The organism is Winogradskyella costae, assembly GCF_013403865.1.
GTDB lineage: Bacteria > Bacteroidota > Bacteroidia > Flavobacteriales > Flavobacteriaceae > Winogradskyella > Winogradskyella costae.
The window spans coordinates 1153428-1384113 of record NZ_JABFDK010000001.1 but is presented as its reverse complement, the minus strand read 5'-3'; the positions used below and the strand labels follow the sequence as shown (position 1 = coordinate 1384113).

At 32.8% G+C, this 230686-nt stretch carries 198 protein-coding genes, 2 tRNA genes and 1 pseudogene (2 of these 201 only partly in view); 82 read left to right on the top strand and 119 right to left on the bottom strand.

What is annotated here, in order from left to right:
- The 5 genes from HM986_RS05925 to HM986_RS05905 form a co-directional block, all read left to right on the top strand.
- Positions 1–143, top strand: partial view of a hypothetical protein gene (locus HM986_RS05925; RefSeq protein WP_179334121.1) — the end only. Its footprint begins 349 nt before the window's first position; only the last 143 of its 492 coding nucleotides appear in the window; its start codon lies beyond the left edge, outside the window; its stop codon occupies positions 141–143.
- 252 nt (positions 144–395) lie between these two features.
- Positions 396–1106 (top strand): DUF4488 domain-containing protein, encoded by a 711-nt coding sequence (locus HM986_RS05920; RefSeq protein ID WP_179334120.1) that lies wholly within the window; start codon positions 396–398, stop codon positions 1104–1106.
- A gap of 117 nt (positions 1107–1223) precedes the next feature.
- Positions 1224–1508: a hypothetical protein gene (locus HM986_RS05915; protein WP_179334119.1), complete on the top strand. Its 285-nt coding sequence runs from the start codon at positions 1224–1226 to the stop codon at positions 1506–1508.
- A gap of 17 nt (positions 1509–1525) precedes the next feature.
- Positions 1526–2170 (top strand): spermidine synthase, encoded by a 645-nt coding sequence (locus HM986_RS05910; RefSeq protein ID WP_179334118.1) that lies wholly within the window; start codon positions 1526–1528, stop codon positions 2168–2170.
- Positions 2171–2210: 40 nt separating this feature from the next.
- Complete coding sequence (locus HM986_RS05905; protein ID WP_179334117.1) at positions 2211–2561, top strand: hypothetical protein; 351 nt, start codon at positions 2211–2213, stop codon at positions 2559–2561.
- A gap of 12 nt (positions 2562–2573) precedes the next feature.
- Here the strand turns inward: HM986_RS05905 and HM986_RS05900 are convergent, their stop codons facing one another.
- The gene (locus HM986_RS05900) at positions 2574–3059 is read right to left on the bottom strand and encodes a CBS domain-containing protein (protein ID WP_179334116.1); all 486 of its coding nucleotides are present in this window, start codon (positions 3057–3059) and stop codon (positions 2574–2576) included.
- A 119-nt stretch (positions 3060–3178) separates the two neighbouring features.
- Between HM986_RS05900 and HM986_RS05895 the strand changes: the two genes are divergently transcribed.
- Both HM986_RS05895 and HM986_RS05890 read left to right on the top strand, forming a co-directional pair.
- Positions 3179–3988 (top strand): NAD(P)H-binding protein, encoded by an 810-nt coding sequence (locus tag HM986_RS05895; RefSeq protein ID WP_179334115.1) that lies wholly within the window; start codon positions 3179–3181, stop codon positions 3986–3988.
- Positions 3989–4082: 94 nt separating this feature from the next.
- Positions 4083–4799: a hypothetical protein gene (locus HM986_RS05890; protein ID WP_179334114.1), complete on the top strand. Its 717-nt coding sequence runs from the start codon at positions 4083–4085 to the stop codon at positions 4797–4799.
- 67 nt (positions 4800–4866) lie between these two features.
- Here HM986_RS05890 and HM986_RS05885 read toward each other — a convergent pair whose 3' ends face one another.
- On the bottom strand, positions 4867–5394 hold the full coding sequence (locus tag HM986_RS05885) for a hypothetical protein (protein ID WP_179334113.1): 528 nt from the start codon (positions 5392–5394) through the stop codon (positions 4867–4869).
- 171 nt (positions 5395–5565) lie between these two features.
- Here HM986_RS05885 and HM986_RS05880 point away from each other — a divergent pair, with 171 nt between their 5' ends.
- The gene (locus HM986_RS05880; RefSeq protein ID WP_179334112.1) at positions 5566–6519 is read left to right on the top strand and encodes an NAD-dependent epimerase/dehydratase family protein; all 954 of its coding nucleotides are present in this window, start codon (positions 5566–5568) and stop codon (positions 6517–6519) included.
- Positions 6520–6607: 88 nt separating this feature from the next.
- Here HM986_RS05880 and HM986_RS05875 read toward each other — a convergent pair whose 3' ends face one another.
- From HM986_RS05875 to HM986_RS05840, 8 genes are all read right to left on the bottom strand, one after another.
- Positions 6608–7951, bottom strand: a complete 1344-nt coding sequence (locus tag HM986_RS05875; protein ID WP_179334111.1) for an alkaline phosphatase family protein — start codon at positions 7949–7951, stop codon at positions 6608–6610.
- A gap of 8 nt (positions 7952–7959) precedes the next feature.
- Positions 7960–9369 (bottom strand): tetratricopeptide repeat protein, encoded by a 1410-nt coding sequence (locus HM986_RS05870; RefSeq protein ID WP_179334110.1) that lies wholly within the window; start codon positions 9367–9369, stop codon positions 7960–7962.
- Between the two features lie 12 nt (positions 9370–9381).
- Positions 9382–12540 carry a SusC/RagA family TonB-linked outer membrane protein gene (locus HM986_RS05865; RefSeq protein WP_179334109.1) on the bottom strand — a complete coding sequence of 1053 codons (3159 nt, stop codon included), beginning with the start codon at positions 12538–12540 and terminating at the stop codon, positions 9382–9384.
- A gap of 90 nt (positions 12541–12630) precedes the next feature.
- The gene (locus HM986_RS05860) at positions 12631–13212 is read right to left on the bottom strand and encodes an RNA polymerase sigma factor (RefSeq protein ID WP_179334108.1); all 582 of its coding nucleotides are present in this window, start codon (positions 13210–13212) and stop codon (positions 12631–12633) included.
- A complete protein-coding gene (locus tag HM986_RS05855) occupies positions 13202–14176 on the bottom strand; it encodes a FecR family protein (RefSeq protein WP_179334107.1) in 975 nt (324 codons plus the stop codon). Before HM986_RS05855 ends, HM986_RS05860 begins: the two co-directional genes overlap by 11 nt.
- Positions 14177–14669: 493 nt before the next feature.
- Positions 14670–14743: transfer RNA gene (locus tag HM986_RS05850), tRNA-Asn, on the bottom strand.
- A gap of 232 nt (positions 14744–14975) precedes the next feature.
- The gene (gene rseP, locus HM986_RS05845; RefSeq protein ID WP_179334106.1) at positions 14976–16319 is read right to left on the bottom strand and encodes an RIP metalloprotease RseP; all 1344 of its coding nucleotides are present in this window, start codon (positions 16317–16319) and stop codon (positions 14976–14978) included.
- A gap of 95 nt (positions 16320–16414) precedes the next feature.
- The gene (locus HM986_RS05840) at positions 16415–18355 is read right to left on the bottom strand and encodes a M1 family aminopeptidase (RefSeq protein WP_179334105.1); all 1941 of its coding nucleotides are present in this window, start codon (positions 18353–18355) and stop codon (positions 16415–16417) included.
- 84 nt (positions 18356–18439) lie between these two features.
- Here HM986_RS05840 and HM986_RS05835 point away from each other — a divergent pair, with 84 nt between their 5' ends.
- The 4 genes from HM986_RS05835 to HM986_RS05820 all read left to right on the top strand — a co-directional run bounded on the left by HM986_RS05835 (position 18440) and on the right by HM986_RS05820 (position 21735).
- The gene (locus HM986_RS05835; RefSeq protein WP_179334104.1) at positions 18440–19120 is read left to right on the top strand and encodes an SCO family protein; all 681 of its coding nucleotides are present in this window, start codon (positions 18440–18442) and stop codon (positions 19118–19120) included.
- Between the two features lie 92 nt (positions 19121–19212).
- A complete protein-coding gene (locus HM986_RS05830) occupies positions 19213–19446 on the top strand; it encodes a FeoA family protein (protein ID WP_179334408.1) in 234 nt (77 codons plus the stop codon).
- Positions 19439–21541 (top strand): ferrous iron transport protein B, encoded by a 2103-nt coding sequence (gene feoB, locus HM986_RS05825; RefSeq protein WP_179334103.1) that lies wholly within the window; start codon positions 19439–19441, stop codon positions 21539–21541. Before HM986_RS05830 ends, feoB begins: the two co-directional genes overlap by 8 nt.
- Positions 21542–21594: 53 nt before the next feature.
- Positions 21595–21735 carry a FeoB-associated Cys-rich membrane protein gene (locus tag HM986_RS05820; RefSeq protein WP_178986280.1) on the top strand — a complete coding sequence of 47 codons (141 nt, stop codon included), beginning with the start codon at positions 21595–21597 and terminating at the stop codon, positions 21733–21735.
- A 234-nt stretch (positions 21736–21969) separates the two neighbouring features.
- On the opposite strand, the gene HM986_RS05815 is transcribed toward HM986_RS05820, so the two are convergent.
- Both HM986_RS05815 and HM986_RS05810 read right to left on the bottom strand, forming a co-directional pair.
- Positions 21970–22779: a DUF6503 family protein gene (locus HM986_RS05815; RefSeq protein WP_179334102.1), complete on the bottom strand. Its 810-nt coding sequence runs from the start codon at positions 22777–22779 to the stop codon at positions 21970–21972.
- Positions 22780–22899: 120 nt separating this feature from the next.
- Complete coding sequence (locus HM986_RS05810) at positions 22900–23556, bottom strand: metal-dependent transcriptional regulator (protein WP_179334101.1); 657 nt, start codon at positions 23554–23556, stop codon at positions 22900–22902.
- Between the two features lie 99 nt (positions 23557–23655).
- Between HM986_RS05810 and HM986_RS05805 the strand changes: the two genes are divergently transcribed.
- From HM986_RS05805 to HM986_RS05775, 7 genes are all read left to right on the top strand, one after another.
- Positions 23656–25908: a TonB-dependent receptor gene (locus HM986_RS05805; protein WP_179334100.1), complete on the top strand. Its 2253-nt coding sequence runs from the start codon at positions 23656–23658 to the stop codon at positions 25906–25908.
- Between the two features lie 183 nt (positions 25909–26091).
- Entirely contained in the window at positions 26092–26535 is a 444-nt protein-coding gene (locus tag HM986_RS05800) for a tetratricopeptide repeat protein (protein ID WP_179334099.1), read from the top strand.
- Positions 26536–26763: 228 nt separating this feature from the next.
- Positions 26764–27675, top strand: coding sequence for a metal ABC transporter solute-binding protein, Zn/Mn family (locus HM986_RS05795; RefSeq protein ID WP_179334098.1), 912 nt, complete (start codon positions 26764–26766; stop codon positions 27673–27675).
- Positions 27676–27722: 47 nt separating this feature from the next.
- A complete protein-coding gene (locus tag HM986_RS05790; protein ID WP_246288454.1) occupies positions 27723–28520 on the top strand; it encodes a metal ABC transporter ATP-binding protein in 798 nt (265 codons plus the stop codon).
- A gap of 72 nt (positions 28521–28592) precedes the next feature.
- Positions 28593–28985 carry a VOC family protein gene (locus tag HM986_RS05785; RefSeq protein WP_179334097.1) on the top strand — a complete coding sequence of 131 codons (393 nt, stop codon included), beginning with the start codon at positions 28593–28595 and terminating at the stop codon, positions 28983–28985.
- Positions 28986–29086: 101 nt separating this feature from the next.
- Positions 29087–30214, top strand: a complete 1128-nt coding sequence (locus tag HM986_RS05780; protein ID WP_179334096.1) for a metal ABC transporter permease — start codon at positions 29087–29089, stop codon at positions 30212–30214.
- Positions 30207–31367 (top strand): metal ABC transporter permease, encoded by a 1161-nt coding sequence (locus tag HM986_RS05775; RefSeq protein ID WP_179334095.1) that lies wholly within the window; start codon positions 30207–30209, stop codon positions 31365–31367. Before HM986_RS05780 ends, HM986_RS05775 begins: the two co-directional genes overlap by 8 nt.
- 236 nt (positions 31368–31603) lie before the next feature.
- Here HM986_RS05775 and HM986_RS05770 read toward each other — a convergent pair whose 3' ends face one another.
- Entirely contained in the window at positions 31604–32392 is a 789-nt protein-coding gene (locus HM986_RS05770; protein ID WP_179334094.1) for a TerB family tellurite resistance protein, read from the bottom strand.
- A 274-nt stretch (positions 32393–32666) separates the two neighbouring features.
- Here HM986_RS05770 and HM986_RS05765 point away from each other — a divergent pair, with 274 nt between their 5' ends.
- The 4 genes from HM986_RS05765 (at position 32667) to HM986_RS05750 (ending at position 35865) form a co-directional block, all read left to right on the top strand.
- Positions 32667–33077: a BrxA/BrxB family bacilliredoxin gene (locus tag HM986_RS05765; protein WP_179334093.1), complete on the top strand. Its 411-nt coding sequence runs from the start codon at positions 32667–32669 to the stop codon at positions 33075–33077.
- Positions 33078–33454: 377 nt separating this feature from the next.
- Positions 33455–34192 (top strand): lysophospholipid acyltransferase family protein, encoded by a 738-nt coding sequence (locus HM986_RS05760; RefSeq protein ID WP_179334092.1) that lies wholly within the window; start codon positions 33455–33457, stop codon positions 34190–34192.
- 20 nt (positions 34193–34212) lie between these two features.
- Entirely contained in the window at positions 34213–35193 is a 981-nt protein-coding gene (locus HM986_RS05755) for an acyl-ACP desaturase (protein ID WP_179334091.1), read from the top strand.
- Positions 35194–35202: 9 nt separating this feature from the next.
- Positions 35203–35865 carry an HD domain-containing protein gene (locus HM986_RS05750; RefSeq protein WP_179334090.1) on the top strand — a complete coding sequence of 221 codons (663 nt, stop codon included), beginning with the start codon at positions 35203–35205 and terminating at the stop codon, positions 35863–35865.
- 5 nt (positions 35866–35870) lie between these two features.
- Here the strand turns inward: HM986_RS05750 and HM986_RS05745 are convergent, their stop codons facing one another.
- Positions 35871–36044, bottom strand: coding sequence for a hypothetical protein (locus HM986_RS05745; RefSeq protein ID WP_179334089.1), 174 nt, complete (start codon positions 36042–36044; stop codon positions 35871–35873).
- Positions 36045–36060: 16 nt separating this feature from the next.
- Positions 36061–36933, bottom strand: coding sequence for an AraC family transcriptional regulator (locus tag HM986_RS05740; RefSeq protein ID WP_179334088.1), 873 nt, complete (start codon positions 36931–36933; stop codon positions 36061–36063).
- Positions 36934–37272: 339 nt separating this feature from the next.
- Here HM986_RS05740 and HM986_RS05735 point away from each other — a divergent pair, with 339 nt between their 5' ends.
- Positions 37273–37830, top strand: coding sequence for a hypothetical protein (locus HM986_RS05735; protein WP_179334087.1), 558 nt, complete (start codon positions 37273–37275; stop codon positions 37828–37830).
- A gap of 397 nt (positions 37831–38227) precedes the next feature.
- The gene (locus HM986_RS05730) at positions 38228–38785 is read left to right on the top strand and encodes a hypothetical protein (RefSeq protein WP_179334086.1); all 558 of its coding nucleotides are present in this window, start codon (positions 38228–38230) and stop codon (positions 38783–38785) included.
- A gap of 65 nt (positions 38786–38850) precedes the next feature.
- Here the strand turns inward: HM986_RS05730 and HM986_RS05725 are convergent, their stop codons facing one another.
- From HM986_RS05725 to hemH, 10 genes are all read right to left on the bottom strand, one after another.
- Positions 38851–39927, bottom strand: a complete 1077-nt coding sequence (locus HM986_RS05725) for a PA0069 family radical SAM protein (RefSeq protein ID WP_179334085.1) — start codon at positions 39925–39927, stop codon at positions 38851–38853.
- A gap of 301 nt (positions 39928–40228) precedes the next feature.
- Entirely contained in the window at positions 40229–40393 is a 165-nt protein-coding gene (locus HM986_RS05720) for a hypothetical protein (RefSeq protein ID WP_179334084.1), read from the bottom strand.
- A 59-nt stretch (positions 40394–40452) separates the two neighbouring features.
- Positions 40453–40944, bottom strand: coding sequence for a hypothetical protein (locus HM986_RS05715; protein WP_179334083.1), 492 nt, complete (start codon positions 40942–40944; stop codon positions 40453–40455).
- Between the two features lie 350 nt (positions 40945–41294).
- On the bottom strand, positions 41295–41951 hold the full coding sequence (locus tag HM986_RS05710) for a response regulator (RefSeq protein ID WP_179334082.1): 657 nt from the start codon (positions 41949–41951) through the stop codon (positions 41295–41297).
- Between the two features lie 96 nt (positions 41952–42047).
- Entirely contained in the window at positions 42048–44096 is a 2049-nt protein-coding gene (locus tag HM986_RS05705; RefSeq protein WP_179334081.1) for a tetratricopeptide repeat-containing sensor histidine kinase, read from the bottom strand.
- A 160-nt stretch (positions 44097–44256) separates the two neighbouring features.
- The gene (locus HM986_RS05700; protein WP_179334080.1) at positions 44257–45039 is read right to left on the bottom strand and encodes an enoyl-CoA hydratase/isomerase family protein; all 783 of its coding nucleotides are present in this window, start codon (positions 45037–45039) and stop codon (positions 44257–44259) included.
- A gap of 65 nt (positions 45040–45104) precedes the next feature.
- Positions 45105–46526, bottom strand: coding sequence for a sensor histidine kinase (locus HM986_RS05695; protein ID WP_179334406.1), 1422 nt, complete (start codon positions 46524–46526; stop codon positions 45105–45107).
- Positions 46527–46680: 154 nt separating this feature from the next.
- Positions 46681–47229, bottom strand: a complete 549-nt coding sequence (locus HM986_RS05690) for a CopD family protein (protein WP_179334079.1) — start codon at positions 47227–47229, stop codon at positions 46681–46683.
- 4 nt (positions 47230–47233) lie between these two features.
- A complete protein-coding gene (locus tag HM986_RS05685; protein WP_179334078.1) occupies positions 47234–48583 on the bottom strand; it encodes an MATE family efflux transporter in 1350 nt (449 codons plus the stop codon).
- A complete protein-coding gene (gene hemH, locus HM986_RS05680; protein ID WP_179334077.1) occupies positions 48583–49620 on the bottom strand; it encodes a ferrochelatase in 1038 nt (345 codons plus the stop codon). Before hemH ends, HM986_RS05685 begins: the two co-directional genes overlap by 1 nt.
- A gap of 312 nt (positions 49621–49932) precedes the next feature.
- Between hemH and HM986_RS05675 the strand changes: the two genes are divergently transcribed.
- Complete coding sequence (locus HM986_RS05675) at positions 49933–53451, top strand: TraB/GumN family protein (RefSeq protein WP_179334076.1); 3519 nt, start codon at positions 49933–49935, stop codon at positions 53449–53451.
- Between the two features lie 272 nt (positions 53452–53723).
- Here HM986_RS05675 and HM986_RS05670 read toward each other — a convergent pair whose 3' ends face one another.
- On the bottom strand, positions 53724–54623 hold the full coding sequence (locus tag HM986_RS05670; protein WP_179334075.1) for an AraC family transcriptional regulator: 900 nt from the start codon (positions 54621–54623) through the stop codon (positions 53724–53726).
- 210 nt (positions 54624–54833) lie between these two features.
- Between HM986_RS05670 and hemA the strand changes: the two genes are divergently transcribed.
- From hemA to HM986_RS05630, 8 genes are all read left to right on the top strand, one after another.
- Positions 54834–56081 carry a glutamyl-tRNA reductase gene (gene hemA, locus HM986_RS05665; RefSeq protein ID WP_179334074.1) on the top strand — a complete coding sequence of 416 codons (1248 nt, stop codon included), beginning with the start codon at positions 54834–54836 and terminating at the stop codon, positions 56079–56081.
- Entirely contained in the window at positions 56074–57654 is a 1581-nt protein-coding gene (hemC, locus tag HM986_RS05660; protein WP_179334073.1) for a hydroxymethylbilane synthase, read from the top strand. Before hemA ends, hemC begins: the two co-directional genes overlap by 8 nt.
- A 75-nt stretch (positions 57655–57729) precedes the next feature.
- Positions 57730–58086: a four helix bundle protein gene (locus HM986_RS05655; protein WP_179334072.1), complete on the top strand. Its 357-nt coding sequence runs from the start codon at positions 57730–57732 to the stop codon at positions 58084–58086.
- A gap of 43 nt (positions 58087–58129) precedes the next feature.
- Positions 58130–59158: a uroporphyrinogen decarboxylase gene (gene hemE / locus HM986_RS05650; protein ID WP_179334071.1), complete on the top strand. Its 1029-nt coding sequence runs from the start codon at positions 58130–58132 to the stop codon at positions 59156–59158.
- A 73-nt stretch (positions 59159–59231) separates the two neighbouring features.
- On the top strand, positions 59232–60002 hold the full coding sequence (locus tag HM986_RS05645) for an EI24 domain-containing protein (protein WP_179334070.1): 771 nt from the start codon (positions 59232–59234) through the stop codon (positions 60000–60002).
- Positions 60002–60559, top strand: coding sequence for a GNAT family N-acetyltransferase (locus HM986_RS05640; protein WP_179334069.1), 558 nt, complete (start codon positions 60002–60004; stop codon positions 60557–60559). Before HM986_RS05645 ends, HM986_RS05640 begins: the two co-directional genes overlap by 1 nt.
- 568 nt (positions 60560–61127) lie before the next feature.
- Positions 61128–62066 carry an oxygen-dependent coproporphyrinogen oxidase gene (hemF, locus tag HM986_RS17715; protein WP_246288470.1) on the top strand — a complete coding sequence of 313 codons (939 nt, stop codon included), beginning with the start codon at positions 61128–61130 and terminating at the stop codon, positions 62064–62066.
- Between the two features lie 67 nt (positions 62067–62133).
- The gene (locus tag HM986_RS05630; protein WP_179334067.1) at positions 62134–62520 is read left to right on the top strand and encodes a YchJ family protein; all 387 of its coding nucleotides are present in this window, start codon (positions 62134–62136) and stop codon (positions 62518–62520) included.
- Between the two features lie 63 nt (positions 62521–62583).
- On the opposite strand, the gene HM986_RS05625 is transcribed toward HM986_RS05630, so the two are convergent.
- Positions 62584–65220, bottom strand: a complete 2637-nt coding sequence (locus HM986_RS05625; protein ID WP_179334066.1) for a DEAD/DEAH box helicase family protein — start codon at positions 65218–65220, stop codon at positions 62584–62586.
- A 106-nt stretch (positions 65221–65326) separates the two neighbouring features.
- Between HM986_RS05625 and hemB the strand changes: the two genes are divergently transcribed.
- The 6 genes from hemB to HM986_RS05595 all read left to right on the top strand — a co-directional run bounded on the left by hemB (position 65327) and on the right by HM986_RS05595 (position 69845).
- Positions 65327–66319, top strand: a complete 993-nt coding sequence (gene hemB, locus HM986_RS05620) for a porphobilinogen synthase (RefSeq protein WP_179334065.1) — start codon at positions 65327–65329, stop codon at positions 66317–66319.
- A gap of 86 nt (positions 66320–66405) precedes the next feature.
- Positions 66406–66813: an Lrp/AsnC family transcriptional regulator gene (locus HM986_RS05615; RefSeq protein ID WP_179334064.1), complete on the top strand. Its 408-nt coding sequence runs from the start codon at positions 66406–66408 to the stop codon at positions 66811–66813.
- Positions 66813–67706 (top strand): hypothetical protein, encoded by an 894-nt coding sequence (locus HM986_RS05610; protein WP_179334063.1) that lies wholly within the window; start codon positions 66813–66815, stop codon positions 67704–67706. Before HM986_RS05615 ends, HM986_RS05610 begins: the two co-directional genes overlap by 1 nt.
- A 169-nt stretch (positions 67707–67875) precedes the next feature.
- On the top strand, positions 67876–68571 hold the full coding sequence (locus HM986_RS05605; RefSeq protein WP_179334062.1) for an Ig-like domain-containing protein: 696 nt from the start codon (positions 67876–67878) through the stop codon (positions 68569–68571).
- Positions 68572–68591: 20 nt separating this feature from the next.
- Entirely contained in the window at positions 68592–69458 is an 867-nt protein-coding gene (locus HM986_RS05600; protein ID WP_179334061.1) for a hypothetical protein, read from the top strand.
- A gap of 156 nt (positions 69459–69614) precedes the next feature.
- Positions 69615–69845 carry an Lrp/AsnC family transcriptional regulator gene (locus HM986_RS05595; RefSeq protein ID WP_179334060.1) on the top strand — a complete coding sequence of 77 codons (231 nt, stop codon included), beginning with the start codon at positions 69615–69617 and terminating at the stop codon, positions 69843–69845.
- 211 nt (positions 69846–70056) lie between these two features.
- Here the strand turns inward: HM986_RS05595 and HM986_RS05590 are convergent, their stop codons facing one another.
- Entirely contained in the window at positions 70057–70785 is a 729-nt protein-coding gene (locus tag HM986_RS05590) for a GLPGLI family protein (protein WP_179334059.1), read from the bottom strand.
- Between the two features lie 134 nt (positions 70786–70919).
- On the opposite strand from HM986_RS05590, the gene HM986_RS05585 reads away from it, so the two are divergent.
- The 7 genes from HM986_RS05585 to HM986_RS05555 all read left to right on the top strand — a co-directional run bounded on the left by HM986_RS05585 (position 70920) and on the right by HM986_RS05555 (position 78522).
- Positions 70920–72038, top strand: a complete 1119-nt coding sequence (locus HM986_RS05585; protein ID WP_178986321.1) for a CNNM domain-containing protein — start codon at positions 70920–70922, stop codon at positions 72036–72038.
- Positions 72039–72046: 8 nt separating this feature from the next.
- Positions 72047–72535, top strand: coding sequence for a methylated-DNA--[protein]-cysteine S-methyltransferase (locus HM986_RS05580; protein WP_179334058.1), 489 nt, complete (start codon positions 72047–72049; stop codon positions 72533–72535).
- The gene (locus HM986_RS05575) at positions 72535–73056 is read left to right on the top strand and encodes a PaaI family thioesterase (protein ID WP_179334057.1); all 522 of its coding nucleotides are present in this window, start codon (positions 72535–72537) and stop codon (positions 73054–73056) included. Before HM986_RS05580 ends, HM986_RS05575 begins: the two co-directional genes overlap by 1 nt.
- 11 nt (positions 73057–73067) lie before the next feature.
- Positions 73068–74213, top strand: a complete 1146-nt coding sequence (locus HM986_RS05570; RefSeq protein ID WP_179334056.1) for a serine hydrolase domain-containing protein — start codon at positions 73068–73070, stop codon at positions 74211–74213.
- Between the two features lie 74 nt (positions 74214–74287).
- The gene (locus tag HM986_RS05565; RefSeq protein ID WP_179334055.1) at positions 74288–76057 is read left to right on the top strand and encodes a S41 family peptidase; all 1770 of its coding nucleotides are present in this window, start codon (positions 74288–74290) and stop codon (positions 76055–76057) included.
- A gap of 33 nt (positions 76058–76090) precedes the next feature.
- Positions 76091–76804: a 3'-5' exonuclease gene (locus HM986_RS05560; protein ID WP_179334054.1), complete on the top strand. Its 714-nt coding sequence runs from the start codon at positions 76091–76093 to the stop codon at positions 76802–76804.
- Positions 76805–76836: 32 nt separating this feature from the next.
- A complete protein-coding gene (locus HM986_RS05555; protein ID WP_179334053.1) occupies positions 76837–78522 on the top strand; it encodes an ABC transporter ATP-binding protein in 1686 nt (561 codons plus the stop codon).
- On the opposite strand, the gene HM986_RS17810 is transcribed toward HM986_RS05555, so the two are convergent.
- The 8 genes from HM986_RS17810 to trhO all read right to left on the bottom strand — a co-directional run bounded on the left by HM986_RS17810 (position 78517) and on the right by trhO (position 86760).
- Positions 78517–78642, bottom strand: a complete 126-nt coding sequence (locus HM986_RS17810; protein ID WP_262890551.1) for a hypothetical protein — start codon at positions 78640–78642, stop codon at positions 78517–78519. The genes HM986_RS05555 and HM986_RS17810 overlap by 6 nt on opposite strands.
- A gap of 237 nt (positions 78643–78879) precedes the next feature.
- The gene (locus HM986_RS05550; RefSeq protein ID WP_179334052.1) at positions 78880–79533 is read right to left on the bottom strand and encodes a CoA transferase subunit B; all 654 of its coding nucleotides are present in this window, start codon (positions 79531–79533) and stop codon (positions 78880–78882) included.
- 100 nt (positions 79534–79633) lie between these two features.
- Positions 79634–80335: a CoA transferase subunit A gene (locus HM986_RS05545; RefSeq protein WP_179334051.1), complete on the bottom strand. Its 702-nt coding sequence runs from the start codon at positions 80333–80335 to the stop codon at positions 79634–79636.
- A gap of 92 nt (positions 80336–80427) precedes the next feature.
- Positions 80428–82785 carry a penicillin-binding protein 1A gene (locus tag HM986_RS05540; protein ID WP_179334050.1) on the bottom strand — a complete coding sequence of 786 codons (2358 nt, stop codon included), beginning with the start codon at positions 82783–82785 and terminating at the stop codon, positions 80428–80430.
- A 5-nt stretch (positions 82786–82790) separates the two neighbouring features.
- On the bottom strand, positions 82791–83294 hold the full coding sequence (locus HM986_RS05535; protein ID WP_179334049.1) for a gliding motility lipoprotein GldH: 504 nt from the start codon (positions 83292–83294) through the stop codon (positions 82791–82793).
- Positions 83278–84495 (bottom strand): PSP1 domain-containing protein, encoded by a 1218-nt coding sequence (locus HM986_RS05530; protein WP_179334048.1) that lies wholly within the window; start codon positions 84493–84495, stop codon positions 83278–83280. The genes HM986_RS05535 and HM986_RS05530 overlap by 17 nt, the downstream gene beginning before the upstream one ends.
- 189 nt (positions 84496–84684) lie before the next feature.
- Entirely contained in the window at positions 84685–85689 is a 1005-nt protein-coding gene (locus HM986_RS05525) for a radical SAM protein (protein ID WP_179334047.1), read from the bottom strand.
- On the bottom strand, positions 85690–86760 hold the full coding sequence (trhO, locus tag HM986_RS05520; RefSeq protein WP_179334046.1) for an oxygen-dependent tRNA uridine(34) hydroxylase TrhO: 1071 nt from the start codon (positions 86758–86760) through the stop codon (positions 85690–85692). It lies immediately after the preceding gene.
- Between the two features lie 482 nt (positions 86761–87242).
- Here trhO and recA point away from each other — a divergent pair, with 482 nt between their 5' ends.
- From recA to HM986_RS05490, 6 genes are all read left to right on the top strand, one after another.
- Positions 87243–88247 carry a recombinase RecA gene (gene recA / locus HM986_RS05515; protein WP_179334045.1) on the top strand — a complete coding sequence of 335 codons (1005 nt, stop codon included), beginning with the start codon at positions 87243–87245 and terminating at the stop codon, positions 88245–88247.
- 423 nt (positions 88248–88670) lie between these two features.
- Positions 88671–91091 (top strand): TonB-dependent receptor, encoded by a 2421-nt coding sequence (locus HM986_RS05510; RefSeq protein WP_262890550.1) that lies wholly within the window; start codon positions 88671–88673, stop codon positions 91089–91091.
- Positions 91092–91103: 12 nt separating this feature from the next.
- Positions 91104–92435 carry a hypothetical protein gene (locus tag HM986_RS05505; protein WP_179334044.1) on the top strand — a complete coding sequence of 444 codons (1332 nt, stop codon included), beginning with the start codon at positions 91104–91106 and terminating at the stop codon, positions 92433–92435.
- 150 nt (positions 92436–92585) lie between these two features.
- Positions 92586–93029 (top strand): hypothetical protein, encoded by a 444-nt coding sequence (locus HM986_RS05500; RefSeq protein WP_179334043.1) that lies wholly within the window; start codon positions 92586–92588, stop codon positions 93027–93029.
- 24 nt (positions 93030–93053) lie between these two features.
- The gene (locus HM986_RS05495; RefSeq protein WP_179334042.1) at positions 93054–93599 is read left to right on the top strand and encodes an RNA polymerase sigma factor; all 546 of its coding nucleotides are present in this window, start codon (positions 93054–93056) and stop codon (positions 93597–93599) included.
- The gene (locus HM986_RS05490; protein ID WP_218841396.1) at positions 93559–95175 is read left to right on the top strand and encodes a hypothetical protein; all 1617 of its coding nucleotides are present in this window, start codon (positions 93559–93561) and stop codon (positions 95173–95175) included. The genes HM986_RS05495 and HM986_RS05490 overlap by 41 nt, the downstream gene beginning before the upstream one ends.
- A 70-nt stretch (positions 95176–95245) precedes the next feature.
- On the opposite strand, the gene HM986_RS05485 is transcribed toward HM986_RS05490, so the two are convergent.
- The gene (locus HM986_RS05485; protein WP_179334040.1) at positions 95246–96001 is read right to left on the bottom strand and encodes a lysophospholipid acyltransferase family protein; all 756 of its coding nucleotides are present in this window, start codon (positions 95999–96001) and stop codon (positions 95246–95248) included.
- Positions 96002–96281: 280 nt separating this feature from the next.
- Here HM986_RS05485 and trpS point away from each other — a divergent pair, with 280 nt between their 5' ends.
- Positions 96282–97250: a tryptophan--tRNA ligase gene (trpS, locus tag HM986_RS05480; RefSeq protein WP_179334039.1), complete on the top strand. Its 969-nt coding sequence runs from the start codon at positions 96282–96284 to the stop codon at positions 97248–97250.
- Between the two features lie 90 nt (positions 97251–97340).
- Here trpS and HM986_RS05475 read toward each other — a convergent pair whose 3' ends face one another.
- The 5 genes and pseudogenes from HM986_RS05475 to dprA form a co-directional block, all read right to left on the bottom strand.
- Positions 97341–100535 carry a T9SS type A sorting domain-containing protein gene (locus HM986_RS05475; RefSeq protein WP_179334038.1) on the bottom strand — a complete coding sequence of 1065 codons (3195 nt, stop codon included), beginning with the start codon at positions 100533–100535 and terminating at the stop codon, positions 97341–97343.
- Positions 100536–100630: 95 nt separating this feature from the next.
- A complete protein-coding gene (locus HM986_RS05470; protein ID WP_179334037.1) occupies positions 100631–103927 on the bottom strand; it encodes a T9SS type A sorting domain-containing protein in 3297 nt (1098 codons plus the stop codon).
- An 895-nt stretch (positions 103928–104822) separates the two neighbouring features.
- Positions 104823–105397: pseudogene (locus tag HM986_RS05465) on the bottom strand (DNA-processing protein DprA); the annotation flags it as partial.
- A gap of 82 nt (positions 105398–105479) precedes the next feature.
- A complete protein-coding gene (locus tag HM986_RS05460) occupies positions 105480–108878 on the bottom strand; it encodes a T9SS sorting signal type C domain-containing protein (protein WP_179334036.1) in 3399 nt (1132 codons plus the stop codon).
- A gap of 686 nt (positions 108879–109564) precedes the next feature.
- Entirely contained in the window at positions 109565–110668 is a 1104-nt protein-coding gene (gene dprA, locus HM986_RS05455) for a DNA-processing protein DprA (protein WP_179334035.1), read from the bottom strand.
- Positions 110669–110962: 294 nt separating this feature from the next.
- Between dprA and HM986_RS05450 the strand changes: the two genes are divergently transcribed.
- Positions 110963–111901 (top strand): HU domain-containing protein, encoded by a 939-nt coding sequence (locus tag HM986_RS05450; protein WP_179334034.1) that lies wholly within the window; start codon positions 110963–110965, stop codon positions 111899–111901.
- 246 nt (positions 111902–112147) lie between these two features.
- Positions 112148–112657: an acyl-CoA thioesterase gene (locus HM986_RS05445; RefSeq protein WP_179334033.1), complete on the top strand. Its 510-nt coding sequence runs from the start codon at positions 112148–112150 to the stop codon at positions 112655–112657.
- Positions 112658–112659: 2 nt separating this feature from the next.
- Here HM986_RS05445 and HM986_RS05440 read toward each other — a convergent pair whose 3' ends face one another.
- The 27 genes from HM986_RS05440 to HM986_RS05310 all read right to left on the bottom strand — a co-directional run bounded on the left by HM986_RS05440 (position 112660) and on the right by HM986_RS05310 (position 135709).
- Positions 112660–113838 (bottom strand): murein hydrolase activator EnvC family protein, encoded by a 1179-nt coding sequence (locus HM986_RS05440; RefSeq protein ID WP_246288453.1) that lies wholly within the window; start codon positions 113836–113838, stop codon positions 112660–112662.
- Positions 113839–113882: 44 nt separating this feature from the next.
- Positions 113883–114677: a DUF4292 domain-containing protein gene (locus tag HM986_RS05435; RefSeq protein ID WP_179334031.1), complete on the bottom strand. Its 795-nt coding sequence runs from the start codon at positions 114675–114677 to the stop codon at positions 113883–113885.
- A 3-nt stretch (positions 114678–114680) separates the two neighbouring features.
- On the bottom strand, positions 114681–116024 hold the full coding sequence (locus HM986_RS05430; RefSeq protein ID WP_246288452.1) for a tetratricopeptide repeat protein: 1344 nt from the start codon (positions 116022–116024) through the stop codon (positions 114681–114683).
- A gap of 10 nt (positions 116025–116034) precedes the next feature.
- Positions 116035–116349: an antibiotic biosynthesis monooxygenase family protein gene (locus HM986_RS05425; protein ID WP_179334030.1), complete on the bottom strand. Its 315-nt coding sequence runs from the start codon at positions 116347–116349 to the stop codon at positions 116035–116037.
- Between the two features lie 41 nt (positions 116350–116390).
- Positions 116391–117410, bottom strand: a complete 1020-nt coding sequence (locus tag HM986_RS05420; protein WP_179334029.1) for a sugar phosphate nucleotidyltransferase — start codon at positions 117408–117410, stop codon at positions 116391–116393.
- A 68-nt stretch (positions 117411–117478) separates the two neighbouring features.
- Complete coding sequence (locus HM986_RS05415) at positions 117479–117796, bottom strand: GIY-YIG nuclease family protein (protein WP_178986355.1); 318 nt, start codon at positions 117794–117796, stop codon at positions 117479–117481.
- Between the two features lie 39 nt (positions 117797–117835).
- Positions 117836–118270, bottom strand: a complete 435-nt coding sequence (dut, locus tag HM986_RS05410) for a dUTP diphosphatase (RefSeq protein WP_179334028.1) — start codon at positions 118268–118270, stop codon at positions 117836–117838.
- Positions 118271–118302: 32 nt separating this feature from the next.
- Positions 118303–119763 (bottom strand): oligosaccharide flippase family protein, encoded by a 1461-nt coding sequence (locus HM986_RS05405; protein ID WP_179334027.1) that lies wholly within the window; start codon positions 119761–119763, stop codon positions 118303–118305.
- Positions 119764–119989: 226 nt separating this feature from the next.
- Complete coding sequence (locus tag HM986_RS05400; protein WP_179334026.1) at positions 119990–120250, bottom strand: hypothetical protein; 261 nt, start codon at positions 120248–120250, stop codon at positions 119990–119992.
- 786 nt (positions 120251–121036) lie between these two features.
- Positions 121037–121249, bottom strand: coding sequence for a hypothetical protein (locus HM986_RS05395; RefSeq protein ID WP_179334025.1), 213 nt, complete (start codon positions 121247–121249; stop codon positions 121037–121039).
- 89 nt (positions 121250–121338) lie between these two features.
- Complete coding sequence (locus HM986_RS05390; protein ID WP_179334024.1) at positions 121339–121530, bottom strand: hypothetical protein; 192 nt, start codon at positions 121528–121530, stop codon at positions 121339–121341.
- Between the two features lie 213 nt (positions 121531–121743).
- A complete protein-coding gene (atpG, locus tag HM986_RS05385; RefSeq protein ID WP_179334023.1) occupies positions 121744–122604 on the bottom strand; it encodes an ATP synthase F1 subunit gamma in 861 nt (286 codons plus the stop codon).
- A gap of 105 nt (positions 122605–122709) precedes the next feature.
- Entirely contained in the window at positions 122710–124290 is a 1581-nt protein-coding gene (gene atpA / locus HM986_RS05380; protein WP_179334022.1) for a F0F1 ATP synthase subunit alpha, read from the bottom strand.
- Positions 124291–124345: 55 nt separating this feature from the next.
- Complete coding sequence (gene atpH, locus HM986_RS05375; protein WP_179334021.1) at positions 124346–124882, bottom strand: ATP synthase F1 subunit delta; 537 nt, start codon at positions 124880–124882, stop codon at positions 124346–124348.
- Positions 124883–124888: 6 nt separating this feature from the next.
- The gene (locus HM986_RS05370) at positions 124889–125389 is read right to left on the bottom strand and encodes a F0F1 ATP synthase subunit B (protein WP_179334020.1); all 501 of its coding nucleotides are present in this window, start codon (positions 125387–125389) and stop codon (positions 124889–124891) included.
- 98 nt (positions 125390–125487) lie between these two features.
- On the bottom strand, positions 125488–125688 hold the full coding sequence (gene atpE, locus HM986_RS05365; RefSeq protein ID WP_020896353.1) for an ATP synthase F0 subunit C: 201 nt from the start codon (positions 125686–125688) through the stop codon (positions 125488–125490).
- Positions 125689–125726: 38 nt separating this feature from the next.
- Entirely contained in the window at positions 125727–126899 is a 1173-nt protein-coding gene (gene atpB, locus HM986_RS05360) for a F0F1 ATP synthase subunit A (protein ID WP_179334019.1), read from the bottom strand.
- 81 nt (positions 126900–126980) lie between these two features.
- Complete coding sequence (locus HM986_RS05355; RefSeq protein WP_179334018.1) at positions 126981–127379, bottom strand: DUF6168 family protein; 399 nt, start codon at positions 127377–127379, stop codon at positions 126981–126983.
- Entirely contained in the window at positions 127372–127590 is a 219-nt protein-coding gene (locus HM986_RS17805) for an AtpZ/AtpI family protein (protein WP_317167324.1), read from the bottom strand. Before HM986_RS17805 ends, HM986_RS05355 begins: the two co-directional genes overlap by 8 nt.
- Positions 127574–128011, bottom strand: coding sequence for a bactofilin family protein (locus HM986_RS05345; protein ID WP_179334016.1), 438 nt, complete (start codon positions 128009–128011; stop codon positions 127574–127576). The genes HM986_RS17805 and HM986_RS05345 overlap by 17 nt, the downstream gene beginning before the upstream one ends.
- Positions 128012–128028: 17 nt before the next feature.
- Positions 128029–130596, bottom strand: a complete 2568-nt coding sequence (gene porW, locus HM986_RS05340) for a type IX secretion system periplasmic lipoprotein PorW/SprE (protein WP_179334403.1) — start codon at positions 130594–130596, stop codon at positions 128029–128031.
- Between the two features lie 409 nt (positions 130597–131005).
- Entirely contained in the window at positions 131006–131728 is a 723-nt protein-coding gene (locus tag HM986_RS05335; protein WP_179334015.1) for an ABC transporter ATP-binding protein, read from the bottom strand.
- Positions 131729–131742: 14 nt separating this feature from the next.
- Positions 131743–133221 carry a DUF5687 family protein gene (locus tag HM986_RS05330; protein ID WP_179334014.1) on the bottom strand — a complete coding sequence of 493 codons (1479 nt, stop codon included), beginning with the start codon at positions 133219–133221 and terminating at the stop codon, positions 131743–131745.
- 51 nt (positions 133222–133272) lie between these two features.
- Entirely contained in the window at positions 133273–133962 is a 690-nt protein-coding gene (locus HM986_RS05325) for a hypothetical protein (RefSeq protein WP_179334013.1), read from the bottom strand.
- Positions 133959–134678 carry a hypothetical protein gene (locus tag HM986_RS05320; protein WP_179334012.1) on the bottom strand — a complete coding sequence of 240 codons (720 nt, stop codon included), beginning with the start codon at positions 134676–134678 and terminating at the stop codon, positions 133959–133961. Before HM986_RS05320 ends, HM986_RS05325 begins: the two co-directional genes overlap by 4 nt.
- A 3-nt stretch (positions 134679–134681) precedes the next feature.
- On the bottom strand, positions 134682–135329 hold the full coding sequence (locus HM986_RS05315) for a hypothetical protein (RefSeq protein WP_179334011.1): 648 nt from the start codon (positions 135327–135329) through the stop codon (positions 134682–134684).
- Between the two features lie 47 nt (positions 135330–135376).
- Complete coding sequence (locus tag HM986_RS05310; protein WP_020896365.1) at positions 135377–135709, bottom strand: PadR family transcriptional regulator; 333 nt, start codon at positions 135707–135709, stop codon at positions 135377–135379.
- Between the two features lie 139 nt (positions 135710–135848).
- Between HM986_RS05310 and HM986_RS05305 the strand changes: the two genes are divergently transcribed.
- Positions 135849–136907: a ferredoxin--NADP reductase gene (locus tag HM986_RS05305; RefSeq protein ID WP_179334010.1), complete on the top strand. Its 1059-nt coding sequence runs from the start codon at positions 135849–135851 to the stop codon at positions 136905–136907.
- A gap of 260 nt (positions 136908–137167) precedes the next feature.
- On the opposite strand, the gene HM986_RS05300 is transcribed toward HM986_RS05305, so the two are convergent.
- Positions 137168–138184 carry a glycosyltransferase family 9 protein gene (locus HM986_RS05300; RefSeq protein WP_246288450.1) on the bottom strand — a complete coding sequence of 339 codons (1017 nt, stop codon included), beginning with the start codon at positions 138182–138184 and terminating at the stop codon, positions 137168–137170.
- Positions 138185–138234: 50 nt separating this feature from the next.
- Positions 138235–138843 (bottom strand): DUF4254 domain-containing protein, encoded by a 609-nt coding sequence (locus tag HM986_RS05295; protein ID WP_179334009.1) that lies wholly within the window; start codon positions 138841–138843, stop codon positions 138235–138237.
- A 72-nt stretch (positions 138844–138915) separates the two neighbouring features.
- Between HM986_RS05295 and upp the strand changes: the two genes are divergently transcribed.
- Complete coding sequence (upp, locus tag HM986_RS05290) at positions 138916–139575, top strand: uracil phosphoribosyltransferase (RefSeq protein WP_179334008.1); 660 nt, start codon at positions 138916–138918, stop codon at positions 139573–139575.
- Here upp and HM986_RS05285 read toward each other — a convergent pair.
- Complete coding sequence (locus HM986_RS05285; RefSeq protein WP_179334007.1) at positions 139564–140481, bottom strand: DUF6427 family protein; 918 nt, start codon at positions 140479–140481, stop codon at positions 139564–139566. The two genes, upp and HM986_RS05285, sit on opposite strands and share 12 nt — an antisense overlap.
- Positions 140482–140549: 68 nt before the next feature.
- Here HM986_RS05285 and HM986_RS05280 point away from each other — a divergent pair, with 68 nt between their 5' ends.
- Entirely contained in the window at positions 140550–140777 is a 228-nt protein-coding gene (locus tag HM986_RS05280; RefSeq protein ID WP_179334006.1) for a DUF6341 family protein, read from the top strand.
- Here the strand turns inward: HM986_RS05280 and purD are convergent.
- Positions 140772–142043, bottom strand: a complete 1272-nt coding sequence (gene purD / locus HM986_RS05275) for a phosphoribosylamine--glycine ligase (protein WP_179334401.1) — start codon at positions 142041–142043, stop codon at positions 140772–140774. The two genes, HM986_RS05280 and purD, sit on opposite strands and share 6 nt — an antisense overlap.
- A gap of 247 nt (positions 142044–142290) precedes the next feature.
- On the opposite strand from purD, the gene HM986_RS05270 reads away from it, so the two are divergent.
- Positions 142291–143601 (top strand): phenylacetate--CoA ligase family protein, encoded by a 1311-nt coding sequence (locus HM986_RS05270; protein WP_179334005.1) that lies wholly within the window; start codon positions 142291–142293, stop codon positions 143599–143601.
- A gap of 7 nt (positions 143602–143608) precedes the next feature.
- Entirely contained in the window at positions 143609–144769 is a 1161-nt protein-coding gene (locus HM986_RS05265; RefSeq protein WP_179334004.1) for a glycosyltransferase family 4 protein, read from the top strand.
- Here HM986_RS05265 and HM986_RS05260 read toward each other — a convergent pair.
- From HM986_RS05260 to HM986_RS05170, 19 genes are all read right to left on the bottom strand, one after another.
- Positions 144766–146178: an exopolysaccharide biosynthesis polyprenyl glycosylphosphotransferase gene (locus tag HM986_RS05260; protein ID WP_179334003.1), complete on the bottom strand. Its 1413-nt coding sequence runs from the start codon at positions 146176–146178 to the stop codon at positions 144766–144768. The genes HM986_RS05265 and HM986_RS05260 overlap by 4 nt on opposite strands.
- Before the next feature lie 91 nt (positions 146179–146269).
- The gene (locus tag HM986_RS05255) at positions 146270–147616 is read right to left on the bottom strand and encodes an exopolysaccharide biosynthesis polyprenyl glycosylphosphotransferase (RefSeq protein ID WP_179334002.1); all 1347 of its coding nucleotides are present in this window, start codon (positions 147614–147616) and stop codon (positions 146270–146272) included.
- 205 nt (positions 147617–147821) lie between these two features.
- Positions 147822–148958: a glycosyltransferase gene (locus HM986_RS05250; protein WP_179334001.1), complete on the bottom strand. Its 1137-nt coding sequence runs from the start codon at positions 148956–148958 to the stop codon at positions 147822–147824.
- Positions 148951–150153: an O-antigen ligase family protein gene (locus tag HM986_RS05245; protein ID WP_179334000.1), complete on the bottom strand. Its 1203-nt coding sequence runs from the start codon at positions 150151–150153 to the stop codon at positions 148951–148953. Before HM986_RS05245 ends, HM986_RS05250 begins: the two co-directional genes overlap by 8 nt.
- Positions 150150–150953, bottom strand: coding sequence for a glycosyltransferase (locus HM986_RS05240; protein ID WP_179333999.1), 804 nt, complete (start codon positions 150951–150953; stop codon positions 150150–150152). The genes HM986_RS05245 and HM986_RS05240 overlap by 4 nt, the downstream gene beginning before the upstream one ends.
- A complete protein-coding gene (locus HM986_RS05235) occupies positions 150940–152331 on the bottom strand; it encodes an O-antigen ligase family protein (protein WP_179333998.1) in 1392 nt (463 codons plus the stop codon). The genes HM986_RS05240 and HM986_RS05235 overlap by 14 nt, the downstream gene beginning before the upstream one ends.
- 6 nt (positions 152332–152337) lie before the next feature.
- The gene (locus HM986_RS05230; RefSeq protein ID WP_179333997.1) at positions 152338–153246 is read right to left on the bottom strand and encodes a sulfotransferase family protein; all 909 of its coding nucleotides are present in this window, start codon (positions 153244–153246) and stop codon (positions 152338–152340) included.
- Between the two features lie 14 nt (positions 153247–153260).
- Entirely contained in the window at positions 153261–154565 is a 1305-nt protein-coding gene (locus HM986_RS05225) for an MATE family efflux transporter (RefSeq protein ID WP_179333996.1), read from the bottom strand.
- A gap of 212 nt (positions 154566–154777) precedes the next feature.
- The gene (locus HM986_RS05220; protein ID WP_179333995.1) at positions 154778–156238 is read right to left on the bottom strand and encodes a hypothetical protein; all 1461 of its coding nucleotides are present in this window, start codon (positions 156236–156238) and stop codon (positions 154778–154780) included.
- A 145-nt stretch (positions 156239–156383) separates the two neighbouring features.
- Complete coding sequence (locus HM986_RS05215) at positions 156384–157841, bottom strand: hypothetical protein (RefSeq protein ID WP_179333994.1); 1458 nt, start codon at positions 157839–157841, stop codon at positions 156384–156386.
- A gap of 2 nt (positions 157842–157843) precedes the next feature.
- Positions 157844–159316: an MBOAT family O-acyltransferase gene (locus HM986_RS05210; protein ID WP_179333993.1), complete on the bottom strand. Its 1473-nt coding sequence runs from the start codon at positions 159314–159316 to the stop codon at positions 157844–157846.
- A gap of 189 nt (positions 159317–159505) precedes the next feature.
- Positions 159506–160357, bottom strand: a complete 852-nt coding sequence (gene rfbD / locus HM986_RS05205) for a dTDP-4-dehydrorhamnose reductase (protein WP_179333992.1) — start codon at positions 160355–160357, stop codon at positions 159506–159508.
- Entirely contained in the window at positions 160354–160899 is a 546-nt protein-coding gene (rfbC, locus tag HM986_RS05200) for a dTDP-4-dehydrorhamnose 3,5-epimerase (RefSeq protein ID WP_179333991.1), read from the bottom strand. Before rfbC ends, rfbD begins: the two co-directional genes overlap by 4 nt.
- 1 nt (position 160900) lies before the next feature.
- On the bottom strand, positions 160901–161764 hold the full coding sequence (rfbA, locus tag HM986_RS05195) for a glucose-1-phosphate thymidylyltransferase RfbA (RefSeq protein ID WP_179333990.1): 864 nt from the start codon (positions 161762–161764) through the stop codon (positions 160901–160903).
- A gap of 53 nt (positions 161765–161817) precedes the next feature.
- Positions 161818–162837 carry a dTDP-glucose 4,6-dehydratase gene (gene rfbB, locus HM986_RS05190; protein WP_179333989.1) on the bottom strand — a complete coding sequence of 340 codons (1020 nt, stop codon included), beginning with the start codon at positions 162835–162837 and terminating at the stop codon, positions 161818–161820.
- The gene (locus HM986_RS05185) at positions 162830–163882 is read right to left on the bottom strand and encodes a hypothetical protein (RefSeq protein WP_179333988.1); all 1053 of its coding nucleotides are present in this window, start codon (positions 163880–163882) and stop codon (positions 162830–162832) included. The genes rfbB and HM986_RS05185 overlap by 8 nt, the downstream gene beginning before the upstream one ends.
- 3 nt (positions 163883–163885) lie before the next feature.
- Positions 163886–165577, bottom strand: a complete 1692-nt coding sequence (locus HM986_RS05180) for a DUF6909 family protein (protein ID WP_179333987.1) — start codon at positions 165575–165577, stop codon at positions 163886–163888.
- Between the two features lie 27 nt (positions 165578–165604).
- Positions 165605–167107: a GH3 auxin-responsive promoter family protein gene (locus tag HM986_RS05175; protein WP_179333986.1), complete on the bottom strand. Its 1503-nt coding sequence runs from the start codon at positions 167105–167107 to the stop codon at positions 165605–165607.
- On the bottom strand, positions 167107–167976 hold the full coding sequence (locus tag HM986_RS05170; RefSeq protein WP_179333985.1) for a M23 family metallopeptidase: 870 nt from the start codon (positions 167974–167976) through the stop codon (positions 167107–167109). The genes HM986_RS05175 and HM986_RS05170 overlap by 1 nt, the downstream gene beginning before the upstream one ends.
- A gap of 115 nt (positions 167977–168091) precedes the next feature.
- Between HM986_RS05170 and HM986_RS05165 the strand changes: the two genes are divergently transcribed.
- Positions 168092–168274 carry a twin-arginine translocase TatA/TatE family subunit gene (locus HM986_RS05165; RefSeq protein WP_179333984.1) on the top strand — a complete coding sequence of 61 codons (183 nt, stop codon included), beginning with the start codon at positions 168092–168094 and terminating at the stop codon, positions 168272–168274.
- Positions 168275–168388: 114 nt separating this feature from the next.
- Here HM986_RS05165 and HM986_RS05160 read toward each other — a convergent pair whose 3' ends face one another.
- The 3 genes from HM986_RS05160 to HM986_RS05150 all read right to left on the bottom strand — a co-directional run bounded on the left by HM986_RS05160 (position 168389) and on the right by HM986_RS05150 (position 172296).
- The gene (locus HM986_RS05160; RefSeq protein ID WP_179333983.1) at positions 168389–169369 is read right to left on the bottom strand and encodes a DUF4837 family protein; all 981 of its coding nucleotides are present in this window, start codon (positions 169367–169369) and stop codon (positions 168389–168391) included.
- A gap of 23 nt (positions 169370–169392) precedes the next feature.
- The gene (locus HM986_RS05155) at positions 169393–170958 is read right to left on the bottom strand and encodes a LysM peptidoglycan-binding domain-containing protein (protein ID WP_179333982.1); all 1566 of its coding nucleotides are present in this window, start codon (positions 170956–170958) and stop codon (positions 169393–169395) included.
- 150 nt (positions 170959–171108) lie between these two features.
- Positions 171109–172296, bottom strand: a complete 1188-nt coding sequence (locus HM986_RS05150) for a phosphoglycerate kinase (protein WP_179333981.1) — start codon at positions 172294–172296, stop codon at positions 171109–171111.
- 64 nt (positions 172297–172360) lie between these two features.
- On the opposite strand from HM986_RS05150, the gene HM986_RS05145 reads away from it, so the two are divergent.
- The gene (locus tag HM986_RS05145; RefSeq protein ID WP_179333980.1) at positions 172361–173521 is read left to right on the top strand and encodes a DNA polymerase III subunit; all 1161 of its coding nucleotides are present in this window, start codon (positions 172361–172363) and stop codon (positions 173519–173521) included.
- Positions 173522–173554: 33 nt separating this feature from the next.
- On the opposite strand, the gene HM986_RS05140 is transcribed toward HM986_RS05145, so the two are convergent.
- The 5 genes from HM986_RS05140 to HM986_RS05120 all read right to left on the bottom strand — a co-directional run bounded on the left by HM986_RS05140 (position 173555) and on the right by HM986_RS05120 (position 181907).
- A complete protein-coding gene (locus HM986_RS05140; protein ID WP_179333979.1) occupies positions 173555–174115 on the bottom strand; it encodes an OmpH family outer membrane protein in 561 nt (186 codons plus the stop codon).
- Between the two features lie 259 nt (positions 174116–174374).
- Complete coding sequence (locus HM986_RS05135; RefSeq protein ID WP_317167322.1) at positions 174375–175235, bottom strand: class I SAM-dependent methyltransferase; 861 nt, start codon at positions 175233–175235, stop codon at positions 174375–174377.
- A gap of 691 nt (positions 175236–175926) precedes the next feature.
- The gene (gene mnmG / locus HM986_RS05130; RefSeq protein WP_179333978.1) at positions 175927–177798 is read right to left on the bottom strand and encodes a tRNA uridine-5-carboxymethylaminomethyl(34) synthesis enzyme MnmG; all 1872 of its coding nucleotides are present in this window, start codon (positions 177796–177798) and stop codon (positions 175927–175929) included.
- A gap of 82 nt (positions 177799–177880) precedes the next feature.
- The gene (gene ybeY / locus HM986_RS05125; protein WP_179333977.1) at positions 177881–178291 is read right to left on the bottom strand and encodes an rRNA maturation RNase YbeY; all 411 of its coding nucleotides are present in this window, start codon (positions 178289–178291) and stop codon (positions 177881–177883) included.
- Positions 178284–181907 carry a DUF4175 family protein gene (locus tag HM986_RS05120; RefSeq protein ID WP_179333976.1) on the bottom strand — a complete coding sequence of 1208 codons (3624 nt, stop codon included), beginning with the start codon at positions 181905–181907 and terminating at the stop codon, positions 178284–178286. The genes ybeY and HM986_RS05120 overlap by 8 nt, the downstream gene beginning before the upstream one ends.
- Before the next feature lie 222 nt (positions 181908–182129).
- Here HM986_RS05120 and gltX point away from each other — a divergent pair, with 222 nt between their 5' ends.
- The 4 genes from gltX (at position 182130) to HM986_RS05100 (ending at position 186238) form a co-directional block, all read left to right on the top strand.
- Positions 182130–183644, top strand: a complete 1515-nt coding sequence (gene gltX / locus HM986_RS05115) for a glutamate--tRNA ligase (protein ID WP_179333975.1) — start codon at positions 182130–182132, stop codon at positions 183642–183644.
- A 55-nt stretch (positions 183645–183699) separates the two neighbouring features.
- Positions 183700–184683, top strand: coding sequence for an SGNH/GDSL hydrolase family protein (locus HM986_RS05110; RefSeq protein ID WP_179333974.1), 984 nt, complete (start codon positions 183700–183702; stop codon positions 184681–184683).
- A 114-nt stretch (positions 184684–184797) separates the two neighbouring features.
- Positions 184798–185724 (top strand): SPFH domain-containing protein, encoded by a 927-nt coding sequence (locus HM986_RS05105; RefSeq protein ID WP_179333973.1) that lies wholly within the window; start codon positions 184798–184800, stop codon positions 185722–185724.
- Positions 185714–186238: a hypothetical protein gene (locus HM986_RS05100; protein ID WP_179333972.1), complete on the top strand. Its 525-nt coding sequence runs from the start codon at positions 185714–185716 to the stop codon at positions 186236–186238. Before HM986_RS05105 ends, HM986_RS05100 begins: the two co-directional genes overlap by 11 nt.
- Before the next feature lie 60 nt (positions 186239–186298).
- Here the strand turns inward: HM986_RS05100 and HM986_RS05095 are convergent, their stop codons facing one another.
- The 3 genes from HM986_RS05095 to HM986_RS05085 all read right to left on the bottom strand — a co-directional run bounded on the left by HM986_RS05095 (position 186299) and on the right by HM986_RS05085 (position 190185).
- On the bottom strand, positions 186299–186511 hold the full coding sequence (locus HM986_RS05095) for a hypothetical protein (RefSeq protein WP_218841395.1): 213 nt from the start codon (positions 186509–186511) through the stop codon (positions 186299–186301).
- Positions 186512–186587: 76 nt separating this feature from the next.
- Entirely contained in the window at positions 186588–188054 is a 1467-nt protein-coding gene (locus HM986_RS05090) for a carboxypeptidase-like regulatory domain-containing protein (RefSeq protein ID WP_179333971.1), read from the bottom strand.
- Positions 188055–188175: 121 nt separating this feature from the next.
- Positions 188176–190185: a glutamine--tRNA ligase/YqeY domain fusion protein gene (locus tag HM986_RS05085; protein ID WP_179333970.1), complete on the bottom strand. Its 2010-nt coding sequence runs from the start codon at positions 190183–190185 to the stop codon at positions 188176–188178.
- Between the two features lie 155 nt (positions 190186–190340).
- On the opposite strand from HM986_RS05085, the gene HM986_RS05080 reads away from it, so the two are divergent.
- From HM986_RS05080 to HM986_RS05070, 3 genes are all read left to right on the top strand, one after another.
- The gene (locus HM986_RS05080; protein ID WP_179333969.1) at positions 190341–190541 is read left to right on the top strand and encodes a zinc ribbon domain-containing protein; all 201 of its coding nucleotides are present in this window, start codon (positions 190341–190343) and stop codon (positions 190539–190541) included.
- Positions 190542–190749: 208 nt separating this feature from the next.
- Complete coding sequence (folB, locus tag HM986_RS05075) at positions 190750–191112, top strand: dihydroneopterin aldolase (protein WP_179333968.1); 363 nt, start codon at positions 190750–190752, stop codon at positions 191110–191112.
- A 94-nt stretch (positions 191113–191206) separates the two neighbouring features.
- Positions 191207–191277 (top strand) — tRNA-Cys (locus HM986_RS05070).
- Between the two features lie 169 nt (positions 191278–191446).
- On the opposite strand, the gene HM986_RS05065 is transcribed toward HM986_RS05070, so the two are convergent.
- From HM986_RS05065 to rnr, 6 genes are all read right to left on the bottom strand, one after another.
- The gene (locus tag HM986_RS05065; protein ID WP_179333967.1) at positions 191447–193222 is read right to left on the bottom strand and encodes a potassium channel family protein; all 1776 of its coding nucleotides are present in this window, start codon (positions 193220–193222) and stop codon (positions 191447–191449) included.
- A gap of 105 nt (positions 193223–193327) precedes the next feature.
- A complete protein-coding gene (locus HM986_RS05060) occupies positions 193328–194011 on the bottom strand; it encodes a LysE family translocator (protein WP_179333966.1) in 684 nt (227 codons plus the stop codon).
- Between the two features lie 43 nt (positions 194012–194054).
- Positions 194055–194726, bottom strand: a complete 672-nt coding sequence (locus HM986_RS05055; protein ID WP_179333965.1) for a head GIN domain-containing protein — start codon at positions 194724–194726, stop codon at positions 194055–194057.
- Between the two features lie 9 nt (positions 194727–194735).
- On the bottom strand, positions 194736–194972 hold the full coding sequence (locus HM986_RS05050; protein ID WP_179333964.1) for a hypothetical protein: 237 nt from the start codon (positions 194970–194972) through the stop codon (positions 194736–194738).
- Positions 194972–195271 carry a YbjQ family protein gene (locus HM986_RS05045; protein ID WP_179333963.1) on the bottom strand — a complete coding sequence of 100 codons (300 nt, stop codon included), beginning with the start codon at positions 195269–195271 and terminating at the stop codon, positions 194972–194974. Before HM986_RS05045 ends, HM986_RS05050 begins: the two co-directional genes overlap by 1 nt.
- Before the next feature lie 55 nt (positions 195272–195326).
- Entirely contained in the window at positions 195327–197570 is a 2244-nt protein-coding gene (rnr, locus tag HM986_RS05040) for a ribonuclease R (RefSeq protein WP_179333962.1), read from the bottom strand.
- 932 nt (positions 197571–198502) lie between these two features.
- Here rnr and rpiB point away from each other — a divergent pair.
- The 3 genes from rpiB to HM986_RS05025 are packed head-to-tail and all read left to right on the top strand — an operon-like array spanning position 198503 to position 200315.
- Positions 198503–198937: a ribose 5-phosphate isomerase B gene (gene rpiB / locus HM986_RS05035; RefSeq protein ID WP_179333961.1), complete on the top strand. Its 435-nt coding sequence runs from the start codon at positions 198503–198505 to the stop codon at positions 198935–198937.
- A 23-nt stretch (positions 198938–198960) separates the two neighbouring features.
- Positions 198961–199872, top strand: coding sequence for a cation diffusion facilitator family transporter (locus tag HM986_RS05030; RefSeq protein WP_179333960.1), 912 nt, complete (start codon positions 198961–198963; stop codon positions 199870–199872).
- A complete protein-coding gene (locus HM986_RS05025) occupies positions 199872–200315 on the top strand; it encodes a GNAT family N-acetyltransferase (RefSeq protein ID WP_179333959.1) in 444 nt (147 codons plus the stop codon). The genes HM986_RS05030 and HM986_RS05025 overlap by 1 nt, the downstream gene beginning before the upstream one ends.
- Here HM986_RS05025 and HM986_RS05020 read toward each other — a convergent pair whose 3' ends face one another.
- From HM986_RS05020 to rnpA, 3 genes are all read right to left on the bottom strand, one after another.
- Positions 200316–201152 carry an OmpA family protein gene (locus tag HM986_RS05020; RefSeq protein WP_179333958.1) on the bottom strand — a complete coding sequence of 279 codons (837 nt, stop codon included), beginning with the start codon at positions 201150–201152 and terminating at the stop codon, positions 200316–200318.
- 65 nt (positions 201153–201217) lie between these two features.
- Positions 201218–202852, bottom strand: coding sequence for a S41 family peptidase (locus tag HM986_RS05015; protein ID WP_179333957.1), 1635 nt, complete (start codon positions 202850–202852; stop codon positions 201218–201220).
- 37 nt (positions 202853–202889) lie between these two features.
- The gene (gene rnpA, locus HM986_RS05010) at positions 202890–203300 is read right to left on the bottom strand and encodes a ribonuclease P protein component (protein ID WP_179333956.1); all 411 of its coding nucleotides are present in this window, start codon (positions 203298–203300) and stop codon (positions 202890–202892) included.
- A gap of 309 nt (positions 203301–203609) precedes the next feature.
- Here rnpA and HM986_RS05005 point away from each other — a divergent pair, with 309 nt between their 5' ends.
- Entirely contained in the window at positions 203610–209384 is a 5775-nt protein-coding gene (locus HM986_RS05005) for a fibronectin type III domain-containing protein (protein ID WP_179333955.1), read from the top strand.
- A 279-nt stretch (positions 209385–209663) separates the two neighbouring features.
- On the opposite strand, the gene HM986_RS05000 is transcribed toward HM986_RS05005, so the two are convergent.
- From HM986_RS05000 to HM986_RS04990, 3 genes are all read right to left on the bottom strand, one after another.
- Positions 209664–211466: a M1 family metallopeptidase gene (locus tag HM986_RS05000; RefSeq protein WP_179333954.1), complete on the bottom strand. Its 1803-nt coding sequence runs from the start codon at positions 211464–211466 to the stop codon at positions 209664–209666.
- Between the two features lie 102 nt (positions 211467–211568).
- Positions 211569–213170, bottom strand: a complete 1602-nt coding sequence (locus tag HM986_RS04995; protein ID WP_179333953.1) for a S8 family peptidase — start codon at positions 213168–213170, stop codon at positions 211569–211571.
- Positions 213171–213262: 92 nt separating this feature from the next.
- A complete protein-coding gene (locus tag HM986_RS04990) occupies positions 213263–214123 on the bottom strand; it encodes an MBL fold metallo-hydrolase (protein WP_179333952.1) in 861 nt (286 codons plus the stop codon).
- Positions 214124–214319: 196 nt separating this feature from the next.
- Between HM986_RS04990 and HM986_RS04985 the strand changes: the two genes are divergently transcribed.
- From HM986_RS04985 to HM986_RS04965, 5 genes are all read left to right on the top strand, one after another.
- Positions 214320–214640 carry a DUF202 domain-containing protein gene (locus tag HM986_RS04985; RefSeq protein WP_179334398.1) on the top strand — a complete coding sequence of 107 codons (321 nt, stop codon included), beginning with the start codon at positions 214320–214322 and terminating at the stop codon, positions 214638–214640.
- Positions 214641–214723: 83 nt separating this feature from the next.
- On the top strand, positions 214724–216571 hold the full coding sequence (locus HM986_RS04980; RefSeq protein ID WP_179333951.1) for a cation:proton antiporter: 1848 nt from the start codon (positions 214724–214726) through the stop codon (positions 216569–216571).
- A gap of 174 nt (positions 216572–216745) precedes the next feature.
- The gene (locus tag HM986_RS04975) at positions 216746–219112 is read left to right on the top strand and encodes an outer membrane beta-barrel protein (RefSeq protein WP_218841393.1); all 2367 of its coding nucleotides are present in this window, start codon (positions 216746–216748) and stop codon (positions 219110–219112) included.
- Between the two features lie 9 nt (positions 219113–219121).
- Positions 219122–220132 carry a sensor histidine kinase gene (locus HM986_RS04970; protein ID WP_179333950.1) on the top strand — a complete coding sequence of 337 codons (1011 nt, stop codon included), beginning with the start codon at positions 219122–219124 and terminating at the stop codon, positions 220130–220132.
- A complete protein-coding gene (locus tag HM986_RS04965) occupies positions 220122–220901 on the top strand; it encodes a LytR/AlgR family response regulator transcription factor (RefSeq protein ID WP_179333949.1) in 780 nt (259 codons plus the stop codon). Before HM986_RS04970 ends, HM986_RS04965 begins: the two co-directional genes overlap by 11 nt.
- Positions 220902–220966: 65 nt before the next feature.
- On the opposite strand, the gene lepA is transcribed toward HM986_RS04965, so the two are convergent.
- Positions 220967–222763, bottom strand: coding sequence for a translation elongation factor 4 (gene lepA, locus HM986_RS04960; protein ID WP_179333948.1), 1797 nt, complete (start codon positions 222761–222763; stop codon positions 220967–220969).
- Between the two features lie 149 nt (positions 222764–222912).
- Between lepA and HM986_RS04955 the strand changes: the two genes are divergently transcribed.
- Positions 222913–225330, top strand: a complete 2418-nt coding sequence (locus tag HM986_RS04955; RefSeq protein WP_179333947.1) for a TonB-dependent receptor domain-containing protein — start codon at positions 222913–222915, stop codon at positions 225328–225330.
- Here HM986_RS04955 and HM986_RS04950 read toward each other — a convergent pair.
- Positions 225327–226430, bottom strand: a complete 1104-nt coding sequence (locus tag HM986_RS04950; RefSeq protein WP_179333946.1) for a TolB family protein — start codon at positions 226428–226430, stop codon at positions 225327–225329. The two genes, HM986_RS04955 and HM986_RS04950, sit on opposite strands and share 4 nt — an antisense overlap.
- 152 nt (positions 226431–226582) lie before the next feature.
- On the opposite strand from HM986_RS04950, the gene HM986_RS04945 reads away from it, so the two are divergent.
- Positions 226583–227827: a M28 family peptidase gene (locus HM986_RS04945; RefSeq protein ID WP_179333945.1), complete on the top strand. Its 1245-nt coding sequence runs from the start codon at positions 226583–226585 to the stop codon at positions 227825–227827.
- A 116-nt stretch (positions 227828–227943) separates the two neighbouring features.
- Here the strand turns inward: HM986_RS04945 and HM986_RS04940 are convergent, their stop codons facing one another.
- Positions 227944–228477 carry a hypothetical protein gene (locus HM986_RS04940; protein ID WP_179333944.1) on the bottom strand — a complete coding sequence of 178 codons (534 nt, stop codon included), beginning with the start codon at positions 228475–228477 and terminating at the stop codon, positions 227944–227946.
- Positions 228478–228592: 115 nt separating this feature from the next.
- On the opposite strand from HM986_RS04940, the gene dusB reads away from it, so the two are divergent.
- The gene (dusB, locus tag HM986_RS04935) at positions 228593–229585 is read left to right on the top strand and encodes a tRNA dihydrouridine synthase DusB (protein ID WP_179333943.1); all 993 of its coding nucleotides are present in this window, start codon (positions 228593–228595) and stop codon (positions 229583–229585) included.
- Positions 229586–229876: 291 nt separating this feature from the next.
- Here dusB and HM986_RS04930 read toward each other — a convergent pair whose 3' ends face one another.
- Positions 229877–230686: the 3' portion of an ABC transporter permease gene (locus HM986_RS04930; protein WP_179333942.1), read on the bottom strand. Its footprint extends 393 nt past the window's final position; 810 of the gene's 1203 nt are visible here — the last part of the coding sequence; the start codon falls outside the window, past its right edge — the gene reads right to left on this strand; its stop codon occupies positions 229877–229879.

Here is a 230686-nt window from a genome sequence, read left to right as displayed (position 1 = left end):
ATATAATTGATGACAAAATAGTTACAGAAGAAGACTTTAGAAAAATAGATCCTGAAAATATTCTCTCGTATCAACTCCTGAAGGAAATTAATTTAAATGAAAATATTTTTGACATTTATAAATTAAAAACCGTAAAAACATAAAAGAGTACTATTCAGAACTTGCTCAGTATATAACACTGTAAAATTATATCTAAGCTTAAACGAAATTTGCAGCAAAGGATTCTGATTTCAACGTTGAATGTACTAAAAACACGTGTATCTTAGTATGTGATTTTTTATTCAATTTTTATTTGCTAAATTTAAGGTGTAACTGCTACCCCACTTAACACGTAGCTAAGAGACTCTTAAAAAGGCTAGACAGAATGCTCTTAACACGTCATAAAATTTAGAATCATGAAAAACATAATAGTATTACTCATTTGCACATTAATCTCTTTTGGAGTTGAAGCTCAAAGTATCATTGGCGCTTGGGAAAACTTCGCAACTGCAGAAAATGGAGACCAGTTAAAAACCGTGGTTATTTTTACTGAGGGCTATCAAGTACTAACCACGTATAATGCGACCACCGGAACGTTTATTGGTAGCAACGGTGGATCGTGGATTCTAAAAGGAGATATGTTAGCAAAAACAACAGAATTCGACACCGATAACTCTGAAGTCGTTGGCACTGAAGTAAGCTTTAAAATTAGTATTACAGATAATACATTAGAAATCCCTGATAGTAAGTTAAAATTTAATCGAATAGACAATGGTGCTCCGGGAAAATTACAAGGATCGTGGTTAATGTCTGGCAGAGTAAGAGATGGAAAAACAGAAACACGCGATACCAATAGACCAAGAAAAACAATGAAAATATTGTCTGGCACACGTTTTCAATGGATTGCTTATAACACCGAAACAAAACAATTTATGGGCACAGGAGGCGGAACCTACACTACCATAAATGGAGTGTATACAGAAAACATTGAGTTCTTCTCAAAAGATGATTCTAGAGTCGGCATGTCTTTAGAGTTTAACTTTAAGCTATTAGATGGGGAATGGATTCATACTGGATTTTCAAGCAAAGGAGATCCTATACACGAAATTTGGAGCTTACGGGTGTAATTAAACAAAGCAGATAGTTGTTCTATTCCCTTCTCTTCCTTATGAATTGGCAGAACTAGTATTTATTCTTTAATTTCGTAAACCTTAAATAAATTTTACATTCCTAAAATAGCCCTCATGAAAAATAATTTAACAAACATAAAAGCAGAAATAGAAAACTACGCTAGTGCATCTAATTTAACGGAGCTGCAAGTTGTTGAAAAACTTAAAGACTATTACTTTAATAAAAAAGTAAATGACAATTTAAAACTCTATAAAAAAGGAAAGAAAAAGGTAAGTGAAGTTACTAAAGATTTAAAAATATCTCCACGAAAATTTTATGCCATCCTAGAAAAGAAAAAGATTAACTACACCAAATACAACAAAAATAAAGAAGAGCAGCAGCCTAACATATCAAAATAAGCCTACCTTTAGTAACTATGAAGCAACTGCTCAGTTACATTTACCCTGTTACAAAAACCATTGATTCTAAATACAGCGGAACGCTAGAAATTACGTGGTACAACGGCAAAAAACATCTCAATTCAGAAAATGCTAATTACAGTTACGGCTCATTACAACGTATTTTAAAATATGGATTAGAAAGAACAGAACTTGCTAATGTGAATTCCATATTAGTTTTAGGTATGGGAGGCGGAAGTGTCATAAAGACACTTAGAAAAGATTTTAATTATAGTAACACTATTGAAGCTGTTGAATTAGACCCTGTTATTATAGATATCGCCAAGTCAGAATTTGGAATCATTGAAAACCAACATCTCAAAATTCACTGCGCAGATGCTTTCCAATTTGTTAAAGCAAACACTACACCATTTGATCTCATTATCGTAGATCTTTACATCGATCTTTCCGTACCAGACAAATTTCTAAGTACCGAATTCTGGGATTTTGTACTCCGTTCAAAATCATTAAAAGGATCATTACTTTTCAATGCTTCAGTAAAAGAATCTGACATGGTTAAAGTTGAAAACTTAGTAGACTACCTTAAAACAAAAGTTTATAAAGTAGACATTTACAAAAAAGTAAACGATACTAATACCATTATCATTACCAGTTCTTTATAACGTTATAATTTAGTATATTGTAGGTACTTAATATGAAGTTATGCGAAAAAAATGTCCAGAATGTGGTGACGTCATCGTTGGCAGAATAGATAAAAAATACTGTAGTGATGGCTGTAGGAATACGCAAAACAACAGGTTAAACAAAGATTCTAAAAACCTCATTAGAAACACCAATAACCGATTACGAAAAAATTACAGAATTTTAGAAGCGCTCAACCCTAATAAGAAAATGAAATGCTCTCGAGCAAAATTAGTAGAGAAAGGCTTCGATTTTAATTATTTTACGAGCACATACACCACCAAAGCAGGCACGGTTTATTACTTTATATATGACCAAGGCTACTTACCTCTCGAAGGAGAATATTATGCTTTGGTAAAGCGCGACGACTAATTACATCAACCCTTAAGACCCTCTCTTAGTTGTACTATTCCAATTCTCGCCTTTCAACTCTAAAGCTGCAATTAAAATATCCTTCTGACTGATCTGTCCAACTAATTTTCCGTTTTCAACAATAGGAAAACGACGTCTTTTGGATTGCAAAAACTTGTTAGCTGCATCAAACACATCCATATTACCATCAATAGTTTCAACATCTCTTGCCATACGTAACTCTACATTATCGTGCGCTAAAGGCATATTATAATACCGACTCTCACTCAGTTGCTTTAAACAATCTCCCTCAGAAATAATACCAATCAATTCCTGTTTATCATTAACCACAGGACCACCAGAAATCTTATTTCTAATTAATGCCTCTACAACCTCTTGTACGGTTTGTTCTGGTTTAAACGTTATGAGTTTTGTACTCATATAATCCCTCACTTTTAATTGTGTAGGCTCATTAGCATTTTGCTGCTTACGAGCTCCTTGAAAACTTTTTATAGCCATAACGTTTTGATTTTTTAAGATTAGAGTTAATCTTAAAAATACTGAAAATTAACCATTTAAAAAAATCGAAATATTAAAGACTATATATTCCGTACTTTTAACCTCTATAATTTTTTATCTTGAAAACACAAATAAGCATCATAGGTTGTGGCTGGCTAGGGCTGTCTTTAGCTAAAGAATTAGTTAAAGATAACTATACCGTTAATGGCACTACAACTACTAAAGAAAAATTAGACGTATTAGAAAATCATCAAATTCATCCGTTTTTAATAATTTTGAATGAAACGGCAATTTCAGGGTCTTACTCTAAATTTTTAACAGGAAGCGATACCATAATTATTAATATCCCACCTGGATTAAGAAAAAACCCCAATAAAAATCATGTGGCAGAGCTTCGGCTTTTAATACAGCAAATTGAAGCACATGCTATAAAAAATGTATTATATATAAGTTCTACTTCGGTATTTGAGAATGAAGATAATTTTCCAATTATCACAGCAGCAACGACGCCAAACGCTACCTCTGATAGTAGCAAACAGCTGATTGAAATTGAACATATGCTACAAGCCAATTCAAATTTCAATACTACAATTTTACGGTTTGGTGGTTTAATAGGAGAGACACGTCATCCTGCTAAATTTTTATCTGGAAAGGCCGATGTTTCAGATCCTGAGGCTCCTATTAATTTAATTCATAAAACAGATGCTATTGGTATTATAAAAACTATTCTAAAAAATGATCTTTGGAATGTGGTATTAAACGCAGCCTATCCCCTACATCCTAGCAAAAAAGACTATTATATAAACCAATGTCAACTTAAGAATTTAGCACTACCAAGTTTTAATACTGAAGATAAAAGCAAAGGAAAAATTATAGAATCTAAATTAACGATGCAGCTATTGAATTACACCTTTAAAATAGCTCCATAGAAATTAATAGATTTTTAAGACCATTTCTGTTTAATTTTTATAGATTTATCACTTTAAAGTTAAAATTTTTCAAGAACAATAAACTAAAGAACAAATGAAGACGATTACAATTGCAATTCTTATGTTATTCTCAGTAAGCATGTTTGCACAAACCAATGCAGAGTTAAAAGAACATTTTGAAGCGTATTATGTCCAAATGAAAAAACAAGGCGATAAGCAAGGTGTGATTAATGCTATGACGCATCTCGATATTTTAGAGCCTTCTGTTGCGCGCAAAGACACTTTAGCATACATCTATTTATCTGAAGGGCAATATATGCAAGCTTTAAATACTATTGGTGTAGAAAAAAACGCAACTGATTCTGATATGAATGTTGAAGTAAAGGCTTTAGCATTAAAAAATATTAATCAAGTCGCAATGTCATTAGAGCATTTTGAAGTGCTTTATGAACGCGATCCAAATGTGTATTTAGCTTATGAAATGGCTGACATGAAAATTCAGACGAATGATTTGGCTGGAGCAAGATTAAAAATAGATTACGCCTTGGCTAATGTAACGGACGATATGAAACGTGCTTTTTATGAAAAGCAACAACCTTATGAAACATCTATGAAAGCTGCTTTATTGTATTTAAAAGGCCTTCTAAGATTTACAGAAAATAAAACGGCTAATATGGATGAAGCCTTAAAGTTAATGAACGATGCATTGTCTATTGATCCTAATTTCAATTTAGCAAAGATTAGCAGAGAAGCTCTAGAGGCTCAAAAAGCGCAACGTGCACAACAAGCTGCAGCTGAGAAAAAAGGCTAAGGAGCCACAACATTAAATAAGAAAAAAAATGCAGCTCAATGAGCTGCATTTTTTGTGATTCTATATTTTATTCTGGTTGAATTTTATCGTAAAATTCGCTTTCAAATTTTTCATTAATCTGATAATTAAGATTAGAAAAAGATACAAACAGCGCCTTAATACTTAATAATTTTTCGTTTCGTTTAATATTATCTAACGTTAAGTTTTCATTCAGCTTTAAAAGCTCAGTTTCTACAATAGCCATTCGAGATAAGATAGGATTAACTCTCAATTGATCTGGCATTTGTACTTTAAACTCACTAATAAAAGTTTTTAAGAGTTCTATATCACCGTTAAAAAAAGAAAAATCAGCCTTTTTTAAATAACTAATTTGTGTGGCTAATTCATGATAGCGCTCCCAGGTTACAACCTCACTTTCACTCTCGCTACTAAGCGCATAATCCTCATATCCGATGTTTTCAATAGTTTTAGCTGTAATCTTTGTACTCTGTTCTGTGTTCTCAGTTGTGTCCACAACTTGGTTGGTATTGGTATCTTCACCACAATTGATAACCATAACACCACATAAGCATAAAAGGACAAATTTGGTTTTCATACGTATTTTCTAATTTGAATGTAAATATACTAAACTATCCTTTTTTAGGCTTTAGTATGTGCATTTGAAACAAAGTTGAGTAATTCATAATTAAAACCCTCTTTTTCTGAAAGTTTTAATATTACAGCGCCTTAATTCTTATTACTTTTGGCGATAATTTAAAAAGAGTACATGTCTTCAAAAATATTAATTATAGGTGCCTGTGGGCAAATAGGAACAGAATTAACCACTAAGTTAAGAGAAATCCATGGTGTAGATAACGTTATTGCTAGCGATATTAACACCCGTAAACTAGAATTGGTAAACGCCGGACCTTTTGTAATTTTAGATGCTAAAAACTTTAACGCCATTAAAGATTGTTGTATTAATCATAATGTAGATACCATTTACCTTATGGCTGCTCTACTTAGTGCTACTGGCGAAAAATACCCAATGGAAGCCTGGGATTTAAACATGAATTCATTGTTTCATGTACTTAATTTAGCCAAATCCGGACAAATTAAAAAAGTATTCTGGCCGAGTAGTATTGCTGTTTTTGGACCAACGACTCCTAGAGAAAACACACCTCAACATACCATTTGCGAACCAACAACTGTTTACGGTATTACCAAACAAGTTGGCGAACGTTGGTGCGAATATTACCATGATAAATATGGAGTAGATGTAAGAAGCATACGTTATCCTGGTATTATCAGTCATAAAGCGATGCCAGGTGGTGGTACTACAGATTATGCTGTAGAAATTTACCACGAAGCCATAAAAGAAGGCAAATACGAGAGTTTTTTATCTGAAGACACCAATTTACCTATGATGTTTATGGATGATGCAATTAAAGCAACCACTCAAATTATGGCAGCACCGCCTGAAGATGTCACTATAAGATCCTCGTACAACTTATCGGCTATTAGTTTTACACCAAAAGAGATTGCTGAAAGTATTAAAGCCGAAATGCCAGATTTCAAAATTTCTTATAATCCAGACTTTAGGCAAGCCATCGCAGATAGTTGGCCATCGTCTATAGACGATAATATCGCAAGAAAGGACTGGAACTGGTCGCACGATTTTGATCTTAAAAAAATGACTTCAGAAATGCTAACGCAGTTGAAGAAAAAGTATCAGTCATAACATTAAAATAAAATATAACCGCATAAAAAAAGCAAGAGAAACCGAACTCTTGCTTTTTTTAGTATAAAAGATTTAATAATTGGTATTATTAATCAGTACTATCACTATTTAGCATACTCTTATAGACAATTCCTTTAGATGATTCTAACTCAGCTCCAAGTAAATACGTTGATAATGTTGGAATATCTTCCATTTGGATTTCAGGAAAAAGGATACCTTTTTTAAAATCAGGTCCAAAAGCTACAAAACCCGTTTGGATATTCTTAGTGTCAGGAAATTGACCATGCTTACCACCATGCGCACTTTTAATTAAATCCCCTTCTCTATCATTATTAAAACTAAAACCATCGTTTGCAGATAAAGCCAAAACAGCATCTGGATTAGCTCCTCTAGAAGTCATCTCATCTCTTGAGATAATTCTGAACGCTTTTTTGACACTAAAAGGTAAATTTTCTAATTTATTTACAATTTTTTCTAATGTTTTTTTATCGTTTTTATCCTTCAAATGTAAGAATGCCGAACCACCTGTACTTATAAAGAAGGTGTCTTTATCTAACACCCCTAATTCCTTTAACCATAGGTTAGGAGCGATACTAGAATGTACCGTGTAAAAACCATGATCTCCAGTGATAATAATATTGGTTTGCTCTAAAATATTAGCTTTTTTTAAGGCATCCATTATAGTACTGACAGCTTGGTCTGCACCAGCAATTGCCTTTTCGACACCAACACCGTCACGTCCATTTCTATGCTGCGCACCATCGGTATTTGGTAAATGAATTGTTAATAAATTAGGGGTATAAGTTTTAATTATATAGCCTGCTATTCTAGCTAAATTTTGATCCATACTTAAAGAACTTAAGTTATAATCGTCTACATCTAAACTCCCTGTAGCATTCGCTATGGCATCCTCAAACAAACCTTTAGGTGTTGCATATTTTTGAGTAGCACCACGACGGTCTCTCGGGTTATCAAAGGACCATATTTCTGGTATATTATAATCTATAAACGGTGCATTTACAGTAATGGGCCAAGACACAGAGGCTGTTTTTAATCCAGCGTTTTTTGCAGCTTCCCATAAGGTTTTAGCTTTTACGGACTTAAAATCATAATACCAGTCCCCTGTAGTGCCTTCTTCCGAAACTTTAGTGTTGTAATATATCCCATGCTCGTCTGGACCTACACCAGTAATTAAAGTCGTATGTGAAGGGTAGGTCACTGTCGGGAAAATACCATTGACACCTTGAGAAGCAATTCCATTGTTAGCTAAATCCTTAATATTAGGAGTTGGCCAGTGGTCTTCCAAATAGAAGTCTGGCCTAAAACCATCGATACTAATTATAACCAAGTGCTTTGCCTCTTGTGCAGCGATTAGGTTCAATCCAAAACACGTTAATATGACGCAATAAATATATCTAAGTTGCTTTTTCATTTTTAGAATTAATTAAAAGGTAATACATGATTTGACGCTTTATTCGCTACTAATACGCGATTCATATCATATAAGATAGTCACATTCCCTGTGGTTTCATCTACCGTAAAATCATCTAGACCAAGATTCATAGGAATAAAATTAGGAATCACAGGTAAAATAAATTCATCTGAAATATTAGAATTGTTTAACTGCTCGGTTTGAGACACAGGAAACTTAATTCCTAAATCGTTAGAACGCCTACCTTCACTAATAAAAATTTCTTGACGCATTAAGTAAATAAGATATAATAAATCGTCTGCACTTGCTGTTGCATCAATATCTTGAATTGTAATACTTGTACCAGAAACGGTATATACAGGTATTAAACCTGCTTGTCTGTCTAAGATATACCCTGAATTAGATTCTTGACCACTTTCAAAACTTACGTCAACAGCTGTTGTTGGATAATCTTGTCTATTCGTACCATTTCTCAATTCTTCACTATCGTCTAAATACATAATTGGTCTAGATGCTAAAACATTATCTATTAAATTAGTTAATGTAGATTTAGCCATTTCCAAATTATTTTCAGCCGTATACACTTCCGCTAAAATTAAATAGGCTTCTTCTACTTTAGCTAAAGACAATGGTTTTTGATCCTCTGAAGCCGTTCCTATATCAAAGTATTTAGGGTCTAAAAAATCTAACCTTGGCAATGGCGCAAATCTATTTTCGCTAGCTGTAAAAGTGGCATTTTGAATTTCATTAGGAACACCATTGGTTCCATCAAATTCTACAGTAAATAATAAGCTATTATTACTAATCGCCGCTAAAGCAGAGGATTTCGCATTATCTACATCTCCTAAACCACGGTACACTCTAGACTTTAATAATTGGTAAACTAAAATGGTTTCAGAATCACTTTCATTGTCAATAGCAAGATCTAAATGGTCTAAGCTAGCTTCTAATAATTCGGTTGTCGTATAAGCTTCACCGTTACTGTTCATTGGAAGACCTGTGAAATTTTCACCAGATAAAATTAAGGCATAAGCTTTTGCAAAATGAGCGTAAGACCATTCTTGAGTTGTAGCGTCTGGATCGTTTGGAAGTACTGTTTCTAAAGCATACTCTGCCATCTCTCTTAAAGCTCCAATTTCTACTTGCATACTGTTTCCATCGATGTCGGTGTAATCAATTTGCGGAATATCGTATACTTTATTGTAAAGCGTATAATTGTTGAAATAATTATCAGAAACCATTTCAGAATTGATGACGATATCGTTCATAGTTAAGGCAAGTTGCCTTTTAATACCCATTATCCAACTCGTAGCTGAATTGTTGTTTTCTAGGAAATCGTCTTCAGTAACATTAGGATTATCGACACAAGACGTAAATGTCAGAAGCAAAACCGCTAAATATATATAAGTTTTTTTCATGATTTTTTGTTTTTAGAAATTTATCTTTAATGAGGTTAAAAATTCTCTAGGCGCAGAGTACGTAGCATAAGATATTCCACCAGTAGACGCACCACCTTGGCCAGTTGCCGAACCACTAATGGTTGCTTCCGGATCGAATGAAGATGCTGTAAAACTAAGCGGGTTATTAACATTAAATCCAATTAATACTGATTTAATAGTACTGTTATTTTTAGGTACTAAATTATAGCTGATACCTATAGTTCTTATTTTTATAAAATCTGTTTTTTCTGTAAATAAATTTGTGAAGTTTAACCAATTTGATGTCCCATTAGCTTCAACTTCGGCAGCAGGAACTATATCATCTGAAGCTCCATAGAGAAATCTAAACTGTTGGTCAAAACTATTCGCGTAGGCTCCTTTTTGATAATTACCATTTGCAAATAAACTGAAGTTTTTATATGAGAAGTTCATTCCTAAGTTTCCAAACAAATCTGGAATCGTAGTTCCTAAATACGATTGAGCTGTTGTGGACTCTAAAACTCCATTCTCATCAAAGGTTCCATAGTTTCCTCTAATATATCCAATTGGATACCCTTCCTCTACTACAGTTTGAATGGTTCTAGCACTAAATCCATTAATATTAAATGGAGCGACACCTCCTGAGTCTACCACTAAGTTATCTAAAGTGTTTATAGATACATTAAGTGACAAGGTTACATTTTCGGTTTTAATAGGAATAAAGCTAGCATTTATTTCCCAACCCTTATTCTCTATTTCACCAATATTGTATAATTGACTATTGGCATACCCACTAGATGGTGTTGGTGGTACGTAGAATAAAGCATCTTTCGTATTTGCATTATAGTAGCCTACAGAAAGATTCACTCTATTATTAAATAATGCAGCGTCTACACCAACTTCAAAAGTTTTTGTCTTTTCAGGCTTTAAATCCGGATTTCCTGACTGACCAAAAAAGGCAGCTTGTTCTCCTAAAAAACCATCAAAATCTATGGTTCTTTCATTTACAAAAGCAGGAGGTAAATTACCAGCCACACCGAAGTTACCTCGTAATCTTAAAGAATTTATAGCTGTTGAATTTTCCAACCAAGGTTCTGAGCTTAATAGATATGAAACACCTGCTTTAGGATAGTATTGCGTCCCAATATTATCCCCAAAAGATGGGTTACGATCTCCTCTAATACCTAAGTCAAAGAACAACTTATCTTTAAAGCCAATATTTTCTTGAAAATAGAAACCATAGTTGAGTACTTCTGCTAAATATTCTTCACTTGTCTTTATAGCGGCATCGCTAATAGTTTCGGCTCCATCTCTAATATTAGTACCTGTGTATTGAATTTGATGATCTGAGTTTCTAAACAACTGACCTCCGACGGTAGAGATAAATGAAAATTGACCTGTTTCAAATTTATGTTGTGCACTTAACTCTAGAGTAATACCAAAGTACTTACGATCTATATTATTTATACTTCCTTCGTCTGTAACATTAGTTTGAGTTGTATGTGTTAGATATTCATTAGTTTGAATCGCCTTGTCGTTCTGAACCCTATAATCGATACCTCCAACAAATTTAGCTTCAAAATTATTTACAGGTTTATAAGAAAAACTTTGAGACGTTGTAAATCTATTAATTGAGATTTCGTTGTCTTGTAATTCTTCTGCCGTTTTTACAAAATCATTAATTTCACTAAACTCGGCAGCACTAAGATCGTCTAATCTATTGTTAAACCCTTTTAATACCGAAGCACCACTTTCTGCAAACCATAAACCTGTATACCCTCCTTGGTTACCATTTCGGTTTCTGTTATACTTATTATTCACATAAATGAAAGAACTGTTATATGTTACTTTTTCGCCTAATTTAGCTTTAAAGCCTGTACTGAAATCTACTTTTCTATTGGCATTATTATCAGCTATCTGTGCTCCAGTATTCTCTAGGAAATTTCCGGAAAAACTATAGCCAAAACCTTCAGAGTTTCCTCCGCTAATACTTAAATTATATTTTTGGTAAGTTCCACTTCTAAATAGTAAATCTTTAGTGCGATCAAAATGCAGGAAATCTGTAGTCGGTGCTACAATTCCCATTTGAGTTGAAGCGCTAATTTGCGTACCTCTCGAGCTTCCTTTTTTAGTAAAAATCTGAATCACTCCGTTTGCTGCATCTGAGCCATACAATGTTGTTGCGGCTCCACCATTAATGTATTCTATACGTTCTATATTATCCATTGGAATATCGGCAATAGAACTCATAGCTGCACCTTGTGCACTACCTCCACCTAAGGCACTTGTGGTGTTTAAATTATCCATACGCACACCATCTATATAAAATACTGGTGTTGAACTTAGGAAAGCCGAGTTAATACCTCGAGATCTAATTAATGTTGTTGCTCCGGACTGGCCTCCGGTAAAATTAATCTGTGTATTTGGTAATTTGGTTGCAATCAACTGGTCTATACGTTGCGATGGCAAACCTGCTAAATCTTCGGACTTAAGAACTTCAACGTTACTAGATAACCGTTTTCGTTGTACACTTGCACCTTGTCCTGTAATAACAACTTCATTAAGTGCAGCAAAATGAGGTTTTAAATTCACCGTAATTTCTAATTGACCATCTAAAGGGAAATCGACGTCTTCGTATCCGATGTAAGTGATTTTTAACATCTTCGTATCTGCAGGAACGGTAATTGTAAACTGGCCGTCATAATCCGTTACAGCACCAATATTATAGGCTGTAGCGTAAATATTAGCTCCAAGTACAGGTGTATTTGTTTCATCATACACCACACCTTTAATAGTGATATTCTCTTGATTAACTTTAGAAACCGTTTGGGTTATCGGCTTAACTAAAATGCCATTATCAGTAATTTTAAAGTCGATTGGCGATTTTTGCTTTAACGTCTTTAATACCGTTTCTAAAGGTTGATTATTGACATTTAAATCAACTTTTGTGTTTTGGTAAAGTGCGTTAGAAATATAAATGAATTTTAAATCCGTTTGTTTTTCAATTAAATTAAACACCTGAATTAAAGATGCTTCTTTTAACTGTAAATTAATAGTGTTAGTATTAATATAATAACGGTCAGTGTTTCGTGTTGGATGTGTACTTCCGTAAACATTTAATAAACTTGCCAGGATGATGACAGTACTTAATATGAATTTTTGGTGTTTCATAAAGTTGTGATTTTTTTGTTGTTTAGTTGTGGTTGATATAATCTTAAGGGATTAAAAGCATAGGCTAACATTGCTCAATAGTGTATCGTTCTACTTTAGCTTACTTATATTAGAGCTGATATGCCTGAGGGCTAACCCAATATGATTCTCTACAGTTTTAGGGCTTATGCCTAATAGTTCTGATATTTCTTTGTATTTAAAGCCGTCAATTCTGCTCATTTCAAAAATTTGACGTGTACGTTTTGGTATGGATTCTAAAACATTTTTAATGACATTTTTATCAATTTCTTTTTGTTCGTTAGCAATGATTTCGTCCTCTATACTAGGATACAGGCTATTGCTATTTAACTGGTCGTCGTTTTGTAGTGGACTTGTCTGATAATTGTTCTTAATTCTTAGGAGATCGTTTTTTAGTATCGCATAGATATATGATTTTGGATTTTTAATTTTATTAAGTTGGTCTCGATTAGACCATAATTGAATAAAAACATCGTCTACTTTTTCCTCTATGATATGAATGTTAGACTCAAACAAAACACCAAATCTGCAAAGTTTGTCATAATATTTTTTAAAAAACACATCGAGTGCCTTGGTATTACCTTCTTGAATTTGTTCAAATAGAAAAAGGTCTTCGCTTGTGATGACTGAATGACGAATGCTTTTAATCTTCATGATTTTGAATTATTAGATATTCGTTATGATTTACCTTCTTTATTTCAACATCTGCAATGAATTCTATGGAGTGAATAAACTCCTCGAGGTCTTGTTCTTTAAAAGCACCTGTTATCATTTTTTGATTAATTTCTTCATCAGTAATCTTGAAGCTTACTCCGTAAAAATTATTTATTTTATATAAGGCGTCTTTGAATATTAAATTATCGAGAATTAACATGTTATCTTTCCACGCTAAAGTCTTAGTAACATTGAAGTTTCTTTTAGTAACATCCGAAGTTTTGGTGTTATAAATTAGCTCTTCCTCTGGTAATAAATTAAGACTGTTTTTAGAGGTCTTAATAAGGACATTGACCTTACCTCTTTCTAAGGATACCGACTTATTATCTAAGACGGTATTAACGTTAAAAGCGGTTCCTAAAACGGTAATGTTTAAATCCTCTGTATGTACAACAAACGGAATTTCTTTATTATGAGTGACATCAAAATACGCCTCACCTTTGATATAAACGCGACGCTTAGTATTAAAATCTGAGTTGTATTGGATTTCGCTAGACGCATTTAAAATCACCAAACTGCTATCGGGAAGATATACGGCTTGTCGTTGCCCCTTACTTGTAGTGACTTGGTTTTTATAGCTTAATTCATCGGAATGCGAAAAATAACCGTAGGTTATAAATAGTATAACACAAGCCGCCAAACTATATGCAACCCGATATATAACATTTCGTTTTGAACGCTGAGTTCTATAAATATCTTGGGATTCTAATTGTAAGTCTTTTTGCGCTTCATAAGCTTTTAAGCTTTCAGGATAGTTATCCCAAATAAGTTTGTAGTTATTAAAGGTTGCTTTTAATTCATGATCTAGAGTCAGCTCTATTTCGAATATCGCTTTAGCTGCTGTAGACAATTCCTGCGTTAAATATCGAACGCATTTTTTCTCATTTTTAGTCATTTCCATCATGGAGTATTCCCTTTTACTACTATGAGTAGAAAATTAGAAAATACCCTCAGTGATTGACATCAAGAGATTGACAAGGAATTATTAAGTAAATGTTAATTGTACTGTTAGAAGGCTTGTTGCGCTATATTAATAGGTTTAAAGTGTCGTATTAAGGGGGCCTTTAAAACGAAAGACAAAAGGAAAGTTTAAAAGATTGGATTAGACAGGGCTGATTAAATGAAAACGATCTCAAAAACACGTTGTCTTAAATCTTAATGGATTAAGATTAATTGTTGATTAAAAATTCTGGAAGACTAAGTTTAAGAAACTTCAGATAATGGTCCACAATCTTTTTTTTGCAAAAATCCGAAAAGTATAGATAATTCACACACAACTTTTAGTCTTGATCCTTGATCCACTTTTAGTCTTGATCCTACATTATGCTGTAAGACCAACAATAGCAAGGAAAGTATAAAACACAAAAAAGCCACTACTTTCGTAATGGCTTTGTTTGCTCCTCTTCTTAGGCTCGAACTAAGGACCCTCTGATTAACAGTCAGATGCTCTAACCAACTGAGCTAAAGAGGAATAAAATTCCTTTTTTAGTGTGTTTTAGAAGGCACTAAACTTCTCTTTTCTTAGACTTTAATTAATCTCGAAAAGCTTTCGAGGCTAAATTAACTGTCAATCGTTCTAACTATTTGGTTATTCTTAGTAGAACTAAAGTATGTATCTTTTCGCGTTAGCGGATGCAAATATAGACAGTATTTTCATTATTACAAAACGAAATAATATTTTTTTTTATTTTTTTTTTTTAAAATTAATTCGTGATGGCTTTGAAGATATCATTACCGTTGGCAAACAGCACTAAAGCAATTAAAATAAAGAATCCAATAACTTGTGCACGTTCTAAAAACTTTTCGCTTGGCTTACGTCCAGAAATCATTTCATACAGTAAAAACACCACATGTCCACCATCTAATGCTGGAATTGGTAATAAGTTAAGTATCGCTAACATTATGGATAAAAATGCGGTTAAACCCCAGAAATCTTGCCAAATCCATTGATCAGGGAAAACATCGAAAATCGCTTTAAAGCCACCAACACCTTTATAAGCACCTGTACTCGGTGTAAAAATCTTTCCTAATTGATCAAAATAACCAGAAACCTGTTCCTTAAACTTATCGACTCCTCCTCCAAAACTTTCTAAAAAGGTATAATCTTTATGTATGATATTAAAATAGCCTAATTCTGCAAACCTTGAATTATGTGATGCCGGGAAAATTCCAACTTTACCTTCAGCATTAACTTGTAAGCTTGTATTTATTTTTTCTTCCCCTCTTAAAAATGTTGCCTCTACAGATTGGTTTTTATAGGCTAACATTCTTGACTCTACCTCATCAAAGTAACGTAGATCTTTTCCATTAACCGATAATAATACGTCACCCTTTTCTATGTTAGCTCCTTTATTTAATGATGAATCTGGCACACTACCAACCATAAAAGGAATTCTTAATTTAAAGGTCCCATTCTTTCGCTCTGCAGAAGATAACTGACCCAAGAAATCTTTTGGAAGTACAATCTCTTTATTTTCACCATCTCTAACTATAGAATATTTTTCACCATTTACTAAGTTTTTTCTAACGTCATAATAGGTGTCAACTTTTTCGTCATTAATGGCTAATATTTTATCTCCGTTTTTAAAACCAACATCTAAAAGCAAATTGTTTTCTATCCAGAAACCATCTTTCATACTATCGGTAGTAACATCCGTATCACCATATGTAAACGAAATAACCACGTAAATAAAGTAAGCCAAAATAAAGTTTACGGTTACACCACCAAGCATAATAATTAAACGTTGCCATGCGGGCTTAGAACGAAACTCCCATGGTTGTGGTGGCAATGCCATCTGCTCCTTATCCATGCTCTCGTCTATCATGCCTGCGATTTTCACATAGCCTCCAAGTGGCAACCAACCAATACCATATTCGGTATCACCAATTTTCTTTTTAAAGAGTGAAAATTTCACATCAAAAAAGAGATAAAACTTTTCAACTTTAGTTTTAAAAAGTTTTGCTGGTATAAAATGACCAAGCTCATGTAACACAATAAGCAAAGATAAACTAAGTAAAAATTGAGATATTTTTATAATAAATTCCATGTAATATTTTTCAAATTTCGATGTGCAAAAGTAAGGTATTTAAATCAAACGTATATTTAAAAAAATCTTAGCAATACGTTAAAACAACACCTTAACTATATTTTTATAACTCTTTTATTAATCACCCCATCCGTTGTCTGAATTTGCACAAATAACAGGCCTGATGCCAACGTGTTTAGATCTACCTGAGGCGTCCAATTCTGCTGTAATACTAATTGGCCTAAACTGTTGTAAATTTTAATAGTCTCAATCGTTATATGTTCTGGTTTTACAATATGAATTACAGATGATGCCGGATTAGGGTAAAGGATTATTTGATTCTTTAAATCGAAATCAGACGTGCTTAAACTTGACATGTTATTTTTTGAAATTAAATGATAATCCGGATCAATTAATACCTCTAGTACTGTAAAATTAACCGTTTCCATAAATTGCTCATTATTAATGGTATTGTCTAGAACAAGATCCAATGATTCTCCTAAAGTTCCTAAAACCTTAATAGGCACTCCTGCTTCAAAAAAAGAAACCGAAGGATCACTCTGAGTTTGCGACATCATAAGTTGCAATTGATTTTCATCTTGGCTCCAGTTCACTGAATAGCTTGGATAGCCTTGATTATAAATCCAGTCATTAAAAAACTCACCTAGGTTTTGTCCTGTAGTCGATTCCATAATATCAATAAAATCTTGCGTTTTAGCATAATCGTAGGCCAAGCTTGGTGTATCTAAATAATTCTGTAATCCCTGATAGAAGTCAGTATCTCCTAATTTACGTCTTAACATGTGCAATACCATAGCCCCCTTATTATAAGTTAAGCGGCTACTAAAAATTCTATTGACGCTTGTGGTATCTTGATCCGTGAGATATACAGCCCCATTAGACTGGGATGTAATACTAGCCGTGGTTTGCTGCCTCCACGATTTAAAATTAGCCTCTCCGTCTAAATCTTCAATCACCAAGCCAGATAAATATGTTGCAAAGCCTTCGTTTAACCAAATATCTTTCCAGCTGCCACAGGTTATTTTATTACCAAACCATTGGTGTGCCAACTCGTGTGCAATAAGTCCTCTGTTAAAAGATCCCATAAAGGAAACTGTGGTATGCTCCATGCCTCCTCCCCATCCAAATTGTGCATGACCATATTTCTCATCTGCAAAAGGATATTCTTCAAATAAATCTGTAAAAAGATTCATAATATCAACGGTAATCCCTGTGTTAGCCTGAGCGTAAGCGACATCCTCAGGATAGACATAATTTATAATATCAAAAGGATTGCCATTGTTTGGTACAACATGCGAATACACTTCATAATTAGTAACAGCTACGGCAATTAAATAAGCAGGAATGGGATGACCATGTTTAAAATGAGTCGTCTTCTCAGAACCTACAACCACTTGGCTTTGCTCTAAACCATTAGAAACGGCCACATAAGTTTTGTTTAACGGATTTAATACTGGTGTCGTAATATAAACATCTATATTCTCAATTTTATCTATTAAATCTTGTTTGCACGGCCACCAACCTTTAGCTCCATAAGGTTCAGAAAGCGTCCAAATAACAGGATCATTGTCGGCACCATGAGTGGTCTGCTCAAAAGAACCAAAACCAGAACTCACAGGGTTACCAGCGTAACTTATCGTTAATGAATCTAAAACTCCTTGCGCTTGAGTGGCAGGTAAAGTAATGACCAATTCATCATCCGAATTCTGAATATAACTTAAACTATTACCGCGTTGCAACACTTGAGAAACCGTCATATTATCTGACAAATCAAAAGTGATTTCTGTCATTGCTTCTTTGGCTTCGAAATAGGTAGTGACATCACCATAAATTGCTGCTACAGAAGGATCTATATTTAATTCTAACCGATGGTATTTAACATCGTAATTTCCTGTATTAGCGTTTTGTGCATTCATCATTTGACGTAATGCTGTGTTGGTTTCAGCAGAGCGAATAGCATTCAATGTTTCATTATAATCTTGGGCATTTATTTGCATAGCCAATACCAAGATTAGGCATCCTAAAAATCGTTTCATAGCACTCGTTTTAATGTTAAAAATAAAGCTTTTCTTGAGATTCAGTCGTATTTTTGCATTTCAACTGTCTTTAATACACACTTAATGTCATTTCTTTCATTTTTTAAAGGATATAAAAACTTCGGAATCTTTTTCTCAGTACTTTGTATTATTATCATTGCAATAATATATAATATACTAAATGTTAAACATCCACTTCCTATTTATCAACCTGGAATGGTAAGCGAAGAGTTAGTAGACAGTACCATTCAACATCAACTAAAGTATCATAAAATCGCTGATTTTAGTTTAACGAATCAGAATGGAGAGACGATAACACAAGAAGCTTACAAGGATAAAATTTATATAGCAGACTTTTTTTTTACCACATGTCAGACCATTTGCCCGATAATGACAAAAAACATGGAACGCGTGCAGCAAGAAATTATTAATAATGATAATATTATGCTGCTATCACATTCTGTTACTCCGAAAATAGATAGCGTAGCACAACTTAAAAGATATGCTATAGAAAAAGGTGTTATCGATCGAAAATGGAATTTAGTTACCGGAGATAAAAAACAAATTTACGAGCTCGCTAGAAAAAGTTACTTAGCCGTAAAAACCGATGGTAATGGCGACCAATTTGATATGATACATACAGAAAATTTTATGTTGATTGATAAAAAGCGTCAAATTAGAGGGTTTTATGATGGTACAAATCCCGAGGATATTGATCAATTACTACAGGATATTGAGACCTTAAAATATTTTGGTGGCTCTTAAATAATCATAAAGCATTTAAATATTTATTGACGAGCTTTTTAAGCTAACAAATTTCTAGTACTTTTGCTTCTTTAAAATTAATCTAAATAAGAATAAGGTTGACATTAGCAGATCTAAAACGCGGACAACAAGGCATTATCATTGATGTGTCTTCTATTCATATTCCTTTAAAACTTCTCGAAATGGGTTGTTTGCCAGGTAATACCGTAGAGCTTGTACAAGTGGCGCCATTTGCAGATCCAATGTATCTTAACATTAATGGTTCTCATTTAGCCATTAGAAAAGAAACTGCTAGTCATATTATAATTGAAACTGCGCATGAGTAAGCAAATCAATGTTGCGTTAATTGGAAACCCCAATACTGGAAAAACATCCGTTTTTAATGCCTTAACTGGATTAAACCAAAAAGTCGGTAATTATCCTGGTATTACTGTTGAAAAAAAAGAAGGTATTTGCAAACTGCCGAGAGGTGTAAAAGCACATATCATTGACTTACCAGGAACGTACAGCTTAAATGCATCGTCTTTAGATGAAAATGTAGTTATTGAATTGCTACTTAATAAAACGGACAAAGATTATCCAGATTTAGCTATTGTAGTTAGTGATGTTGAAAATTTAAAACGAAATCTTTTACTATTTACACAAATTAAAGATTTACAAATCCCTACCATTTTAGTTATTAACATGTCTGATAGAATGGCCTATAAAGGCATTTCATTAGACATTGATTATTTAGAACAAGAATTAAACACCAAAATAGCTTTAATCAGTACCCGTAAAAATAAAGGTATTCAAGAGCTTAAGGAACTTATAACACATTATAAAGAACTTTCTACAGAATCTTGTTTAAACGCTTCTTCTATTGATGAAGCTTATTTTGACAATTTAAGAAAAGCATTTCCGAATCAGTTATTATACAAACTTTGGCTAGTAATTACCCAAGATGTCAACTTCGGAAAAACAGATAGAAAAACATTTGAAGCCGTTGAAGACTTTAAAACAAAATCTAAAACAGACTTAAAACGCCTGCAACAAAAGGAAACTATAAAGCGTTACCAATTTATAAACGAAACGCTAAAAAAAGGCCAAACTATTGACCTTAAAACGGCAAAAGATTTACGTATAAAATTAGATAGAATACTAACGCACAAGGTATGGGGTTACCTGATTTTTGGTGCCATTCTACTTTTAATTTTTCAAGCGATTTACGATTGGTCGAGTATTCCAATGGATTTTATAGACAGTTCGTTTGCGTCGCTAAGCGAGTGGGTAAAAAATACACTGCCAGAAGGAGCATTTACAAACCTTTTAGCTGAAGGTATTATTTCAGGACTTGGTGGCGTTGTCATTTTTATTCCACAAATTGCCTTCTTATTTCTTTTTATTTCAATACTGGAAGAAAGCGGCTATATGAGTCGTGTGGTGTTTTTAATGGACAGAATTATGCGTCGCTTTGGGCTTAGCGGAAAAAGTGTCGTACCATTAATTTCTGGTACAGCTTGTGCGATTCCGGCGATTATGGCAACGCGTAATATTGAAAGTTGGAAAGAACGCTTAATCACCATATTAGTTACACCTTTTACCACCTGTTCGGCAAGATTACCAGTCTATCTTATTATTATCGCATTGGTGATTCCTGAAGGTCGTTTTTTCGGGTTTATAAGCTACCAAGCATTAACTTTAATGCTCTTATACCTTATTGGTTTTGGAGCCGCCGTAGGGTCAGCGTGGATTCTAAATAAGATACTAAAATTTAATAACAAAAGTTTCTTTGTAGTAGAAATGCCTAATTATAAACTGCCTTTGTTTAAAAATGTTGTTTTAACCGTTTTAGAAAAGACTAAAGCTTTTGTCTTTGGAGCAGGTAAAATCATCCTTGCCATTTCTATTGTACTTTGGTTTTTGGCATCTTATGGTCCTGGTGATAATTTTAATAAGGCCGAAAGCATCGTTACAGAACAATTCGCTTCAGAAAATTTATCTGAAGACGAATTAAGCCAAAAAATAGAATCTCATAAATTAGAACATTCATTTATTGGTATTGCAGGTCATACTATTGAACCAGCCATTAGACCGTTAGGTTATGATTGGAAAATTGGTATTGCTATTGTAAGTTCTTTCGCTGCGCGTGAAGTATTCGTAGGAACATTAGCCACCATTTACAGTGTAGGAAGCGACGAAGAAGAAACCATCAAAAACAGAATGGCAGGAGAAGTAAATCCAATACTTGGAGGCCCTTTATTTAATTTTGCTTCAGGTATTTCATTGCTTCTATTTTATGCCTTTGCCATGCAATGTATGAGTACACTTGCTATTGTGAAAAAAGAGACCAACTCTTGGAAATGGCCAATGTATCAGTTAGTAATTATGAGTGCTTTTGCTTATATTGTAGCATTAGTTGCTTATCAAGTCTTAAAATAATAGACCTAGCAAGTAGGTTTTTTTAAACCACGTAGGTCTTTAATACTGTATTTATGAATACTATAATTCAAAACATATTGGCTTTTTCTGCGGTAGGTTTGGCCATACTTTATCTCGTACGAAAATATATTTGGCCACCTAAAATAAAATCAGCAAAATCTTGTGGAGGTGATGACGGCTGTGGATGTCATTAATCGTTATTTTAATCGCCTTTGTTTTCGATTATAAATCGAATAAAACAACATTTCTAAAAGACTTTTTTAGCGGTATAATTGTATGTCTATTTCTTTTTATATCTGCAATAGCTTTTGTCATCGCATTTAACCTCACTATAGTTCACGGTATTTTCTATGCCAGTGTAGAAATTATTCTTTTGTTTACACTAAAAGCCTTTATACAACGAAGAAATTAATAGAGCATTACGCCTATTATTTTTCTATAAAATCCACAGGAATAGAAAATGTATTTGCATCTGGAGTTACAAACTTCACGTTATTAAGCGTTGCATTACCAATCACCTTTCCTAGACCACCATCTTTAGACCATTCATAAAACTCCCAATTATGTGCAATTGGCACACCATCTATCATTTTATAATTAGAATATCCAATAGCATGCGGATCAGCTTCTGCTGCCTCTGTAGATTTATTAACTGTAACAATATAAGCGACATAATCCATCATATGTGTTTCAGGATCACTATAAACAACATACCAATCATCTGGTGCATCACCAGTATTTGCTTCGAAGGTTAGCGTTTGTGCATTATAAGTTTTCTCATTAAGCTCTAAAGCCTCTACATCAGACCAAATTGTGCCTTCATCACTTAATTTAGTTTGAAACAACAAGAAATACATCCAAGTATAAGCATCAAATCTAGCTGCTTTTTCATTTTTAAGATCTGTAGAATGAAACACTTTAACTCCATCAAAATACATTAACGAACCATCATTTAAAGCTAGTTTTCCTTTTGTAGAATTTGTTAAATAAGTCATTCTACCACTGAGGCGTTCTTTACCACCAAAACTAATAACCATGTCCAATTCAATAGCCTCATTAGATAAAAGCCCTTCTTTATTATAAGCCTTCTCAATGGTTTCAACAGGAGTTAGAATCTTATTTTCTTTTATAGGCGCTGAAGTTTTGACTTCAACTGGTTCTTTCTTTTCATTTTTACAGCTTGTAGTAAATGTTAAAAGCAAAAGACAAACGATACTGGACTTAAATATATGAGACATTGATATAGAGTTTTATAATAATTTTTTCAAACTTAAAGCGTAAGTGGTTTACCAACTACTCCACCTCGCTATTTTAAGATAATTTTAGCTTTTAAGCCGAATTACTAATAAAAAAGGCGCCTAAACCTTCTTTAAGTAGAGATTTTTAGCCACACTTTGAGACACTACAATTTCAGAATTTTCTAAAGCTATTTTTATAGAATTATCAAAAGGCTCTTTGTGCTTTATGGTAATTATGGTTCCAAGACCAATATTATTGCTGTCTAAATATTTCAAAAAATGAGAAGACGTATCATCAACTCCAACACATTTGTAAGTTGATCCGACCTCGGCTTTAGCTAAAACAATTTTTTCAATATGTTTAAAGTTCCCTTCCTTATCAGGAATTGGATCGCCATGAGGATCGTATGTAGGGAATTCTAAAAACGCATCGAGTTCGTCAATAAGCTTATCCGATTTAATATGCTCTAAATGTTCTGCAACTTCATGCACCTCATCCCAAGAAAAATTTAATTTTTCAACTAAAAACACTTCCCAAAGGCGATGTTTCCGAATAATATTAACCGCAACACGCCTACCATCATCCGTTAACGTAACACCTTGGTATTTTTTATAATCAGCATAATTCTTTTCAGATAATTTTTTAACCATATCCGTAACAGAAGAGGCTTTGGTGTTCATAGCCTCTGCAATAGCATTAGTATTAACCGAGTTGATACCGTTATTACCTAGATGGTAAATGGCTTTAATGTAGTTTTCTTCTGTTAATGTAATCATGATTAGTTTATGAATAACAAATATAGAAAAGATAAACTTCTTAAAATATTTTTAGACTAATCTAAAAATATATTTATATTTACTTAAAAAATAACAAAGATGAGACTAATAATACTTTTTACCCTCGCTTCCTTTTCAATTTTAAACGCACAAAACACTTATAAAATAAACGGTGTCGTAACTGCAGAAGGTGAAGTGTTGCCCTATGCAAACATCTATGTAGAAACAACGACCAAAGGATCAACAACAAACGAAAATGGCGTTTATACCATCAAAAACTTAGAGCCAGGAACCTATTCTATCGCTGCTTCTTTTGCTGGCTACACCACGCAAAAAAAGAAAGTTGAAATCACAAATGCCGATGTTAGCCTAAATTTTAATTTAAACTATAATGAAAGTCTAGATGAAGTTATAATTACGGGAACTTTAAAAGCCGTATCAAGGCTAGAAAGCCCTGTGCCTGTTGAAGTTTATACTCCAACATTTTTAAAGAAAAACCCAACTCCAAACATTTTTGAAGCACTACAGAATGTCAATGGAGTAAGACCACAATTAAATTGTAGTGTTTGTAATACTGGAGACATTCATATTAACGGACTAGAAGGACCTTATACTTTGGTTTTAATCGATGGTATGCCAATTGTTAGTGGCCTATCTACTGTTTATGGACTTTCTGGCATTCCTAATTCGCTTATCGAACAAATTGAAGTTGTAAAAGGACCTGCATCCTCATTATACGGAAGTGAAGCTGTTGGTGGACTTATAAATGTTATTACAAAATTACCAGAAAATTCACCTCGTTTTTTCGCTGATGCTTTTGTAACAGGTTGGGGAGAAACAAACTTAGACGTAGGTTTTAAGGCTAAAGTTGGAGAAAAAGCCAATGTATTGGTTGGTACTAATTATTTTAAATACGACAATCCTATTGATAACAACAATGATAATTTTACGGATGTTACGCTTCAAGACCGCATATCTATATTTCAAAAATGGGATTTTAAGCGGACTAACAATCGTAAGCTGTCTTTAGCTGGTCGTTATTTTTATGAAGACCGATGGGGCGGAGAAATGCAATGGAATTCGAGCTATAGAGGAGGTGATGAAATTTATGGAGAGAGCATTTACACCTCACGCTTCGAAATTTTAGGAGACTACCAATTACCAATGACTGAAAAAGTAAATCTACAGTTTTCATATTCTGACCACGATCAAAACTCAGTGTATGGAAATACACCGTATTTAGCACAACAACGCATTGGATTTGGACAATTAATTTGGGATAAGACCATTAATAAACACGATTTACTATTAGGTACAGCACTACGCTACAATTATTACAACGATAATACTACAGCAACCATAACTGCAGACGAAGTCACAATACCTTCACTTTTTATACAAGATGAAATTGACTTTACTAAAAAACAAAGTTTACTTTTAGGTTTACGTTACGATTATGATAGCAGGCACGGAAGCATTTTGACACCACGATTAGCCTACAGATACAAACCAACCGACACTGATATTATTAGATTGAATGCTGGTACAGGGTTTAGAGTCGTCAACTTATTTACTGAAGAACATGCTGCACTTACAGGAGCACGAGATGTTATAATTAAATCCGAGTTACAACCCGAAGAATCTTACAACGTTAATTTAAACTACCTCAAAAAACTCTACCTCAACGATGGCATGTATTTCACCTTTGATACCTCAGTTTGGTACACCTACTTTACCAATGCCATCATACCAGATTACGATACCAACCCTAATCAAATTATCTACGACAATCTTGATGGCTACTCAGAATCTAAAGGTTTAAGTTTTAATATAGATGCGGTTTTTGGAAGTGGTATTAGTGCTTCAGTTGGAGCTACTTTTCAAGATGTTGCTCAAACTGAAAATGGTGAACGCACCAAACAAATATTAACAGAGGAATACTCTGGTGTTTGGTCATTATCTTATAAAAATTATGCCACTAACCTTACTTTCGATTATACGGGTAATCTTTATGGTCCAATGCGCTTGCCTTTACTTGGCGACTTAGATCCAAGAGAAGAATATTCGCCAACCTGGAGTGTTCAAAATATACAAGCGACCTATGATGGTTTCAATAACTTAGAGATCTATGGTGGAGTAAAAAACTTACTCAACTGGACACCCAACAAAGGAAATCCCTTTATAATCGCGAGGGCAGATGACCCTTTTGATGAAAACGTACAATTTGATGGGAATGGAGATGTTATTGCTACAGCAGACAATCCTTATGCACTAACTTTTGACCCAGCTTATGTTTATGGGCCTAATCAAGGTATACGACTGTTCTTTGGTTTAAGATATAATTTAAAGTAATTATAGAGAAGGTTAAGAATACCTAATAAACCTATAGATAGTTCTTTTTAAAAGTAGGACTATTAATGGCTTAGTAACCATCATAAAAGTTACTATTTTTTTTCATATTTAACAGCTAGGCAATACCGATTTTTAGTGTTAAAAAGCGGTATAGTTGCCTATCTATTTATAATAAAATAAGTCATGAGCGATATTTGCTTAAACCATATTGAAAACTATTGGAAAACAAAAACCAGGACCTCCAATAAACTATTTGAAGAAAATCAATTCAAAAAAGCCATAATAGGCTATAAAAATGCCTTATACAGATCCGAAGTATTAAATAATTATCCATCAAACTGTAAAGACTTAAAGATCCCTTTTTCTCAAATATATCTTATTTCTTGTACCAATCTTATAAACACATATGAAGCGCTAGGGAATTTATTAGAAGCTGAAAATATGCTAAAACGAAAAATCCTTTTTATTTTACATTTTAAAAATTCAAAAAACACTGACAAAACCATATTACAATCCGAATTACGACGTGCTGCTTTGGCTTATTTAAATTTCACAGAACAACAAGGACATTCTGAAGATAAGCAAAAACATCTATACAAAACTCTTAAATCTCATATTACATCATAGAATACTACTCATAACCACGTAAATTGTGCAAATCACTATTGGGATAAGTCCTATCAATAAGGCTTCCTGCGTTAATTAAAATAATGAGACACCCCATGGTCATCCAATTATTAAATCACAATTAATAAACTCACGACATTTCTTAAAGTTTTACTTTTCACAAATTGACACTAAAGTTAATCTGAAGTATTTCACTTTTTAGTACCTTCGTAATAAATATTTAGATATATGAAAAAAATAATTTTCCTATTAGCTATCACACTCACTTTCATAGCTTGCAAAGATGAATCTCAAGATAACGGAAAACTAAATATCGCAACCACAACAACTATGATCACCGATTTAGTACAGAATATTGGTGGCGATATGGTAAATGTTCAAGGTTTAATGGGAAGTGGTGTAGATCCACACCTTTATAAAGCAAGCGAAGGAGATGTTAATAAACTCGTTAATGCAGATATTATTTTTTACAACGGCCTACATCTAGAAGGAAAATTGGTTGAAGTTTTTGAAAAAATGGGAAGCAACACAAAAACTCCAATAGCTTTAGCAGACGCTTTAGATAAAAAAACACTTATTGGTTCTGAATATTTTGCATCCAATTTTGACCCACACGTATGGTTCGATATTAATTATTTCAAACAATTTGCAGAAAAAGCAGCCACTATTCTATCAGAAAAGAATCCTGAAAATGCCGAAAAGTTTGAAGCCAATAAATCAGCGTACCTTGCTAAATTAGAAACGCTTCAAAATAAAGTAAAACAAACAATTGAAACGCTTCCAAAAGAAAAAAGAGTACTCGTTACAGCCCATGATGCCTTTAATTATTTCGGAAAAGCTTATGGTTTTGAAGTCGTTGGTTTACAAGGCATATCTACAGCCACTGAAGCAGGTGTACAAGATGTTCAAAAATTGGCTACATTTATTATCGAAAAACAGATCAAAGCCATATTTGTAGAAAGTTCTGTTCCAAAAAGAACTATTGAAGCGTTACAAGCCTCGGTAAAATCTAAAGGCCACGATGTAAAAATTGGTGGCACGTTGTACTCTGATGCTTTAGGAAGTGCAGGAACCGTAGAAGGTACTTATATTGGTATGTTTGAGTATAATGTGAATACTATAGTGAATGCTTTGAAATAAAATTCCTGCGAAAGCAGAAATCTCATGAAACTTAGTTCAATTCTAAAATGAAAAACGAGTCAAACGAAAATATAAATGATAGTAGTCCTAGCGACAAGACTCCTACTTCCGCAAGAGTCATAGCCGTAAAAGTTGACGACCTTACCGTTGCCTACAACTACAAGCCTGTACTTTGGGATATCGATTTAGAAATTCCGGAAGGCGTTTTAATGGCTATTGTTGGACCCAATGGAGCAGGAAAATCGACACTTATAAAATCTATTCTAGGCATCTTAAAACCTATTGCTGGTAGTGTTTCTATTTATGATAAACCTTACGAAAAACAAAGACAACTCGTCGCATACGTTCCACAAAAAGGTAGCGTAGATTGGGATTTCCCTACCACAGCCTTAGATGTTGTAATGATGGGAACCTATGGCAGTTTGGGTTGGATTAAACGTCCTGGACAAAAAGAGAAAAAAGCGTCACTAGAAGCTTTAGAAAAAGTAGGTATGCTAGCGTTTAAGGGTCGACAAATTAGTCAACTTTCAGGTGGCCAACAACAACGTATTTTCTTGGCCAGAGCCTTAGTTCAAAATGCATCTATCTATTTTATGGATGAACCGTTTCAAGGAGTCGATGCGACAACGGAAATAGCAATTATAAACATATTAAAAGAACTACGAAAAGCCGGTAAAACCGTAATTGTAGTCCATCACGATTTACAAACCGTACCCGAATATTTTGATTGGGTAACATTTTTAAACGTGAAAAAAATTGCCACAGGACCAGTGAAAGATATCTTCAATGATGATAATCTCACAAAGACTTATGGTATTAATTATAAAGTGAGTATACAGGAGTAGGAAATAGTTGGCAGTATTCAGTTAGCAGTTGGCAGTGCTTACTCTAATGAGAAATAAGAAAGCAAGAAAAATATGAAATACACATACACTATTTTATACGTCGAAGATGTTGAAAAGACAATTTCATTCTATGAAAGTGCTTTCGGGTTTCAAAAAAAATTCATCACACCAGAGCATGATTATGGCGAGCTAATTTCCGGAGAAACCACAATCGCTTTTGCATCTAATTCTTTAGGGAATTCAAACTTTAAAAAAGGTTTTAAACAACTTTCTATAAATGAAAAGCCTAATGGAGTTGAAATGGCTTTTACAACTGAAAACATTGAAAATGGTTTTAATGAAGCAATAAAAGCTGGAGCAATAGAATATGAACCTATAATTGAAAAACCTTGGGGGCAAAAAGTTGGATATTTAAGAGATATTAATGGATTTCTTATAGAAATTTGTACACCAATTAAAAATTAAAACATATACAGACCTCACTAGTTATAGAAACCTTTGAGGTCTACAAACTAAACGAAAAAAATATTACAAAGTAGGATGAGATTCCTGCTTTCGCAGGAATTGTGGACATAACAGAATACATAAAACTAGTCTTCACAGACTACACCTTAAGAACCATCACACTAGGAACAGCAATTTTAGGGGCTGTTACAGGTATGTTAGGAAGTTTTGCGGTACTCAGAAAACAGAGTTTATTGGGAGATGCCATTTCTCATGCCGCATTACCAGGTATTGCCATAGCTTTTTTAATTACAGGTTCAAAAGACAGCAACACGTTACTAATAGGAGCTTTAATTAGTGGCTTAATAGGTACCTTTTGGATTAGAGGAATCGTCACCAAAACCCATTTAAAATCTGATACGGCTTTAGGCTTAATTTTATCCTTATTTTTTGGTTTTGGGATGTTATTACTAACTTTTATTCAAAAACAACCCGATGCCAACCAAGCTGGATTAGACAAATACCTTTTTGGACAAGCCGCAACATTAGTGGAAAGTGATGTATGGTTAATGGCGATTGTTACAGGCTTATGTTTAATAGTCATGCTCACCTTTTGGAAAGAGTTTAAAATTCTATTATTTGATGCGGATTATACCAAAACACTCGGTTTTAATACCAGATTCATTGACATTCTAATTACGACATTCATTGTTTTAGCGATTGTCTTAGGACTTCAAACCGTTGGAGTTGTTTTAATGAGTGCTATGCTCTTAGCTCCTGCTGCTGCCGCGAGACAATGGACGAACAGCTTATCAACTATGGTGTTTTTGGCTGCTATTTTCGGAGCTTTTTCTGGAGTATTTGGTACAGCCATTAGTGCGAGTCAAGATAATTTATCTACAGGTCCGGTAATTGTTTTAGTGGCTGGTGTTTTTGTGATGTTTTCATTTATATTTTCTCCGAATCGTGGATTACTGTTTAAACAAATTCGTTTTATAAAAAATCGTCGCGATTTAGAATTACATAAAACCTTAGCCTTTATGCATCATATCGCCGAAACTCACGAGGATATTTCGCATCCGCACACTATAAAACTTTTAAATAATTTTCAAGGCTATACACGATCTACGCTTCAAAAATTAGTAGATAAAGATTATGTTCAACTCGATGGAAACATGTGGAGTTTAACCAAAACAGGTTTTGAGGCCGCTGCCAATTTATACACCAAACAATCTACTGAAGATGAGTAACGCACAACTTGAAATACAATTGATTGCGAGTCTAGTTGCTGTGGCCTGTGCCATTCCAGGAACGTTCTTAGTCCTCAGAAAAATGGCCATGATTAGCGATGCGATTAGCCATTCCATCTTACCAGGAATCGTAGTTGGATTTTTTATTACACAAGATTTAAATTCACCTTTATTAATTCTTCTTGCTGCATTAACAGGAATTATAACAGTAGTTTTAGTAGAATACATTCAAAAAACAGGTTTAGTAAAAGAAGATACCGCTATTGGATTAGTATTTCCGGCTTTGTTTAGTATTGGTGTGATTCTTATTGCTAAAAATGCCAATGATGTGCATTTGGATGTCGATGCCGTTTTGCTAGGCGAATTAGCTTTTGCTCCTTTCGATAGATTACTAATTGCAGGAATTGACGTAGGACCAAAATCACTTTGGGTAGTAGGCACCATTTTATTAATTACACTCACCTTATTAATCCTATTTTTTAAAGAATTAAAAGTAAGCACATTTGACAAAGGCCTAGCAGCTTCTCTTGGATTTTCACCAGCGATTATTCATTACGGATTAATGTCTGTGGCTTCCGTTACTACTGTTGGATCTTTTGATGCTGTTGGCGCCATTTTAGTAGTGGCTTTAATGATTGCTCCTGCTGCTGCTGCTTATTTACTAACCACAGATTTAAAGAAAATGCTGGCTTTAGCAATAAGTTTTGGGATTTTCAGTGCCATTTTTGGCTATTGGGTCGCACATTGGTTAGATGCGTCTATTGCAGGATCTATAACAACTGTTCTTGGTTTAGTGTTTTTATTAGTCTACTTGTTTGCACCATCAAAAGGCATCATTGCTGTAATGTACAGAGAAAAACAGCAACGCACCGAAGTGTCTTTATTAACCTTTTTATTGCACTTAAAAAATCATGATGAACTTGAAGAACGCCACGTCAATCACTTAAGAGAACATATCAATTGGCAAAAAGTACGTGCTAAAACCGTTCTCGATTTAGCACAAAAAAATAACATGATTTATATTGAAAAAAATATTGTGTCATTAACAAAAAAAGGTGATGAATTTACATCTAAAGCCATTGACTACATTATGACCAACGAAGATGCTCAGATTGAAGACATGAAGGATGATTTCTTTTTGTTTAGAGGGTAACACCAAAATATTTATCATTCCTTTGAAATAAAATTGAAAGCATCATCATCTTTTAGCGACTTAGCTTAATATTTTTAAACCATCATGAATATACTGAATTACTTTACTGGTAAAAACGGATTACTCATCATAGGATTTATTGTGTTGTGTGTTTTCATTTACAATAAGTATAAAACACAACGCTACTTTAAATACATTGAAAAACGACTAAAAGAAAAAGAGAATAAAAAATAGATTTACTTAAAGCCACGCTCCTTCTGAATATGCTCATAAGCTTCTTGCACTTGTCTAAATTTAGCTTCGGCACCTTCTTGATGTTCTTTCCCTAAATGACCAACACGATCTGGATGGTATTTCATCGCCATAGATCGATATGCTTTTTTAACAACATCATCGGAGACGGACTTATCAATTTCAAGAATTTTATATGCATTATCACTACTGTTATAAAACATAGCTTTAATACTCTCAAAGTCCTTGTTGCTTATGCCTAAATACCCTGTAATGGTGTAAATCTGTCGCAACTCATCCTCAGTAACTAAACCATCCGCTTTAGCAATTCCGAATAAAAAATGAAGTAATTGCAAACGCGACGCATGGTCCATCATTTGCCTGATTTGCACACAAACTTGGCGTGTAGAAATATTTTGTTTGGTTATACGTTTAAACAATTCAAAAGCCTTATTCGCTCTATCTTTACCATACATGTTGGTAAATTGTTGACGCACAAAGTCGAGTTCGCGTTGATCTTGTTTGCCATCGGCTTTAATAACAATAGAAGCCAAAATTAAGAGGCTCACTTCGAAATCACCAGATTGTGTTTGTGACTGGGATGTGCGCTGACCATAATTAGGAACTTTTCTATACGTATCCCGTTGATTTCCTGCTTGACGGTCACCAATTAAAGGCGTTCCACTATCAGTTAAATTATCGACAAAACTACCTAAAGCCAATCCTATAATAGCACCTATTGGACCTCCAAAAGACCAACCTAAAGCACCACCAATCCATTTTGCAAAACTCATAATTTATTTTTGATTTTCTAAAGTTGCAAATATACTATATGTTAGTTGGATGAAAATGTAAATTGTTACGTTTTGTAGTTAACCTTTTGCATATAAGCTTATCTTATATATATGACAAATTCCTAATAATTTAAAATTCACACTTTACAATTTAGACGCACTACTATAGAAAACCAAAATAGCACCATTTAAAGTACGAACGGAAGACTAGCAAAGGCCTACTATTTTTCATTATCTTTGCACTTCAAATTAAGATTAATTAAAATATAAAAATATGTATCCAGCAGAATTAGTAAAACCAATGCGTGAGGATTTAACCAATGTAGGTTTTGAAGAATTACATACATCAGAAGCTGTAGAAAATGCTATTGCAAAAGAAGGTACAACATTAGTTGTTGTAAATTCAGTTTGCGGTTGCGCTGCAGCAAATGCAAGACCAGGTGCCAGAACAAGCTTGGATAATGCAAAAAAACCAGACCATATCGTTACTGTTTTTGCAGGTGTAGACAAAGAAGCTGTTGACGCAGCAAGAGCACATATGATTCCTTTTCCTCCAAGCTCGCCATGTATGGCTTTATTTAAAGATGGAGAATTGGTACATATGTTAGAACGTCACCATATTGAAGGACGTCCTGCAGCATTAATTGCTGAGAATCTTAAAGATGCTTATAATGAGCATTGTTAATAGTTATCATTATTAGGAATGAAATAACGTGGTCACCTTTCTAAGAAATCAGATGATTACCATCGTTTAAAAAAATTCAACATTTCAGTGACCTAAAATTAGAAAAACCACGATTTTTATCGTGGTTTTTTTCTTTTAGTGATTTCCTAAAAGACCTTTGCCTATGCTCATAAATTTAAGTGTAGCAACCTTAACTTTAGTTAAAACTTATAATTCATAAGCGACTCATTGGAACATAATTTCTAGAATAATTTTAGACGATTCTATACTAACATTGCGAAATAGATTTAGTTGTGAAGACAATCAATGTATTCCTATTTTTTTAAAGTTACAAACCTTAAGATTTTGATTATTTTTGCTTTAATAAATATATTGTTGTGCAAAAACTATTAGCCTACCCCCTCTCCGTTTTATATTATATATGCTTTGGACTCACCTTAGTTATATTTCACCCTATACAATGGCTTAGCTTCAACCTATTTGGTTATAAAGCCTTAAAAAAAACAGTAGACCTATTACAGTTTTTCATCATGCGCTGTCTTAATCTATTAGGAACCAGAATCTCCTTCTATAACTCGTACGATTTGCCTACAGACAGACCTATAATTATCGTATCTAATCATCAGAGCATGTACGACATTTCTCCTATAATGTGGTATTTGCGCAAACACCATGTAAAGTTTGTATCTAAAAAGGAATTAGGAAATGGAATTCCGAGTGTATCTTATAACTTGCGTCATGGAGGTTCTGTTTTAATAGACCGAAAAAATCCTAGACAATCACTCTCTGCGATGATGACCTTTGGAGATTATATTGAAAAAACAAAAAGAGCAGCGGTAATTTTCCCAGAAGGCACGCGTAGCAAAGATGGTACACCAAAACCTTTTAAAACGAAAGGATTAGAAATGCTTATTAAAAAAGTTCCATCCGCACTTATTGTTCCTATTACGGTTAATAACTCATGGAAAATGTTACGCTATGGAAATTTCCCAATGGGAATAGGAAATCATATGAAATTTACCGTTCATAAGCCCATAGAAATTATTAACTTTACAAATAAGACTGAATTAATTGAGCACGTTGAACAAACCATTGTTGCTACTATTGAGAATTAATTACCAAAAACAACATTAAGATGTCTCTAAAAAATGTAAGATTAGAAGTGATGCAACATCTCGAAAAAGATGTACAATCGCTAATTGAAAAATATTTAATTCCTGTTGAAAAAATCTGGCAACCTACGGATTTCTTACCAGACTCAACTAAAGATTCATTTTTTGAAGAGGTAAAAGAAATTAGAGCACTTTCTAAAGAGCTACCTTACGATTTTTGGGTGGTTTTAGTAGGTGATATGATAACCGAGGAAGCCTTGCCGACTTACGAATCGTGGCTTATGGACGTGGAAGGTATAGACCAAGTAGAACCAAATGGCTGGTCTACATGGATAAGACACTGGACAGGTGAAGAAAACAGACATGGAGATGTTTTAAATAAATACTTGTATTTATCCGGACGTGTTAATATGCGCGAGATAGAAAAAACCACACAGTATTTAATTAACGACGGTTTTGATATTGGTACTAGTAGAGATCCTTATAAAAACTTCGTTTATACAAGTTTTCAAGAATTAGCGACTTATGTTTCTCATAACCGTGTGGCTAAAATAGCCAAACAAAAAGGGAATAAACAATTGGCTAAAATGTGTAAAATTATTTCTGGAGACGAAATGCGTCACCACCATGCTTATTCTGAGTTCGTAGAGCGCATTTTTGCTGTAGATCCTAATCAGATGATGATGGCTTTTCACGATATGATGAAACGCAAAATTGCAATGCCTGCACATTTCTTAAGAGAATCTGGTGAAAGTATTGGAACCGCTTTTGAAGAATTTTCTAATACAGCACAACGACTTGGTGTTTACACCTCTAACGATTATGTAGATATCTTACAGAAACTGATTGATCGTTGGGAAATAGGCAAAATGACAGGACTTAATGAGGAAGCTGAAAAAGCAAGAGACTATTTAATGAAACTACCTCCAAGAATGTATCGCTTGTCTGAACGTATGAAAATTCCTGAGAATTCATTTCAATTTAAATGGGTTGATCCTGCGTAATCATTTGGTATGACAATTTCTGATGCACAACTTATTGAAGCTACCATAGATTTCGTTAAAACCGAACTCAATAATGCTGAGGGAGGGCACGATTGGTTTCATATAGAACGTGTTTACAAAAACAGTTTGCTAATTGCTAAGCATGAAAACGTAAATATTACAGTCGTTTCACTAGCGGCTTTACTTCATGATATTGCAGACCCCAAATTTCATAATGGAGACGAAGCACTTGGCTCTAAAATAGCCAGCACCTTTCTTTTAAAACACAATGTAGATAGCGAAGTTATTGAGCATGTTACTCAGATTATAGATCATATGTCTTTTAAAAATTCATTTGATTTACATACATCATTCACTTCCAAAGAAATGGAAGTTGTACAAGATGCCGACCGTATAGATGCTATTGGAGCTATTGGTATTGCACGTTGTTTTAACTATGGAGGTTTTAAAAACAGAGCCCTTTATGACCCCAAGATAAAGCCTAATCTTAGCATGACTAAAGCTGACTATAAGAACTCAGAAGCGCCAACAATTAATCATTTCTACGAAAAATTGCTATTGCTAAAAGATCAGTTAAATACTAAAACAGGCCAACGCATTGCTTTAGAACGCCATAAGTATATGGAAGATTTTCTAAAACAGTTTTTTGCAGAATGGGACGGTGAGAAATAAATTTATTAGCTCTCTTTAGCCACCTCTAAGGCCGTTAACTTATATTCAATTTCAGCCATTTCTTGTCCGTAATGAATAATTTCATCTGCAGATAAATTACTATTAGAATTTACGGCATCCAAAATATCCTGACCTTTTTTAGAATAGTACATCATAGCAGTATCAATTTTCTTACCCATAAAAATTAAATTATAATTATTGAACCATTAATTTTAACTTACCTCTATATTTAGAAGCACTCTTACCTGTAAACTCTTTAAATAGTTTATTAAAGTGCGAAAAATTATTGAAGCCACATTCAAAACTAACATCTGCTATACTCATTTGACTTTCCGAAAGTAATTTGGTCGCATGTACAATACGGTATTCATTAACCAACTTAGTAAATGTTTTGCCTGTTACTTTTTTAAAATACCGACAAAATGCAGGGACCGTCATATTTACCTTATCGGCAATTTCGTCTAAACTAATATGCTCCTGGAAATTTTGATTTATATGCTTAATAACAACATCAATCTTAGCACTATCTTGCGGTTCGGTTTCAAAGGCAAAACCATCTACATTTAACAAGGTATAATCTTCACATTTGGCCAAGCCATGAAGTACTTCAAGAAATATTAATATTTTTTTGAAGCCTTCTTTTTCATTTAACTTTTCGATCTTTTTACCAAATTTTTGCTTTGTTTTAATCCCAAAAAGAATACCCTTTTTAGAACGTTCAAACATTTTATAAATATCCTCCATTTCTGGAATATCAAAAAAATGTTCACCTAAAAACTCTGGCTTAAATTGAACTATAGTTTCACTACCATTAATTGTAAGACGATCTGTAAACCCATTGTGAGGCAGATTGGATCCTAGTAATAACAATTGACTATTATTAAAATAAGATAAGTGATTTCCTATATGGCGTTTCCCTTGGCCTTTATTTACATATACCAATTCCATCTCTGGATGAAAGTGCCAAAAGGGCTTACTTTCTCCTGTATATACATCGTTCTTTTTTACTTTAAGAGAACTACCAAATTCGGGGCTAATTTTCTCTAACGTAGGTTTCCTTGTATTCATCATAGATTTATTGCTGCAAAGTTAAGTCTATTTAAGATGAAAACCTATATATAATTACCAATAATATATTCTATTTTATCCGTATATACTTTCTGAGACAATCATAAGGTTAATTTTACATACAAATGCACCAAAATCGATGTTTTCCTGAACCTAAAGACTTTATACATTTGTAGTGTTAAATCATTATAACTGATCATAAAAAAAATGCGCATTTTAAATGTCTGTTATAATCCAAAAAATGAAACAATAAGAACCAAGCCTACTGAGAGTTATATCACAAAAAACAGACAAATAGCAAACAGTATCTCACACTTTAAAATCAATAAATTGAAACATATGAAAACATTATTTAAAAACATTTTAGTATTAGCTGTGATGTTAGGAACATGTACAAGCTACGCCATTACAACATTAGAAGTAACACCCACTTTTAATAATGTAAAAAAAGGAAATTCAATTTCAGTAACTGATGCTTTAGGAAAAATAGTATTCAGTGGTCTTATTAATTATGATGGTAATATCAGCCACCTTTATGATTTCTCGCAATTACAAGATGGTATATACATTATTGAAGTTAATAAAGACTTTGAAATTGATATTGATACTGTAGAGGTAAAAAACAACGAGGTTAATTTTTTAAGCCACAAAAGCGAAAAGATTTTTAAGCCTGTGTTTAGAGTTGAAAAAGGCAAAGTCTTAATTTCAAAATTAGCTTTAGATGCTTCTGAAATGAAAATTGAACTTTATTATAGCAATGAGTTAATACACTCTGAAACCATTAATGGAAGTGGAGTATTAAATAGAACCTACAAATTAGATCAAAATATAAGCGGAGAATATACTGCAATTGTAAGATCTAACGACAGAGTATTTATTAAAAACTTCGAAATATAACATATATTTAAAAACAATTTATTTTAAAAGTGGACCTTTTGTGGTCCACTTTTTTTTTGATTAAAACTAGCGTACTTATCCCTATATTATAGTGTCTTTTCACAACCATAATCACCTTATTACTAGCAACTAATACCATTATTTATTAAGAATACCCAAGCGTAATGGCCTAAATAAACCTATAGAAGATTACCATCAATATATACTATTTTAACCCACAAAATTACCACCTAAAATCCTAAGGTTAATTTAGCATATAAATGTGCCAAAATCGTTGTTTTCTACATTCTATAGCTGTCCTAAATTTGCAGTGTTGAATCGTTTGAAGCTGGAGTCTCAAAAAATTGCTATGAACTAAATTATAAATCCAGCTTTTAAACGATTAAAATTAAAGATTATGAAAACAGCATTTAAAACAATTTTAGTATTAGCCGTAACCTTAGGATCATTGACGAGCTATGCCAACGCAAAAACAGATGTTATTCCTACTTCAGATTTAGTTAGTAAAGGAGATCATATTTCTGTATCAGATGCATCAGGAGTGGTACTTTACAGTGGTAGTATTAATTTCAACGGAAACATACAGAATCTTTATGATTTTTCACAATTACAAGATGGTGTTTACACTGTTGAAGTGAATAAAGATTTCGAAATAAATATTAACTCTATAAAAGTAAAAGCGCATAAAGTTACATTTTTGGAAACTACAAATAAGCAGATTTTTAAGCCTGTATTTAGACTTAATAACGCTCAACTTATTATTTCAAAATTAGCTGTAGATAGTAACGAAATGGATGTTGAATTGTATTTCAAAAATGAAATCATCTATTCTGAAACTATTAAAGGTAGTGACGTATTAAACCGTGTTTACAAATTAGACCAAAACCTTAAAGGCGAATACACTGCTATAATCAGAGCAAATGGTCGTGTGTTTGTTGAAAACTTCAAAATTTAGATTATTGTTTATTTATTAGTTTATTTAGTTAAAAGTGGGTTGTAGAGAGCCCACTTTTTTTTTGTTTAAAACAGTTTCATTTGCCCATTTTTAAAAGGCTCATGAAGCTTTGTATTTAATACAGGCATCACTTTATTATTAAAGTACTTTAACCTCGCCAATTTCACTAAATCATTAATCTGTTGTGCAATTTGCCCTTCACCACGCATTCTCACTCCATACCTGCTTTCATTAAGCGTGCCGCCATGGCAATTCTCAATTTGTCTCAAGACTTTATCAGCCTTGTCTGGCATTGTTTTTCTTATCCAATCGCTAAAAATTTCTCCAATAGCTCCATTTAATCTTACAATAGTGTGCCCAATACTTAAAGCTCCGGCTTCTGAAACGGCTTTTGCCATTGGTAAAATCTCATGACTATTTATTGATGGAATAATAGGTGCCAACATCACATTTATAGGAATACCACTATCACTTAATTCTTTTACTACTTGAAGTCGTTTTTTTATGGTTGCAGTTCTCGGTTCTAAAATTCGTCTAGTATCTTCTGATAGCGATGTTATAGAAACATTTACTGATATTAAATTATCCTCTGCCAAGGCCTTTAAAAGATCTAAATCTCTTAAAATTAAAGCATTTTTGGTAATGATACTTACAGGATGTTTATACTTTAAAAACACAGCTAAACATTGCCTAGTGATCTCAAATTGATGTTCTGCGGGTTGGTAACAATCGGTATTACCCGACATAACAATGGTCTGTGCATTCCAACTTTTCTTTTTGAGATGGGCTTCTAATAATTTAGGAGCGTCTTTTTTAACTAATATCTTACGTTCAAAATCTAAGCCAGCACTATAACCCCAAAATTCGTGCGAATTTCTTGCATAGCAATAAATACAACCATGTTCGCAACCTTGGTACATATTCATGGAATAGGCCATACCAACATCTGGACTTGCTACTTTATTGACAATTGTCTTTGGAAATACATTAAGATATTGAGTTTTGTTTTTATCTACAGTTTCACCTTCTTTATGGCAAAACTCCAGAAAATCGTCTCGTATTTCGTAAGACAACTCAAAAAAACGATTATGTGTATTTTGCTGTGCGCCTCTACCTTTAATTGTGGATTTGGGATGTATCATACCCTAAAATTAGTATGAAAAACAGCTGAACGTGGCTACAGGTTGTAGTTTTAACTTAATTAATTATGGTATCCAAAACCGTATTAATTTTTGTATCTAACACTATTACTTTGGTGTTTTACTCAAAACTAGAAAGAACAGTTTAAATACCAGAAGGTGCATTATTTAAAGCACTAAAAGAAGATACTAATGAAAGACGACATATTGATATCTATAACTTTTACTAATAATAAAACTCTGAATCTGTCGATGGACAAACTCAGAGTTCAGATTTAAAATAATAGAGACTATTATAACAGCTCTAAAAGTGTTTATCTTTTGAGGCTTTAATTGATAATAGAACAACAACCATTGCTCCCGTAATTGAGGCAACAATATTAACTTCCCCTGTTATTAACCAAAATATCAATGATACCACTGTAACGGCTAATAAAGCTGCTAATAAGATGTAGATTACACGTTTCATAAGGACTAATAATTAATTTTGAAGAAAAGCATTTACATTAAAGCGAACCAACTACAACTCTATAAGTTGTATTTAAAAATTGCTCCTGCATTTAATATGCCACCAGGAGCAATACTACTGTAAGTTGAAACAATCCTAAGGCCATATTGCAGTTTGCTCTTTAAACCAAATAAGACTTGAACACCTAAATCAATCCCTAATCCATTATCGTCTTCAAGATTTAGCTTCTTATCAAAATTAACGTAAGACAACCCAAATATAGATTCAAACTTAGAGGTTTCAGATTTTCCGAAATCATAATTTACTTGAAAAGCATACTTGTCTAATTTATACTTTAAGTCTAAATCCTTATTTTCCATTGTTGCATTAGACGCACTTAGTACAAGAGTTATATCAGAATTTAAGTTGTAGCCTAATAAACCTTCAATGTTTAGCCCCACATCCTTTTGCATAAACTGCTCACTTAAATCAAACCCTAATGTAAATTTTGATTGAGCGAATAGGATACAATTAAACAGAAAAAATGCAATAATAAATAATCTTGTTTTCATGGTTTTTAGTTTTAATTATTAAAATAGATTTATATAAATTAGATTGTTAGTTGATAATCTTGATTTAAGTATTTTTCATTCTATTATATAAAAATCAAATACTGTTTATTTTAGTATTAGCGAAGCCATCACAGCTTTTTCCTTATGGAGTCTTTTTTATTAAATTTTAACTGTTTAGTTTTATCTAATATTTAGTTCCTCTAAATTTTGGTTAGAAGCATATAGGTTAACGCCAAAAATGTTGTTATCACTAAAGTTGCAACATATTGACACTGTAAATGTAACATGAGAAAAAGAGGTAGGATTACGGTAAAACCGTACTATATGTTAACGTTAAAAAATGGTTGAAATTAAAGTAGGCCGAGTTTGCGTACTTCTCTTAAAATATCTTCATCGTTACCTTTGGTAATACCTAAGACATCTTTTATAATAGATTTACGTTTTTCTACAGCACTTTGGGAAAGCGACAGATGCGTAGGTAGGTTTTTTGTCTTAATACCTTGTGCTAAAAGTTCAATGATTTTCCTATTGGTAGTATCTAAAAGTTCTTCCTTCGATATGAGTAGTTTTTTTGCCTTCTTTACGCTTTCAGAAAAGTAATAGTTTCCTTTTGTGATTTCAGAGAACGCTTCTAGTAGTTCTTCTCCATCTATATCACTTTTAACCAAAAGTCCTTGAGGGTTTACTTTTTTTAGCACATTATATAACACTATAGCTTCTGTATGCGAGGTAATAATTGCAATTCTTGTTTCTGGAAAATGACTTTTTATTAAACGTGCAACATCCTCTCCGTTAAATAAGTTTTGATCCTCATAGGGCGGAATACTGTAGTCTATTATGGCTAGTGCAAACCGATTTTTACTCTGAGTTGTTGTTATAATCTTATATGCCTCTTTACAATTATAACATGCCGTAATATTAAGAAACTCATTGATATCGCTTAAAGACAAAATACTTTTATAGCCATCTATTTGGATAGGATGGTCGTCAATAATCAATACTTCCATATAGTAGTTCTAAAATAGATAGGTGCAAAACCAAATATAAAAAAATTAATCAATACCTATCTTTGGATTCAACTTAATCCTTTTTAACAAAAAGTATTAAAAGGTTTTGGGTATAGAAATTGAAAGTGTCGTGCCTAAATTAGGTTGCGAGACTATTTTTAGTTCCGCATTTATTTTACTAGCTCTTTCCTTCATATTTTTAAGACCAATACCTTTTGATTTGATAGTATTAGAAAAACCTACACCATTATCTATAAGCTCAATAACAAGATGTGTTTCGGTTTGCTCCATCTTTACTATAACCGTATTGGCTTTAGCATGTTTTTTAATATTATGTAATCCCTCTTGGAATATACGGTATACTTCAATTTTAGTAGAGTTAGATACAACCTTCCAGTCTATAAGTTCATCAAAATATAAATTGAGTTTTAATTTAGAATCACCAGTAATATTTTCAAACAAACTTGAAATCATTTTAGTAAAATTCACTTGATCTGAAAACAAGTCTTCACTTAGATTATGCGAAATAGCGCGTATTTCTTTTTCTACGTCCTGTAAACTTTTTATATAGGGCAAACACTTTTCAACAGTTTCTGCATCTTTTCTTTTGTTAAGCACAAATAGATTTAAACGAATACCTGAAAGCTTACCTAAAATACCATCATGCAATTCTTGAGACATGCGTTTTTTTTCAAAATGCTTACCTTGCTCTATTTTAAATTGCTCTTCTAACATTAGGTTATACAAGCTCTCATTGGCTTCTAATTCCTTTTGAGCTAGAAGTAATTCTTTGTTTTTTAATTTTCTGGCTCTATTGATATAGACCATAACGGATATTACCAAAATGAGTACACTCAATAGTGTTGCGACCCAAAATCCTTTATCCGCTTTGTCTCTTTCTTTTTCAGCAGATTGTTTTTCTTTTATTAAATTTTCGGTGTTAAACTCAATTAGGGCAAACTTTTCTTGTTGGTTGCGTTCGTTTAAAGTAATGCTATCTTGTAAGGTTAAATAGGTTTCGTACCATTGTCTTGTTTTTTTTAAACTATCGGTTTGTGCCATTAAATGTAAGGCTTTCAGCTCCTCTCCTAATTGTCCATTTTTCCTAGTGGTATAGTATGCCTTTTGTGCAAAATAAAAAGCCGAATCATTATTTTTTATATCCTTATAATACTTCGCCAAAAGCAACTCTCCCGTACTACGAGACGGCGAATTTACACTGTCGTGCACGCGCAACGCTTTATTAAAAAGCGACATCACCTTATTTTTTTTTAATCTATGTCTATTGTATGCCCAATTTTCTAAGAAATAGGCATAATTTATAGGGTTTTGTTTGGGAAGTATACCTAAGTTATCCGCTTTCTCAAAATAGGTTTCGGCTTCCCTATATAATCCTTGATCCATTTTTAAAATGGCGATATTAAGCAACGACTGAGACTTTAATCTTAATTGATACGTTTTTTGCTTTTCATTAAAATGGTCTGTTGCATTAAGCGCTCTATTATGGTAGTCAAAAGCTAAATCATATTTTTTGGTTTCAGCAAATAATTTACCCAAGGTATTATAAACCCCATATTTGGAAAAATAATTATTATCACTTTCCACTATTTCTAATGCTTTAATTACATATTTTTCACTCTCTGTATAATTTTTAACTGATTTTAAAATTAACGATAGTGTAGATAATGCACTTTTTTGGGTTTCATTATCCTTTGCACTAGAAAAATAAGTAGAAGCCTTATAACTATAATAAAAAGCACTATCCATCTTGTTTAAGTGTAAATAGTATTTCCCAAGATACATATTGCTTCGGGCAATTATGAAAGTATCCCTAGCTCTTACAGCTAATTCATTTGCCATTTTAGCACTCTTATAACGACCTTCATGATTATTAATACTATAATATCTATTAGCAACTTTCAAATAATTTCTTCTTCTTGTAGAATCATTCTTGCGTTGGTTAAGATAATTATCAATGTTATTAATAGCTGCTTCTCTAGTATCAAGAGTTAAAGAATTATTATACGCCACTTTAAACAAAGAATCCACCTCTTTAGGTAAAGGTGGCTCTTTGCTTATGTTTATTTCTTCTTTACAAGAGAATAAAACAAATATGGCTAATAAGAAAAATAAATACTTTTTCATTCTCTAAAAATAAAGAAATAGAAATAACAGGATACCCCATTACGGTAAAACCGTACATTTTGTTAAACTATTAGGTAGGAAAGAAAAAAACCTCTGTTAATTGACGTTATATGATTTTCAATTAACAGAGGTATAATAAATTTAGTTAGATATTAAGAAGTTACTTCCCTGGAAAATCCGCTTTACGCTTCTCCAAAAAGGCGGTAGTGCCTTCTACAAAATCTTCTGTTCCGAAGCATTTTCCAAATTGTTTAATTTCTACTTTGTAACCATCTTTTCCGTCTTTGTAATTCGCGTTAATCGCTTTAATGGCTTTACTGATGGCAACAGAAGAATTTCGCATTATTTTACTTGCAATCTTCTCTGCTAATGGTAGTAATTCTTCGAGCTCAACAACGTGGTTTACTAAACCGTAATTTAATGCTTGATTAGCATCAATCATACCTGCTGTCATTACCATTTCCATAGCTCTACCCTTACCTACTAATTGTGGTAAACGTTGCGTACCGCCATAACCCGGAATCACCCCTAGAGATACTTCTGGTAATCCCATTTTAGCATTGGTGCTCGCTACCCTAAAATGACAGGCCATAGCTAATTCTAGTCCCCCACCAAGTGCAAAACCATTGACTGCTGCTATTACCGGAGTACTTAAGCTTTCCACAAAATCGAATAATAACGCCTGCCCTTGTGCAGCTAGTTTTCCACCTTCATCGATGCTAAAATCCGCAAATTCACTAATATCTGCACCTGCTACAAAGGCTTTTTCACCGCTTCCGGTAAGGATGATAACTTTAGTGTTTTCATCTGTATCTGCAGCATCAAAAGCATCATGTAATTCTTGAATGGTCGCTTTATTTAATGCATTTAACTTCTTTGGTCTATTGATTGTGATCGTTGTAATTCCGTTATAATAATCTGAAAGTATGTTTTCGTAGTTCATTGAAATATGTTTTCATTCCTATGAAAAATAGGAATTTTGTTATTATTTTATCTTAGTTTTTTTTACTAAGAAATTCTTGCTTGCGCAGGAAATGTGACTTTAAAAATAGTCCCTTTTCCTAATTGCGTGCTAAAGGTAATACTTCCATTATAAGTTTCTACAATGTTTTTTACCATAGCCAAACCTAAACCCATGCCGCTTGATTTAGTAGTGAATTTTGGCTCGAATATCTTGTCTTTAGTTTGCTCATCTATTCCAGAGCCATTGTCCTCAATAGTAATATTTACATTGTCACCTTCGCTAAAAACACGCACTTCAATTTTAGGATTTTCAGCGTCATTAGGAATTGCTTGAATACCATTTTTCACCAAATTAGTAACGACTCGTATTAACTGCGTTCTATCAAATTTAGCAATAATTTCTTCGGTTTCAGAATAGAATTCAATATACTCTTCATTAAAAATATCGAGAGCCATTTTTACTATATGAACAACATTAAGCACTTCACTTTTCTGCGCTGGCATCTTCGCAAAATTCGAAAATGCCGAAGCAATAGAACTCATGGTATCGATTTGTTGAATTAACGTATTACTATATTCATCTAATTTTTTGTGAATGTTTTCATCTTCCGGATTAAATTTACGCTGGAAACTTTGCACGGTTAAGCGCATGGGCGTTAATGGATTTTTAATCTCGTGAGCCACTTGTTTTGCCATTTCGCGCCAGGCTTGCTCGCGCTCATTGGTTGCTAAAACTACAGCACTGGCTTCGAGCTCATCAATCATACTATTATACGAATTAATAAGCGTTGAGATTTCATCACTAGATGAGCCTATCTGAATTTTTGTATTTCGCTTCTCTAATCGTGTTTCATTCATCTTATCACTTATAGTTCGTAGTGATTTGGTTATAAACTTAGATATAAAATAGGCAATGACAATAGCAACTAAAATCAATACTAAATAGGCATAAGCCAAACGTTTTAAAAACTCTTTCAGCTCTTTATTAAAAAAATCGTCATTTTCTAAATAGGGTAAATTTAAAATGGCCAAAGTCTTAAATTTTTCATCCATAATATAAGTGTAGGATGACTGAAACGTTTGTCCGGCAACATTATTCTTCACCACAAAACGATGTTCTAAAGTGTTAGATAAGGTGTTTAATATTTCAACATCTAAACAGAGATCTGAAGAATCTCTTTGAATGGTTCGTTTTGAACTTTTAAGTAATTGCCCATCTAAATCATAAAGGTTAATTTGCAAATTATGAATGGCATCTATTTCAAAAATTTCATCTTTAAAAATTAATGGAATATTACTCGTAGTAACAGGATATGTAGTTTCTCCTATAACAAAATTAATACTCTGCTTAATTGCTTTTTCTTTACGTTCTAAGCGTTCACTATGATATTCCTTAGCCTCTTCGCTATACTGATAAATAGTTACTGCAGCTATTAAAACCGATGCTACAAGTACTAAAAGTATCATGGCTACATTTATTCGGGCTCTTAAAGAAAGGCGTTGCATCATTATTGAAGTGCCCAAGGAAATGGACGTATTTTAATTCTGAAATATAAGTTTTAAATATAGCAATAATCAATCCAAAGACGGCATGCGTACATTTCAAATCTCTAAAAATCGATTAGGCTTCCGGATTTTTGGAACGTATATTTTTATAGAGCTTAAAACCTAACATTAATAAAATTCCTAAAACCACAATACCTAATACTCCAAAAATCCAGTTGATAGAACTTTTTAGAATGACTAGAAAAACAACAGCAAACAGGATAAATGTAGCTCCTTCGTTCCAAATTCGCATAAAATTAGACGTGACTTTAACCTCGTCTTTTTGAAGTTGTTTAAAATACAAATGAGTTTTAAAATGATAGATAAATAATAGAAACACAAAAAGTAATTTTACATGCATCCAACTTTGTTGTAACCAACTTGGCGTTAAAATCAATAGCCAAACTGCAAAAAGTGTAGCTAAAACTGCAGATGGCCACGTAATAATAAACCAAAGGCGTTTTGCCATTAACTTTAACTGCTTTCCCAAAATTTCTTTTTCTGGTGATGGCTTATGAAACGCTTCAATTTGATATACAAATAATCTTGGAATGTAGAACAAGCCAGCAAACCACGTAATCACAAAAATGAGATGTAATGATTTTATGTAATTATAATATTCCATGCGATTAAATTATATCTGCTAATGTTTTATTAATCTCTCTTTTTAAAAAATAACCAGTGACAAGGGTCGATAACACATCAGAAACCGGGAACGCAATCCAAATTCCTAATTCACCAAAATATACTGGTAAGATATACATTAATGGAATAAAAAAAATAGCTTGTCTCGTTAGTGTTAATAACAATGCCGGCAATGCCTTACCAACTGCCTGAAAATAGGCCGCACCAATAAGTTGCAAAGCTAATATTGGCACCGCAGCAAAAGCCCATCTCATATTATTAGGGGTAATTCTAATAACATCAGGATCTGATGTAAACCATTTAGTAATAGTTTCGGGAAAGAACATTAAACCAATAAATACTACGGTTCCTAAAACAGTAGCATATTTTATGGCTGTATAAATAGATTCCTTAACACGTTGATATTTTTCTGCACCATAATTAAAACCTGCAATAGGGATAAAGCCTTGTGTAATTCCAAAAACAGGAAACAATACAAACATCATCATCCTCCCTACGATTGCATATGCCGTAACTGAGGTTTCTCCTCCAAAGTTAAAGAGCGCATTATTTACCAACAAGAACGTAACACTTACAACAGCTTGCCGCGCTAAGGTTACAAAACCTAATGATGCAATTTCAGATACGATTGATTTTTCTAATTTAAAATGTGAAAGGTTAATTTTTAATTCAGAATTATCGGATAAGAAATACCAAAAAATGAACAGAAAGGCCACAACATAAGATCCTGTTGTTGCCCATGCTGCCCCAGCCATTCCGTAATCTAAAATATTGATAAAAATATAGTCTAATACTAAATTGCCAACAGACGGAATAAGCATGGCATACATCGCAAATTTAGGTTTACCTTCTGCTCTAATAACATTATTACCCATCATTACAAAACCTAAAATAGGCACACCGTAAAGAATGATTTCATAATATACTTTTGCAGGCCCAAAAATATTGCCTTTTCCTCCAAAAGCAGGAATTAATGTATCTACAAAATAAAGTCCAAAAACAGCAAAGGTCACCGTAAATAATAATGTCAGCGTCAGCTGATTCCCAAAAGTTTTTAGAGCCTTAACTGCATTATTAGCCCCTAAAGCACGTGAAATTATTGAAGACCCTCCGATACCGATAGCCATCCCAAGTGCAGCAATAAAAAACGACACTGGCAATACCACGTTAATCGCAGCAATGGCTGTAGAGCCAATCCAATTACCCACAAAAATAGTATCGACCAAGATATTAAGCGACATCACCAAAATACCAATAGAAGCTGGTACGGCTTGCCTAATTAACAATTTGCCTATAGGTTCATTCCCTAGATCTTGTGACGATACATTTGCCATTATACGGCTTTAGTTTCAGCAGTCGCCCACTCGCTTACGATTTTAGCCACTACTTCAGCGAAATCATCACGATCATTAAGACAAGGAATTACTGTAAATTCCTTTCCTCCCATTTCGTGAAAAATTTCTTCGCCTTCCATTGCAATTTCTTCTAACGTTTCTAAACAATCGCTTACAAAGGCCGGAGTTACAATAGCCATTTTTTTAGTGCCTGCCTTACCCATTCTCTCAATTGTTCGGTCCGTATAAGGCTTTAACCATGGATCAAAACCAAGTCTCGATTGAAACGTTGTAGAATACGTTCCATTTTTTAAACCTAGTTTTTTAGCCACATTTACCGTAGTAATTTCACACTGATGACGGTAACAAAACTCATGTTGTTTACTACCCATTTTAAAACAGCATTTGCCGTTCATTTGGCAATTGCCGTTAGTAATATCACTTTTTCGAATATGTCTCTCAGGAACTCCATGATAACTAAATAGGATATGTTCATAATCCAAATCATTCAATGTTTCACCAATACTTTTTGAAAGTACATTGATATAATCTTCACGATTATAAAATGCTGGAGTTCGTGTAATTGTTATATCTGGAAAATGTTCGGCCACCAACTCATCTACTTTTACATCGATTGTTTCTGTTGTTGCCATGGCAAATTGTGGATACAATGGAATAGTCTTTATTTCCGTACAGCCTTTATCAACCAATTCTTGTAATCCTTTTTTAATTGTCATCCTACCATAACGCATAGCTAATGCCACAGGATAATCAACTTTTTGCTGAACTTTATCTTGAAGTCGCTCTGAAAGTACAATTAACGGAGAGCCTTCCTCCCACCAAATTTTTTGATACGCTGCTGCTGATGCTTTAGGTCTAGTATTTAAAATAATACCTTTCACTAAAATAGCACGCGCCACTAATGGCAAGTCAATAACGCGCTCGTCCATTAAAAATTCACCTAGATATTTCTTAACATCTTTAGGGCTTGGACTGTCTGGAGAGCCCAAATTAACTAATAAAATTCCTTTTGACATGCTTTACATTTTCAACTACAAAAATACGATACTAATCGCAATACTTAATAATGGTTTGTATTGGTTTTATTTATCCTATCATCTTAAAATATTTTATCTACTTTTAGGTTATAGATATCGAAACAATTAGTTTTATTACTTGTTTTTAATCGAGTTTAACTATTTCTACAAGTCTGTTTAAAGGATTTAAATATCTTTACAAGCCTTGATCACATTTTATTATGAACCGAGCATGTTCAAAATTTTATTATGTAAAGACATAATTTATAACGAACTGCATGTGGCTAATTAAAAGTCAATACGTACAAACACATGAAAAAAATCTTAACCATACTCCTTACATTATTTACATTAGTTGTGTTTTCTCAACAACAATATCAGAGTTTACTTTGGAAGATTACAGGCAACGGACTAGACAAGCCGTCTTACCTTTATGGCACCATGCACGTCAGCAAAAAAGTAGCTTTTCGCTTAGACGATGTTTTTTATAAAGCCTTAAATCAAAGTGATTGTATTGCTTTAGAATCGGACCCAACGACATGGCCAGGTTTTAATTATGAAATGATGCTTGGTCAAATGGCTGCGTACAACAATTATAACGAGGATTTCTATACCAATCTTTTTAAGTTAACGCACCCTGAAGAAATGGCCATTAGGGGTACCGTTCGTATGGATAACAATGCTGTAAACTCTTATTTATACCGCAAAAATAGTTCTTCAGATAATTTTGAAGAGGAGACCTATTTGGACATGTTTATTTTTCAAGCTGGAAAGAAAAATAATAAAAAAATATACGCGCTAGAGGATTTAGAAGAATCGCGATACTTAACTACAAAAGCAGCTTACAATGCAAATAAAAAAGAATTAGATCCATGGCTACAAAAATTATATGCTAGAGAGAATGCCTATTTAATTCAAGAAAATTTATATCGCGACAGAAACTTAGACTTATTGGACTCTATTGGTGCCGGTGTTAACACCGAATTCTTCCGTAAAAATATGCTTTACATTAGAAATGAGAATATGGTGATTTCTCTAGAAAAATTGATGCCAACCCAATCTGTTTTTGCCGGAGTCGGTGCAGCCCATTTACCAGGTGAACACGGCATGATTAATATGTTGCGCAACAGAGGTTACACCGTAAAATCATTAACGTCTGAACAAACCGATTACAGTAAAACAGAAAAAACAAAACTCGATAGTCTTTTTGTAACACCAGAACTTAAAAAACACAGTAGCCCTGATGGTTTTTTAAGTATCAATACCTATGATGAACTGCGTGAGTTTTCTTATGGCGGACAAAAATATTATTTGGATCCAGATATGACCAATGGCGCTTATTTAACTCTAAATAGAATCAGTCGTTTTACCTATTTGCCAAATGAAAAATCAAATATTACCTTAAAAGAGATTGATCATTTATTATACGAAGATATTCCTGGTGATATTATTAAGAAGGAAGAATTAACCACGCCTTATCCTGGAATTAGCATCGTTAATAAAACTAAGAAAGGAGAATTTCAGAAGTACCATATTTATGAAACTCCTTTAGAAATTATTATCATAAAATTTGCGGGCCGTAGTGATTTTGTGCTTAAACATGAATCTAAGATTTTTAATTCGATAGTTTTGAAAACCCCTTCTGATGGAACAAAAGTGTTTACATCACCAAGGCGTAAATTTCAAGTTGATTTTCCTGAATATTACATTTCTAGTAATATGGACAACTATGGAAAAAAGCTAGTAGAAGGCCATAAAAATGGTGCTTACTATTTTATTGAAGAAGCGGTTTTAAACGACTTAACTTATATTGAAGAAGATAGTTTTGAAGCTAAGTATTTTCACCACTCATTATATAAAAATTATAAATTAGTTGAAGCTGAAGGTGGCTTCAAAGCAGGCGATTATAAAACCTATGAATCTAATGCAATTTTAGATGCTGATACCAACAAAAAATTACATCTAAAAACCATTGTTAAAGACGGTAGCTATTATCTCCTAGGTTACGTTGGCACCAATGAAGCTGACAAAGCTGCATTTTTTAAATCGTTTAAGTTCAATAAGACGGATTATTCAGGTTTTGAAAAAGTGACAGATACCTCTTTACATTTTTCGGTTAATACAAACGGAAAAGCACCTTTGCCAAATCCTTATAACTACAATTATAATGGAGGTAAAAAGGCGAAAGATTATGAACAAACCATAAACGAAACGGTTTATTCTACCTATGCGAATGAACAAATTTCTGTCTCCAGAACTAAGTTTCACGATTTGCAAATGTTTTATAATGCAGATAGCCTGTGGAAGGATTTAGAAGAGAAAGTAAACTACAGAGCACGTTATTATAAAACTGAAAAAGCATTTCACATTTCTAATCGTACGTCTTCTAAAACAGATGACAATATTTATACCAATAGCTTTAGTTACTCAGATTCTGCAAGCTCAAAACAAGTATTAGTGAAGAATATTTTGAAGGAAGGAGTGCTTTTCGAATTAAAAACCTTGATAGATTCCATAAGTGGTCCTTCTACTTTTGTTACCGAATTTTATGACTCATTTACACCAAAAGACACCCTTTTAGGAAAAGATGTTTTAACAGATAAGACCACGCAATTTTTTGAAGCTTTAAGAGCAAAAGATAGTATTATCTTGGAATCTTATGGCCTTATTAAATTTAAGAAACACAATAGCAAAGACATTGCTTTAATTCTAAAGGATTTTGAATTCGATAAAGAGCGTCTAGACATTAAATCGTACCTAGTAGAACAACTCATTGAAATTGATTTAAAGAATAATTTACCATTTATAAAGCAATTGTATCACGATAGTTATTCTGATCCTCAAACACAGACGTCTATCTTAGAAGGTTTATTAGATTCTAACACAAAAGAGTCTTATACCATTGCTTTAGAATTAATGGAGCGCGATTTACCTTTAGGAAGTGTGGGCAGCATGTTTTATAACTATAACCACCAAGACTCTTTAGAGCTAAAAGCTTCATTGTTCCCTAAAATACTAGAATATAGCACCATACAAGAATATAAGCAACCACTTTACTCTTTGCTAGCCAAGGTTAGTGATAGCGGATTAGTAAAGCAAAAATCTTATAAAAAATATAAAAATCAGCTCATAAATGACGCAAAAATGGAAATTAAGCGAAATTTAGGAAGCTATAGTAATTACGGTTATAATTCGTATTCTCAAAATTTAGCGACTTATGTACGATTGATTTTTCCTTATAGAAATGAACGTACCGCTCAAGATTTCTTTTCAAAATTGCTTAATGTTGATGACACAAATGCCTTAGTAAAGTATTACGTATTATTAACTAAGGCCAAAGAAACAATTCCATATCAACTTACTGAAAAGCTTGTTAATGATGAAGAAAACGAATATTTGCTTTTAGAAGAATTAGATGCTTCTAAACTATTGGGCAAACTAAAATCTATCGGTATTAACCAACAACAATTTGCCAAATCCAAACTTTTATCGGACGCCAATTATGAAAAAGAAAAAGATTCAATTGCCTTTCTTTTTAAGCGCGATTTTGTGACCGATAAAGGCAAAAATGCCGTAATGTATTTCTTTAAAATAGATAAGGATGACGAGTATTCTGGCAAGGTTGAAGCCTTACATTACATTTCATTCATTAAGCCAAAAGACCCAAAGCAATTGGTTGTAGATTACTATTCTATTTCAGAAAGTTATGGTACTATGGTTGATAAAACGAAAGAACTCGAAGAGCAATATACTGAAATCCTTAATCTAGCGATTTATAAGGATAGACAACGTGTAACGCCTACTGGTGGTGATGGGTATTATGATTATTAAACTATTTTTCGTATTTTTGACTATAACCACCTAAATTTTAATCTAATGATTTCCCCTTTTAATCTAATGATTTCCCCATTTCAAGTTATTGTCTTTTTATTAATGTTTGTTTCATTAATTATTACAAGCTTGGTTTTAGCTTCAAAAAACGAGATTAGATTTAATTTTTTAGTTTGGTCACTTATAATTCTGTTTGTACCTTTCCTTGGCAGTATTAGTTATTTAATCAAACATTACACTTCATCTAAGACCAAAACGAATAATCTAGTAAGTTAACTAGAAGCCTGAATATACTTCTTAGGTGTGGTCCCAAATTTCTTTTTAAAAGCGGCTATAAAATGGCTTCCTGTGCTGTAACCTACTTTTAGGCCCACTTCATTAACGTTATAATCACCAGATTCTAAAAGTTTACGTGCCACTTCCATTTTATACTCGAATAGAAAACTAAAAACCGAATCGCCATAAATCTGCTTAAAGCCTTCTTTCAATTTTTTTAAGCTGAGATCTATTTCATCTGCTAATTCTTGCAAACTTGGCGGCTCTGACATATTAGCAATAATAATATCTTTTGCCTTTTTCAGTTTAGCGACATTAACCTCATCTACTAAAAACGGACATTGCTCAATATCGGCATCTTCACTTCGGTTAAAAAACAGACTCAATAATTCATAAGCTTTTCCTTTAAAATATAAGGGTTTAATTGAATTGTTCAGGTTAAAACTGATGAGCTGATTCAAAACCACAGCCATGGATGGCGAAATTTTTCCATCCTTATAATATTTTTTATCTCTATTATCGTCCGTTAAAAACGTAACATAATTAGCATCCTCTGAAAACAAACCATGAAATTTCTTAATAGAAATCACTAAAGACACCAACCAAGAATGTGGCTGAATTTCTAAATGAATCGGCAAATCACGCTCTGGATTATAAAGCAATAAGGACGTTTCCTCATCAATATTTAAAGTATAATTACCCTGATTAAACTTAAAAGCGGCTTTTCCTTTAGTGCAAAAATGAAACTGAATATAGCTACTATCAATCTCACGCTCAAGAATTTCAAGGCTATCATTTTCATTTTTATGGGTTAGTACAAAAAAGCCATCTTCAATACGTGTTTCCTCAAAAGTACTTATAGCGATACTTTCTGAATTCCTTTTTTCTAAATCCATTTCGTTATTATTTAGATTGATTCTAAACAAAAGCCCAAAAAGCCCTTGGTTTTACTACAAAAGTATGATAATTATCATGTTTTGGTAAAAAACAATCCTAAAAAACCACAATCGATACTTTAAGTTCTTCTAGCGTTGTTTTTATTTAAGAATCAAAATTACATTTGCGCTGTTACTTTCCAAAGTCAGGTAAACGAGCGAACGCAACACATGCATAATAAAAGCAAATATTTTTACGCTATAGGTCTCAGCTATAAAAAAGCTGATGCGGAAGTGCGTGGTCATTTTAGTCTAAGCGACACCGCTAAGCAAAACGTTTTGGCACAAGCCAAGCAGAATGGTATTGACAGTCTTTTGTTGGTTTCCACCTGTAACCGTACAGAAATCTACGGATTCGCAGAGCACCCTTTTCAACTGATTCAATTATTATGTGATAACACAAAGGGTACTGTTGAAGAGTTCAGAGAAGTAGCGTATGTTCACAAAAACAAAGACGCCATTAATCATATGTTTCGTGTTGGCTCTGGTTTAGATAGTCAGATTTTAGGTGATTTTGAAATTATCTTTCAACTTAAAGCTGGAGCGCGAGCCTCAAAAGAAGTCGGATTATTAAATTCATTTACCGAGCGTTTAGTGAATTCTGTAATTCAAGCGAGTAAGCGTATTAAAAACGAAACACAATTATCGTCGGGTGCTACATCGGTTTCTTTTGCTTCTGTTCAATACATAATGAATAACGTTGCCCAAATTTCTAAAAAGAATATTTTACTCTTCGGAACTGGAAAAATTGGAAGAAACACGTGCGAAAACTTAGTTAAACATACTAAAAATTCGCATATCACATTAATTAACAGAACTAAAGATAAAGCAGAAGAAGTTGCCGGTAAATTTAACCTTATCGTTAAAGATTACGAGAATCTTGAAGACGAAATTAATGCTTCTGATATTGTCATTGTCGCAACAGGAGCCCAAAATCCAACGGTTTATAAATCTTTAATTTCGACCGAAAAACCATTGCTAGTTTTAGACTTATCGATTCCAAAAAATGTTAATGAAGATATTAGAGAACATGCTAATATTACTTTAGTGCATTTAGATGATTTAGCAAAAATCACAGATGACACCTTAGAGAATCGAAAAGCATACATTCCGCATGCAGAATCAATTATCTCAGAGGTCTCAGCCGAATTTAATGCCTGGTTAAACACGTTGAAATTTGTTCCTACCATACAGGCTATAAAGCATAAATTAACAGATTTTAAAAATTCTGAATTCAATACACAACGCAAAAAAATGTCTGACTTTAACGAGGTTCAGGCAGAGTTGATTACTAGTAATTTAATTCAGAAAATAACAAATCAATTTGCGCATCACTTAAGAGAAGATGGCAATACTTCAGATGAAAGCATAGAGCTCATCAAAAAAATATTTCAGTTAGAAACTACCGATAATGTCTAAAATAATTCGCATTGGCACACGCGACAGCCAGCTCGCTATGTGGCAAGCAAAAACCGTTCAATCACAACTTGAACATTTAGGTCATAAAACCGTCCTTGTTCCAATAAAATCAACAGGAGATTTAGTTCTCGATAAACCCTTACATGAACTCGGTATTACTGGAGTTTTCACTAAAACTTTAGATATTGCCATGCTAAAAGGCATTATCGATATTGCGGTTCATTCCTTAAAAGACGTGCCAACTGTTTTACCCAATGGCATTATTCAAGCTGCGGTTCTAAAGCGTGGAAACATTAACGACACCCTAGTTTTTAAGGACAACGAAGAGTTTTTATCAGCTAAAGACGCCATTATAGCAACAGGGAGTTTAAGACGCCGTGCACAATGGTTAAACCGCTACCCAACACATACTATTGTTGGTTTGCGAGGTAACGTGAACTCTAGACTAGAAAAATTAGAAAACAACGATGAATGGGATGCTGCTATTTTTGCAGGGGCCGGTTTGGGCAGATTAAATTTAACCCCTGAAAATTCGATAAATTTAGGGTGGATGATTCCTGCACCAGCACAAGGAGCTATTATGATTACTGCTTTAGATGCCGATGAGGAAACTAAAGCAATCATTGCAGAAATTAATGATGAAGTAACAGAAATTTGCACCTCTATTGAACGCGAATTCTTAAATCGTCTAGAAGGTGGTTGTACCGCTCCAATTGGAGCTATTTGTTATATTAATAAAGAAGAAGAAATCAATTTTAAAGGTATTCTTTTAAGTAAGGATGGTTCTAAGAAGATAGAAGTTGTTAAAGTGGTTCCACTTGGAAATCATCATAACGTAGCAGAATTCTGCGCTGATTATATTATTGGAAAAGGTGGTAAAGTTTTAATTGACGAATTGACGCAAGGTGATAAAATCACTAATATATATTCTACCAAACAATTAACTAACGATCAGAAAGCCTTGTTTCATGATGATGTTGTCGCTGAAAGTAACGATGATATTAAGATTAACCCAAACCGACTGAGTAAAACTATCATTCGTAACGAAATTGAGAATGTTATTATTACAAGTCAGAATACTGTTGAATCGTTACTCACAAATTTTTCGGCTATAGAATTACAGTTCAAAAATATTTATTGTGTCGGTCGAAAGACTAAGCGAATGGTTGAAAAGCGTATCGGCAAAGTAAAACATTACGAGCAATACGCTAAAGATTTGGCTGAGTACATGGTGGAATATATGGATGGTGCTGAAGTTACCTATTTCAGTAGTAACCTAAGATTAGATACGATTCCTGATATTTTATCTGAAAACAACATTAAAGTCAACGAAGTTGAAGCTTACGAAACAAAACTTGACGCTAAAAAAGTAGAAGGTGAGTTAGATGGAGTTATGTTTTACAGTCCATCTACCGTTCAAAGTTTCTTAAAGTACAATGAAGCCAATGGCATTGCGTTTTGTATTGGAGAAACCACGGCTACTGAAGCTAAAAAACACTTTAAAGAAGTCCGTGTGGCTAAGGTTCCTTTGGTAGAGAGTGTTGTTGAGTTGGTGAATGAATTTTACTTATAGCCCTTAGCTTTTGGCTTTTAGCCTTTAGTCTCACTGTTATGAAAAGCTAAGAGCAAATGTCTAAAAGCTAAAAAAATGAGGAATTATAAAAACTTAAAGATTTGGGAGCAAGGGATTGAACTTGTAAAACAAATTTATGTTTTAGTAAAGCAACTACCTTCATCTGAAAAATTTGGTTTAAAATCTCAGATTACTAGAGCTGCAGTTTCAATTCCTTCAAATATTGCTGAAGGTTGCGCAAGAAATAGTGAAGTAGAATTCAAACGCTTTCTAGAAATTGCTATGGGTTCACTCTTTGAAGTTCATACCCAATTAATTATTATACAAGAATTAAAATTTATCAATCCTGAAGATTTAGCAGACATTTTTGAGCTAATTGAAACTGAAGGTAGAATGATAAATGGATTAATAAATACAATCAAAAATAGCTAGAGTAAGTGGCCAACAGCCAACAGCTAAAAGCTAAAAGCCAATTATGATAAAAAACGATTTATTCCTTAGAGCATTAAAAGGTGAAACCGTAGAACGTCCACCAGTTTGGATGATGCGTCAAGCAGGTAGATACTTACCTGAGTTTATGGAAATCAAAGCGAAATATGATTTCTTTACACGTTGTCAAACACCAGAATTAGCAAGTGAAATTACAGTGCAACCTATCCGTCGTTACGGTATGGATGCTGCAATTTTGTTTTCAGACATTTTAGTGATTCCACAAGCGATGAATATTGAGGTGCAGATGAAACCTAATTTCGGACCTTATTTACCAAATCCTATTCGCTCTCAAAAAGATGTCGATAACGTCATTGTTCCAAATGTAAAAGAAGCTTTAAACTATGTTTACGAAGCTATAAAAGCAACCAAAGAAAAACTGAATGACGAAATTCCGTTAATTGGTTTTGCGGGTTCACCATGGACAATTTTATGTTATTGTGTGCAAGGTCAAGGGTCTAAAAACTTTGATAAAGCCAAAGAATTTTGTTTTACAAATCCGATTGCTGCACATCAATTATTACAAAAAATTACAGATACTACAATTGCTTACCTTAAAGAAAAAGTAAAAGCGGGTTGTAATGCTGTACAAGTATTCGATTCTTGGGGAGGCATGTTATCTCCTGTAGATTATCAAGAATTTTCATGGCAATATATGCAACAAATCATTGATGCTTTAAAAGACGATGCACCTGTTATTGCTTTTGGAAAAGGCTGCTGGTTTGCCTTAGATACAATGGCTAAATCTGGAGCTTCTGCTTTAGGTATCGACTGGACGTGTTCTGCTAAAAATGCACGTTACCTCACCGGAGGCAATATCACTTTACAAGGTAATTTTGATCCTACACGTTTATTTTCGCCACCTGCCGAAATCAAAAAAATGGTGACCCAAATGATTAATGATTTCGGAAAAGACAAATACATCGTTAATTTAGGACATGGTATTTTACCAAATATTCCTCTAGAAAATGCCAAAGCATTTATTGATGCTGTAAAAGAATATAAAGCAGAATAACTTTAATGCTCAATTATTGTAACTTAGAACACCTTTTAACGTCTTTTAAGTGTCGTCAACTAAAAACAATAATATGATCAATAACATATTAAAAGGAATACAAGCTTACACAGGAGCTTTCGCTTTAATTTCAAAATTAAAACTTTGGAAATATTTCGCCATCCCTATTATAATCAGTGTTGTAACGGCACTATTAATTGGGTTATCTGCTTACGGATTATCAGATAATATAGGTCGATTTATCGCCAGCATTTGGCCTTGGGAATGGGGAAAAGAAACCTTTACTACCATCTCAACGTTTATAGGAGGTATTATTGTAATTGCCATCGGCTTAATTTTATACAAGCACATTATCATGGCATTATCCGCGCCATTTATGAGTCCGGTTTCAGAAAAAATTGAAGCACATTTAACAGGAGTAGAACAACACAATAATAGAAACACATCCTTTAAAGACCAACTGTGGCGAGGGATAAGAATTAATATCCGGAATTTAACCAAAGAATTACTAGTTACGATTCCTATTTTACTTTTAAATTTTATCCCATTAATTGGAAATATCGCCTCGTCTGTTATTTTATTCTTAGTACAATCCTACTATGCTGGTTTTGGTAACATGGATTACACCTTAGAACGTCATTTTAAATACAGAGAGAGCATTAATTTTGTTGGGAGAAATAAAGGCATTGCTATTGGAAATGGAATGGTCTTTATATTGTTTTTATTAATTCCGGTTATTGGTGTTATTTTGGTTTTGCCATTAAGCGTAACAGCCTCTTCAGTGAATACCGTGAAATTATTAGAACAAGAAAGATCCTTGAATCAAAATAGCATCACAGTATAATGGTTGCCAAATTCGATGCTTTTGCAATCAATCCTATTCATGATGGAGACGCTTGGAAAATTTGTAATTTCATAATCGCAAACGAAGACCGCTTAAAACGTTATTTCCCAAAAACCTTAGAACAAAACCTTAACCCAACATTATCACAATTATTTGTTGAACAAAAAGTGAAGCAATTTCAAAATGACGAAGAATTTTTATTCACTTTAAAACATTCCGAAACAAGAGCACTCGCAGGACTCATTTATATAAAAGAGCTCGACTGGAACACTAAACAAGGTGAATTTGCCTATTGTATTGGATATAATTTTGAAGGGCAAGGACTGACTTCTAAAGCTATTGATAAGTTATCACAACATGCATTCAGTAATTTAGGTCTAGAGACACTTCAAATTATAGCACATAAAGACAATTTATCGAGCATAAAAGTGGCTTTGAAAACTAATTTTAAATGGGTTAAAACTTTAATTAATGAGTTTACACCAATTGGAGAAGCGCCTTTGGATATGGAGTTGTATGAATTGGTTTCTGATTCCTGTAAGGTTTCAAAAACCTGACAGGTATTTATAATAAAGACAATAATAAAGGATATTTTCACCTATGGAAAAACTAACAAAAGGACATTATTTTCACATTTATAATCGAGGAGTTAATAGTACTAACATTTTTGAGAATGAAGAAAACATGTCTTATTTCTTAAGTCTCTTCAAGAAGTATCTTTCAGATTCTGTAGATATTCTTAGTTATTGCTTACTTAACAATCATTTTCATTTTATTGTTGAAATAAAAAATGAAAATTCACCACAAGCCTTTTCAAATTTGTTTAACGCTTATAGTAAAGCTTTTAATAAACAGAATTCTAGGACAGGTTCATTATTTGAGCGTCCATTTAAACGGAAATTAATAAAAGATGAAGAGTACCTCAAAAACCTAATTCTGTATGTTCATAAGAATCCAGAAACTCATAAAATAATAAAGGATTTTAGAACCTATAAATTCTCTTCATTTCATGATTTTTCTTCAGACAACAACGGTTTAATTACCTCAAAAAAAGACTATGTGCTTTCTTTGTTTGAAAACTTAGATAATTTTAATTTTATGCATCAAAACAGTTCTCTTAAAGACCTGTCAGGTTTTGAAAACCTTACAGGAGATTTAGAGGTTAAAGATAAATTCTTCAAATACATTCACCAATTACAAGATACCATCACTTCTAAACTAGAAGGAATCGATGGTAAAGCTAAATTCCAAGAAGATAATTGGGACCGACCAGAAGGAGGTGGAGGAAGAACACGCGTTATAGAAAATGGTGCTGTTTTTGAAAAAGGAGGTGTAAACATATCTGGTGTTCATGGTAAATTACCAGACAGCATGCAAAAATACTTTGGTGTAGAAGACGCTGATTTCTTTGCTTGTGGATTAAGTTTAGTCCTGCATCCTACAAATCCGATGGTGCCAACAGTACATGCTAATTGGCGCTATTTTGAAATGTATGATAAAGACGGAAACATTGTGGACCAATGGTTTGGTGGTGGACAAGACCTAACGCCTTACTATTTATATGAAGACGATGCCAAGCACTTTCATCAAACCTGCAAAACGGCTTGCGACAAACATAACCGTGAGTTTTACCCAAAATACAAGTCACGATGTGATGACTACTTTTACAATGCTCACCGCAATGAAGGTCGTGGTATTGGCGGTTTATTCTTCGATTATTGCAAAGTCACCGATGACATGAGCATGCAAAATTGGTACGACTTCGTCTCCGAAGTTGGAGACAGTTTCCTTGAAGCCTATGTCCCAATTGTTGAAAAACGAAAAACATTAGACTACACCAAAGCGCAACGCGATTGGCAAGAAATCAGAAGAGGACGTTATGTAGAATTTAATTTAGTTCACGATAAAGGCACTTTATTTGGATTAAAAACCAATGGACGCATAGAAAGTATTTTAATGAGCTTACCACCACACGTACAATGGGTTTACGATCACCAACCAGAAACTGGAAGTGAAGAAGAAAAACTGATTAAGGTCTTACAAAACCCTGTGGATTGGGTGTAAACAGTTGACACTATCTCAGACCTAGCAGGTTTTACAAACCTTGCAGGTCTCTAAAAAAATAGCAACCATGAATTGCCATTGCGGAAACGATAAAACCTATAAAGCTTGTTGTGAAGTTTTCCATCTCAACAACGGAAAAACAGAAACAGCGGAGCAACTGATGCGTTCTCGTTATAGTGCGTTTGTTTTAGCCGATGGCAATTATTTAATGGCAACACATCACAGTTCTACACGACCAATAAAAGAGAAAAAAGCGATTGTAAAATGGGCAAAATCTGTGCAATGGATAAAGCTGGAAGTTTTAGAAACGACCAAAGGTTCTCAGAATGACACTGAAGGTATCGTAACCTTTAATGCTTATTTTTTTGAAAATGGAAACGTAGATGTCATCCATGAAAAATCGGCTTTTGTGAAAGAGAATGACCAATGGTTTTACTTAGGCTTGAGTCAATAAAACAACAAACATGAGGCCTAACAGGTTTTAAAAACCTAGCAGGTCTGCATGATAATCATAACATCACTTCCAAACCATAACTTCCTTAGTCACTTCTTTAAAAGCATTGTACACGTGAAACAATCGTGCTTTTAAGAGTAGTTTTCGACCTTCTATACGACGTGTAAATATGAGTTTTGTTTTTCCAAAATGAGAATTCCAATACTTCTGAAATACTAATGCATTTTCCTTTTTATCACCAAACAATTCTGGAACAGGATAGAAATTTTCAACATCTAAACGTTTTCTGAAAATATTGGTTTTTATAATTAAATATCTAGGCGATTCAATCGGTTCTAAAAGTTCACTCAAAGCTTTAGAGAATAAAGAATTTTCAAGCGCATTGGCACCAACCAAATTACAAACCACATCACCTTTCCCTAACACATAAGAACTTACCGTAATATTAGTTCTGTTAGAAGTGATATACCCTAATTCATCCAACGTATCAAGAATGGCTAATCCCATTTTACCAATCTTTTTATAGAGATAACCATGACGTATAATTAGTTTTAAAGCTTTAATCAACTTATAACCAAAGACACCAATGAAACTAGCTAAAAGTACATAGATAAAATAGACAACACCGCGTTGTAAAATAAGATGGAAACTTTGCAACATAAACTCTACATAAAAGAGCATCATGGTAAAAAACAATTCCACCACAAAAAAGCGAAGTGCATCAAAATAGTAAATCTGTTTTTGAGCTTTAAAAGGTCGTTTTCCTGAATGTAAAATTTTGACCTCTTTGGTTAACTTAGTCCCTTTTCCGATGGCATTATTCCATTTTTCGGTGATGAGGATTCGTTTTGTAGCACGATTTATTGTAGAAGTATTTAAAGTTTCTATCGATTCTACTTTAATTTCGTCAGGAATATTTAAGCGTTCAAAACCATTTGAAATAAATGGGATTGTACTATTGGTAACACCTACAAACGCTTCAAACCGTCGCTTTAAAGTATCTACTTCTTTTCCACCATCTGAAACTGTTGGATCCACACAAGCCAAATGCCAAATGTTTCCGGTTTTGTTGGGTGCCTTTGCATCTTTCCGGATGGCGCGTCCGCGCATTTGATTAGACGACACAAACGAGCCAATAAATGACGCCAGAATTAAGCTGTTTATAGATGGCGCATCCCAACCTTCGCCAAGTAAGGATTTTGTACCAACGAGCACTTTAATGTTTCCTGCTTCAAAAAGTTGCGTAATGATATTAACAATAGAATTTTTCGGTTTTCCTTTTGGAGTTACCAACAAAAACGATTCATCTATTTGTAATGGCGAAAACGAAAAACTATCTAAAGATTCTATCGCTTCAAAAGCTCTTAAAATAGATTGATGAAGGATAACAATGCTACCTGAAAGCACTGCTAATTCTTTAGGCTTTTCGCAATAATGACGTACATATTGAAAAATAGGTAGCACACCAATTTTATCAATGTCTTCTATTTCTTCAGTTTTAATATTTAAAAATTCCTTCCGAATGTAATCCGTTAGAATCACACATCTTAAATCTGTTTTTAAACTTTTACGTTCTGCTTTAACAATACTTACAATACTTTTTAACTTACTCGGACTGTTAGACAAGGATTTGTAAAGCAATTGCTCACCTATAAAATCGACCGAATTCCGCTCAAAAACATGAAGTCGTCTTAGTTGTTTTTCTAAAGTTGAAACGTACTTTTCTTGCTCAATTAATTGTTCTCTGTCTGAAACTAAGAGGTTCTGAAATAAAATACCAAGCCAATGTAAATCGAGCTCAGGAAACTGAAACATTTCTTTTTTATCGAACCCTAAAACTTCCAATTTTTGATGATCGATTTCAAATCCACACTGATATAAGAAGATAAGAATGGCAGAAAAATATTCGGTATTTGAATAGAGTTCATCCAAATGCCAATTCGGGTTTTTATAAAAACGATGTTCAATTAAAAAATCGATGAAGGCGTCATCCTTTAATAATTCGTCTTTAAAATCGGCAATATTTCGTCTGTAATCTACGATAAAATTAATCTCTAAATCTTCGGGTATGGAGAGATATACAAAATCCTGATGCGGACTTAAATCACCTTCACGCACCAAATCTGGTACCGCAATTTCATCATCAACCTCACCACAAAGTGTAAAATATTTAGACACCTCTGCTCTACTACTATCGTAAGGTGGTGTTGCTGTAAGTGCCACGATATAAAACTCAGAATGCCGCTTTAAATCCATTAAACAATTCCACCACGCATTTTTTAAATGATGGGCTTCGTCTAAAACTAAAGTTTCAATATTATGGGTTTTGAAGAATTGGTAATAATCGTTTTTATCTTCAAAGGATTTATAAAAAGCATGCAACGATTGATAGGTAGAAAACGTAACATCACTAGGCGCTTTTATATCGAATGAATAGGCTTCAAAATCACAATTCTCGGTAAAAAAGTTTTGTAAACGGTTTTCCCATTGGTTTCTTATGGTCAATGTTGGAGCAAGGACCAGTGTTTTCTTTCCTAATTTTCTAACGATTTCTAATCCTAAAATGGTTTTCCCTGAACCAGGAGGAGCAATAACATGAAAATGATGATCTTCAATATGAGTGCTAAAATGCTTTAAAAGTTCCGCTTGATAGCTTCTCCACGGAAAAATAAATTCTAAATCATCAAGGGATTTGAGCACTCTAAAATGGGTTTTATTGATTAACTTTGAAGACTATAAAATTAATCATAATTAATGAAAAACCTTTAAGGTTTCTAAAACCTGATAGGCCTGAAAATATATCATCATGTTCCCAATTAGAAGAAATAGAAGATTAAGAACGAGCGAAGCCATTAGAAGTATCGTTAGAGAAACTTACATCACACCAAATGATTTTTTAGTACCGCTTTTTGTGGTTGAAGGCAAAGGTGTAAAAGAAGAAATTGCATCGATGCCAAACTACTATCGTTTCAGTTTAGATTTATTGAAGGATGAAGTGAAATTATTGTGGAGTTTAGGTTTAAAATCGGTTTTACTTTTTGTAAAAGTTGACGATATTTTAAAAGATAATAAAGGAACCGAAGCTTGGAATCCAAACGGATTAATGCAACGCGCCATTAAAACCGTAAAGGACGTTTGCCCACAAATGTTAGTGATGACCGATGTGGCTTTAGATCCGTATTCTGCTTATGGACACGATGGGATCGTTGAAGGTGGAAAAATAATAAATGACGCCACCGTTGAAGCTTTAGCTGAAATGAGTTTATCTCACGCCGAAGCTGGAGCCGATTTTGTAGCACCAAGTGATATGATGGATGGTAGAATTATTGGTATTCGAGAAGCTTTAGATCAATCTAATCTTATTGATGTTGGTATTATGAGCTATTCGGCAAAATATGCCTCTGCTTTTTATGGCCCTTTTAGAGATGCTTTAGATTCTGCTCCTGTAGATTTAATTGATATTCCAAAAGATAAAAAAACGTATCAAATGGATTTTGCCAATAGAGACGAAGCGATAAAAGAAACCGAAATGGATATCAATGAAGGTGCAGATATTGTGATGATAAAACCAGGTTTATGTTACTTAGATATTGTTCGTGATATTAAAAATAATTTTAACGTACCTGTTGCTGTTTATCAAGTTTCTGGAGAGTACGCGATGTTAAAAGCTGCTGCCGAAAAAGGATGGTTAGATCATGATGCTGTAATGATGGAACAAGTAACGGCAATTAAGCGTGCCGGAGCTGATATTATAGCGAGTTATTTTGCTAAAGATGTTATAAAACTACTTAACGGTTAGTCAATCATAGTTAATAATCAAAATAATTATATTATATTTAGTTCCGAATCAATTGACAAACGAAAAAATTGATTCCGAATTGAAATATGGACGCTATTGACAAGAAAATCATAAAAATACTAAATGCAAACGCACGTGAGTCCTTTGCAACGATCGGAAAATCGGTAGATTTATCTGCTCCTGCTGTTGGAAAACGTGTCAAACAATTAGAAGATAAAGGGTTTATTTTAGGCTATTCCCTTCGACTTAATCATGAAAAATTCGATATTCAAGTTAAGGCTTATATCAATTTAAAAATCCATCAATCGAGTACTTTAAGAACAGCCTATAATCAAATTAAATGCATGGATGAAGTTCAGCGTTGCGACCGTATAACCGGAGAGGATAGTTTATGTATTTTGGCTTATTTTAAAAGCAACAAAGAATTAGTGACTTTATTAGAACGCATCTCTCAATACGGAGTTCCAAATACGAGTATCATATTAGAAAGCTAATGAACTACAGTTTAAAAATTAAAATAACTTTTATACTCTTAGCTTTAGTTTTTGGTTGTAAAGACCAGCACACATCTAAAACTAAAGAAACATCCGTTTCTGAAATTCACTCTAATGATAAATTTGTTAAAATTAAAAATAGTGAATTTGTAGACTATCCCTTTGACGAAATTCATTCAAACTTTAAGACGTCTTATAAAGACTCTTTAGATTTACTTCGTTTTTGGAGAAAATCAGCCTTTTCATCATTAGACACTATAAATGCTGACTTTTCAAATTTAAAAATCAAAAAACTATTATCCGATTATTCTGACGGAGATAAGGGTATCAGTGTAGCTAGAATTTATGCCTCGCCAGATAACCTGTTTAAAATAGTTGTTGGACGTGGAGAGTCTTGTGGTGCCTATTGTAATCCTTATTGGGTTTCCCAAATTGTGCTAGCAAATGGACACATCATTGAAAAATTAGGCTTTAAAGATCTAGAACATATTTACCTAATGCCTGATGGAAAATATCTAATAAAGGAAAAGAGCTTTGGTAGACCAGCAGCTGTTTATTCCGAAAAAACAAAATCGGCGACTTTAATATCTTTTAAAGACAATAAGGTAAACTATCACCAAATTGATTATAATTATCCAAAATACAATGAAATTTTAAACGACAGCATTTATAATCCTAGCGGAAAACTATCGTTGTCTCAAGAACATTTTATTAGAACAGAACACTATTTAACTTATAACAAAAAATCGAAAAAACTCTCATATAGCTATGCAACCGATTTTTCATTTTGTTGTCAGGTTGATTCAATATATGCTTACAAAGGAGAATTTGAATATGAAAATGGGGAATTTGTACATTTAACTGAGCAAAAAACACATATCGAAGTCGATTAAAGCATTGAATTAATAATTTTTCAATCGTAAAGTTATATTCTTTTATAAAATATAAGGATGTTTTTATACCCTAATTCAATCGTCTAGTAATAGTATAATAGTATTTTCTTAACATTATATGTAAGGTTTCTAAATCATTAAAGACAACTCTTCTATAAATCTATTGTCTATGATTAGAAAGTACACGTTTTTACTCGTTTCATTTTTCCTATTACAAACGAGTTGTATCGGAGAAGATGTTATTACTGATTTTATAGAACCTCAATTAAGAATTCTCAACCCCATAAGCTCATTATCTGCTTCAGAAACGTATCAATTTAACACGGCGTATTTTAATAATATTGGCATTGAAGAAGACGCAACAATTACATGGAACAGCTCTAATTTAAATATTGCAACTATTGATGCTTCAGGATTATTAACTGCTATTTCTGAGGGTACCACCACAATATCAGCTTCTACTGAAGAGAGTGATATTTTTTTAGAACAAAGCTTTCCTATAACAATTACTGAAGATGGAACTGTTGTTATTATAGAACCTGTTGTAAAATCAGGAACCATTGTAACAACTAGCAGCTATTTACTCACAGGCACTTTTACACTTGAAGAACAAGATAATTCAGATAATTTATTGCTCTCTGTAAATAACGACTACCAAGCAACAACAAGCTTGCCTGGCCTTTACTTATACTTAACCAACAATCCGAATTCAATTTCTGGAGCATATAGCCTAGGACCTGTAAGTGTCTTTAACGGCGCTCATAACTACACCATTCCAGAAACTAATATTAACGACTATACTCATTTACTTTACTGGTGTCAACCTTTTGGAGTAAAAGTAGGTATTGGCGAAATATTAGATTAATCCATCTTTAGACTACTACAATGACCATAAAAAAATTAGTTGCGACACTAGCAATAATTCTCTTCAGTTTTCAATTCTCTTTTGCTCAATGGACAAAAGATAAAGGTAAAGGTTATTACAAAATCTCTGCCTGGTATTTAGAATCCGACCAACACTATACAGATACTGGAGATAAAGACCCAAATGCCACACGAACAAATTTTAATTTCAATTTTTATGGGCAGTACGGATTGACTAAGAAATGGGATTTAATTGCATACGTTCCATTTTTTGCAAGAACCACTCAAAATGATGTTGTTTCTGGTACAACAGGAGCTATTCTTACAGAAGGAGAAGCTATTAATTCTATTGGAGATATAGACTTAGGAGTCAGTTATGGCATCTTTAATAAGAATTCTTGGGCATTATCTGCAACATTTACATTAGGACTTCCTACAGGTAAGAGCGAAGGTGGTTCTGACGGAAGTTTTCAGACTGGCGATGGAGAATTTAATCAATTATTACAACTTAACTTAGGCAAGTCATTCCAAGTTTATAAACAATCGTTTTATGGAAAATTATATTTAGGTTTTAATAATAGAACCAATGATTTTTCAGATCAATTAACTACAGGATTAGAATTAGGCACACAGTTTATTAAAGATAAATTTTGGCTAATAGGGAGACTAAATACAATTCAATCTTTTCATAACGGAAGTTTAAATGCTCAGAATTCTCAGGGCAGTATATTTGCCAATAATATTGAATATGTGGGAATCGGAGGAGAAGCCTCATATTATATAACTAAAAAATTAGGAGTTTCATTAAATTATAGCTCACTTATAAGTGGAAAAATTATTGCCGCAAACCCATCAATTAGTGTAGGGGTGTTTTTAGATATTAAATAGAGAATATCTAAAACTTATATTATACTATCCGATTTAATCCTACCTCAAAGCCCCTTATTACCCTGAATAATTAAAGCATTACAATTAGACTCTCCAAACCTTAATTTTTAATTACAAATAAAATTAAGTTTACTATATCTAATTTCGAAACAGGACATGGATATTATTGACGAGAAAATCATAAATATGCGAAGTGCCAACGCACGACAGTCCTTTGCAACAATCGGAAAAGTTGTAGATTTATCAACACCTGCTGTTGGAAAAAGCATGAAACAATTAGAAGAAAAAGGGTTTATCTTGGGATATTCGCTTCACCTTAATTATGGAAAATTTGGAGTTAATGCTAAAGCTTACATTAATCTAAAATTCATCAATCTAGGACTATAAGAACGGCTTACAATAAAATTAAATACTTAGACGAAGTACAGTGTTGCGATTGAATTACTGGTAAAGATAGTTTATGTATTTTGGTTTACTTTAAAAGCAATAAGGGAACAGTAATCTTATTAGAACGTATATCTCAATACGGAGTTCGGAATACAAGCAGTATTTTAGACAGTTGGTAATCTCTAAAACCCAGAAATTTTAACTTCTTACTTTAGTTATCACCAAAAGGGTTGCCACTAAACTTTATAAATTCTTCATGCGTTAGTAATTCTCCTTCCATAGGCTCTATGATATCATCAGCTTCAGGATTATCAATATCAATTTTAACGACTGTCCATAGCAATACGATATCTTCAATTTCCATAATTAAACCTGGCAATCCATTAAAACCTCTTGGACCATGTTTTACAGGGATTTCTGGTGCAAACCATGCCTTTACTTTCTTATCGTTGCGTTTATCTATGGTTGCTAAATAGCATGTATAACCATCTATTACTTTAGATTCTTCTGTAATAGTCCATTCTTTTGGTTTTTGTATGATTCTTTTGGTAGGTCCCGATACAGAATTTTGGGTAATGCTATAATCCCGACTCCAATCATTGTAATATGTTCTACTACCTCCAGCCATCATCCATGAAAGATTAACATTACTTCGTGTAATTATAAGTCCATCACTGCCATTATTCCACCCAGGAATATCAGTTTTAGGCTCTACATTATAAAGTGCAATACTATCGTTGAATACCAAATAGCCTTCTACAGGTTGCGATTCGTGCATCAATGCAAAGACTTCATTTTGAGCTTCAGTGTTCTCAGGATTTTCAAAAGGCTGCTCTATACTGTCTTTAATGGTTTCGAGACGATATGTTATCTTTCCCTTTATTTGTGCTGATAAACAGTAAGTACCTAGCAAGACGAGTATTAAAAATATATTTCTCATAATTCGAATTTACAATTTTTTTTGACACGTACTTTTTCTTTACCAACCATAACTTGGTAATAACTAAAAAAATAGCTAGCTTTAAATTAGTATTCATTTCGTAACTTTGTACATATAAAAACTTCAAAACATTAATGGGCTTACTCATTTTTTACGCTGTCATTTCCATCTTCTTTTCATTTTTGTGTTCTATTTTAGAGGCTGTACTTTTAAGCTTAACACCGACATTTCTTAATATTAAAAAGAAAGAAGGTAAAGCTTATGCTCTTGAATTAGAAGAACTAAAAAAAGATGTCGATCGTCCCCTAATTGCCATTTTAACATTAAACACTATTGCACATACCGTTGGTGCCATTTTAGTGGGTGTACAAGCCAAAGTGGCTTATGTTGAGCTTTATGGCAGCACAAAACGTTCTATTTTAGGATTTGAGTTTACCGAAGATATCATGGTCGCTGTTGTGTCTACGGTTATGACAATTCTGATATTAGTTGCTTCAGAAATTATACCAAAAACAGTGGGTGCAACGTACTGGAGACAATTAGCAAACTTTACATCAAAAGCTTTAAACATTTTAATATTTCCTTTAAAATGGACCGGCATTTTATGGTTACTTCAACTCACTACAAAACTGATTGGTGGCAAAGGTCATGGTAGTGTTTTAAGTAGAGAAAGTTTTGCTGCTATGGCAGAAATAGCACAAGAAGAAGGTGTTTTTGAAGAAAATGAAAGTAAAGTCATTAAAAATTTATTGAACTTTAAAGAAGTACAAGCAAAAGATGTGATGACACCTCGTACAGTAATGAAAACTGAAAACGAAAGCATGACCGTGGAAACGTTCTTTAAAGCCAATTCTAATATTCGGTTTTCTAGAGTCCCTGTTTATACTGACGAATCCGATAATATTACTGGCTTAGTTTTAAAAGCTGAAGTTTTCAAAGAAATGGCATTAGGTAATGGTTCAAAATTATTATCTGATATTAAACGAAGCATTATTATTGTGAATCGTAGTTTACCAATCCCAAAATTATTTGAACAATTGGTAGAAAGCCGAAATCACTTAGCTTTAGTTGTAGATGAATACGGTACTGTAAGTGGTTTAGTAACTATGGAAGATGTTATTGAAACATTGTTAGGATTAGAAATCATGGATGAAAGCGATAATGTATCTGACTTACAACTTTTAGCAAGACGAAGCTGGGAATCTAGAGCAAAACGTTTAGGCATCATTGATAATGACAACCCTGAAAACTAAACTTTTATTTGGAACAGTCGCTTCTACAAATCTGCCATATTGAAACTCCACTTGGACATGCCAAAATCAGCGGAAATGAGAATGGTATTGTTTCTGTTTCAATCATAGATTCACAAGAAGCATTATCAGAAAGTATTCCTGAAGCCTTATTAAATTGTGTGATTCAGCTTAAAGAATATTTTAACAATACTAGAAAAAAATTCGACCTAAAATTACATCCTGAAGGCACAACCTTTCAGAAAAAGGTATGGAAACAATTGGAGACTATTCCTTTTGGAAAATCCATTTCTTACTTAGAATTATCCAAACAATTAGGAGATGTAAAAGCCATACGAGCTGCAGCAAGTGCCAACGGTAAAAATCCGCTTTGGATTATTGTACCTTGTCACAGAGTCATTGCTAGCAACGGAAGTCTTACAGGTTATTCTGGTGGATTATACAGAAAACAATGGTTGCTCAATCATGAAAGTGAATACAAACAACAATCCTTATTTTAATGTATAAAATAGCAACTGAATTTTTAAAACGTTTTTTTAAAACCTCAACGATATACAAATATGGTTTCAACTGGTCTCCAATGTACCGCAGAACTACTGCCAAACTTATAGAGGTTAGTGACGATTTGCTTTTTGTAAAAATTAGATTAAAACCAAGTTGGAAAAACCGCAATTATGCAGGTTCCATTTTTGGTGGCAGCATGTTGTCCGCCACAGATCCTATTTATATGATTCAGCTCATTCAAATTCTAGGCAATGATTATGTGGTTTGGGACAAATCCGTTGAAGCGCGCTATAAAAAGCCAGGCAAAACTACAATTTATGGTGAATTTATATTTACAAAAGAAGAGATAGACACTATAAAACAATCTGTTATTGAAACTAGTGAAATTGATATTGTTAAAACCATGAATTTAGTTGACGACAAACAACATATAATTGCTACTTTTAAAAAGACTATTTATATCGCCAACAAAGCCTTTTATAAAGAAAAACTAAAAAATCGCAAAGCAAATAATTAAAATCTAACGCAATGAAATTTATAAAAAAACTATTAAAATGGCTCATCGGAATTATTGCTGTGCTTGTAATTGCCTCTTATATTTTTGATTACGACTACATTCTAAAAGGGGTTCGTGTGGTTTATTTTACAGGACACTCTTCAGCATTTATTGATGATTATCCGTATTTTGAAAATGATACCATCAAAAAAGGTACAACAATCGATGCTTGGCCATTACATAAAAATTACAATACTATAAATGCAACAGATAGGCTAAACACAACAAATGACGCGTTTGGTACTATTGCCTATCTCATTATAAAAAATGACAGTATTTACTACGAACAGTATGCCGAGAATTACGATGCAGCTTCTAAAACCAATTCATTTTCAATGGCTAAAAGTATAACCTCATCATTACTTGGGAAAGCAATTATGGAGGGCTATATTAAAAATTTAGACCAACCTGTTAGTGATTTTTATAAAGAATTTGAAGGTACAAAAACAACCGTTGGTGACTTATCGTCCATGGCTTCTGGTTTAGATTGGGTTGAGTCTTACACAAGTCCGTTTTCTATTACAGCAAGAGCGAATTACGATGATGACTTAGCTGAAACAATATTAAATCAAAAGGTGGTAAAAACACCTGGTAAAGAATTTGAATATTTAAGCGGCAGCACGCAATTGCTAGGTATGGTGATTCAAAAAGCTACAAAAAAACGATTACCACAGTATTTCTCCGAAAGTTTTTGGCAACCCTTAGGCGCTGAAAATGATGCCTTGTGGCAATTAGATGATGATGAAAACAAACTAGCCAAAGCCTTTTGTTGTATTTCTAGTAATGCACGTGATTTTGCGCGCTTTGGTAAGCTTTATAAAGATCATGGACAATGGAATGGCAAGCAATTACTAGATTCTACTTTTGTCGCCACAGCGACCACATCTCGATTTAGTGATCAGCCTTATGGGTATGGTTTCTGGATAAGTGAATATAATGGGAAACACACCTTTGCTATGCGAGGAATTTTAGGGCAATATGTTATCGTTATTCCGGAAGACAATTTAATGGTGGTGAGATTAGGACATCACAGAAGTACTGAAACTATAAATTCTTTCCCTGAAGATTTTTATATTTATATAGATGAAGCTTATACAATGTTAAATCTAAAACCTTAATATTATGTTATTTAACAAATAGTTAGTTATACATCGTCATTTTTATGTCTTTTTTTGAGTAAAACCAACCAACCATGAAGCAACTTTATTTTACTCTTATCCTGCTATTTACATTTCTAAACATTACTGCACAAAGCAATCACCACGTAGATCTTGAAACCTTAAATAGAGATACTGAATTTAATAAAGGTTCAGCTATTACTTTCAATACCTTAGATGAAAATCAAATAAAAAACCTTGAGCTTTTAGGACGTGTTTGGGGATTTTTAAAATACTATCATCCCGAAATCGGAAAAGGAAAGTATAATTGGGATTATGAACTTTTTAGGTTACTTCCAGATTATCAAAAAGTGACTACACCAATAGAACGCGATAATTTACTTTTATCTTGGATAGAGCGCTATGGAATGGTAGAACGCTGTAGAAAATGCAAACCAACTTCTGAAGACTCTCATTTAAAACCGGCTTTAGAATGGATAACTGCAACTAATATTTCTACAGATTTAAGTGAAAAATTACTATACATCCAAAGCAATAGACATCAAGGTGAGCACTATTATATTGCTATGAAGCCTGGTGTTGGAAATCCAGAATTTAAAAATGAAGCCATCTATGAGGATATGCCTTATCCAGATGCTGGTTTTAGACTATTATCACTCTTTAGATACTGGAATATTATAAATTATTATTTTCCTTACAGACACTTAACAGATAAGGATTGGGACACCTGTTTGGCAGAATACATCCCAAAATTCATCAACGCTAAAAATGAGTTAGAATATGAACTAGCCGCCATTCAAATTATTGGAGATATTAAAGACACACATGCTAATCTTTGGGGTGGAAATAATAAAATACAAGAACAACGAGGCGATTATTATGCACCGATTCATGTTAAATTTATAGAAAACAAACTCGTTGTAGATGATTTATTTAATGAGCAAAAAAACAAAATCAATGGATTAAAAATAGGCGATATCATTACGCATATTAACGGTAAACACACTGATGACGTAGTAAAAGACATGAATCCCTACTATCCAGCATCTAACCAACCCACTCGCTTACGAGATATTAGCTTTAATATTTTGAGATCAAAAGAAAACAGTATAGAGTTAAAAGTTGAACGCGCTGGAAAAACTTCGGACTTAAAACTAGATTTATATAAAAAAGATAGTATTGAAGGATATTATAGTTGGTACAAAAAAAGAACTGAGAAAAGTTTTAAAAAACTAAATAATGATATTGGATACATAACCTTACAAAATATCACAAACGAGGATATAGATTCAATAAAAGAAGAGTTTCAAAATTTAAAAGGAATTGTAGTAGATATTAGAAATTACCCTTCAACTTTTGTCGTTTTTGAATTAGGAAATTTTTTAAATAATAACAGGGCAGATTTTGTAAAATTCACAAAAGGCAACTTAAATAATCCAGGTGAATTTAATTATAATGACGATCGGAAAGTAGGACTTTCTAAAAGTTGGTCCTACAAAGGTAAAAAAGTAATAGTATTAGTAAATGAAATATCTCAGAGTCAAGCAGAATATACTGCCATGGCCTTTAGAGTTGGAGACAAAACAACCATAATTGGCAGCACAACTGCTGGTGCAGATGGTAATGTCTCGGCTATACTACTTCCCGGAGGGTTAAGAACTGCAATATCAGGCATTGGTATTCTTTATCCAGATGGTTCAGAAACACAACGTGTAGGTATCGTTCCAGATATTGAAGTAAAACCAACGATCGAAGGCATTAAAAATGGACGTGATGAAGTGCTTGAAAAAGCCATACAACTCATTGAAAAACAAACAACCACACCAAATTTAATTAAAGATTAATTTAAAAATGTTAACTTTAGTTGAAAATACACCATGATTAGCAAACTCAACCTAGAACACATTCTATTCTTAGATATAGAAACTGTCCCTGAAACGGAAAATTTCTCTGATTTAGATAAAACCAAACAAGAGCTTTGGGATGCAAAATCGCGCTATCAACGTAAAGAAGAATTTACGGCTGAAGAATTTTATGATAGAGCAGGTATTTGGGCTGAATTTGGAAAAATAGTTTGTATTTCTGTTGGGTATTTTAAAATGGAAGGTGCATCTAGAACCTTTAGAGTCACCTCGTTTTATGGAGATGAAATTAAAATTTTGAAGGACTTTAAAAATTTATTGATTTCGCATTTTAGTTCTAACAAACATTTACTGTGTGCACATAATGGTAAGGAATTCGACTTTCCATACATCGCAAGACGTATGATTATCCACAACATAGAATTACCATATAAACTGAATTTATTCGGCAAAAAACCTTGGGAAGTACCACATCTCGATACTTTAGAACTTTGGAAATTCGGAGATTATAAAACCTATACCTCTTTAAAATTATTAACTAACGTGTTAGGCATTCCATCACCAAAAGATGATATTGATGGTAGTGAAGTCTATCGTGTGTATTACAAAGAAAAAGAAGTAGATCGTATTATTGTGTATTGCGAAAAAGATACCATTGCCGTTGCTCAAATTTTCTTAAGATTGAGAGGAGATGAATTACTTCATGATAATGAAATAAAACACGTATAACTAATATAGACTATCATCACCCCACTTCATATATGGCAAATTTAATAGACGTTAACAAAATCAATATCTCTTTTTTTAAAGATAAAGTTGAAAAGCAAATCATTAAAAATATTTCATTTCGTATCAACAAAAATGAAATTGTAGCTGTTGTTGGCGAATCCGGCTCCGGAAAGTCCATTTCGTCATTAGCTCTAATGGGGTTATTGCCAAAACAAGTTTCAAAGATTACTTCTGGGTCCATAGAATTTCGAGGAAAAAATATCGTTGATTTATCTGAAAAAGAATTTCAAACTTTAAGAGGCAAAGAAATCTCCATGATTTTCCAAGAACCCATGAGCTCTTTAAATCCATCTATGCGATGCGGAGAGCAAGTTGATGAAATTTTAAAACAACATTTCAAATTATCTACTTCAGAAATTAAAGCGGAAGTATTAAATCTTTTCGAGAAAGTAAAATTACCCAACCCAGAACGCATTTATAAAGCGTATCCTCACGAGATTTCAGGGGGACAGAAGCAACGCGTTATGATTGCGATGGCAATTGCTTGTAAACCTAAATTGCTGATCGCAGATGAACCAACTACAGCTTTGGATGTTACCGTTCAGAAAGAGATTTTAGAGTTGTTAAAAACCATTCAGACCGAAACTAAAATGAGTGTGTTGTTTATTTCACATGATTTATCTTTAGTTTCCGAACTCGCAGATCGTGTCCTCGTAATGTATAGAGGAGAAATTGTTGAACAAGGCACTACGGATATCATTTTTAATAATCCAAAACATAATTATACGAAAGCATTAATTAGTGCACGACCTTCAACTAAATTTAGGTTAAAACAATTACCAACAATTTCAGATTTTATGACTGATAAGGTGAGTACAGCGATTGTTTCAGATTTAGAAAGAGCAGAAAATCACGAAAAACTATATGCACAGAAACCGTTATTAGAAGTTGTAGATGTTGAAAAAACATATTTCTCAAAAACAGGATGGTTCTCTAAAGACCAATCTTTTAATGCTATAGATGGAGTGAGTTTTAAAGTTTACCCTGGTGAAACTATAGGTTTGGTTGGCGAATCTGGCTGTGGGAAATCCACTTTAGGTAATGCTATATTACAGCTGGATAAGGTCACAGCTGGACACATTTTATACAAGGGAAAGGATATCACCAATTTAGGCCGTTCGAACATGAGAGCCTTGCGAAAAGATATCCAAATTATATTTCAGGATCCATTTGCGTCTTTAAACCCTCGCTTAACTGTGGGAAATGCTATTTTGGAACCTATGATTGTTCATAAAATTGGAACCTCTAACAAAGCACGAAAACAAAAAGTAATAGCTATTTTAGAAAAAGTAGGTTTAGATGCCACAGCATTTGATCGCTATCCACATGAATTTTCTGGAGGGCAACGCCAACGTGTAGGTATTGCGAGAACTATTGCTTTAGAACCTCAATTGATTGTCTGTGACGAATCTGTTTCAGCATTAGACATTTCCGTACAAGCGCAGGTATTGAATTTATTGAACGACTTAAAAGCGCAGTTTGGATTTACTTATATATTTATTTCGCACGATTTGGCAGTTGTAAAATATATGGCCGATCAGTTATTAGTAATGAACAAGGGGAAAATTGAAGAAATGGGAGATGCAGATCTCATTTATGCGTCTCCGAAACAAGCATACACAAAAAAGCTAATTCATGCTATTCCAAAAGGATTATAGCATGAATACTCTTTTTGCTAATTGTAAAACATTTGAGACTAACTCCAAAGTGTTTTCTAATGCTGAAAATTGGTAATCTTCATTTAAAGTAGGTTCTGGTAAATTTATTTGAGTCTTCATAAGCAGGAATTCATGGTAGATTTGGGGCAAAAAGGTAAATCTCGGTTTATGTTAAATCAGGTTAATAATAGGTCTATTTGGGGACTGCAATATGGAACATATTTTTATTATATCTGTCTAAATACATTATCAATCGATGAAATGCGTATATTTTTAACATTTAACACTTAATACAAGGAATTTACTCACAAAAAAACCGCTATAAATTAGCGGTTTCAATTTTATAAATAGATTTATTTACAAGGTCATTTCTGGTATATCTCCTTCAATTATTAAATCTCCTTCCGTCGCGTTTTCTATGTCGTCTACAGAGACTCCTGGAGCGCGTTCTAGAAGTTTAAATCCCTTAGGTGTTACTTCTATAACCGCCATATTTGTTACTATTTTCTTCACACAACCAACACCCGTTAACGGTAAAGAACACTTTTTCAACAGCTTAGATTCACCCGCCCTATTGGTATGCATCATCGCTACAATTATGTTCTCTGCACTAGCCACTAAATCCATAGCTCCCCCCATACCTTTCACCATTTTACCTGGAATTTTCCAATTAGCTATATCCCCATTTTCTGACACTTCCATAGCACCAAGTATTGTTAAATCAACATGTTGCCCTCTTATCATTCCAAAACTTGTAGCAGAATCAAAAAATGAAGCTCCCGGTAAGGTTGTTATCGTTTGTTTTCCTGCATTAATAATATCAGCATCTTCTTCTCCTTCAAAAGGAAATGGCCCCATTCCTAAAACTCCGTTTTCACTTTGGAATTCTACTTCAATATCGTCTCTTACGTAATTAGCCACTAAGGTCGGTATACCAATCCCTAGGTTGACGTAATATCCATCTTGCACTTCTTTGGCAATTCGCTTTGCTATCCCGTTTTTATCTAACATATCTGCTGTCTTCCTGCGGATGCAGAAATCTATTTAATTAAAATTTTATCTTTAGTCGTAGATTCCTGAATTTGCAGGAATTACAAATTTTGTATCCTAGTTAACTTCGTTCTCTTACCGTTAGTTGCTCAATTCTCTTTTCGTATGTCTCACCTTGAAATATACGTTGTACAAATATACCTGGGACATGAATTTGGTTAGGATCTAATTCTCCAACGGGTACTAACTCTTCAACTTCTGCAACAGTTATTTTTGCTGCACCACACATTACAGGATTAAAATTACGAGCTGTTCCTTTAAAAATTAAATTACCGGCCGCGTCCCCTTTCCATGCTTTTACAAAAGCAAAATCGGCTTTAAAAGCATGTTCTAACACATACATTTTTCCGTCAAATTCTCTAGTTTCTTTTCCTTCTGCTACTTCTGTTCCGTAACCTGCAGGTGTATAGATTGCAGGAAATCCTGCTTGCGCAGCTCTACATCGTTCTGCTAAGGTTCCTTGAGGAATTAATTCGACGTCTAATTCACCTGAAAGCATTTGCCGTTCAAACTCGTCGTTCTCGCCAACATAAGATGAGACCATCTTTTTAATTTGCTTTTGATGCAGCAATAAGCCTAAGCCAAAATCATCGACGCCAGCGTTATTGGATATACAAGTCAGTCCTTTTATATTACGCTTTACAAGATCGGCAATAGCATTTTCTGGAATACCAGAGAGGCCAAAACCACCGAACATAAACGTCATATTATCACTGACACCCTTGAGAGCTTCAGAAATAGTATCCACTTTTTTATTAATCATATTTAGAAAAATTTAGCTTCTGAAAAATACAAAACTAAGTCCTAAATTTATAATTAATAGTCATAAAAGAAGGGTGTGCCTAATCATGATTTTTAGAAATCGAACTCAATATTATCGACACCATCTGACTCATCAAGAATATCTCCTTCATCTTTAGCTGTACAGTCGATATCGATTTTTAAATTTGAAGGTTTTTCAAATTGTCCATTAGACACATCTAAGGTTTCGTCTGCATAGCAAGCATTCATGTATAATCCCCAAATTGGTAGTGCCATAGTTGCTCCTTGACCGTAAGTAATGTTTCTAAAGTGTGCTGCTCTATCTTCTGCTCCAACCCAAACACCAGTTACTAAGTTGGGCACCATACCCATAAACCAACCATCACTCTGGTTTTGCGTAGTACCCGTTTTACCGGCAATTGGATTTTGTAAATCATAAGGATACCCCGTCATGACTTCTCTATACATTTGATTGTATCTATCAACACCTTTAGATCTTAAACGTCCTCCTGAACCTGCTTTTGTAACCCCTTCCATCAGATTGACAGTAACATAAGCCACTTCTTCACTCAATACATCTTTACTCTCTGGAACAAATTGGTATAAAATGGTACCATTTTTATCTTCAATACGCGTTACCATTACGGGTCTGTTGTAAACTCCTTTATTAGCGAAGGTAGAATAGGCTGCCACCATCTCATAAACACTGATATCTGCTGTTCCTAAAGCAATAGCCGGAACTGGTAGAATCTCTGATGTAATTCCTAGTTTTCTAGCCATTTCCACAACAGGTTGTGGCCCCACCTCATTCATTAAACGTGCTGTAATTGTGTTCGTTGAACTCGCTAAAGCATCTTTTAATGATTGCTCTCCAGAATAGCTACCATCCGAATTTTTAGTAGTCCAAGGTTCTGGATTTCCAAACTTATTAGCCTCTATTGTAATTGGGGCTCTTGGAAATATATCGCAAGGAGATAACTGTAATTGATCAATCGCAGTCGCATAAACAAAAGGTTTAAACGTAGAACCAACTTGTCGTTTTCCTTGTTTCACCATATCATATTGAAAATGTCTGTAATTCATACCTCCAACCCAAGCTTTCACATGGCCCGTTTGTGGATCCATAGACATCATTCCAGGACGTAAAAACGATTTGTAGTAACGCATTGAATCTATAGGCTTCATAACTGTATCTATCTCACTAGCCTCCCCATCAATCCATTTAAAAACTCTCATTTCTGTTGGTTTCTGAAACGACGCTTCAATCTCCTTATCTGACTTTCCTTGTTTTTTAAGAATTCTCCAACGCTCACCACGTCTCATACCATCACTCATCAATTTATTAACCTCAGCAGTACTAAGATCTAAGAAAGGTGCTGTTTTATTACGTTCTGGAGTATTCTGGTTATCAAACTCAGCTTGTAATCTTGGCATGTGCTGCTTAACCGCATCTTCAGCATATTGCTGCATACGCGAATCTATCGTAGTGTATATCTTAAGACCATCGGTATATAAATCATATTTACTTCCATCAGGCTTTCTGTTTTCTTCATCCTTAGCCCAATCTTTCATAAAACCTCTAAGGTATTCTCTAAAATAGGTGGCAATGCCTTCGCGATGAGATTCTGGTGAATAATTTAAATCTAATTCTGTTTTTTGAAGTGAATCTCTTTCAGTTTCTGTGATGTAATCATATTTAGCCATTTGAGCTAGCACCACATTTCTTCGGTTTCTAACACCTACAGGGTTTTTATGAGGTCTTGGGTTGTATAAGGAGGAATTCTTAAACATACCAACTAACATCGCCGATTCTTTTACATCTAAGTCTCTTGGTTCTTTTCCGAAATAAATACGAGATGCAGAACGTATACCATCACCATTATTACCAAAATCATAGATATTAAAATACATAGCAATAATTTCTTCCTTTGTGTATTGGCGCTCTAAGCGAATGGCTATGACCCATTCTTGTATTTTTTGAATTATAGCATTGGTTGTATTGTCTTTATCCCTAACTCCAATAAATAATTGTCTTGCCAACTGTTGTGAAATCGTACTTGCGCCACCTTTACTTCCTAAAAAGGCAAAAGCTCTAAGAGTACCTCTTCCATCAATTCCAGAATGTTCGTAATGGCGCACATCTTCTGTAGCAATTAAGGCATCTACTAAATTTTTTGGTAAATCTTCATAACCAATTGGAGTTCTATTATCATCAAAATAAAACTTACCTAAGGTTTGATCATCAGAGGATATTATTTCCGAAGCCAAATTCGTTTCAGGGTTTTCTAATCTCGTATAATCTGGCATTTCACCTAATACACCCCAAGATGCTAATAAAAATATCAACACTACAGCTGAGATGCCACCTAAAAATAAGATCCAAAACCAACGTACATATTTTGAAAAATCTAACGTTTCTGATTTAGATTTCGCTGTCTTCTTTTTTGCCATATTCACTACTTTTGAGCTTGTTCTACTCTAAAACCAATATCTGTTATTCCTTGTAAATTCTCGACACCCTTAACAACACCATTATTTCGCATAGCGTGCTGAATGTTGACCGTGTAATCACCTTCTTCATTAAATTTAAAAGGGTGATCGAAACCTCTAAACCATAATTTATTTTCTTTTAAATCTGAAAATCCAGTACCTAAAAGTTCACCATTTGGTGCTGCCATTTTATATTCTAAGGTATCTTTTATTACTTTTCCATTAGGGTAATTAATGTCTACAATAAGAAATAAATTACTAAATTTATAAGCGTTAGTATTCCTTAAATTAACATACAGATTATAATCCTTTAAAGTATCTGGTGCTTTAAAATTAAACGTCGCTATCGAATCTTTATGCCATTGGTTTGGCACTGACTTATAGCTATCGTATACAGCGTTAGAATCGCAACTTGTGAATAAAAAACAACAGATAATTATAAGAAATACCCCATTAACTTTTCTTAGCATTTGGCTTTGGCTTTGCATTAGAATTTTGATTGCGGTTTCGATTTCGAGGTTTGTTTTTATTGTTGCTTTGGTGATTCTTATTGTTTTTACGTTTCTTATTCGATTTTGGATTATCAAAACGTGTTAAACTATCTTGACCTACAACGTTCTCAAACTCATTTTTAGTATCCTGAATATGCTCAACAGCATACTCTTCTAAACTAGCTACTTTTTCTTTATTCCTATTCTTTTTAATAATTTCACTAGCTTGGTCTGTAGTGATAATGTGCCAATTCATCCATTCACCTTCGTAAGCATACCACATTAAGCCTTTAAAAATATCCGTTTTCTGACAAACGGCATTTCCTTTTTCGGTATATAATTTAGTATCCGCTTTAGGGAATGCTTTTAACGCATCTAAATAAGAATCTAACTCGTAATTAAGACAACATTTTAACTTACCACATTGTCCTGCCAATTTTAAAGGGTTTAAAGATAATTGTTGGTAACGTGCCGCCGAGGTGCTCACAGATCTAAAATCCGTTAGCCATGTAGAACAACACAACTCTCTACCACAAGAGCCAATACCACCAAGTCTTGCAGCTTCTTGTCTAAAGCCAACTTGTTTCATTTCAATACGTGTTCTAAACTCACGAGCAAAAACTTTAATTAACTCTCTAAAATCAACACGTTCTTCTGCAGTGTAGTAAAATGTAGCTTTACTTGCATCTCCTTGAAATTCAATATCTGAAATTTTCATCTTCAATTTCAAATCTATTGCAAATTGACGCGCTTTAACTTTCATTGGTTCTTCTCTATCTCTAGCTTCAGACCAAATATCAATATCTTTTTGAGATGCTTTTCTATATATTTTTAAAACATTTTCTGCGTCATCTAATCTTACTTTCTTACGCTTCATTTGTACACTTACTAATTCTCCAGTAAGGGTAACCATACCAATATCGTGACCAGATTTTGCTTGTGTTGCCACAATATCTCCAATACTTAATGTAAGGTTTTCTGTATTTTTATAATAGTGTTTTCTGCCATTTTTAAAACGCACTTCAACACCAATAAAGGGATCTTGTCCATTTGGTAGTGACATATTAGCTAACCAATCAAAAACAGTAAGTTTATTGCAGCTATCTGTACCACAAGTCCCATTGTTTTTGCATCCTTTTGGTTGGCCATCTTCTCCAGTTGAGCAACTGTTACAAGCCATAAAATTTTATATATTAAATCTCGACTATCAAAAGCCTAGATATAGGATTCGTAAATAATTAATGAGTAAAGATATGATTATTTCCTGAGTTAACTAAAGTCTGATTTGTTATTCCGACACATCATTCTTCTGTGACACTAAAAAGTTTAATGCTCCTCTATTAATATTTTTAATTACAGAACGCGAAGTTTAGGTGAACTCTATTTCGTAATTCAATTTATTTGACAACGATTTTAACTGTGTTTTAGACTTAAATATATTAGAAAACAAGGTATTACTCCAGCCAATTCTTTTTGAGTATTGCTGAAAGCTTTCCTCTCTCCAATTAAAACCTTCTTTCCAAAAGGCGTTTGGTGAGATATAGCAAAATGTATAATCAAAAATAAAGCTTGATTGATTTTCTGAGTCTAATTTAGAAATTGTATTAGGAGCCATAAGCGTAATATTATTACCCTCGCAAGTAGCTCTTATTGTCTGTATGAGTTTTGGATAATCATTTGTTAATGATGAAATATCAAAATCATTATATTCTGTATTTCCAATTTTTTGAATTGGTCGAATTTGTAATATATCAAAGCTTCTAGCATCAAAATGATTAAAAAACTCATTAAGCTCGTAAAAATTATCCTTGTTAAAAGTATAATTTATTCTAACTTTAAAATCATAAGTTTCCTTAAGCTTCTTAAAAATATTGAACGCATTATGAAATTTCTCATAACTCGCTTTTTTCATAAAACCTTCGTAACTTTCTTTAGTTACTCCATGAAGCGAAATTGTAAACTCATTTAAACCAGCTTTTAAAAGTGCTTCAATTTTTTCTTCAGTTAGCAAATTAGCGTTTGTTGTAATGGAAATATAAGGCACGTTATAATGCTTCCCTAATTCTACAATTTTTACAAGATTTTTATAAAGTGTAGGCTCAGTTCCGCAACCAATTTGAAGCTTTAAAGCACGTTTAAAAATAGTTTTTGCAACGCGTTCCAAATCCTCATCTTTAAATTGTCCTTTTAGTGTTTTTACATAATCTTCATCTGTAAAATAACACATTTTACAACGCAAATTACAAGCCATTACAGGATCTAAATTAACCGCTAAATACCGCTTATTAAATTTATGCAATAGAAAAAGCCCAAAGAATTTAATCCTATGACTCTTAATTTTTCTGTTAAGTTGTAAAAGCTTGTAAATATTCATTTAAACTTTTTTGCTCAAGGTATCAAAAATATTACGCAAATCCTTTTTAAAAGGCAAATGATCCGCACGCCCTTTTTTGAAAATATCATTGCTATTACCCTGCCCTTTTCGCAATGCCTTCTGTTCTTCGAATGGTAATTGATTTATTTCCTTACAGTTTGAAGAACAACAGTTTTCCATTTTCTCTTTACAAGAATCACATTGAATAAATAATAAATGACACGCTTCATTAGCACAATTGGTATGTAAATCTGCAGGCTCACCGCATTGATGACAATTAGCAATTACATCATCACTGATACGCTCTGACCGTCTTTCGTCGAATACAAAGTTTTTACCTAAGAATTTATTTTCTAAACCCTCTGCTTCAATTTGTCTCACGTAATTAATGATACCACCTTCAAGTTGAAACACATTTTTAAAGCCTTTATGTTTATAATAAGCACTTGCCTTTTCACAACGGATTCCTCCTGTACAATACATTACTAATTTCTTGTCTTCTTTGTGTTCTCTTAAATCTTCTTCAATTAAATCTAAAGATTCACGAAACGTATCTACATCTGGTGTTACGGCATTTTTAAAATGACCGATTTCACTTTCGTAATGATTACGCATATCTACCAAAACGGTGTTCGGATCCTCAATAAGTTCGTTAAATTTTTCAGCATTAACATGAACACCTTTATTAGTGACATCAAAAGACGCATCATTTAATCCGTCTGCGACTATTTTGTTACGTACTTTAACTTTCAACTTTAAAAATGCAAAATTATCGTGCTCAACAGCAATATTTAATCTTACATTTTCTAAAAAAGAAATGGTGTCTAAATGGTTTTTGAATGGCTCAAAATTCTCTGCAGGTACAGAAAGCTGGGCATTTATACCTTCGTTGGCCACGTAGATTCTTCCAAGAACCTCTAATTGGTCCCATGCAAGAAATAAGTGATTTCTAAAAATTTCGGTATTATTAATTTTGGCGTACTTGTAGAAAGAGATTGTTAAGCGTTCTTTTCCGGCTTGTTCAATAAGTTCTGCTCTTTCTTTTGCACTTAAGTTATTGTACAGTTGCATGCTATACTAATTTTTAAGGTTAAAGAATATTATAAAGTTACAAAGGTATCGTTTTTACTGAAAAAGCTTTAGAATAAGCATAAAAAAAGCACCTTGATTATTTCAAAGTGCTTTACTAAATTAACTTATCAACTTAGAACAAATTAAAAAGTTAACCTACATCGGCTTAACGGTTACTGAGGAATATTAAACGATAACTGAAACACCTAATGCTTTACTTAAAAAGTGGAAAAATAATTCAACTTCTTAAGGCAATCATAGCAATTATTTCCTTTTTCATTTAATAGATGTAGAAAGTACTAAAAGGTTGCGTCTCAAAGTAAATTTTAACTTCCATATAAAACGCAATCGAAGATTTATAAACTTTAGATAAAAAATATTTGACTTGCATTTGTAGTAATTTGAAACGAGAAATGCTATTAATTAAAATAAGTGGTATTTTTGAATTATAATTAATAAAGAATTCTAAGAAAACGGAACATATGAGTAGTGAAAAAGACGCAAAATTAAAAGCTTTAAAATTAACTTTAGACAAGTTAGATAAGGCTTACGGAAAAGGAACGGTAATGAAAATGAGCGATCAAGCGGTGGTAGATGTTGAAGCTATCTCTTCTGGCTCATTAGGATTGGATATTGCTTTAGGTGTTGGAGGTTACCCAAGAGGACGTGTTATTGAAATATATGGACCAGAATCTTCTGGTAAAACAACTTTAACATTGCACGCTATAGCAGAAGCTCAAAAAGCAGGTGGTATTGCAGCATTTATTGATGCAGAGCATGCTTTTGATCGTTTCTATGCAGAAAAATTAAATGTAGATATTGATAATTTAATTATCTCTCAACCAGATAACGGAGAGCAAGCTCTAGAGATTGCCGATAATTTAATTAGATCTGGTGCTATTGATATCGTGGTTATTGATTCTGTTGCTGCCTTAACACCGAAAAGTGAAATCGAGGGAGAAATGGGAGATTCTAAAATGGGCTTACACGCACGTTTAATGTCTCAGGCACTTAGAAAATTAACAGCTTCGATTAGTAAAACTAATTGTACTGTAATTTTCATTAACCAATTACGTGAAAAAATTGGTGTAATGTTCGGTAATCCTGAAACAACTACAGGTGGTAACGCCTTAAAATTTTACGCTTCTGTTCGTTTAGACATTAGACGTTCAACACAAATTAAAGATAGTGATAGCAACGTAATGGGTAACAAAACCAGAGTAAAAGTGGTTAAAAACAAAGTAGCACCACCTTTTAGATTGGCTGAATTCGATATTATGTATGGCCAAGGTATCTCAAAAGTAGGAGAGGTTTTAGACCTTGCTGTAGAGCATGAAATTGTTAAGAAAAGCGGATCATGGTTTAGTTATGGAGATACAAAACTAGGACAAGGACGTGATGCTGTAAAGATGATCATTAAAGATAATCCAGATCTTATGGATGAATTAGAAGAAAAAGTTAGAGCATTAATTAATGAAGCTAAATAAATCTTTCCTTTAAACACACTTATTCTATTAAAAAAAACGCTCTGAAAATTTCAGAGCGTTTTTTTTATCATGTTAATATATCCGTATATACTATAACAAATCTAACTATTAGCAACTTGCCGACTAAACAACTGCAGTACTTCTAAATATAAAACTCTGAATTTTACAGTGGTTTTAAAATAGTTAGATTACCAACACACCCTTTCTAAATCTAAACAAGTCAAGCACTTAAAGGGGGCGCCTTCTTTCTTTACTCTACTTTTCCCTTAACTTTAGTTTATAACCCCTTAAATATTCCTCTTAAGATGTATGAAAAATAAATCTTAGAAGATCACTAAAACTATTTAATACATAAGATAAAAATAATCAATTCTTTATTTGTATTTAGTCTAAATAAGGTTAAATTTGCCAAAAAAATACACCTTGAATAAATTAATACTTGTCTTAATTGCATTAAGTTTCAGCTTAAGTATTGTTGCGCAAACGGGTCGCATTTCTGGTTATATAATGTTTGATAATAACGAACCGTCATTAGGAGTATCTGTAACTCTTGAAAATGAATTCTTGAAAAAAGAAACGTCTGCGGGTGTTAACGGAGAATTCACCTTTAAAGATGTACCACACGGAAATTACTTGCTCAAAGTGTATTCTATAAATGCCAAAGGCATCACAAAACCAATTGTATTAAATTCTAATTCAGAAACTATTACCATAATTTTAGAATTAACAGACTATCAAGACTTACAAGAAGTTGTAGTAAAAACAAAAACCGAAAAACGCCAAAAAGAAGATAAAGGTTTTGCCGTCAATGTCGTTGAGACAAAAGAAATTAGCAAAAGAAACATTCAGCTTAACGAAATATTAAACACAACAGTAGGTGTTAAAGTACGCCAAGACGGAGGTTTAGGTTCAAACGTAGAATACAGTTTAAATGGTTTATCTGGCAGCGCAGTACGTATCTTTATAGATGGGATTCCCATTTCTATGTATGGCTCTTCATTTAATTTAAATAGTATTCCACCTTCAATGATTAAAAACATTGAAGTTTTTAAAGGTGTTGTTCCCGGTTATTTAGCAGATGATGCTTTAGGTGGAGCTATTAACATTGTACTTCAAAAAAGTATAAAAAACAGCTTAAATGCCTCAGTTTCCTACGGTTCATTCAACACGTTTCAAACGAGCTTAAATGGCTTATACCGTTTTGAAAAATCGGGTTTAACTATTAAAGCAACGGGTTTTCATAATTATTCAGACAACGATTATGAAGTTTCTGGAAGAAGTGTGGTCACTACAGGCTTAGGTGGTGTACAAACCCCAATTACAGCAAAAAGATTTAATGATGCCTATAGATCCACTGGCGGTATGGCACAAATTGGTTATACCGATGTAAAGTGGGCTGATCAATTTTTTGTAGGTATCACAGGTTCTGATGATTATAAAGAAGTACAGCATGGCGCTTTTATGACGATTACTCCATATTATGGAAGATTTTTAGAGTCGGACGCCTTATTAGGAACTTTAAATTATCAAAAGAAAGACCTATTAACTAAAGGACTTGATGTTACAGTTAATGGTTTATATGGTAATCGAAACCGAGTAGTTAACGATACAGTGGCTTGGGCCTACAGCTGGAACGGCGAAAGAGCAATTGACTTTAGAGGAAACGAATACCAATATACCTGGGGTTCACAACAAGAAGGAGGTCCAACATTAGCAACTATTAAACGAAAAGTTTCATCCATTAGAACTGGATTATCTTACTCTATTAATAATCAGCATAAAATCTTATTAAACCATGTTTACAGTGGTATTGACAGAGAAGACAGTGACGCTTTGCAATCTGTATTAGAAAACACATTTGTAGGTACAAGAGATTTGTATAAAAATATTTACGCTTTAACCTATGAATTGAGCGCTTTTGAAAACAAACTAAAAACCAATTTATTTGGGAAACACTATAGGCAAAAAACGGTTAGTATTGATCCGGCTATAGAAACGAATTCGAGTGGTGATGATATTATTGTAGACGAAATTGTAAAAAGTAATAATACATATGAAGGATATGGATTTGCAGCTTCTTACGCACTTACACCCAACGTTACGATATTAACTTCAGCAGAAAAAGCAATACGTCTACCAAACGAAACCGAAGTATTTGGTAATGATGGAGACAATGTAGTTGCTAATCCAAGCATTAGACCAGAGCTTAGTAACAACATCAATTTAGGGTTTAGATTCGGGAAGTTTAAATTTAAAAAGCACGAATTCGCTATTTCAACCAATTTTTTTACGCGAAATATTACAGATAAAATTGGTTTACCGATAGAGACCTCACTCAATGTAAATGACGAATTAATATTATATGTTAATCAAGGTAATGCTAAATCTAAAGGAATAGATGCACAATTAAATTATACCTACAACAATAACTTTAGTCTTAATTTTAACGTCTCTAATTTCGATTTAACAACAGAAACGGTAAACGGTACAGAAATAGCAATTCCCAATACCCCATTTCTAACAATGAATGGAAGTTTACGATATTCACTTAAAGATTTAATTCAAAAAAAATCGACTTTAAATCTATTCTACACTACTTATTTTACTGACGAATTCTCATACTTAGTCCCTCAAGGATCTAACACGGTTGGTGATGATTTTTTTAAAGTACCACAACAATTAAATCAAGACTTTGGACTTAGTTACACATTTCCAAATCAGAAATTAGTGATGAGTTTTGACATTAAAAATATATTCGACAAACCTATATACGACAACCTATCGGTACAAAAACCTGGTCGTGCTTTTTATTTAAAGCTAAATTATTTTATTAATAACTTTTAAAAATCAATTATAATGAAAAATCAATTTTTATACCTTAAATTTTTTGCATTTAGTGCATTATTACTAACATTTAGTTGTAGTGATGACGACATCAACACCTCTAATGGAGGAGGTAATCTCGAAGACGGTAGATGGATTACCGTTGCAGCAGCAAGAATGGGAGAAGTACCTGGTGATGGTAATGGAGGAACTTTAATTTACGCTCTAAGCAGTACAGATGCAAAAGACCCAACAGTATCGATAGAACCTTTTGAAAATGGTTTTATTGTACCTTCAAACAGAACGGCTCGTTTACAGTCTTCTGAAGATGGTAACACCATATTTAATATTAGTTATGCTGGTGACACCGGAGGTAACTACACAAAATACAATGTAGGAGGTGGAAACAACTTTACTCAGACAGGTTCTGACATTAGCATTGCTCCTTATGTAGGAACAGCGCCTAGATGGATTAAGTTATTTGATGGTGACCAAACAGGTTCAGCTGTATATGTAAACACAGAAAACGAATTCGATGCAGAAGGTAATTATACACGTACAGAAGCTACAATAGGTGTTGTAACTTTAGATTTACAAAACTCTCAAATCAATGAGTTTCAAGAACACAGTGTTCCTTTAAGCCCAGAAGAAGAAGCGCAAGGTTATTATATCTCTAGAATTGACATGCCTACACTTAATGCTGCTGGAAATAAATTATATATTGGAGCGCGTTTAAGTAAGCTTGATCCTGCAACTACAGAAAGCGATAGTGATTTTGAAATTTTAGGATCTAAAACTATTGTATTAGACTATCCTTCTTTATTAAATCCAACTGTAATTACGTCTACAATAAGCAATGGTAATACTAATGGATACCGTAGCATTAATGCTTTCGAATATAACGGAAGTGTTTACCAAGCCAATCAAAGTGACCCAGAAGGTTCTCATATATTAAAAATTGATGCTAATAATCAATATGATGACTCTTACGATTTCAATTTAGACGATGCCTTAGGTGTTCAGGATTCTTACATTTTGGCTTGGAGACCTGCTTCTAACGGAAAAGCTGTAGTAGCTTACCGTGATGCTAGCTCTGTTGAAGGAGTCGCTGGAGCTCAAGGATTTTTTGCACTTGTTGACTTAAACACAAAAACAGCTCAAAAAATCAATAGTATTCCTTATGACCCAGACTTTTACTTATTTCAATACCAAGGCTTTGTCGTTGACGGTACAGAAATCTATGTTACTCAAGCTCCTGTAGGAGAAAACGGAAACATTTACGTTATAGATACTGAAACAGGTGCAGTGACTGTAGGTGCAGAACTTGTTAATGTTGAAGGTAGCCACTATATAGGAATGTTCTAAAACTAGTTATAACTCCAAGTAAGGAGTTTCTATCAAAATTCTTAAATTCAAATTTTAAATCCTGAAATTATTTTTCAGGATTTTTTTTGTTTTAGACGCAACCCTTTTGCATTTTCTGCATCTACAGGTTGAAATTGATTATTTTAAATTATGAAAAAAATTGCCCTTTTAGCCTTTATTTTTCTTTCAACGTTTACATCTTGTAGTCTTGATGATGATAACACCTACGTTGGTACAATAGTGATACCAATTGAAAGTGTTGAAATACCCGAAGAATTTGTTTATGGTGAAACCTATGAAATTAAGATAACTTATAATCGTCCTTCAACGTGCTACCAATTCTACAATTTCTTGTACGATATTAATGGAAATGAGCGTACCGTTGCCGTGATTAATTCGGTTTATTCAAATTCATCTTGTATTGAAGAAGAAGAATCTATTACTGTATCTTTAAACTTTATAGTTACCGGAACAGAAACCTATCTTTTTAAGTTTTATCAAGGTCATGACGAAGAAGGAGAAGATCAGTATTTTTTAGTAGAAGTCCCTGTTCTTAGCGAAAGACCTAATACTGAAGCTACATTTTTAGATTAATTATTAACTAATCCCTTAACGAATGTGAGTTTAGACAAGCTCATAGAAAATTGTATTAAACAAGATGCAGAAGCTCAAAGCCAATTATACAAGCAGTTTGCAAGTAAGTTATTTTCGCTTTGTCTTAAGTACTCTAAAAATTATGCAGAAGCAGAAGATAACCTGCATGATGCATTTATAACTGTTTTTAGTAAAATAGAGCAGTATAATAATAAAGGTTCTTTTGAAGGTTGGCTAAAACGCATTGCAATTAATACATCGTTGCAGCGCTACAGAGAAGATGTTGGTGTGTATGATATCGTTAACGAAGGTAATATCGAAGATGTTTCTGTAGACATTAATGATGATAATGTGAGTATTGATTTTTTATTAAAAATCATTCAAGAATTACCCGATAGATATAGATTAATTTTTAATTTATATGTTTTAGATGGTTATTCTCATGTAGAAATAAGTGAATTAATTCAAATTTCAACAGGCACCTCAAAATCTAACTTAGCACGAGCAAGGTTGATTTTAAAACAAAAGATTGAAACCTACAAAGCGAGCCCAAAGTCGCAGAGTTTATAGAATGAGTGATAAGAAGAACATAGATCGACTTTTTCAAGAAAAGTTTAAAGATTTTGAAGTGGCACCTAACGACGCACTCTGGGATCGTATAAACGAAAGTCTTCCTAATAAAAAGAAAAAGCGAAGAGTCATTGCTCTTTGGTGGCAGATGGGTGGCGTCGCAGCAGCTATTGCATTCTTGTTTACTGTTGGGGTTACTTTATTTAATTCGGACGATAGTAATTCTCAAGAATTCCCTGTTGTAAATACAGAAGATTCGAATAACACATCAAAAAAAGATAATTCTAATTCCTCAATACTTAGCGATCAGAATGATCTTAGAATAGCTCCGGACAAAAATACTGAGATTGTGGATTCTAATTCAGACATAGAACAAAAATCTAATATTAACCGTTCTGAAAGTGAAGCATCTAAAAACATCAAATCTTCTGATCTGACAACAACATCTAATGCGTCAAACCACAAATCTAATACTGTTGCTAACAATACTAGTAAAGAGAAATTAAATGTCTCTGAATCTCAAAAACTAAAACAATCTTTAGCAGTTGCAGATAAACCATCTCAAGTAAAGGGCACAAATCAAACCGAAATATCTCTTTCCAATTTAAAGACAGGTGAAAAACCACAGTCAACATCTGAAGCAGAAATAAAATCTGTAACCAAAAAGACTATTGAAGAGACCAAGGCTACTCTTGCAGAAAACGCTACGTCGAGAAAAGTAGAATCTAAGACCAAAAAAGAAAATGACACCGAACCTGAAAGTTTAATTACTAAACAATTAGAAGAACAAACCATTGAAAATGCTATTGCAGAACACAATGAAACTATAGATGAAGAAGAAAAAGAAGATGAACAAAACAGGTGGAGCATTGCCCCAAATGTTGCGCCTGTTTATTTTAATTCTTTGGGTCAAGGTTCTTCTTTAGACAAGCAGTTTAACGAAAATTCTAAAAGCTCTGATATTAATATGAGCTATGGAATTGCTGGTAGTTACGCTATTTCTAAAAAACTAAGAATTAGAGCAGGTGTTAACCGTATTAGACTTAACCAAACCACGTCAGACGTTTTTGCTTTTGCAGGTGCAGAAACACACTCTAGAGGTGCAGATGCCTCTTTTAATAATATCTCTTTTAGTTCAGATGTGGGCCCTATCTCTCTTATGAGTTATAAGCCAATTAATAGGTCCTCTACTCCAGAATTATTTAACACTCAAGCTACCGGAGAAATAGATCAACGCTTTGGCTTTATAGAAATCCCTTTAGAGTTAGAGTATAGATTATTAGACACTAAGTTCGGAATCAATGTTATTGGTGGATTTAGTACGCTCTTTTTAAATGAAAATGAAATTTATGCTGATATTAATGGAAGCACAACTTCTATTGGACAAGCTAACAATATTAAAGATACGAGTTTTAGTGCCAATTTTGGTTTGGGCATGGATTACAGTCTTTCTAAACAATGGAATGTAAATCTTGAACCCACATTTAAGTATCAAATAAACACCTTTAATAATACTGCAGGAGATTTCAAACCTTTCTTTATTGGAGTGTACACAGGATTAAATTATAAGTTTTAGGTTAACTTATGTTAGGTTATTGCAAATAACACGCTATGAATTATGCAATGATGACAAAAGCTACTCTTGGTTAGAGTGGCTTTTTTTTTGTAATATGATTACTACTCAATTCGTCCCAAATTAAAGTCCGAGCTTTTTCATTTAATGCTTTTGTATCTGCAGTCTGTAAACCACTGGTTGGTATGAACTGATGAATTTTTGCTCGCATTTTACCAGGGCTGCCACTAAAAAAAGTATAAGAAAATCGTTTTTTATTATCGTAGAATGTAATGGGTACAACAGGTATTTGATGATTAATAGCTAAGCGAAAGGCTCCATCTTTAAATTCATCTAACAAAATATGCTCTTCTGGCACTCCTCCTTCGGGAAAGATACAAATACTTACCCCTTGTTTTAAGCGTCTTTGTGCTCTTAAAAATACGGCCTGTCTACTTTTGGCACTGCTCCTATCTACTAAAATACATGTACGCTTATAAAAGAATCCAAATAATGGAATTTTCGCCAATTCCTGTTTTCCTACAAATACAAAAGGATTTTTAACGGCCACTAGCATTAGCATAATGTCTGCCATAGAGGTATGGTTGGCTACAAACATGTAACTCTTATTAGGATTTGGTGTTTCCTCTCTAGTAATTTTATATCCAAAACCCATACCTATTAAAATAAACTTAGACCAGATACGCGCTAGCTTAAAAAAATACCGATACCATTCCTCTCTAGAGATTGAAATAATCAATAAAGGAAACATTAAAAGTATCGGAATGGCAACTAAAATATAGAACCAAATACGATACAACAGCCAAAATGGATATTTAAAAAATGCCATAGCACCAAAACTAGTTAATTAAATTAAGAACTCATTTATACTTTTTCTATTTGCTGAAAAATTGTTCTTTAAAATTACATTTTGCCTTTTTATAATTCCGTAGTGATGCTATGCAATCCAAAAAAGTCTTCATTTATCTTTAAAATTGCTAATTTTCCTCTAAACACAAAAAATGTAAATGAGCTCTTAATGACTTCTTATAGTCTACTAAAAAATTTACCTTTGTTTTTTACAATTTAAGTTTAATTTAAAAAGATTTCTGCTTTCGCAGGAAGTGAACATGGCAAGAATACTAACAGGAGTACAAAGTACAGGAACACCACATTTAGGGAACATCTTAGGCGCAATTTTACCGGCAATAGACATGGCAAACGATGCTAATAACGAATCGTTTTTATTTATTGCAAATTTGCACACGCTGACGCAAATTAAAGATGCTGATGAATTAAGAAACCATACCTATTCTGTAGCTGCAACTTGGCTTGCTTGTGGATTAGATATTGAAAAAACAGTATTTTATAGACAAAGTGATATTCCCCAAGTGACTGAATTGTCTTGGTATTTAAGCTGTTTCTTCCCATACCAACGTTTAACGCTCGCTCATGGTTTTAAAGATAAAGCCGATCGTTTAGAAGATGTTAACTCTGGTTTATTCACCTATCCTATGCTTATGGCTGCCGATATCTTATTATATGATGCAGAAATTATTCCGGTTGGAAAAGATCAATTACAACATATTGAAATGACTCGTGATGTGGCGTCTCGTTTTCATGCGAAGATGGGAGATGCTTTTGTTTTACCTGAAGGAAAGATTTTAGAAAGCGGTATGCTTATACCAGGAACCGATGGTGAAAAAATGAGTAAGAGTCGCGGTAATTTTATCAATATTTTTTTACCAGACAAACAATTACGTAAAAAAATAATGTCTATAGAAACGGATAGCACAGCTCTTGAAGATCCAAAAGAATGGGCTACTTGTAATTGTTTTTCTATTTATAGTTTGTTAGCTTCTGAAACTCAAATTACAGAAATGAAAGCTAATTATGAAGGGGGAAATTACGGTTATGGCCATGCAAAACAAGCCTTATATGAATTGGTAGTGGAGCGTTTTGAAAAGGAAAGAGAACGCTACCATTATTATATGAATAATCTTGAAGAGGTCGATGCTGCTTTAGCTAAAGGTGCTGCTAAAGCGAAATTGGTTGCTGATGACGTGTTACAACGCGTTAGAGAAAAGGTTGGATATTAATCAATCCTAATTTTTAAAAATTTCAAATAAAAAAGACCTCTATTACTTCTATAGAGGTCTTTTTAGTTTGATAATAAAAGAAATTAATTCTTAGTTTATAATTTTCTTAGTTACAGTAACATTACCTTCTAAAGTAATCGTTGCTAAATAAACTCCTTTAGAAAACTGGAAACTTTCACTCAACGTATTATTCTGTCCATTAGAAGCATAAGAAATCACTTGTCTTCCGTTGATATCATATACTTTGATGTCTTTAATTACAGAACCAGATCTTACATTTAATGTACCGTCTTTTACGTAAGCAAAAGTGCTAGACATTTCATTGTCGTCAATTGATAAAGTGGTTACATAACGCAAGTTAAATCTATCATTAATTTTTCCTTGTACTCCAGAAAAAGAATAAGGAGATGTTCTTAAGTCATGTTCAGTATTTAAAACCGTATCTTCAAGATAAATACCTACACTAGCATCTATAAATACGCTTCCTGCGAAATCACCTATAGCTATTTTGAAAATCCCATTTTCAGGTAATTCAATTCCTAATGGCACCACATCAGTATCTACAAATGGTAAAGGGCGCCCTTGAATTACCATTTCTTCATTGCTAATCATAGAATAAATACGCATTGTGTTGTCATCAGAATAAGCATCAAAAAGTCTGTCTTTAGCTAAAGTTGCACCTTCTACATAACCAACTAAAGTACTTGCAGAAACATCAGTAGCATCAATTAAGCTTAACCAAACTAAGTGCTTTTCTAAATCTTGAGCATTGTTTGTACCTCTGTAAAATCCAGAGTTATCGTATGCAACATCAGTAGCGTCAGAACGCATAGCATTTGTAAACGTTACCGAACCTTCTGAAGCACTATCATCAACCTGAACAAAGAATCCTTGACCAGAACCAATGAAACCATTTGTACTTTCTGGAGGATTGGCTCCTGTAAGGTTATAACTTACGTATGGCTCACCGTAGTTATAATTCAAATCTTGATAAGCAGAACTAGTTAAAGGTGTTGTCGTATTTGGGATTGCTGTATTATGCGCCCATATTTTAACATTACCTTCTAATAACGTGTTATCTGCCAATAACTGATCTGCACTAATAGCAGAAGGATAAGGATTTCCAATAAGGTTTCTATGTCTAGCTTCAACATTAGGTTGACTTCCTGTTGATTTAAAAACATTTACAGAAACATCCCCATTATTTGGCTTTCCAACAAAACTAGCTGTAAACCCAGTTGAAACAAATTCAGTTGGTACATTAACCGCATATCCTGAGCCAGCATTCATCGCTCCAGTTGTTAAAGACCAATCACCCACGGTACCGTTAGTATTAGGTGTATTTACACCCCAATTAAAAGCATTAGCTGCATATGGAGCAGTGATATTAGACACATCAAAATTAGCTACAGGAGATGACCATAATACATAATCATTATCGTTTAAATCTGTAACAAGACGTTCTACCTTAATCGACCCACTATTTTCATTACTTGTTACAATCTTAGTTTGAATTAAACTCGCACCATCTTCAAATGTTAATGACGCACCAGATTCTACTGTGACTTCACCATACAGCTTAAGTGTAGAACCAGAATCTATTGTTACATTACTTCCTGCAGGTACTAAGCAATCACACCCTTCAATATCGCCAGAGCTATTATAGTTAGAAGAAAACACTAAACCTCTATCTTTTGGCTCAACTACAATCCCTGCATTCTGATATACTGGAGGCAATTGCCACTCGGCGCCATTCCAATATACAGGTGTTCCACCTATTGATAAACTTACAGGTACTACTACAGATCCAAAAGCATTTGTTACTCTTAGTTTATAGTTTCCTATGCTTTCTGCATCTATATTACCGGGAAGGGTATAAGTACTACTATTAGCACCAAGAATTGGCTCATTATATTTTGTCCATTGATAAGACAATGTTTCTTCTGGCGCACCCGTAGCATTACCAGAAACTTCTGCTACAGCAGAAAATGTAATACTAGAATCGCTTGGTAAGTTACATACATACCTCGCTAATGGATATTCTGTAACTACTGGTGTCTTTATATCAAAAGACCCTCTATTATACGCAAGAAAGGCAAGATCGGCAGTACCACCAGCAACCATATTTATGTTGTTGATATCAGTAATATTAATATCATTAATTTCAAAATCTTCAAATTTAAATGCTACCATACGTAATGGTCTCTCTTCATTATTAGAAAATGATCTTACTGTCGGTGTTGCAATTCCATAATTAACACCAGGCAAAAAGCTATACAAGTCAAGTCTCCATTTTGCTAATAAAGCATCTCCATCATTATCAGTTTCTTCAGTAATCGTTATTCTTATAGGTCTTCCCACTACATTCTTATCAGCATCTGTATAATAATAGATATCAGTACTACCAGCTGCAGCTATCTGTGAAATTAAGAAATCTGGGATATCATCTTCTAAAGCACCTAACTGTCCTCCACTACTAAAAAACTCAACATCAGCAGTAGCATTAAAGTTGGTAACACCTGTTCCAATATCTAAACCATTTACACCGTCAGTAATAACATCAAACACGGTAGTTCCACTAATTTCTGGAGATGTAATTGCTGTTCCTTCTCCTGCTACTCCATCAATCATATCTGCCATGGCTAAATAATTGTTGGGGTTTGTTATTCCGTCAACACCATTAGTAGTATAAGCATAAAATAATTGTGAACTAAACGTAACACCATTATCTGTAAGCAACTGATCATTAACACCTGTAGAATACGTTACTCCGTTATAAGTAAAAGCCAATACATCGTGACTTGTATTTGGTTTTAAACTATTATTGGTAGGATCAGCTTTCCATTGTGACGATCTCCAAAACCCATTATAAGTTGTAAAGATTTCGGTTATTTTAGTCACATTACTCTCCGTACCATTTCTTAATGTTTTTGGAGTAGGGCTCACGTATTCCATATTTCGTCCTGTTGCAGTTCCGCTTAACATAAGCTCTCCTAACGTATCAACTGATCCAGAATGTGAAATTTTAAATGTCATTTCGGTATCACTTACTAAAGTAATACTCGCATTATTTATGCCTATACCACTTATACTAACTGACGTACCTTCTGTAAAACCAGTACCCAACACCGTAATTTGAGAATTGGTTGTAATCCGTGTTGGAAAAACTTGAGATACAAGTTCTGATTGTGCTAATAAGCCATTTGAAACTGTTAACAGTACTCCCAAAGCCGTCAACTTTATGGATTTAAGCACTTTAACTTTTAAAGTAATTTTTGAGTTCATGCATTAAGGTTTAGTTATAAGGTATGTTAATGGATAGATTAACATGCCTTAAAGGTTACAATTGTTGTGAATAAATAAAATGAGTTTGTGGACTACTAATTAATTAGCTTTTTAGTCACCACACTGCCATTATCTAGTTTTATGGCAGCGATATAAATACCATTTGCGAACGCAAATTGTGTATCGAATGAATTTGTATGGTCTTCTATCGTATAGTTTATAATTTTCTTACCATTCATGTCAAAAATCTCAATTGATTCTAAATTACTATCAGACTTTACATGAAACATGGCATTACTAACATAAGCAAAGGTGTTTGACACAGTGTTCTCATTTACAGAAAGCGTTATAGATGGTGTATATCTTAAGACAAAACGATCGTTAAATTCACCGGCTTCTCCTGTAAACGTATAAGGCGACGCTCTTAAATCGTGAGTTACATTTGTATAGGTATCTTCTAAGTATATGTCTTGCTCTTGGTCTACAAATAAGCTTCCTTTTACGTTACCAATGGCAATAGTATAAATTCCACTTTGTGTTAACTCAATACCTAGAGGTACTGTATTAGTATCTACAAATGGTAATGGCAATCCTTGGATGACTAATTTTTCATCTTCTGAAATTAAAGAGTATAAGTTGAAGCCTTCATTATTAGTGTAGGCATCGTAAAGTCTATCTTTTCCTTCAGTAGCACCTTCTGCATAACCGATTAATGTACTCATAGCATGATTATCTTCATTAGCTAAGCTTAGCCATACTAATTGCTTTTCTTGAGCTACAGTTTCTTCTGAACTATTTCTGTAAAACTGTGAGTTATCATAAGCAACTATATTATTATGACGCATTGCATTGGTGAAATTCACAGAATTCTCAGTATCTAGTGCGTCATCATCAACTCTTACAAAAAAGGCTTGCCCTGAAGCAATTTCCCCATCAAATGTGTTAGATGGATCTGGAGTTGAAGTTCCTGTACTATTGAAAGTAATATATTGGTTCCCATAATTCACACCAAAGTCATCGTAAAATGCATCGTCTGCTCCTGTAACATCAAACAGACCTGTATCATGCGTCCATATATCTACACGGCCTTCAAGATTTGTATTAGCAGTTAAAAAGGTTTCCGCATCTATGGCAGAAGGATAAGGATTACCAATTAAATTCCAACTACTATCATTATAATCCATACTTTCGTATAAATTCGATTTTTCAACACCAACACTAAAAGGTCCATTATTTGGCTCTCCATAAAATTCGGTTGTAAAACCACTTAATTGACTATTAGCCACTCTAATGATATAACCTTCTCCTGGAGTCATTGTAGCATTAGCTGCAGACACCCAGTTACCTATACCTGAATCATTACTTACGGCATTTACATCCCATTGGTATGTTGGTGTGTTAGAAATGCTTGAGATATTAAAATTTGCTACGGGAGATGCCCAATACACATAATCATATTGGTTAATTTCACTTGCATCCAATGCTCGTTTTACTTTAATTTCTCCAACATTTACAACATCATTAATCTGTACTAAACTTGCATCGTCTTCTAAGGTGAAGGTTGCTTCAGGAACTTGATTTACAAGAATTATCTCATTACCAAATTCATCAAATTCTTTAACTTCTGCGACTTCTGGTTCTACAGTTAATTCATTGTAAAGCACCATCTTTGACCCTTTAGGCATCACAACATTAGCACCTGCAGCCACTTTACAATCACACCCCACTAAATTACCGGTTATAGCATAATCACCTGTATACACAAGACCTCTCTCTTTTTCTACTACTGCTCCATAAGGAGAACTCCAAGCAGATCCATTCCAATAATAAGGTGTACCACCTTCACTTATAGTCACAGGTAAAATTATAGACCCACCTTTAGTATTATAAACTTTAACCTTGTAAGTTCCTATATCCGTAGATGTCACACCAGAAACAGTTAATGAGCTACTTGTCTCACCAGGGATGTCTGAGTTATTCCTTTTCCACTGGTACTGCATATCTAAATCTGGATCACTAATATTAGGCGGATATATTGTACCACCTGCATCATCATCTATACCAGCATTAACAGTAAAAGTGATATCAGTATTACCATCTGCTTTACAAACATACCGCGGTAACAATGGTGGTGCTATAGGTGCCTTAATATCAAAAGCTGATTGATTATAGGCAATAAAGGCCATGTCTGCAGAACCACCTGCAACAGAATTTATATTCTCTACAGAACTTAGGTTGCTACTATCTAAATCAAAATCCTCCAAATTCAAGCCAACAATCTTGATAAACCTGTATTCATTATTTCCAAATGTTCTAGTTTGCGGGTTTGCTGTATTTATATCGGCACCGCTTGGGAGTGTATATAAGTCTAAACCCCATCTTCCCAAATTATTTGTACCATTATGCAAATATAGTTGCACTGGGGTTCCTACTACATTCCCCAACTCATCAGCATAATAATAATTATCCCAACTACCTGAATCTGCTATTTGTGTAATAATTAAATCTGGTACGCCATCTGCTACAGCACCAACATCACCATTTCCACTAAAAAAACGAATAGAGGCCGATTTATTGTAATTAGTAACCCCTGTTCCTAAATCTAAACCATTAACCCCATCTACCATTACCTGAAAAACAGTTAAATCTAAAATATCTGTTGACGTAATGGTAGTACCTTCATAAACAACACCGTCAACCAAATCTCCAGTTGCTATAAAATTGGCACCGTTATTAATAGTCCCCGTAATTCCATTTGTAGAATATGCTTTAAACACTTCTTTACTGTAGGTAAATCCGGGGATGTTATCTAATAAATCGTCATCAACTCCTGTAGAATAATATACTCCATTATATTCAAAAGCCAATAGTTCATGACTATCATTAGGGTAAGTACTAGAATCTCCATATGTGTAATCAGTAGAAGACATCCAGTATCCTTGATTATCATAATTCCAATTGGTAATAATACTTGTTATCTTCTTAAAATACTGAGAGTTACTACTATTATTTTCATTATTCTTTTTCAACTTAGCTCCTACATATTCAAATTTCACCTGATTTCCCGGTGCATTAGAACCTTTATAGACATTTTGGCTATTTATTTTCAATGCTTTATCTATAAGAATTGCGGTATGAACATCTCTAGTAATCTCAAAACTTAACTCCGTACCATCGGTATTTACCGATACCGACCCAGTCGAAATATTATCTATTGAAACAGTTGTAGAACCTGAAAATCCAGAACCAATAACTGTGATTACACTACCTTTAGTAACACGTGTAGGAAAAACATCAGTAACAACTATTTGCGCATAAAAAGACATGCTTAACAACAGTAAAAACGTAGTCATTACTTTTTTAGATGAGACGAAAGATAAAATTGTAGTCATAGGTTATTTTGTTTAAAGTCTTTTGAATCTATACTAACATTAAAATTAGGTCTAATGATAAATATCTATTAAGTGTAAATTTGGGTTTAACACTGCAAAAATGCTGCAGTTTAAACGATACTCAAAAAATATTAGTTAACGTGTAGGGAATTCCCTTTTAATTGCACTTTTTAACATGGTAACTCACACACTCGGTGTGATTTACAATTGAACACAATCAATTTATTTTAGTCATTATTTTTAGATTATTTGAAATCTTTTTTATAGCAGTAAATTTTAGTCTACCTTAAAATCATTATATAAAAACAGTATAACTGGGTATTCGTCATTAACCATTATACCTAATGCCATCACATTTAAACACTCATTGTTATTTCCTAACACTATTTACACTTGGCACTCTTATTTGCAGAGCATCATTAAACTTTATAGAAACTTTGCTAGTTGTAATCCGTTCGGAAAATCCATTATTAATAGTGTATGAGCCTACTAAGCATGGAATTATCAAAAACAAGGCGAAAACAATAAATTGTAGCACACCATAATGTTCAGAAATACTAGTAGGTTGTAACCTCATAAGTATAATACTTATTGAGTTTCACTATAAATTATATTTTAACGAAACAGTTTTATTTCTTTGAGGGAAGGCAAATATTATAAAATAAACTTGAATTAAACAAACAAAAACACGACAAAACGCATCAAAAATTCGATAAAGAGTAAATTAACATTGTTGTAAGAATAAAAATAATGGAAACGAACCATAATTTTATCAGTTATAAAGAAAAATTTAACCTTAATAATTTGACTAAAAAGTCTTGGATTTAAATGTGTAGATCTAACAATTAATTACGGTATAACCGTTAACATTCTAATTAATGAAATTTTAGTAAAACTAAATGGCTTCAAATAACTTTCCCGGCAAAGGTCTTATTACTCCTTTCAGTTCCATATTAAGAAGTAGTCCGGCTAATTTGTATGTTGGCATTTCACATCGTAAGGCAATAACATCTAATATGGTTTTATTATTCACTTTTAAAAAATTATAAATAATTTGTTCATCGGTTTCTAACTCTACACATAGTTGTTGCTTTTACAGTTGGTTTCTTGCTAGATTCCAATTCCCAATTTAACATATAAGGCACATCCAACGGATGAGATAATAAATGTGCTTTCTTGAGTTTTATCAGATTATTACAACCAATACTTTGACTATCCGTAGTTCTTCCTGACACAGCAAACACTTCTCTATTAGATGAATTAGCTATATCTGGAGTGACTAAACTTCCGCCTTTTTCTGCTGATTCAATAATAATAATAGTGGATTCATTGAGACCTGCAATCAGCCATTTTCATTTTAAAAAGTTATTCCTGAAAAGTATCCGAACCCCAAAAGTCAGTATAGACACCGCCATGATTTATAATATGTGCAACATACTTTTTGTGTACTTTAGGATAACTTTGGTTGAGTACAGAGAGCCTAAATTTTAATAAAAAAAAGACCTCTATGAATTATTCATAGAGGTCTTTTTTTTGTGATTAAACTAATCGTCTAGTTAATAATCTTCTTTGTTACAATAATATTCCCTTCTAAAGTTATTGAGACAAGATATACACCTTTAGAAAATTGAAAATCTTCGATCATAACATTATGCTGATTATTAGATGTGTAAGCGATTATTTCTCTTCCGTTTAGGTCATATACATTAACCGCTTTTATACCTGTATTAGATCTCACATTTAACAGGTCGTCTTTAACAAAAGCAAATGTGTTAGATGCTAAAACATCGCTAACAGAAAGTAATGAGGTTGTATATTTAAGAATGAAACGGTCGTTAAATTCACCGGCTTCTCCTGTAAACGTATAAGGTGACGCTCTTAAATCGTGAGTTACATTTGTATAGGTATCTTCTAAATATATGTCTTGCTCCTGATCTACAAATAAGCTTCCTTTTACATTACCAATGGCAATATTATAAATTCCACTTTGTGTTAACTCAATACCTAGAGGTACTGTATTAGTATCTACAAATGGTAATGGCAATCCTTGAATCACTAATTTTTCGTCTTCTGTAATTAGAGAATATAAATTAAAGCCTTCATTATTAGTATACGCATCGTAAAGTCTGTCTTTTCCTTCAGTAGCACCTTCTGCATAACCGATTAATGTACTCATAGCATGATTATTTTCATTAGCTAAGCTTAGCCATACTAATTGCTTTTCTTGAGCTACAGAAGTATCTACTGTTCCTCTATAAAATTCATCGTTATTATGAGCCTCATAATTATCATGACGCATTGCATTATTGAAACTTACAGAAGGTGACCCTGTAAAATCATCTAACACCTGTACAAAAAACCCTTGACCAGAAGCGATCTTTCCTTTAAACTCATCCGAAGGGTCTGAATTGCCCATAGCGTTGTAAGCAATATATTGATTGCCATAATTTAATCCATAAGTGTCGTCATTGTCATAGAAAGGATCATCTTCAGAAGAAGAAGCGGGACGAGTATGCGTCCACAAATACACACCACCATCTATACCACTATCTACTACAGAACTATTATGCGTTAAAAACTCAATGGCATCTATTGCCGAAGGATATGGATTTCCAATTAAATTCCAATGTTTATCAATACTGGCCATACCAGAAGACCCTGAATTAGGTGTTTTAGAAATTGCTATATTAATATCACCATTATTTGGAACACCGTTAAACGTTGCTGTTACATTTGCACTTGAAGGCACCCTAGCAATATACCCCCTACCAACAGACATAAATCCATTTGCTGATACCCAATCTCCTACGGTGCTGTCATCAGTATTACCATTTGCTATTTGAGGATTCCATTCATACTTATTACTACCAGGAATACCCGCTATACCAAAACCTGCTACAGGTGACGACCAGTATACATAATCATATTGATTTAAATTATCTGCTTCACGCTTTAACACAATGTCACCACGATTAGCAACATCATTAATTTGCACTAAGCTAGCATCATCTTCTAAGGTGAAGATACCTGCTGGAATTGTTGCACCTGTTGGATTTCCATCTATGTCGGTTTCAAGTATAGAATCCTCCACAGTAAGTGAATTATAAAGTGTCATTGCATATTCTTCACCAATTGTTACATTTTGCCCCGCTGACACTACACAATCACATCCTTCAACACCTTCAATAGCTCCTATAACTTCTAAGTCATTAGATACAGCTGTAAATCTTAAACTACGATCTCCATCAGGAACAGAAATATTATTGTCTGTATAAACTGTAGGCAATTCCCAAATTTTATTTGTATCATCCCAATAAGTAGGTGTACCACCTTCAGTTATTGTAAAAGGTAAATCTACAGCACCATAAGTATTTTTAACCCTAACTTTATAAGTAGTCCCTTCTAAATCTGTGCTAGATACTAAAGCAGCAGGTATAGTATATGTATCAGGCACGTTATATGCCCCCTCTGTTTCTAATACCTCTACATTATTTTTAAACCATATATAAGTAATTTTTTCTTCAATATCTGAAGATGCACCTCCTTCAATTCCTCCTAATGCTGTAAAAGCAAATACACTTGATGGAAACCTACAAACAAACCTCGAAACTGGAGATTTTAAAATTTCTGGAGATTTTATATCAAATGCAGACTTATTGTAAGCTATAAAAGACATATCTGAAGACCCACCAGCTCCCATATTAATATTATTTACTCTTTCAATAGAATTAAAATTATTAGTAATTTCTCCTGAAACTTCATCTGTACTTGATGCTGGATCTCCATTAATACCAAAATCCTCTAAACTTAGCGCTGCCATTCTAAACCCCCTACTTCCAACACCATTATTCAAAGTTATTGAGGTTGATCTAGAAGTTTCAAATGTTGCTCCAGCGGAATGATCTAATCGATAAAAATTTGTTATCCATTCATATAGCCTAGTATCATTAGTATTTTTAAATTCAAGTTTAATCGGTCTACCTACAACATTACCATATAAATCTGCATAATAATAAACATCAGTTCCTCCTGGCTGTGCCATTTGCGTGATTAATAAATCTGGAACATCATCATTAAGAGCCCCTACATTTCCATTACCACTATAAAACCTTATGTCTGCCTGATTATTAAAATTCGCTATACCCGTACCTAAATCAAGACCGTTAGTACCGTCTATAATAACATCATAGACGGTTAATTCAACAGCATTATTTAACACACTTGAATTTATACGACCATCTATTTTATCTGCAAACCCCATATAATTATTAGAATTGGGTTTACCACTAACTCCGTTAGTAGAATATGCTTTAAAATCTTGAGCGATGTACTGAACACCTGCTGGCAGGTTAGCGACATCCAATTGAGTCTCTAATATTGAATCCTTAACCCCTGTAGAAAAGATAATATCATTACCTCCATAATTCATCTTAAACCCTAATAACTCATGGCTATCATTTGGCCAAGTTGCTTTTCCTGTAGCAGAACTAGAAGGATTCCAATCAGAAGATTTCCAGAAATTTACTCCATCTCCATTCTGATCCCAAGTCGTATACACTTCTCTAACTCTAATTTCATCGGGATCAGTAGCACTAACAGTTTTACTTGTCGGCGCAATATAATTCAATTGTGTAGACACATCAAAGGTATAAGGGAAAGCCCCCCCTGTTATTGAAAGATCTGCAGTTCTATCACCTCCAGTTACATTAATTTTAAAATTCATTTCCGTTTCACTAATAAACACCTTACTTCCAATACCCCAATTAGAAATTGCAATATGATCCTCATCCCCGTCAGTAAAACCCGTACCAATAATAGTGACAGTAGTACTTGTCGTTACACGAGTAGGAAAAATATTAGTTACTGTCTGTGAAAAAGATAAAGCACTCAACAAAAGTAAAAACGTAGTCATTACTTTTTTAGATGAAACGAAAGATAAAATTGTAGTCATAGGTTATTTTATTATAATTCTTTTGAAATGACATTAAGACTTAGTCTAATGATAAATATCAATTCAGTGTAAATTTGGGTTTAACACTGCAAAAATGATGCAGTCTAAGGGATACACAAAAAATATTAGTTGATGTGTAGGTAATTTCCCTTCAAGTGCACTATTTAGCATTGTAACTCACACAATCGGTGTGCTTTATAGCTGAAAAAACATGTTTTTTTAACCTTTATTTTAATAGTTATTTTTAGATTATTTAGTTTTTTTTTAGTAGAGGACTTCCTTTACTCAATCTGTTATTTAGTTCTGCTTCGGAGGCAAATACAATTCTATTAATTCGTATCACTACGATATATCGCCGTGCATATCAAAATGTAATGCCTCAATGACTTGAATAATATATAGGTTGTAATCCCATGAGTCGTATATCTATGAAGTTTTAACAAATAACTATAATTTGACAAAACTGCATTATTTAATGTATTGTTTTTGAGGGAAGACAACTATTCTTTGAGGGGAGACAAATATGCTAAAATAATTTCGAATAAAAAAAATAAAAACACGATAAAAAGTATAAAAAATACGACAAAAGACAAATTTACTGGTGTTATCGGCATAAAATCAACTTATGACCACATAATTTAGATACTAAAAAAACCTCTTATTCTATCTTTAGAGAGCGCTTCTTTTTAAATTGCTTCAAATAATTTACCTGGCAAAGGCCTCACTACACCTTTTAATTCCATATTTAATAATATGCCAGCTATTTTATAAGTAGGCATTTCGCAGCGTAGAGCAATAACATCTAACATTGTTTTGCTATTCTCTTTTAGAAAATTATAAATGATTTTTTCATCGGGTTCTAATGCTACAAATAGTTGTTGCTGAATCACTGGCTTCTTATCTGTTTCTAATTCCCAATTCAACATATAAGGAATATCTAATGGATTAGATAATAGATGTGCTTTCTGAAACTTTATTAAGTTATTACACCCTATACTTTGGCTATCTGTGGTTCTACCAGGTACAGCAAAAACCTCTCTATTATAAGAATTGGCAATATCAGCCGTAACTAAACTACCGCCTTTTTCAGCAGACTCTATAACAATAGTTGCTTCACTAAGTCCGGCGATAATGCGGTTTCGTTTTAAAAAATTATTGCGATCAAACGCATCCGTACTCCAAAAGTCAGTATAAAAACCTCCATGATTTTCAATATCTGCTACATATTTCTTGTGTACTTTAGGATATATTTGGTTGAGACCGTGCGCCAAGCACCCTATAGTTTGCAAATTATGTTTTACCGCAGCTTTTTGCGCGGTAATATCTGTTCCGTAGGCAAACCCAGACACAATTATGGGGTTAAATGGAGATAAAGCCTCTACTAATTTCTCACAAAAGGCGATGCCACTGGTGGTAATTTTACGCGCTCCAACGATACTTATAATACGTTGTTGCTTTATATTGATGTTTCCAGATTGAAATAATACAATAGGACTATCAATACAATGTTTTAAGCGTTCAGGATAGGTATCTTCAGTAAAATAATGGGCAGTGACGTTATTGTCTTTTATGAATTTTAATTCTTGTTCGGCTTCTTCGAGATGGATTTTATCAAAAAGACCTTGAATCGTAATGACACCCACACCATCAATTTTTAAAATCTTAGATTTCTTTTCTTTTAAAACTGCTTCAGCAGATCCGCAATGATTAATGAGTTTCTTAGCCGTTGTAGCTCCAATTTTTGGAACGTGTTGTAAAGCTAAAGCATAAATAAGTTGTTGATCTGTCATTGCGCATTATTACTTTAAAAAAAAAATCATCTGTTACGAATATAAATATTATAATCTTAAAACACCTGAGCCTAAACTATTTATAATTATCTATATTTAATCGATTTTAGATTACGCTTAACCTGAAACTGTGGTATAATTTACACATCCATTTAAGTAATTATTTACGTATACCCTATAATTTTAATATTGAATCAAAAGAAAATCAATTACATAAGTGACAATTTAATTCGATGTTAATAAATAAATCCAACTTAATTTCTTTCAGAATTAAAAATTTCTAACTTTGCTATTATGCAGTTAGAGACTTACATTAGCGACCTTTTATACCGATACGATTGTGTGACTGTTCCAGAATTTGGAGCTTTTTTGACGCGTCGTGTTTCGGCGAAAATACACGAAACCACACATACGTTTTATCCTCCCAAAAAAGCATTGTCTTTTAATGAGCAATTGCAGCAAAATGATGGCTTATTAGCCAACTATATTGCTGAGGTTGAAAAGATACCGTATAGCACAGCTTTAAATAATATTTCTAAGCAGATAAAGTCTATAAAAGCCTACTTAACTGAAGGTGAAACTGTTCAGCTTAAGAACATAGGTGAATTAGCATTAAATGCTGATGGAAAAATTCAGTTTGATCCATCTAGTCATATCAATTATTTGACTGACTCCTTTGGGTTATCTCACTTTTCATCTTCGGATATTACACGCGAAGTTTATAAAGAAACGGTTGAAGCTATTGAAGACGTTGCACCTATTATATTAACGCCAGAAAAGCGCTCTAACCGTAATTGGTTAAAATATGCTGCCTCAGCTGCTATCTTTTTAGGCTTAGTTGGTTTTGGTGCTGCGAACTATTACAACAACACAATTGAGGATCATAACCAATTAGCACAAGAGCAAGCGAATGAGCAACTCGATGCTAAAGTACAAGAAGCAACTTTTATAATCAGCAACCCATTACCTGCTGCCACATTATCTTTAGAAAAACAGAGTGGTAATTACCATATTGTGGCTGGTGCGTTTAGAGTAGCGGCTAATTCTGAAAAGAAAGTGGATCAACTAAGATCGCAAGGTTTTAAAGCGCGCCAGATTGGTGAAAATCGTTATGGTTTGCACGAAGTTGTTTATGGTAGTTTTGACACAAGAGCTGAAGCACAAAATGAACTTTTTAAAATTCGTCGTGAGCACAATCGTGATGCATGGTTATTGATAAAAAAACTCAAATAGACTTTTAAGATCCGAGTTTTAACAATGCTTACGTTTAGCTTAATGTAAATTACTATTACACAGCGACTCACGGAGTTGACGCGGAGATTTACATAGAAATAAATTAGATAGACTTTATTTAGAAATTTTAATAGTTTAATCTATCATTATTTTTCGCCGAGCCTTTTTTTCACTTTTCATTTTTTACCCATAATAATACTCCTTCGTCTTAAAATCGCTCTATCTTTGCACAAATTTTAATAATTTATGTCAACTAGAACCGCATCTCAGTCTAAAACCATTGTTACCGATTTGGTATTACCAAGCGAAACTAATCCTATCAATAACTTATTTGGTGGCGAATTATTAGCGCGTATGGATAGAGCAGCTAGTATTTCTGCCAGACGACACTCTAGACGTATTGTAGTGACGGCTTCTGTTAACCATGTGGCTTTTAACAGAGCTATTCCTCTTGGTAGTGTTGTAATGATTGAAGCTAAAGTTTCACGAGCATTTTCATCATCAATGGAAGTGTATATGGATGTTTGGATTGAAGATAGAGAATCTGGTGACCGCATTAAAGCCAACGAAGCTATTTATACCTTTGTTGCTGTAGATGAAACCGGACGACCTGTAAGAGTCCCTGAGTTGGTGCCTGAAACCGAATTAGAAATACAACGTTTTGATGCTGCGCTACGTCGTAAACAATTGAGTTTACTTTTAGCAGGTAAAATGAAACCTGATGAAGCTACTGAACTTAAAGCGCTTTTTGAGTAATCTTAAAACTTAGCTAACCAAGGTTCTGGATTCATTACTTGATCATTCTTATAAATTCTGAAACCTAATAACGATTCACCCTTTATTTTATTGGTAAATACTTCACCAATAACCTGACCTGCCACAACTTTATCGCCTTTTTTCACATTAACTTTAGAGAGGTTCATATAGACACTGAAATAAATACCATGTCTAATAAATACGGCAGGATTACCATTTTTAATGACCAATACTCTAGTTACTTCTCCATTAAAAACCGCTTTAACTCCAGATTTGTCTTCAGTAGCGATATAGATACTTTTATAATTCTGCGTCACTGAATTATCAACTAATGATCTTTGTTTTCCATACTTTACTTTAACAACACCTCTTGAAACTGGCCAACCTAGTTTCCCTCTATTGGATTCAAAATTTGCAGATAATAGTTTTGCTTCTGGTGTTTCACCATACTTACTCTTTGAAGACGTTTTACTTGATTCTTTGTTAGCTGCAGCAATAGTTTCTCTAATAATTCGATTTATTTCTTTATCTAAACGATCCGCTTCTTGCTTTTTCTTCTTAATCTGTGAGGCAAATTTTCCCATATCAGATTTAATGGAAGCCATTAAAACCTCTCGCTGTTTTAATTCACTTTCTAATTCTCGTTTGGCGATTCGGTTTTCTTCAATCAGTTTTCGCTTGTCGTCGTTTTGTTTGGATAATTGAATGTTCAATTCCTGCAATTCTTTTGTTTTGGTCTTAATTGCTTCACCTTGTTCTTTCTGATAGTCTCTATATTGTCTTATGTATTGAAGTCGCTTGTATGCTTGTTGAAAATTACTCGAAGACAGTAAAAACATCACTTTACTTTGTTCTGACTTACTTTTATAGGATTTAACAACCATTGCAGAATAGTCGTCCTTTAACTCTTGTAATTGGGTTCTTAGACTTGTAATTTCGTCTTGATTAGCATTGATTTCCCGAGTTAATAAGTTGGCTTGTTCGTTAGTAATTCTAATTAAGTTTTTTCTAACGTTTACTTTATAATTAATGTCTTCAATAAGCGTAATTGCTGATTTTTCCTCTTTCTTTTTGGTAAATAATAACGCATTAATCTGCTTAATCTCTCTTAAATTTTGCTGACGCTGTGCTTCTAATTCTTTTTGTCTATCGCTTTGAGCAAAAAGTGAAAAACTGGACATTAAAAGCCCAATTACTAAAATTATATTAAACCGATTTTTAGTCATTATTTGATTTCAATTTCTTTATAACCTGAAGGAATATTAAACGGAAAACGCACTTCATCATTCAAAGATACCGATTTAAATTCCATGGTAATAGCAACTTCATCAGTATCTTCAACCGCAATTATTCTTATATTTTCTGGAACAATTTGCTTATCTACTTCTTGGTAAGACGCATAATCCACTTGAAGCATTCTTTTTTCTAGCGTTTGTTGCATTTGCAGACTATCCATCTTAAAGTGCGAAGGATTAATTAAATAAAATAATTCTATCAATGCATTTTGATCTTTTGGACTAACGGCATAAGAATTATTATTAACCGATACTTGGTGAGGTTCGTCATTAAGATTGTAAATAGCCTGACCTAATAGAATATTTTGAACTTTCGTAAAATCGAGATCTATACCTACAACATCACTCAATAGCTTATAATCTCCATCAAAATATTCGTTATCTAGTTTGTTGTAAAACTTCACTTTATCTGGTGTAATCATCATACGCGCCATGCCTAAAATGGATTCACTTAACCAAATTACCTTATCTTTTTCTATTCTTAGTGTAAAACTTGCACCTTGCGAATTGTTATTTTGAGTTATATCTATTTTAACTCTAGCTTTCAACGTTTTAAAATCCGTATCATTCTTCTGATGTTGTTTAATCACCTGTTTTACCGAAAGTTTATCACTAGCCTCACCAGAAGCTATAACACGTTTCGTGGAACTGCAACTAAAAGCAAATGCTATTAGAATAACACTTAGCGTAAGTTTAAAATTTCTATATACTTGAGGTAACTTCATTACTTATTGGGCTTTTAAGGCTTTTGCCTTTTTAGCAAACGCTTCAGATTTACTAATATTATTTAGGGCTTTGTAGGCAGTACTTAATTCAGAATAAAAATCGGCTTCCATATTAGGGTTGTCAATTAAATAATCTAATCCCATTTCTAAACTATCAATAGATTTCTTCGGTGCGTTCAGATTATTATTAGCCACTGCATTTACTAAATACAAAATAGGTTGCGCAGGATATAATTCTAAAGCACGTTCACTGTCCGTTATAACAGAATTATAGTCCTTTATATCTAATTGAAGTAATAAGACATCTTTTATTAATTTAAAGTCTTTAGGACTTTGTTTTAAAGCTTCTTTAAAATTTGATAAAGCCTTTGCTTTATCACCTGCTTTTAAATAATAGTGCCCTAAATCGCTATGTGTTTGCGCATCTTTATTACCGTCTATAAGCGATGTTATATCAATTAGATCCGTTTCGTACTCAGGATTTTTAGCGACAAAAGCTACAAAATCTTTAAGCACTTTGGCTTTAGCATCTGCATTGATTTCTGGACTGGTCAACACTGTTTTTACAGAATTGATGGCGGCATCCACCTTTTCATCTTGAAGATAAAACTTATACAAGGCTAAATGCACAAACTTAGAGTCTGGTTTTACTTTTAATAAATTTTGGGCAGCTTTATAAGCGTTTTTATGATCACCTGTCTGACTATATCTGTAAATAAGCTTTAAGTGATTATCCTCATTATTGGGATTGTTAGCAATACGTTGTTCCAAATTTTCTATGCGATCATCGGCATTACCTGTGATGCTATAAATATCATTTCGCATGGCATCTCTAGATTCGCTCAATCCATATTCGGCATCTAACTCATCTAATAAATCTAAAGCGAGCTTATACTTTTCTTCTCTAACGTAAAGCGCTGCTAAATCTTCTTTATAATCGGGATGATATTTAACGAGTTGCTTAATGGTTTTTAAAGCATTCTTAATATCGTCTTGCTGAAAATATACATCGTAAAGCTCATCTAAAAACCAAACATTATCAGGCTGCATGCTAATGGCCTTTTTTAGATTCTCTTCTGCTGCTCCAAAGTTTTTGAGTTTGTTATAATTTTTACCGAGTTCAAAATAGATGACCGGTTTTTTACTATCGAGATTCAAGCATTTTTGAAGGGCTTCAACAGCACGATCATAATTTTCGATGCCTTTTTGCTTTAAGGCTTCAAAAAAATGCTCCTGAAATTCATCTTCAACATTACCTAAATCATCATCTGGTCGTTTGTTAAAATCGACTTGGGCATAGGTCGTCTGCGGAACGATTATCATTCCGAAGAGAAAAACTAATATCAAGATAAATTTCTTATTCACTTTGTTGTTGCTTTAACAAGTCTTCAATCATTTCAAACTTTTCTAACACTTCAAATTTCTCACAAGAGGCCTTCATTATATTTCTAAAATAGTTAGCTTCTTCTGGTAAATTGTTCCCAGCATTATCAAACGTATTTTTATCAGGCCATTGTGCATATGCAAAGAAGTTTAGGGCATCCTTTTTATGTAATCTAGACCCTAAACTTCCTTCGTATTTATAAATCAATGTTGTTAATCCTTTCCAAGCTTCAATAAAGTTGATTTCTTGGTTGGGTTTTACTGTAATTGTGTACAATACGATATACATGATTACTGCATTTGAATAGCGAGATTATACTATTTCAATAATTATTCCATAATGGTGTAATCACCAATACTAATCTTAGTAAACTCACCATTATACTTTACATGATTACCAATCATAGCTTCATCTAAATTAGCGTTTTTAATAGTCGTATGGTTTTGTATTAAGCTATTTTTAACGGTTGTATTTTCTATTACACAATCTTTACCTATGGACACATAAGGTCCAACAGTTGTGTTTTTCAAAACCGTTCCTTTTCCGATATAACACGGCTCAATGATTTTTGAATTTTCTAAAACGACAGAATCATCAATTAATTGCTCCTCATTATCTGCCTTTAAAAACCCTAACATTTTAGCGTTGGTTTCTAGAGTAACAGCTTTGTTTCCACAGTCCATCCACTCGTCAACAGTTCCTGTTTTGAAGATTTTTCCGTCTGCCATCATGCGTTTAATACCATCATTAATTTGGTATTCTCCGCCATTCATCACATTTTCATCTAAAACCTCTTGTAATTTCTCTTTTAAATCCGCTACATCTTTAAAATAATAGATGCCTATTACAGCTTGATCACTTACAAAGGTTTCTGGTTTTTCTACTAATTCAACGATGTTTTTGTCATCATCTAATTTTACAACACCATAGGCTTCCGGATTGGCAACACATTTTGTCCAAATGACACTATCTGCTGTTGGATCTAAATCGAATTCCGCTCTAATCAATGTATCTGCATAAGCAATCACAGCAGGACCAGATAACGAAGGCTTAGCACTCATAATAGCATGACCAGTTCCTAAAGGCTGATCTTGTCTGTAAATGGATGCTTTGGCTCCTAAGCCTTCCGCAAGTTCTGTTAAACTATCTACCACATCATCTCCAAAAAATGCTGGATCACCAAGAACAAAAGCAATTTCTTCAATAGGTTGCTTTAAAACTTTAGCGATATCCTTAACTAAACGATGTACTATCGGTTGACCTGCAACAGGAATTAAAGGTTTTGGTACGGTTAAACTATGTGGTCTTAGGCGAGATCCTCGCCCTGCCATTGGTACTATTATTTTCATAACATATGCCTGCGAAAGCAGGTATCTTTTTAATATTAAACTTAATTCCTAAAAAAACAGGACTCTATCTATTTATCTCTAATTTTATTAAAATTCAAATTCCAGTTGGTACTTAAATCAGACCAACTTGGATTCATTTCTTCTATTAATTCAACTTTCCAAACTCTTTTCCATTTTTTAAAGTTTTTTTCACGCTTTTCAGCTTCTTTTCCATTTTCAAACTCTTCAAAATAAACTAACTTATCGCAATTATACTTTGCAGTAAATGATTTAGGATAAACTTTTAACTTATGTTCTTTTACTCTTTCTTCAATATTATCTGTTACTCCTATATAAATTACTCCATTTGGCTTGTTTGCCATTATATAGACATACCAATATTTCATGCTATTTTATTCTGAGATTCCCGCGTTCGCGAGAATTGGTCATCCAACTCCCGTGCTTCCAAAACCACCTTCTCCTCTATCGGTATCAGATAATTCTATAGAATCTATCCATTCTGCACGTTCATGTTTGGCGATGACTAGTTGTGCGATGCGTTCTCCATTGTTAATTTCAAAATTTTCGTTGGATAAATTCACTAAAATCACGCCTATTTCTCCTCTGTAATCGGCATCTATAGTTCCAGGTGCATTTAATACCGTTATTCCTTTTTTAGCGGCTAACCCACTTCTCGGTCTTACTTGTGCTTCTGTACCAACCGGTAATTCTATATACAAACCAGTACCTACAATACTACGTTCTAAAGGTTTTAAAATTCTAGATTCTGATAAGTTAGCGCGTAAATCCATACCAGCAGATGCAATGGTTTCGTAATGCGGTAAGTCGTGATTGGATTTATTGATTATTTTAATTTTCATAAACTAAGTGTATTCACTGTGCTAAAAACAGGTTAATTTCTTTTTAATAAATGCCTCAACTCTTTTTTCTCAAGCTGAAAAACAAGGGTTAAAAATACGATTAATGCACCAATTCCAATAACATAATTTCCTCTAAAAACATAGAAGTATAGCATTGAAAATGCTGTTGAAAGCCCAAAATACAGTACTATCTTTTTGATATTGTAAGGAATTGGATAGTATTTTTTTCCGTAATAAAAGGATAACAACATCATTATTAAATAGGCTGAAAGAGTTGCAATCGCTGAACCTTTAAAACCAATAACAGGAATTAATACATAATTTAACACTAAAGTCGTAATAGCACCGAATATTGAAATATAAGCACCAAACTTCGTCCTATCGGTTATTTTATACCACACTGAAAGGTTGTGATATATGCCCAAACAAAAATTAGCTAAGAGTATAAAAGGTACAATCCACATGGCTTCGTAATACGCTTCACTGCGAATGATAAAAGGTTTTAAAACATCTGCAAAAACCACAACACTTAAAAAAATCACTGAACCAAAGGCTACAAAATACTCCAAGATTCTCGCATAATTCTTCTGTGGATTCTCAGATTTAGAATGGCTAAAAAAGTAAGGTTCTATTCCTAAACGAAAGGCAGTGGCAAACAACGTCATAAATAACGCTAGCTTATAGCACGCAGCGTACATACCTACTTGTTTTTCGGCTACAGCAGGATCTAATAGATAATCTAATAGAATACGATCAAAGGTTTCGTTAACCGAATAGGCCATTCCTGCAATAAGCACAGGCATGGCATAACGCATCATTTTTTTCCATAGCACAGTATCGAACTTCAATTTAATTTGAGCGTAGAAAGGAAGTAATATAAGAAGTGTTAGCCCACTTGCAATTAAGTTGGAAATAAAAATGTAACTGATTTCGAAATTAGGTTTATAAATAGGGTCAAAAACAGAATGACCATCCGCTAAATCCTTTAAATATAATAAGAGGAAAACATTGAGTCCAAGATTAACAGCAACGTTTAATATCTTAATTATAGCGTATCGCATTGGTCGAGCTGTCGCGCGTAACCAAGCAAATGGAATAATGACCAAAGCATCTAACAGTAAAATGATAAATACTAAATTGAGATACTGAAGTTCTATATTGATGAGTGTTGAAATCTGATTTCTAAATAAAAAAGCAATTCCTAATAAGGCAAAGGAGCTTACGATTAATGAAATTGCAGATGTACTCGTTACTTGATCTTGACTATCCTCCTTATTAAAAAACCTAAAAAATGCAGTTTCCATACCATAGGCCAAAACAACATTAAATAATACAAAATAAGCGAAGATGAAAGACACACGACCGTATTCTTCAACCGACAACACCTTTGGATCCGTATAAAGAGGCACCAATATAAAACTCAACATTCTCGGTAGCACAGTTGCTAAGCCGTAAATAAATGTTTGTTTAAAAAGTGATTTGAATCCGCTCAAATTTATGGTGTTAATTTAGCTCAAAAGTATTGAAATAATCTTAAAAGATTAGCTATTTGTATCCGTGATTACTAGAACGCATCAACATAGTTGTAAAGTATAGAATGTTACTCTAATTTTTAACAAAAAAAGTCTTACTTATTTAGCAAGACTTTTTAATATGTTTTTGAATAGTATATACTATTTATATTCCTTTGTAAAAGCAACAACCGTTGACAATGTATCGTCATTTATAGAAGATGGGGCCGTTTTCATAATGTGTGCCTGTAACTTCATTAATATCTCTGGTTTTGTCGGCTACCCCATTTTTTCCATTGCCAGCAACATTGATACCAGCGTAACTTTCTTGTAAAACAATTGGTTCAACTTTAAAAACTGTAGGAGATTCAAATGGAGAGGTTTCGTTTTTTGAATTAGTACATTGATATGTTAGCGACAAGACAATAGCTAAAGCACTGACGTAAGACGCCCTTCTTAGTAGTTTCATTCTAATATAGGTTAAGTTTGATAGGACTAATATAGAAAAAATAATGAAAATATACCTTTTAAATTCATAATAATCAGACCAAAAGACTTTAAAAGTAAGAAATATACTATATAATTCGGTTTATGCAATCAACTATTTCATTTGTAGCTCTTATTTACCCCATAAGTTGCTTTATCTGAAACAGTTCTTTTTGAATTCTTTTATAAATTAAAAAAACTCCTACAGTAATTATTACTAACCCTAATACCTTGATGTATATATAAAATCCTTTAGCAAGTCCTGTTTCAAAAAATGATAAAAGCATTGCAACACTAATGATATAACTTACAAGAATTCTTGGAGTACAAAATATATTGCGTTTGAAGCCTCTTCTTGTAATATCAAGTTATCCCATACCTTAATGAACACTTCTTGAGTTGAATCTTTGGCTTGAGGTTGATTCCCATTGAATTCCCATACATAAGCGCATGACTTTAGGATATTTATATATTTTTTCGAATTCCACTGACCTCAATCTTATTTTAATTCCATTTTAATAGCTTCTAGTAACCACTTGGGTTGGTCGAACATTATAAAATGTACCGATTCTTCTGCAAACTTAATTTCATAATTTTTAAGATTTTTGTATTGATCTGCATTCGTCTTTTTTACGGTTTATAATCCATAAGGCTTTGTAGCTGCAAGTATAGTTACAGGTACAGTAATTCTTGAAATATCAGTTCTCAAATCTAATTTGAATAAATCGGTATAGCCATAAACATAAGTTTCTCTATCGGTTTCAACGATCTAGTCCTTAATAATTTCTTTTTTAGTTTCATTGAGTACCATTCCCGACGCCATTTGAGCGGCCATAGCTTCAAAATTTTCATCGCTCATACCTATTAACTGTTCGTTATAACGATTATCATATACAATCGTTTTGCTATCAAAATTAGGCATCATAAGCGCGCCTATGGAAGGTAGAGCATCAACTATTATGATAGTCTTTAAATCTAACATATTATCGACTCCTAATCATAAATTCAATGTGCCACCCGAACTGTGACCAATTAAAGTGATTTCTTTAAGATTGTTATCAGAAATATAAGTTATCCTTTCTCTTTAATTTTAGGTAACCACGGGGTTTTAACTGCTGGTACATCACCGAAGCCTGCAAAAGTAAAAACATGACAATCACGAGTATTAGAAAGCTCTGTAACCGCCACTTCCCATACTATACCAGGAAAGCTAAAGTCAGGAAATAGTAATATAGGATTTCTAATTTCCGGTAATATTAACATTAAAAGATGTGTGTTGCGAGTACATAAATCCTGAAACAAGAGGTATTAGGATAAGCAGTCCGCTTTTTAGATTTTTCATGATATTGATTTTTAATTCAATTTACCTTTTAAATACAAATCTTATAAATGTTACATGAAGGCATAAAAAAAACCTAACTATTTAAAGTTAGGTTTTTATATATTAAAATTCTTAGTTTAAACTAAGGATGTCGTTTAGTTATTTAAAGCTTCAGCTCCACCAACAATCTCTAAAATCTCATTAGTAATTGCAGCTTGCCTTGCTTTGTTATAAGTTAATTTTAGTTGATCTCTTAACTCAGTTGCGTTATCTGTTGCTTTATGCATAGCCGTCATACGTGCACCATGCTCTGACGCGAAAGAATCTCTAATACCTTTATACAATTGAGTCTTTAATGACTTTGGGATTAATTCTTCAACAATTTCTATCTTAGAAGGTTCAAAAACGTAATCTAAATTAACATTTTCATCACTTTCGACAGGTACAATTGGCAAGAACTGCTCAGTCATTACAATTTGTGTCGCTGCGTTTTTAAAGTGATTATAAACTATTTCAATTTTATCAAATTCACCAGCAACAAATTTTTCCATAAGCATTTCTGCTATTTCAGAAACATTATCAAACGTTAAGTCTTCATACAAATCACTTCTATTTGCAATAACTTTATTCGTTTTTTTGAAGGCATCATTTGCTTTCTTACCTATTGTTAAATAAGAAACATCTTTGCCTGCATATGTATCATTAGTAAGTCTATTTACTTGCTTAATAATGTTAGAATTAAATGCACCAGCCAAACCTCTATTAGAAGTTACAACAACTAAAAGTACGTTTTCTACTTCACGTTGAGCAGAATATTTACTTCCAGAATCTTCATCTAACGTTGCACTTAGACTCTGAAGCAATTCCGTTAACTTATTAGAATAAGGACGCATTGCTGTAATAGCATCTTGGGCTTTCTTTAACTTCGCAGCAGATACCATTTTCATGGCACTAGTAATCTGCATCGTTGATGATACCGATGATATTCTGTTTCTAATTTCCTTTAAATTCGCCATTCTTTATATGATAAAGACTCCTCGCATCAGCTCAGAGTGACATTAGTTTAATAATTAAAATTTAGAGTTATAAATAAACTTATTTATAACTCTAAACTTATAACTTTATGATCTGTACTTTCCTGAAAGATCTTTAGCTACACTTGTAAGTGTATCAATAACCTCGTCAGTTAATTTACCTGCTTTTAGCAAATCTAGAGTCTCTCTATGCTTTGCATTTAAGAACTCTAAATAATCGCGTTCAAATTCCTTTACTTTCTCAACAGGAACATCTTTTAACAGGTTTTTAGAACCTGCATAAATGATAGCTACTTGATCTTCTACTTTGAAAGGATCATTTTGTGCCTGCTTTAAGATTTCAACGTTACGCTTACCTTTATTAATTACGTTTAAAGTAACCGCATCTAAATCTGAACCAAACTTAGCAAACGCTTCTAATTCACGGTACTGAGCTTGATCTAATTTTAATGTACCAGATACTTTTTTCATTGATTTAATCTGAGCGTTACCACCAACACGAGATACAGAAATACCCACGTTAATTGCTGGACGAACACCAGAGTTAAATAAATCACCATCTAAGAAAATCTGACCATCTGTAATAGAAATCACGTTAGTTGGGATATATGCTGAAACGTCACCTGCTTGTGTTTCAATAATTGGCAATGCTGTTAATGAACCACCACCTTTAACTAAAGGTTTTAAAACATCTGGAAGGTCATTCATTTCTTTAGCAATAGCATCATTATTAATGATTTTTGCAGAACGCTCTAATAATCTTGAGTGTAAATAAAATACATCACCAGGATAAGCTTCACGTCCTGGTGGACGTCTTAATAATAAAGATACCTCACGGTAAGCAACAGCTTGTTTTGATAAATCATCAAATACAATTAAAGCTGGTCTACCAGTATCTCTAAAATACTCACCAATAGATGCTCCTGTAAAAGGTGCATAAACTTGCATTGCAGCAGGATCTGATGCATTTGCAGCTACTATTGTTGTGTATGCTAAAGCCCCTTTTTCTTCTAAAGTTTTAGCGATTAACGCTACCGTAGAAGCCTTTTGGCCAATAGCAACATATATACAATATACAGGCTCACCTGCATCGTAAAATTCTTTTTGATTTAAGATTGCATCGATACAAACGGCTGTCTTACCAGTCTGTCTGTCACCAATTACCAACTCACGTTGTCCTCTACCAACTGGGATCATAGCATCAATAGCTTTAATACCTGTTTGTAATGGTTCAGTTACTGGCTCTCTATAGATAACACCTGGAGCTTTACGCTCTAAAGGCATCTCATAAGTCTCACCCGCTATTGGTCCTTTACCATCAATTGGATTTCCTAAAGTATCAACCACACGACCAACAATACCTTCACCTACTTTTACAGATGCGATACGTTCCGTACGTTTAACTGTAGAACCTTCTTTAATTCCTACTGAAGTCCCTAACAATACAATACCGACGTTATCTTCTTCAAGGTTAAGTACGATTCCTTCTGCACCACCATCAAATTCAACTAATTCGCCATATTGCACATTAGCTAATCCGTAAGCACGTACAATACCATCACCTACAGTTAATACTGTTCCTACTTCGTCTAATGAAGCACCTGCTTCAAAACCTGAAAGTTGTTGTTTTAAGATTGCTGATATCTCAGCTGGTTTTACTTCTGCCATCTCTTTTAGTCTTTAGCTTTTAGCTGTTAGCCTTTAGGGCTTATCTAAAACTATATTAATTTAATGTAAATTCTCTTTTTAATTTATCGAGTTTGTTTGAAACACTAGCATTATACTGAATATCTCCTACTCTTAATATGAAACCACCTAAAATGCTCTCATCTATAATATTTTCTACTTCTGCGTCTTTTCCTGTAAGTTCTTTAACCTTAGCTAATACTTTAGTCTTTAAATCTTCAGTAAGTGGAATTGCCGTTGTAACAGTTGCTACTTGGCTCCCTCTTAATTCATCATATAAATGTATATAACTTGAAGCTACCTCATTTAATAATGCTAACCTTTTGTTAGTGATTAAAGTATCGAATAAATTAGTAGTTGCTACATTAGCATCTTTAAAGACAGCTAATAATACCGCTTTTTTATCCGAAGATCTTACTACAGGACTTTGAAGCATTTGATTTAAATCTTCACTCCCTGCGATAGCGTTAGTGATTGATTTCATATCACTATTTACTACCTCAGCAGATTTTTGATCTGTTGCTAAGCTTAAAACCGCTTTAGCATATCGTATTGCCGCTCTTGATCCTGACATCTCTTACTAGTTTAAAGTTGCTTCTCCTAACATAGACTCAACTAATTCTAGTTGTTTGTCTTTATTAGATAATTCGTTACGCACTACTTTTTCAGCGATTTCTATAGATAAACCTGCAACATGACTTTTTAATTCTGCCATAGCTGCTTTCTTTTCACTAGTAATAGCTTCTTGTGCTTGTGCAATCATTTTATTTGCTTGCGTTTTAGCTTCCGCTTCAGCATCTGCAATCATTTTGCTTTTAAGCTCACGAGCTTCTTTAAGCATTGTTTCTCTTTCTAATCTTGCTTCTTGCAATAATCTTTGATTATCTGCTTGAAGATTTGCCATTTCGCGTTTTGCTTTTTCAGCTGCGTCTAAAGCACCTTGGATCCCTTCTTCTCTTTCGCTTAATGATGCAAGAATTGGTTTCCATGCAAACTTCACCATCAATGCTATTAATGCTAACATTAATATAGTTGATACTACAAATAATCCTGGTGAAAAATCGTTTAATAATGTTTCCATCCTATTTAACTAATTAGGTGTTATTCTTTTTTTAATTTAAAAACACGCCCTGTAACCAACCGTTACAGGATAGTGTTTTTGTAAATTTGAATTGGTTCTTATTTTCCTAAGAATAAAGCACCAAATGCTAAACCTTCTAAAAGTGCTGCAACAATAATCATCGCTGTTTGGATTTTACCTGCTGCTTCTGGTTGACGAGCAATACCTTCCATTGCTTTACCACCGATTTGACCAAGTCCAATACCTGCTCCGATTACGATTAATCCTGCTCCAATTAAATTGTAAGTTACTGGTTCCATAAAAATTGATATATAAAATTAAATTAAAAAAATTCTTATTAAATAAAATCGCCTCTAACGTCTTCTACGTCCGAAGTAATTTCATTATCATGATCGTGCTCATGATCGTGTTCTGCTACAGCCATACCAATAAATAAAGCCGATAACATTGTAAAAATATACGCTTGTAAAAACGCTACTAATAATTCGATTAATAAAAGAAAAAATGATAATACAAAAGATAAGCTTGTTGCACCAACGACACCTAAAGATTCTTTAAGTGTAAACATAATAGCAATTAAACTCATTAAGACAATATGCCCTGCAGAAATGTTTGCAAACAAACGTACTAATAATGAGAATGGCTTAATAATAAACGCACCTACTAATTCAATTAGTGCTAATATTGGCTTTACAAAAATTGGTACTCCTGGCATCCATAAAATATGCATCCAATAATCTTTATTACCACTTACGGTATAAATAATAAGCGTAAAGATTGCTAAACATGCTGTAACAGCTAACTGACCTGTAACGTTAAAACCTAATGGTGTTAAACCTGCTAAGTTTAATATCCATATAAAGAAGAAAACTGTTAATAGGTAACCTGTAAATTTACGGTAGTGCTTTTCTCCGATATTTGGTCTTGCGATTTCGTCTCTTACGTAAAGTACTAATGGCTCTAGTATACGACCAAAACCTGTAGGAATTTGTTTTTTCTTGTATTGCTTTGCTAATCTAGAGAACCAGAATAACATTAAAAGCCCAATCAATAGGATTCCAACGACACTTTTAGTAATTGAAAAATCTAAAACCTTAGACGCATTCGTTGCATGATGATCAGCATCAAAACTAACCGCTGCTGCTCCTTTTTCTAGTTCGTAGATTTTTGAGTGAATCTTTGTAAACTTAAGACCGTCTTTTTCAACGACAACTTGGCCGTTATCATCATGGTGAAACTCAGAAGACATAAACGTCACTAATCCCTCAGAAGACCAAAGAATTACAGGTAACGCCACACCAAAATGTTTACGCTCACCAGAATCATCGGTATACGAAAACAAATTAAAATCGTGAGAATCTTTAAGGTGATGAACTATATACTCCTCTACCTCTTGTTTACCAGAAACTTGACCTCCATCTCCACCAACATTGAATGCTGAAATAGATGATGAAAAAAACATCAAAACTGCTAATGCTAAAAACTTAAAACTTTGTTGAACTATCTTCATTCTAATAAAATAAAAAAAACCTCTTCTCAAATTCCGTGCAAAAGTACGCAATTTATTAAAATAACAATATGTTTTTTGAGTCTAATATTTAAACCCCATTTTAGATATAATTTTTACGACAAAAAACACCTCCATTCCTAGAAATAAGAGTAATGGAATTAAAATACTCAATTCTTCGGCAGTATTTAAAACTTCTATATTAAAAACAGAATCTTTAAACGCTACATAAAACAGTACACCTTTTATAAAAAGTGTTGGCAAATAGATAAATCCGAGTTGCGTTTTTAAACTTTTAATTAGGGAAAAAAATTGAAAATGAACACATATCATCAATGATGCCACGGCTAAAAACATATTAGTGTCCCAAAGACTAAACCGAATCTGATTCTTAACTCCACTAAGTATATAATCTTGCGAAAAATGAACAATTAAAAATAATATTGAAAATGATACGATATATATAGCAAGAGATTTAATCATCGTCTTTAGACATTTTTAATACTTGAGAAATCACCAAATACATTGAAACAAATATAGAAAGTAGCGTTATGGTGGTTTCCAAGTAATCTGTACTAAACTTAACATCTAACCATTGCCCTAGATAATTTCCAAGAAAGATGGTGCCTCCCATTTGAAACGCAACAGATGTAAACCTAATAAACTTGTTAGGACCTTTACTTGCTTTGGACACTTTCTGCTTGTATAGGTTGTGCTTTAACAGCCTCATTAGACAAAGACTTAACTGTCCCCTTCATGCTACATGTAGCATTAAAAGTTGCACCAGGCTCAACAGCCAACTTATTAATATGCACTTCACCTTCGATATGCGCTGTGGACTTTAAAGACAATGTACCGGAGAGAATAAGCTTACCTGAAAATTTACCTTCAAAATCGGCATTTTCACCTTGTAAGGTTCCTTTAATATAACCCGATTTACCAACTACTATTTTACCCGAAGTTTTAACGTTACCCTCTATAGTACCGTCGATTCTAAATGGCCCTTGGCTAGCGATGTCACCTACAATTTTAGTGCCTTGTGCTATAATGTTTTGTTGTGTCGTTGCTTCCATAGTTGATTGGTCTTTTTGTTTTTTTCTGTCTGGAGAAAACATAATGATCTGGTTTTAAATTACTGTAACTCTAAATACGCATTTAAGTTTTTATGTCGTTGAATAATGGCATAATTTGGCGAAGAAATCGCAAAATATGGCCGGGTAATTTTAGGTTTTATTGTTCGTCCTCTACTATCCTTTTCTCCTGCCTTTAGTAATTCACCAAATCCACTTGCTCCACTAATACTTTTAAGACCATGAACCACTACAAAGGTCGTATTCTCATTATAAATGTCTGTTGATGTAGTAAGATTAAAGTAGTTTACTTTAGCAACCTCTTCATCTAACGTTTTAATAAAAGCTTCAATATCATCACCCGAATTATTTTCAAATTGAAAGATTACATTAAATTTATCGACATCATCATCGGCAATAAATTCTTTTTTAGCCAAAACAGGAATCGCATCTTTTAAAATTTCTTGTGCTTTTCTCCCCTCTTCCGTATTAGCATAGGTCAAGGCTATATAGTTAATCCCTTCTTTATAAGCTTCAAAACCGTAAAGCCTTCCTTTTGCTGATGCTTTTAGAATTTCGAACTTAGGCACAAAATCATCACCTTCTAAGCGCTTAATCTGTGTTTCGGCTTCTGTGATAACGTCAACGTACTCCTCGTTTTCAAATTGCTTATAAAGTTTGGTGTAAATCGCTTCAGGACTGTTTTCATCCTTAGATAATTCAGACTGCGGGTTTAATAGAATTTCAGCATATCTAGACTCAGGATACCCTTGGATAATCGCAGTTTTCATCGCCTCTGCCTTTTGATTTAAACCTAATTCGATATAAATACGATACAGATTATATTTTGAAGGTAAAACCAATCGGTCTTCAGGGCTATTTTCTAAAAGCTTTTCAAACCTGTTTTTTGACAATAAAAATTCCTTAAACTTTTCCTTGTAGATAATTCCTAATTGATAATACGCGTAATTTCTCTCTGTAGCAATACTATCTATTTCACCTTTAGTAGTTGGCAAAGATGATAAATACGTTTCTGGATTGAAACGCTCATCTTCGACTAAAGATGCGACCAAATCATCATCTTTTTTAGTATTTACAATATCTGCGCGTTGGCTAGAATGCCTCCAATTATCTTGAAGTTTACGATCTCCCCAAAGTTTTAGAAATTCGTTTTTACCATATGCTACAGTAGTTGTGTTGTAGAAATAAAAACTACTCGCTCCTTTTGCTGAAGTAACTGTTTGAAGTTTCCCCGAAATGCCTGGCGGAGTACGTAAGTTTTTTACATTCCCTTGACTATTTTGGAGTGATTGTGCTGCTGTTGCCGATTGGTTTTTTAAGGCTTCCTCTCGTTGTTTCTGATCCTCTACCGCTTTAATTCGAAGCTCTTCAGTATATTTTGTGTAAATCGCTAATTGCTCCGATTTTGGAAGACCAATCATTCTCAGAATACTATCGTTAGTTTGCGCTATACCTTCGTAATATATTACATCATCTAAGTTTTCGCGCTTTCTTTTAATAACTCGGTATGGCTTACTATTAACAACCATTGCCGTCATTGTACTATCATAATAGGCACCTGCCGTTTTATAAATATTTCTATCAAAATACATGTTCCCTAAAGTCTCATAATTGAGCGATCTTAAGTACTTATCTGAGGTTATTTTTCTAAGCGATTTATTATAGTATACCTCAGAAAGACTGTCTGATGTATTACTGCGATGATACTCTGCAATTCTATAATAGATTTTATCTAAAAACGGTCTGTTTTCTCTATTCTCTTCTAAATCTGTAAGGTATTCTTCAAACTCAATTTGATTACCATTTAACCCATCGTAATTATTTGATTTCTCAATATGTGCATTGATGTAAAAAGATCTTGGTATTTGACGATGCATATCTATAATAGCATCGAACTCTATATTTGCACTGTCCTTTTTTCCAAATTCATTATACAATTGGCCTTTTATATAATGGTAACGTGCCTTCTCTCTTTTAACCTCAGTGTTTTCCGCAGCAATAGTAAGCTGAGCTAATGCGCTGTCTTTAGATTTTATATTAAGGTAAGCTTGAGCCAAAGCTGCTGATGCATCTGCTAAATCTTGTCCTTCAATTTCCTCTTCTCTTAATAAGCGTTTCAGTTTCTCTATTGCACCTGCATCATTATCTAGACGCATACTCGTTTTTTCACGCCAGATTTTAACCTGATTAATTTTATCGCTTGTTGGGTATTTATTTAAAATATTGTTGAATGCAGCCATCGCCGGCACAAAACGTTGATCGAAATAACGGGCTTGACCTAATAGCAAATAGGCTTCGTCTATTTGCGTATTTTTTTCTTTCCCGTCAATATTCATTCCATGTACCTGAATCGCTTTTATAGCTTTCTCTTCAGCACGTTCAAAATCGGCATTTTTTGTTTGTCCTGGTAGAAAAATATCTTCGGAGACATTCATTCTTTCAACAGGAAGCAGTTCCCAGAAGTTTTCTGTGAACTCATTATTAACTTCATCTTTTCCCCGCTCTAGTGCAATATTACCATTGTAAAGCACATTATATTTTGTGCCCATAGCATGGAAGTTTCGGTTAATGAATTTATCTTTTTTACGTGAACAACTTTGAGTAAGCATCACCACGCAGCATGCAGAGAATATGATTTTATAATAGGTTTTCAAACGTTGGTTCTATTTGGTTAATAGATAACTTAAAAACACCCTGTTTAGTGTGTTATGTGGTAAAAATAAGGATCTTTTTGAATTTGAGGCTGAATTTTAGAAGATATTAAACCGCCCCGCTGTTAGAATGAAGAATAAAGTCTTGATTGTAGTTTGTTTGGAATTGTGAGATAAATAATATTCTCGCCACGTAGCGGAAATGCAAAAACCAACTCTTGAATAAAAAAAATAGGCATGAAAATGATTTTCATGCCTATTTTAATTATTGCTAAAATGAATACTACTTTGCTATCATACGCAAATCACAAATGACATTGACAACTTACCACAATACATACATTTTACTGATTTTTATCTGCTTTTTTTATTCCTCTTCTAGGGATGTTCTTGCTGTGCTTCCAAAATGCGCCTCTAATTCTTTTAAAGTTGCAGGGTTGGTTTCTAAATCTTTAATCACATTTCCTTTTTCTAACACAACAATACGCTCACACACATCCGTTACATGCGTTAAATCGTGACTAGACACTAAAACAGTAACTCCTTGTTTTTCGGCTAAATCTTTTATAATTTGTTTTAATCTAATTTGTGTTGTTGGATCTAAATTAGCAAAAGGTTCATCTAAAATAATCACTTCTGGCTGACCTATAAGTGCCGCTACAATACCAGCTTTCTTTTGATTTCCTTTACTTAAATCTCTAAGGTATTTTTTCTTCCCTGTAATTTCACCATTGAAGAAATCTTCAAATTTTGATGTTAAAGCATCTACATCTGCTTTGTTTTGCCCACGCAATTCACCAATAAAGTAAAAATATTCTTCAGGGGTTAAATACCCTATTAAAAAGCTTTCGTCAATAAACGACGATGTAAAGGGTTTCCAATCTTCACTTTCATCTACCACAACATTATTGCTAGTAATGTTTCCTGTAGTTGGTTTTATTAAATCGAGCAGCAAACTGAAATAGGTTGTTTTTCCGGCCCCATTATTTCCTACCAAACCAAAACTTTGGCCTTTAGGAATGCTTAATTCTTCAATATTTAGAACAGTTGTTCCGTTATATGTTTTTGAAAGGTCTTTTGTATATATCATGGTGCGATGTATTATTAGTTATCTTGACTAAAAGCGTCAATCATTTTGTATTTTGAATTGAGATATTTTTGTGTAATGCCTCTCATTAATTTCTTATGAAAAACTATTCCTAAAACTCCGAGAACGATTAATAAAGCTATTGCTGCAGCAAAACCAATAAGCCAGTTTACCAATCCAAATAATCCCATTGGCACTAACATTAATGGTATACCAATTAACCATTGGACTGCTCCAGTACCTTGATAATTAAAGGCTGCTTTCTTATCTAATTCTATCTTTTTTCTATTGAAAGAGCCTCCCCAAAGTATCACATGCGTATTAACGCCAACATTATAGATGGCTGCGGCAAAATGTGCGATTAGGATTTTATACCCAAAATACACGTATGGAATTCCTAAAACAAACAGTAACACAACACTAATGACCATTAAGATAAATTTTGAACGCAAATACTGTTCGTATTTAATATTTTGACTCATTAAGAGTTTGTAATAACCACTATCCCAAGCTGGGATAAATTGTCCGAAGTTGATAAGAAAAAATCCCGTAGAAAATATCCCTATAAAGGCAGACATAAAAGTCATTTCTTTATACATCGGCTGTGGATAAAAGAACAAGCCGTAAAGCACACCAATAAGCAACAAAAATGTCATAGACTTGGTACGTTTGTTTCTCCAAATCAGTTTTAAGTCGAGCTTCATGAATGGCGCAATGTCACCAAAACGTTCTGTCCATGATAAGTCTGAAGCATTAACTTCAGTGACTTTCGATTTTAATGAGCTATCTAAATACAGTTTCTTTTTTAAGGTTTTAAAATTGAACGCATAACATAATACCAAAATTGCGATTGGAATTAAAATAAGAATTGGATTATTCGCAATGGCTAAAAACCCACTTCCTATTAATGTTGTCATTGGTAAAATTTCAAAATAATTTAAACCAAAGAGAATACTGACCACTACCATTATAGGTAGAAATGATAATTCTGATTCAGCTGAAAAAGCTTCGATTATAAAATTTAAAAAATTGATAATCAATACTGTAATGATCAATGCAAATAGCCAAATTAAGATTTCAGAAGCTACATAACCGTCTCCCATAAGCATTATGCTAAACGGTATGATAGCAAATAATGGTAAAAAATTAAAAAATGACAATGCTGATTTTCCTAACACATAATTAATAACAGTAGATCGTTTAATAGGAAGTGTCAATAAAGGTTTCACACTCATTACTGGTAATTTTTGTAAAAAGAAACGCATTAGTAAGTCTCCAATAATCCAGTAAAACAGAAATCCATTAGCCGCAACAAACGGGTCTTGATCAGGGTACATTTCTTTAAGAAGAAAAAGAAGGCTGAATCCTAAGCCTAAAAACATAGCAACAAAATAAAGTGCAAAAAATACCATTAAGATATTGATAGCTATATTTTTCTGCCAATAGGACGAGCGAAAATATTGTTTCCACTCGAGATTGAGAAAGTGTTTTATCATAGTGTAATGATGGGTTGATTTACATTGTAAGTATTAAAAAATAAAAATTTGTTACAAACTAAATTCTGGGTAAGTTTCATTTAGTAGTTTTTCAGCTTTGTTTGGAATCACTTCTAAGCTAATATAATTAACCAAAGCGATAACTGTAAATGCTAATGAGAAAAGCACTAAAAAATAAGTGTTACCCCCGTAATTCTCTGGTATTTTATACACATTAAATAATTGAGACATAAATATAAACATGGTACTTCCGGCTTGTTTATATATCATTTCTTCCAACATCCATTTTTTGTTAGACAGTTCCTTTCTACGTCTAAATTGGCTATTAAGCTGAATACTTTTATAAGTGCACCAAACTGTTATAATTCCAAAGAAAACTAAAGCTAAAGTTGCTATATACACTGTTGAAAAAGTGATATAAAACAATAAAAACAAGGCAATAGTTGAAATAATTTGTGGTAGCTCAAACCATTTCTTAAGTTCAGTCCACATGTAACGCATATAGCGCTTATTCATAGCTTTAGCTTTTTGATCAATGGCATCCATAAAACCAAAAATACCGAATTTTTTGAAGGCTTTGTTTTTGGCGTCTTCAAAAGTGAGCTTGGGCTGAATTTGCCATTGTGCTTCTATGTCATTAGCTAAATGATCTACGAGTTCGGTTTGTAAGTCGTAGTGCTCTACAAAATGTTGTCTTGTAAAAGCGTAGAGGTCTTGTATTTGGGATTCGGTTAGTTTCATGATGTTAAAAGCTGATAACGTTCTTTGGTGGTATTTAATACTTCTTTATAAAGCATAAAACTGACTCTAGTTAAAGGATAAATAAGGACATAAAAGCCTATAATATATCTATAATCCACGATGCCATTATAAGTAAACTCATCTTTATAAAAATTTAGAATAGCACCTTGAAAGCACAAAAAAGAAGAATTAAGCAAACCCACCATATTAGCGTTTAATGAGTGCCTAACCCCTTTTCTAAACACATATTTAAATTTCAGTAATTCTGGAATTGCCAGCGTAATTAATGCCACCAATAATGCTGTTTTTGGTTTGTATTGATAAGAGACAAATATCATCATAACAAATAGAAGATACTCTAACATAAAGCTATAAGACAACAGTGTTTGTTTTAAAAGCACCCAATACCGTTTTCTATTTTTTCTACTGATTTCTTTTTGCTTGTTTTTTGTAAACTTCTTAAACCCAATATTACTTTGGTATAAGCCACTTTCAAATATTTTACCCTTAGGAACTCCAAATTCTATACACTGATTTCCAAAGCCTCTATGAACATCGAGTAAGGCTTCATTAAAAGATACACCTTCATTCGTTATTTTATCTTCAACCGCAGAAACAATGTGATCTAACAATTCTAAACGCACATCCCAGTATTTTACCTCGTTTTTAATGAGGTAGTTGTCTACGAATTGTATTTCTTCTTTGGTTAGTTTCATTGCTTATACTAGAGTTTTATATCGCTTTTCGTAACTCTTAAATAATTTTATGCTAACACGAACTAAGACCAACATTAAAGTTAAAACTATACTTACAATTCCGAGAATCCAAAGTACAGTCGCTAAATCTTTAGCTTGGTAGCTAAAATTAAAAATAATATTGGGTATTTGATAAAACACCAAAAATGGCATAGCTAAACGTTCAACCACTGAAAATCGTTTGAGATTTTTCCTTTTATGATAAACGACATAGGTTAAAATAAACCCTGACAACCCAATCAGCGGAACATAAGAAACCACTATTCTAAACGTTTCTATATTGAAATTTAAATACAAAAAGTAAAACCCGCCAAAAGACGCTAAAAAAATCAGCAGTGTTAATGGATTTAAAACTTCTTTTAAAAATGCCTTCCAAATTTTTCTATCGGCAGATTTTAAAAACTGTTTGTTCTCTTTTAAAAGTTGAGCCTTGTTCTGAACCATATAACCTTTAAACACATTATAGAAATCGTTAGTCGTACTCGCCCGCATTCTATCTTCAATATCTGAGGCGACATGATCTACCATTTCTATTCTAATGTCAGCAAAAACCACATCAGAATTCTCTAAATACGTATCTATAAACTGTATGTGTTCTTTGGTCAGTTTCATTTTAAGTTTTAATATCTACAAGGTTTTTAAAACCTGCAAGGTCAGATCTAAGCTAGCTTTGGATTCACTAAAGCTTGCATCGTTTTAATATACTCGGCTAATTCTTCAAGCTTATTAACGGTTTCTTTAGTTCCTGTTTCGGTGAGTTTATAATATTTACGCAATCGGTTATCTACTTTTGCGACCTCAACATCTAACAAACCTTCAGCCTCTAATTTGTGTAACGCAGGATATAATGCGCCTTCTGTAATTTTTAGTTCACCTTTAGTTAATTCCTTTACCCTTTGGGTAATTTCGTAACCATACATTTTATCGTTCTCATTTAAAAGTTTTAAAATGATGGTGGTTAAACTCCCTTTATATAGTTTTGAATTGCTCATCGTACTACAAATATATACATAATTTTCTTATGTATAAGAAACTTATGTATTGTGTTTTATTAAAATTTTAGACTTGCTAGGTTTTAAAAACCTGCTAGGTCTGTAAGAGATTGTTTATCTTTGCGAAAAATTATTTTTAATGGCACATTTTCATTCACTCACTATAAAATCAGTAGATAAAGTAACAGACAATTCTGTTGCGATAACCTTTGATATCCCTGAGAACCTTAAAGAACAATTCAGCTTTAAAGCCGGACAATACATCACGTTAAAAACGACTATTAATGGCGAAGACATCCGTAGAGATTATTCTATTTGTGCTTCTCAGAATAGTGGTAACGTTACTGTAGCCGTAAAAGCGGTTGAAAATGGAACGTTTTCTGTTTACGCCAACACTAGCTTAAAAGCAGGTGACGTCTTAGAGGTTGCAGAACCAAACGGACGTTTTGTATTTGAAGCTAATGCTGCCAAAACAAGAACAACTGCTGCCTTTGCTGCTGGAAGTGGAATTACTCCAGTGCTTAGTATTGCTAAAACGCTACTGGAAGAAGAACCATTTAGTAACTTTATATTAGTTTACGGTAATAAAACGTTGGCAGACGCTATGTTTGTTGATGAATTATTGCAACTAAAAAAACATTATGATAATCGTTTTCATGCGCATTTTATATACAGTCAGTCTCAAGAAACGGATGCCTTATTTGGACGTATTGAAAAAAGTACGGTGAACCTCATCGTAAAAAATAAGTACAAAGGTGTTACCATAGAAAATTTCTACCTCTGCGGACCTGAGCAAATGATTCATACCGTAAAAGATGTATTGATCGAAAATGGTGTAAAGGAAAAAGCGATTAAGTTTGAATTGTTTACAGCTCCTGTTGAAGCAGGTTCTGATGCTACTATTGGCAAAACTTCTGGTGAAACTAAAATTAAAGTCGTGGTTGATGAGGAAGAGTTTGAATTTAACATGTCACAAAAACAAACCATTCTTGAAGCTGCTTTAAAGCAAGATATCGACGCGCCTTATTCTTGTCAAGGAGGAATTTGCAGTAGTTGTATTGCAAAAGTTACCGAAGGTACAGCAGAGATGCGTCAGAATAATATTTTAACGGATGGTGAAGTTGCTCAAGGTTTAATATTGACTTGCCAAGCACATCCAACTTCGGCCACTCTTGCGGTGGATTATGATGATGTTTAATCTAGATTATTAGATTAGTTAGATTTTTGGATCATTAGATTCTTACTTATCTAAAAATCATTTTAAGTAGATTTCAAAAAAACCTTAGACCTTTCAAGTTTTTAAAACTTCAAAGGTCTTTTTTTATTTTCGATAGGTTCTCGATACAAAATTCTAAAAAACGAATTTCACTCGAACTGACGTATAGCCATCTAAAAGAAATAATGTCACTTGGAGTGATTTTTGATGCAAGATAAAATTGTATTGAGAAGATTTTAATTCTATATAACCGCTTTAATTTTTGAAACAATCACCGCTTCAGAAACACTACCAGCTGCATCCTCGTAACCCTCAGGAAATTTATTACCATAAATAGAGGTCGGGATTAATGGGAACTGAGTTCTGTCTGCTGTAAGCGCAAAATCTATAGTTTGATTAAACGGTGCAAACCCAGCAAAAGGATGTGTTACTCCCCAAATTGTGATTACTTTTTTGCCCAGCATAGCTGCCATATGCGCATTGCCAGAATCCATAGCTAGCATGAGGTCTAAATTTGAAATAAGAATTAATTCTTCCTCTAAATTCAATTTTCCTGCAACGGATGTTACGTTATTATATTTGGTTTCAAGCTGATTTAAAAGCGCTATTTCTTTAGCTCCACCACCAAATAAAACAACATTATAGTCTTTCGAAAGCTCCTCAATTACAGTTTCCATTTGCTCTAAGGGATACATTTTACTTTCGTGTGCTGCGAAAGGAGCAATGCCTATAGTTTTGAAACTTTTGTTTGAAATAAACGTACTTAGTTTCTCCGTTAAAGTCTTTGGTTTTGGAAATATTGGATTGGATAAATCTACTGTGAACCCTAAATCTTCAAAAACATCAGCATAACGCTGATGTGTGGTTTTTAGTTGCTTAAAAGATGCACCTGATGTTAGTGCTTTCTTTTCTGCTCTACCTTTATCTAATACCACTACTTTTTTTCCGAAGAAAAATAATTTTAAGATTTTACTACGTAGTACGTTGTGTAGGTCTGTAACCGCATCAAAACGAAGCTTTTTTAATTCTTTAGACAGTTTATAAAGTCCTAAAATGCCTTTATGTTTTCTTTTAAAATCGGCTTCATAAATGCTTGCGCTTTTTAAATCTTGAAAGAAGGGCTTAAAAAATGATCTTGTAACGACGGTTATTTTTAATTCGGGATGTTGAGCCATTAATGCTCGCAACACCGGAACTGTCATGGCTACATCTCCCATTGCAGAAAACCTAAGAACTAGTATGTGTTTTGGTTTTGGCATGTTGATTAAGCAAACCTGCAAGGTTTTAGAAACCTGCTAGGTCTACTAAATTATTTCTGTCCTCTTAAAACAGGGTTAAGCTCATCGTCATTGTACATTTTCATCTGCTTATACACTTTCATGTACTTATCACCATTTGAAATATCGGTAAGCATATCATCTATTGCAGTGCTTAAGTCTACACGTTGCTCTAATAAAACATTAAGTTTTGTTGTACAAGCTGCTTTGTGTGCATCGCTAGCGTCTTCTCTAACCGTTTCGAGTTGCATGTGGTATATTTTAAGCGCTAAAATTGATAAACGATCTATGGCCCAAGCAGGACTTTCAGAATTGATTTTAGCATCCGGTTTTACAGTTACATCTTTGTATTTATTTAAAAAATAACTATCGATATATTCAACCGTATCTGTTCTATCTTGATTAGAAGCATCAATCATTCGTTTCAACTTTAAAGCTGCAATCGGATCAATATTTGGATCCCTAATAATATCTTCGTACGCCCACTGAACCGTATCAATCCAAGATTTTCTATACAACAAATGCGCGATGAGATCGTCCTTTTTATCATACTTATTAGTAAACGATTGATCTACTGTATTTAAAACTTTATAGGTTTTGATAACCTCTTGAAATATAGCATTTGCTTTTTGTGAAAACATAATGAAATTGATTTAATGTTTACAAATATAGTAGGAATTATTAACTTTAACGACTGAACTAATTCTCATAATATGCAAATTCACAACCTTTCTGATACACCTTCAATTTTAAATACGTTTATGTCTGAATTAAGAGATAAATCGGCTCAGAAAGACAGCATGCGTTTTCGAAGAAATATTGAACGTATTGGAGAAATAATAGGTTATGAATTGAGTAAATCGCTTCAATTTAATGCCACTACTATTGAAACCCCTTTAGGTAATTCTCAAACCGTCTTACACGAAAAGGATATTGTTTTATGCTCTATTTTAAGAGCTGGTGTTCCGCTTCATAATGGCTTACTAAATTATTTTGACGCTGCTGAAAATGCTTTTATTTCAGCCTACAGGCAGCACAAAGATAATCCGGAAAGCTTTGAGATCGTTGTTGAGTATTTAGCTTGTCCTAGCTTAGAAGGTAAAACTTTGATTTTAGCTGATCCGATGCTCGCCACAGGACAATCTATGGTGGCTACTTACGAAGCTTTAAAGCCATTTGGCACACCAAAAGAAATTCATTTAATAAGTGTTATAGGTGCACAAGAAGGTGTTGATTATGTTTCTAAAGTATTTGGCCCAAATGTAAAACTGTGGATTGCAGCTATAGATGAGAAACTTAATGAAAAAGGCTACATTGTTCCCGGTTTAGGCGATGCTGGTGATTTAGCTTTTGGAAACAAATTACAACAGTAAGCCAATAATTGGCACTAGGATTAACAGTGCTATAAAAACTTCCTTAAACCAACGTTCTGAAATTACTTCGATATAATTTGCCATAATAATTGAAAATGGCATAAATAGAAACAGAAACTCACTTCCATTTTTTACAGGTGCAATAATAGCCACTAAAATAGCTATCATGGAGGCCCAGGCTATCAAAAAATAGGAAGGCTTCAATTTCTTATTTTTATCAGGAATGTTTTTAAAATAATAGACAAGCGTCCATATATAAGATGTAAATAATACTGTAAATTTTAAAATATTTTCCTTGCTGTTATACGCTGTAAAATCTAAACTAGCGTAACGTTTAAAATTTGTAGGTTTTAGGTAGACATCCTCCACACTGATATTATAAACTAAGAGTAATACAAAAACTGTAGCAACTCCCATAAATGGAATAATAACATTTTTAAAATCATTTTGCGAATGATAAATCAAAGCGACAATCACTAAAGCAAAAAACAGCAATGACCAGAAATAGAATAAAGCTGCTAACGCTATCCAGAATGCTGCATCAAACAGCTTTTTTTTTATGTGTAAATTAGAATGTAAACTTATTAACCGTCTTAAGGCAAAAATAATAAACAGATTAGCTAAGAGTAAATTTGTATGCTTCATTGTTTCTGGAAACATACCAAACAGCAAACCAAAGGTCATAATAGCATAACTATTGCGTTGCGTAAGGTTATTTTTAGAAACAATAAAGTCGATTAAAAAAACTAAAAATAATGTTACAGCCCACTTAAAAAACGTTGCAAGAGAACTATTTACACCTGAGAAAAGAAGAGAATAATTGGTTACTACAAACAATACACAAACATAAACCGCAACAAATATGAAGTTTATAGGTTTAGATTTACTAAAAATACTTGTTATCATTAACTCTTTTTGTATTTTTGCTGCTCAATCCCAATTCGAAATTAGAATTGGTGTAAATTTATAAAGTTATGAATGATTTCTTTAACGGAATAGCGGATTTATTTGTAAATGTGTTATTTGCACCATTTGATGCACTTAAAGCATTAGAGCTAGAAAGCTGGTTTGCGGCTAACACAATGTCATGGATATTTATGGCCATCGGAGTGGTTGCATTTGTATATTGGATGTTACAACTTAAGAAATACAATGAGAACGGAGAAGAAGATAAAAGTATTTCTTCCCATTCTTATTTATAAATCAAAACCAATATCCTTACGATAGTACATCTTATCAAAATGTAGTTTTTCTATACTTTGATAAGATTTTTTTATGGCCTCTGGGTACGTATTTCCGTAAGACGTAATTGCCATAACCCGCCCCCCCGAGGTCAGCACTTTACCATCTTTTTCAACAGCCCCAGCATGAAATACGATAGACTCAGAAACAGTATCTACGCCAGTAATTTCTTTGCCTTTTTCATAAGCTTCAGGGTAACCACCCGAAACTAACATTACTGTTGTTGCTGCGCGTTCGTCAATATCAATTGTGACTTCACTTAAGGTTTGATTTGCCATTGCTTCAAAAACCGTAACTAAATCTGTTTTGAGTCGGGGTAATACAACTTCTGTTTCTGGATCACCCATTCTAACATTATATTCAATCACTTTTGGATCATCTCCAACCTTAATTAAACCAATAAAAATAAATCCAACATAAGGTAAGTTATCTTTCTTTAAGCCTTGAACCGTAGGTTTTACAACCTCATTTTCAATTTTATCTAAAAACTCTTTTGTCGCAAATGGTACTGGTGAAACCGCTCCCATACCTCCTGTATTTAAACCTGTATCTCCTTCACCTATACGTTTATAATCTTTAGCAGTTGGAAGAATTTTATAGTCTTTTCCGTCAGTTAATACAAAACAGCTCAATTCAATACCGTCTAAAAATTCTTCAATGACAACTTTAGTACTTGCCTCACCGAATTTGGCATCCACCAACATACTTTTTAGTTCGTCTTTTGCCTCTTGCAAATCATTTAAGATTAAAACACCCTTACCTGCTGCTAATCCGTCTGCTTTTAAAACATAAGGAGCATTGAGCGTTTCTAAAAATTTATACCCTTGCTCTACATTGGCTTTAGTAAAGCTTTCGTAAGCTGCCGTAGGAATGTTATGACGCATCATAAACTCTTTAGCAAACTCTTTACTGCCTTCTAATTCTGCAGCTGCTTTTTGAGGTCCAATAACAGCCACATTTTTTAAAGCCTCATCTTCTAAAAAGAAATCGTGAATACCTTGTACTAATGGATCTTCTGGTCCGACCACCACTAAATCAATTTTATGTTCTAAAACTGCTGATTTAATCGCCTCAAAGTCAGTAACACCAATATTTAAATTGGTAGCGATTGCACGGGTTCCTGAGTTTCCTGGAGCTACAAAAAGTGACGTACATCGGTCGCTTTGTGCTAGTTTCCATGCAAATGTGTGTTCTCTTCCGCCAGAGCCAAGTATTAAAATATTCATGTCTAAAATTTTTAAGAACTCATTTAGACTTTTTCTTTTTCCTGCAAAACATACATTTTGCACTCTAATTTTACCATTTTTAGCTTCCATAACTTTTGGCTATGCAACCAAACAACGATTTCATTAGAACACAAAAGCCATAATTTTCGGATTAAAATTAAAAGTCGAAATGAGTTCTCTGCAAAAATAATTGGTTTTAAGTTTAAAAAACAATTAATTTACGGAAACCTTAAAGGCAAAAAACACTTTGCGCATATTCGATTTTTCTTTAAAAGTAAATGGCTTTGCTATTAATGAGGCTAAAACTGCTTTGACTCAAATTCAAACAAAATCTAATTTGGAGTTTGAAGCTTATGTTGAAACACAAAAAAAAGCGATTATTTCTTATCATTTAGAGCATAATTCGTTTTATAAAACCTTAGGAAAATCTATTGATTTTAATGATTGGAACTCTGTACCTATTATTACCAAACGTCATTTACAACAACCATTAGAACAACGTTTAAGTAATGGATTTACATCTAAAAATGTATATGTTAATAAAACATCTGGTAGCTCTGGTGATCCTTTTATTTTTGCTAAAGACAAATGGTGCCACGCGTTGACCTGGGCAGAAATAATGAACCGGTTTGGATGGTATGGCATAGATTTTAACAGCTCTAAACAAGCACGTTTTTACGGAATTCCATTAGACAAAAAAGGCTATTATAAAGAACGATTGAAAGACTTTTTTAGTAACCGATTTCGGTTTTCAGTATTTGATTTGAGTGATAATGCTTTCGAAGTCACTTTAAACAAATTTAAAAGTACAGATTTCGATTATATTAATGGTTATACCAGTTCTATTGTACAATTTGCAAAATATTTGAAGCGTAATAATATTATTTTAAAATCGGTTTGTCCAAGTCTAAAAGCGTGCATTGTAACATCTGAAATGTTATTTGATGATGATAAACGATTACTCAAAACTCAATTTGGGCTTCCTATTATAAATGAATATGGAGCTTCAGAATTAGACCTTATTGCATTTCAAAATCCAAAGGATGAGTGGCAAGTAAATAGTGAAACACTCTATGTTGAAATTTTAGATGAAAACAATATGGTTTTACCCTATGGTGAAGAAGGTAGAGTCGTTATTACATCATTGTACAACAAAGCTCATCCTTTTATTCGTTACGATATTGGCGATATTGGTGTGTTATCGGAAGCTAGTACTATCAGAAAACCTATTCTGAAAAAACTAATTGGACGAACAAATAGTATTGTTGTATTACCTAGTGGAAAGAAAGCTGCCGGATTAACTTTTTATTACATCACCAAAAGTGTGATTGAGAATGATGGTAATGTTTCAGAGTTTATTGTTGAGCAATCGCTTTTAGATACGTTTAAAATTAGTTATGTTAGTAAAATTGGACTATCTGAAACCGAAAAAACCACGATAAAAACCGAAGTGATCCGTTATTTGGAACCTGATATTACCATTAATTTTGAGCGTGTTCTAAAACTTAAGCGTTCAAAATCCGGAAAACTGCAACAATTCACGTCTCATTTAAAATAAAGTATTCTTGAAGAAATTAATGATTATCACAAGTTATTTTCCACCAGAGATTGGGGCCGCTTCAAATCGCATTTATCATTTGGCGGAAGGCTTAAAGGAAGACTATGATGTTAGTGTGGTCACTCCTCTTCCAAATTACCCAACAGGAAAGATTTTTGCAGATTATAAAGGAAAATTTAGTTCTAAAACTGAAGAAAACAGTATTAAAATTACTCGTTTATGGATTTATGCTTCGGTTTCTAAGAATAAATTTTTGCGTTTAATAGCAATGCTTTCTTATAGTTTTAGTTTGATATGGTTTTTTATATGGAACAAAATTCCAGATAAAGTGATAGTACAATCCCCTCCGCTATTAGTCTCGTTTACATGTATGTTTTTTTTGAGGTCTAAAAGAAGGAAATTAATTTTGAATGTGAGCGATTTATGGCCAAGTGCAGGCTTAGAATTGGGGGCTTTAAAAGAAGGTTTTGCCTATAAAATGCTGAAGAAACTTGAAGCCTTCAATTATAAGAAAGCAGATCTTATTTTAGGACAAAGTAATGAGATTCTTACCCATATTAAAACCATAACAACAGCACCTAAAATGTTTCTATACAGAAATTTTCCTGAAATTGAATTTCCAAAACTCACTGAAAAAGAATCATCTCATGGTAAAATAAAACTAGTCTATGCTGGGCTTTTAGGTGTAGCACAAGGCATATATAAACTTTGTAATGAAATTGATTATGATACTATTGAGTTTCATATTTATGGTTCTGGTGCTGAAGAAGAGGCCATTAAAAGCTTAATTGATTATAAAAGAGAATTACCGCTATTTTTTCATGGCAGAGTGAATAGAGATGAACTACACAAAGCACTCCTAAATTATGACATCACTGTTATTCCGTTGTTAAATAGAATTTATGGCTCTGTACCTTCAAAAATATTTGAGTACGCAAAATTAGGCTTACCAATGCTTTATTTTGGGGGAGGTGAAGGTGAATCTATTATTGAGAATAACAAGCTAGGGTGGGTCGCTAAAGAAGGTAATTATGAGTGTTTGAACACTACACTAAGATCAATAACCACAGAAGATTTGAAATACAGCTTAAAAAAAGCCATTCAAGATACGGCTAAACTTAAGTTTGATTTCAAAAAACAATTAGAACTCCTCAAAAAAGAGCTTTAGTAAGCATTATCGTCTCCTTTAACAACGTTAATAACCGTTAATCCGATAATTTTCAGATCTAGTAAGAGTGACCAATTTTCTATATAAAAATTATCGTATTTTACTCTGTTTATAATATCCTTATCACGTTTAACTTCACCTCTATATCCTTTAATTTGTGCTAGACCTGTAACACCTGGTTTAACATTATGTCTGTAGATAAAATTATACTTGCTAATTTTCTTAGAATAATCCTCAGTATATGTAAGCATATGTGGTCTTGGACCAACGACAGACATTTCTCCTTTTAGAACATTAACAAACTGTGGCAATTCATCTATACTTGTTCTTCTTATAAACTTACCAATAACTGTAACGCGTTTATCGTTTTGGCTCACATACGTTCCTTTTGACTCCTCGGTTGTGGTAAGTGATCTGTATTTATAACAATAGAATGCTTTATAATTAATTCCTGTTCTTTTGTGCTTATAAAAGAGAGGCCCTTTTGACTCTAGTTTAATTAAAATAAATAAAACAATTGAAAGCCATGAGAGTACAAAAACAATTATTAATACTGAAAAAACAATATCAAATGCCCGTTTAAAAAGTTTATTCACCTCATTATTTAATGCTACTTCTTGTATAGACAAAACGGGTATGTAGTTGTAGTAATCTATTTTATAACGTTTAGTAATTAATTTTTTAGTGTTTGGTATAAATTTAATATTACAGTGATTTATATTAGCATACCTTACGTACTCGTTAAGTTCTTTTTCTGACAAATCTGAAATTGAACAGTAAATCTCATCGATATTGTCATTATTACTTTCTAGATAAGCAAAGCTATCTTCAATAGAACCGGAATTTTCTTCATTGTGGACATTACTAAAAACAGCTTGAATACTATACCCTAACTCTTTCTTTTCTCGAAATATTTTCTTTATTGCGTTTACGCTTTCTCCTCCTCCGATTATAAGAATATTCCTTAAATTTCCTTTTAAATATATTCTAATAGATTTTAAAACGTAATAGCTTAGTAACTTAGCAAAGCTAATAGCTATAAAGGAATAGGCTATATATTTTAGAGTCACTGTTACCTCTATATTGATACTTCTAAAAAAGCCCTCAAACGCATAGACAAGGAAACTGTATACAAAAAGCTGCTTTAAAATAAGTGAGAGTATATTTAGTACTGAGGTATACCTATAAACTTTATAAAACTTCAGTAAATGAGTAGATAAAAGCCAAAATATTATGGAGTAAATTAGGTATAATATATTTTTATTATTAAATATCTCAGTGGAGAAAAAGTATAAGTCTTCGCTATTAAAGTTTAACAAATTAAAAGCAAGGAAATTTATAACAAAGAGATCATATATAATCAATGATGGTCTTAACACCCATGAATATCTTCCTCTTATATATTCCATATTTTATTGATCTATTTAAAAAGGGGCTTGTGGATTTATAATTGAACACTTACTTGGAAGGCGTTCATAATTTAAGAATAAATAGTATTATTTAATAAGCTTTTTCTTCTCCTTTAATAACATTTAAAACAGTTTTAATAATAATTTTAAGATCTAAAAACATAGACCAGTTTTCAATATAAAAAATATCATATTTAACTCTATTATGCATATCAGAATCTTTTTCTATATTTCCTCTGTATCCACTAACTTGAGCTAAACCAGTTATACCAGGTTTTACGGTATGCCTAACCATAAACTTGTTTATTTTATTTTTATAATCATTCGTGTGACTCAATAATAATGGTCTAGGTCCTACTACGGACATACTTCCGAACAATACATTGTAAAATTGTGGTAATTCGTCAATACTCGTTTTCCTTATAAATTTCCCAACTTTCGTAACCCTCATATCATTTTTTGACGCCTGTACACTATCAGACTCCATATTGGAGCTCATTGATCGAAACTTATAACATGCAAATAGCTTAAAATCAGCTCCGTATCTTAATTGCTTAAAGAAAACATCTCCTCTTGATTCAAATAATATCAATAACGCAATTAGCGGTGTAAACCATGAAAGAAACCCAATTATAACTAAGAGCGAAAATGCAATATCAAAAGTCCTTTTAATAATTATATTTAAGTTATCCTTAAGAGGGATATTACTTAACGAAAATATTGGAATAAGGTCGTGATTTTCAAACTTTAATTTTTTAGAAAAGACATATTTGTTATTAGGAATAAGCTTTAATGTTTTTAAATTGTTATCAGCAAAATAAACCAATTCAGTCATTTGCTCATCAGACAATTCTTTTACAGAACAGTATATTTCATCAATCTTATTCTCTTTAATATAATTGAAAGATTGTGATATATTTCCTAATTTCTTTTTTGTTTCTTTATTCGTAAAAAATCCTTTAAACTTATAATTATGATCTTTATTATGTTCAAAGAAATATTCTAGCTTTTTAGTAGAATCATTGTGACCAATAATTATTACATTATTATAATAAATGCCTTTATAACGCAAATATCGCTTGATTAAAATAAAGGCGAGTATTCTCCAAAGGGATAGAACAAAAAATAAGGAAAAGTAGAAATTAACTATTTTAAAAACACCTATTTTGTAATCTATAATATAGAAATACGATAGGATTAATAATAGAAAAAGAGAAACTCTAACTATTAAGGTTACACAAATAATTCTTATAATTCTTAAAGTTTTATTTCCATTTTTTAAAGGTGAAAATAAAGAAAGTATAGTCCAAAAAAGAATTGGCGCAATTATTATATTGATATTTACCGCTAAAAGTTTAATTAGTAGCAAACAAACTAACAGTAAATCGATAATATACAGAACAGGTCTTAGTAATTGTGTATAAAATCTATCATTCATAATAATCCTCTAATCTATATAACAACTCAAGTTTCTAAGGCAAATATAATTGAATCTAAGTAATATGGATAAAATTGAGTATAAATTTCAAAACTTAAGAGGATTACACAAATTAGTGAAAGGAACGGAACTACTCAGTCAAAAAGCATACGATTATCTATATGAACTTAATGTTATAAACTAACATAAGAAAAAATAGAATCTATCACGTTATACAATATTTTAAATATAGAGCTTCTAAATTTTTAATGCTTACTTCTAAGTTAAAATTTTGATTAAAAACCTCAAGTGAATTTTTCTCAAATTCTAATCTTTGAGAATCATTTTTTATGAGCTCTATCGTTCTCTTACTCATCAAACTAATATCTTCTGCCTCTACTAAATATCCGTTTTTCCCGTCAAAAACTAGATCTCTATTCCCATCACAATCGGTTGCGATTATCGTTTTAGATAAGGCAAGACTTTCAATTACCGCATAAGGTAGACCTTCATATCTAGCCGTAGTGATGTACAATTTTGATTTAGATACAATATGAAAAATTCTTTCGCGTTCTGTCCATTCTATCAAAGTCGTATTAGCCTCTAAACCGTAGCTGTTTATTAATTGTTTTACGTTTTCTGTATTAGGACTCACCACTCCAATACCCATTATGACCAAATGAACATTCGGAATTTCTTTTTTAACCTCCTTTAATACCTCAATCATCAACTCAATGTTTTTTTGATATGATGGTCTTCCAACGGTACAAATATATTCATCAGGAAGATTATAACGTGATATATCACTAAACTCTGGATCTAACGTAATTGGCGCAATACAATTATTAAAAAGTGCTGTTTTAGATTTCTTATATTTTATTTCGCTTATACCTCTTTCCAATTCAGAATTAGATGAAGCCAATAAAATCGATTTTTTATTCTTAAGAACTCGTTCTATTAATACATAAAAACGGCGTTTAAGACCATTACTCGCACTTAAAAAAGAGTAAGCCTGTGGAGTATGTAAAACATTAATTGAGTTTAATAAAAAGCCTATTGTGTTTCCTACGAGTCCGCCTTTGGCACTATGAGCGTGAATTAAATCTGGTTTTTCTTTTCTAATTATTTTATAAGCCTTGATAATAGATTTAAAATCTTTCAAAACATTTATATCTCGCTCAATAGGTATTTTGTAGTCCTTTATGTAGTTGTTATTATCGTCTAAGAAATTTGAATTATCTTTTGTTCCATGAATTACAATATTCTCGAATTTTGAAGAATCGATAGATTTCAGTAAAACTCTTAAAGAGGTATCTACTCCGCCTATAGAATGAAGAATATGAACAATTTTTTTTCTACTCATCTAATAAATTATCTTCTGATTTGATTGGGGTTAACACAATTAAAATTAGCGCGAACAAATATACTCCTATTTGTCTATGAAATAAATTTTCAATTAAAGCAAATAACACCAATACCAATAGAATATTTAATTGATTAATATCCTTATTATTTTGTCTTATAAGCCAATAAATTAAAAATAAAAAAATGGCTAAACCAATAAGCCCTTTACTTAACAATAAATCTAAATACTGATTATGGGTATTAAATTGAGTATCTAAAAAATAGGCTACACGTTCTTTTTTAGACATTGAGTGGCTATAGCAGTTATTGAGATTTTCTTGTGTTTTATTAAAACCATCACCTATAAGTAATTTGTGTTCGGGGCTAGTTACCTGCGAGAACGCACAATTCCAAATAACATATCTTGGCTCCCACTCTCTTATTTTATAGAAGAAATCATTTGCCTTATCCACATACATAAAACGTTTCGCTAAATTATCGTTGAATAAAAAAAACGCCGCAACCGAACCACATATTAATGTAATTGTTATCAGTGATTTTTTTAAACTTGTTTCATAAAAAACTTTTATCATAAATAATAATAAAACCGTTATGATTGCCATTCTAGATACCACTAAAAACAACAGGCAGGCACTTAATAACATATTAACCGTAAGAAATAGCCTATATTTCTTAGGTATTTTAGACCATATTTTTAGAGAAAAAGCAACGCTTAAGGAGTTTAAAAACCCAAAATAAAGACGTTCTATAAATAATAAATCATTGATATGTTGCCCTGATGCAATTTCGAATGATCCTACTCCTAAAGTGTAGTTGGCGAGATTAAATATAGAAATAAAATTACCTAAAGTTACCGCTAGTATAAAAACTAACAGTAGCTTAAAGTTCACTTTTATAGGAAGGGATAATACTAGTACTGCGCCTGTAGTAAGTAATTTTTTTATAACGTACAGATCCTCCGAAACTGTACCAATAATTAATGATGATAACGTTATAAAAAGTATAATTACAATCGCTATAATATATATTTTGTGTGCAAGGATTTTTTTAATAAACCGCTTATCTACAAAAGGAAGTAAGGCAAATAATACTCCGATAAGAATATTTGGCACCGCCCTAATATCATCTTCAAACGGAATGACAAATACCAATGCATAAAACAGATAGTGATATATGTTGTGTAATAATCTCAATTCAATTTGAATTTTTTCTTCAATCTAGTTGTCAGCTTTCTTGACACAAATAGCAACGGAATATTTCTAAACAACCCATAAATTGGATAAAAACCGAAATAAAAATTATCTAAAATGATACGAATCCTATTTAACACTTGAAGCCTTCTTTTTTGTGTAGAAATAGAATTAGGGTCAGAGACATAATACATTAATATCTCTGGATAATTTTCAACCTTATAATGCTTTAGCGCTTTGAAAAAAAACGCATAGTCTTGTGAGGCTCTTCGATACTCGAAAGGATAATTACCAACTTTTTCTAAAATTTCAGAATAAAATATCACTGAAGGGTTTAAAAACATACTGTTTAAATACATTTTTTTCTTTAGCGTTTCATAATCTGTAGGATGCTTTAGTTCGTGTAAAAACGTTCCATGTTCATCAATGACGTTTGCCCAAGTGCCTAATAGTTTTACCTCCTTATTTTGATCTAAATAATTAATTTGTTTAGAGCATTTATCTTGCACAAACGTATCACCACAATCAAAACGACCAATGAATTCATATTTCTTTTTCAACGCCACCTCTAACCCAAGATTTGCAGCAACTCCCACTCCTTTATTTTCTTCTAAATACTCAAAGAATATTTTACCAGAAGTATAAATTTGGTGTAACACATCTTCATTTGGCTTCTGCTCACTTCCGTCATCAACCACAAGGATATCAATATCAATTTGTTCATTTATAGATGCCAGTGACTCTTCTAACCCTTTAGGGTTATTGTAATGTGCCATTACGAGGATCAGTCTACTTTGATTCATTAATTAACTTTTTATTTGATTTAATCATTACCATTATAAATGCTAGACATAACCAGAAGGCATAAACCCTAAATGTATCTGTTTTTAACCAATTAAAAACAAAACCTACCATAGAGATTGTTACAACAAGTGCAATAATAGTATGCTCGTTTTGCTTCTTAAATGCTTTATTATAACACCAAAGCAAAATACTAATTAGAAATAAAATTAATATGATAAATCCTATAATTCCTGTTTCCGCCAATATTCTAAGATATAAATTAAAACCAGGAGGAAATGGGACATGATCTTCGTTTAAATGTTTTAGTCTAAACTCCCAATTATCTACGGTAGCCCATTCTGGGTATTTATCTTTAGATTCAAAAGCCTGAAGTCCATAACCCGTTCCTATAATTGGGTTTTCTAAAAAAACTTCATACATAGCTGTCTGTATACCAAATCGCGTCTTATTTGATGTAGAGTGAACACCATCATCAATTTTAAAAGAAGTCAACTCATTATAAACATAATCTACAGTTGTTCTCATAAAAAATATCAGCACTGCCGAGCTTGCAAACACTGATATTAGTGCTATTTTAACAAAGAGTTTATTATATTTTCTGTCTTTAATTAAATATAGAACAAATACAAAGGCCTGTACAATAATGATAAAAAATACCGCTCTAGATTCTGACAAAAACGAAAAAATAATAACAAGTAAGCCAGGTATAAAACGCTTAAACGTTTTTCCTGTAAGAATATAACTAAACATCCAACCTGCAATACTGAGTAAATATGTTGCTAAAGCAGGAGGCTCAAATGTAACAGAGGAAATACGATTGGTCCATTTATCAATATTTACAGATGTAAAAGGAAAATAATCAAAGAGATATAATGTGGGCCGTAGGCCATCCATTTTCAACTTCACAATCAAAAACTCAATACTACCATAAACGACAACAACAAATAAAGAATAGGAAAACACCTTTCTAACTTTAAAAAAAATCTCTTTTAAATTAGCATTTTCAATTATATTATAGAATGTAATGAAAAGAACAATAGTTGAAATAAGTAAAGCGATTAACTGCCTAACAAAGCGAGAAATACCCGAGGTATGTTTAAAATAATACTGAGTTAAATCATAACCATTAAATGCTACGGAAATAATAAACCAAGCAATCATTACCATTAATAGTTGAAAAATTAAATTTTTATACGGTATTTTTATTTTACCAGTTAAGAAGACAAACAAAGAAGACATTAAAAAAAATAGTACACAAGAATCTCTATCATATTCCCCTAAAATCCCAAAACCTTCAAATGAATTAAATGGTATAAAGAATAGACCTAATAGAAACAGCCATAGCGCTATTTTTCTTAAATTAGTAACTGGCTTCATTATAAGTTATTGAAAATATTTAAAGTTCCATTTTGAAACATCTACGTTTAATGTTTTTAAATTATTAACGTCTGCTTTAAAAACTTCAATTAAGTAGTCCTCTGTTTTATTATCAATTTCAGGTGTATCTACTTTAAATTTTTTAATTATGTTTTGTTTTAAATGCTTAGCCCATTTTGGAACTGGTGTATTCTTTTTAATTGCGGTTTTAAGCTTATTCTCTTTAAAGATCATCTTAGTAATAAAATTACTCTCGTATGAACCACCTGGATTATATCTCTTATCTAAATTAGAGGGTTCAAAAGTACTATCGACTCCTAAAAATTGAAAGATATTACTTATTGTAGACTCGGTGTTACTTGATAATTCTTCTTGAGTGATAATTAATACATCATCAAAAACGGCCTGAGCAGCTTTTATTTTATCAAAATACAAAGAGTTGAAGGTATAATACCAAAAATCTGAATAACTTAATTCTTTACGTTTGGTTTCTTCCATTAAGCCATCATAAAAACTTAGTGTTTCTCTATGTGCCCTCACTAAATGCAAATAATTAGAATATGCTCTTTTGATGGGATCTCGTAACAAGATAATTATCTTAGGATTATCTAACTCTTTTTTAATTTTTTCAAATTCAGTAGGATAATTTATATATGATGGCGAAGCGTCTCCAATTGCGACTTCATTTGTAACATTCTGATAACAGGTTTTATAAGCTTTAAGCGACTTAATTTGTGTTTTTTTTATTTCTTTATCACCCGGACCTTGATTTTGTTTACCTAAAATATGATTGGTAAAAAAATGCAATTCTTTCTGCTTTGGCATATAAATTTCGGGATGCTCATTTAAATAATAATGCAGCGCTGTAGATCCGCATTTAGGAAAACCAGAAACAATAAAATTAGGTAGGCTCATTCGTTGTTTTAATTTTAAGATATAAACGTCTTCACTTTATCATTCTTATAACTTATAATCGCAGCCATAGATTTCCACAAAATCATACTAAATGCAGTTGATGACGCTGCTCCGATCATACCATATTTAGGAATAAAAATGATGTTTAATACAACGTTAATTAATAAGCCAAAAATAAGCATTCTTTGTAACTTATTCTGTTTTCCTGTCATGTTCATATAGATTCCTACAGGGCCACATAACGAATTAAACAACTGTCCAAATAAAATGATTAAAAGTGGTATTTGGGCTAAAACATATTTATTTCCAAATAAACCGAGAATCCATTCTGATAAAATTGCTATAAACGCAATAGCAGGAAAACTCAAGGCTAAAATAAGTCTATTACTGTTTTTGAGCAACGTCTTTAATGCATTGTAATCATTATTAGAATACATTTCTGCAATTTTTGGTGCTATGATAATATTTACCGATAAAAGCGCAAGAGATGCTATTGTTGCTAGCTTAACCGCAACAGCATAATAAGCAACTTCTTCAAAAGTACTATACTTCGCCAAAAGTAAAATATCTACACTTTGCATTAAAAAATACGACAGTGCACTTATTGCCATTGGGTAAGACTTTAAAAATACGTGCTTATAGGTTAATTCAGAAGTTTGGGTCTGAAATTCTGTTTTTTTAATGTTTAAATATATAATTATAAATGACGCTATTGCCAAACATGAAAAACTTAACAAATAGGCATCAATTAGATAAACCTCGTTTGAGGTGTAAGCTAAATATATAGCCAAGATAAAAAAGGGAGTATACCTGAAAATATTTCTAAATAACTCTGATAAAATCGTTTTACCCATAGCCCTTAACATATCTATATTTAAAAAGGTAATAGCATATAAAGCGATTGAATACACCACCTTATCTATAAGATAAGACGCTTCATCTTTACTAAATAGATTATTTATAATCTTATCGGGTATTATAAGTTTTAAAAATAACATAACACAAGATGCCAAAACAATAATTGCTAGCATTTTGAAATAAACGTTTTTAAGCGATCCTAAGGTGTTTTGAGATTTAAAATGACCCGAATAATATATTATAGATTGATTAGTCCCTAATATAGAAAGCCCTCCAATTATCATTAATATTGAACGCACAAAATCGTACTGCCCAACAGTCCTAGGAGAATAGTAATTTGTTAAAAACAGAGAAAGTAGAAAAAGTAAAAGCACTCCAGTAACTTTAATAGCCAGCACCTTCAAACTCTTACCCATAAGATCAGATTTTAAAAATTTTGAAACTATTGCGTTAATGTCCATATTCAGAAAGAATTATTTTTTCTCTATGCAGAAGCAACTATTAATGTCTACAAAAATTATTTAGGATTATTTTAGATATAACGTTGGAGCGCAATTTTAGTTGTTTATTGTACTAATGATAAATAGAATAATCAAGAAAGAAGCAAAAGTAATCTTTTATTTGGGTTAGGGAAACCTATCAACGCTTAGGTATTTTGGAAAGCAATCCTTATTCATTCAATTATTATTTTTTTGTATGTATTTGTAATAAAACATTCGCCCTGCTTGTTTTGTAAAATATGATAAACAGTATAACTCCCTTTTTCTAACAACGCCTTCTGAAATTTTAATTTATAGCCACTATTAATAAATTCAGGTCCGTATCTTTCCTCTACCCATGGAGCAGATCTTTCATTGACTTCATTGTTAACAGTAATATAAATAAAATTATTATTTCCTTTAAAAGCAATAATTTTTTTCGCATCTGAATTTTTTAGACCCTTTCTTTTCATCCAGCCTTCTAATGTTACATATTTACTTTTTTTAGACACTTTTATCTCCTTTAGCGGTGATTTATTCTGTCTGTGATATAACGTCGAATTTACCTTATTAACGGAACCTAGAAAAATTGAATCTTTAGTGCCTCCTTTTAAATTATAAGCTACACCCTCAGGGCTATATTTCCAATTATAATCAGAACCCTTTATGTCTATATGTTTATTAATGTAATTTGCGAGTAAATTGCTCGCAAGAATTTGCCCTTTATAGTTTAAATGCTGATTCTGGAGTGTATTCGTTTTTTCATCTAATATAAAACTTGATCCAAATGTTTTAGATTCATTTATATCAAATAAACTTACATTTTTGTGTTTAGAAATTATATTTTTTAATTGATTATAAGCAAAATCATAAGATGATTTAGTTTTTTCATAATAGATATCTAAAAATGGAACCGTAGTGAATACCAACTGAAAATTATTCTTTTTTGATAAGGCAATTAGATCATTTAGAATCTTCTTTTGATCTTTTGAAATACTAATTGGGTCGTCAAAAACTGTTTCTTGAAACTTTTTTATTCGATTTTCGCTAATAATTCTAGTTCCCAATGCATTATCATAAAACTGTGTTTGATATTCATCTGAAAGATATTTACTTAATACACTTGAAAGTTTTTCGGTATCTGACCAAACCTCATGATATTTAAAAATATTAAATGAATTTAATACAACGTTGTTATCTTTAAAAATGCTATCGGCTTCGATAATTTTATCGAAACTTAATTTTTTAGCATAAACATAATTTGGATTATTAATAATTACATTTCCCTTTTTATCTGTGATATTTTGAGGTTGACCGGGAGCTAGAAAAGCAAAATTTTCAACAATTACAAGTTTTGGAGTTTGTGTCTTTAAAGCCTCTTTTAAAGAACTGTACATTTCATTTAAATTAGTACCAGCCATACTTAGGTTGTACGTATTTAAATTACATTTAGCAGAAATAATATTAGAATTTAACCCGCAATGCGCGTGAGAATTACCGATTATAATTGCATCTAAGGAGTTAGACGGCTTCTTATAAAAAAAGAAGTATTTTCTAAAATCTACACTATCCTCAACGAAGTATTGATCAATGTTATAAATAACAAACAAGATTACACCTAAAAATAGAATACTTTTAATAAAAAAACCCCTCATACCTCAAAACTTAAAATAAACTCTTGTTTATATAGACTCTTTGTAAACCACAACTAATTATCGATAATATAGCTCTCATTTACTGAGTTTTATGTCTTACGTCGTTTATTACATTCATTTTTTTTAATCATTTTTTACTTCAAGATTATTCTATAGTTATCCATTTCCACATATCTTTAACTAAGATGTCACCTTTATCAGATTCTATAATATTGTAAATTTTATACTTCCCTTTTTCTAGGGCATTTTTATCTATTTTAAACTGATATCCAGATTCTAAATAATCTTCTCCGTATTTATTGGCTATATTTTTTACAGACCGTTTACTTAAATCTCCTTTAGAGATAAAAATAAAACTGTTATTCTTCTTTAGAGCTATTTTTCTAGTTGTTTTTCTTGAAGGTAATTCGTCTTTAAACATCCACCCCTTAATCGTGATGTATTTTTGATTTTTAGGAATAACAATTGTAGTTTTCGCCTTGCCATCAACATTAAATTTGACTCCATTTACAGTTGAAATATAACTTAAGAATGATGTGTCTTTTTCTATCTTTCTATGACTGTATAAAATATCTTCAATAGACCTAACCGGCTTTTTTAAATGAGAATCAAACTTATAATTTTTCTTTATAAATTTCGATACCAAATGAGTCGTGTTAATTATCCCTTTATAATTAAGGTGTTGATTATTATTAACATTACCCGGCAAAAAACGTGTTTTATCATAGCCACCAACTCCAGAATTTATATCGTAATACGTAATGTTTTTATGTGATTTAAAAATTTCTCTTAATTCATTTTCAACTCTTTTAAAGCCTATTGCCGTTTTCTTATAATAGACATCTAATACTGGGACCGTAAAAAACAACAATTCAAAATTGTGTTCTTTAGACAATTGAATGATTTTCTCTAAAAACAGCTTTTCATCATCAGATATGAAAAAATCTTTAGTATCAAATTCCTTATTTTGATAAGCTTTCATCTGAACATCAGAAAAATAACTTGTATATTTATTGATGTCTTGATTTATTTTCTTCGGATTAAAAGACAACTTAGCATCAATAGATTTTGATAACGTTTCTACATCGGTCCATACATCATGAAACCTAAAAAAATTAAACATATGGAATACTTTATCATCAGGATAAATACTGCTTATTTCTTCTAATTTAGCCATGCCAAATCTCTTATAATATTCTGTATTATAAGATTTTAATACCATGTTTCCATTTTCATCTATGCTGTTATTGTACTTGTCATTAGGCACAATTAATCCAAAAGTTTCTATAGATACAATTTTTGGTGATTGACGTGTAAGAACTTCTTTTAAATTAAAGTAGGTTTGCGCAATATTCATTCCTGCACCACTAATTTTTATAGAATTAGTGTTACAATTGGCATCTAAAATATAAGTATCTATCCCTTTATTTAAATGCGAACTACCTATAAAAACAATATCTGATGAGTTCTTGTCTTCTTCATAAAATGAATTAAAGGAACTAACATCCCAGCTAGAATTATCCACAAAATAAGGCTCAATCTTTAAAAGTATAAAGACTAAAATCGCTGCAAAAACTAAAGATTTGCTTAGTAAAGCTCTCATATTTAAAATTGAAAATAAATAAACTCTTGAATATTTCTGTCTCCATAAATACCAAATACAACTATTGATAATACAATACTTAAATAAAACAACCATCTAAATACTGTTGCTTGGTTATTTAAATACTTTATAACATTATGTTTTCTATGCAAATATTCAAACAGAAACAGCAATAAAATAGCAATACTAATTATCTTAAACTCATTAGGTTTAAAACCTATTAAATAGGTATCCTTTTTAAATATATTGCTTAAATTGAAATTATTAAAAAATCCCGAAACTATTTGAAAAGAATCACTTAGTGAGTTCGCTCTAAAAAAGACCCATGCGAAACAGACAATACTAAATATGATGAATCCAAAGAAAAGATGATTAGAAAAATTCACTTTATCTAAACCTAATTTACTAAATACTCTTTTTCTAAAAGTAAAAGTGCCTTTTTCAATCATCAAAACTACACCATGAATAGCTCCCCAAATAATAAAAGTCATGGCAGCTCCATGCCAAAAACCACTCACTACAAACACAATAAAAATATTAGCGTAAGTTCTAAATTTACCTTTTTTATTTCCTCCTAAAGGAATATACAGATAATCTCTAAACCAAGTAGACAACGAAATGTGCCAACGTCTCCAGAACTCAGTTAATGATTTTGAAATGTAAGGACTATTAAAATTCTTCATTAAATCAAATCCCATGGTACGTCCTAAACCAATGGCAATATCTGAGTAACCAGAAAAATCACAATAAATTTGAAATGCGAAGAGCACGGTTGCATACATGTAGCCAACACCTCCATAATCATCCACATTATTATAAACCTGATTAACGTAAAGTGCTGCCCGATCTGCAATAACCATTTTCTTAAACAAGCCAAAAGCCATTAGTAACAGGCCAGACTTTACAAGCTTATAATTAAAGGTGTAGGTTTTATAAAATTGAGGTAATAAATGAGACGCTCTTTCAATAGGACCGGCAACAAGCTGCGGAAAAAAAGCAACGAAAGCACTAAATGCTATAATATCATTCGTTGGCTTTAGCTGTCTTCTATAGATGTCAATAGTGTAACTTAAGGTCTGAAATGTATAAAAACTAATCCCAACAGGAAGTATTATATTTAATGTGGATACCTCAAGTGCTTTACCAAATAATCGAAACGAATCTACAAATGATTCTATAAAAAAGTTAGTGTATTTAAAATAAATTAAGAACCCTAAATTAACAAATAGGCTTACAAAAAGTAGTTGTTTTCGCTTGCGCTTGTCTTCTGTTTTATGCATTTGTTTACCCACATAAAAATCGACTAATGTACTCACTGCAATTAAAAACAAAAAACGCCAATCCCACCAACCGTAAAAGGTATAACTAGCAACTAAAATTAGAATATTTCTTAAAGTAAGGTTTTTAGCTACAAGCCAATAAAGCACAAAAACTATAGGAAAAAATATAGCAAAATCGAGCGAATTAAATAACATATAAAATAATGTGGTTTCTTAATAAAAACATTTTTATTGACCTTCTTATAATAAAGCAATAAGTTTGTGTGTATTACTCCATTTATAATTAGAATACAATAATACTAATCTTAATATTTATAAAATAGTGAATGGCTTTAATTCGTGATCAAATATCATAAATAATCTACTTATAATTTTTTCAATTAATTATAGACTAGATATTGCTTTTACTAAACTAAGCTTCCATTCTGGAATAGAAATATGAAATGTATTTGCTAATTTTGAAGTATCAAGAACACTAAATTTAGGTCGTTTTGCTGGTGTTGGGTAATCCTTGGTTTCAATTTTATTAAGTTTAATAGAACTTTCACTAAGTCTAAAAATTTCCTTAGCAAAATCGTACCAACTTATCTCGCCTTCATTACTATAATGATACGTACCATAAGCGCTACTTTTGGTTTCTATTAACTTTAAAACAACCTCAGCTAAATCTTTAGCATACGTCGGACTTCCTATTTGATCACCTACAACCCCTATTTCATTCCGCTCACTCGCTAATCGTAACATCGTTTTTAGAAAATTATTCCCATACTCTGAATATAACCAAGACGTCCTAATTATAAAGTGCTGTTCTAGCGTTTTAGAGATGGCTTGTTCACCTCTTAATTTAGTTTCTCCATAAACACCTAAAGGATTAGTGATATCACTTTCTAAGTAAGCTTTTGACGATTTACCATCAAACACAAAATCTGTAGAGATATGAATTAACGTGACATTAAAACTATGGCAAGATTCCGCTAATAGCTTTGCTCCTAGATAATTTACTTTATCAGCTATATCGGTTTCTTCTTCAGCCTTATCTACCGCTGTATAAGCTGCACAATTTATACAATAATCAAATGAGTGTGCGCCAAATGCCACTTCGATCTTAGCTTTGTTTGTAATATCTAATTCTGAGGACGATTTAAAAACAAATTGAATATTGGGATGTTTTAGAGCTAAACTTTGAATGCATTGTCCTAATTGACCGTCTTTGGCAGTCACAAGTACTTGTATCATAGTTTAGCGTCTTTTAAGGTAGGTAATGTGAGGTCTTTATCTGAAAGAATAAAATCTGTACTAGGCAGTTGCCAATTAATGTTTAAATCCTCATCGTTATATATGATGCCAGCTTCGGATGTTTTGTTGTAATAATTATCGCATTTATAACTAAAAATAGTTTCATCTTCTAAAACAATAAAGCCATGCCCAAAACCTTTCGGTACAAACAATTGAGTTTTATTGCTTTCCGAGAGCTCAATAGAAACATACTCCCCAAATGTTTTAGAACCTTCTCTAAGATCTACAGCGATATCTAATACAGCTCCTTTAACAATTCTTACTAACTTAGCTTGCGCATGCGCTCCTAACTGATAATGCAAGCCTCTAAGCACTCCTTTAGAAGATTTAGACTCATTGTCTTGAACAAATTCAATATCAATACCCAACGCTTTATTAAACGCCTTTTGATTGTAGTTTTCTACAAAGTAACCACGTTTATCCTCAAAAACTTGAGGCTCGATTATAAAACATCCTTTTAGTTTCGTTTCCTTTACAATCATATTACTCTGAAATTGAACTTAATAAATGCTTACCATAGCCACTTTTTGTTAAAGGCTTAACTAATTTTATAAATTGCTTTTTATCAATATATCCCATTTTGTAAGCTGCCTCTTCTATCGCACCAATTTTTAGTCCTTGTCGTTCTTCGATGACCTGAACAAACTGCGATGCTTGCATCAGGGATTTAAAGGTGCCTGTATCTAGCCAAGCTGTTCCCTTATCTAAGACGCTAACTTTTAGTTTCCCTTGGCTTAAATAGGTTTTATTTACATCGGTTATCTCTAGCTCTCCGCGTTTACTTGGTCTTATATTTTTCGCAATTCTAACGACTGAATTATCATAAAAATAAATACCTGGAACAGCATAATTTGATTTTGGTTTTTTAGGCTTTTCTTCAATCGAGACAGCAATATCATTTTCATCGAACTCCACAACACCATAGCGTTCCGGATCATGAACATGATAAGCATAAATAATTCCTCCATCTGGATCATTATTCTGTTGTAGCAAATCTGCTAAACCTGTACCATAAAAAATATTATCACCTAATATTAATGCTACCTTATCATCGCCTATAAAATCTTCACCAATAATAAAGGCTTCCGCGAGTCCATTTGGTGACTCTTGTACAGCATACTCAAAACTACAACCATACGATTTGCCATCACCTAATAGCTTTTTAAAAAGTGGTAAATCTTGAGGTGTAGAAATAATTAAAATATCTTTTATACCAGACCACATCAAAGTAGAAATAGGGTAATATATCATGGGTTTGTCGTAAATAGGCATTAGCTGCTTACTTACTGCTAGTGTTAATGGGTGTAACCTTGTTCCTGATCCTCCTGCTAAAACTATTCCTTTCATCTAAACTATTTTAATTGAAATACGCTGCGTATACAAGACCTATAGAGTTTTAGTTAATAAATATACTTTTTTAAATACCACTCTATGGTTTTTATAATTCCTGTTTCAAAGTTTTCATCTGCTTTCCAATCTAATTCATTTTCAATCTTAGAAGCATCAATGGCATATCTAAAATCATGTCCTGGTCGGTCATTCACAAACGTAATTTGTTCAGAATATGAATTATCCTTTGGTACCAAATCATTTAAAATATCGCAAATTTTATGTGCTATATATAAATTATCGCGTTCGTTATTTCCGCCGATATTATAGGTTTCTCCCGCTCTTCCATTTTGAAATGCTAAATTAATTCCCTTACAGTGGTCCTCAACATACAGCCAATCTCTAATATTCTTACCATCACCATAGATTGGTATCGGTTCATTATTTAGAGCTTTTCTAATAATGGTTGGAATTAGCTTTTCGTCGTGCTGTTTAGGCCCATAATTATTACTGCAATTGGTAGTAACCACATTCATACCATAGGTGTGAAAATAGCTTCGTACGATAAAATCAGACGATGCTTTTGAAGCACTATAAGGACTGTTGGGAGCATAAGGAGTCTCTTCAGTAAATAACCCTGTGTCACCTAAAGTCCCATAAACCTCATCGGTAGATATATGAAGAAAGCGATTGGCTTTACAACCATCTTTATACGAAAATGGAGCATCCATCCAATAACTTTTTGCAATATTCAGTAAATTGAACGTGCCATAAACATTGGTATTGATAAATGCAGCAGGATCTTTAATTGAATTATCTACATGAGACTCTGCAGCAAAATGGATAACACCAAAGAAATTATAGGTTTCAAAAAGCTTATTTACGAGTTCTGCATCACAAATATCTCCTTTAACAAATTCATAATTTTCATCTGCATCGAGAGTACTTACATTATAAAGGTCGCCTGCATAAGTAAGCTTATCTAAATTTACAACCTTTACATTTTTATTGTTTTTTAAAAAAAAACTTATAAAATTTGAACCTATAAAACCTGCTCCACCTGTAATTAGTATAGATTTTGCTTTACTCATATTCTTTAATATATTTAAATATCTTAATGGCTAAAACCCCTATAAGAAAAAGTATTAAGCCTAAAACTGGAAATATAATAAAGTATCGTGTTTGAAGTTTTTGATCTTCTATACCCAACCTGTCAAAAGACGAAACAATATCAAAATAATTATTCTTTTCAACGATACTCTTATCTAAATAATTTAAGTTTTTTCTAATTATCTGTTCTTCTAAAAATAAGTCATACTCTTTAGTTATTGATTTTTCTTCTGTAATAGGAAGACCTGTATTTAGTCCGAATGATAAATCCCTATTTTTTGATTCGTTTTTTAAAACTTCTAAATATGTATTCTGAATACTATCTAAACGTGACAACTCTGTTATTAAAGACAAGCGATCTATATGAACAGTACTATCTCTAATTTGTTTTTGATGTTTTGAAAAATCATTCTCAAAAGTCTTTCTAAAACCTTCATTTAGCTTTCGAAAAACATCTTGCTTATTCGATTTTGCAGTAATCGTATATATACTACCCGATAATAAATCTCTATTATTAACATATTCCGCGTAGTTTAATTGATCGACTAACGAGGTGTCAATAGATTTTACATATTCGTCATACTCTACAAATAAATCATTCTGAGTTACAGGACCAGCTTCTAATTCAAATCCCTTTAGCTTACTAGAATCTAAGCTATCAATTTCAAAAATATTAGCTAATTCGCCAGCGTTGTTCGACTTAATTAACGCATTAAAATATTCAATATCATTAACTAATTGATATTTTGAATCAAAATGGGCTTCAACAACCATTTTAGAAAAATAAACTGGCTTAGTTGATTTTTCATAAATAAAACCTAAAACAGCCAAAATTATAAAAATAGCAACGGTAAATTTAAAATATACAATTAGTGGTTTTAAGACATAAATAATAGCAGAAAAAATCCCTATAAATATACTAGCAATAAAAGCAAACAGTTTTTCAAATAATCTACCGATTGCATTAAATAACTGTCCTAAATCAACCTCCTCATTTTCGGGTTGCTGTGGTAATCTCTCACTCATGTGTTATGAATTAAATATTTGTTCTAGAATTTTTTTTGTAATTACGTATGTTGGTTTAACACCAGAAGTTCCTAAACCACCAGAAGCTAAAGTACCTCCTGTTTCTAAAGGGTTATCACTAGCATAGTAGGCGTATCTCACTTTAACGTCCTCATTTATGCTACTTCTAACTCTAGATGCTGCTTGTATCGCTTTTTGATAATGTGCACCTTCCATCTCTAAACCAATGACATTCCATGTTGATTTTTTAAAGAATTTTAAAATTTCTTTATTTTGAAGTGATGTGCCCAAAACAGTTACCATGGTTCCTTCATAAACAGAAACTCCACAGTCTATTAAGTCCTTTTTACTCAATTCATTTTTAAATGGATAGTTATCTGCTGTACCTTCAAAGATATGTGCTGTAGGAATCATTACATCCCCTTTGCCTCCTTCTAAGATGCCCGCTTTCCCCATAATTGAAATAGATTTTACATCTAAATGAATGTCTTTTTCATCGACGTGGATCGGTTTCAAAAATTCATCTAAGGTCTCATAAGCTTGTTCTCCAAAAGCATAATCCATAACAAAAATAACAGCTTTGTTTTCTTTAGCTTCTTCTAAATACTTAAACTCAGTTTTAGAAAAATCGATTTTAGCAGTATCAAAAATCTGAATGTCTATATTCGTTCCTGATGTATCATTTATTTGAATCATTCCATTTTGCAACGCTAGCTTTTCAACTTTTTTACGTAAATCCGAATTTTTAGAATTACTTAAAGCCTCGTACGTTTGAAAAATATCTTTTTTAGCATCTGCTCCTTTAAGCGCTCCTTTAGCAAATAAAGAATTCATAACACTATGCATGTTGGCGCTAATGACATGAATTGGCCGTTCTAATAAGCCGTTTTTATGCAAAGCAGCCTTAATGGTATCTGCCCATATTTCTCCATGAATATGATGCCCTAAACGTTCTCTTAAAACCGGACTAAATGTTATAGTACGTTTAGAATTATTAATAGTTTCTTCAATAGCTAATTTCCCTAACCAGTATACGATGTGTAATAAACGTTCGGGTTGATCTTCAGTCGCAAATTTCGGATAAGCTTCCGTAAGCTCATTGAAGGTTCTTCCTAAAATATTAGCCGTGTGGGTAATCGCGATCTCACGTTCTTTCTGCGTAAGCTTCTTTGTAGAAAGTACAGCGTTCTCTAATTTCTGCCAATCTCTAACCGTTGAGCCATCCTCGTCAATAATAACACGTTTACTAATTTTATGAGATTCAACAAATAAAAATGTTAAGTGTGTTAATATGTCGTAAATCTCAGAGCGACCTCTTGTGATTTCAATATTCATTTGCTCATCATCAATACGATAGCAATTACGTCGACGTTTTGGTGGAATTATAGCTTTGAAATGCGAATTACCATAACCTTCATCACTTGTAAGGTTAATAAATGTACATTCTTCTATACCTTGGGGCAACCGATCTACAACATATTGTAAACCTTCTAATTCTGCTTTTTCCTCCCCAATAGAACCATAGATTTCTGGACGTAAAAGCAATAAAGCTTCACGTAATGTTTCACCAGAAACTCCCATGGGCTTATAAAAACCACGATTAAATAGGTGACGCATAGTAATATACATGCGTTCTATTGCACTAGAACTTTCTTGTGCTCTAGTTCTTCCTTGTTTTTTCTTAGTTGTACTCATATGCTGATTTGACCTACAAATATAGGCTTATTTCGTTAAATTAAGTTGATGCAAACTATCTGCAATTTTTCTGTCATTTGCGAGTCTTGGAATTTTATTTTGACCTCCTAATTTCCCAATTGATTTCATATAAGTTTGAAATCCGTCTTTTTTAATTTTTGTGATTTTTAATGGTCTAAGAACTTTTCCTTTTATCAAATCTAAATAATAACTATTTTGTTGCTGCAAGGACTGCTCTAAGGCTTCAATTAATACCGCTTCATTTTTTGGTTCATTTCCAAACTCAATTAACCATTCGTGATATGGCAAACCTTCCTCCGGACTTATTTGAGGTGCAACCGTAAACTCATTTACAGAAATCGAAGTACCTTCAGTAGCTTCCTTTAAAGCTTGCTCTACTTCTTTTCCTATAACATGCTCTCCAAAGGCTGAAATAAAATGTTTTATTCTACCACTTACAATCACTCTATAGGGTTTTAATGATGTAAACTCTACAGTGTCACCGATATTGTATGCCCATAAACCTGCTGTCGTAGAAATAATCATAACATAATTTACGCTTAACTTTACCTCTGAAATAGTGATACGTTTTGGATTATCCTCAAAGAAATGTTCGGCTTCTACGAACTCATAAAAAATACCTGAATTTAGCTGAAGTAACATGCCGCGTTCATTCTGCTTATCTTGAAATGCAAAAAAACCTTCACTAGCAGGATATAATTCTATGCTATCGACTTTCCGTCCTATTAAATTCTCAAATTTAGCTCTGTAAGGTTCATAATTAACACCTCCAAAAATAAATAGATTGAAATTTTTAAAGAGATCACCGACATTTTTCCCTGACTTTTCTATCAGTTTCTCAAAGTACATCTGCACCCAAGATGGAATACCAGAAATAATACTCATGTCTTCATTAATAGTTTCTTCAACTACGGCATCAACCTTAGTTTCCCAATCGTCTATACAATTAGTTTCTAAGCTTGGTAATCTGTTCTTTTGAAGATATTTTGGGACATAATGTGCTACAATACCAGACAATCTGCCGAGTTTTATACCATGTTTTTCTTCTAAAATAGGACTGCCTTGAAGAAAAATCATTTTACCATCTACAAATTTAGCGTTTCCTGTTTCATGGATATACATTAAAATTGCGTTTCTAGCCGCTTCAACATGTGTTGGCATACTTTCCTTTGTTATTGGAATGTATTTTGCTCCAGAGGTTGTTCCAGAGGTTTTTGCAAAATAAATTGGTTTCCCCTTCCAAAGTATATCTTCTTCTCCTGCGACAACACGTTCTACATAAGGTTTTAAATCTTCATAATCTCTTATAGGAACGTTAGATTGAAAATCTTTATAAGACGCTATAGAGGTAAAATTATGGTCTTTACCAAAAGCGGTATATTTTGCATTAGAAATTAAATGCTCAAAGACCTTTCGTTGCGTTTCAACAGGTCTAGACGACCATTTCTGGATACGTTTTGCAACATATTTAGCAAACGGTTTAGAAAGTGCGGCTTTAAATGAAGGCATTATTCAAAATTGATAAAGTTAGTTGGATCTACAGAATACCCTTTGCTCCATAATTCAAAATGAAGATGTGCTCCTGTGGTTAATTCACCAGCATTTCCAGACATAGCAATGACTTCACCAGACTTTACGACATCTCCTTGCTGTTTTGTAAGTGCAGAATTATGCTTATAAACAGAAATAAGCTCCCTATTGTGTTCTATAATAACAACATATCCTGTTTCTACGGTCCATTCCGCAAAAATTACTGTACCATCAGAAGTCGCTTTTACTGGCGTATTTACTGGCACAACAATATCTACAGCAAAGTGTTTCTCTTTTAAATTATAACCTTCGGAAATAGTACCATTTACTGGTGGAAATAAAACATAACTAGACTGATCTCCAGATACTTCAAATAAATTGTACTTATCTTCTTTAGCTACTTTATCTCTTAAAAGTGAATCCTCTCTATTGGTTGGTACTTGTAAAATATCTAAATCATTTTTAGCAGCTTCAATAATAGAATCTCTATTAAAATCTAATGAAGCAACATCGCCTGTTAACACCTTTCGTATTGAAGCATAATAACGCTTGTTTAATTCTAATTCTTGAACTAACGAATCTGTTTTATAATTCAGCATCGTCGCTTTCTTTTTCAATTTTGCTGAAGAATATCCAGGAATATATTCTCTTAGAGGTGTAAAAGCAATTAATAAAACCGTTAAAAACACAAGTGTAATGGCAGAAAGTGATGATAGTATAAAAACATTAAGTCGTGTTAACTTAATAGCAAAACGCTCCTCAAAGGTATCTTCGTTTAAAATCACCAAACGATACTTATGAAGTAGCTTTTTTCTGAATTTCTTTTCTTTTTTTTTCTTGTTTGCCATCAAAACAAAATTAGTTAAAATACTCAAATACTCTTATGATAAAGTCTTAAAGTTGCCATAAGAACGTTATTATTAAACTATAATTACTTAACTTTGCTGCCTAAATTAAAAAATTATGAGTTTAAGCATTATACCTTTATTTGTTGGTCCATGGCAGTGGGTTATCATAGGTCTTGCAATTCTTTTATTGTTTGGTGGCAAAAAGATTCCGGAATTAATGAAGGGATTAGGTAGCGGAATTAAAGAATTTAAAGACGCTAGCAAAGACGAATCTACCGAGAATAAAGAGAAGAAATAAAACAGAATCAGTAGATTTTAATCTGTTGAAAATAAAAAGAGGTCATCTAAAATTATGTTTTTGATGACCTCTTTTAGTTTATTAGAAACGTAGTTTATTCTACATTTCTATAAATTAATTTATAGTTATCGATTTAATAATCGACTCTAATTCAAAAATATAGTCTCGTTTCTCTAAGGATGGTGCATAAACATAACCATCTGCAATTAAGTAACGATTGTTAATCTTGTCTTCAATTGCGTAAGTTATAAATGGACCTGCCATAGTAAACCCCTTCATTACCCACATACCTCTTACTTCGTAAGCTGGTTTATTATCTATTATTGTTTTAAACATTGATGGTGCATAAGCATCCTCAACAGCCATATAAATACCGTCTTCACCAGGGATTTTAGATTTGGTAATTTCATCTCTCATTTTTACAATATCTACAATAGTACTGTCTCCTATAGAAATGGTTTCAAATGGCACTTCGTAAAACATAAGTTCCATCGTTTTTGTATTTGATAGATTTTTACGAATCCAGAAAAAATTATCATCAGCTTTACTTATTCTGTAAGCAGAAGGCATATTAATTGTAATACCTAACTTGTTTTCCATAGCCGTATCATTTAACAACGATAAATTAATACGTCGCTGCTTCTCTTTTACTTCTTCTTTAGTAAAGGCATCAATGATTTTTGCTTTATTCTCTTCTAGTTGCGCAATGATCTCTTTATCCGACTTACCACCAACTACAGCTACTGTTTGCGGTTTAGCAAAAGCTTCATGTACAATCTTAGTGGTAGCTTCAAGGTTTCCTTTTTCAATTTTAAGAACAATTCTACTTCGCGCGGCAAAACCATCAAAAACCTGAGTTGGGATTTGTCTCATATTAAACATCGGTTCTTCTGTTGGCAAACCATTTAAAGGCGCAGCAAAAATACTTCGAATCTGTTCACCCACTTCTCCTTCCCAAACAATGTTATCCGCAACGATAGAGATCGTATTTAAATTTCCATTAGAAGCTGGTAAATAAATAGTTTTATCTTCTGCCTTTTTATCCCCGCATGCCAATAATAACACACAAAATAATACAGTGTAAAGCGCTTTCATAAGTTTCGTTTTTTGTTGGTTCACTATTTAGACACAATTAGCGTCATTCCTATTTTTAGTTTATTACTACTAATATCGTTCCAATCTTTAATATTCTGAACAGAAACTCCAGAAAACTTTTGAGCAATGGTCCAAAGTGAATCTCCTGACTTTACTTTATAGGTTTGTTTCCCTGCCGAATTAATTACTTTTTTTTGTGATGAAGAACTGCTAGAGGTCCCATGATTCTTAGAATAAATGGTTAATCGTTGTCCTATTTTTAGGTCGTTACCTCTTAAACTATTCCATTGTTTTAACTGACTTACTCGTACTCCATATTTTCTAGCAATTTTACCAAGATAATCTCCATTTTGAACACGATAGCGTATCTCAGTATTTGCACTAGCACTTGCTAATTCTGGTAATTGTTTTTCACGTTTCTCAAATTCAGCGTTTGCAAAAGCATAAATTCTATCTTCATTAGTTACAAACGTACCAATCGCTTCTCGAGGCAATCGCAAACTATAGATTTTACCTTCAACCATAGGAATGATATCTAACTTATAAGATGGATTTAAAAATTGTAATGCTTCGATTTTTAACCCTGTTGCTTCGGCTACATGGTTTAATGAAATCATTTGTTTTACATGAACGGTATCCGTTTGTATGAGCTGAAAATCTGGACGCTCAGGATGAAAACCATGTTCTTCTGCGTATTCAAAAATATACATAGTAGCTAAAAATGCAGGTACGTAACCAGCGGTTTCCCTAGGTAAGTTTGTTCTAATATTCCAATAGTTTTTAGAACCACCAGAGCGTCTAATCGCTTTATTTACATTACCCGGACCAGAATTGTATGCCGCCAATGACAAGTCCCAATCCCCAAAAATACGATACATTCTATTCAGATATTCGCCTGCGGCTTTTGTAGCTTTTATAGGGTCGCTTCTATCATCTACATAACTACTGACGTCTAAATCATGTTCTTTTCCTGTTCCGTACATAAATTGCCAAAGACCAGTGGCTCCAACTCTCGAACGAGCTCTAGGTTTTAATGCAGATTCTACAATCGCCAAATATTTCATCTCTAAGGGAATATTCTGATTGTCAAATTCTTGCTCAAACATTGGAAAATAAAAATGACTTAATCCCATTAAACGTTCCATAGAATTGCGTCTATGCTTTAAGTAACTTTTAATAACACTCTCTAAAGATGTGTTGTATTCTACATTAAAGGGAGTTCTAGCGTTAAGTCTTTCTAACCGTGCTTTTAATGTATCTGTAGAAAGCTCAGGGTAATCCACAGGCTCATATTCTAACTCTGTAACAGATTTATATATGGTATCAAAAAGGGTGTTGCTATACAGCTCTTCTAACCACTTTTTGTCGAGTTCTGCAACCTCGTGTAAATCTTGCAGGTTTTTTACATCTAAGGAATCAGTAATTGGCTGTAATTTTTCACCAGGCTTAAACAGTTTACCATCAATAACGGCTCCTTTGGTATTTATTACTTTAGATGATTTATTTACAATACTATCTGTTTTAACTTGGGCATACCCATGGCATACAGACAGATATAAACAAGCTAATAAAAACGTTTTTAATGTCATGGTTTACAAGAATTGATTATATACCAATTACCAATTGAAATTAGTTAAAGTTAAAGCAACGCTTTTTACATCCTAATCTCAATTGGTAATTGGTATAGCGTTCAACATCATACAACGCTGAAATCGCTGAAAATAGTATATTTTAAATTATTAATTTAAAATGGCTGCAATACCAGGTAGGGTCTTACCTTCTAAGCTCTCTAACATCGCTCCACCACCTGTACTAACGTAGCTTACTTTGTTTTCAAAACCAAATTGCTTAACTGCAGCAACAGAGTCACCTCCACCGACTAAAGAAAACGCACCATTTTTTGTCGCATTTGCAATAGAATCGCCAAGCGCAATAGTACCTTTAGAAAAGGTTTCTAATTCAAAAACACCTAAAGGACCATTCCAAAGTATCGTTTTACATTGGTTAACAACAGCATCAAAATTTTCTCTTGACTTTGGACCAGCATCTAAACCTTGCCATCCATCAGGAATTTCAGTTACATCACAAACCTGAGTATTTGCGGTATTGCTGAAATCATCCGCTGCAACAACGTCTACCGGTAAATGAATTTTTACACCTTTAGCTTCTGCTTGTTTTAAAATTTCTAAAGCCAATTCCATCTTATCATCTTCACAAATAGAATCACCAATTTTTCCACCTTGGGCTTTTATAAAGGTAAATGTCATCCCCCCACCAATAATCAAGTGATCTACCTTATCTAATATATTTTCGATTACAGTAATTTTTGATGATACTTTTGCACCCCCAAGTACTGCTAAGACTGGCTTTTCACCATCTTCCATCACCTTTTTTATACTCTCAATTTCTTGAGCTAATAGACTTCCAAAACATTTGTTTTCAGGAAAAAAGTCTGCCACAATCGTTGTAGAAGCATGTGCTCTATGCGCTGTACCAAAGGCATCGTTGACATAAATGTCACCTAATTTAGATAATTGCTCCGCAAAATCTTTATCTCCTTTAGTTTCTTCATCATGGAAACGTAAATTTTCGAGCAATAGAATTTCTCCTGGCTGTAAAGCATTCGCTTTTTCTTCCGCTTCCGCTCCTACACAATCACTCGCAAACTTAACTTCAACACCTAAAATATCTTCAATTTTTGGAATAATGTGTTTTAAAGAAAATTCATCTTGTACTCCTTTAGGACGTCCTAAGTGCGACATTAAAACACAACTCCCTCCGTCTTCTAAAATTTTAATGATAGTTGGTTTTGCAGATACAATTCTAGTAGCATCGGTAACCTTAAACTCATCATTTAATGGCACATTAAAATCTACTCTGATTAATGCTTTTTTATTTTGAAAATTAAAATCGTTTAGTGTCTTCATTTTTTTGGTTTTGAAACACAAATATAAAGATTAGAAACAGAAATTTTTTATATAGTTTTGCTTTATGCAATTTTCGAAGGTTTTAGGTCAAAAACATATTAAAAATCATCTTACCACAAGTGCAGATTCAGGTAGAATTGCGCATGCGCAACTATTTGTTGGTCCAGAGGGTTCTGGCACGCTACCAATGGCACTCGCCTATGCACAATACATATTATGCGGGAATGTAAATGGTGAGAATTCTGGAGGAAAAGACTCATGTAATATAAAGTTTAAGAATTTCTCTCATCCCGATTTACATTTCGCTTTTCCTGTTACAACCAGTGATAAAGTAAAAAGTAAGCCTGTTTCTAAATATTATCTCGAAGAATGGAGGCAACTTATAGATCAGCAACCTTACGGAAACCTCTTTGATTGGTACAAACTTCTAGGTGTAGATAATAAACAGGGACAAATTGGAGTCGATGAAGCTCTAGAAATTGTAAAAGCACTAACGTTAAAATCTTATGAAGGCGGACATAAAGTAATGCTGATTTGGATGGCTGAAAAAATGAATACAGCGAGTGCGAATAAACTTTTAAAGCTAATTGAAGAGCCGCCAAAGGATACTATATTTATTCTTATCACGGAGGATGAGGAACAAATTATTAGTACGATAAGGTCGCGTTGCCAAATATTACATTTTCCACCCTTAGCAGAAGAAGCTATTTCTGAAGCTCTTGTTAGAAATTATCATATTGAGCAATCTGCCGCTACAAAAATAGCACACCAGTCTAATGGTAACTATAATAAAGCTTGTGATCTTATTTATCACGATAGTGAAGATATTCAGTTTGAAAAATGGTTTGTCTTCTGGATCCGCTCAGCATTTAAAGCGAGAGGGAATAAAGCGGCGATCCACGATTTAATATCTTGGTCGGAAGAGATTGCTAAAACCGGACGTGAAACACAAAAGAAGTTTTTAAACTTTTGTTTAAATTATTTCAGACAGGCTTTATTACTTAATTACAAAGCCGATGAATTGGTTTATTTAGAACCGAAATCTGATGACTTTAAACTCGAAAAATTCGCACCATTTGTTCATGATTCTAATATTTTAGAAATATCTGACGAACTACAAGATGCTATTTATCATATTGAGCGCAATGGAAATTCGAAAATTGTGCTTACTGACTTGTCTATTAAACTAACGCGTTTATTACATAAAAAAAGCCAAGCGTCTTAGGCTTGGCTTTTTAAAACAAATTACTATTTGTTATTATTTCTCTGTAGTTGCTTCCGTTGAATCCTCTTCTGTTTTAGAATCTTTACCGCTATACTCAGCATTAATTTCTTTTATTACTACGTCTGTAATATCAGTAGCTTCATCTCCATAAACTACACTACCTGCTTGGTTTTTTCCTAAAATAAATGTGTAACCATTCTTTTTACCATAACCTTCTACAAATTTGTTCATTTTTGAAATCACAGAATCCATCTCTGTATTAAACATTTGCTCCATCTGTTGTTGTTGCATTTGCATTTGTTGTTGGATTGGTTGCCATTTTTGAGAAAAAACTTGAGATTCTTCTTGTTGTTTCTGTGGAGACAATCGACTTAAACGTTGTTGAACAGATTGCATCTCCATTTGATATACCCTAGCAATACTATCACGCTGCTTTGTAAAATCGTCATTCTGAAGTTTAAATTTTTCTTCAATATCAATTTTCATTTGGTAATCATTGATAATTTCACCGTTATCAATGAAAGCAATTTTTTGTTGTTCTTGGCAAGATGCTGCACCAATTAAAACCATTACGCTTAAAACTATTTTTTTCATATTATTTCTGTTATTTAAATTTTGAGAAAATTCTATAAAATCTTCCTATTTATGTTTCAAATTAATTTTTGCAAATGTATAAAAGTTACGCTGTGATTTCTTCAATTTTTTCACTATTGATATTTTCTATTCAATATTACTTCTGCTATTTTAAAAATCTATCAAAAACAAAGCTAAATAAAGCGTTTTAAGCGTTGTTTTCATTTTTCGAATGCTACGTGTTGTTTTAATCAAATATCTTTAGTCATGAGCCTTTATATTAAAAATTAGCATTCTTTAAGACATAAATATGCGAAGAATACTCCATAGAACGTTTTGCCTTACGATTAGATTGCCATCCTATCCAAAAAGCCTTAACTGGATTCATAAAACCAGTTTTATATTTTTCAGAAAGTAAGCAGACATAATACGCATCAAATTTCATTGGTAAGGTTTTAACCAATGTCATATTTTCTTTTTTAAATAATCTTTCAATTGCGGTTTTTGAAAAATGCCATAGATGTCTCGGGACATCAAAAGCTGCCCAAAAGTTTTTATAATGTTTCGCATCGTAACTTTTAAAATTAGGAACAGCAATTACTAAAGTTCCATTTGGTTTTAAAAGTGATTTTAGCAACGCAGTTTGCTTTTCTAATTCCGGCAAATGTTCTAAGACATGCCAAAGTGTAATAACATCAAAGCTGTGCGGTTTTAATTTTGTTAATTCACTGCTTTCAAAAATCGAATTATTGGTTTTAGAATTCGCAATTTGCCTTGCATTACCATTTGGTTCTATCCCTGTAATTCTCCAATTCGCTTTTAAAGCCGTTTCTAAAAAATCACCTGTGCCGCATCCAATATCTAGAAGTGTTTTAGATTCTGATTGAAACGAATTGATAAGTTTAAGTTTCCGCTTTAAAGAAATCTCTCGCACTTTATGATAAGCAAATTCTAGTAAATTTCGTTTTGTATCGGTGTGCGAAATATAATCTTCACTTTGATAATACTCAGATAACTTTTCTCCTTCTGGTTGTGGATAGGTTTCTAACATATCGAGTTCCTTATTATGTAATAATTGGAATTCTTCTTTAGAAACAGAATGATCTTTTAAGCTTAAATATGTTGGGTTATTTTTTGACACAATTACACTTCTACTTTTAAAATGAATTACAATATTAATTATATAAGTTCATTTCTATTTATTTAACAAATGAAATTTTAGTCTTTTTTAAACTTAAAAAAACCGAGAACTTTTAGCTGATTATTGATTCCAAATTATACTATCAGAATTAAGAAATTAAACCCTAATCTACCTGATTTCGACTCAGACATTTTATATGGATCAAATGACATACTTATAAATTCTGAAATCTGATTTTGAATCTTTCGTTTTATAATTCGATTTAATATCAAAACTAAGACGTCAACTTTATGACCATTTAATTTAGACTTTAAAAGATGTCTATTTGTTTTTTACTGAATAATAAAATCCTTTGCAGATTACACAAAATAGTATCCCTCTTTAAAATTCAAAAATTCTGTGTTTCATCCTTACAAAACCATGATTTAGATTTACAAGAAGCAAACACTTTATTATCCTTTTCACTTCTACCCTACGATACAAAAAATTGAAAATTATAATTTACAAAGAACGTTTGTAACATAAATAGAAATCAGATTAGACTTCGTTTTATGATATCTACTGCAATAATTCTAACTAGATTTTAGAGCTTTTAAGATCTAATATCCCCATCAAAATAGTTTTTCTTTCTTCAATTGTTTCACGTGGAACATTATAATAATCAATAATGAGATTCCGGCTTCTGCAGAAATTAGCGTCCTAAGTAAACCAACAATACAGAAATATCATTAGGGTTGACTCCACTAATCCGTGATGCTTGTGAAATGGTTACAGGCTGAATTTTCGTTAGTTTTTGTCTTGCTTCAATGCTCATTGATTTCAATTTTGAATAATCAAAACCAGCTGGAATTTTTAAATTCTCTAGTCTATTTAGTTTATCCGCATTGTTCTTTTCCTTCTCAATATAACCAGCATATTTTACTTGAATTTCGGTTTGCTCTATAACCTCCCTATCTAAATTATTTGCTTGTATATACTGTTCAACTGATTCAAACTGCCTTACATCATCAATAGTAATATTCGGTCTTGCATACAACTTAAACATCTTGTCTTGCTGCTTAACAGGAGCCGAATTTTTAGATTCCAAAATAGGATTTGCTTCATCAGGAGTTACACTTGTCTCTCTAAAAAACTGTACAAACGCATCAGACTTCGACTCCTTTTCCTCCATACGTTTTAAACGTTTTTCTGAAGCTAAACCTAAATCATATCCTTTTGGTGTTAACCTAAAATCAGCATTATCTTGTCGTAATAAGGTTCTATATTCTGCTCGCGACGTAAACATTCTATACGGCTCTTCTGTCCCCTTTGTAATTAAATCATCAATTAAAACTCCGATATAAGCTTCATCACGTTGTAAAGTAAAAGCATCTTTTTCTTGCACTTTTAGACTCGCATTAATACCCGCCATTAAACCCTGAGACGCTGCTTCCTCATATCCCGTTGTCCCATTTATTTGACCAGCAAAATATAAACCCTCAACTAACTTTGTTTCTAAAGTATGTTTTAATTGTGTTGGTGGAAAATAATCATATTCGATTGCATAACCCGGTCTAAAGAATTTAACGTTTTCAAATCCTACCACAGAACGTAAGGCTTTAAATTGAACATCTTCTGGTAAGGATGTAGAAAACCCATTAATATAATATTCGCATGTTTTCCAACCTTCAGGTTCTACAAATAACTGATGACTATTCTTATCCGCGAAACGATTAATCTTATCTTCAATTGAAGGACAATATCGCGGTCCCACACTTTGAATTCGACCATTAAACATTGGTGAACGATCGAAACCTTCTCGAAGTAAATCATGAACCAATTCACTCGTGTGCGTCATATGACAAGAACGCTGTTCCTTTAACGGTTGTGTAGTGTCTAAATAAGAAAACTTTTCTGGGTGCTCATCACCCGGTTGCTCAACCATTTTAGAGAAATCTAAAGAACGACCATCCACCCTTGGAGGTGTTCCGGTTTTCATTCTACCCGATTCAAAACCTAAGTTAACGAGCTGTTCTGTAATTCCGGTTGCTGCTCTCTCACCTGCTCTTCCACCTCCAAAATTCTTATCGCCAATATGGATTAAACCGTTTAAAAAAGTACCATTTGTTAAGACAACTGACTTTGCTCGAACTTCAATTCCAAGTGAGGTTTTTACACCGACCACTTTGTGGTTTTCAACAATTAATCCAGAAACCATTTCTTGATAGAAATCCAAATTAGGAGTACCTTCTAACAACAATCTCCAATCTTCAGCAAAGCGCATTCTATCGGATTGCACTCTCGGGCTCCACATTGCAGGTCCTTTAGATTTGTTCAACATCTTAAATTGAATCGCCGACGTATCTGATACAATTCCGCTATAACCTCCTAAAGCATCAATCTCTCGTACAATTTGTCCTTTTGCTATTCCTCCCATTGCAGGATTACAAGACATCTGTGCAATGTTTTGAAGGTTCATGGTAATCAGTAAGGTCTTACTTCCCATATTTGCCGCAGCTACCGCCGCTTCACTTCCAGCATGGCCAGCACCAACAACTATAACATCGTAAACTTCGTTAAACATATCGTAACTTCTTTTTGTTCCACGTGGAACAATTAAATTTTAAAAATTTTGAATCTGCAAATATACACTGAATCAACCTGTATTAATTTCGCTTCGCTAAGTAGTAATCTTCTTTAGAACGCATCTCCTTTTCATCTGCATCCGTCTTGTCTTTATACCCACAATAATGCAATACACCATGAATGATAACACGAGCAATCTCATCTTGAAAAGCCACATTGAAATCGGACGCATTTTCTTCTACGCGCTCTACAGAGATATAAATATCACCATGTAGTTCCTTTCCTACTGAGTAATCAAAACTAATCACATCGGTCAATGTATCGTGATCTAGAAAATCTACATTCAATTTATGCAAATAATCATCGTTACAAAAAATGTAATTAATCTCTCCTTCTTTACAGTTTTCTTCTGATATGGTATTTGAAATCCATTCAGAAATTAGTTCTGTATTTTCTAATTTGAATTTGGTTTCGTAATTAAAACTAATCATTGGCTCCTTTAAAATACTCTTGAATTTTCTTCCTAAAATGATTCTGCAAAGGTAGTGCTTGCCGATTTAAAATTTCAGTAGTATTAAAATATTGTTTCGCTGTTGGAATTTGACTAGGATTGGTTTCATCAAAATCCTTTTTATTTGTTTCAGATTTACGTTTAGAATCCTGTCCTTGCATAAACGTAGCATTCTCTAATTTTAGTAAGTTATGTTGAAGATCCATCATCTTTTGTAATGTCTGATTCGTAAACCCAGAGTTCAATAAATCGAGTTCAATCTCTTCCATTTGCTTTATTAATTGTCCAGCCGATTCAATTTTTCCTTCCTTAGAAAATCGGTCTTCTAAGGCCTGTCTTAATTGTTGTTGTTGCTGGTAAATTTTAAATAACTCACCGTTTTGTTCTTCACTTCCACCTTCTCCATAGCCGTCATTCTTTTCACCCTCACCTTCACCATTTACCCCATCTCCATTTTTTCCATCTTTACTTCCCTTTCCATCTTTGCCATTCTTTCCTTGCCTTCCACCTTGTTTTCCTTCGCCATTTTGAGATCCATTTTCACCAGATCGACCACCTTCACCTTGTTTACCTTTTTTCTCACCGCCTTTTCCGTTCTCACCACTTTCACCGTTCTCTCCTTCTTTACCAGATTTCCCTTTCTCACCTGGCTTATCGCCTTCACCTTCTTTGCCATCCTTTCCATCCTTACCTTCTTCACCAGGTTTTTTTCCTTCTCCTTCTTTTCCGTCTTCACCTTCTTTTCCCTGTTCACTTTTCTTAACACCTTCCTCCATCTTCTCATTAAGCTCTTCTTGGCTCATAATAATGTCTGGTAATTGTTCACCACCTCCACTGCCTTCTCCTGGAGATGGATTCATTTGCATTTCCATATTATCTAAAACATCACTCAAAAAATTAGCCAACTCATTGGTCGCCGTAACCGCATATTGTTGTGCACCCACACCTTGATACAATCTATTTTCTGTCAATTGATCTAAAGCTTTGTCAATATTAAAATACACATCTGTAATTTGCGAATTTACTTGTTCAGAAATCTTAGGCTGACGCAAAGACAAAGCAAACAAACTATCATCAATATGCTCAAAATGTGTCCTGAGATTACTTTGCTCTATAATGTACTTACCGTATTTATTATTCTCAATGCTAATACTTTCAAAAGTATTCATAAGTGCTTCTTGATCAAATGAATACAATAATAGATTTTCTAATATTTGACGTAAAGATTCACTATCTTCAGACATTTGCTCACCGCCTCCACCACCGCCTGCAGCTGCCTTTTTCATCATTTCGCTCAACTGCTTCATCTTCTTAGCCGCTTTCTTTTGCTTATCTTTTGCCTTTTTCTGCTGCTCTTGGGCATCTTGTGGTTTCGCTTCAGAATCGTTTTCTTCCTTTTTTTCTAAGGCTTCTTTCGCTTCTTTTTGATCGAATTTTATTTCATCTTCTAAAAACTCATCCCTTGGAATATCCATTGGTTTTTGAAGCTTTCTGTCATCACTATTTAATTCTTCTAAATCCTTCTGCAGTTTATCAAATTCTTCATTTAATTTCTCTTGAGCTTCCTTGGTGTTCTCTTCATTTTTTTTAGATAACTTCTCCTGCTCTTTAGATAATTTTTCTAACTCATTAGCCACCTTTTCAGCTTTCTTCATCAAATAAAAACGCTTAGTCAATTCTAGAAGCTGTTGCATGCTACGTTTTTTATTCTTGTTTTGCTTAGCTAATTCTTCAAGTTTTTGTGTGAATTCTTCTTTGTTGATTTTATCATTTAATTGTTCGAGCTCCTTTAAAAGTTTTTCATCCTTTTTAAGTTGCTCTTCATTTTCCTTTAAGCGTTCTTTTAAATCCTCTTTAAATTGATCGTCTTTCTTTTCGTCTTTTTGAAATTCCTCTAAATTTTCTTGTAGCTTTTTGTTGAAATTTTTCATCAACTGTTCTTGATTTTTCTGACGCTTTAAAAAATCTTCAAACTTCTTTTTGTCATTAAAATTTAAGCTTTCTTTTTCCTTTTGAGTTTTTGATAACTCTTCTAGCTTTTTATCTTGTTCTTGAAGTTTATCAAAAGTTTTACCAATATTTTTTATAGTTTCATTTTGCTCATTAAGCTGCTTCTGCTCTTCTTCGTCTTTAGTTAATTTACGATAACTAAAGACAGAACTTTTTGTGCGTTTGTAGTTATGTAATGCATCGTTATCAAAAACTTCAAAATAAAGTTGGTAACTCACTCCATCTTCAAGATTAAACTGATCTGGAAATGCACTTACAAATTCACTAAAATTAGATGCTGAAATATGAATCGGTTGAACCACTTTTTTAGATTCATTGTCTGCCGGATAGTACACCAATTGCAACTTTGATAAACCATAATCATCACTCGCTTGTCCATAGAAATACAAACTTTGTTGGTCTACAGAATCTTTTTGAACCTTAATATTCAATTCTGGATAAACATCCCTAACCACATTAATATTGTAGGCTAAATTTTCATAATCTTTTAAATCTTCATTACTTGTTGTAATACTGTAATTGTAATTTTTAAAAAGTCGTTTTGAAGCTTCAAAATTATCGTTGGTATTTAAGGTAAAACTTAAGGTGTCTTCCGCATAAATTTGAACTCCAGTTGTGGCTTTGGTTTTAGCTCTCCAGGTGACATTAGTCCCTTCCGGAACAACAGCAGAACCTGTACTTTTTAAGACCTCATCTTGCTTTTTAGTATGTGCCGGATAATCTAAAACCATTTCAAAATTTACTAAACTAGGCGTATTAACCACGTTTAATATGTACGGTTTTGAAGTGACATTATTCGCTGTTAAGGTAAATTCTATAGCATCTTTTGGCAAGTTGAATGTGAATTGAAATTCACCAGCTGCTATTTGTTGTAAAAAGTAAGATTGCCCATTAAATTTGATTTGTGCATTCTCAGGAATTACATCTCCGGCCGTAGAAACATTCAGTTTAAAATACTTATTTTCAATTGCTTGTAGGGATTCATTCAGTACAAAAAATTGAAAAGGTGCTGGTGGCTCATAAGCCGTTTTATAGTTTACAACACGCTCATAACTATCGCTAAACCAATTGATCTTTCCTGTTACAAATGATAACAGTATAATCGCCAGTGGAATGGCAGCATATTTTAAATATTTAGTGTTCGACTTAAAATTAACAGCTGCTTTAAAAGGAACGGGTTGTAATTCTTGAGATTTTTGCTCAATACTCGCTAATAATAAATCTGACTGATATGGGTTTTGATTTAATTGAAGTACGTTTAATAGTTTGTCGTTAACTTCTGGAAAATGATTTCCAATTAATTTAGAAGCCGTTTCAAAATTAATGCCTTTTCTAAGTTTAAATAAATGCGCTAATGGAATGGCAATGAATTTAACAAAGAGAGCCAATTCTACAATAATAAAGGTCCAGAATAATAAGGTTCTTGCCGTAGGATTCAACCATAATACATATTCTACAAACAAGGTTATAATAAGGTATAATAAGCCAATAGCAAAAAATAATATAGCACCTTTTAATAACTCATTGGTGTAGTATCTTTTAATGAATTGTTCTAATTTTTGTTTTATGGTTTCGAAATTGCTCATTAGATTTGGCTATTGGATTTTAGCTATTAGCCTTTGGTTTAAAATGCTATATTACCTTTAACTGACTAAACTACGATTTTATTTTTATAGACATTAATTCAACATTGGTAAGATTCTGTTAATTATAGACAAATTAACGGCTAATTACGGTAAACTTAACTAGTGCAAATTTTCTTTGTTCTAAAATTCAATCAAACTATCTTTGCGCTTTAATATACAATTATGTCTAAAAAAGTACGTGTGCGTTTTGCACCAAGTCCAACAGGACCATTACATATTGGTGGTGTAAGAACCGCTTTATTCAATTATTTATTCGCTAAAAAACATGGAGGTGATTTTGTTCTTAGAATTGAAGATACAGATCAAAACCGTTATGTTGAAGGTGCTGAAGAGTATATTGTAAAATCTTTAAATTGGTGCGGAATGTCTTTTGACGAAGGCCCTGGAAAGAATGAAAAATTTGGTCCTTACAGACAAAGCGAACGCAAACATTTGTACAAACAATATGCAGATGATTTAATTGCGAACGGAAAAGCCTATTATGCTTTTGATACTTCTGAGCAATTAGATGCAGAACGTAAAGGCCATGAAGCCGAAGGAAAAACGTTTATTTATAACTGGCATAACCGTGCAAAAGGACGCTTAGTAAACTCTTTAGTATTAACTGAAGCCGAAACTAAAGCTAAAATTGAAGCTGGTGAAGATTATGTGATCCGTTTTAAATCTCCGCAAGATGAAACTTTACAGCTTACAGATATTATTCGTGGTGACATGAAGATTGATACCAATGTATTAGATGATAAAATTTTGTTTAAAAGTGACGGTATGCCAACCTATCACTTAGCCAATATTGTAGATGATCATTTAATGGAAATTACCCATGTGATTCGTGGAGAAGAATGGTTACCATCTTTAGCATTACACCAATTATTGTATGATGCTTTTGGTTGGGATGCACCAGAATTTGCACATTTACCATTGATTTTAAAACCAACAGGAAAAGGAAAATTAAGTAAACGTGATGGTGATAAATTAGGCTTCCCTGTATTTCCATTAGAATATACAGCGCCAGATGGAACAGTGTCTAGAGGATATAAAGAAGATGGGTATTTCCCTGAAGCTGTGGTTAATTTCTTAGCCTTTTTAGGGTGGAATCCTGGAACAGAACAAGAAATATTTAGTTTAGAGCAATTGGTTGCAGATTTTGATTTAGCACGAGTGAATAAAGCTGGGGCACGTTTTGATCCAGATAAAACAAAATGGTTTAATCACCATTACATGCAACAGCAATTAGATCTGGATTTGGCAGAAACGTTTAAGGCTAAGCAACCAGAATTGGTAGAAATAGATGTGAATTACATAGCATTGGCTGTGGGATTAATAAAAGAACGCGCCACTTTTGTGAGCGATTTTTGGGACTTAAGTCATTTCTTTTTTACGGCTCCGACATCTTATGATGAAAAAGCTTCTAAAAAAGCATTAAAAGAAGATACGACTGATATTATGAAATCCGTTATTGAACGTGTTAATGCTACTGATGATTTTACGGTTGAAAACCTTCAAACTAACATTAAAGGTTGGATTACGGATAATGAAATTAGTTTTGGAAAAGTAATGATGCCATTACGACTCGCTTTAGTTGGGGCTTTACAAGGACCAGATGTTTTCGATATTATGTACATGATTGGTAAAACAGAAACTGTAAAACGTATTGAGAATTTGATTAAACATAGTTAATATAAACAAGACCTGTCAGGTTTTGAAAACCTGAAAGGTCTGAAACATCAAAATTATGAAGTCTTATTTTTTCCTTTTAGTATTTAGTCTCGGTTTAGCCACGTCTTGTAAAAGTGAAAAAAAAGTAGAATTACCACTAGATACTGTAGCATTACCATTACACAATAAACGGGTATTAATTTTAGGTAATAGCATTACACAACATGGTTATTATGTAGACTTTATAGACTATTATTTACGTAAGCACTATACTGATAATTCATTAGATATTATCAGTATTGGCTTATCTAGTGAAACTATTTCTGATAGTTCTGAACCTGGTCGCGACTTTCCAAGACCTAATGTTAGAGAACGTTTAGACAAGGCATTAAAAGACATAAAACCAGATGTTGTTTTGGCTTGTTATGGAATGAATGATGGAAATTATCATCCACTAGACAGTCTTAGATTTCAAAAATACAAAAATGGGATTTCAGAATTAAAAACGAAAGTTGAAGGAATTGGCGCTCAATTAATCTTGGTGACTCCTACTATTTTTGATCCTAATCCGATTGCAGATCGCGTTTCAAAAGAAGGAGAACCTCATGCATATTGGCATCCTTATTATAAATATAACGACGTCTTAACGGCTTATTCCGATTGGTTATTAAGTCTCGAAACTGAAGAACTTCAAGTTATAGATTTACACCATCACCTAAATTCTATTTTAGCGAATATGAAACATATAACAGCGGATTCTACCTTTGTTCCAGATGGAGTACATCCTAATAAAATTGGGCATTTTTATATGGCTCAGAAAATATTACAAGATTTATATCCTGAGGTTCCTATCGAAAATCCTGTTTCAGAAATTGAACGTTTAAAAGCCGATTCTCTTTTTACTTTAGTTTCTAAAAGACGTAACTTACGCTCTGAAGGTTGGCGAAATTATATTGGGTATATAAAAAATGGTGACACTGTAAAGGCTGATTCTATTTCTTCAACCATTACTAAAGTAAAGTTATTGGATGACAACATTTTAAAATTATTGTCACAATAAATAAAAGCTCAAGTATTCCAAATATTGAGGTTAGTTATAGAGGTTCCTTTCAAATTATCTAATTAAAATATCTTATTTTTAAAGACACTTATTTTTAACTTAAATAAACATGCTATGGAAAATTACATTCTAATTCCAATTCTATTTTTTGGATTAATCATTTTAGCCTCCTCTTTCTTTATGGTAAAGCAACAAACTGCTGCCATTATAGAACGTTTCGGTAAATTTCACAGTATCCGTCAATCGGGTTTGCATATGAAAATTCCAATAGTAGATAAGGTTGCAGGCCGTTTGAGTTTAAAGATTCAACAATTAGATGTCATTATTGAGACTAAAACTTTAGATGATGTATTTGTAAAACTAAAAGTTTCTGTACAGTACAAGGTGGTCACAGAACGTGTTTATGATGCGTTTTATAAATTAGATTATCCACATGATCAGATTACGAGTTATGTATTTGATGTGGTACGTGCCGAAGTCCCAAAAATGAAATTAGATGATGTTTTTGTAAAGAAAGATGATATTGCATTAGCTGTAAAAGCGGAATTAAATGATGCAATGATGGACTACGGATTTGATATTATCAGAACTTTAGTGACTGATATTGATCCAGATCCACAAGTAAAAATTGCTATGAACCGTATTAACGCTGCAGATAGAGAAAAAACAGCGGCTCAGTATGAAGGTGATGCACAACGTATTTTAATTGTAGAAAAAGCCAAAGCAGAAGCTGAAAGTAAGCGCTTACAAGGTCAGGGTATTGCTGATCAACGTCGTGAAATTGCACGTGGTTTGGAAGAATCTGTTGATGTTTTAAACCGAGTTGGTATTAATAGTCAGGAAGCTTCGGCATTAATTGTAGTAACACAGCATTACGATACTTTACAAGCTATTGGAAGTGAAACAAACAGTAACTTAATTCTTTTACCCAATTCACCACAAGCAGGAAGCCAAATGTTGAATGATATGGTTGCTAGTTTTACAGCGAGTAATCAAATTGGTGAGGCTATGAAAAATCAAAAAAAGAAAAATGATGACTAATATAAAAAAGGTATTACTAGTTGTCTTAATAACTATTAGCGCAAATGGTTTTTCTCAAACCAAAACAGATGCCTTAAGGGATGCTAAAATAGCATCTAAAGCAAGTTTAGAAATGGACTTCGAAACCGTTCTTAAACATACCCTTCCATCCCTATTAGATATGATGGGAGGTAAAGATGCTGCTTTAAAAGTGATTGCGTCTACTTTTGAAAATATGAAAACACAAGGTTTTATCTTTGAAAAAGCAGATATCAACGGTGTATCCGAAATCGTTAAAGAGCAAGGTCAGTACCGTTGTATTGTAGAAGGTTTTAATCAGATGGTGATCTCTCAACAGCGTATATCATCTAAAAGTACGCTCTTAGGAATCTATAATCAAGCCGATAACTATTGGTGGTTTATTGAAGCTAATAAATTAAAAAATGATGCGTTAACGAATCAAATTTTACCAGATTTTAAAACTTCTTTAGAGATTCCTGACGATGATGTAAAGGTAGAACCTATAGAAAATTAGACTATAAAAAAACCTCGAAAGTTAATTTCGAGGTTTTTTTATGATTAAAATAGACTGCAATCAATGGCCTTCTTCTTTGTATTTATCTCTAATTTCTTTTAATTCATTAAGATAATTTTCTAAATCGGATGTATCTAAATTTACCTTTTCATTAGATCCATTGGGTAATGTACTTCTGGTTTCGCTTAAGTATTTTTGAAGTTCTGGATAATTCTCTTCTATATCTCTGGTTACTATAGAGATTTTAGTAAGTATTTTTTGTGATTCTTCCATGATATGATGAGTTTATCTAAAGATACTCTTTTTTAAAAGTTATCCCTCTCAATAAAACGTTAAAACCATGGTTACCTTAGTCTGTTTTATAGTCAATTATAGCTTGAACAGGACTCAACACACTATAATCTTTCCAAATAGAAGGGTCATATTCTGATATATAACTTATAGGATATTCTTTAGTAATTTTAAAAGCTGAATCATCTTCCAATGATCCTTTACTTATAAAGAATAATTCACTTTTAGCGATATAATCTTGTTCGATCATAAACTTTAATTTTAACTGTTGTTTATCGGTATGTTCAGCGGTATTGTTTCTAATAAATTTAAGCGAACGGTTGATATAAACATAGTTTCCATTTTCTTGACTAATAAAATACAAGTCATAAACAGCATTTTCATTCTTTTTAAAAATCACTGTAGAACGATACGCATTTTCTTCGAACTTAAACCCTGCTAAAAATTTAAGATTCATTTTAGAACCCGTTCTATTTTCAGCAAATTCATATTCTAACTTTACAACAGCAAAATCGGACGTGTTTACATACATTTTACCTGTGTATTTAGCTGAACGTTTTGTGGGATTAAAGCTAATGCTGTAAGTTGCTTCATCGTTGAGATAACTGATTCCGTCAATTGAATACTCGTAGCCTTTATCTTCGAATATAAAATCTAAATTTGAGTTTTCTACCAGTGAATTGTTTCTAATAATCCTAGAGACCTTATTATTAATTACAGTAGTTTTTCCTTTTTTAGAATCAGAATCTTCCTTTATAATTTTCCCAACTTTAAGTGAATCTTCAATAGTAAATATACTTGTTTTTAATTTGTAGGTTGCAGAAGAATCTAACACATTAAGTACACTTTTTATCAATTTACCATTCACCGCATCTGTAGATAAATCTTTTTCAATATTCACTAATTTAGTTGCTTTTATAATCTGACTCTGTGTACTATCTGCAATATGCAATAGGTCTAATAGTATATCTTCATAAAACTTAGAATTATTATTGACCATCAGTTGACTCATGGTCTCGAAGTTTTTATTAATGTCTTTAATTGTTGCTCTGTTGAAATTGGAAGATTTTGAAACTTCAAAGTCAAAATCTTTAATATTAAAATTGCTGCTTTCTCTCATAAAAATCCTTTGATTATCATTTACAGGATAGTTTTTTGAGATATTTGCTCTCACATTTTCCAAAATTTCTTCAATAGACAGAAGTTTGTTTGTAATAAAAACTTCTGAAAGCTCACTTATAGAATCTTCTAAAACATACGTTGGTTTTGTAAATGTTGAAAGTTGAAATTCTAATGATTTATACCCTAAACATGAAATTGAAACGTTATCCGAGCCTGAAAAATTATCTGTTTCTAGTGTAAAAACACCCTCCTCATTAGTTATAACTCCATAATTTGGACCAATCTGAAGTGTAACATAAGGTATGGGGTTATTATCAATATCTACAATTTTGCCAGTAATAGTCTGACTAAAAACGGTAGTTCCAATAAGAAGTAACGTTAGAATGAGCGTAATTTTTTTCATGTATTTGAATTTTAAATTTAGACACCCTAAACTACTCTAAATTATTTAATTTTTTTAAAAAAATACCTACAAGGATTTGAAAACCTTGTAGGTACATTAAAATAATAAGAAAATATAAATATTAAATATCTGAAGCCTCAGCCACTAAAATGGCATTCTTATCCTCTTTAGCCTTCTCAATAAACTCGTTAATAGCATCATTTCGTTCTAAGCCATTTTTAAGCAGTTCTTTTAACGCAATCAAAACTGCGATGCGAGTCCCTACTTTTTTTACAGCCGTACCAAATAAAGGCTCTAATTCATCGTAAGCGACATCTTTAGCAAGCTCTTGTATTTCCGCTTTAGCTTTTAATTGCTTTTCTTCAGCTAAGTTGGTATATTTTTTACCAAATTGTTGAATGACACTGATTGCCGAACGTTTTTGTTGTTGCGGTTTTGGTGTATTATGATTTTGAGTATTCTGAGGTTTAGGCTTCTGTTTTGCCCAACTATCTCTTAAACCAACTGTTTTATTAAATACTAATTTTCCTGATTTAGAATCATCATCAACATTAAAATAGCCTAAACGTTGAAATTGAAACTGCTCTCCTACTTCAACATCAGCTAAACTTGGTTCTAAGTAACCCGTTTTTATAGTTAAAGACTTCGGGTTTACGTATTCCATAAAATCTTTGTCCTTGTCGCTATCTGGTGATTCGTGCATAAATAGACGATCGTATTCTCTAATTTCTGCAGTTATCGCATGTTTTATAGACACCCAATGCAATGTTCCTTTTACTTTTTTAGAGGTGTCTTCATCATAGGTACAATGAATTTCGGTAATGTCTCCGTTTTCATCTTTTACAACTGAATTAGCTTTAATAATATAAGCATTTTTCAATCTCACTTCACCTCCAAGTTGCAGTCTAAAAAACTTAGCACCTGCTTCCTCTTTAAAATCCTCTTTTTCAATATAAATTTCTCTAGAAAACGGCACTTTTCTGAATCCAGCAGAATCATCTTCTTGATTATTTTCAGCTTCTAACCATTCCTCCTTGTCTTCAGGATAATTAGTAATCACCACTTTTACCGGATCTAAAACGGCCATCACACGATTCGCAGATTTATTTAAATCTTCTCGAATACAGAATTCTAAAAGTGACACATCAATCACGTTTTCGCGTTTAGCAACTCCAACTTTATCAATAAACTTTCTAATGGAATTCGGTGTATAACCACGACGACGCAAACCAGAAATCGTTGGCATACGAGGATCATCCCAACCTGAAACAATACCTTCTTCTACCAAACGTAATAATTTACGCTTGCTCATTATGGTATAACTTAGGTTTAAACGGGCAAATTCGCGTTGTTTAGGCGGCATTGGTAATGCCTCCTTAGCGTAATCATAAATATGATCTCTGAACCAATTATAAAGCTCTCTATGTGGTTTAAACTCTAAAGAACACAAACTGTGTGAAATTTGTTCTATATAATCACTTTCACCATGCGTCCAATCGTACATCGGATAAATACACCAATCGTTACCTGTTCTATGGTGTTCGGTATGCATAATACGATACATCATAGGATCTCGCATGAGCATGTTTGGACTTTCCATATCAATTTTAGCACGCAGAATATGTGTACCAGCAGGAAATTCTCCAGCTTTCATACGTTGAAATAAATCTAAATTTTCTTCGATACTTCTGCTTCTATATGGACTATTAGTTCCTACCTGTGTTGGTGTTCCTTTTTGTTGTGCTATGTCTTCAGAGGTTTGACTATCTACATACGCCTTACCATCTTTTATCATTTGAACTGCCCAATCGTATAGCTTCTGAAAATAATCAGAGGAATACAATTCGTTTTCCCATTGATAACCTAACCAAGCAATATCTTTTTTAATAGCATCTACATACTCCTGCTCTTCTTTGGCAGGATTTGTATCGTCGAATCTTAAATTAACAGGTGCATTATAGGTTTCACCTAAGCCGAAACTTATACCAATAGCTTTAGTATGACCTATGTGTAAATACCCATTTGGCTCTGGTGGAAAACGAAAACGAAGCTTGTCTTTTGATAAACCGTTCGCTAAATCTTCTTCTATAATATGCTCAATAAAATTGAGTGCTTTTTTTTCTTCTGACATGTTTTAGGTATTAGCTGTTGGCAATTAGCTATTGGGTAAAATCTATACACAACACTAAAATTCAACATCATTATTCCAGGTGGTAAAATTAAACAAATTGTAACATTTATTTACTATTTTAGACTGATACTATGAATCAATAACCGAATACTGAAATGAATTATAAATGTCCAAAATGCGATAATAATACCTGTACTGTTGATCAGATGCGGGCCACTGGTGGCACGTTTTCTAAAATCTTCGATATTCAGAATAAAAAATTTACGTCAGTCACCTGTAAAAAGTGCACGTATACTGAATTTTATAAAGCTAAAACTAGTGCTATGAGTAACATTTTTGATTTGTTTACGAGTTAAAGAAGCGTAAAGATCGCTTCGCTGTAAGAACCAGAAACAACACTTATTAGTGGTAACTGATGCTAATTCAGTTTTTATTTGATTTTTATAGCCTTCAAAATGTCCTCCAAGTGTCACTTCGACTTCGCTCAGTGACCAGATCATAATTAACTGAATTAAAATTCTATTAGAAATTCAGTTTATGTGAACTTAGTATTATTTTTGTCCTATGGGAATTATAAAGGTTGAAAATATAAGAGTATTTGCTAATCATGGTTGTTTAAAAGAAGAAACTGCTATTGGTAGCGATTACCGTGTAGATATTGAAGTTAAAGCTAATTTACAAACCTCAGCAGGATCTGATGAATTGAGTGACACTGTAGATTATGTATTGCTGAATAAAATTGTTAGAGAAGAAATGGCTCAACCTTCTAAGCTTTTAGAAACGGTTGCCAAGCGCATTTTGAATCGTGTTTTTAGTGAAGAAGCGTTAATTACTAAAGCTACAGTTGCGGTTAGTAAAATTAATCCACCCATTGGTGGTGATGTTGAGATGGTTACCATAAAAATGACGCAAAAGCGAAAAAAGTAATGCTATTTAGGGTATAACGTATATAATTTTTATATTTGCGCTCTCGTTAAATTAAGTTTAAATTGATGAGATTCCTTTTTTCAAAGGAATAAAGGGTGTCGTGGCCGAGTGGCTAGGCAGTGGTCTGCAACACCATCTACAGCGGTTCGAATCCGCTCGACACCTCAAAAAGCTTCTAAGTTATCTTAGAGGCTTTTTTTATTTCTTAAATTTTTAGAAAATTTAGATTAATAGATACGCGATTCGAATCCTATCGTTTTGGTATCCTCAAAAAATCTTCAACATACGTTAAAGGTTCTTTTATTTCTAATTATAAGTGTGAATCTTTATTATTCTAACTTAATATTTGAGAAATTAGAGTCACACTGAATAAGGTAAGAAATATCCAACCAATAAAGCCTTCTACTATCGCTAAATACCGACCGATTCCTTTAATAGGAATTTCTCCAAATCCTAAGGTTGTAAACGAATTAATACTAAGTGTTAGCGCATTAAATAAGATAGATAGTACTTTTATAAGTAAATACCCAAGTATTAGGACTCCTATTAAAAAACTGTAAACCATCCTTTTGAATGATGATAACCCATGCCAGCTATTTTTTACAACATTGAGATAGTTCCAAAACGATAATTTAATTTCTACGAGTTTCGTTTGAGTGTTTATAAATAAAAGCGAAAAAAAAGAAAATACTTTAGGTACATGATTTCTATTCTCAATTAATGTCGCTTTTGTGTTCGTGTTTTTAAGAATCTTATTTTCATCTATCTCGTACGCCTTAATAATAGTAACATCTGATGTAAAATAATTGATGGATTGTGCAATGCCTTTATTATATCTGTTTAGGTTAATTTTATTCCAAGAATTGGAGGAAAACAAAAATAAAAAGGCAAAAAGTAAAATAATATTAAAGGAAGATATTACAATTTTGGAAGGACTTGTTCCGTAATCTGAAAATCGTTCCAAAAACCGATTGACAATCATTTCAAAGTAGTTTGTAAATGATTTATCTTCTTCATAAAGATGTTCTAAACGCTCCGTTTCTAAATGCTTTATTTTGATGTATACATCATTTGCCGAATGTCTATCGTGAAATTCTTTAAAATAGGAATGAAATTTACTAAGCAGAGTCAATTCATTTTTATAATACGATTCATCTGTAACTCTACTATGTATGTAAAGCGAGTCCAATGTTTTATTAATAGTATTTCCTATATTTTCTTGATTAGAAAATACATAATTAACAGGAATTATTTTATGCGTTGTTATAGGCCATTGCATTTCATATTCAACTTTCATTTTGTCAATACCAAAAAGTAAATCGGACTCAATGGTATTATCAATAAATGAAAGCTTTTCAGTATTGTTAATGAATAGGTAACTCCAAACATTTGATTTAATTTGATTTTTTACAAAATAAATTTCCTTACTATCCATAGCTTGAAAATTAAATGTTTCGTTATTATAATTAATATTATTAGAAATGAAACTAAAATATAATGGATTTGCAACATTTATGGTTAACAAAGGGCGAACAATATTTGAATAATCCTGAGTACCAAAATAATTAAAAGTAGAGTTTTCTATAGTAAGAATTAAATCACTGTTTTCACTATAGTCAACAATAAATACCTTAGAATTAAATGTATTTTTACTAAGCGATAGCTTATTAGAAATATTATTTTTTGTAGTGTTAGAATTTTGGTAAGTAAAACTATTTTTAAATTGACAATTAAAAAAATTTGCCGCATTAGTATTAGTTAGTATAATAGGCTTATGAAAGCGAAAATTTATAAATGCGTAATTGTATGCACTTAAATGATTTTCGAAATGAACATTCTCAAAATATATAGTTTTATGAATCTGAATGGTATCAGAAGGATATTTTTTTCCTTTAAATCTGTATTCATATAAGCTATACCTTTCATCCTTTACTTTATTAAATTTAACGATGGCATTTTTAAGAGAAAATATAGAATCTTTACCGTTGGTTAATTCACTTATCAGTTCTGAAAAGGCTATTTCTTTTAGTTCAGTAGTAGTGTTAGTCGTTTGAGCGCTAATGCTAAAAAAGGAAACTAAAAAAAATACAAGCAGTAGTCTATAAATCATTCTATAACTTATTTAAACATAAATACAATGGTGTTGAATTTACTAATAATATTATAAAATAACTTCAGTACGTACTTTATACGTCAATAAAAATTATAGAAGTACTTAATCTATAGGATTAACAAGCTCTATCTGTTCAATCCCCTTTTCATAAAGATCCGGAAAAAGTCCCTGACTTAATAGAATAATACCAAAAACTAAAATAACTAAGGCTACAATTTTTTTAGTCTTAAAAATACGTCGTGGAGTCAACTTGTTTTTTAGTCGTTTGGCAGCTGCTATTTTAATCAAATCTGTTAAGAAATAAGCTATTAACATGGTTACAATAAAGATAGTTACTCCGTTTTCAGAGGTTGTAATAGAAGTCCCAATGACTATAAACCCTAACCAGCCTAAGAGTACACCAATATTGATAAAATTTAGTAGAAATCCTTTTACAAAAAGTTTACCATAATCCTTTTTAGGAAGCTCAATTCTATGATGTTCTCTTACAATAGATCGGAAAGATTTAGATGTTTTTATGAAACTAATAAGTCCGTAAATAACTAATAATGCGCCTCCAAAAACTAATAGTTTTGGATCGTCTTTTATTTTATCTAAAAGTGTATCTGTACTTTTAAAAATAACAAGGATAAAAACGATATCAGCGAAAATAACACCTAAATCGAAGATAATGGCGCTTGTAAAGCCTTTGGTAGCACTAGTTTCTAGTAATACAAAAAAAACTGGTCCAATAGTAAAGGCTAAAATTATTCCAAAGGGAATGGCTGTTAAGATATCGTCTAACATGTAAAACTTGCGGTTTACACAAATGTAAGAAACTCAACGGAACTTACATACGTTTTATTTTACCACCAAGAATTGTACTTTCTTCAACTTGACTTGGTTTCCCATAAATATAGACATTACCGCCTGCTTTAATTCTGGCATTAGCAGTTTCTGTAGCATGGATATAAGCTTCACCTGCGGCATTAATACTAACATCTGTATTTTCCGTAATAAAATCTTTACCATTAAACACTCCTCCAGTATATATTGAAATATCTTGACTTTTTGAACTTCCGGAAGCCTTTATTGTACCGCCAGTTACAGCTCTAAAATTAGCATATGTGGTTTCTAAATTAGCTGTAATCTCTGCTCCTTCTTGTACTCTTAAATCGAGTTCATATTGCTTTATAGTTTCCTTTACAGTGACTTTTGCACCTTCATTAGCATCTATTTCATCTACAGTAGTAAAATAAAGTAGTACAACGGTGTCGTCACCATCGTAGCTTTCCTTAAGATTCATGCGAATTTTAAGTTTTCCGTTATTATTTACAACTTCAACATCATTTCTATTTTTGCCTGAAATCACGACTTTATTTTCATCAGAAGCCATCATTTTAAGATGAATTAAATCAAACACCTTTACTGTTGAAAATTCACCAACTTGTTTTTCAATTGAATCTTGAGCATTAATAACTAACGTACAAACTAATGCTAATACTAAATATATATTTTTCATAAAACATTATTATTTTAAGGTAAATACTTTTTTCATAAATAACCATTTCAACTGAATTTCGTCTCCAGATTGCTTTTTTATTACTCGTCTTTGAGGAGTTAAAATTATTGTAATGACAGCAGATGCTACTGCTAACACCATTTGATTAATATCTGTAAAAACAGATTGAATGCTAAGTCTTACTATAACATAAATAACGCCAAATATTAAAAAAACGTATAGGCCAGCTTTTGTACTTGTCTCCATTATATGGCTACTTTTACTGCTGTTCCTGTTACAGAAACCATTGCATAATTAGAGGTTGTTAACTCAATTTCTACTTTAATACCCACAACGGCATTTGCATTAAGTTTAGCTGCGTTATCTTGTAACGTTTGAAACGCTTCTTCTTTTACAGTCTCAATACTAACTTGTAATTTATTGTAATATTTAGACATACTAAATCCCATGGCAATAGCTTGCTTGTTTATGGCAACACCTGTTACAATGCCTAAATAATCTATGATATTATGGTTTTCTATAGAATTGGTCGTGGTAAGAATCATCTATTAAAAATTTATTAATAAGTCCTTTTTTAAGTTGAACTATTACAAAAACTATTTACGCCTCTGGTTTACCTATCATGTAAAAATCTAAATGCTTTTTAACTAAATCTGCATTTTTAACTTTTACAATAACCTCATCACCAAGTTGGTACATGGCTCCTGTTTTTTGTCCAATCATAGCGTATTGGTCTTGGTCAAATTGATAATGATCATCTTTCATATCTCTAACACTTACCATACCTTCACATTTATTAGACACAATTTCGATGTAAATTCCCCAATCCGTAACTCCAGAAATAACTCCCAAGAATTCTTCGTCTTGATGATCTTGCATAAAACGAATCTGCATATATTTAATAGAATCGCGCTCAGCTCTTGTTGCTAAGTATTCCATATTACTAGAATGCTTACACTTTTCTTCGTAAATCTCTTGATTAGCCGATTTTTCGCCATCTAAATACTGTTGCAGTAAACGATGTGCCATGACATCTGGATAACGACGAATTGGTGATGTAAAATGACTATAATACTCAAATGCTAAACCATAGTGACCGATATTGTGTGTGGTATATTCGGCTTTAGACATGGTACGAATCGTTAAGGTATCTACTAAATTTTGTTCCTTTTTACCAACAACATCTTTTAATAAATTATTTAAAGACGATGCAATACTGCCTTTATCTTTAAAATTTAATTTATGTCCAAAACGCCCCACAACCGTTTGTAGTTGTGCTAATTTAGATTCGTCTGGTTCATCGTGTACACGGTATACAAAAGTTTTCTCAGGTTTCTGTTTTCCAACATATTCTGATACTTTTCTGTTGGCTAATAACATGAATTCTTCAATCATTTTATTAGCATCCTTACTCGTCTTAAAGTGAATACCTATTGGATTTGCTTCTTCATCTAAGTTAAATTTAACTTCAACTTTATCAAAAGAAATGGCTCCATCTCGCATACGAGCTGTACGCATTTTTCTAGCCAATTGGTTCATTTTTATGGTAGCCTGAGCGACTTCTACAGCCGTTTGATATTCTTTTCCTGTCAATGAGACTTCAGCCGGAATTGTAGTATCAATTTTATCTGCGTTCTTTAAAACTTCAACCTCGTTAATTGTAGCATTGTTTTCAATAATTGCTTGGGCTTCTTCATATGCAAAACGCGCATCAGAATACGTTACGGTTCTACCGAACCATTCATTTTTAATTTCGCATTTATCATTCATATGAAACACTGCAGAAAAGGTATATTTCTCTTCGTGTGGACGTAATGAACAGGCCCCATTAGATAATATTTCTGGCAACATTGGCACTACCCTATCTACCAAATAAATAGATGTTGCACGCTCATAAGCTTCATCATCTAAAATTGTACCTGGTTGCAAGTAGTGTGAAACATCTGCAATATGAATTCCTATCTCATATAAGCCATTATCTAAAATTTTGAATGATAAGGCATCATCAAAATCTTTAGCGTCCTTAGGATCTATTGTAAAGGTTAAATCTTTACGCATATCGCGACGTTTCGCAATTTCTTCTGCTGTAATTGAGGTATCAATTTTATTAGCGAAGGCTTCAACATCTTGAGGAAATTCTAATGGCAATCCGTATTCAGCTAAAATAGCATGGATTTCTGTACTGTGTTCACCAGGTTTTCCTAAAACTTCAATAACTTTTCCGTTTGGTGAATCTGCTTTTTCTGGCCAATCTTCTAAAGAGACTAACACTTTATCACCATCTTCTGCCTTATTTATTTTATTAATAGGCACAAAAATATCGGTGTACATTTTATTGCTATCTGCTACAACAAAAGCAAAACCTTTTTTATCATGAATTTGAATGGTACCAACATATTCCGTTTTTGCACGTTTTATAATAGTGGTTATTTCACCTTCTTGTTTCCCTCTATGTTTTCTTTTATAAGCGTAGAACTCTACTTCGTCTCCGTTTAGAGCTTTGTTAATATTGTTTGAAGCTACGAAAATATCATCTTCAAAATCATCTGAAATGATATAACCATTGCCTTTCGCTGCTAAATCTAAAATACCAGTATGATATTCGTTGTTAACAATGGCTTTAAATTTACCACGATCCACTTCTTCAATCTCTTGTTTAGCTTTGAGTTGCTGAAGTTTCTTTATAATCTGATTGCGACTACTAGCATCATTAACGCCCAATTTAGCTGCAATTTGTTTATAATTAAATGTTGAATTTCTGTCTTTTTTTAAAATACTAAGAATTGTATTTGTAAGGTTGGAAATCTTATTATTTGAAGGTTTCCTGTGTTTCTTTTTTGTCATGTATTAATTGTAATCTATTTATCTATTTGTTATTCTAAATAAGCTTAGCAAATCCTTTAGATTCTGCAATAAGTCTAAGAATAACAACTTATTTAAAACTTAACTTTAGCGAAGAGAGGTTATTAAGTTTGGCACAAAGTTACGTTTTAATTTTTTAATGGTGTTTCTTTAAGGTTAAATTAATACTAAATACGTATTAAACACTACTGCGCTATACATAAAAGTACAAACATATATTAGTACCATTTAATAAACTTCCTTAAAATAACCTACCCCATATTCTGTTATAAGTAGCCTATATTATCTTATAAGTTCTACTTGACGTTATTTTAATAATCAAATTCATAAAACTTAAATTTAAAAAAAAATACAGTTATGAACATATATATACATATAATCAGTTTTCTTTTAAAATTTAAAAAAATAAATAGTGGTTATTATAGTATGTTAATAGTGACTATAACTTTTTGAAGTTTTATTTTGATTAATCGTAGTTTACATTTTACAACATTTTAGTTAACATTAATTTTACATCTAAAGGCTTCATTTTTAAGCTAAATTAAAAAGCTATTAACAACTGTTAATAACGATTGTTAATATTATTAACTAACATGTATTTTTAAAAATACTGTTCATTTCATAACTTTTTAGTTTGATAACTTATTTTAAAAAAATGGTTAACTAATTAGGTTTATAACTTCTAATTTTGGTTTGGAAAAATAACTGAATAATCCTAATTTTTGTTTTCAGTAGTTGTAAACAGATATTAACAATTACTGATCATTTTATTCAGAGTTATCAACAGTGATAATAAACTCAATCTATAAATTGATTTTCAAACTTAAAACTAATGGATAAGTAAGCGCTTATTAGTTATGCTTAGTTGTAAGCAATTATTAACTTTGATGTCTAATAAGTAAAGACAATTTATTATGACTATTTCAATAGGAAACGATCACGCAGGACCAGATTACAAATCTGCCATTGTAAAACATTTAGAAGCTAAAGGTTATACTGTTACTAATTATGGAACGGACAGTTTAGATAGTGTTGATTATCCAGATTTTGTACATCCAGTTGCTAAAGATGTAGAAGCCAAAAAAGTAGATTTTGGTATTCTAATTTGTGGCAGTGCTAATGGTGTTGCTATGACCGCTAATAAATACCAACACGTTAGAGCAGGTGTGTGTTGGACGAGTGAGATTACTGAATTAACACGTCTGCATAACAATGCTAATATTATATGTATTCCAGCGCGTTTTACATCGATTCCACAAGCTATTAAAATGGTAGATACGTTCTTAGAAACTAAGTTTGAAGGTGGTCGTCATCAAAATCGTGTGGATAAGATTCCGGCATCGTGTTAATGTCAATTCTAAATTGATATCAAATGAATCACCATCATAACCATTCTCATAGTCCTAAAGATTTACGAGGTAAAAAACTATTAATATCAATAATATTAAATATTGGTATTACCGTAGCTCAGGTTATTGGTGGGCTCGTTTCAGGAAGTTTATCATTACTTAGTGATGCTCTGCACAATTTTAGCGATGTTGTTTCTCTAATCGTTAGTTATGTTGCAGCACGTTTAACAAAGCAAAAAGCTTCTATTAATAGAACTTTTGGATATAAACGTGCCGAAATTTTAGCAGCTTTTGTTAATGCAAGTACTTTAATAATAGTCGCTATTATCCTAATTTTTGAAGCTGTAAAACGTTTTAATAATCCACAAGAAATAGAATCGCGTTTAGTAATTTGGTTGGCTATGGTGGCCATTATAGGAAATGGTTTAAGTGTTTTATTATTAAGAAAAGATTCTAAAAATAATATTAATATGCGGTCTGCCTATTTACATCTGCTCACAGATATGTTGGCTAGTGTGGCGGTACTAATTGGTGGCTTATTAATGAAATACTATCAATTATTTTGGGTAGATAGTTTATTGACTTTATTAATAGCCTTATATTTAATATGGGTGGGCTACGATTTATTAAAAACATCTACTAAAATGTTAATGCTATTTACACCAGATACTATTAATATAAAAGATGTGGTTAGAACTGTTAATAAACTACCTAAAGTTAGTAAACTACATCATGTTCATATATGGAATTTAAGTGACGACGAGCTACATTTAGAAGCGCATTTAGACTTAACAGAAGATATTTCTACAACGGATTTTAATGCGTTGCTGTTAAATATTGAAATGGTCTTACATGACAAATTTAATATCAACCATGTCACCATTCAACCGGAGTTTAATAAAGAAGATCCTAAAGAGGTCATTGTACAAGATTAATGCTAAATATAATTACAAAAAAATTCGAAGAATTAACTACGCAAGAACTTTATAATGTACTTCAATTACGAAGTGAAGTGTTTGTAGTTGAACAAAATTGCGTGTACCAAGATATAGATGGAAAGGATCAAAAAGCACTTCATATTTTAGGCTATGAAAATGAGGTCTTAGTAGCTTATACACGCGTTTTTAAACCAGGCTGTTATTTCGAAGAATCTAGTATTGGTAGGGTTGTGGTACAAGAGAAAGTACGAAAATTTAAATATGGTTACGCTATTATGAAAGCTTCAATTGATGCCATTAGAAAACATTATAATGAAACCACTATTAGAATTTCTGCTCAAATGTATTTAAAACTATTTTATAATAACTTAGAATTTAAAGAAGTTGGGGAAGAGTACCTAGAAGATGGTATTCCACATATAAATATGATTAAATCTTAATTATTTCTTTTCATAAATACGCGTCACTAAAATTTCGACCCGTCTATCTAATTGAGGTTCGCCTCCAAGGGGTTGTTTTCTTCGCATACCGGCAAATTTCATACGGTAATGCTTAACACCTTTATCTACTAAATAATCATAGATATATTTTGCTCTAGCCACTGATAGATTTCGTTTTTTAGTCTTACGATCAATAGCATCTCTTTCACCTTGCGTACAACATACATGGCCTTCTATAGTAAAATACACATTAGTACGTTCTACTAAAATTTCTGCGATTCTATCGAGTACAACTTTAGATTCTTTTGTTAAATAGCTATAACCTGTTCTAAATAATAAGTTGTCTAGTAAAATTTTATCACCTTCTTTTAAATCTCCTTTTAATAAATCTTCAGTTTTGTTTACTATGGGTTTTTCCTCAACAGGTTTTGGAGGAAAAACAGGTGTGACGATAATCTCAACTTTACGGTTTAAGCCACGTATTTTATTAAGGTCATTTTCTTTTATAATATTGACTAAAATTTTACCTTTTCCATCAACATTTGTCATTTTTGACTCGTCAAATTCATTATTAGAAAACACTTCTTTGATGGCATCTGCACGATTTTGAGATAGGGTTAAATTATAATTATCACTACCTCTATCATCTGTAAAACCATAAATAGTGACTTTATCTATATCGATATCTTCAATTTTTGATAAAAATAGTAATAACCTACTATGCTCTGTTTCAGGTATATCATGCTGATCAGTTTCAAAATAGACTTCGTGCTTCAATTCCTTTTGAGAAAAGGAGAGCTGAAAACATAGGCATAAAAAGATAATTAGGGGTTTCATGTTTTTACAATAGTTTTCTAACTAATAGAAAAAATTTAAGTGGTTAAATATAAATAATTTATGTGCTATCTCAAAATACTTGCGTATTGCGAAGGATTATTAAGAATACTTAAACCTTTTTTTATTTCTGAATTATTAGCGGTGTAATACGTATATAAACCTTCGCTATAAAAGTAACGCTTAATAATTTCGTCTGTAAGCAGCGCTTTTAACTGTGTTTTATTGGCATCAATGGCATTAGATTTATAAGCTTGTAAAGCCTGAGTTAAATCGTTGTATTCTGAATTAATAACCTCTCTTAAATCTTCTTCTTCAGCGATTCTTAAAGCATCGTGTAAAGCTGTTTCAGTTTTAGTTTCAAAATTAAAACCACTAGCTTTTATGTAGTTTTTAAATTTTTTAAAATCTGAATCTGACAATGAAAAGCCTTTTAAATCTTCTATTTTATTGTCGTAATAGTAATCTGTAGCAAAATTGAAGACTAGATTTTTGTTGGATATGGCTTTGGTAATCGTAGTATGTTTAGAAAACTCAACTTCCATATCTGGTTCTACTCCACCGCCATCGAATACATCGCGTCCATTTCTAGTTTTAAAAGCATTATAATTTTCTTGTTGTGTTCTTGTCGCTTTACCATTTTCATCCCGATTCCAGTAATCTAAGGCCTGAATACAACGTCCAGATGGTGTATAATATCTAGAAATCGTAATCTTCATTTGCGTGCCATAAGTTAACGGTTTAGGTCGTTGTACTAAACCTTTTCCAAAGCTGCGTGTACCAACAACCACAGCACGATCCATGTCTTGTAAAGCACCAGAAACTATTTCACTTGCCGAAGCACTTTTACCATCAATTAAAACGACTAAAGGAATTTCTGTATCAATCGCTTCACGTTGAGTATAATATGTTTTATTATATTTTTTTACTTTAGATTTAGTTGTTACTACCAATTGATCTTTCGGTACAAAAATATTTGTTACGTTAACCGCTTCGTGCAGTAAACCACCTGGGTTTCCTCTTAAATCTAAAATTAGCTGTGTAGCTCCTTGATTTTTTAAAGCTTTAATAGCACTAATGGTTTCAGAAGACGCTTTATCATTAAACTTTCTTAGTACCACATAGCCCGTTTTTTCATCGACCATAGAATAATGCGGAACGGCTTTAATTTCAAGTGATTCTCTTATAATTTTTACCGTATTAGTTTTCCCTTGTCTTTTATATGTTACAGATACTTCTGTACCTGCAGCACCTTGTAATAAGTTGGCTGCATCATCTTTAAAATCAGCAACGGTAACCTTATCTACCTGAATAATTTCATCTCCGGCTTTTAAACCTGCTTTATCCGCTGCGTAATTTTGGTAAGGCTCAACGATAACTAACTTATCTTGTAAGGTTAACACTTTAGCCCCAATACCTGTATAATCGCCTGCATTATTAATTCTAGAGGCTTCTACGTCTTGTTCGTTATAGAACTGAGTGTAAGGATCTAAATCGTCTAACATGCTCTTAATGGCCGTATCCATAAGATCTCCTGGATTAGTATCATCAACATAATTCATGTTAATTTCTTTAAAAAGCGTTGTAAATATTTCTATTTGTTTTGCAATTTCAAAAAAATCATTTTTAAAAGCTGTAGTGCCAAAAAAGATAAGCACAGCTAATACAGGAAATAATACTTTTTTATGCAGAAGATTTTTCATGTGTTAATTGAAAGATAAAATGGTTAACAAACAGGTTTCATTTGTCAGAGGTATTAGCATCTGATTGTTCTATGAATGGCTCAGTTTTAACTAAAAATTTTTTAAACAGTGATTTTATACTATGATCTAGTTTATCAAAAGTTGTTCCATCCTTACTAAGGTATAAAATCATAAACGCATAAGATACTGAACTATTGTTAAAGTACAGTGGTTTATTGAGTCTATAAGCCTCTCTAAGTAAGCGTTTAATTTGATTTCTAGAAACCGCTGTTTTATGTAATCGCTTGCTTACAGAAACACCTGTTTTTAGTTGTGAACCATCTTCAAACTCAGTTTTAAGATACACTAATCTAAGCGGGTAAGCGGTTACAGCTTTGCCTTCGGTAAAAAGTTGCTCTATCAGCTTTTTACTTTTAAGTTTATCTTTTTTTGAATAGTTGAAGTTCATTTATATAAATCCGATTTAGCAAAAATAGAAAACAACATCTATTTTATGCGGATTTTAATGCTTATTAATATTTTTATTATCTGTAAGTTTTTCTTTTTTAAGTTTTGCTTATTAATTATACTAATAGTTTTATTTAATGTGTTGATATTAAATGTTTTAGAATAAAAAAAGAATGTAAATAAATAAAACATATTATTCGTATATAAATATATTTCATCTAATAAAATGTTTTTGAAAGTATATGTTTTCAAAAAAAATTATATTTGAGTGAAAACTAAACCGCTCCTTTTTTTAATCTCTCTAACTTTCATGACAAAAAACTACTTCGCTTTTTTAGTATTTATAGTATTTTCTATAACTACAAGTGCACAAAATCCGTATTGGTATCAAACCACAAAAAAACAGACAAATATTACAAAATCTGAAATTCCGCTAGAACATGTCGAATTTCGTTTAAATACAGCTTCTCTTATAAACGTATTTAAAAAAGCACCAGATCGTTTGGTACAAGAAAGATCTCAAATAGTAATTTCTTTACCTAATGAAAAAGGAGAATTAAACAAATATCAATTATTTGAAGCTTCAAATCTCCACCCAGAATTAGTAGCAAAATATCCTCAAATAAAATCATATATTGGTAAAGGTCTAAATAATGGAGCCACTGCACGTATTAGTTATTCACCATCATTAGGATTATCAGCTTCAATTTTTAATCTCGATAGGCCAACAACACTTATAAAATTATTAGACCTTAATAGTAGTGTTTATGCAGTTTTTTCAAGAAGTGATTTAAATGAGTCTAGTTCTGATTTCGAATGTTCTACAATGGAATCTGCAAGAAGGGGCATTACTGCATCTGGTTTAGCAAATAAAAATGCAAATGATGGTAATTTAAGACTTTACAGAGCCGCAATTTCTACTACAGGAGAGTATTCGCAATTTTATCTTGATGGTTCTGAAACAACTGATGAAGAACGAAAAGGAAAGGTTATAGCCGCGATAAACCAATCGTTGACAAGAATCAACGGTATTTTTGAAAGGGATTTTGGAGTGACTATGCAATTAATTGCTAATAATGACGACATCATATTTTTAGATAGTTTTACAGATCCTTATATTGTTGATAATGGAATAATTCAAAATACAATAGACACAATTATTGGAGATACTAATTATGATGTTGGCCATTTATTTGCTTATGGAGATTCTATATATGGAAATGCAGGTTGTATTGCCTGTGTGTGTACACCAGGCTCTAAGGGAAGTGCTTATACTGTGCATAGCAGTCCTAATTCAGATCATTTTAATTTAATTGCTAGTCATGAGTTTGGGCATCAATATGGTGGTTGGCATGTTCAAAGTACTGCTAACTGTAGAAGTTCAAATGGACTTCAAGAAGTTGAGCCAGGTAGTGGTAGTTCTATAATGGGATATGCTGGCATTTGTTCCCCTAGTGTACAAGATAACCCAGACGATTATTTTAATTATGTAGATATTAGAGATGTCGCTCAATGGACTATAAATGACAGTTCTTGTGCACAACTTATTGGATTAACTAATACAGCACCAATAGTTGATGCAGGTAATGATTTTACGATTCCTGCATCAACCGCATTTATATTAGAAGGTACAGGGAGCGATACTGACGGAGATCAAGTATCATTTTGTTGGGAAGAAAATGATCCAGAAGACCCTTTTAGTTCAGCATCACCTCAACCAACACGGCAATTTGGACCAATGTTCCGTTCAAAACTTCCTGTGGCAACACCTCATCGTTACATGCCACAATTATCTGACGTGGTCAATGGTAATTTAACCCCAACATGGGAAATGTTACCATCCATAAGCAGAACTATGGATTTTGTCCTTACGGTAAGAGATAATAACCCAAGTGTAGGACAAACCGCTTCTGATGAAATGACGGTAACTGTTACAGATTCTGCAGGACCTTTTGTTGTGACCTCGCAATCAACTAATGAAATTTGGAATGTAGGTGAAAATGCTACCATTACTTGGGATGTTGCTAATACAGATGTAGCTCCTGTAAATGCTACTGAAGTTGATGTTTTTTTGTCAATTGATGGAGGTTATACATATCCATATACCTTGGCAACAGGAATTTTAAATGATGGCTCTGAAACTATAAATATTCCAAATGTACCTACAACCACTGAGGCAAGAGTTATGGTTAGAGGTGCAAACAGTATTTTCTATGCTTTAAATAGTTCTAATTTTGAAGTGCAAGCTTCAGAGTTTGTTATGAACTTTGAGGATTCTAATATAGAGGTTTGTAAACCAAACGATGCTGTTTATAATTTTACTTATAATACCTTTTTAGGATTTGATGAAACGACTATTTTTTCTGCATCAAATCTTCCGGTTGGTGTAACAGCTACTTTTAGCCAACTTTCTGCGTCAGTTGATAATACTGATATACAAGTTACTATAAGTAATACAACTGTAGCCCCTAATGGAACTTATGACATAACTATTAATGGAATTTCAGATACAGCAGAAAAGAATATTATAATTTCTCTTGAGGTTTATGACGCTAGTATAGTACCTCCTATACTTCAATTTCCAGATAGTGATGCAACAGCTGTAGATGTTAATGAAACGTTTACTTGGCAAGAGGATGTCAATGCTGCCGAATATGAAATAGAAATAGCTTTAGACCCTAGTTTTAGTACTATGATACTAGAGGAAGTTACATTTAATAACTCCTATGATGTTTTAGGTTTAAATTACAATACGATTTATTATTGGCGCGTAAGAAGCATAAATGCTTGTGGCATCAGTGAATATTCTAATGTAAATGAGTTTATTACCTTCTGTGTTGCTCCAAGTAATATCAATATCACTAATTTATTATCTGATTCTGCAGAAATAAGTTGGCTAGAAAATGGCAATGCCACAACATGGGAAATTGAAGTTGTTGAAAATGGTAATATTCCAACAGGTTTAGGGATTACAACAACAAATAATCCTTACAGTATTAATGACTTAAGCTCATTTACGACCTATGATTTATATATAAGATCTCAATGTGGTGGAGGTAATTTTAGCGATTGGTCTGGTCCTATAAATTTTACAACCGCAGCTAATTTTTGTAATGGGGATCATTTTTATGATTCGGGTGGATCCGAAGGCAACTATTCAAATGGAGAATTTATGACGACAGTTATTGCTCCGTCAGCAGGAAATAATAATATTACTGTTGAATTTAACTCATTTCAATTGGAAAGTGGTTATGACAATTTATATATATATGATGGACCAGATACAAATTCACCATTTTTAGGTCAATTCACAGGAAACACCAATATAGGGTCTTTTACATCATCACATCCTTCAGGAACATTAACTTTTGTGTTTACTTCTGATGAAAGTGTTACTTACAGTGGTTGGGATGCCACGGTTACATGTCAATTTATTTCTTGTCCTAATCCATCCGGTTTAATAGCAAATAACCTAACATTAAATTCGGCAGATTTAAGCTGGACAGCGAGTGGTGAGGAAACAACTTGGGAGCTTGAATATGGATTAACTGGTTTTTCTCAAGGAACAGGAATTATTGAAAATATAAGTAGTAATCCTTGGACCTTAAGCGGTTTAGATATAGAAACGACTTATGATGTTTATTTAAGAAGCAATTGCGGTGCCAATCCTGGCGAAGATGACAGTAATTGGGTTGGTCCATTTACGTTTTCTACTTTAGGCATAGAGACTCCAGGTTATTTAACGGCAGATTTAACAGATGAAACACTTGGTGAGGTGACTTTAACCTGGGACGAACCGAGTAGTTTTTTAGGAAGTTGGATGTTATTTTTTGACTATAATTGTTCAGGTAACTATTATCAAACAGAAGCTATTTTTAATGCTGATGGTACTTTTATTCTTCCAGAATATAATGATTCAGGAACGTGGGAACTAGAAGCAAATCAAGTAACATTTACCTTTTCTTATGGTAATTCATATTATGGAACGAGATATGGCGATTATATGGTAGGTATAGGTGATGATGGTACTTGTTGGTACAGTACAAAAAACACTACTGATGGTTTAATGGAATATACCGCGGGAGCATTAAATGTTTTTGGACAACCAAACCCCAATGAGAATCAGGTAGTTCAAATAAATGTGGCTGCCCTATCATTTGTTGAATATAATCTCTATAGAGATACCCAATTTCTTGCAACAACTACCGAAACGACATATACAGATTTATTGCCAGATTTCGGAGTCTATGATTATTATGTGACTGCTGTTTATGATGAAGGAGAGTCTGAACCTTCGAATACAGATATTGTAGCGTGGATATCCTGCCCAGAGCCAACTAATTTAGTTGCCGTAAATGCTTCCTCAGACAGTATTGATTTGAGTTGGATTAATGGAGGTAGTGAAATCTCTTGGGAGCTAGAATATGGTTATTCTGGTTTTACAAACGGTACAGGGACTGTTATCTCAGCAAATTCTAACCCTTTTACGCTAACAGGTTTAAACTCCTCTTTTAATTATGATGTCTATATAAGAGCTAATTGTGGAGCAAATTCAGGAGAAGATGATAGCAATTGGATAGGACCAGTGACGATTACCACCTTAGCAGATTTCTGCAGTGGAAATCATTTTTATGATTCAGGTGGAGCAAATGGAAATTATCAAAATGGAGAAGATATTACTACGGTAATTGCTCCATCTGCTGGTAATAATAGTGTAACGGTTATTTTTAATTATTTTCAGTTAGAGTATTGTTGTGATTATTTAAGTGTCTATGATGGTATGGATGTAAATGCACCTTTGATTGGGCAATATAATGGAACAACTATTCCAGAATCTTTTACAGCTGATAACCCTTCAGGAGCTTTAACCTTTAGGTTTACGTCAGATATTAGCATAACTTATGGAGGTTGGGACGCAACAGTGATTTGCGAAACCATCCCTTGTCCTGATTTATCAGATTTTGTAGTAGATAACGTGTCATTGAGTTCAGCAGAACTTAGTTGGATTGCTGGAGGCAATGAACAAACATGGGAAATAGAATATGGACCAACAGGTTTTACACAAGGTAATGGCACAACTGCATTTTTAAATGTAAATCCATATACATTAGAAAACTTGAATTTAGATACTACTTACGATGTTTATATTCGTGGGAACTGTGGAGCAAATCCAGGGGAAGATGATAGTAATTGGGTAGGACCAGTAACATTTACAACCTTGGATATAACAACTCCGGTTTATTTGGTTGCTGAGCTCACTGACGCAATACAAGGTGAAGTGACTTTAGATTGGGGAGCGACCACGAATTTTATTGGTAGTTGGTTGGTCAATTATGATCATGATTGCAATAATTTTTACAATCAAGTGGAAATCATTTTTTATGAGGACTTTACCTTTAATATACCATCAGAAACTACTTCTGGAACTTGGGAGTTAAATGGCAACCAAGTAACATGGACGTATTATGACGGTTTCCAATATATCGGTATTTTATCAGGAAATTATATGGAAGGTAATACAAGCGGCAATGGCTGTTGGTTTGCTGATAAAATTGACGCTACAGACTATACAAGCTATGTCATTGGAGATGTATCTAGTACAGGAACGATTAATCCTAATGTTAACGATGAGGTCGTTATAGCTTCATCAGCAACAGCATTTGGCTTTTTAGAATATAATATTTATCGAAATAACCAATTTTTAGCGTCAACTACAGAAACAACGTATGTAGATATGCTTCCAAGTTTTGGGACTTACGATTATTATATTACTTCTGTATTTAGTGAAGGAGAATCTGAAGCTTCTAATATAGAGACCATTGTTTGGGAGAACTTAAGTATAAAAGGCAATGAGCTGGAAGACATTGAGATATTTCCTAACCCTGTGACATCAGAATTACATATTAATTCAACGGTTATTATTGAATCTATAGAAGTCTTCTCAATGTTAGGCCAAAAGATACTATCTATGAGTTCAATCAACACTACGAATGTAATTGACATGACGCGTTTAGAAGCCGGAGCTTACTTTGTTAAGGTGTGGTCAAATCAAAGGTTTAATATTTATAAAGTGATCAAGAAATAGTAACATAATAATCTTATAAAGAAAAAGCGCAACCGAAGTTGCGCTTTTTGTAGTTATAATCTGATTGTTAATGATTCGGTTTTATACGAAATAGACCTGATTTACGAGGTTTTAAATACCTTTTAGGTCTTTTCAGATTGATATACCATACTTACAAGGTAGAACCTTCCAAGAGATACTATAAAGTACTTAGATATTGATTATCATTTATTCGTGTTCCATAATCTTAATCGAAGTTAGGTGGGTATTTAATGTCCACTGCTAAAATTGAGAACAAAATTATTCTATGGTCATTATATTATCTTCACGATTAACATCTGCCATCATCTGAGAGTCATCAATTTCAACAGACTTTACTGCTTTTTTAACATCAAATGAATAGGTTGGCATTGCCCAAGCCCAATCATTGATAATGGTAGCTGAGGTTGGTTTTTCACCACGCATCATTTGTAGTGGAATATAAAATTCTTCAGTAGTTCCATCCGTATAAGTAACCGTAAGATCAATAGGCATTGGCATTAAACCAATGCGTTCTAATGTTATAGAATTGCCTTCAACCGCTTTAACAGCATAATCAATAGTATTTGTAGTTTGCGCAAAATCTATAAAATACCAATCGAGTTCAAAATCTGTGATGCGTTCCGCAGTTCTAATAATATCAAATGGCTTTGGATGTTTAAATTTAAAATCTTCAAAGTATTTTTTGATCGTTTTATCTAAGTTCTCATCTCCAATGATATAACCTAATTGCGCTAAAAATACAGCACCTTTGCTGTAAGCTGCAGCACCATAAACTCCATTTGAAGCATAACGGTCAGAGTGTGTAGTTAAGGGTTGCTCAACACCAGAATTAGCTAAAGCTAAATACCCTCTATAGGATCCAAAAAGCGGATTAGATTTTTTATTTTCGCTAATAGAATTCATCGCTAAGTTAGAAATATAACTTGTAAAACCCTCATCCATCCACTCGTGTTTAGATTCGTTAGAAGCCAATAAAAATTGAAACCAAGTATGTGCTAACTCATGTGCGGTAACACCTAATAAGCTACCATAGCTACGTTTTCCTGTTATTAAAGTGCTCATGGCATATTCCATGCCTCCATCACCACCTTGAATTACTGAATATTGATCGTATGGGTAATTTCCAATATGTTCATTAAAGAAATTCATTAATAAAGCGGTTTCAGATTGTAGCTTTTTCCAATTATCTAAATATTCTTGCTCTAAAGTGCTTTTATAATAGAAATGAAGTGTTGGACCATTTGGCATTTGAAATGTATCGTGAATATAATCCGGATCAGCAGCCCAAGTAAAATCATGCACTTTAGGTGCTTTGAAATGATGAGTTTTCTTTCCTGATTTTACTTTTGGCTCACCTTGGAGATATCCTGTACCACCTACAATATAAGATTCATCAATAGATAATTTTACATCAAAATTTCCCCAAACACCATGAAATTCTCTTCCTATATATGGATCTGCGTGCCAACCTTCATCATCATATTCTGCTAATTTTGGATACCATTGTGACATAGATAAGGCCACACCTTCAGAATTATTTCTTCCAGAACGACGAATTTGGACCGGAACTTGAGCATCAAAATCCATGTTAAAAGTGACTTTTTCTCCAGGTAAAATAGGTTTATGTAATTTTACTTCTAAAACAGTACCGACTGTTTCATATGAAATCGAAGTTCCGTTTTGTTGTAATGAATTCACTTTTATGTAACCAATTTCATTAGGTTGAAGTTCGTTAATTCGAGCTCCAACGCGACGATCTGGATCACTTATGGTGCGCGAGCGTACATCCATTTCACTGCCTGGTTGAAAGGCATTAAAATACAAATGGTAATACACACGATTAAGCACGTCTGGTGAGTTATTGGTATATACTAATTTTTGAGTGCCCTTATACTGATAGTTGTTGACATCCATATCAATTTCCATGGCGTAATCTACATGTTGCTGCCAATATCCAAATGTAGATGCATTTACTGAATTAGTATTTTGAAGCGCTTTTTCAGTAGAACCGCAAGAGACTAAAATTAAAAGTGAAAAAAGACTGAGAATGGTATGTTTCATAACATTTGTTTTTAATAAATATAAAGACTTTATAAGTAATTGGGTTATCTAGATGTACCAACTAAATAACCCAATTATTTTAATGAAATCCAAAAAGGATTATTATAATTTTGAAGCCATAATTAAGGCATTGTAAGCATTAACTATTCTACCAGATTTGGATAAATCTGAAAAAGGTGTCACATTAGAAGCATCGCCACCAACGACCACTTTAGTAGTTAAAGGTAATCCTGATTCTAAAAGCACTTGTTTTACCTGAGCCGCAGATAATTTTGGATAATACGAACGTACTAAAGCCACTACACCAGCAACAGCAGGAGAAGCCATAGATGTTCCGCTATTTGGCTTGTATTCATTTTGTGGAGTTGTAGAATAAATATTAGATCCCGGAGCAAAAACATCGACATTCTTTTTTCCATAATTTGAAAAACCAGAGACAATTTTAGAGCCATATTTAGAAGTTAAAGAACCCACTCTAATGTATGTATTTGATATTTCAACGAAATCAACATTATCATCTGGGAAATTAGCACCTTCATCTACATTTTTACTATCATTACCAGCAGCATGTACAAAAACAACATCATTATCAGATGCATATTTAATAGCATCTCTTACCCATTCTGGGTGTGGAGAAAATGATTTTCCAAAACTTCCGTTTATGACTTTAGCACCATTATCTACAGCATAACGGATAGCTAATGCAACATCTTTATCGTATTCATCTCCATTAGGAACAGTTCTAATAGACATAATTTCTACGTTATTAGCAACACCATTTGCTCCGATTCCGTTATTACGTTCTGCAGCAATAATACCTGCAACGTGTGTTCCGTGAGATTCTGATTTTTTTACAGGCTTAACGTTTCCATTACCGTAACCTATATCAGATAAATCATTGATATTATCTTTAGTTTTACGACCCGAAAAATCAATATTTAAATGATAATTTAAGCGTTCGTTAAAACTTTCTAGTTGCCCACTAATTTCTGCGTTAGCATCTTTAAAAGTACCACCATTAGCATTTATATTTTGTGCTATTTGAATCGCTTGTGCTAAGGATTCATCTTCTGTTTTAATAGCATTAACTTCTTTTATGGTATATTCTTTTTTACCTAAGTGTGCTGCCAATTTTTCATCAGCATTTTTTATAACATTTAGAATTTGTTCATATCTGGTTTTAGCACCCATATACGTTTCATATTCCTCTTTTTGTAAAGCTACGGCTTCATCATAACGCGGATTAGAAGTCTCTCCACTTGCTATTAATCGCACATATTCTAGTTGCTCATCGTAACCATCTCCTAAAAAATTCCATCCATGTACATCGTCAATGTAGCCATTCTTATCATCATCTATTCCATTATTTGGTATTTCATCTTCGTTGGTCCAAAGTACATTTCTTAAATCTTCATGATCTATATCAATACCAGAATCTATGACAGCAACGATAACTTTACTTCCTTTTTTGTTTTTAATAATTTCAGAGTAGGCTTTGTCAACACTCATACCAGGAATGGTATCATTTACAAGGTCTAGGTGTCCCCAATTTTTAGCTTCAGCATCAGTTAATTCTGTGACTTTTAAAGGTGAAGAATCTATGTTTTCTATTGGTGTAGAAAGAATTTCACTAGTACTACCACAGCCTAAAAATAAGGTTCCTGCAAATCCTAAATAGGCTATTATTCTGTAATTAAATTTCATTTGTATTATTTATTGTTATTGAATTGTTAGATTTTGTATGCAATATATACGGTCTTAAATGCTAATATCTATTACCTGCTCTGTTTTCTATTTTAATTAAATAGTTGGTTTGTGGTAAATGTTTCGTTGAGTCGCACTCCTTTTTCTGTATGTTTAACTGTAATAATTTCGTTATGCGCATCATGTTCTAAAAATAAATAGAAGTTATTGTCTGCAGCCATATTTAAAAATAACTCTTTTTCGTCTAGAGTTAATAAGGGTCTAGTATCATAACCCATTACAAATGGCAACGGCAAATGCCCAACGGTTGGTAATAAATCTGCCATAAAGCAGATAGTTTTTCCTTTATACTGAATCATCGGAATCATTTGCTTATCAGTATGGCCGTTAGCAAAGAAAATGTCGAACCCTAACTCAGAATTCTTTAAAATATGATGCTCAGGAACGGTAGTGAATTTTAATTGTCCACTGTCTTCCATAGGTAAAATGTTTTCTTTTAAAAACGAAGCGACTTCACGTCTATTAGGCTCTGTTGCCCACTTCCAATGATTTGCATTACTCCAAAAGTGTGCATTTTTGAAAGCAGGTTCATATCCTGTTTTATCTTTATTCCATTGTATACTTCCTCCACAATGATCGAAATGAAGGTGTGTCATAAACACATCGGTAATATCATCGCGATGAAACCCGTGGGCGGCTAATGATTTATCGATACTATCATCACCATAAAGAAAATAGTAACCGTAAAATTTATCGCTTTGCTTATTACCCATTCCAGTATCTATTAAGATAAGACGATTACCATCTTCAATTAATAGACAACGTGCAGCTATATCTATCATATTACTACTGTCAGCAGGATTAGTACGTTGCCATAGGGATTTTGGTACAACACCAAACATGGCTCCTCCATCGAGCTTAAAATTTCCGGATTGAATAGGATATAATTGCATTTGCAAATTTTTTATATAGTTATGCAAATTACTAAAAGCATTAAAACTAATTGTTGTTAGTCTCAATAAATTAGAGGATATTTAACAATTAACAACGGTATAATTTCATATCTATTCTAAAAAACAATTACTTTTAGGTGGATAAAATGAATTAACAATGAAACGCATATCAAAATCACCACTAAAAATTAAGAAAATTAAACTCTTACGATTTGGTCGCGATTTTAAACCAGATCAACAAGTTATCCTTAGAGATTATTTAGCAATAGAACGCACCCGATTGGCTAACGAACGTACCCTTTTATCTTATATTCGTTCTTCTTTATATTTACTACTAGGTGCTATCGCTTTATACCAACTTAAAGAATTTGCTAATTTTAAATATTTAGCACTTACAGCAATAGTCTTTAGTGTAGTCTTTTTTATCATTGGGGTCTATAGATTTACCCTATTAAAAAAGAGTTTAAAACGGGTATATTATAAATCTGAAGAAAAAGAAGAGGATAATAAAGTATAACTTTAATTAAGATTCTTATTTATAATCTTAAAGGAAGTTTCTATAAAAATAGAATTTAGTATTTTCACGCAAAAAGTAGATAGATGTTAGAACTAGCCGGAATTATAATTCTTGGAATATTAGCGCAATGGGTGGCGTGGAAATTTAAAATACCAGCTATTTTACCTTTAATATTAATAGGATTATTGGTCGGTCCGATTGCAGCAGAATTTTTAAGTGAAGATAAAACTAAGTGGATAGAACCTATTTGGAATGGTACAAAAGGATTGTTTCCTGGTGATAGCTTGTACTACTTTGTATCACTGGCCATAAGTATTATTTTGTTTGAAGGAGGTTTAACTTTAAAACGATCCGAAATCAAAAATGTAGGTCCAGTAATTACCAAATTAATTACCGTTGGTTCTGCCATTACGTTCTTTGGTGCTGGTATTGTAGCGCGCTATACGTTTAATTTAAGTTGGGATTTATCATTTCTTTTTGCAGGCCTCATTATCGTTACAGGGCCAACTGTAATTACACCTATTTTGCGAAATATTCCACTTAAAAAAGATGTTTCAACTGTTTTAAAATGGGAAGGTATTCTTATTGATCCTATCGGAGCTTTAGTTGCCGTTTTAGTGTTTGAATTTATAAGTGTGGGAGGTGATAGTGGCTTCACTAAAACAGCTTTAATGGAATTTGGTAAAATTGTATTATTTGGTACCACATTTGGTTTTACGTTTGCGCATGCTTTAGCCTTTGCTATTAATAAAAAGCTAATTCCACATTATTTATTAAATGTTGTGTCGCTTTCAACCGTATTATTAGTGTTTGTAGAATCTGAATTATTTGCACATGAATCTGGCTTATTAGCAGTTGTAGTAATGGGAATGGTTTTAGGAAATAGTAAACTAGATAATCTTAAAGAACTATTATATTTTAAAGAATCATTGAGTGTTTTATTAATTTCAATTTTATTCATTCTTTTAGCGGCAAATATTGATATTGAAGACCTAATGCTACTGTACACATGGAATACAGCGATACTTTTTGCTATTGTGGTATTTATTATAAGACCTTTAGCGGTATTTGTAAGTACTCAGGGATCAAAACTAAATCTTAACGAAAAACTTTTTATAAGTTGGGTTGGACCTCGTGGTATTGTTGCAGCGGGTATTGCATCACTTTTTGGAAGTAAATTAATGCGACAAGGTGTTGAAGGTGCAGAATACATTACGCCTTTGGTATTTATGATTGTTTTGGGAACGGTTTTATTAAACGCAACCACAGCACGTCTATTTGCAAGATTGGTTGGTGTGTTTTTAACAAAATCTAATGGGATTTTAATTGTTGGGGCTTCTAAATTACCACGGTTATTAGGTCATTATTTAGAATCTAATGGAAGACACATTGTTTTAATTGATAGCAACCAGAATAATATAGATAAGGCTCACGAACTAGGTTTAGAAGCATTAAATACTAATATATATTCTGATACACTTTCTGATAATATTGAATTAAATGACGTAGGCTATATTATGGCAATGACAGGAAACTCTGATATAAATTCTTATGTTATTGAAAAGTTCGGCAAAGAATTTGGAGAAAATGGTTCCTATAGATTAGTAACTTCAGATGAAATGAATAACCTAGAAAACACTCCTAAAGAAGGCTTATTCTCTCCAACGGATGATTATATTAATTTAATGGAAGTAACGCGTAAGTATCCTGCAATTCAAGAAATTGATATAGTGGATGCAGTACATTACAAGAGCCTCTTAGAAATGGCGGGTAAGGATAAATACATGATTCCGTTATTTTTAAAGGACGATGATGGAGAACTTCATATTATTTCAGTTCAGAATAAAGAAGTCACTGATATAGGTCAAGATTTTAAATTGGTCTATTTAGGTAAACCTTTTGATGTGGAGAAAGTAGCTAATGAAGATTAGAGCCATTTACATTAGAGCCATTTACATTAGAGCCATTTACATTAGAGTCGAAGATTATTCATTAGATATTAATACAACCAATTCAACTTTTTTTTAACCCGTTTCGGCATATTCTGATTTTAAAAATAAATAGGTGGGTATATATTTACATCATCAATCTTAATCGAATCAGTTATGAAATCATTTTTATGTAGTTTTTTAATTTTAACTGTTACCTTAGGTTTTTCTCAAAATGTAAAAGGCACTATTACAGACGAGACTAATCAACCCTTACCATTTGCAAACATTATTATTTATCAAGAAGGTGTTAATGATCCGCTAACAGGATTGGTAAGTGACAATGCAGGTTATTATGAATTCAAAAACTTAGAACAAGGCAAGTACAGCCTTGAAATTTCTTCACTAGGTTTCCAAACAGAGAAAACCGAAGTTTTTACGCTAAGCACAGCAGACAAAATCTTCAATTTTACTCTTAAGGAAGAAGCACAAACTTTAGGAGAAGTTGTTATAAAATCTAAACGACCTGTTTTTAAACAAACCGCCGAAAAGCTCATCGTAGATCTCGAAAATTCTGAAATGATAAACACCAATCTAGAGGATGTAATGCGCAAAATCCCGGGTGTTTTGGTATCTAACAATGGTATTTCAATCGCTGGAAAATCGGGAGTAAAAATCTTAATTAATGGAAAAACAACCGAATACATGGATGTTGAAACCTTATTAAGAGATTTTCCTGCAGATAATATTTCTAGAATAGAACTTGTAGAGCAACCAGGAGCGGAATATGAAGCCTCTGGATCAGCTGCAATTATTAATATTATTTTAAAGAAAAATGTGCAGTTAGGCACCAATGGAAATGTAACTTCTTGGGTGGGTAAGGACGAAGGTTTTGAATGGGGTTCTGGTTTTTCTATGGCGAGTTTTAAGAACAAACTAAATTGGCAGACAAGTGTTAATTACTCGGAACCAACTTGGCGAGAAGATTTGTTTTTAGTGAGAACAGTTGGAACAGAAACTTACGACCAGGCAACAAGAGAACCTTACGATCCTCAAAATTTTTCAATTAGTGGAAATTTAGATTATTATTTAAGTGAACATCATTCTATTGGTTTGGGAGGACGATTTTATAAAAGAACATCGACAAGAACATCCAGTAGTAAAACCATTATTTCTGACGAAAGCAATACTGAAACCTTATTTTCTGAAAATTATTTTGATAGAGATCGTGCTAATTTTAATATCAATCCGTATTACGAGTATAAGACAGAAACCGATAAACTAGTTCTAGATTTTAATTATGTAGATTTTACAAACGATAATACAAATACACTTTCAGATGTTGCAGGTAGTACAGTTGCTTTTACAGATAGAAGGTACATACAAGAAGGAACATTCAACATAAAAACGTATCGAGTAGATTATACCAAAACATTCTCAGATAACCTAAAACTTAGTGCAGGCTCAAGATATGCAGATGTAGAAACAGACAATGATTTGCAAGCCTTAATAGATAACAGCGGAACATTTGATTTGGTGAATGAAGAAAGTAGCCGCTTTGTAATAGACGAAACCATATTTGCACTCTATTCTAAAATAAATGCTACAGTAGGAGCGTGGTCTTTTTCTGGAGGTTTGCGTTATGAAGATAGTAATACAGATGGAGCATCTACTTATTTAGATAGCGGAACTCTTGTTACAGAAGTGCAAAAAAGACCTATTAAAAAGTTATTTCCAAGTGCTTCAATAAGTAGAAAATTAACGGATGTTTTAGGAGCAAGTGTATCTTACAGTTATAGAATTCAAAGACCATCTTATAGCAGTTTAAATTCTTTTGCTACATTTTTAGATCCGTTTTCTGCAAATGAAGGCAACCAAAATTTAATACCATCTTACACTAATAATTATCAATTTAACCTAACCTATGATGGTCAACCCTTTTTTACAATTGGTTATAGTAAAACAGACGATGCTATTTTCAATTTAATAAAACAAGACAATACCACAGCACAGATTAGACAGCAAGTAGTGAATATTGAAAACAATGAAAATTGGAATTTTAGATTGTTTGCACCTGTAGATTTTACAGAAGGTTTAGAAGGTTACACAGGTATTATTGTTACCAATACAGATTTTGAATCCTCAACATTTAATGTCGATTTAGATAAATGGAATCTAATTTGGTTTTTACAAGCTAATTATGAATTGCCATGGGATATTAATTTTGAATTAAGCGGAAATTATGGAACAGGAGCTTTAGAAGGTCAAGTAGAAATAGATTGGTTCGCAGAATTAGACTTTTCATTTGGTAAAAAGTTTTTAGATGATAAATTGAAAGCGAATCTTGGTTTTAGTAAAATGCTTAACAGAGGTTACATTGGAAATATAGATTATGGTAATGGCCTTGCAGATGTAGAAAGTAATGGCTCTAGACAAAATATTCAATTGAGATTAGCCTACAGTTTTGGATCTAAATACGGGAAAAAGAAAAGTAGAAGCCAAACTTCTAGAGATGAAGAAAACAGAATTGAGGCTAATAATTAATCCATTAAAATGAATAACAAACTTAATAAATCAGATCTATTAGTATTAGCCGTTTATTTTGTTGTGTCTTATTTAATTCAAGGAAAGGCATATTATGAAAGAGGTGCGTTATTAAGAGAATACCTTTTAGATTTTCCAGCCGATTTAATTGCTATTTGTAGTGTAATCTTTTTATTTGTGTTTTGGTTAATTCCAAAATTTGTAAAAGAAAAGAAGTATTTCCTTTTTGCTTTTTTGGGGCTTATAATTTTAATTGTTATCACAGGAATAGAGTATACTATAGGATTCTGGTCTGGGCAAAATGATTGGAATAATTACCCAAAAGGATTAGATTTTGTTATAAATATGATCGATAGAGGAACTTTTCAAACAGCTTTTCCTTTTGCACTATTATTAACTAAAAAGTTTTACGAAGGGCAAAATGAATTTTTAAAAATAGAAAAACAGCAGAAAGAAAACGAACTTAAACTACTGCGTTCTCAATTAGATCCACATTTTTTATTTAACAATTTAAATACGTTAGATGCTTTAATAGATAGCAATCCAACAAGCGCAAAAGAGTATATAAATCGATTGTCTTTAATTTATAGGTATTTAATTAAAACAAAAGATGCTGAGGTCATGGAATTGTCTAAAGAAGTTAATTTTGCTGAAAATTATGTATTCTTAATTGAAACACGCTTTGCTAATGATTACCGTTTCAATATTGTTAATAATACGAGTTTAAACGATAAATTTATTCCAACAGGAGCATTACAAACACTCTTAGAGAATGTGGTAAAGCATAATAAAATGATAGATGGAAATACGATTGAAACGACCATTTTAATAGCCGAAGATTGGATAACAGTAACAAATACGAATACAAGCACAGGAATCAATCCGGAGTCTTTAGGAACAGGATTAATAAACTTAAAACAGAGGTATCAATTACTAAGCGATAAACAAATTCAAATCAGTGATACAGCTAAGAGCTATAAAATTATAATTCCTATTATTAAATTAAGTGATGAAAAATAAAACCATTAACATCTTAATTTTGGAAGACGAAATCCCAGCGTATCAAAAACTTATAGGGTGTTTACAAACATTTTTTTCTGAAGGTATAAAGCACGATTGGGCGCGCTCTATTAGTGAGGGAAAACTATTATTAAATGAAAAAACCTACGATTTTATATTGTCAGATATTCAATTATTAGATGGTATATCTTTCGATTTGTTTAATAGTGTTTCTATAGATTCACCTATTATTTTCTGTTCCGCACATGATGATTATTTGTTTGAAGCCTTTAACACTAATGGCATTGCTTATATTTTAAAACCCTACACACAAACAGATTTTAATAAAGCTATAGAAAAATACCAAGCCTTATTCCAACAAGGCGATTATAACGCTTTAAATCATTCAACACTAGATACTTTAAAGTTGGCTTTAAAAGAGGAAAACACCAATTATAAAAAGCGTTTTGTTATTAAAAAAACCAAAGGAATTCAGTTGTTAAATGCGGCTGATATTAGTGTTGTAGAAGCATCTGGAGATTTTTGTATCGCCACAGATTATGAAGGTAAAAGACATACCATTTCACAAAATATAAGTACTATTTACAGTCAATTAAACCCTAAAAAATATTTTAAAATTAATAGAAGCGAACTGGTTCATATCGATTTTATTGAGAATATAGAAAGCCATTTTAAAAACCGATTACTTATTAAAATGACGGGCTTAAAAGAGACTGTAATGACGAGTTCTTCTACAACAGCAGAGTTTAGAAAGTGGCTTGAGGAATAAAAAAATCCCTTTAAAAAAAGGGATTTCTGATGATATAAATAACATTTGCTTTCGCAGGAATTCGTTTAGTCGTTTAATTTTAAAACAGCCATAAAAGCTTGTTGTGGAATTTCAACATTACCAACTTGTCTCATACGTTTCTTTCCTTTTTTCTGCTTTTCAAGTAACTTACGTTTACGAGAAATATCACCACCATAACATTTTGCAGTTACATCTTTACGTAAGGCCTTTACAGTTTCTCTGGCAATGATTTTTGCTCCAATAGCTGCTTGAATAGGAATATCAAATTGTTGACGTGGAATTAATTCTTTCAACTTCTCACACATTTTTTTACCAATGTGGTGCGCGTTATCCGCGTGAATTAATGCAGAAAGTGCATCAACAGGCTGTGCATTTAATAACACATCTAAACGTACTAATTTTGATACTTTCATACCAATTGGTGAATAATCGAAAGAAGCATAACCTTTAGAAACCGTTTTTAAACGATCATAAAAATCGAAAACAATTTCTGCTAATGGCATTTCAAAAATCAACTCTACACGTTCTGTGGTTAAATAGGTTTGATTAACAATCATACCTCGTTTTTCAATACACAGGCTCATTACGTTACCTACAAAATCAGATTTTGTAATAATGGTGGCCTTAATAAACGGCTCTTCAACACGATTTACAGTTGTTGGCTCTGGTAAGTCACTTGGATTATTAACAATAAAAGCCTCATCTGGGTTTTTGTTTGTGTAAGCATGATAAGATACGTTAGGCACGGTTGTAATAACCGTCATATCAAACTCACGCTCTAAACGTTCTTGGATAATTTCCATGTGAAGCATGCCTAAGAATCCACAGCGGAAACCAAAACCTAACGCGGCAGAACTTTCTGGTTGAAATACCAAGGATGCATCATTAAGTTGTAGCTTTTCCATAGAGTTTCTCAACTCTTCGTAATCTTCAGTGTCTACAGGGTAAATACCTGCAAAAACCATTGGTTTTACGTCTTCAAAACCTTCAACAATATTAGTTGTTGGATTGGCGAAATCTGTAATGGTATCACCAACTTTAACTTCTTTTGCCGTTTTAATACCCGTAATTAAATACCCAACATCACCAGCTTTTACGCTTTGTTTGGCAACTTGAGTTAGTTTTAAGGTACCAACTTCATCTGCGAAATATTCTTTGTCCGTAGCTACGAATTTAATTTTCTGACCTTTTTTAATTTCACCATCAAAAACTCTAAAATAGGTTTCAATACCTCTAAACGTATTATAAACAGAATCGAAAATTAAAGCTTGTAAAGGGGCATTAACATCTCCTTTTGGAGCCGGAATACGTTCAATAATAGCTTTCAAGATATTCTCAACACCAAAACCTGTTTTTCCACTGGCATGAATGACTTCTTCAGGATCACAACCTAAAAGATCAACGATATCATCAGTAACTTCTTCTGGGTTTGCACTTGGTAAATCTACTTTGTTTAGCACAGGAATAATCTCTAAATCATTCTCTAAGGCTAAGTATAAGTTAGAGATAGTTTGAGCCTGTATACTCTGAGCGGCATCTACAATTAATAAAGCGCCTTCACAAGCAGCAATCGATCGCGATACTTCATAAGAAAAATCTACGTGTCCAGGAGTATCGATAAGGTTAAGTACATATTTTTCGCCTTCATACATATAATCCATTTGAATAGCGTGGGACTTAATAGTAATACCACGCTCACGTTCCAAGTCCATACTATCTAAAAGCTGAGCTTGTTGTTCGCGGGCAGTTACAGAACCTGTAGCATCTAATAAACGGTCTGCTAGAGTGCTTTTACCGTGGTCAATATGTGCAATAATGCAAAAATTACGAATATTTTTCATGTCTCTTTTCTAAGGCAATAAGTAATTGGCAAATATAATTGATTTCTTGTGCATTGACGTATCAAATTGAACAATAAAAACAGGACTAATTACGGAAAAACCACAGTATTATTTGAAAAACAATTTATACCTTGCAATCAAACAATTTTATGATAACACCTTTGCGCCTCTGTTTTTGTATATGTACATGTATGCTTTCTTCTGTGGTATTTGCTCAGGATTATTCTGTTACCGGTCGTGTTGTTGATGCTGATAGCAATCCCATTGAGTTTGCAAATGTTGTTATTTTAACCGAAGTTGAAGGTGATTATTTAAAAGGTACTTCAACCGACGATAATGGATTCTTTAGTTTAATTAATTTATCAGAAACAACATTTTACCTCAAAATAAGCTACTTAGGTTTTGAAGAGTTTCAACAAAAAATCATCCTAACAGGAGATTTAGATTTAAAAACCATTCAACTAAACGATATTCCCGAAAATTTAAATGAAGTCACTGTTATAGCCAAAAAACCAACTATAACACGTAAGCCAGATCGCTTAATTTTTAATGTAGAGAATACAGCATTAATAGAAGGTTCTACACTTAGCGTCTTAAAAAATACACCGGGCATTATAGTTTCAGAAGGCACTATTAATATTAAAAGTACACCAGCAATCGTTTATATTAATAATAGACGCGTACAATTAACTTCCGATGAACTCATTGCGCTATTGGAAAGTGCGCCAGCAAATAGTATTAAATCCGTTGAGGTGATAACAAATCCGCCTGCAAGCTATGATGCAGATTCTGGTGCTGTGATTAATATTATAATGAGTAGAAATATAGTAACAGGTTATAGAGGTAGTGTGTTTACAAATTATACACAAGGAGTTTTTCCTAGATATAACGGAGGAACGAGTCATTATTTTAAAAACAATAAATTCAACCTTAATCTTAATTACAGTTATACTAAGAATAAAATCAATAGAGACCAAGACGATACCGTGAATTTTTTAGATGACTCAAGAAATATTGAGGAAATCTGGAAATCTAATATCAATAGAAATACCTGGTCAGAAACACATAATCTTAATCTTAATTTTGATTATTATATTGATGATAAAAATACGTTGAGTTTAACAAGTACGGGTTTATACACTCCTTATTATAAGTATCAAATAAAAAATAACACGACTATTACGGATGAAAATTTAGTTTTTCAAGAGCGGTTTACGGCAGATAATTTATCTAGAGATAACAAGTACAATATTGGTACCGATTTAATTTTTAGACGCGATTTTGAAAATAGCGCCAACTTGACATTTAATGCACATTATACCATTTACGATTATAGTCGCGACCAAAATGTATTCACTAATAATTTTGATGTTAATAATCTGTTTAGTGGAGATTCTGAGTTTAACTCAATCTCTAATCAGAAAACAAATATTATAACAGGTAAAATAGACTATAGCTTACCAATTAATGAGACTTCTAGTTTTGGTGCCGGAGTAAAATATTCTAATGTCAATACTGATAGTGACATTACAAAATTAGATATTGTCGGAAACTCAGAAGTTATAGACGTTAATAACACAGATGCGTTTAGATATGATGAAGAAGTGTTTGCAGCCTATTCTAACTATGCTAAATCTTGGGACAAATGGGAATTAAATCTTGGCCTTAGAGTAGAGCAAAGTCATATTGAAGGTAACTCTTTATCCTTAACAGAAAGAAATACTCAAGATTATTTTGGTTGGTTTCCTAATGCCAGTTTATCGCATCAGCTTTTAAAAGAGGCGAACATATATGCAACATATAAACGCAGTATAACAAGGCCGAGTTATACGGACTTAAATCCATTTACATTTTTCTTAAACGAGAACACCGTTGTGTTGGGTAATCCTAATTTAGTGCCGACGTATAGAGATCATTATAAAATAGGAAGTAATTTTCTAGAGCACTTTACTGTGGAAGCGTATTATATGAATTATGATGGTGATATTGTAGAATTACCTCGCCAAAATAATCAAACGAATGAAGTCGCTTTTACACCAATAAATTTGGATAAAAAAGTGGAATATGGATTCGATTTTGTTTTTGATTATTATCCAACCAGTACTTGGAATCTCTATGCTGTAACCTCCTTTTATAATATTTCCGAAGAATCTAATTTTGGGGAAGGCTTTGTAACACAAGATCAATGGTCTAATTATAGTATTTTACATAATAGTTTCGCATTTTTAGAAGACCAAAGCTTACATGCTAGTCTAACATTTACTTGGATTGGTAAAAATTTACAACAATTTCAAACCGTTGAAGACCGATTGGTTTCAGAGTTGAGTCTATCAAAAACTGTTTTTAAGAAAAAAGGTGTTATTTCTCTAGCTGTTGAAGATTTCTTTAATCTACAAAACTATGAAACGTCAACACGTTATTTAAACCAGTCTAGCTCTGGTTTTGTAGATCTAGATAGTAGATATATTAAGTTAGGCTTCCGATATAAATTTGGTAACACAAAGCTTAATACTAATGAGCGTACTACAAGTGCTGAAGAGCGCGAAAGGCTTAAAGATTTAAACTAATCTTGCCATTCTGCGATAAACAAATTAGTATCACGTCCACCACCATTATTACGATTAGAAGAAAATACTAAATACTTACCGTCATTCGAAAACACAGGGAACGCATCAAAAGTTGTGCTATGCGTTACACGTTTTAAATTCTTTCCATCAATATCAATTAAGTATAAGTTGAAAGGAAAACCACGTTCAGATTCAAAATTAGAAGAGAATAAAATTTTCTCACCAGAAGGATGAAAAAACGGACTCCAATTCGCGTTGCCTAAATCCGTTAATTGACGTAAATCAGAACCATCTGCATTACAGATATACAATTCCATCTCCGTTGGTTGAACTAAGCCTTCAGCCAATAAATCTTTATATTCTTTAATCTCTTCTTCTGTTTTTGGACGTGATGAGCGAAAGATTAATTTCGTCCCATCTGGTGAAAAGAACGCTCCACCATCGTAACCTAATTCGTTAGTAATTTGCTTTACATCGGTGCCATCAATATTCATAGTATATAATTCTAAATCACCACTTCTAGTTGATGTAAATACAATTTTATCACCTTTTGGAGATACGGTTGGTTCAGCATCATAACCGACTTCATTCGTCAATTGTTTTACAATATTACCTTCTAAATCCGCAACAAAAATATCAAAGGTATCATAGATTGGCCAAATATACTTTCCGTTTTTTCTAAGTGGAGTATCAGGGCAAGCTTCGTCTCCAAGATGCGTAGAAGCGTAAATAATATGTTTGTTATCTGGCATAAAATACGAGCAGGTTGTTCTACCTTTTCCTGTACTCACCATAGGAGGAGCAATACTATCTGTAAACGTTTGGTTCGCATCCATGATGAACATTTGGTCACATTCAACTCCCCATTTTGTATTATTAGATTGAAAAACCAATTGTTTGTCATCAAAACTCCAATACGCTTCCGCATTATCTCCACCATAAGTGACTTGTCTTAGAGACTTAAAATGTACTTCTTCAGGGTAGATTAAAGAATCGTATTTTTTAGTCGCACCAGAAGTCGCTTCAGTGGTGTTGTTAGTATCGTTTTTACAAGACGAAAATGTAACGAGTAGAATTAAAATTGAGACGATTCTGTTCATAATTAAAGAATTATAATAAGTGGCTTTTATTACCTAATTTTGTGCAAAAGTAAGATTTATAGATGAAATAAGCCACGAAATATCGCTGATATGTGATTCAGTGGTAGTTGGCAAAACAAGCTTCTCGAATAAATCAAAAAATAGAATTCGAAATGAAAAAAGCACTAATTTTATTAGCAATAGCGGGATTTATATCTTGTAAAAACGAACCTAAAGTTGCTGAAAATAATATTAAAGACGATGTTGCATATTTAGCTGATGATAAACTAGAAGGTCGCCAAACCGGAACACAAGGAGAAGTCTTAGCTTCAGAATATCTTATAGAGCGTTTTAAAGCTATTGGAGTACAACCAAAAGGAACGGAGGGGTATTTGCAATCCTTTTCTTTTAAGCCTAAAACAGATCCGCATAGTGAAGTAGAATTTACAACGAATGCAGATAGTACAATTACAGGACATAATGTTATTGGCTTTATAGACAATAATGCTAAAACTACAATTGTTATTGGTGCACATTACGATCATTTAGGTTATGGTGGAGAAGGATCTTTATTTCGCGGTGAAGAAAAAGCAATACATAATGGAGCAGATGATAATGCAAGTGGAGTTGCGGTAATGTTGAATTTGGCTAGTCGATTAAAAGTAAAAAATGACCAGGCTGAAATTAAAGACACAAACAATTATTTATTCATGGCATTTTCAGGGGAAGAAATGGGCTTATTAGGCTCTAATTACTTTTCTAAAAACCCAACTATTGATGCTGCATCTATTAACTATATGATTAATATGGATATGGTTGGTAGAATGAAAGCGGATAGCACTTTGGCTGTTTATGGCACAGGAACGTCTCCGATGTTTAAGCAAACTTTGAAGTCTAATAATGATAAATTCAAAATTGTAGAAAACGAAAGTGGAGTAGGGCCTAGCGATCACACATCTTTTTACTTAATAGACATTCCTGTATTACATTTCTTTACGGGTCAGCATGAAGATTACCACAAACCAGGTGATGATTCGGATAAATTGAATTATGACGGCATGAATTTAATTTCAGATTACATCTACGATATTATTAACGATTTGGATGATAATGGAGAATTAGCGTTTCGTAAGACAAAGAATGAAAGTGAAGAAACACCACGTTTTAAAGTCGGACTGGGAGTTGTACCAGATTATTTATACGATGGAAAAGGCATGCGAATCGATGGTACGCGAGAAGATACCCCTGCATACGCTGCTGGTTTACAAAAAGGTGATGTCGTTCTTAAATTAGGAGATAGCACTATTACAGATATGATGAGTTATATGCGCGCCTTATCTGTTTTTGATAATGGTGATAAAGCTGATATTACCGTAAAACGTGGAGAAGAAACCATTGACACTAAGGTGCAGTTTTAGCGGCACGCTATTTAATTAAAGACCAGTAGTTCGTTATTAAATATAGAAAAGCCTTTACATTATGTAGAGGCTTTTCTATACTGTAAAGTACAATATGACATTAATATAAACAGAAATTAAATACCAAATATTTCGGCATCTACTCTAAATATTGTGCTTACTGTAATATCGTGAGTTTCGTTAATGGTCTCGTCGGTGATGGTAGTAACACGTAGGTTATAATTATCTTTTTTAATAAACTCCTTCAATTCTTCATCCAAAACATCTAATTCTAAAGTGCTTAAATCATTGTTTTCCAAATCATAAACATTTGCAATTTCAACTTCATCAATGCCTTCTGCTTCAATATAAACATGGACTTCCTTTAAAAAATTAAAATTACCATCATCAGGAGCATTGAGTGTAAGTCTTAGTTGTTTCAGTTTTATACTCTCTATTAAATTTTCTCGTGTGTTATTACTTTCAAATGAAGCGTCAGAATTTGTTGTAATATCTGGTGTAATAAGATCAAATGGAATGTTAATAATTGTTGTTGGTGGGATAGAAAAATTAATTTCATAATCTAAATCAAATTTGGTTAACTCATCAATTGCATCACAACTTGAAAGTGCAATGAGCATTACAAAAGCTATACATAGGTTCTTTTTCATGTTAAAATTTTGATTTAAAGATACAGCATTAAGATTTAAAGCGTTTAAGGTATATTTTAGGAAACAATAAATAATGACTAATAAAATCCTTAATTTTGCACTAAAATCATAACTCTTGGTTAAAATAGGCGACATAGAATTACCAGACTTTCCATTGCTTTTAGCACCTATGGAAGACGTCAGCGATCCTCCATTTAGAGCACTTTGCAAGGAGCAGGGAGCAGATGTGGTGTATACAGAGTTTGTTTCTAGTGAAGGTTTAATTCGTAATGCAGCAAAAAGCGTTATGAAATTAGATATTTACGAAAAAGAACGGCCTGTTGGTATCCAAATTTTTGGTGCCAATATGGAAAGTATGTTGCAAACTATTGATATCGTTGAAAAATCGAATCCAGATATTATTGATATCAATTTTGGTTGTCCGGTTAAAAAAGTCGTATCAAAAGGCGCAGGAGCAGGTATCTTAAAAGATATCTGTTTAATGGAGCAATTGACTGCCGAAATGGTAAAGCGTACTAATTTGCCAGTCACTGTGAAAACTAGACTAGGTTGGGACCACGATTCTATTAAAATTGTAGAGGTTGCAGAACGTTTACAAGATGTAGGCTGTAAGGCTATATCTATTCATGGTAGAACAAGGGCACAAATGTATAAAGGTGATGCCGATTGGAAACCTATTGCTGCGGTGAAGAATAATCCACGTATGCATATTCCTGTATTTGGAAATGGAGACATCGATACACCTGAAAAAGCGATGTTAATGCGCGATTCTTATGGATTAGATGGTGCTATGATTGGACGCGCATCTATAGGTAATCCATGGTTTTTTAAACAAGTCAAGCACTTTTTTGAAACTGGTGAACATTTAGGACCAATCTCATTGGCTGAACGTGTGGATGCTGCCAGACGTCATCTTCAAATGGCCATAGATTGGAAAGGAGAAACCTTAGGTGTTTTTGAAACTAGAAGACATTACACTAACTACTTTAGAGGCATTCCACATTTTAAAGAATACCGAATGAAAATGGTGACTAGCGATGATTCTAAAGACGTATTTGCAGCTTTTGATGAGGTATTGGATGTGTTTTCTGATTATCAGTTTGTTTAACAAAGCTTAAGCACCAAGCCACAAAAACTAAATTCCAAAAAAGGGAACTCTAGTTATTATCTACTATCTTTTTTTTCTTTGCGGATCTCTGTGTCAACTCTGCGATGCTCAGTGTAGTCATAATTCTCGCGCCGTCGCAAAGACGTAAATCACGATGAATCTATTAGTGTTCATTATTGAAAGTGGTATACTTATTTTTCTCTGTGCAATCTCCGTGTAACTCTGCGTGATAATTGTTAAGTCGCAAAGACACAAATTAGGTGAATAGGTAAGTATAAATCCTAAACTAATTTAGCTATTTATCAGGCTAGGAGTAATTCGCTGAGAGGCAATTTTAGAAGCCACAATTCCTAATCCAAAAATGGTGACTAATACAATTAGGACATTAAAAAAGTTAATACGAACAGGATACGCTAAATCTGGAGTTAGCATTACAAACTCAAAAGACTGTTGTGTAAATACAATAAGTAATCCAAGAGTCACTCCAATAAGTCCACTGACTATCGTCATTAAACTACCTTGTAAAAAGAAAATAGATTTAATAGTTTTGGTTTCCGTTCCTAAATAATATAAGGTATTGAGTGATTTCTTCTTGTCTAGAATCATCATTATAATTGCACCAATAACATTGAATAATGCAATGATAATGACTAAGGTAAAGATGAGGTAAATGGCAAGGTTTTCGGTATTCAGCATTTTGAATAACGCATCATTTAATTCTGCTCTATTTTTTATATTGAATTTATCTCCGAAGACAGTTTTAATTTGAGACCTAATAAAATCTTCATTAGCCTCAGGATTCAATTTAATCTCAATAGAACTTCGTTGGTTCTCTTTATAACTAAGTAATTGTTTTGCCAGTTCAATATCTGAAAAAACATAATTATTATTGTATTGCTCGTTGATATCAAATAGACCAACGTTATTTACATAGACTGAATTATAATACCCTTGAATAGAGGTGGCTTGGCCTTTTCCAACCTTGGGAACATAAAAGGACAGTGGCTTTAAATAATTTAGAACACCAAAAGACAGATTATTAGATATTCCCCAACCAGAAACAACTTCATTAGTATTAGGAGTAATCCAATTTCCTTTAGT

Bases quoted from the DNA above. Each gene is read 5' to 3' on its own strand.
- HM986_RS05920 (WP_179334120.1), top strand. From the start codon at position 396: ATGAAAAACATAATAGTATTACTCATTTGCACATTAATCTCTTTTGGA.
- HM986_RS05915 (WP_179334119.1), top strand. From the start codon at position 1,224: ATGAAAAATAATTTAACAAACATAAAAGCAGAAATAGAAAACTACGCT.
- HM986_RS05910 (WP_179334118.1), top strand. From the start codon at position 1,526: ATGAAGCAACTGCTCAGTTACATTTACCCTGTTACAAAAACCATTGAT.
- HM986_RS05905 (WP_179334117.1), top strand. From the start codon at position 2,211: ATGCGAAAAAAATGTCCAGAATGTGGTGACGTCATCGTTGGCAGAATA.
- HM986_RS05900 (WP_179334116.1), bottom strand. From the start codon at position 3,059: ATGGCTATAAAAAGTTTTCAAGGAGCTCGTAAGCAGCAAAATGCTAAT.
- HM986_RS05890 (WP_179334114.1), top strand. From the start codon at position 4,083: ATGAAGACGATTACAATTGCAATTCTTATGTTATTCTCAGTAAGCATG.
- HM986_RS05885 (WP_179334113.1), bottom strand. From the start codon at position 5,394: ATGAAAACCAAATTTGTCCTTTTATGCTTATGTGGTGTTATGGTTATC.
- HM986_RS05880 (WP_179334112.1), top strand. From the start codon at position 5,566: ATGTCTTCAAAAATATTAATTATAGGTGCCTGTGGGCAAATAGGAACA.
- HM986_RS05875 (WP_179334111.1), bottom strand. From the start codon at position 7,951: ATGAAAAAGCAACTTAGATATATTTATTGCGTCATATTAACGTGTTTT.
- HM986_RS05870 (WP_179334110.1), bottom strand. From the start codon at position 9,369: ATGAAAAAAACTTATATATATTTAGCGGTTTTGCTTCTGACATTTACG.
- HM986_RS05865 (WP_179334109.1), bottom strand. From the start codon at position 12,540: ATGAAACACCAAAAATTCATATTAAGTACTGTCATCATCCTGGCAAGT.
- HM986_RS05860 (WP_179334108.1), bottom strand. From the start codon at position 13,212: ATGAAGATTAAAAGCATTCGTCATTCAGTCATCACAAGCGAAGACCTT.
- HM986_RS05855 (WP_179334107.1), bottom strand. From the start codon at position 14,176: ATGATGGAAATGACTAAAAATGAGAAAAAATGCGTTCGATATTTAACG.
- rseP (WP_179334106.1), bottom strand. From the start codon at position 16,319: ATGGAATTTATTATAAAAATATCTCAATTTTTACTTAGTTTATCTTTG.
- HM986_RS05840 (WP_179334105.1), bottom strand. From the start codon at position 18,355: ATGAAACGATTTTTAGGATGCCTAATCTTGGTATTGGCTATGCAAATA.
- HM986_RS05835 (WP_179334104.1), top strand. From the start codon at position 18,440: ATGTCATTTCTTTCATTTTTTAAAGGATATAAAAACTTCGGAATCTTT.
- feoB (WP_179334103.1), top strand. From the start codon at position 19,439: ATGAGTAAGCAAATCAATGTTGCGTTAATTGGAAACCCCAATACTGGA.
- HM986_RS05820 (WP_178986280.1), top strand. From the start codon at position 21,595: ATGAATACTATAATTCAAAACATATTGGCTTTTTCTGCGGTAGGTTTG.
- HM986_RS05815 (WP_179334102.1), bottom strand. From the start codon at position 22,779: ATGTCTCATATATTTAAGTCCAGTATCGTTTGTCTTTTGCTTTTAACA.
- HM986_RS05810 (WP_179334101.1), bottom strand. From the start codon at position 23,556: ATGATTACATTAACAGAAGAAAACTACATTAAAGCCATTTACCATCTA.
- HM986_RS05805 (WP_179334100.1), top strand. From the start codon at position 23,656: ATGAGACTAATAATACTTTTTACCCTCGCTTCCTTTTCAATTTTAAAC.
- HM986_RS05800 (WP_179334099.1), top strand. From the start codon at position 26,092: ATGAGCGATATTTGCTTAAACCATATTGAAAACTATTGGAAAACAAAA.
- HM986_RS05795 (WP_179334098.1), top strand. From the start codon at position 26,764: ATGAAAAAAATAATTTTCCTATTAGCTATCACACTCACTTTCATAGCT.
- HM986_RS05790 (WP_246288454.1), top strand. From the start codon at position 27,723: ATGAAAAACGAGTCAAACGAAAATATAAATGATAGTAGTCCTAGCGAC.
- HM986_RS05785 (WP_179334097.1), top strand. From the start codon at position 28,593: ATGAAATACACATACACTATTTTATACGTCGAAGATGTTGAAAAGACA.
- HM986_RS05775 (WP_179334095.1), top strand. From the start codon at position 30,207: ATGAGTAACGCACAACTTGAAATACAATTGATTGCGAGTCTAGTTGCT.
- HM986_RS05770 (WP_179334094.1), bottom strand. From the start codon at position 32,392: ATGAGTTTTGCAAAATGGATTGGTGGTGCTTTAGGTTGGTCTTTTGGA.
- HM986_RS05765 (WP_179334093.1), top strand. From the start codon at position 32,667: ATGTATCCAGCAGAATTAGTAAAACCAATGCGTGAGGATTTAACCAAT.
- HM986_RS05755 (WP_179334091.1), top strand. From the start codon at position 34,213: ATGTCTCTAAAAAATGTAAGATTAGAAGTGATGCAACATCTCGAAAAA.
- HM986_RS05750 (WP_179334090.1), top strand. From the start codon at position 35,203: ATGACAATTTCTGATGCACAACTTATTGAAGCTACCATAGATTTCGTT.
- HM986_RS05745 (WP_179334089.1), bottom strand. From the start codon at position 36,044: ATGGGTAAGAAAATTGATACTGCTATGATGTACTATTCTAAAAAAGGT.
- HM986_RS05740 (WP_179334088.1), bottom strand. From the start codon at position 36,933: ATGAATACAAGGAAACCTACGTTAGAGAAAATTAGCCCCGAATTTGGT.
- HM986_RS05735 (WP_179334087.1), top strand. From the start codon at position 37,273: ATGAAAACATTATTTAAAAACATTTTAGTATTAGCTGTGATGTTAGGA.
- HM986_RS05730 (WP_179334086.1), top strand. From the start codon at position 38,228: ATGAAAACAGCATTTAAAACAATTTTAGTATTAGCCGTAACCTTAGGA.
- HM986_RS05725 (WP_179334085.1), bottom strand. From the start codon at position 39,927: ATGATACATCCCAAATCCACAATTAAAGGTAGAGGCGCACAGCAAAAT.
- HM986_RS05720 (WP_179334084.1), bottom strand. From the start codon at position 40,393: ATGAAACGTGTAATCTACATCTTATTAGCAGCTTTATTAGCCGTTACA.
- HM986_RS05715 (WP_179334083.1), bottom strand. From the start codon at position 40,944: ATGAAAACAAGATTATTTATTATTGCATTTTTTCTGTTTAATTGTATC.
- HM986_RS05710 (WP_179334082.1), bottom strand. From the start codon at position 41,951: ATGGAAGTATTGATTATTGACGACCATCCTATCCAAATAGATGGCTAT.
- HM986_RS05705 (WP_179334081.1), bottom strand. From the start codon at position 44,096: ATGAAAAAGTATTTATTTTTCTTATTAGCCATATTTGTTTTATTCTCT.
- HM986_RS05700 (WP_179334080.1), bottom strand. From the start codon at position 45,039: ATGAACTACGAAAACATACTTTCAGATTATTATAACGGAATTACAACG.
- HM986_RS05695 (WP_179334406.1), bottom strand. From the start codon at position 46,526: ATGATACTTTTAGTACTTGTAGCATCGGTTTTAATAGCTGCAGTAACT.
- HM986_RS05690 (WP_179334079.1), bottom strand. From the start codon at position 47,229: ATGGAATATTATAATTACATAAAATCATTACATCTCATTTTTGTGATT.
- HM986_RS05685 (WP_179334078.1), bottom strand. From the start codon at position 48,583: ATGGCAAATGTATCGTCACAAGATCTAGGGAATGAACCTATAGGCAAA.
- hemH (WP_179334077.1), bottom strand. From the start codon at position 49,620: ATGTCAAAAGGAATTTTATTAGTTAATTTGGGCTCTCCAGACAGTCCA.
- HM986_RS05675 (WP_179334076.1), top strand. From the start codon at position 49,933: ATGAAAAAAATCTTAACCATACTCCTTACATTATTTACATTAGTTGTG.
- HM986_RS05670 (WP_179334075.1), bottom strand. From the start codon at position 54,623: ATGGATTTAGAAAAAAGGAATTCAGAAAGTATCGCTATAAGTACTTTT.
- hemA (WP_179334074.1), top strand. From the start codon at position 54,834: ATGCATAATAAAAGCAAATATTTTTACGCTATAGGTCTCAGCTATAAA.
- hemC (WP_179334073.1), top strand. From the start codon at position 56,074: ATGTCTAAAATAATTCGCATTGGCACACGCGACAGCCAGCTCGCTATG.
- HM986_RS05655 (WP_179334072.1), top strand. From the start codon at position 57,730: ATGAGGAATTATAAAAACTTAAAGATTTGGGAGCAAGGGATTGAACTT.
- hemE (WP_179334071.1), top strand. From the start codon at position 58,130: ATGATAAAAAACGATTTATTCCTTAGAGCATTAAAAGGTGAAACCGTA.
- HM986_RS05645 (WP_179334070.1), top strand. From the start codon at position 59,232: ATGATCAATAACATATTAAAAGGAATACAAGCTTACACAGGAGCTTTC.
- HM986_RS05640 (WP_179334069.1), top strand. From the start codon at position 60,002: ATGGTTGCCAAATTCGATGCTTTTGCAATCAATCCTATTCATGATGGA.
- HM986_RS05630 (WP_179334067.1), top strand. From the start codon at position 62,134: ATGAATTGCCATTGCGGAAACGATAAAACCTATAAAGCTTGTTGTGAA.
- hemB (WP_179334065.1), top strand. From the start codon at position 65,327: ATGTTCCCAATTAGAAGAAATAGAAGATTAAGAACGAGCGAAGCCATT.
- HM986_RS05615 (WP_179334064.1), top strand. From the start codon at position 66,406: ATGGACGCTATTGACAAGAAAATCATAAAAATACTAAATGCAAACGCA.
- HM986_RS05610 (WP_179334063.1), top strand. From the start codon at position 66,813: ATGAACTACAGTTTAAAAATTAAAATAACTTTTATACTCTTAGCTTTA.
- HM986_RS05605 (WP_179334062.1), top strand. From the start codon at position 67,876: ATGATTAGAAAGTACACGTTTTTACTCGTTTCATTTTTCCTATTACAA.
- HM986_RS05600 (WP_179334061.1), top strand. From the start codon at position 68,592: ATGACCATAAAAAAATTAGTTGCGACACTAGCAATAATTCTCTTCAGT.
- HM986_RS05595 (WP_179334060.1), top strand. From the start codon at position 69,615: ATGGATATTATTGACGAGAAAATCATAAATATGCGAAGTGCCAACGCA.
- HM986_RS05590 (WP_179334059.1), bottom strand. From the start codon at position 70,785: ATGAGAAATATATTTTTAATACTCGTCTTGCTAGGTACTTACTGTTTA.
- HM986_RS05585 (WP_178986321.1), top strand. From the start codon at position 70,920: ATGGGCTTACTCATTTTTTACGCTGTCATTTCCATCTTCTTTTCATTT.
- HM986_RS05575 (WP_179334057.1), top strand. From the start codon at position 72,535: ATGTATAAAATAGCAACTGAATTTTTAAAACGTTTTTTTAAAACCTCA.
- HM986_RS05570 (WP_179334056.1), top strand. From the start codon at position 73,068: ATGAAATTTATAAAAAAACTATTAAAATGGCTCATCGGAATTATTGCT.
- HM986_RS05565 (WP_179334055.1), top strand. From the start codon at position 74,288: ATGAAGCAACTTTATTTTACTCTTATCCTGCTATTTACATTTCTAAAC.
- HM986_RS05560 (WP_179334054.1), top strand. From the start codon at position 76,091: ATGATTAGCAAACTCAACCTAGAACACATTCTATTCTTAGATATAGAA.
- HM986_RS05555 (WP_179334053.1), top strand. From the start codon at position 76,837: ATGGCAAATTTAATAGACGTTAACAAAATCAATATCTCTTTTTTTAAA.
- HM986_RS17810 (WP_262890551.1), bottom strand. From the start codon at position 78,642: ATGAAGACTCAAATAAATTTACCAGAACCTACTTTAAATGAAGATTAC.
- HM986_RS05550 (WP_179334052.1), bottom strand. From the start codon at position 79,533: ATGTTAGATAAAAACGGGATAGCAAAGCGAATTGCCAAAGAAGTGCAA.
- HM986_RS05545 (WP_179334051.1), bottom strand. From the start codon at position 80,335: ATGATTAATAAAAAAGTGGATACTATTTCTGAAGCTCTCAAGGGTGTC.
- HM986_RS05540 (WP_179334050.1), bottom strand. From the start codon at position 82,785: ATGGCAAAAAAGAAGACAGCGAAATCTAAATCAGAAACGTTAGATTTT.
- HM986_RS05535 (WP_179334049.1), bottom strand. From the start codon at position 83,294: ATGCTAAGAAAAGTTAATGGGGTATTTCTTATAATTATCTGTTGTTTT.
- HM986_RS05530 (WP_179334048.1), bottom strand. From the start codon at position 84,495: ATGGCTTGTAACAGTTGCTCAACTGGAGAAGATGGCCAACCAAAAGGA.
- HM986_RS05525 (WP_179334047.1), bottom strand. From the start codon at position 85,689: ATGAATATTTACAAGCTTTTACAACTTAACAGAAAAATTAAGAGTCAT.
- trhO (WP_179334046.1), bottom strand. From the start codon at position 86,760: ATGCAACTGTACAATAACTTAAGTGCAAAAGAAAGAGCAGAACTTATT.
- recA (WP_179334045.1), top strand. From the start codon at position 87,243: ATGAGTAGTGAAAAAGACGCAAAATTAAAAGCTTTAAAATTAACTTTA.
- HM986_RS05505 (WP_179334044.1), top strand. From the start codon at position 91,104: ATGAAAAATCAATTTTTATACCTTAAATTTTTTGCATTTAGTGCATTA.
- HM986_RS05500 (WP_179334043.1), top strand. From the start codon at position 92,586: ATGAAAAAAATTGCCCTTTTAGCCTTTATTTTTCTTTCAACGTTTACA.
- HM986_RS05485 (WP_179334040.1), bottom strand. From the start codon at position 96,001: ATGGCATTTTTTAAATATCCATTTTGGCTGTTGTATCGTATTTGGTTC.
- trpS (WP_179334039.1), top strand. From the start codon at position 96,282: ATGGCAAGAATACTAACAGGAGTACAAAGTACAGGAACACCACATTTA.
- HM986_RS05475 (WP_179334038.1), bottom strand. From the start codon at position 100,535: ATGAACTCAAAAATTACTTTAAAAGTTAAAGTGCTTAAATCCATAAAG.
- HM986_RS05470 (WP_179334037.1), bottom strand. From the start codon at position 103,927: ATGACTACAATTTTATCTTTCGTCTCATCTAAAAAAGTAATGACTACG.
- HM986_RS05460 (WP_179334036.1), bottom strand. From the start codon at position 108,878: ATGACTACAATTTTATCTTTCGTTTCATCTAAAAAAGTAATGACTACG.
- dprA (WP_179334035.1), bottom strand. From the start codon at position 110,668: ATGACAGATCAACAACTTATTTATGCTTTAGCTTTACAACACGTTCCA.
- HM986_RS05450 (WP_179334034.1), top strand. From the start codon at position 110,963: ATGCAGTTAGAGACTTACATTAGCGACCTTTTATACCGATACGATTGT.
- HM986_RS05445 (WP_179334033.1), top strand. From the start codon at position 112,148: ATGTCAACTAGAACCGCATCTCAGTCTAAAACCATTGTTACCGATTTG.
- HM986_RS05440 (WP_246288453.1), bottom strand. From the start codon at position 113,838: ATGTCCAGTTTTTCACTTTTTGCTCAAAGCGATAGACAAAAAGAATTA.
- HM986_RS05435 (WP_179334031.1), bottom strand. From the start codon at position 114,677: ATGAAGTTACCTCAAGTATATAGAAATTTTAAACTTACGCTAAGTGTT.
- HM986_RS05425 (WP_179334030.1), bottom strand. From the start codon at position 116,349: ATGTATATCGTATTGTACACAATTACAGTAAAACCCAACCAAGAAATC.
- HM986_RS05420 (WP_179334029.1), bottom strand. From the start codon at position 117,410: ATGAAAATAATAGTACCAATGGCAGGGCGAGGATCTCGCCTAAGACCA.
- HM986_RS05415 (WP_178986355.1), bottom strand. From the start codon at position 117,796: ATGAAATATTGGTATGTCTATATAATGGCAAACAAGCCAAATGGAGTA.
- dut (WP_179334028.1), bottom strand. From the start codon at position 118,270: ATGAAAATTAAAATAATCAATAAATCCAATCACGACTTACCGCATTAC.
- HM986_RS05400 (WP_179334026.1), bottom strand. From the start codon at position 120,250: ATGAAACTACTAAGAAGGGCGTCTTACGTCAGTGCTTTAGCTATTGTC.
- HM986_RS05395 (WP_179334025.1), bottom strand. From the start codon at position 121,249: ATGTTAGATTTAAAGACTATCATAATAGTTGATGCTCTACCTTCCATA.
- HM986_RS05390 (WP_179334024.1), bottom strand. From the start codon at position 121,530: ATGTTAATATTACCGGAAATTAGAAATCCTATATTACTATTTCCTGAC.
- atpG (WP_179334023.1), bottom strand. From the start codon at position 122,604: ATGGCGAATTTAAAGGAAATTAGAAACAGAATATCATCGGTATCATCA.
- atpA (WP_179334022.1), bottom strand. From the start codon at position 124,290: ATGGCAGAAGTAAAACCAGCTGAGATATCAGCAATCTTAAAACAACAA.
- atpH (WP_179334021.1), bottom strand. From the start codon at position 124,882: ATGTCAGGATCAAGAGCGGCAATACGATATGCTAAAGCGGTTTTAAGC.
- HM986_RS05370 (WP_179334020.1), bottom strand. From the start codon at position 125,389: ATGGAAACATTATTAAACGATTTTTCACCAGGATTATTTGTAGTATCA.
- atpE (WP_020896353.1), bottom strand. From the start codon at position 125,688: ATGGAACCAGTAACTTACAATTTAATTGGAGCAGGATTAATCGTAATC.
- atpB (WP_179334019.1), bottom strand. From the start codon at position 126,899: ATGAAGATAGTTCAACAAAGTTTTAAGTTTTTAGCATTAGCAGTTTTG.
- HM986_RS05355 (WP_179334018.1), bottom strand. From the start codon at position 127,379: ATGATTAAATCTCTTGCTATATATATCGTATCATTTTCAATATTATTT.
- HM986_RS05345 (WP_179334016.1), bottom strand. From the start codon at position 128,011: ATGTTTTCTCCAGACAGAAAAAAACAAAAAGACCAATCAACTATGGAA.
- porW (WP_179334403.1), bottom strand. From the start codon at position 130,596: ATGCTTACTCAAAGTTGTTCACGTAAAAAAGATAAATTCATTAACCGA.
- HM986_RS05335 (WP_179334015.1), bottom strand. From the start codon at position 131,728: ATGATATATACAAAAGACCTTTCAAAAACATATAACGGAACAACTGTT.
- HM986_RS05330 (WP_179334014.1), bottom strand. From the start codon at position 133,221: ATGATAAAACACTTTCTCAATCTCGAGTGGAAACAATATTTTCGCTCG.
- HM986_RS05325 (WP_179334013.1), bottom strand. From the start codon at position 133,962: ATGAAACTAACCGAATCCCAAATACAAGACCTCTACGCTTTTACAAGA.
- HM986_RS05320 (WP_179334012.1), bottom strand. From the start codon at position 134,678: ATGAAACTAACCAAAGAAGAAATACAATTCGTAGACAACTACCTCATT.
- HM986_RS05315 (WP_179334011.1), bottom strand. From the start codon at position 135,329: ATGAAACTGACCAAAGAACACATACAGTTTATAGATACGTATTTAGAG.
- HM986_RS05310 (WP_020896365.1), bottom strand. From the start codon at position 135,709: ATGAGCAATTCAAAACTATATAAAGGGAGTTTAACCACCATCATTTTA.
- HM986_RS05305 (WP_179334010.1), top strand. From the start codon at position 135,849: ATGGCACATTTTCATTCACTCACTATAAAATCAGTAGATAAAGTAACA.
- HM986_RS05300 (WP_246288450.1), bottom strand. From the start codon at position 138,184: ATGCCAAAACCAAAACACATACTAGTTCTTAGGTTTTCTGCAATGGGA.
- HM986_RS05295 (WP_179334009.1), bottom strand. From the start codon at position 138,843: ATGTTTTCACAAAAAGCAAATGCTATATTTCAAGAGGTTATCAAAACC.
- upp (WP_179334008.1), top strand. From the start codon at position 138,916: ATGCAAATTCACAACCTTTCTGATACACCTTCAATTTTAAATACGTTT.
- HM986_RS05285 (WP_179334007.1), bottom strand. From the start codon at position 140,481: ATGATAACAAGTATTTTTAGTAAATCTAAACCTATAAACTTCATATTT.
- HM986_RS05280 (WP_179334006.1), top strand. From the start codon at position 140,550: ATGAATGATTTCTTTAACGGAATAGCGGATTTATTTGTAAATGTGTTA.
- purD (WP_179334401.1), bottom strand. From the start codon at position 142,043: ATGAATATTTTAATACTTGGCTCTGGCGGAAGAGAACACACATTTGCA.
- HM986_RS05260 (WP_179334003.1), bottom strand. From the start codon at position 146,178: ATGGAATATATAAGAGGAAGATATTCATGGGTGTTAAGACCATCATTG.
- HM986_RS05255 (WP_179334002.1), bottom strand. From the start codon at position 147,616: ATGAATGATAGATTTTATACACAATTACTAAGACCTGTTCTGTATATT.
- HM986_RS05250 (WP_179334001.1), bottom strand. From the start codon at position 148,958: ATGAGTAGAAAAAAAATTGTTCATATTCTTCATTCTATAGGCGGAGTA.
- HM986_RS05240 (WP_179333999.1), bottom strand. From the start codon at position 150,953: ATGAATCAAAGTAGACTGATCCTCGTAATGGCACATTACAATAACCCT.
- HM986_RS05235 (WP_179333998.1), bottom strand. From the start codon at position 152,331: ATGAAGCCAGTTACTAATTTAAGAAAAATAGCGCTATGGCTGTTTCTA.
- HM986_RS05230 (WP_179333997.1), bottom strand. From the start codon at position 153,246: ATGAGCCTACCTAATTTTATTGTTTCTGGTTTTCCTAAATGCGGATCT.
- HM986_RS05225 (WP_179333996.1), bottom strand. From the start codon at position 154,565: ATGGACATTAACGCAATAGTTTCAAAATTTTTAAAATCTGATCTTATG.
- HM986_RS05220 (WP_179333995.1), bottom strand. From the start codon at position 156,238: ATGAGGGGTTTTTTTATTAAAAGTATTCTATTTTTAGGTGTAATCTTG.
- HM986_RS05215 (WP_179333994.1), bottom strand. From the start codon at position 157,841: ATGAGAGCTTTACTAAGCAAATCTTTAGTTTTTGCAGCGATTTTAGTC.
- HM986_RS05210 (WP_179333993.1), bottom strand. From the start codon at position 159,316: ATGTTATTTAATTCGCTCGATTTTGCTATATTTTTTCCTATAGTTTTT.
- rfbD (WP_179333992.1), bottom strand. From the start codon at position 160,357: ATGATACAAGTACTTGTGACTGCCAAAGACGGTCAATTAGGACAATGC.
- rfbC (WP_179333991.1), bottom strand. From the start codon at position 160,899: ATGATTGTAAAGGAAACGAAACTAAAAGGATGTTTTATAATCGAGCCT.
- rfbA (WP_179333990.1), bottom strand. From the start codon at position 161,764: ATGAAAGGAATAGTTTTAGCAGGAGGATCAGGAACAAGGTTACACCCA.
- rfbB (WP_179333989.1), bottom strand. From the start codon at position 162,837: ATGAGTAAAGCAAAATCTATACTAATTACAGGTGGAGCAGGTTTTATA.
- HM986_RS05185 (WP_179333988.1), bottom strand. From the start codon at position 163,882: ATGAGTGAGAGATTACCACAGCAACCCGAAAATGAGGAGGTTGATTTA.
- HM986_RS05180 (WP_179333987.1), bottom strand. From the start codon at position 165,577: ATGAGTACAACTAAGAAAAAACAAGGAAGAACTAGAGCACAAGAAAGT.
- HM986_RS05175 (WP_179333986.1), bottom strand. From the start codon at position 167,107: ATGCCTTCATTTAAAGCCGCACTTTCTAAACCGTTTGCTAAATATGTT.
- HM986_RS05170 (WP_179333985.1), bottom strand. From the start codon at position 167,976: ATGGCAAACAAGAAAAAAAAAGAAAAGAAATTCAGAAAAAAGCTACTT.
- HM986_RS05165 (WP_179333984.1), top strand. From the start codon at position 168,092: ATGAGTTTAAGCATTATACCTTTATTTGTTGGTCCATGGCAGTGGGTT.
- HM986_RS05160 (WP_179333983.1), bottom strand. From the start codon at position 169,369: ATGAAAGCGCTTTACACTGTATTATTTTGTGTGTTATTATTGGCATGC.
- HM986_RS05155 (WP_179333982.1), bottom strand. From the start codon at position 170,958: ATGACATTAAAAACGTTTTTATTAGCTTGTTTATATCTGTCTGTATGC.
- HM986_RS05150 (WP_179333981.1), bottom strand. From the start codon at position 172,296: ATGAAGACACTAAACGATTTTAATTTTCAAAATAAAAAAGCATTAATC.
- HM986_RS05145 (WP_179333980.1), top strand. From the start codon at position 172,361: ATGCAATTTTCGAAGGTTTTAGGTCAAAAACATATTAAAAATCATCTT.
- HM986_RS05140 (WP_179333979.1), bottom strand. From the start codon at position 174,115: ATGAAAAAAATAGTTTTAAGCGTAATGGTTTTAATTGGTGCAGCATCT.
- mnmG (WP_179333978.1), bottom strand. From the start codon at position 177,798: ATGTTTAACGAAGTTTACGATGTTATAGTTGTTGGTGCTGGCCATGCT.
- ybeY (WP_179333977.1), bottom strand. From the start codon at position 178,291: ATGATTAGTTTTAATTACGAAACCAAATTCAAATTAGAAAATACAGAA.
- HM986_RS05120 (WP_179333976.1), bottom strand. From the start codon at position 181,907: ATGAGCAATTTCGAAACCATAAAACAAAAATTAGAACAATTCATTAAA.
- gltX (WP_179333975.1), top strand. From the start codon at position 182,130: ATGTCTAAAAAAGTACGTGTGCGTTTTGCACCAAGTCCAACAGGACCA.
- HM986_RS05110 (WP_179333974.1), top strand. From the start codon at position 183,700: ATGAAGTCTTATTTTTTCCTTTTAGTATTTAGTCTCGGTTTAGCCACG.
- HM986_RS05105 (WP_179333973.1), top strand. From the start codon at position 184,798: ATGGAAAATTACATTCTAATTCCAATTCTATTTTTTGGATTAATCATT.
- HM986_RS05100 (WP_179333972.1), top strand. From the start codon at position 185,714: ATGATGACTAATATAAAAAAGGTATTACTAGTTGTCTTAATAACTATT.
- HM986_RS05095 (WP_218841395.1), bottom strand. From the start codon at position 186,511: ATGGAAGAATCACAAAAAATACTTACTAAAATCTCTATAGTAACCAGA.
- HM986_RS05090 (WP_179333971.1), bottom strand. From the start codon at position 188,054: ATGAAAAAAATTACGCTCATTCTAACGTTACTTCTTATTGGAACTACC.
- HM986_RS05085 (WP_179333970.1), bottom strand. From the start codon at position 190,185: ATGTCAGAAGAAAAAAAAGCACTCAATTTTATTGAGCATATTATAGAA.
- HM986_RS05080 (WP_179333969.1), top strand. From the start codon at position 190,341: ATGAATTATAAATGTCCAAAATGCGATAATAATACCTGTACTGTTGAT.
- folB (WP_179333968.1), top strand. From the start codon at position 190,750: ATGGGAATTATAAAGGTTGAAAATATAAGAGTATTTGCTAATCATGGT.
- HM986_RS05065 (WP_179333967.1), bottom strand. From the start codon at position 193,222: ATGATTTATAGACTACTGCTTGTATTTTTTTTAGTTTCCTTTTTTAGC.
- HM986_RS05060 (WP_179333966.1), bottom strand. From the start codon at position 194,011: ATGTTAGACGATATCTTAACAGCCATTCCCTTTGGAATAATTTTAGCC.
- HM986_RS05055 (WP_179333965.1), bottom strand. From the start codon at position 194,726: ATGAAAAATATATATTTAGTATTAGCATTAGTTTGTACGTTAGTTATT.
- HM986_RS05050 (WP_179333964.1), bottom strand. From the start codon at position 194,972: ATGGAGACAAGTACAAAAGCTGGCCTATACGTTTTTTTAATATTTGGC.
- HM986_RS05045 (WP_179333963.1), bottom strand. From the start codon at position 195,271: ATGATTCTTACCACGACCAATTCTATAGAAAACCATAATATCATAGAT.
- rnr (WP_179333962.1), bottom strand. From the start codon at position 197,570: ATGACAAAAAAGAAACACAGGAAACCTTCAAATAATAAGATTTCCAAC.
- rpiB (WP_179333961.1), top strand. From the start codon at position 198,503: ATGACTATTTCAATAGGAAACGATCACGCAGGACCAGATTACAAATCT.
- HM986_RS05030 (WP_179333960.1), top strand. From the start codon at position 198,961: ATGAATCACCATCATAACCATTCTCATAGTCCTAAAGATTTACGAGGT.
- HM986_RS05025 (WP_179333959.1), top strand. From the start codon at position 199,872: ATGCTAAATATAATTACAAAAAAATTCGAAGAATTAACTACGCAAGAA.
- HM986_RS05020 (WP_179333958.1), bottom strand. From the start codon at position 201,152: ATGAAACCCCTAATTATCTTTTTATGCCTATGTTTTCAGCTCTCCTTT.
- HM986_RS05015 (WP_179333957.1), bottom strand. From the start codon at position 202,852: ATGAAAAATCTTCTGCATAAAAAAGTATTATTTCCTGTATTAGCTGTG.
- rnpA (WP_179333956.1), bottom strand. From the start codon at position 203,300: ATGAACTTCAACTATTCAAAAAAAGATAAACTTAAAAGTAAAAAGCTG.
- HM986_RS05005 (WP_179333955.1), top strand. From the start codon at position 203,610: ATGACAAAAAACTACTTCGCTTTTTTAGTATTTATAGTATTTTCTATA.
- HM986_RS05000 (WP_179333954.1), bottom strand. From the start codon at position 211,466: ATGAAACATACCATTCTCAGTCTTTTTTCACTTTTAATTTTAGTCTCT.
- HM986_RS04995 (WP_179333953.1), bottom strand. From the start codon at position 213,170: ATGAAATTTAATTACAGAATAATAGCCTATTTAGGATTTGCAGGAACC.
- HM986_RS04990 (WP_179333952.1), bottom strand. From the start codon at position 214,123: ATGCAATTATATCCTATTCAATCCGGAAATTTTAAGCTCGATGGAGGA.
- HM986_RS04980 (WP_179333951.1), top strand. From the start codon at position 214,724: ATGTTAGAACTAGCCGGAATTATAATTCTTGGAATATTAGCGCAATGG.
- HM986_RS04975 (WP_218841393.1), top strand. From the start codon at position 216,746: ATGAAATCATTTTTATGTAGTTTTTTAATTTTAACTGTTACCTTAGGT.
- HM986_RS04970 (WP_179333950.1), top strand. From the start codon at position 219,122: ATGAATAACAAACTTAATAAATCAGATCTATTAGTATTAGCCGTTTAT.
- HM986_RS04965 (WP_179333949.1), top strand. From the start codon at position 220,122: ATGAAAAATAAAACCATTAACATCTTAATTTTGGAAGACGAAATCCCA.
- lepA (WP_179333948.1), bottom strand. From the start codon at position 222,763: ATGAAAAATATTCGTAATTTTTGCATTATTGCACATATTGACCACGGT.
- HM986_RS04955 (WP_179333947.1), top strand. From the start codon at position 222,913: ATGATAACACCTTTGCGCCTCTGTTTTTGTATATGTACATGTATGCTT.
- HM986_RS04950 (WP_179333946.1), bottom strand. From the start codon at position 226,430: ATGAACAGAATCGTCTCAATTTTAATTCTACTCGTTACATTTTCGTCT.
- HM986_RS04945 (WP_179333945.1), top strand. From the start codon at position 226,583: ATGAAAAAAGCACTAATTTTATTAGCAATAGCGGGATTTATATCTTGT.
- HM986_RS04940 (WP_179333944.1), bottom strand. From the start codon at position 228,477: ATGAAAAAGAACCTATGTATAGCTTTTGTAATGCTCATTGCACTTTCA.